Genomic DNA, 230,686 nt, shown 5'->3' on the forward strand with positions numbered 1-230,686 from the left:
AAGCCATTGCCCTCCCTCCGGTCGGGTCCCCAAATCCGGCGCGCGCCAGCCGGGTGAGGGGCAAAACTCGCCTTCGGCTCAAACATGCCCCTCACAATTCCCGGCTGGTGCGCGCCGGATTTGGCAACGTCTCCATGCGGAATTCAAAACCAACTTCAAAAACAACCCCAACGTCAAAAGCGACGGCAACGGCAACGTCAAAAGCAACGTCAAAAGCAACGTCAAAAACAACAACACCAGCCATGCTATTTTTTTGCGGCAGGCTGATCTTTGCCTGATTCGAGTTGCGCCCATAGGCGTGCCAGGTAGGGATCTTGGAAGCCTTCTTTGAGCAGGCCTTCCAGGGTGTTGCGCAGGTATTCCTTGGCGGGGCCGTAGAGGCCGCAGGCGTCGCGCAGGTGGGAGACTACGGTTGGGTCCGGCAGGCGGCCGCAGTAGCTGTTGTGGTTGCGGTTCATGACGAATGCCAGGGCTTTGATGCGGGGACCTTGCTTGTCTTTCAGCTGCATCGGCAGCCAGCGCGGCAGGTAGGCGCCGGTCAGCATTTCGCGGCGCCATAGCATTTTCAGTTCGGTTTCTATGCTGACGGCAGGAATGCGGAAGGCGATGCCCTGGCAGGATCCGCCGCGGTCCAGTCCCAGCACCAGGCCGGGATTGTCCCAGGTGCCGCGGTTGATGCGCGAATACAGGTAGAAACCGCGGTGATAGCCGTACAGCTTGGCGGGTACGCGCTCGCTGTGTTCCACCATCGGATTCCAGATCAGCGAACCGTAGCCGAACAGCCAGACGTCGCCGTCGGGATCCGGCAGCGACGCCAGGGCGGCACGCCATGAAGCCTCCAGCGCCGCTTCCGACAGCAGAGCGGAGGCAATCGGGGTGTTATCCAGGATAGTCCGCAGACGATCCTGTTCAAGGTCTTCACGGGTGATGCTCATGCCTACAGGATAAAGCAGATCGGCATTTCGCAACAAGTGCTTTGCTATATCGAAACCAACAGTTGCCGTTGTGGCTGGTTGTTGATAAATCAGCATAGTTCAGGTGCGGAAGTGCGTCGCCGCCAGCGTTGCCAGAGCGTCGCCAGGCGGGTTTCCGCCGGCGCAACCACCAGGCAGGCCGCGCGTTCGGCGCCGCTGGCCTGCAAGCGCACCCAGCCGCTCCGTTGCAGCGTGTGGCATTCGCCCTCGGCGATGACGGTGCAGCCGGCGAGCGTGATGCCGATCAGGCATTCATCTGCTGCCGCAATCAGGATATTGCCCTGCATGGAGACGATCGCCGTGCCGCGGCTGGCATGGAACAGGGTGCTGTTGTCGTGGTTCAGGCTGAGAGTGATATTGCTGGCAGGGCTGTCCATGGCGTTTTCCAGAGTCAAGAAGATGACTCCAGCGTAACTGCCCATGCGGCGCTGAAACAGGCACAGCAATCGGCAGAATGCAACGCAACAGCGAACGCTTTAGTCATCTGTTGCTGTCCATTTTGACTTATTCTGTATCTGTTCCGTTTCCCGCAAATGCACCACACTGGTCTCTCCCGTCATCGCCATGAGCAAGCTTTCCTTGTCACACTCTCCCGCCAGGTCCTCACCCCAGCAACTGCTCTATCGCCAGCTGGCCGAACATTATCTGGCCGCGATCCAGGCCGCTGCGCTGGCGCCGGGCGACCGCATGCCTTCGGTGCGCGAACTGATGCGGCAGCACCAGGTCAGCCTGTCGACCGCCTTGCAGGCGCTGCGCTACCTGGAACAAGGCGGCTGGCTGCAGGCGCGGCCGCGTTCCGGTTATTTCGTGCTGCCGGCACGGCGGCTGGCGCAAGCGGAGGAGGCTGACCTGGCGAGCGCGCCGGCGCTGATGTCGGCCCAGTATGCGGGCATCCACGAGCGGGTATCGGAAGTCATTGCCCGCGGCCGCGCCAGCACCGTCACGCTGGACCTGAGCAGCGCCAGCTGCGCTCCCGAGCTGTACGCGGTGGAAGCCTTGAAAAATGCGGCGATCCGTACTTTGCGCCAACGGCCGCAGGTATTGACCAGCATGATGTCGCACAGTGCCAATCCGGCGTTTCGGCAAATCCTCGCCAAGCGCAGCCTGGCCATCGGCATCCAGCTGGCGCCGGAGGATGTGATCGTCACCCACGGCTGCATCGAGGCGATCAACCTGGCGCTGCGCGCGGTGGCGCAGCCGGGCGACACCATTGCGGTCGAATCGCCCACTTACTACGGCCTGCTGCAGGTGCTGGAAAGCCTGGGCATGCGCGCGCTTGAAATCCCGACCAGCGCGCGTACCGGCATCTCGGTGGACGCGCTGCAGCTGGCGCTGCAGACTTACGGCAATATCAAGGCGGTGGTGGTGGTGCCGAACCTGCAGAATCCGCTCGGCAGCATCATGCCCGATGCACACAAGGAACGTCTGGCAGCGCTGTGCGAGCAGCACGGCATGGCCGTGATCGAGGACGATTCCTATAGCGAGCTGGTGCCGCAGAGCAGTTCGGCGAGCGCCTTGAAGGCCTGGGATCGCAGCGGCAATGTGATTTACTGCGCTTCGCTCAACAAAGTCCTGGCGCCCGGCATGCGGCTGGGATGGATGCTCGGCGGCCGCTGGCAGGCCCGCATCGAGATGCTGAAATTTGCGCATACGCGCGTGAACGAGGAATGGGCGCAGATGGCCGCCGCGGAGTTCATGGCTTCCACCGCTTATGAGCGCCATCTGCGGCGCCTGCGCGAGGCCCTGCGGGTGCAGCGCGCTCGCACCGCGGAGGCGGTCGCCACGCATTTCCCGGCCGGCACCCGCATCAACATGCCGGATGGCGGCGCCCTGCTGTGGGTCGAGCTGCCGCGGAAACTGTCGTCGAAGGCGGTGTTTGAAGCAGCGTTGCGGGAAGGGATACGGATCGCGCCCGGCCTGATGTTTTCCAATTCGCAGCGCTTCGATCATTATCTGCGGCTATGCTGCGGCCAGCCGTTTACGCCGCAGATCGAACGGGGCATCAGGCGGCTGGGGCAAATCGTCGAAGCGCTGCTCGCGGAGCAGCCTGGTTCAACATAAGATGCTTGGGCCTCATGCCGATCCAAGTATTTCCTCAACCTGCCGTGCCTGCGGAATCGGCGCCACCGCGCCGTAGCCGGTGGTCGACAAGGCCGCGCATACATTAGCGTAACGGGCGGCGCGGAAGGGGTCGTCGCCGGCCACGATGCGGGCGATGAAGGCGCCGCCGAAGCAGTCGCCGGCGCCGGTGGCGTCAATCGCTTCGACGCTGAAAGGCGGCACCAGGCGGCGCTCCTTGGCTGTCGCCACATAGCAGCCCTCGGCGCCAAGCTTGAAAGCGATCAGGCCGATGCCGTAAGACAGCAGCTCGTCGACAATCGCGTCGCGCTCGTCGAGGCCGGTGAGGGCGCTGATGTCGTCCCAGCTGGGCAGGCAGATATCGCACAGCGCAAAGGCTGCGCGCATTTTTTCCCGGGCCCGTTCCAGCGGCCACAGTTTCAGCCGCAGGTTGGTGTCCAGCGACGTTTTGACGCCGTGCTTGCGCGCATGCGCCATCGCTGCCAGGCCGGCGTCGCAGGCCGATGCGCTGATCGCCAGGCTGATCCCGGACAGGTGCAGCACCTTGACCGCGGCGATCGCGGCCAGCGGCAACTGCGCGCTGCTGTAGCGGCTGGCGGCAGAACCGGCGCGCAGGTAATCGAAGTGGTGGCCATCACGGTCGTGCGATACAAAATACACGCCGGTGGCCGCACTTGCGTCGCTGGCCACATGGCTGGCGTCGACCTTCTCGTCCTGCCACAGCGCGCGCAGCTTGTCGCCGAAGTGATCATTGCCGAGCGCGCTGATATAACCGCTGCGCGCGCCCTGACGGGCTGCGGCGATGCAGAAATTCGAGGTGTCGCCGCCAAAGCCTTGCAGGTACATGCGGGCATCGTGAACCCGCTGGTTGAATTCCACCATCGCTTCGCCGTAGGCCAGGATATCTAGGGTCATTGCTTTGCTCATTGCCGTGCCGGGGTCAAGATTAAAAGAAAGTCTGGATCACGTCCACGACCTGATGCTGCGGATTGAGCACGGCAATCTGGCGCCATTTGTCAAAGGTCAGGCAGGGATGCGAGATATCGAAACCGAGCATGTCGCCGACCTTGATATCGTCGCCCGCGCTGATCTGCAGATAGGCGTGCTGGTCCATCATGCCGGTCAGCTGCCAGTGCGCCGGCGTCGCTGTCGGCGCCGCATTGCCGGGGCGATATTGCAAGGCCGGCAAAGGCAGGCCGGCATCGAAAGCGGCGTCGCGCTTGCCGAGTGCGATGATGGCCTTGCCGGCTTCCGGAATCGATTGCACATAGGCCCACAACTGAAGAGCCGGCTGCAATTCGCTGCGCATCTTGCGGGCGATAGGATTGCGGGTCTGGATCTGCGCCTGCGCCGCGCGATAGATGCCGACGTCGTGCGTCAGGTAGCAGCCGGGGCGCAGCACAACGTCCAGCGGCAGACCGATATCGGTCTTGGCGAATTCCTCGGCGACCACGTCGTACCAGGCCGAACCGGCGCCGGTCAGGATCACCGGCCGCATGGCACTACCCTCGGCGCGGGCGGCAAAGGCGCCATCTGCGGCCAGCTGTTTGGCGCAGGCGACTGCGTGCTGCAGGAAGGCGCGGATGTCGGCTTCTTCTTTCAGCACGCCTTCATAGACTTCGACCCCGGCCAGCACCAGGCTGTCCGGCCAGCGCGCCAGCGCCGCCAGCACTGCTTCCTGCTGTTGCGGATTGCGGATGCCGGTGCGGCCGCCGTCAGGACCCAGTTCCAGCAGCACGTGCAATTTTTGCCGGCGCGCCTGGAAGAAGGCGCCCAGCTGGTCGACGCCGTCGGCCGAATCGACCAGGCAGCAGAAATCAAATGAAGCATCCTCCAGCAGATCGGCAATAATTGCCATGTTCTGCTTGCCGACCAGCTGGTTGGCCATGATCACGCGCCGCACGCCATGCTGATAGGCGACCCGGGTCTGGTGTGCGGTAGCCAGGGTGATGCCCCAGGCGCCGCCGGCCAGCTGGCGCGCAAACAACTTGGGCGCCATGGTGGTTTTGCCGTGCGGCGCCAGCTTGACGCCGTATTCGCTGACGAACTGCTGCATCCACTGCAGATTGTGGTTCATGCGCTCTTCATACAGCACGGCAGTCGGCAGGCTCAGGTCTTCCCGCAGCAGATTCCAGTTGAGCGCCTTGGCGTCGGCGGCAGTCAGCGCTTGCTGAAATGCGCCCAGTCCCTTGTTCAGGGGATCGATCAGGGCGGCCTCGGCATTGCGTGCGCCCAGATTGTGATTGTTTGTAACATCCATGTTCAAGCCCTTTCGTCATAATTCGTTTGACGTAATCATATCCTTGAATTTACTATATTAGAAGCATGTTACAAAGTAACATAGGATTTTTTTCCGGCAGCAAGCCGATGACCGCTGCGCTGACCGGCTGTTGCTTTAAATGCAAAAATAAGCCGGCTGTACTGGGTCGCCATCGAATCAGATTAGAACATATGAGTCATTCATTCGATATTGTTTCGCGCATCGCCGAGCGCAGCGGCCAGTTGCGGCTGGCTGAGCAAAAAGTGGCGCAGGCGATCCTGGGCGACCTGCCGTTCGCCGCCAGCGCCAGCATCCAGACATTGGCCAGCCAGGCCGGCGTCAGCGAAGCCAGCGTCACCCGTTTCGCCAAAGCTATCGGCTGCCGCGACGTGCGCGAGCTGAAGATGAACCTGGCGCAGGCGGCGGCCATCGGCCAGCGCTTTTTGCGGGTGGAGGACGCGGGCGAGGAAACGCAGCTGCCGCAGATTGTCGACATGGTGTATGCCGACATCCACAAGGTATTGGAAGTGAACCGCAGCCTGCTGAACCAGGAGGTGCTGCTGCAGGCGGCGCAGACGCTGCTGCAGGCGCGCATGATTTACGCCTTTGGCATGGGCGGCGGCTCGACTATGCTGTCAGATGAGGCACGCTACCGGCTGGTGCGGCTGGGGCGCCCGGTAGCCACCTACCACGACGCGCTATTGCAAAAAATGGTGGCGGCCACGCTCGACAAAAGCGATGTGGTGCTGGCCTTGTCCACCACCGGCAACGTCGCCGAGCTGAACGCCAGCTGCAAGGTCGCCAAGGAATACGGCGTGCGCGTGGTGGCGATCACTGCGCTCGGTTCGCCGCTGGCGGCGCTGGCCGACGTGCTGCTGCCGCTGAAGTCGCTGGAAACCGATTTTATTTTCAAGCCTTCGTCATCGCGCTACGCCATGATGATGGCGCTGGATGTGCTGATGACCGAACTGGCGCTGCTGCAGAAGGATCGCAGCCAGGAGTTGCTGCGGCGCCTGAAATTCACGCTGGACACGCATCGCGGCGGCAGCAGCCGCGAGCCGTTGGGAGATTGAGATGAGCAGTGAACTGAACACAGGCAAACAGGCGGCGATACGCGCATGCGATACGCTGATACTCAACGTGGCGGTGATCGACGGCAGCGGCAGCGCGCCGTACGCCGCCGATGTCGCGCTTGACGGCGGCCGCATCGTGCGGATCGACAGCGGCGGCGCCTTGCTCGGCTGGCATGCAGGGCAAGTGATCGACGGCAAGGGCAAAGTGCTGAGCCCCGGCTTCATCGATGTCCACACGCATGACGACACCAATGTGATCCGCACCCCGGCGATGCTGCCCAAGCTGTCGCAGGGCGTGACCACGGTGGTGGTCGGCAACTGCGGCATCAGCGCCGCGCCGGTCAGCCTCAAGGCGGAGCCGCCGGATCCGATGAACCTACTGGGCGAAGCGAGCGCCTTCAGCTATCCCACCTTCGCCTCTTACGTTGCGGCGGTCAACCAGGCGCAGCCGTCCATCAACGTAGCGGCGCTGATCGGCCACACCGCCTTGCGCAGCAACCAGATGGACCGCCTCGACCGCGCCGCCAGCGACAGCGAAATCGCCGCCATGTGCGCGCAGTTGCGCGAAGCGCTGGCACATGGCGCGCTCGGCCTCAGCACCGGCCTGGCCTATGGCAATGCGATCATGGCGCCGACCGCGGAAGTGCTGGCGCTGGCAGAGCCGCTGGCCGAAGCGGGCGCTCTCTACGCTACCCATCTGCGCAGCGAATTCGCCGATATCCTGGAAGCCATGGACGAAGCCTTCCGCATCGGCAAGCACGCACGGGTGCCGGTGGTGATCTCGCACATGAAATGCGCCGGCGTCGAGAACTGGGGCCGCAGCGGCGAAGTGCTGGCGGCGCTGGAACAGGCGCAGCGCTACCAGCCGGTCGGCTGCGACTGCTATCCCTACACCGCCAGTTCGTCCACCCTGGATTTGAAGCAGGTGACCGACACCATCGACATCATGGTGACCTGGTCCGAGCCGGAACCGGCGATGGGCGGCAAGATGCTGGCCGCCATCGCAGCCGAGTGGCAAGTCAGCCTGATGGACGCGGCGCGCCGCCTGCAGCCGGCCGGCGCGGTCTATCACTGCATGACGGACGACGACGTCAACCGCATCCTGAGCCATCCGGCGACGGTGGTCGGTTCCGACGGCTTGCCCAACGATCCCTTGCCGCATCCGCGCCTGTGGGGTGCGTTCCCGCGCGTGCTGGGCCACTACAGCCGTGAGCAGAAGCTGTTCCCCCTGACCGTGGCGATCCGCAAGATGACCGGCCTCTCGGCTGAGCGTTTCGGCTTGAGCGAGCGCGGCCTGGTGCGTGAAGGCTATTGGGCCGACCTGGTCCTGTTCGATCCGGAAACGGTGCGCGATGCCGCAACCTTTGCCGATCCGATGCAACCGGCTGAGGGCATCGAGGCGGTCTGGGTCAACGGCGCCTTGTCTTATCTGGGCGGCGCGGAAAAAGCGCCGACGGCATTGCGGGCGGGGCGCTTCCTGGCGCGGCAAGCTGGGGTCAAGGGAAGTATGTAGAGGTAGGGGCGGGGCGGACTGGCTGCAGAGGCCGGCCGCGGCAAGTTGGATTTTATTTTTTTACAGAGGAATAATCATGACGATCAAACGATACGGTGTTGAAGGTGGTTCTGGAACCGGCGGCCAGCATCTGCCATTCGCCCGCGCGGTGGAAGCCGACGGCTGGCTGTATGTGTCCGGCCAGGTGGCGATGGTGGATGGTGAAGTGATCGACGGCGGCATCGTCGCCCAGTCGCACCAGGCCATCCGGAACGTGCTGGCGATCCTGAAGGAAGCCGGCTACGGTCCGGAACACGTGGTACGCTGCGGCGTCTGGCTCGACGATACGCGCGATTTCCAGTCGTTCAACCGCGTCTTCAAGGAATATTTCGGCGCCAATCCGCCCGCCCGCGCCTGCGTGCAGTCGGCGATGGTGGTCGATTGCAAGGTGGAAGTCGATTGCATCGCCTATAAAAAGTAAGCCGGGTTCAGGCTGCAATGTCTATAGTGCCTGGGCGACCCCGGCTCGTCGGCCACGTCTGGGCGACCCCGTCATCCCCGCGTTTGTAGAGATGCGTATGGCGGTGTAAAAAATAAAGCAAACTTTAGGAGGATTTGATGGAGATGGTTCAGGGAAATCTGTTGCTGCTCTACGCGGTGATTGCAGTGATCGCACTGGTGGTGCTGATCGCCAAGTTCAAGATGAATCCGTTCATCGTACTGATCGTGGTATCGGTGATCTTGGGTCTGGTGGTCGGCATGCCGATGGCCAGCATCGTCAAGTCGTATGAAACCGGAGTCGGCGGGGCGCTGGGACACATCGCGCTGGTGGTCGGCCTGGGCACCATGTTCGGCAAGATGATGGCCGAATCGGGCGGCGCCGAGCGGGTCGCCAATACGCTGATCGGCGTCTTCGGGCCGAAGAGAGTGCACTGGGCCATGATGGTGGTGGCGCTGATCGTCGGTTTGCCGGTGTTCTTTGAAGTCGGTTTCGTGCTGCTGATCCCGATCGCCTTCAACATCGCCAAACGCACCGGGACTTCGATGATCATGGTCGGGATTCCAATGGTTGCCGGCCTGTCCGTGGTGCACGGGCTGATCCCGCCGCATCCGGCCGCGCTGTTCGCCGTAACCGCCTACAACGCCGATATCGGCCGCACCATCATGTATGCGCTGATCGTCGGCGTCCCTACTGCGATCATTGCCGGTCCGCTGTTTGCCAAGCTGATCAGCCGCTTCGTCGTGCCCAATCCTGACAATCCTCTGATTGCGCAATTTGTCGAGGAAGACAAAGGCCGTGAATTGCCAGGTTTCGGCATCACCATTGCCACCATCCTGTTGCCGGTGGCGCTGATGTTGATCGGCAGCTGGGCCGACTTGTTTTTCACGCCCAAGACTTTCGCCAACGATTTCCTGCGCCTGATCGGCAATTCGGTGATCGCACTGTTGATCGCCACGCTGGTGAGTTTTTACACCTTCGGCAAGGCACGCGGCTTTGATCGCGCAGCGATTCTGAAATTCACCACGGAGTGTCTGGCGCCTATCGCCGGGATCACGCTGATTGTCGGCGCCGGCGCGGGTTTCGGCCGGATCCTGATCGACGGCGGGGTGTCCAAGGCGATTGTCGAACTCGCCAATAATGCCCATTTGTCGCCGTTGCTGCTGGGCTGGTTCGTGGCTGCGCTGATCCGCGTGGCCACCGGTTCGGCCACTGTCGCCATGACCACGGCCTGCGGCATCGTCGCGCCTATCGTCACCGCCGGCGGCGTCGCCGTCAGGCCGGAACTGATGGTGCTGGCGACCGGCGCCGGGTCGCTGATCCTGTCGCACGTGAACGACGGCGGCTTCTGGCTGGTCAAGGAATACTTCAACATGACCGTGACGGAAACCTTCAAGACCTGGACCGTGGCCGAGACTATCATTTCGGTGGTGGCCTTGTTGCTGACCTTGGGCCTTGCTACCGTGATCTGATCGATCTCAAGCTAACGGCAACACCGTGAACAGCCTGCAGGATGTGATCCTGCAGGCTGTTTTTCCATGTGCCGAGAGCGCTAGTCACCGAATCGAAGCAGGTTTGCCGGAGTATTCCGCTGCTGTGCATGAATTGATAAATATAGTGAATTCATCCACTATTTAAGATGCGGCACGGCAATATATGTGGATTTTATGGTATTAAGGTAAGCAGCAATTTTGTTGAAAAACCAATGCGCCTGAGCATGCGCTGTTGCAGGGAGCAACAGTCGACTTTGGCGGCAATCGGCAAAAAAGCCCCCTAAAACCACAATATCGATCCAGCCATGAAAATCCTGAGAAAATTTCTGGTCGCGCTTGCCGCGGCCTTTATCGCGCTCACCTGCGCCGCCCAGACGGCCGAAACCCAGGTTGAAATCAAGGCGGCCGTTGCCGCGGCAAACAAGGCCATGGTGGAGGGGCCAAGCAAGATCGAACTGAGCGACCAGGCTACTTTTTCTCTACCCCAAGGTTATGGCTTCATACCGGCTGCCGCCGCGGCGCGCTATCTGCGCGCTGTCGGCAACGTCATTGATGACAAGTCGCTGACCGGCGTCATCGTCCCCACGACTAAAGGCGGCGACTGGTTTGCTACCGTCGAGTTCAAGAAAGAGGGCTATGTGCGCGACGACGATGCCCGCGACTGGAAGGCCGACGGCATGCTGAAGAGTTTGCGCGATGGCACAGAACAGTCGAATGCAAGCCGCAAGGAACGCGGCATCCCCGAGGTTGAAGTAGGCGGCTGGGCGGAAGCGCCAACCTACGATTCGACAACCCATCGTTTGCTCTGGTCCCTGATCGTGCGCGATAAAGGCGCCGTGGCCAATGACCCGCAAACCGGCGTGAACTACCGTACCCTGGCGCTTGGCCGCGACGGTTATCTGACCTTGACCATGGTGACCGGCCTGTCGTCCCTGGCTACGGACAAGCCGATCGCAAACAATCTTCTCGCGGCAATCGACTATCACCAGGGCAAGCGCTACGAAGATTTCTCGGCATCGACCGACCACGTCGCGGAATATGGCCTGGCGGCCCTGGTGGTCGGCGTCGCTGCCAAGAAAATCGGCCTGATTGCGGTGATTGCCGCGTTCGCCGCGAAATTCTTCAAGATCGGCTTGCTGGCTGTGCTTGCCTTCGGCGCCGCCATCAAGCGATTCTTCAAGCGGGAACCGAAACCTGCGCCGCCGCCAGTCAATCCGGTGGATGCCGAAGAGTCGCCGTTTGCGCGACCCCAGTTTCCTCAGGCTGCACCTGACAGCAAGTCTGACCGTCCGGCTGACGCCAGTGATCCGGTCAATCATGCCTGAAGGCGCAGGCCATGACTAAACTGCTATTCCTGCTGCTGGGAGGCCTGAAGCTCGGCAAGGTCCTGACCACCTCCGGCACCATGTTGTTATCAATCGCGGTCTATGCGATGTTCTACGGCTGGCGTTACGCAGCGGGCTTCGTGCTGTTGCTGTTCGTGCATGAAGCCGGCCACTATCTGGCGGCGCAGCGGCGCGGCCTGGCAGTGGGCGCGCCGACCTTCATCCCATTTGTCGGCGCCTGGATCCAGATGAAAGACATGCCGCACGATGCCGAAACAGAAGCCTATGTCGGCCTTGCCGGGCCCCTGGTCGGCACGGCGGGAGCGCTGGTTTGCTATTTTGCCGGACGCCAGTATGACAGCAACCTGCTGCTGGCCTTGTCGTATGCGGGTTTTTTCCTGAACCTGTTCAACATGATCCCGCTGTCGCCGTTTGACGGCGGCCGCATCACTGCCGTGCTGTCGCCGCGCATATGGTTTGCCGGCGTTCCTGTGCTGGTTGCCCTATTCGTCTACCGTCCGACGCCTCTGCTGATCGTGGTGGCGCTTCTCGCCTTGCCGCAACTGAAGCGCGCCTGGAACTATGACGCCAGCAGTCCGGAAAACCAGCAGTACTACGGCATAGAACCCTCAGTGAAGGCAACTTATGCGTTTTACTACCTGGCTTTGCTGACATTCCTGGTGCTGATGACGCATGGCGTGCACGATATGCTGGCGCCGGTTCACAGCAGCTGACTGTAGCCGTTTATTCCCACTTGGGCGGCCTGCCGGCCACGACTGCGCCGCCATCCGGCCACTACGGTGTTGCCTTGCCGATGGTTTGTCATTCTTGCGTCACATTGCGTCCTTACAATCAATAATGTCATATTGGAATCACCGACATTTTTTATTGCAACCTCGCTCACTCTTCCCACCGGACCATGACTTTCCCACTGCTCAACCGCGAACTCGGCGTCCTCGCCTTCAATGAACGCGTCCTGGCGCAAGCCGAGGACCCTGCGGTGCCGCTGCTGGAACGGCTGCGTTTTGTCTGCATCACCAGCAGCAACCTGGATGAATTTTCAGAAATCCGCATGTCCGGCTTGCAGGAGCAGATCCGGGTAGCGGTCGATGGCGTGACGCCGGATGGCATGTCGCTGCAGCACGCCTACAGCACCATCAGCGAGCGTGCGCAGAAGCTGGTGGCACGCCAGTACGCCTTGTTCAATGAGGTCTTGCTGCCGGCGCTGAATGCCGAGGGCATCGCGTTTTACCAGGAATCCGAATGGACCGATGAGCAGACCGCCTGGGCCCACGAATTTTTCAAGACCGAGCTTTTGCCGGTGTTGACGCCGATCGGCCTCGATCCTGCCCATCCCTTTCCGCGGGTGTTGAACAAGAGTTTGAATTTCGCCGTCAAGATGAGCGGCAAAGATGCCTTCGGGCGCGAGACCGAACTGGCCATCGTCCAGGCGCCGCGGGTCTTGCCGCGCCTGGTGCGGATGCCGGAACATCTGTCGCACCATGCCTATGGCTTCGTGCTGCTGAGCAGCTTCATGCAGCGCTTTGTCGGCGAACTGTTTCCGGGCTTGTCGATCGGCGGCTGTTATCAGTTCCGGGTGACCCGCAACAGCGACCTGTTTGTCGATGAGGATGAAGTGACCGATCTGCGCCTGGCGCTGCAGGGCGAACTGCCGACCCGCCAGCTCGGCAATGCGGTGCGCCTGGAAGTGGCCGACGGCACGCCGGCGTCGCTGGTGCAGCGCCTGCTGAACCAGAACGGCCTGGCGCCGGCCGACTGCTACCGGGTCAACGGCGCCGTCAACCTGGTGCGGCTGATGCCGTTGCCCGATCTGGTCGATCGCCCGGACCTGAAATTTGCGCCGCATTCGCCGGTGCTGCCGAAAGCCTTCGTCACCGGCGCTTCGGTGTTCGACATCATCGACCAGAACGATGTCTTGCTGCACCATCCCTATGAAAGCTTCCAGCCGGTGCTGGAGCTGCTGCAGCAGGCGGCGATCGATCCCGATGTGCTGGCCATCAAGCAGACCATTTACCGCACCGGCAACGACTCGCCGCTGATGGGCACGCTGATGCAGGCGGCCAAGAACGGCAAGGAAGTCACGGTGGTGCTGGAACTGATGGCGCGCTTCGACGAAGAAACCAATATCGGCTGGGCCGCCAAGCTGGAGGCAGTCGGCGCCCATGTGGTGTATGGCGTGTTCGGCTACAAGACGCATGCCAAGATGCTGTTGATCGTGCGCCGCAAGCGGCACGCCAAGCACACCAAGCTGAAGCGCTATGTGCATCTCGGCACCGGCAACTATCATCCGAAAACCGCTCGGCTGTACACCGATTTCGGCCTGATGACCAATGACGACAAGATCTGCGAAGACGTGCACAACGTGTTCCAGCAGTTGACCGGTTTCGGCAAGCAGGTGCCGCTCAAGCGCCTGTGGCAGTCGCCGTTCACCTTGCACGCCAATGTGCTGCATGCGATCCAGAAAGAAGTGGATGCGGCCAAGGCTGGCAAGCAGGGTTATATCATCGCCAAGATGAACGCCTTGCTGGAACCGACTGTGATTGAGGCCCTGTACCTGGCTTCCCAGGCCGGGGTCAAGATCCAGCTGTTGATTCGCGGCGTCTGCGCCTTGCAGCCGGGCGTGCCGGGATTATCGGAAAACATCAAGGTGCGTTCGGTCATCGGCCGTTTCCTGGAACATCACCGGGTGTTTTATTTCTACGCCGACGGCGAGGAGCACGTGATGCTGTCAAGCGCCGACTGGATGGACCGGAATCTGTTCCGCCGCATCGAAACCGCGTTCCCGATCCAGGACAGCAAGCTCAAGCGGCGCGTCATCGAAGAGAGCTTGCTGGTGCATCTGCAAGACAATGCCTCGGCCTGGGACATGGATAGCGAAGGCAGCTACCAGCGCGCCAGTCCGGGCGAAGACGCGCCGCTGGTCAGCCAGACCGACCTGCTGTCGCGTTTCTGATTCACGCTTCTCGCTTCTGTGTTCCGCTTCTGTGTTCCGCTTCTGAGTCCTGCTTCTGAGCCCAGATATCAGTTGGATTTGTGCGCCTGCCCGAGCTTGCGCTCAAGCCGGCTCTGCAGGCGTTCAAAGCAGATGCTCAGGCACCAGTAGATTGCGGCGGCTGCCAGGTACAGCGGCAGCGGCCGGAAGGTCACGGCAATCACTTCCTTGGTGGCCAGCATCAGTTCGGTCACGGTGATGACCGAGACCAGCGAAGTATCCTTGATCAGGCTGATCAGGGTATTGCTCATGGATGGCACCGCGATCCTGATCGCTTGCGGAATGATGATATGGCGCAGGGTTTGCCCGTAGTTCAGGCCGAGGCTGTAGCTGGCCGACCACTGGCCGCCGTGCACGCCAAGGATCGCGCCGCGCAAGCTTTCCGAGAGATAGGCGCCGGCGTTCAGGCTGAGCGCCAGGATGCCGGCCGTCAATGGCGAGAAGCTGATGCCTATGCTCGGCAGGCCGTAATAGATCACAAAGATTTGCACCAGCAGCGGCGTGCCGCGCATCAGGCTGACATACACGGTGGCTGGCCATTGCGCCCAGCGCGAGGGCAGGATGCGGGCAATCGCCAGCGGGAAGCCGAGCAGCAGGCCGCCCAGCATCGACGCAACTGCAAATATCAGGGTGTAGCCGACGCCGCGGAACAAAGTGGGCGCTGCCTGCTGCAGCAAATCTAGTAATTCCATAGGCTCTTTGTTCTAGATTTTCTTGCTTAAAAAAACATCCCCGCGGTGGGCGGGGATGTCTGGTTTGAGACAAGTGTAGCGCGAATCGGCTTATTGCGCAGATGGCGCTTTGCTAACATCGAAGCCGAACCATTTGAACGAGACTTGCTTGAAGCTGCCGTCTTTCAGGATCTCGTCGAGCGCCTTGTTCAAAGCCGCTTCAAATTTCGGATTGCCTTTTTGGAAAGGAATGCCGATCTTGTCGATGTCGCCGAAAGTGGCGCCAGCCTTCAAGGGCAGGTTCGAGCTTTTCAGCAGGTAGCCAACCAGCAGGCGGTCGTTCAAGGCGGCGTCGATGCGGCCGCTGGCCAGGTCGGCCAGGTATTCAGGCGAGCCGGGATAGGTTTTGACATCGATGCCCGGCACGGCCTTGGCTTTTTGCTCGAAATTGGTGCCCTGGCCGAGGCCGAGCTTGTAGCCCTTCAGCGATTCCAGGGTCGGGAAACTGCGCTTCTCGTCTTTGCGGACAATCAGCTGGGCGCTGGAAAGGGTGTAGGGCTGCGAAAAGTCGAAGGTTTTCTGGCGCGCTTCGGTAATGCCGACCTGGTTCAGGATGACATCGTATTTGCCGGCGCCCAGGCCTGCCAGGATGCCGCTCCATTCCGTTGTCGTGAATTCCGGCTTGACGCCCAGCTTGGCCGCCAGCAATTTGGCGACGTCGACTTCAAAGCCGCTCAGCTCGCCGCTCTTCTGATCCTTGAAATTGAAGGGCGGGTAGTTGCCTTCCATTGCGACCCTCAAGGTGCCGCGGGATTTGACGGTATCGAGCAGATCTGCTGCGAAGGCGTTCAGCGTGACGCCGGTGATCAGGATTGCCGCTGCAATCTTGCTGAGTCGGGACAGTGTTGTGGCCATTTTTTATCCTTAGGTTGAGGGCACAGACAAGCACAAGGAGGTGTTGCTGGTGACGACTATGTTAAGGGCTTTCCAGGTCAAACGTAAAATGAAGCTTTCTCCATTCTATATGCACTTATTGTCTTTGCATTTTAGATTTTTTTCCGAATTTTTTCAGATGGCAGAAAATCTACTTTCTTAGGGCTTGCCGCTGTTCTTGCGTGCGTTAAGCGCGACAAAAACCAGGTCAGGGCTCTCTGCGCGAGGCCAGTTCGCTGGTCACTGCCGCGAATTGCTCATACAGGCCGGCAAGCTGCGGCTTGCGCTGCTGCAAGGCTTGCAATTGCCGCGCCACGGTCGCCAGGTCGCCGCGCGCAATGGGGCCGGTGAGTGCGGCGGCCGGGCCGAGCCGGAAGGCGTTGGCGGCGCTTTCCGACAAGAGCGGTTCAATCAGCTTGAGCGCCAGTTCCGGCGCGATGCCGGCAGCGGCATACGCTTGCTGGGCGACATCGATCAGGGTCACCAGATAGTTGGACGCAAATACGGCTGCCGCATGGTAAAGGGTTTTTTGTTCGCGCTCGATGGCGACCAGCTGCGCACCGATGGCTTCGAAGGCCGGGCCGAGAATTGCCAGCGCTGCGCTATCGCCTTCGCTGCCGCACCAGGTGCCGGCAAAGCTGTCGGCCACTTGCTGCGGCGAGGCGAAACTGCGGATTGGGTGGATGCTGGCCACTGCTGCGCCAAGCGCGCTGGCGGAGGCAAGTTCGAGCGACGACAGGGCGCCGCTGCAATGAAACACGATGCTGCCAGGCAGCAGCTTGCCGGCGGCTGCAAGAGCGTTGCAGCAGGCGGCGATCTGGTCGTCGCCGGCGGCAATCAGGCAGGCGTCCGCGGGACGCAGATCGTCAAAGGACGAGGCCACCCTGCCTGCGCCGATAAAAGCGCTGGCCTGTTGTGCGCTGGCGGGAGAGCGGTTCAATATGTCGAGCAGGGTAAAAGCCCGCAGATCGCCGCTGCGACGCTGCCACAGCAAACCGAGGCTGCGCCCGAGCTTGCCGCAGCCAATGATGTTCAGCGTTCTGGGGCGTTGCGCAGCGCCGTCCTGGCCGGCGCCTAGTTGCCCAGTTGCTCCAGCGCTTCCTGCTGTTCCAGCCATTCCGCCTCCAGTTGCGTCAGTTCCTTGCTGTAGAACGCCTGATCGGTCAGCAGCGTCGCCAGTTCTTTTTTCTTCTCTTTGTCGTAGATTTCCGGATCGGCCAGGCGGGTGTCGACAGCCGCCTTCTGAGCGCTGCGCTTGGCGATCTGCTCGTCCAGGCGCTTGATGCGCGACTCGATAGGCTTCTTCTGCGCCGCCAGCTTTTGCCGTGCTTCCGCTTCCTGCCGCTTCTGCTCGCGACGGTCGGCGTTGTCGACCACAGGCGCTGCCGGTGCTACCGCGCTGGCGATCTTGGCCTTGCTGCTGGCTTTCGGCAGAGCCGCGTCGGCGGCGCTGTTCTTGGCCGCCAGCTTGGTCTTGAACAGCCAGTCCTTGTAATCGTCGAGGTCACCGTCGAACGGCGCTACCTTGCCGTCAGCGACGATGATGAACTGGTCGGTGGTGGCGCGCAACAGGTGGCGATCATGCGATACAAGCACCAACGTGCCTTCGAACTGCGCCAGCGCCATGGTCAGGGCTTCGCGGGTTTCCAGGTCCAGATGGTTGGTCGGCTCATCCAGCAGCAGCAGGTTAGGGCGCTGCCAGACGATCAGGGCCAGCGCAAGGCGCGCTTTTTCGCCGCCGGAAAACGGCTTGATCGAACTGGTCACCATCGGGCCGTTGAAATTGAAGCTGCCGAGGAAGTTGCGCAGTTCCTGCTCGCGCGTGGTCGGCGCGATCTTGCCCATGTGCCACAGCGGCGATTCGTCGTGGCGCAGCATTTCCACCTGGTGCTGGGCGAAGTAGCCGATCGACAAGCCTTTGCCGAACTGGGCCACGCCGTGCAATGGCTTCAACTCTTCCGCGATGGTCTTGATGAAGGTCGATTTGCCGGCGCCGTTGACGCCCAGCAGGCCGATGCGCTGGCCGATCTGCAGCGAGAAATTGATGCCGGCGACGATCACCTTTTCGGTGACGTCATGGCTGGTTTCGCTTTCAGTGCGATAGCCGGCGCTGACGTCTTCCATCACCAGCAACGGATTCGGCGCGCTCAGCGGCACCCGGAATTCGAACGAGAATTCGGCGGCGGCGCGCAGCGGCGCCAGCTCTTCCATTTTGGCCAGGGCCTTCATCCGGCTCTGGGCCTGGCGCGCCTTGCTGGCCTGGGCCTTGAAGCGGTTGATGAAAGATTCCAGGTGGGCGCGCTGGCGCATCTGCTTTTCCAGGGCGCCGGCGGCCAGTTCCAGCTGCGCCGAGCGCTGGCGCTCGAAGGAAGAATAGTTGCCGGAATAGCGTTTCAGCTTGCGTTCGTCGATATGCACGATCACGTTCACCACGCCGTCGAGAAAATCGCGGTCATGGGAAATGATGATCAAGGTGCCGGCATAGCGCTTGAGCCAGTCTTCCAGCCAGATGATGGCGTCCAGGTCCAAGTGGTTGGTCGGTTCATCAAGCAGCAGCAGGTCGGACGGACACATCAGCGCCTGCGCCAGGTTGAGGCGCATGCGCCAGCCGCCGGAAAAACTGGCCACCGGCTGGTCCATCTGCGACAGCGAGAAGCCGAGGCCGGTCAGCAGCTGCTCGGCGCGCGAGCGCACGGTGTAGGCATCAGCGTCAGCCAGCGCGCTATACAGCTCGCCGATCAGGATGCCGTTCGAGGTGCTTTCCGGTTCGCTTTCCAGGAACGCCAGTTCTTCTTCCAGGCGGCGCAGGGTGACGTCGCCGTCGATCGCGTATTCGATCGCCGGGCGGTCCAGCGCCGGGGTTTCCTGGGCAACGTAGGCCATGCGCCACTTCGACGGAAAATCGATTTCGCCGAGGTCGGCATGCAGCTCCCCGCGCAGCAGTCCAAACAGGCTGGACTTGCCGGCGCCGTTGGCGCCGATCAGGCCGATCTTGTCGCCCGGGTTGAGGGTGACGTCGACATTGTCGAGCAAAGGCTTGACGCCGCGCATCAGGGAAACTTGTTGAAAACGTATCATGTCTACTATCTACTTGCTAAATGAATGGCCATGCATGCGTCAGCGGCATGCCGGTCGTGATGATCGTGCTGATTGTGCTAGGTTCGGCAAGGGCGGTGGACCCTTGCCGGTGATGCTGGATTATGGCAGCTGGTCGGCGGTCAGCAGGAACACCATGTCGTCGCCGGCGCTGGTCGAGACCCAGGTCATTTCCAGGTCCGGGAAGGCCGCTTCGGCGAAGGCGCGCTCGTTGCCGATCTCGACCACCAGGATGCCGTTTGCGGTCAGGCGCTGCTTGGCGCCGGCGACGATCTGGCGCACCAGGTCCATGCCGTCGCTGCCGCCTGCCAGGGCGATCTGCGGTTCGCGCAGGTATTCCTGCGGCAGCTTGCCCATCGAACCGGAGTTCACGTACGGCGGGTTGGTGACGATCAGGTCGTACTTTTTCGGCGGCACGTTGCTGTACAAATCGGATTCGATCAGCGTGATGCGGTCCTGCAGCTCATAGTCGTCGACGTTGCGGCGCGCTACCGCCAGGGCGTCCGCCGAGATATCCGCAGTGTCGACATGGGCTTCGGGGAAGGCATCGGCCAGCATGATCGGCAGGCAGCCGGAGCCGGTGCACAGCTCCAGGATGTTGCTGACCGCCGACGGCTCTTGCAGCCACGGCGAGAAATGGTCGGGAATCAGTTCGGCGATGAAGGAACGCGGCACGATCACGCGCTGGTCGACATAAAACCGGTAGTCGCCCAGCCAGGCCTCGTGGGTGATGTAGGCGGCCGGCAGGCGGTCGACGCTGCGTTTTTCGATGACTTGCAACACCGCTTCGATTTCATGCGGCAGCAGGCGCGCATCGAAGAACGGTTCGATCTTGTCCAGCGGCAGCTTCAGCGTATGCAGGATCAGGTAGGCTGCCTCATCCAGCGCGTTGCTGCTGCCATGGCCGAAGAACAGGCCGGCGGTATTGAAGCGGGTCACTGCATAGCGCAGCAAGTCGCGGATGGAGGTAAAGGATTGTGGTGTCATGGTGCAGATTATAAAGGTAGGGCGGGTGTGCGGCGGCTTGGCCGCCGGGGTCGCGAAAGTGTCAGGCGGATTTTATCGGAAATGCCAGGCCGAATGGGTCTTAGCGAGACAAGAAGCCCGCTAAGGCATTGATTTTGTTGTTATTTGTTCAAATTAGAGCAAATAAGGCCGCAACAATGTGCGGCCATCTGCGGCTGCGAACTGTTTGTGCAACATTTGCGTGCCGCTAAGCGGCTGAAGACGGCAGCAAGTTTTCCAGGGTGCGCCGGTAAATGTTTTTCAGCGGATCGATGAACTGGACTTCAACGTGTTCGTCGATTTTGTGGATGCTGGCGTTAGGCGGGCCGAATTCGATCACCTGCGGACAGATCTGCGCGATGAAACGTCCGTCGGAGGTGCCGCCGGTAGTCGATAGTTCGGTGTTGATGCCGGTTTCCACCTTGATCGCGGAAGAAATCGCTTCACTCAATGTGCCGCGCGGCGTCAGGAACGGCCGGCCGCCTACGGTCCAGGCCAGCGTGTATTCCAGGCCGTGCTTGTCCAGGATCGCATGCACCCGCTGCTGCAAGCCTTCGACCGTGCTGGCGGTGGAAAAGCGGAAATTGAAATCGATCACCACTTCGCCGGGAATCACGTTGGAAGCGCCGGTGCCGCCGTGGATATTCGACATCTGCCAGGAAGTCGGCAGGTAGTATTCATTGGCCTCGTCCCACTTTTCGGCAGCCAGTTCAGCCAGCGCCGGGGCGGCCAGGTGGATAGGATTTTTCGCCAGCTGCGGATAGGCGATGTGGCCCTGCACGCCTTTCACGGTGAGCTTGCCGGACATGGTGCCGCGGCGGCCGTTCTTGATCATGTCGCCCAGCGTCGAGCTGGAGGTCGGCTCGCCGACGATGCAGTAATCCAGCTGTTCGCCGCGCGCCTTGAGCTTGTCGCATACCACCACGGTGCCGTCGGTGGCCGGACCTTCTTCATCGCTGGTGATGAGGAAGGCAATCGAGCCGCTGTGGCCGGGACAGGCCTGGGTGAATTCTTCCACCGCCACCACCATCGCCGCGATCGATGTCTTCATGTCGGCTGCGCCGCGGCCGTACAGCTTGCCGTCGCGATGGCTGGGAAGGAAGGGATCGGATTGCCACTGCTCGCGCGGTCCGGTAGGGACCACATCGGTATGGCCGGCAAACACCAGCAGCGGACGTTCAGTGCCCTTGCGCGCCCACAGGTTGGTGACGTCGCCGGACTGGATGGTTTCGCAGGCGAAGCCGAGCGGCGCCAGCAGTTCGATCAGGAGCGCCTGGCAGCCCTTGTCCTGCGGCGTGACGGAGGAGAGGGCGATCAGTTGTTCGGCCAGTGCCAGGGTTTTGCTGTGCTTGTTCATGTGCGGCATTTCAATGGTGTTGCGGTAAAGGGTTTGCTGGCTTATTGGCTGAAGATTTCCTGGTACAGCGCATCCGAAAACCCGACATAGGCTTGCTTGCCGGTGTACAGCACAGGGCGCTTGATGATGGACGGCAGCTCCATCATCAAGGGTGTGGCGCTGATGCCGTCGGTAATGCCGTTGCGGCGCTGTTCCGACAGGCCGCGCCAGGTCGTGCCCTTGCGGTTGACCAGCGTATCCCAGGGAATGTCCGCCAGCCAGGTGGCGATCAGCTCGGCGCTGACGCCGTCTTTCTTGAAATTGTGAAACGTGTAGGCGATCTCCTGGTCTTCCAGCCAGGTGCGGGCTTTCTTGACCGTGTCGCAGTTGGGAATGCCGTAAAGAGTAATTGCCATAGATGAATTCGTTTGCCGCAGAATTTGCTGCAGATAATGAGGATGCTTAAAGATCCAGGGTAAATTCGGTGAAGGTCGCGCCTTCGACGCGTTCCGGTTCCGGCGCAATCGGCGCCAGGTTTTTCTTCGAACTCGGCGTGTGGTTGTTGATCAGCCAGTACAGATTGCTTGGCGAATCGGCATGCTCCAGCGCTTCGTCCTGGGTGATGACGCCGTCCTCGATCAGTTGCATCAGCGCCTGCTCGAAAGTCTGCGAACCGGGCGCCAGGCTCTTTTCCATCGCTTCCTTGATCTGGCTGATGTTGTCTTCCTCGATCAGTTCGGAAACATGGCGTGTGTTGAGCATGATTTCCACCGCCGGCGTGCGTTCGCCGTCGACAGTGCGGACCAGGCGCTGCGAAACGATCGCCGCCAGGGTCGAAGCCAGGTCTTCCAGCAGCGCCGGACGGTTTTCCATCGGATAGAAACTGATCACGCGGTTCAGCGCGCGGTAGGTGTTGTTGGCGTGCAGCGTCGAGACCACCAGGTGGCCGGACTGGGCGTAGGCGAGGGCGGCCGACATGGTCGCCTTGTCGCGGATTTCGCCGATCAGGATGCAGTCCGGCGCCTGCCGCAGGGCGTTTTTCAGGGCGCCGCTGAGATCGGTGGTGTCACTGCCGATTTCGCGCTGGTTGACGATGGAGCGATGGTTCTGGAACAGGAATTCGATCGGATCTTCCAGGGTCAGGATATGGCCGGCCTGGGTCTTGTTGCGATAGTCCAGCATCGAGGCGATGGTGGTCGACTTGCCGGAACCGGTGGAGCCGACGATCAGCAGCAGGCCGCGCTTGCGGCCGATCAGGTCGAGCAGCGCCGGCGGCAGGCGCAGTGTCTCGAATGCAGGAATATCGATCGGGATATAGCGGATCACGGCCGAAATGCTGCCGCGCTGGCGGAATGCCGAGAAGCGGAAACTGCCGATGCCGGCGACCGGCACCCCGAGATTCAATTCATTGTTGCGCTCCAGCTCCTGCAGACGTTCGGCGGGCAGCACTTCTTTCAGCAGCAACAGGATGGTGTTGTCATCCATGTTCTGCTGATTGACCGGGACCATCTGGCCCTTGATCTTGAGATGAATGGGCGAGCCCGGCGCCAGGAACATGTCCGATGCTTCCTTCTCCCGCATCAGACGAAACAAGCGATCCATTGCCATCAAAAACTCCTTAGTTTATTTTTATTTGTTTTATTCGTTTTATCTGGTCGCTGGGGACGAAGCCGCACTATCCGTGCAGCTCCATCCCGCCAGTATCAAGCTTCGCGCAGCAGTTCGTTGATGCCGGTCTTGGCGCGGGTCTTGGCGTCGACGCGCTTGACGATGACCGCGCAGTACAGGCTGTATTTGCCGTCGGCCGAAGGCAGGCTGCCCGACACCACTACCGAGCCCGACGGGATGCGGCCATAGCTGACTTCGCCGGTGGCGCGGTCATAGATCTTGGTCGACTGGCCGATGTAGACGCCCATCGAGATCACCGAGTTTTCTTCCACGATCACGCCTTCGACGATTTCCGAACGGGCGCCGATGAAGCAGTTGTCTTCGATGATGGTCGGGTTGGCTTGCATCGGTTCCAGCACGCCGCCGATGCCGACGCCGCCGGACAGGTGGACGTTCTTGCCGATCTGCGCGCAGGAGCCGACGGTGGCCCAGGTATCGACCATGGTGCCTTCATCGACATAGGCGCCGATGTTGACGTAGGACGGCATCAGCACCACGTTCTTGCCGATGAAGCTGCCGTGGCGCGCCACTGCCGGCGGCACCACGCGGAAACCGCCCTTGGCGAAATCTTCGGCGGTGTAGTTGGCGAACTTGGTCGGCACCTTGTCGTAGAACTGCATGTTCTCGCCGGCCGGCATCGGCAGGTTGTCTTCCAGGCGGAACGACAGCAGCACAGCCTTCTTGATCCATTGGTTGACGACCCAGTTGCCGTCGATTTTCTCGGCCACGCGCAGGCTGCCCTGGTTCAGTTCGGCGATGACCTTGGCGACCGCTTCGCGGACATCGGCGGGGGCGGTCTTCGGGGAAAATTCGGTGCGCTGTTCCCAGGCTTGGTCGATAAATGCTTGCAGAGATTGAGTCATGATAGTTGCTGATAAAAAAAGTTTAAAAACATGAATTTGACCATGACGACGGTCAAGCTATATCGTCACGGTGCAATACGTAAGATCAGGCCGTCGCTGCAGGGCGCCCGCCGTCAAGGCCGATGCCGACGAGAAGCTAAAGGCTACGGCAAAATGCGGCAATGCGCTGCGCCGCTTCCAGGCATTCATCGACTTCCGCCACCAGCGCCATGCGTATCCGTTGCCGGCCCGGATTGCTGCCATGGGCGTCGCGCGCCAGATAACTGCCGGGCAATACCGTTACATTATATTCGGCATATAGCCGCTTGGCGAAGTCGGTGTCGGAGATTGCTGCCAATTTGTCTACCTTGGCCCAGAGGTAAAAGCCGGCATCCGGCAGCGCCACGTCCAGTACGGTTTGCAGTACAGGAGTGACCTGTTGAAATTTAGCCATGTATTTGGCGCGGTTTTCGACGACGTGGGTTTCGTCGTTCCAGGCGGCGACCGAAGCCGCTTGCACTGGCGGGCTCATGGCGCCGCCGTGATAGGTACGATACAGCAGGAATTTTTTCAGGATGGCGGCATCGCCGGCGACAAAGCCGGAACGCATGCCAGGCACATTCGAACGCTTGGACAGGCTGGAAAAAGCGATCAGGCGCGGATAACCGGTGCGGCCCAGGATATTGGCCGCTTGCAGGCCGCCCAGCGGCGCTTCCGGCTTGAAGTAAATCTCGGAATAGCATTCGTCGGCGGCAATCACGAAGCCGTGGCGGTCCGACAGCGCAAACAATTCCTTCCAGTCTTCCAGCGACAGCACGGCGCCGGTCGGATTGCCGGGCGAGCAGAGGTAAAGCAGCTTGACGCGCGGCCAGACATCGTCCGGCACGCTGCGGTAATCCGGGGTGAAATTGCGGTCGGGGTCGGAATTGACGAAATACGGCTGGGCGCCGGACAGATAGGCCGCGCCTTCGTAAATCTGATAAAACGGGTTCGGACACATCACCAGCGCATCCCGCTGCGACGGATCCACCACCGTCTGCGCCAGCGCAAACAGCGCTTCGCGCGAGCCGTTGACCGGCAGGATCTGAGTCGCCGGATCCAGCGCCGGCAAGCCGTAGCGGCGCTCCAGCCAGCCGGCGATCGCTGCCCGCAAGGGTTCGGCGCCGATGGTGCTCGGATAGCTGGCCAGGCCGCTCAGGTTGTCGGTCAGCGCTTGCTGGATGAATTTCGGGGTTGGGTGCTTCGGCTCGCCGATACCGAGGCTGATCGCCTTATACGCCGGATTGGGCGTGACGCCGGCGAACAGCGCGCGCAGTTTTTCAAACGGGTAGGGTTGCAGCCGGTCTAGTAATGGATTCACGTGGTTGATGACGGATGAATAACAAAGATGGAAGAGGGAAAACTGCCGTAAACATGCTGTTTGCATTATATACAGAAGTGACCTGTTTGATGGTCGCCATTGCGGATCCGAGAAGCTGGCAAAGGCGGATTCAGCGCTATTTTTTTGCTTTTCATTGTCTTCTTGGAATTTTTCGAGTGCTTGTCCAAGCTGAAGGCAGATACTCTTATGCTCGGCCTTGTCGCGCATGAAGGGTTTGCGACTGAAGTAACAATCATATTTCCCGCGGTTCACAGCCATTCAGATCGCATATATGGTGAGGCGGAATGTTATGATGGCGATCTCCTGCGGGTTTTTTTCCCGTTTTTAGTATGACGGCAGCTTTTTCGCCGACTTTGATAAGAACAGTCGATAACGTGCGTCTAACTTCCATTAAATTATCGGGATTCAAGTCTTTCGTCGATCCCACCAATTTCCAGGTCCCAGGCCAGCTGGTCGGCGTGGTGGGGCCTAATGGCTGCGGCAAGTCCAATATCATCGACGCGGTGCGCTGGGTCTTGGGGGAATCCAAGGCTTCCGAGCTGCGCGGCGAATCGATGCAGGACGTTATTTTCAACGGTTCTTCGCACCGCAAGCCGGCCGGCCGTTCATCGGTCGAGCTGGTGTTCGACAACGGCCTCGGCAAAGCCGCCGGCCAGTGGAGCCAGTACGCTGAAATCGCCGTCAAGCGCACTCTGACGCGCGACGGCACTTCGACTTATTACATCAATAACCAGGCGGTACGGCGCCGCGATATCCAGGATATCTTCCTCGGCACCGGCCTCGGTCCGCGCGCTTACGCGATTATCGGGCAGGGCATGATCTCGCGCATCATCGAGGCGCGTCCTGAAGAATTGCGGATTTTCCTGGAAGAAGCCGCCGGCGTATCGAAGTACAAGGAACGCCGCCGGGAAACCGAAAACCGCCTGAACGACACCCGTGAGAACCTGGTGCGGGTGGAAGACATCCTGCGCGAGCTGAACGCCAACCTGGAAAAGCTGCAGGCGCAGGCCGCGGTTGCGCAAAAATTCCATGAGCTGCAGGGCGACCAGGAAGAGAAGCAGAAGCTGCTGTGGCTGCTGCGCAAGAATGAAGCCAAGAGCGAACAGGAAAAATTCTTCCGCGATATCGAGAAGGCGCAGACCGATCTGGAAGAGCAGACCGCCAAGCTGCGCCATGTGGAAACCGAGCTTGAGCACATGCGCCAGGCGCATTATGCCGCCGGCGACCGCATGCACCAGGCGCAAGGCCATCTGTACCAGACCAATTCCGAGATCGGCAGCCTGGAAGCGCAGATCAAGTTCGTCATCGAATCGCGCAACCGCCTGCAGTCGCAACTCAATTCCCTGACCGCGCAGCGCGATCAATGGCAGCGCCAGGGTACGCAGTTCCAGGACGACCTGGTGGAAGCCGAGATGCATCTGGAAGAACTGATGGCGCGCGTCGAGCAATCGCAGGCAGCGTCGCAGCAGCATAACGACCAGTTGCCGGCGCTGGAGCAGAGCTGGCGCGAAGCGCAGCTGAAGAGCACCGAATCGCGCGGCAAGATCATGCAGATCCAGCAGCAGATCGAACTGGAATCGACCCATCAGCGCAACGCCTCGAACATCCTGAACGGACTGAGCAGCCGGCGTGAACGGCTGGCGCAGGAAAAGAATGGCTTGAACCTGCCGGACAATGCGCACCTGACCAATCTGCGCATGCAGCTGGAAGAGAAACAGGCTGGGCTGGAAGAAGTCGGCATGCAGCTGGAAGAGCTGCAGGAGCAGCAGCCGCGGCTGGAAGAAGAGCGGCGCGATGCGCAGCAGCAGGTCAATGCCGAAAGCGCCAACAATGCGCAGCTGGAAGCGCGCCTGACCGCGCTCAAGCAGCTGCAGGAAAGCGTGCAGACCGAAGGCAAGGTACAGCCCTGGCTGCAGAAACATGAGCTGGCGGAGTTGCCGCGCCTGTGGCAGAAACTGCATATCGACGGCGGCTGGGAAACGGCGCTGGAATCGGTGTTGCGCGAGCGCACCTCTGCATTGGAAATGTCCAACCTGGATTGGGCCAAGGCCTTCTTCAACGATGCGCCGCCGGCCAAGCTTGCCTTGTTTTCGCCGAACGGCGTGGCCTCTGCCGGGCCTGTCGCGTCTGTTGATGCACCGGCCGGCTTGAAGCCGTTCATCAACCTGCTGCAGCTGAACGATCCGGGCTTGCGCGTGCTGATGCAAGACTGGCTGCACAATTTCTACGCCGCCGACGACACCGTGACGGCCTTTGCCGAGCGCAGCAAGCTGCCGCTGGGCGCCAGCTTTGTGACGCGCCAGGGCCATGTGATCAGCAAGAGCGGCGTGCGCTTCTATGCTTCCGATTCGGAGCAGGACGGCATGCTGGCGCGCCAGCAGGAAATCGAAAACATCACCAAGCAGCTGCGCGCCCAGCAGATGCTGGCCGACGAAGCGCGTTCGCGCTCGGTGCGGGCGGAAGCGGCATTGTCGCAAGCCACCCAGCGCCTGCAGGAAATGCGCTTGCGCCACGCCAGCCTGACCCAGGCCGTGCACGGCTTGCAGATCGATGTCATGAAGCTCTCCGAATTGCAGGAGCGTTTCAACCAGCGCAGCTCGCAGATCGCTTCCGACCTGGCGGAAATCGCCGCCCAGGAAAGCGAGCAGCAGCAAGTTAAGATGGAATCGGAAGCCAAGTTCGAACAGCTCGACATGGAGCTGGCCGAGCTGCAGGAAAAACATGAAGACGGCCAGACCGACTACCTGGGCAAGGAGCAGCAGCTCAACGATGCCCGGCAGCGGCTGCGGGAAATGGAGCGGGCGGCGCAAGAAGCGGAGTTCGCGGAAAAATCCCATCGCAACAAGATCGAAGAACTCAAGCGCAGCATCGCCACCGCGCTGGAGCAGGCGGCGCAGCTGTTCGCCAACATGCAGCAAGGCCATCTGGAGCTGGAAAGCCTGGACGACCAGGCCGCGCAAGCCGGCCTGCAGGATTTGCTGGACAAGCGCAGCGAGCAGGAAAGGGCGCTGGCCGATACCCGCCACGAACTCGACCAGGTGTCGCAGAATCTGCGCCAGCACGAAGAAACTCGTTTGCAGGCAGAGCGCAGCCTGCAGCCGCAGCGCGAACGCATCATGGAACTGCAGCTGAAAGAGCAGGCAGCGCGCCTGAACCAGGAACAATACGTGCAGCAGCTGCTCGAAGCGCAGGCGGACGAAGCCGCCTTGAGCGAAAAACTGACCGCCGACATGCGGCCATCGTATCTGCAAGGCGAAGTGACGCGCCTGACCAATGCGATTGCCGGCCTGGGCGCGGTCAACCTGGCGGCGCTGGACGAGCTGGCGCAGGCCTCCGAGCGCAAGAATTTCCTGGATGCGCAAAACGCCGACCTGACCGAAGCCATCAACACGCTGCAAGATGCGATCCACAAGATCGACAAGGAAACCCGCGACTTGCTGCAGGACACCTTCGACAAGGTCAATCATCACTTCGCCGAACTGTTCCCTATCTTGTTCGGCGGCGGCCAGGCCAAGCTGATCATGACCGGCGACGAAATCCTCGATTCCGGCGTGCAGGTGATGGCGCAGCCGCCGGGCAAGAAAAATGCGACGATTCATCTGCTGTCGGGCGGCGAGAAGGCGCTGACGGCGACCGCGCTGGTGTTCTCGATGTTCCAGCTAAATCCGGCGCCGTTCTGTCTGCTCGATGAGGTCGATGCGCCGCTGGACGATGCCAATACCGAACGTTTCTGCAATATGGTCAAGCGTATGTCCGCCAACACGCAGTTCCTGTTCATTTCGCATAATAAGATTGCGATGGAAATGGCGCAGCAGCTGATCGGGGTGACCATGCAGGAGCAGGGCGTATCGCGGATTGTTGCGGTGGATATGGAAGCGGCCAGAAGTTTCGCCAGCGATGCGGTTCCCGCTTAAATGGCGGCCGCGAAGTCCGATGCGGTGCGGCTTGGCTTGCTTGACAACTTTTTGCAGCGACACTAAGCTGGTTTAAGTGTCGCGATGCAATATATTGTAAAAAAATGTCTCAATAATTTTATCTTGAGAGCATATGCAGTAATACTAGTAGCGTTTTTATAAGAACAGCTGGATTCTCAGCAAGACGTAATTATTCGCGTGGTCACTGACAACTATTTTTGAAGTGTTTTTTCCTCGGATCTAATCAATGACCAGACCACGATTTCAATCGCAGATTTATATTTCAAGCGCGTATGCCGGTGACATGGCAGTGTTCGCTATTAAGGCATCAGCAGAATGACAGATTTACAGACCAGCCTGTTCATCATTGGAGGCGCGTTTCTTGTTGGCGTCATTTCCTACAATAAATGGCAGGAATACAAGGCCAAGAAGAGTGTCGAGCGGGCCTTTTCCGGGTCGCATGACGATGTCTTGATGACGCCGCCGGGCAAGGACGAAGGCGAGGCGCCGGTGCGCCACGAGCCGAAACTGTTCGAGAGCGAACATGATGCCGACGCCATGATGGCCGCCGTGCCGCACGACGATATCGAACAAAGCGCGGAGCAGCAGGCGCTGGAGCCGCAAATCGGCAATCCTTCGGCCGGCGTTCCGGCGGCCGCGGCGCCTGCGCCGGCTGCGCGCCGGGATTTGCCTGTCGACGAACTGATCGATTGCGCCATTCCGCTGGCGCTGGAAGCGCCGGTCCGCGGCGACAAGATACTGCCCGCGCTGCAAAGCCTGCGCCATGTCGGCAACAAGCCTATCCATTTCATCGGCGAGGACGCCAACGGCGACTGGGAGCCGGTGGCGCACGGCGGCGTCTACAGCACCTTGCTGGCGGGCGTGCAACTGGCCAACCGCACCAATCCCCTGAATGAAATCGAATACTCCGAACTGGTCAGCCGTTTGCGCCAGATCGCCGACGACCTCGGCGCCGAGCCGGACCTGCCGGACATGATGGAAGTGATGCACACCGCGCGCTCCCTGCATCAGTTCGTGATCGAACACGATGCGCAGCTGGGCGTGAATATCCAGTCGAACGGTGCGCCCTGGGCCATCAGCACCTTGCAGGCGGCGCTGACGCGGCAAGGCTTCGACGCCCGGCCGGAAGGCCGCATGGTGATGTCGGACGGCGACGGCGGCCTGCTGTTCTCCTTGTCGACCAATGCCAGCGCCGTTGCCGAAACCACCAGCCGCCTGACCCTGTTGCTGGATGTGCCGCGCGTCGCTCCCGACCGCGACGGCTATGGCGCGATGGTGGCCTGCGGCCGTTCGCTGGCGGCGCGCCTTGGCGGCGTGCTGGTCGACGACAGCAACCAGCCCCTGGCCGACGTCCAGCTGGCCGAGATCGCCGGCCAGGTCGATGCCTTCTACCGTGAAATGGATGCCGCGGAAATTCCAGCCGGCTCAGTGCGGGCCTTGCGTTTATTCAGTTAATTATGTCATTACAATCATCACATGCCGGCGGCACGGGGAAGCTTACCGATGCCGCCGAATGGCGCTTGCGCGCCGCCTGGCTCGCTGCCGAGCTGAATCGCCACAATCACTCCTATTACGTACTCGACAATCCCTCGATTCCCGACGCCGAATACGACAAGCTGTTTCGCGAGCTGCAGGCGCTGGAACAGGAGCATCCCGAACTGAATACGCCCGATTCGCCAACCCAGCGCGTCGGCGCGGCGCCTTTGCCGCAGTTCGAACAGGTAACGCATTCGATTCCCATGCTATCGCTGGGCAACGGCTTTGAAGACAACGATATCGTCGAGTTCGACCGCCGCGTCAGGGATGGCCTCGACACCCAGGTCGACAGCGAGATCGAATATGCGGCTGAATTGAAATTCGACGGCCTCGCGATTAACCTGCGCTACGAAGACGGCGTGCTGGTGCAGGCAGCCACGCGCGGCGACGGTACTACCGGTGAAAACGTCACCAGCAACATCCGCACCGTGCGCGCGATTCCCCTGCGGCTGCATACCGATAACCCGCCGAAGGTGCTGGACGTGCGCGGCGAGGTGCTGATGTTCAAGGAAGATTTCGCCAAGCTCAACGCCCGCCAGCGCGAAGCGGAAATGAAAGAGTTCGCCAATCCGCGCAATGCCGCGGCCGGCAGCTTGCGCCAGCTCGATTCGCGCATCACCGCGCAACGCACCTTGCGCTTCTTTGCTTACGGCATCGGGACGCTGGAGGGCGCGGCCATGCCGGCGTCGCATTCGGCATTGCTGGACTGGTACAGCGAACTGGGCCTGCCGGTATGCAAGGAGCGCAGCGTGGTCAAGGGCGCCGCCGGCCTGCTGGATTTTTTCCGCGGCATCGGCAGCAAGCGCCCGCAGCTGCCTTACGAGATCGATGGCGTGGTGTACAAGGTCAACCGCCTGTTGCAGCAGCAGACCCTGGGTTTCGTCTCGCGCGCGCCGCGTTTCGCGCTGGCGCATAAATTCCCGGCGGAAGAGGCTACCACCCAGGTGCTCGGCATCGAAGTGCAGATCGGCCGCACCGGCGCCGTGACGCCGGTGGCGCGGCTGGCGCCGGTGTTTGTCGGCGGCGTCACGGTCACCAACGCTACCTTGCATAATGAAGACGAAGTGCGGCGCAAGGATATCCAGATCGGCGATACCGTGATCGTGCGCCGCGCCGGCGATGTGATTCCGGAAGTCGTGTCGTTCGTGGCGGACTTGCGGCCGGCCGATGCGCAAGCGTTCGTCATGCCGACCGCATGCCCGGTCTGCGGCTCGGCGATCGTCAAGCTGGAAGACGAAGCGATCGCTCGCTGTTCCGGCGGCTGGGTCAAGTGCGCCGCGCAGCGCAAGGGCGGCCTGCAGCATTTCGCCTCGCGCCGGGCGATGGATATCGAAGGCCTGGGCGACCAGCTGATCGAACAGATGGTCGACCGCAACATCATCACCACCGCGGCCGATCTGTACAAGCTGGGTTTGTCGAAGCTGGCGGAGCTGGACCGCATGGCCGACAAGTCGGCGCAAAACGTCATGTCCGCATTGGAGAAATCCAAATCGACCACCCTGGGCCGTTTCATCTATGCGCTAGGCATCCGTCATGTCGGCGAGGCCACGGCGAAAGAACTGGCGACGCATTTCGGCGGCATCGACGGCGTCATGCAGGCTTCTGAAGAGCAATTGCTGGAAGTGGCCGATATCGGTCCCGTGGTGGCCCGTTCGTTGCTGGCTTTCTTTTCCGATCCGCTGAACCGCGAGCTGGTGGAGCAGCTGCGCGCGGCTGGAATTCACTGGCCGGAGAACTTGCCGGCGGAAAGCGCGTCCAAGTTCTTGTCGGGCAAGACCTTTGTGCTGACCGGCAGCCTGCCCACGCTCACGCGCGATGCCGCGGCGGCAATGATTGAAGCAGCCGGCGGCAAGGTGACCGGCTCGGTGTCCAAGAAAACCAGTTATGTGGTTGCAGGAGCCGAAGCCGGCAGCAAGCTGACCAAGGCGGAAGAGTTGAACATCGCTATCCTGGATGAAGCCGCATTCCGCACTCTGTTAGAAAGCAAACAAGGAAACGAACAAGGAAACGAACATGACCCAGATTAGAAAAGCTGTATTTCCTGTCGCCGGCCTCGGCAGCCGATTCCTGCCGGCCACCAAGGCCCAGCCTAAAGAAATGCTGCCTATCGTCGACAAGCCGCTGATCCAGTACGCGGTGGAAGAGGCGGTCGCCGCCGGCATCACCGACATGGTGTTCATCACCGGCCGCAACAAGCGTGCGATCGAGGATCATTTCGATAAGGCCTACGAACTGGAAACCGAGCTGGAAGCGGCTGGCAAGGAACGTTTGCTGGAGCTGGTGCAAAACGTCATTCCAAAACATATCAACTGCATCTTCATCCGCCAGTCGGAAATGCTGGGCCTGGGGCATGCGGTGCTGTGCGCGCGTCCGGTGGTCGGCAATGAACCTTTTGCGGTTTTGCTGGCGGACGATTTCATGGATGTGGCGGCCGGCCAGAAGCCTGTGCTGGCGCAGATGACCGATATTTTCGCTACCGAAAATTCCAGCATGCTGGCAGTGCAGGAGGTGCCGCGCGCCGAGACCAAGCAATACGGCATCGTCAGCATCGATCCTTACCAGGCCAATCTGGAAAAGGTCAACAGCATCGTCGAGAAGCCGCAGCCTGACCAGGCGCCTTCGACCCTGGCGGTGGTGGGGCGCTATATCCTGAGCAACAAGATTTTCGATCACCTGGAAGGGCTGGGCAAAGGCGCCGGCGGCGAAATCCAGCTGACTGACGGCATCGCCGCGTTGATGAAAACCGAACGGGTGCTGGCTTATCGCTACGCCGGCCAGCGTTATGATTGCGGTTCCAAGCTGGGCTACCTGAAGGCGACCCTGGCGATGGGCCTGAAGCACCATGAAACCGGCGCCGAGTTTGCCGAGTATCTCAAGCAGTTCAAATAATCATCATATCGAAGAGCAGATCATGACCGTTCGCGAAATCTTGAAGATGGGCGATCCGCGCCTGCTGCGGCAGGCCGAGCCGGTGACGGCTTTCGGCACGCCGGAGCTGGAGAGCCTGGTCGCCGACATGTTCGAAACCATGCATGCGGTGAACGGCGCGGGCCTGGCGGCGCCGCAGATCGGCGTAAACCTGCAGCTGGTGATCTTCGGCTTCAGGAATAACGTCCGCTATCCGGATGCGCCGGAGGTGCCCGAGACGGTCCTGATCAATCCGTCCTTGCGTCCCTTGTCGGAGGAAGTCGAAGACGGCTGGGAAGGCTGCCTGTCGGTGCCTGGCATGCGCGGCGTGGTGCCGCGCTGGGCCCGGCTGCATTATGAAGGTTTCGATCAGTCCGGCGGGCGCATCAGCCGCGATGTCGACGGTTTCCACGCGCGCGTGGTGCAGCACGAGTGCGATCACCTGAACGGCATCCTGTATCCGATGCGCATCAAGGACTTCACGCAGTTCGGCTTTACCGAAGTGCTGTTTCCTGAACTGGATCCGAATCACGACGATTGAGCGGCGTAGGGTGGCATGCTTTTGCGCCCGCCATGTGCATATCGCCGCATAAAACCACCAAGCTATTGGAAATAAATATCCGATAGCAGGTAGAATTTCAATTAAGCCAAGACCAATGCAGTCGCCGGTCTTGCTGTTGCCGTACCCATCACTGCCTTGCATGGCGGCGCTGCTTGCTCCGCTTCTGTTCGTGCGCCTCCCCGATAGCCGCTGACTTCTATTCGAAAAGCCTATGCACCATGCAGTAGAAACCTTCATCCAGGATCTTGCCGTCATCATGCTGATCGCCGGCGTCGTCACGGTGCTGTTCAACCGTTTCAAGCAACCGGTGGTGCTCGGCTATATCGTCGCCGGCGTCATCATCGGCCCGCATACGCCGCCGTTTTCCCTGATCACCGATGAACGCACGATCCAGATCCTGGCGGAGCTGGGAGTGATTTTCCTGCTGTTTTCGCTGGGGCTGGAATTCAGCCTGAAGAAACTGGCCAAGGTCGGCGCCACCGCGTTTGTCGCGGCGCTGGCGGAGATCACGCTGATGCTGTGGATAGGCTATGAAATCGGCATCTATTTCGGCTGGAAGAAGATGGATGCGGTGTTCCTCGGCGCCATGCTGTCGGTGTCCTCCACCACCATCATCGTCAAGGCGCTCGACGAACTGGGCATGAAGCGCGAAAAGTTCGCGCAGCTGATTTTCGGCATCCTGATCGTCGAAGATGTGCTGGCGATCGGCATGATCGCCTTGCTCTCAGGCGTGGCCACCAGCGGCTCGGTGGATGCCGGCGACGCCGTGACGACGATCGGCAAGCTGCTGCTGTTCATGATCGTGGCGCTGGTGTCCGGCATCCTGATCGTGCCGCGCCTGCTCGATTACGTGGCCAGGTTCAAGAGCAAGGAAATGCTGCTGGTGACCGTGCTGGGATTGTGTTTCGGCTTCTGCCTGCTGGTCATGAAGATGGAGTACAGCGTGGCGCTGGGCGCTTTCATCATCGGCGCGGTGATGGGCGAATCGCGTCACCTGCACCAGATCGAACGGTTGATCGAGCCGGTGCGCGATATGTTCAGCGCGATCTTTTTCGTCGCCATCGGCTTGCTGTTCAATCCCTCCATCCTGGCGCAGTACTGGCTGCCGATCGGCGTCATCACGATCGCGGTGGTGCTGGGCAAGGTGGTCAGCTGCGGGCTCGCGACTTTCCTGTCCGGCCAGGATGGCCGCACCTCGATGCGCGTCGGCATGGGCTTGTCGCAGATCGGCGAGTTTTCCTTCATCATCGCCGCGCTCGGGGTCAGCCTGAAAGTCACCAGCGACTTCCTGTATCCGACCGTGGTGGCGGTGTCGGCGGTGACTACCTTGCTGACTCCTTACCTGATCAAGCTGGCCGATCCGCTTTCCGGCCGCCTGGCGAAAGCCATGCCGGATAAGCTGTCGGCAGTGTTCGGCATGTACTCGACCTGGCTCGCCAGCCTGCAGCCGCAGGGCGACCGCGCCGAACTGTCGCGCATCATCCGCCGCATCTTGCTGCAGGTGGTGGTGAACCTGGCGCTGGTGGCGGCGATCTTCATCATCGGCGGCTATTTTGCCGGCGTCCTGGGTGAGCACTTGGCGGCGTGGGTTGTGGATCCGCAGGTGCAGGACGCGATCGTGTGGGGCGGGGCGCTGTTGCTGTCATTGCCTTTCCTGATTGCGACCTACCGCAAGCTGCACGCGCTGAGCATGCTGCTGGCGGAAATCAGCGTCAAGCCGGAATGGGCCGGTTCTTATAATCATGCGGTGCGGCGCGTGATCGCGGAAGTCATCCCGGTGGTCTCCATCGTCGGCATCATGCTGATGATCACCGCGCTCAGCAGCCGTATCCTGCCGCCGACCAACCTGCTGATCCTGGTGCTGGTCGGCGCCGCGGTCCTGGTGCTGGTATTGTGGCAGCGCTTTGTCAAACTGCATTCCAAGCTGCAGATCGCCTTGCGCGAGACCCTGGAACAGCAGCCCGACGAGAAGCACTGAACGCCAGAGTGGGCGATTGATTTGGGGCGATTGGCCGACGATTGGTTAAAATAACGCTTTTATCTCTTTCAAGACAATGCCATGACTGCCATGACCCAGGATCAACTCAAGCAAGCTGTTGCCCGCGAAGCAATTAAATACGTGGTGGACGGCCAGATTGTCGGCGTCGGCACCGGCTCTACCGCCAATTTCTTCATCGACGAACTGGCCAAGATCAAGCACCGCATCAAGGGTGCCGTGGCTTCCTCGGAAGCGACCGCGGCGCGGCTGCGCGGCCATGACATCGAAGTGTACGACCTCAACCAGGTCGCCACCATGCCGGTGTATGTCGACGGCGCCGATGAAATCACTGCCGAGGGCGCCATGATCAAAGGCGGCGGCGCGGCGCTGACACGGGAAAAGATCGTTGCTTCGGTGGCGGAGAAATTCATCTGCATCGCCGACGGCTCCAAGCTGGTCAAGATGCTCGGCAAGTTTCCGCTGCCGGTCGAGGTGATCCCGATGGCGCAGGCGGTAGTGGCGCGCAAACTGGTCAAGCTGGGCGGCGAGCCGAACCTGCGTTTCAAGGATGGGATTCCGCTGATTACCGACAACGGCAACGTGATCATCGATGTGGTGGGCTTGAAGATTGCCGATCCGGTCGAACTCGAACGGCAAATCAACCAGATCACCGGCGTGGTGACAGTCGGCCTGTTTGCCCAGCAGGGCGCTGACGTCTGCCTGCTCGGCACGCCGGATGGCGTCAAGACCTTGACCTTCTAAATTCTTCTCTCCTGCCGCAGGAAGAAGCGAGGGAAACGCGGTTTCCCTCGCCGATGCTGCTAACTGCTTACCACTGCCTTACATCAGAACTTGTGACGCAGGCCGACGCGCAAGACGTTCTGGCTGCTGTCGTCCGCCGGCGAGTTGCTGTATGCGCCGTTGATCACGCCCGGATTGACGACGTCCTTGGCGCGCTGGTTGCTGTACATGGCGTACAGGTCGGTGCGCTTGGACAGGAAGTAGTCGACGCCCAGGTTCAGCTGGGTAGTCTTGCCCTTGGTCGAGCCGGCGGTCTTGCGGCTGATGTCGGCGCGGTCATGGATCACGCTGGCCAGCAGGTGCAGGTTGCCCGACAGCGTGTAATCCACTCCCAGGTCGAAAATGTTGGCTTTGGTCGCGGTAGTGATGTTGACCAGGCCGGCGCCAGCCACGGCTGCCGCCAATGGACGCTTGGTTTGCGACCATGCGCCGTAGATCTTGGCTGGCCCTGCCTGGTAGCTGGCGCCCAGGGTGAAGGTCTTGAGGTCGGTATCGCCTGCCTTGCTTGGCAAGGCGTCAGCCGCCAGCTTGGTCTGGAAATACGCCAGGCCGATGCCGAACGGACCGTTGGCATAGTTGCCGCCGAGGCCGAAAGCCTGGCCGGCGGATGTCTGGCCGGCTACTTCGCCGAAGCCGTAGAACAGGCTGCCGGTAAAGCCGCTCAGGTTGCTGCTGTCATAGCGGATCGAATTGTTGGTGCGGGCGCCGGAAATGCGGTCCAGGTTGTTGAAGTGGCCGCCCTTGACGCCGTTGCCGCCGAAAGTCTGCACCGAGGTGTACTTGTTGCCGATGTCTTCCAGGAAATCGGTCTGGCGGCCGATCGTGACCGTACCGAACGCGCCCGACAGGCCGACTACCGATTTGCGGTCGAACAGGGTGCTGGCGGTGCCGAATGAACCGTCATCCGCATTGAAGCCGTTCTCCAGGTGGAAAATCGCCTTCAGGCCGCCGCCCAAGTCTTCCATGCCCTTGAAGCCGATGCGGGAAGTTGACAGATCGCCGGAATCGATGCTGAAGCGGCTATCGTTCTTGGCGCCTACCTTGCTGGTGTAAGTCAGGCTGGTATCGACCACGCCGTAGATGGTGACATTGCTTTGAGCGTGTGCATTAGCGCCGATCAGGGCGAGGGCGGCTAGTGCGAATACGGTCTTTTTCATTTCTTCCCTTTGATATTTGTAAGTAATTTATCCTCGTGTCCGGCTTGAGAGGCTGCGCAACAATTTGTTACTAATGTTACTAATTGTTACTAACTGGACGGGCTAGATATTACCCGCGAAGAAGAAAAATGCACTTGTTTTTTGAAGAATTTTTTCAAATTGGATGACGTTGCATGTTTATGTTGTTTTTTGACAGTGATTTATGACATTTATGACTGAACATAGGATTTATTCGGGCAGGCGTATAGTGAGAGTTCGCTGTTGTCATTGATCGTGCCTGCCTGGCGCGCGGCCGTTGCCGGCAGAGCCTTGCTGGAGGTGCAGAAATGACGCGTGGCACGCCTGTGCCGCGATGTTCCGGCGTCGCCGGTTTGTCGTTCCATATATCAAAAAGGAAATGTCATGCTGAAAGCTTCAGGATATGCCGCGCATAATGCGCACACGCCTTTGACGCCATTCGCCTTTGAGCGGCGGGAACCGGGTCCTCAGGATGTGCAGATCGAGATCCTGTTTTGCGGCGTCTGCCACTCGGATCTGCATACCGCCCGCAACGAATGGCACAACACCGTCTATCCGGCGGTGCCGGGGCATGAAATTGTCGGCCGGGTGGTCGCCGTCGGCGCTCAGGTGAAACATTTCAAAGCCGGCGACCTGGCCGGCGTCGGCTGCATGGTCGATTCCTGCCAGCATTGTCCGAGCTGCGCTGAAGGGCTGGAACAATATTGCGAGAACGGCTTCACCGGCACCTACAACGCTGACGACAAGCATAGCGGCGGCGTCACTTACGGCGGCTATGCCAGCAATATCGTGGTCGACCAGAAATTCGTCCTGCATGTCTCGGACAAGCTCGATCTGGCGGCGGTGGCGCCGTTGCTGTGCGCCGGCATCACCACCTATTCGCCGCTGCGCCGCTGGAAAGTCGGCAAGGGCCACAAGGTCGGCATCGTCGGCCTGGGCGGGCTCGGCCATATGGGCGTCAAGATCGCCCATGCGATGGGAGCGCATGTGGTGCTGTTTACTACTTCGCCAGGCAAGACCGAAGACGCCTTGCGGCTCGGCGCCGACGAAGTGGTGGTCTCCAAGGACGCCGCGCAGATGGCGCAGCACGCCGGCAGCTTCGATTTCATCTTGAATACCGTGGCGGCGCCGCACAACCTGGACAGCTTCCTCAATCTGCTGAAACGCGACGGCGCCATGACGCTGGTGGGCGCGCCGGCTGAGCCGCATCCGTCGCCCAACGTGTTCAACCTGATCATGAAGCGCCGCACCCTGGCCGGCTCGCTGATCGGCGGCATCAAGGAAACCCAGGAAATGCTGGATTTCTGCGCCGAACACGGGATAGTCTCGGATATCGAAATCATCGCCATCGAGGACATTAACCAGGCTTACGAAAGAATGCTGAAGAGCGACGTCAAGTACCGCTTCGTGATCGACATGGCCTCCTTGCCCGCGGCTGCCTGATGGACTGAGCGGCCCGGCAAGGTATTTCCTTGCCGGGCCGCCCGGGTTCTATTGCTGGATGTGAAGCTGTAGATCAGGCAAACAAGCGCAGCACCAGATTGTTGATCATTGCGCCGCCGACGATCAGCCAGCCGAACAGGCAGGCGGCGAACAGCAAGGGTTTGATGCCGGCAGTGCGTATCGAAGAAAAGTGGGTGGAGATGCCCAGCGCCGCCATCGCCATCGCCAGCAGCACGTTGTCGGCGTCGTTGACATGCGCCACCAGCGCGCTCGGCAGCGCAGCCAGTGAATTGAGCGCCACCACTGCGACGAAACCGAAGGCGAACCACGGAATCGCCAGGCGGCCGGCGCCGCTCGGCTTGGCGCTGCCGCTGTTGACGGCGCCCGCCGATTTCTTCGCTGCATTCTTCGCCACATTCTTCGCCACATAGGCCGACAGCAGCATCAGGAACGGCGCCAGCATCATCACCCGCACCATCTTGGCGATCACCGCGGTATTGGCGGCATCGGGACTGACGGCGCGGGCAGCCGCCACCACCTGGGCAACTTCATGCACGGTCGAGCCGGTGAATATTCCATAAGCCAGCGGCGAAGCCGCCAGGAACTGCCAGTGCAGGTTCAGCTGGTACAGCAGCGGATAGAGGAAGATCGCCAGCGAACCGAACACGACCACCGTGGCCACCGCCACCGTGACTTGCGCCGGGTGGGCGCGCAGCACCGGTTCGGTCGCCATCACCGCCGCCGCGCCGCAGATTGAACTGCCGGCGCCGATCAGCATGGCGGTATTGCGGTCCAGCTTGAACACACGGGTGCCGAGCAGCAGCGCCATGCCGAAGGTCGAGCACAGCACCAGCGCATCGATCAGCACGCCGCTCAGGCCGACGTGGCCGATATCCTGGAAGGTCAGGCGGAAGCCGTACAGGATGATGCCCAGGCGCAGCAGGTTTTGCTTGGAAAAATTGACGCCCGGCGCGCAGGCCGGCGCTATGTGCCGATAGCCCAGGTTGCCGACCAGCATGCCGATCACGATCGCCAGCGTCAGTGCGCTGAAGCCGTGCGCCTGCAGCCAGCCTATCCTGGCGGCGGCGATGGCGGCCGCGGCGATCAGGCCGCTCAATGCAAGGCCGGCCAATAGAGGCGGCCGGGTCTTGGGTGTAGTGACAGCGCTTGCCAGCGTTGAGGTATTCATGATGGCTCCAATCTTGATGCGGCGCTCGGATGCGTCGGTATGGAAACCACTATAACCAGGCATGGCTTAAAAGAAAAACTGATTAATTTTGTATAATTAACCTGTTTTATGGGTAGGTTGCGATTTCCTTCCCGCGATTCCTCATTTTCTTGCCACCAACAAGGTCAGTGACCATGCGTCTCACCATCCGACAATTGCAGATATTCCTGGCCGTGGCCCAATCCGGCAGCACCACGGCGGCGGCCGATCAGGTGGCCTTGTCGCAATCTGCCACCAGCGCCGCCCTCAACGAACTGGAAAACCTGCTCGACTGCCGCCTGTTCGACCGCGTCGGCAAGCGCCTGATCCTGAACGACAACGGCCGCCTGCTGCTGCCGCAGGCGGCGCAGGTGGTGGATGGCGCCAAGACCATAGAGCAGCAGTTCCTGATGCCTGGCATGGCGCAGGGCGGCGGCTTGCAGATCGGCTCCAGCACCACCATCGGCAGCTACCTGCTGCCGTCGCTGATCGCCTCCTACCGCGAGCAGCACAGCCAGCTGCAAGTGCGGGTGACGATCGCCAATACCGCCGACATCGTCGCTGCCGTGCTCAATTTCGAGGTCGACGTCGGCCTCATCGAAGGCTCCAGCCGCGCCGCCGACCTGCAGGTGGAACCGTGGATGGTCGATGAATTGCTGATCGTGGCGTCGCCGCAGCACCCTTTGGCTGCCGGCGGCAAGAAGACCGGCGTGGCGCAGCTGCGCGCGGCCGAATGGCTATTGCGCGAACCGGGTTCCGGCACGCGCGAAGCGGTCGAACAAGCCTTGCTGCCGCATCTGCACTATTTGCAGCAAAGCTATGAATTCGGCAATTCCGAAGCGATCAAGCATGCCACGGCGGCCGGTCTTGGCATCAGCTGCCTGTCGCATGCGGTGGTGGCGGATTTCCTGCAGAGCGGACGGCTGGTGGAACTGAATACCACGCTGCCACGCCTGCACCGGCATTTCTACCTGATTCACAGCAGGCACAAGATCCTGTCGCTGAGGTTGATGCAGTTCCTGGCTTTTTGCCGCGGCTGGTCCTGAGCCGCCTGGGATTCACCTGTTTTTCAGACTTCCTGCCGACGCCGGCCGGCGATTGCCGTTAGCTGGAGGAGGCGTTTCGCCTTGAAACGCATGCTGGCCGCGATACTCAAAAAATCTTCGCGTTACTGATACCAAAACAGATATCGACTTCAATAAAAAAGTGATTAGTAAGACCAGCCAAGTGTTTTTACACTGGCTTCGGTATTTGTTCTCTCGGGAACGGCCTTGCAAGGGGAGCCAGAGACAGCTTATTTTCTATGTAGTAATATTGAAATGGATATCGAAATAATGAAAAAATTCATTTGTTTGATATCAGTGATGTTCGTAAGATAGCGAGGAAATCCACCAGGAAAGGTCTATATTGACAGTTTCGGCATTGCTGTTTGGAAAATACCATGCTGTACCTGCACAACTTCCATCGCTGACCGGACCAACCATGCAGTAGCAGTCGCTTCACCATGTTCTGATAGAAAATCAAAATAACTCAAGGAGACAAGCTGTGAAAATGATTAAGACAACGATTGTTGGCGTAATGATAGGCATGTTCGGCCTGGTGTCCCACGCCAGCGCGCAGGATAAGGGCCTGATCGGGATCTCGATGCCGACCAAATCTTCCGCCCGCTGGATCGCCGATGGCGACAATATGGTCAAGGTGTTCAAGGAAAAGGGCTACAAGACCGACCTGCAATACGCGGAAGACGACATCCCGAACCAGCTGGCGCAGATTGAAAACATGGTGACCAAGGGCGTGAAAGTCCTGGTGATCGCGGCGATCGACGGCACCACGCTGACCAATGCCCTGCAAAAAGCCGCCGACAAGGGCGTCAAGATCATCGCCTATGACCGCCTGATCCGCAACTCCAAGAACGTCGATTACTACGCGACCTTCGACAACTTCCAGGTCGGCGTGCTGCAAGCGAGCTATATTGAAAAAGCGCTGGACCTGAAGGGCGGCAAGGGCCCGTTCAATATCGAACTGTTCGGCGGCTCGGCCGACGACAACAACGCCTTCTTCTTCTACAACGGCGCGATGTCGGTGCTGCAGCCATACATCGACAAAGGCAAGCTGGTAGTGCGCAGCAAGCAGGCAGGCATGGACAAGGTATCCACCTTGCGCTGGGATGGCGCGGTCGCCCAGGCGCGCATGGATAACCTGCTCAGCGCCTACTACGGCAATGCCCACGTGGATGCGGTGCTGTCGCCGTATGACGGCATCAGCATCGGTATCCTGTCCTCTCTCAAAGGCGTCGGCTACGGCACGCCCAAGCAGCCGATGCCTGTCGTGACCGGCCAGGACGCCGAGATTCCTTCGGTGAAATCGATCCTGCGCGGCGAGCAGCGCCAGACCGTGTTCAAGGACACGCGTGAGCTGGCCAAGGTCACGGCTGGCATGGTGGATGCGGAGCTGAGCGGAAAAACACCGGCCATCAACGATACCAAGACCTATAACAACGGCGTCAAGGTCGTGCCTTCCTACCTGCTGAAACCGGTCAGCGTTGACGCTTCCAACTGGAAGCCGGTGCTGATCGGCAGCGGCTATTACACTGAGAGCCAGATCAAATAAGCATCGGGCGCATCGCCACGGCGCGATGGCTTGAAGATCTTGTTTGACCGGACCTTGCAGCGCGCCCGCCGCTGTTGCAAGGTCCGTTTGTCAGGCGCCGGCGACATTGTGCGCGGTATCGGGTAAGGGGGCTCCAGGAACCGCGCAGCGGATTCTTGGAGATTCCCGCAAGTGAGGTAACACAGATGGAAACTATCCTGGAGATGCGCGGGATCGGGAAGACATTCCCGGGAGTCAAAGCATTAGACAACGTCAATCTGGTAGTGCGCAGCGGCGAGATCCACGCCGTGGTCGGCGAAAACGGCGCCGGCAAGTCGACCTTGATGAAAGTGCTGAGCGGAGTCTATCCGCATGGCAGCTACACCGGCGATATCCACTATCAAGGGCAGACGCGAAAATTCGAAGGCATCGCCGACAGCGAAGAATGCGGCATCATCATCATCCATCAGGAACTGGCCTTGGTGCCCCTGCTGTCGATCACCGAAAATATCTTCCTCGGCAATGAACAGGCGAAACATGGCGTGATCGACTGGGCCGGCTCCTACGCCAAGACCAAGGAGCTGCTGGTGAAAGTCGGCCTCAAGGAATCGCCCAACGCGCTGATCACCAATCTCGGCGTCGGCAAGCAGCAACTGATTGAAATCGCCAAGGCGCTCTCCAAGCAGGTCAAGCTGCTGATCCTGGACGAGCCTACCGCCAGCCTGAACGAGAGCGACAGCGACGCCTTGCTGGAATTGCTGCTGGAACTCAAGGCGCAGGGCATTTCCTCGATCCTGATTTCGCACAAGCTCAACGAGATTTCCAAGGTCGCCGATTCGATCACCATCCTGCGCGACGGCAGCACGGTCGATACGCTTGACTGCCACAAGGAAGTGATCAGCGAAGACCGCATCATCCAGAACATGGTTGGCCGCGAGATGGCCGACCGCTATCCCAAGCGCAGCCCGCAGATAGGCGAGACCATCTTCGAGGTCAGGCAGTGGCGCGTGCATCACCCCATCCATCCGGAGCGGCAGGTGATCAAGGGCGTCGATTTCAACGTCAGGAAAGGCGAGATCGTCGGCATCGCCGGCCTGATGGGCGCCGGCCGCACCGAGCTGGCGATGAGCATTTTCGGCCGCGCCTACGGCCAGCGCATCAGCGGCAAGGTTTTCTTGCGGGGCAAGGAAATCGATGTCAGCACCGTGCAGAAAGCCATCGACAACGGCATCGCCTATGTCACCGAAGACCGCAAGGGCTACGGCCTGATCCTCGACCAGGACATCAAGAAGAATATCTCGCTCGCCAACCTGGATGGCGTGGCGGACAAGACCGTGATCGACGAAGGGCGCGAATACTCGGTGGCCGCGGACTATCGCCGCCAGCTGAAAATCCGCTGTTCCAACGTGTTCCAGAAAGTGCTCAACCTGTCGGGCGGCAACCAGCAGAAAGTAGTCCTCAGCAAGTGGCTGTTTTCCAACCCGGACGTGCTGATACTGGATGAGCCGACGCGCGGCATCGACGTCGGCGCCAAGTACGAGATCTATACCATCATCAGCCAGCTGGCCAGCGAAGGAAAATGCATCATCATGATTTCATCGGAAATGCCGGAACTGCTCGGCATGTGCGACCGCGTCTATGTCATGAACGAAGGCAATTTCGTCGGTGAACTGGCGGCGGCGGAAGCGTCGCAAGAAAAAATCATGCGTGCGATAGTAAGGAATGTGAAGAATGATGGAGACAACTGAAATGAACAACGATATCGTAGCGCCCGCAGCCAGTGACAACCGGGCCCAGCCTTTGCCAGACAAGAAAGAGTATGCCGGCTTCCTGAAAAACAATATGCGCGAATACGGCATGCTGATGTCGCTGATCGCGATCATGGCGTTTTTCCAGTACATGACCAACGGCACCCTGATGGAGCCGCTCAACCTGACCAACCTGGTGCTGCAGAACAGCTACATCGTCATCATGGCGCTCGGCATGCTGATGGTGATCGTGGCCGGCCATATCGACCTGTCGGTGGGTTCGGTGGTCGGCTTCATCGGCGCGCTGGCGGCGGTGCTGATCGTCAACCTGCATGTCAACTTCGTCCTCGCCGGTATCCTGTGCATCCTGGCCGGCGGCGTGATCGGCGCGGCGCAAGGCTATTGGGTGGCGTTTTTCAAGATTCCGTCCTTCATCGTCACGCTGGCCGGGATGCTGGTGTTCAAGGGTTTGACGCTGGCGCTGCTGCAAGGGCAGTCGATCGGCCCGTTCCCGGATGATTTCCAGATGCTGAGCTCGGGCTTCATTCCCGATCTGTTCAACGGCGCCGACCTGCGCATCACGTCCTTGCTGGTCGGCGTACTGGTGGCGGCGATCATGATTTTCGTCAAGGTGCGCGCTCGCGCCAAGCAAAGCAAGCACGGCATGGAAGACGAACCTTATCTGTTCTTCATCCTGAAGAACGCCATCTTCGCCGGCGTCATCATTTTCTTCAGCTATCTGCTGGCCTCCTACAAGGGCATGCCGAATGTGCTGATCATCATGTTCCTGCTGATGGTGGTGTACACCTTCGTGGCCAACCGCACCACCATCGGCCGCCGCATCTACGCGGTGGGCGGCAACGAGAAGGCGGCCAAGCTGTCCGGCATCAAGACTTCCAGGGTGTCGTTCTATACCTTCATCAACATGGGCATGCTGGCGGCGCTGGCCGGCCTGATTTTCGCGGCGCGCCTGAATACCGCCACGCCCAAGGCCGGCACCGGCTTCGAGCTGGACGTGATCGCTGCCTGCTTCATCGGCGGCGCTTCGGCCTCGGGCGGCGTCGGCAAGGTCATGGGCGCGGTCATCGGCGCCTTCGTCATGGGCGTGATGAACAACGGCATGTCGATCATGGGCATCGGCATCGACTACCAGCAGGTGATCAAGGGCCTGGTGCTGCTGGCGGCGGTGTTTGTCGACGTCTATAACAAGAACAAGTAAGAGCACAAATGAGCGCGCAAATAAGCGCACACAATTTACGAGGAAGCCACAGATGACAGTCGATAAGAAACGCCCGCTGCGCTCGGCCGAATGGTTCGGCAGCAACGACAAGAACGGCATGATGTACCGCAGCTGGATGAAGAACCAGGGCATTCCGGATCATGAATTCCAGGGCAAGCCGATCATCGGCATCTGCAACACCTGGTCCGAACTGACGCCCTGCAATGCGCACTTCCGCAAGATCGCCGAGCACGTCAAGCGCGGCATTTCCGAAGCCGGCGGCTTCCCGGTCGAGTTTCCGGTATTTTCCAACGGCGAGTCGAACCTGCGGCCGACCGCCATGCTGACGCGCAACCTGGCCAGCATGGATGTAGAAGAATCGATACGCGGCAATCCTATGGATGCGGTGGTGCTGCTGGTCGGCTGTGACAAGACCACGCCGGCCTTGCTGATGGGCGCAGCCAGCTGCGACGTGCCGGCGATTGTGGTCACCGGCGGGCCGATGTTGAACGGCAAGCACGAAGGCAAGGACCTGGGCTCAGGCACCGCCGTCTGGCAGCTGAGCGAAGCGGTCAAGGCCGGCCAGATCAGCATGCACCAGTTCCTGGCGGCGGAATCCGGCATGTCGCGTTCGGCCGGCACCTGCAACACCATGGGCACGGCTTCGACCATGGCGTGCATGGCCGAGGCGCTGGGCACATCGTTGCCGCATAACGCCGCGATTCCGGCGGTCGACGCGCGCCGCTACGTGCTGGCGCACATGTCCGGCATGCGCATCGTCGACATGGTGTGGGAAGACTTGCGCCTGTCGAAAATCCTCACGCGCGAAGCCTTCGAAAACGCCATCCGCGTCAATGCCGCGATCGGCGGCTCGACCAACGCCGTGATCCATCTGAAAGCCATCGCCGCCCGCATCGGCGTGCCTCTGGAGCTGGAAGACTGGACCCGCATCGGGCGCGGCACGCCGACCCTGGTCGACTTGCAGCCGTCGGGCCGCTTCCTGATGGAAGAGTTCTATTATGCCGGCGGCTTGCCTGGCGTCTTGCGCCGTCTTGGCGAAGCCGGGCTGCTGCCGCACAAGGACGCCCTGACGGTGAACGGCAAATCGCTGTGGGAAAACAACCAGGACGCGCCCATCTACAACGATGAAGTGATCCGCGTCATCGACAAGCCGCTGATCGCCGACGGCGGCATCTGCATCCTGCGCGGCAACCTGGCGCCGCGCGGCGCCGTGCTCAAGCCATCGGCGGCGACGCCGGAGCTGATGAAGCATCGCGGCAAGGCCGTGGTGTTCGAGGATTTCGACCACTACAAGAAACGCATCAACGATCCCGAACTGGAAGTAGATGCGAGTTCGGTGCTGGTCATGAAGAACTGCGGCCCGAAAGGCTATCCCGGCATGGCGGAAGTCGGCAACATGGGTTTGCCGCCGAAACTGCTGGCGCAGGGAATCAAGGACATGGTGCGCATTTCCGACGCTCGCATGAGCGGCACCGCCTACGGCACGGTGGTCTTGCACGTAGCGCCGGAAGCGGCTGCCGGCGGCCCGCTGGGGATCGTCGAAGACGGCGACTGGATCGAACTGGATTGCGAAGCTGGGCGCTTGCACCTGGATATCAGCGAAGCCGAGATGGCGCAGCGCCAGACTGCACGGGCGGCCGTCAATGCCGAGACAGTGACCGCCCACAGCGGCTATCAGCGCCTCTACATCGACCGGGTGCTGCAAGCCGATGAAGGCTGCGATTTCGATTTCCTGGTCGGCTGCCGCGGCTCGGCGGTTCCCAAGCATTCCCACTGACAAGCAGGCAGATAGACAGACTGGAGCAGTACATGTTGTTGGTTCAATTCAAGCAAGCCGATGGCCAGCGCCGCATCGGCGTACTGGAAGACGAAGGCCGGAAGATTCGCGCGGTTGACGGCTATGCCTCGACCTACGATCTGGCGCAGGCGGCGATTGCCGCGCGCAGCACGCTGAAAAAACTGGTCGACGCAGCATTGGGCGCTACCGAACTGGACTACGCCACGGTAGCGCGCGCCGGACGCCTGCTGCCGCCGCTCGACCATGGCGACAGCGCGCATTGCTACGTCACCGGCACCGGCCTCACCCACCTGGGCAGCGCCGACGGCCGCGACGCCATGCACAAGAAAATCAGCGATGTCGATACGCTCACCGACAGCATGAAAATGTTCCGCATGGGACTGGAAGGCGGCAAGCCGGCGGCCGGCCAGGCCGGCGTCCAGCCGGAATGGTTCTACAAGGGCGACGGCAGCATCGTCCGTGCCGCCGAACAGCCCTTGGACATGCCGCAGTTTGCGCTGGATGGCGGCGAAGAGCCGGAAATCGCCGCCCTGTACGTGATCGGACCGGACGGCGCGCCTTACCGGCTCGGATTCGCCATCGGCAACGAATTTTCCGATCATGTCACCGAGCGCCAGAACTATCTGTACCTGGCCCATTCCAAGCTGCGCGTGTGCGCGGTCGGACCGGCCTTGCTGGTGGGCGACTTGCCGCGGTACGTGGCGGGCATGTCGCGCATCCTCGACAGCCGTGGCGAGGTGCGCTGGGAAAAGCCCTTCGTCAGCGGCGAGGACAATATGTCGCATACGGTCGCCAACCTGGAATACCACCATTTCAAGTACCCGCTGTTCCGCCGCCCGGGCGATGTGCATATCCACTTTTTCGGCACCGCCACCCTGAGCTGCGCCGACGGCATCCAGGTGGCGCCCGGCGAAACCTTCGAGATCGACGTCGCCGCTTTCGGTCCGCCCTTGCGTAACCGGCTGGCGCTGGAGACGGTGCCGGCGCCGCAGATCCATCAGCTGTAAGCCAGCCATCCACATTTCGGGAAAACCATGAATATCACAGGCGAGTCGCTGATCGGCGCCTCTTGCATCAAGGGCGGCGGCGCGGATTTTTTTGCGTTCGATCCGGCTGCCGGCAAGGATCTTGAACCGGCGTTCCATACCGCCGGCAAAGCTGAAATAGACTGTGCCTGCGAGCTGGCGCGCATCGCTTTCGATCCTTACCGCGCCACCGCCCCGGAAACCCGCGCGCGCTTCCTTGAAAGCATTGCCCACAACATTATCGGGCTGGGCGACCAGCTGATCGAACGCGCCATGCAGGAAAGCGGCCTGCCTAGGGCAAGGCTGGAGGGCGAGCGCGGCCGCACCGTCGGCCAGCTTAAATTGTTTGCGGAAGTGCTGCGCGAAGGTTCCTGGCAGGATGCCCGCATCGATCCCGCGATGCCGGAGCGCCAGCCCTTGCCGCGCGTCGACCTGCGCCTGCGCATGATCGCGCTGGGGCCGGTGGCGGTATTCGGCGCCAGCAATTTTCCGCTGGCGTTTTCGGTCGCGGGCGGCGATACCGCGGCGGCGCTGGCGGCTGGCTGCCCGGTGGTGGTCAAGGCGCATCCGGCTCATCCCGGCACGTCGGAACTGGTGGGCAGGGCGGTCCAGCAGGCGGTGGCCGCTGCCGGCTTGCCGGAAGGCGTGTTTTCTTTGCTGACGGGAACCGGCAACCAGCTTGGTGCGGAACTGGTGCGCCATGCGGCGATCCAGGCCGTCGGCTTTACCGGTTCACGCCAGGGCGGGCTGGCGCTGATGGCGGTGGCTGCCGCACGTCCGCAGCCGATTCCGGTGTACGCGGAAATGAGCAGCATCAATCCGGTCTTCCTGCTGCCGCAGGCGCTGGCGGAAAAAGCCGAGGCGCTTGCGGCCGGCTTTGTCGATTCGCTGCTGCTGGGGGTCGGCCAGTTCTGCACCAATCCCGGCCTGGCGCTGGCGCTCGCAGGGCCCGACCTGGAGCGCTTCACCGCGACCGCAGCCGAGCAGCTGGCGCAACGGCATGCCGGCACCATGCTGTCGGCAGGCATCCAGCGCGCTTATGAGCAGGGCGTCGGCCGCCTGGCAAGCAATCCGCATGCGCGCCAGCTGAGCCATGGCATCGCCGGCGATGCCGGCAAGGCCGGTGGGGGCGTGCCGGCCTTGTTCGCCGCCAGCGCCGAGGATTTCCTGGCCGATCCGCAATTGTCGGAAGAAGTGTTCGGTCCGGCTTCCTTGCTGATCGCCTGCAAGGATGTGGCGCAGATGCGCGAGGTCGCCGAACATCTGGAAGGGCAGCTGACCGCGACCCTGCAGATGAACGATGGGGATCATGCGACGGCGCGCGAACTGCTGCCGGTGCTGGAGCGCAAGGTTGGGCGCATCCTGGCGAACGGTTTTCCGACCGGCGTTGAAGTTTCGTATTCGATGGTGCACGGCGGCCCTTTCCCGGCGACGTCGGACAGCCGCAGCACCTCGGTCGGCACGGCCGCCATCCAGCGTTTCCTGCGGCCGGTGTCCTACCAGAACCTGCCGCAGGCGCTGTTGCCGGCGGCAGTACAGGACGGTAATCCGCTGGCGATCTGGCAGCGCATCAACGGACAGCTGAAGAAATAAGCGGGATCTGTCCGCAATACATTACACAGGAGCAGACATGTCGGCGGTAAAGAATGTTGGAGGCGATAAGCTGGCGCATTTCCCCAGCTTGAAAGGCAAGAGCGTATTCGTCACAGGCGGCGGCAGCGGCATCGGCGAAGCGATTGTCAGCGCCTTTGCGGAGCAAGGCGCGCGGGTGGCGTTTGTCGATATCGAGACGGCCGCCAGCGAAGCGCTGTGCCAGCGGCTGGCCGATGCCGGCTTCAGCAGGCCGTTGTTCCGTCATTGCGACATCCGCGACATCCCGGCTTTGCAAGCTGCCATGCAAGCCATGGCGCAAGAGCTGGGCGATTTCGATGTGCTGGTCAACAATGCCGCCAACGACCAGCGCCATCAGTGGCAGGATGTCACCGTCGACTATTGGAACGACCGCATCGCCATCAACCAGCGCCCCATGTTTTTCACCTGCCAGGCGGTCGCTCCGGGCATGCAGAAAAAAGGCGGCGGGGCTATCATCAATCTGAGCTCCATCAGCTGGCACCTGTCCAATGGCGGCTATCCGGTCTACACCACGGCGAAGGCGGCGGTGGTCGGCCTCACCCGCGGCCTGGCGCGCGATCTCGGCCCGCACAATATCCGCGTCAATACCGTCTCGCCCGGCTGGGTGATGACGGAACGGCAGGTCGCCTTGTGGCTGGATGCCGCCGGCGAGGAAGACATCAAGCGCAACCAGTGCCTGCCCGGCAAGCTGCAACCCTGGCACCTGGCGCGCATGGTGCTGTTCCTGGCGGCGGACGACAGCGCCATGTGCACCGCCCAGGAATTCATCGTTGACGCCGGCTGGGCCTGACCACCGGCGCCTGCTATCGGATCGTGCCCAGCCAGGCGCGCAGTTCCGGCGTATCGTAAGCGACGTTAAAGCGCAGCCAGGCGCTGGGCCGGTGATCGGGATCGAAGGCGCTGCCCGGCGCGAACCAGAAGCCGGCGGCGGCCGCTTCCTGCGCCAGCAGCAGGGAATCCTTGCCGGCCGGATGACGGCACCAGATGAACATGCCTTGCGCCGTCGTTGAATACATTTGCCAGCCGTTATCCGACAGCAGCTGCTGCAAGCCGCTCCGGCCCTGTTGCAGGCGCGCGCGCAGCTGAGCCAGATGGCGCTCGTAGTGGCCATGCGTCAGCACCTGGTAGACCGTCTGTTCGACGAATTCCGAAGTGGTGATGCTGATCATCAGCTTGATCCTGGCCAGCGTTTGCAGCAGCGGCGCCGCTGCCGCGATATAGCCGACCCGCAAGTCGGAAGAGATGGTCTTGCTGAAACCCGAGAGGTAGACCACCCGCTGCAAGCCGTCCAGGCTGGCCAGCCTGGGCGCCTGGTCGACGGCGAAGTCGCTGTAGATGTCGTCGTCGACTATCGTGAAATCGTAATCCTCCGCCAGCCGCAGCAGGCGATGCGCCTTGGCCCAGCTGATGGAACTGCCGGTCGGATTATGCAGCAGCGATTGCATGAAAAACAGGCGCGGCCGCAAGCCGCCGCGCAGCAGGCTTTCCAGCGCATCCAGATCAGGCCCGTCGGCCTGGCGCGGCACTGCCTGCATCGCCATCCCCGACAAGTGCAGCAGGCTGAACAGATTGTAGTAGCCGGGCGCTTCCACCAGCACTGTATCGCCCGCCGCGCAGCAGCAGCGGATCAGCAGCTCCAGGCCGTGCGTGCTGCCGGCTGTCAGCAGGATCTGTTCGGCGCTGCAGTCTATCCCGCGCCGCGCCAGCCTTTGCCGCAGCACCTCGCGCAGCGGCGCATAGCCCAGAGCGGAGCCGTAGCAATACACGTTGGCGGCGGGGCGCGCCGCAACGCTGCGCAAGTGCCGGTGCAAATCCAGTCCTTGCAGCCATTCCTTGGGCAATGCGCCGCTGCCGCATTTCAGCAAGGTGCTCGGTTCCACCAGGCCGCGGATCAGCAGCGCCACATCCAATACCTGCTCCAGGTGCGGCGGCCTGGCCTGGCGCGGCGCTGTGGCGTTGAGCCGCACGTAGTAGCCGGAACCATGGCGCGGATTGAGCAAGCCCATCCCCGCCAGTTCTTCATACGCCGCCAGCACCGCATAGCGGCTGATGCCGAGCTGCGCCGCTTGTGCGCGTATCGACGGCATCTTGCCGCCGGCCGCGAGCCGGCCTTGTTCTATGGCCTGTTTCAGCAACTGGCACAGTTGCTGTTGCGGCGGCAGGAGAGAGTGGCGGTCTAGCGCGATCGGCAGCATGCGGCGGTCCATGGCGAGGCAAGGGATGGCTTGATTATCGAACACTTGCGCTTACTGTGCGAACTGTTCGATAACAATCTGCACAAGTGTTTGACGCCAGGTCCGGCGCCGGCGATATATTTCCATGCAGGCAGCCGCATCGCGGCGGTTACATCCACTTGAAGCACATCGAGGAGATCAGCATGCACGCCGGACAGCAAGGCCGTTTTTCAGAAGCAGAACCGAAACACCAGGTCCACGACGCCGCCACCTTGAGAAGCGCGGCGCAAGTTCTCGACGCTTGTAAGAATGTCAGGGAAATGGCGCAGGAAGTCTCGGCGGCGGTAAAGCGCAACGAGATCTGGCGCGGCCAGCAGTGCCTCAACCTGCTGGCGCCGGAAGCGCCCACCAGTCCTACCGTGCGCAGCCTGCTCTCTTCCGAGATAGGCACACGCGCCGCGGAAGGCCATATCGGGCCGGTCAACCGCTGGTTTGCCGGCACCCGCTATATCGACGAAGTCGAATCCTTATGCATGGAGCTGCTCAAGCGTGCGCTGCGCGCCGAGTATGCCGACCACCGCCTGTGCGCCAGCATGATCGGCAACCTGGCGGTATATACCGCGCTGACCGAGCCCGGCGACACCGTGATGACGGCGCCGCAGCCGTTCGGCGGCCATTCCAGCAACCGCGCCGACGGCCCGGCCGGGGTGCGCGGCCTGAATATCGTCGATATCCCTTTTACGCCGGAGCTGGAAGTCGATCTCGACGCTTTCCGCCGCGTGGCGCAGCAGCACCGGCCGAAGCTGGTCACGCTGGGCATGTCGATGACGCTGTTTGCGCTACCGGCCAAAGAGATCGGCGAGATCATCGCGCCTTGGGGCGGCAAGCTGTTTTTCGACGGCGCCCATCAGCTCGGGCTGATCGCCGGCGGCCAGTTCCAGGATCCGCTGCGCGAGGGGGCGGCGGTGCTTACCGGTTCCGCCGGCAAGACCTGGAGCGGCCCGCAAAGCGGCATCATGGCCTGGAACGATCCCGCCATTACCGAGCGCCTGGCGTGGGCTGTGTTTCCGGTGCTGGCTGCAACCCACCAGGTGAACCGGGTGGCGGCGCTGGCGGTGTCGGCGGCGGAGATGATCGAATTCGGCCAGGTCTACATGGCGCAGATCGTCAGGAATTCACAGGCGCTGGGAGCTGCGCTGGAGCAGCGCGGCATCCCGGTGGTCGGCGCCCGCCGCGGCTATAGCCAGACCCATCAGGTGATTGCCGACGTCAGGCAGTTCGGGGGCGGCCTGGAAGTGGCGCACCAGCTGGCGCGCGCCAACCTGATCACCAACAAGAACCTGATTCCCGGCGATGCCGCCTGCGACTGGGACCGCCCGAGCGGCTTGCGCATCGGCAGCATCGAAGTGACGCGGCTCGGCATGCGGGAAGCGCAGATGGACGACATCGCGGAATTCTTTGCGCGCGTGCTGCTGCGCAACGAGCCGGTAGAACGGGTGCAGCAGGACGTGATCGATTATCGCAGCCAGTACCAGACCCTGTACTACTGCTTTGAGAACGGCTTGCCGCCTGCGGCGCAATCTCAGTAAATCTGCGCGGCGACGTCGCGTATCGTTTGCTGAAGGATGGTCGCGCCCGGCGACAGGATCTGCAGGCGCCGGGTGATGATGCCGAAGCCGTCCATCTTGCAGGGCAGTTCGATCGGCAGGATCGCCAGCACATTGACCTGCACATAGAAGCGCGCCACTTCGGCCGGCATCACATGCAGGAAATCGGTCTGCTGCAGCAGGCTGCCGATCACCAGGATGGCGGTGGTGTCGACCACATTGGCGGGCGGCGCCAGGCCTTCCTTGTGGAACATCATGTCGACCCGGTGGCGCAGGATGCTGCCTTTCGGCGGCAGGATCCAGCCGCTGTCGGCGATATCCTTCAGCTGCAGGCTGGAGACATGGCGCAGCGGATGATCGACCCGCGCCACCACGCATACCGGCTCGTCCGACAGTTCTTCGTATTCGAGATTGCGGTTGTCGTCCTGGTCCATGATGCGCGCCACCAGGAAATCCAGCGAACCGCGCTGCAAGCGCTCCAGCAGGATGTTGCTGCTCTCCACCTCGACGCCGATGCGCAGCATGGGCGCCTGCTGCTTGAGGCGCGCAATGGCCGGCGGCAGCAGCACCATGCCGGGCGACAGGATGGCGCCGACATTGACCTGTCCGGACAGGCCGGATTTCAGCGCCGTGATGTCGTCATGCGCGTGCGACAGGCTGGTCAGCGCCATGCGCGAGTGGCGGATCATCGCTTCGCCGTAGATGGTCGGCCGCATGCCGCGCGGCAGCCGTTCGAACAGCTGCACGTCCAGCATGTCTTCCAGGTCCTTGAGCTGCTTGGAAGCCGCCGGCTGGGTCATGTTGAGTGCTTCGGCGGCGCGGTGGATATTGCGCTCCTCGTCCAGCGCTATCAGCAAGAGCAGCTGGCGGGTTTTCAGGCGGGCGCGCAGGAACCAGTTGGTGTCGTTGGTGGACATGGTTGTCTCTTTCGTTGATGTTTTTGTATGCCGCCGTATCTCTCTCGCCGCGAGGCAGCGCTTAAAATGATACCAAACATAGTATCGATGTGGAGCAAAAATTCATTGGATGGATATCAATCGAATCCTTACTATGGGGCCAGCCTGATCATCAGGCGCATATAAAACAAAATAAATTCAAGGAGACGTATGATGCTTTTCACTACCACCTCGGGAAAACCTCTCAAGGCGCTGGCGGCGACCGCTGCATTCGGCCTGCTAGGCCTGGCTGTCATGCCGGCGCAGGCGCAAACCAATGTCACCATCTACGGCCGGGTCGACGCCGGCGTCGATTACCAAAGCAGCGTCGCCCTGAAGGACGCCAACGGCAACCTGACCGGCCAGACCGGCAGCAAGCTGGCGGCTTCCGGCAACCAGTGGGGCACCAGCATGATCGGCTTCAAGGGGACCGAAGACCTGGGCGGCGGGCTGGGCGCCTTCTTCCTGCTGGAATCGGGCTTCGACGCCACCAAGGGCACCACCAACGGCAGCGCGCTGTTCAATCGGCGTTCGTACGTCGGCCTGAACGGCGGCGCCGGCTCGATCAAGTTCGGCAAGAACCTGTTCATCGTCAACGACATCTGGTACCTCGATCCGACCGGCCAGCAATTCATGGGCACGGCCAGCCTGGTCAAGGGCCGCAACTGGCCGGGCGCCAACAACGTCATCGAATACCAGACGCCGACCTGGAGCGGCTTCAACGCCACTGCCCAGACCAGCCTGGGCGAAAAAGCCGGTTCCACCAAGAACGGCCGCAGCGACGGCATCTCCCTGGTGTACACCAATGGCGGCCTGGAGCTGCGCGGCATCTATGACGTGATCCGCGACACCAATGGCCGCTACACCGATGTCTACACGGCGTCCAAGGACCTGATCGTGGGCGGCACTTACACGATAGACGCGCTGAAGCTGTTTGCCGGCTACGAAAACATCTCGGCGCCGGACACCGCCGCGCCTACTGCGCCCGACAAGCTGAACCACTACTGGATAGGCGCCAACTACGCGGTGACGCCGGCCCTGACCCTGATCGGCGGCGCCTTCCACGCCAAGCTCAATCATGACGCAGGCAGCGCCAGCCTGTTCATGGTCGGCGCCAACTACAACCTGTCGAAACGTACGCTGTTGTACGCGGCCGTCGGCACGGTGCGCAACAAGGGCAATGCCGACTTTGGCACCGAGTTCGACAATCCTTTGCCGGGACATGCACAGAATGGCGGCTATGCCGGCATCAGCCATTCGTTCTGATTTTTTGCTTTAAACTGATGGGTAATGCAATAACGGGGCCGCGAGGCCTCGTTATTATTTTTTCGAGGATCTGTAATGACCACTGCTGCAGCCACCGCAAGCCTGGTATTCGACGGTAAACATCAGCTGGGAGAGGGCGTGCTGTGGTGCCGGCGCACGCAGCGCTTGCTGTGGACCGATATTCTCGGCGCCGCCTTGTGGTGCCTGACGCCGGCCACAGGCGTGACGCAGAGCTGGCCCATGCCGGAGCGGCTGGCGACTTTTGCCCTGAGCGAGGACGATGACCGGCTGCTGCTGGGGCTGGCCTCGCAACTGGCCTGGTTCCGCTTTTCCGACCGGCAGATAATGCCGATTTGCGCGGTCGAGGCCGAACTGCCGCATACCCGGGTCAACGACGGCCGCTGCGACCGTTTCGGCCGTTTCGTCTTCGGCACCAAGAACGACGCCGCAGACATGGCGGCCTGCGCCTCGTTCTACCGGCTCAATGCCGACCTGACGCTGGAGCGCCTGGCGCTGCCGCCGGTGGCCATCAGCAACAGCATCTGCTTCAGCCCGGACGGCCACACCATGTATTACTGCGATTCGCTCGCCAGGAAGATTCATTGCTGCGACTACGACACCGCAGCCGGCGCCATCAGCAACCAGCGCCTGTTTGCCGATTTGTCAGGGCAGCCGGGCGAGCCGGACGGTTCCGCCATCGACAGCCAGGGTTATCTGTGGAATGCCCAATGGGGCGGTCATCGCGTGCTGCGCCTGGCGCCGGACGGCAGCATCGAGCGCGTGCTCAAGGTGCCGGTGGCGCAACCGAGCTGCGTGGCGTTCGGCGGTGCGGAGCTGGACGACTTATATATCACCAGCGCGCGTGAATCGCTGTCGCCGGCAGCCTTGCTGGCCGAGCCTGCGGCCGGCGGCTTGTTCCGCCATCATGTGGCGGATGTGCGCGGTTTGCCGGAAGCCCGTTTCGGCGGGACCTGAGGGCGGCCGGCAATTGCCTGCTGCTTACAGATAGCTGATGGTCATGATGACGGGGCGCGTATCGGCATCGGCAGCCGCGTTTTCGACTGATAGTCCCAGCTGGGTATTGCCTTGCAAGGCCATGCGGTAGGCGCTGGCTTCCTTGTTGCCCAGCGGCTTGCCGTCGCGCGTCAAGGTGACCGTTGTCTTGGCAAAGCCGGCGCTGGAGCCGATGCGCTGGAACGAGACGTCGAAGGCGCTGCGCTGTTCGCAATGGATGTTGATCTGGCCGGCCTCGAAGCTGCCGGCGCTGCAGGGCGGCTCGACGATGCTGCCGACGAAATGGATGATGCCGCCATTGGCGCTGGCCATGGCGCCGGAGGCGAGGGACAGCAAGGCCGAGGCGGCAGCGAGTTTTAAGATGGCGATGTTCATTGTTACCCTTTCTAAGATCGTAAAACCCGCAAATGCGTTTCCACATAGAAATAGTACTATATGGAAACTGCGCATGCCAGTGTTTCGCTGTGCTTAGTCGGGGAAACGGTTTGCTTTTGTTTTGAGAAAAAACCTTTTATTTTGAAGATATTCCCTCTGTGATGGGCTTCTTATGCCGCCAGGATGCGCCCAATCGCGGCACTGTTGACGGCAATCTTTTCACTGTCCTGATACAGCAGTTCCGTGCGCTGTTGCAGCGCATGCCAGGCCGGCCAGTTCTCTGCTTCGGCCAGCGGCTCCGCCGCCTGCCGCGTTGCCGCCGGCGGTGCGGCGCCGGGCGCATCGGCTGGCGCCAACGGCGCGTCGGGATTGAGCACATGCTCGGCCAGCCCCAGCGTCTTGCAGACCCGTGCGGTAGCCGCATCGAGTTCTTCATTGACCGCGGCATGCGGCATGCCTTCGGCATTTCGCCGCAGCAGCATGCGCAGCGCGGCGACATGCGCCATCACCAGGTAATTCTGGACGATGAACTGGTTCAGGTTCTCCACCGCGCGATGCTTGCTGACCGGCTCGTCGAGCATGCGCACCAGGGTCGACGCCAGCTCCGACATGCTGTCGAGGAAACGCTTGCGGCAGACGCGGTAGATGAAATCGTCCAGCGCCTTGCCTTGCATTAGCTTGTTGCTGGCGTCGAGAAAGCGCTGGTTGTTCTTGAGGACATTCTTGATCAGCTGCGGCAGCGTGCGGTATTCCCAGCTCGGCAGCACGAAACTGAAAGCGGTGGCGATCACTGCGCCGATCAGGGTGTCGATCAGGCGCTCGCCGATGACGTGGCTGCTGCTGGGAATCACCAAATTGATCTGCAGCAGGATCTGCATGCTGGCGGCAATCGCCGTGTAGCGGTACTTGACGTAGATGAAGGCGGGCGCCGCCACGGTCGCCATGAACAGAATCCCGAGCAAGGCCACCGGCTCGTGGACGAAGCGCAGGATCAGGGCGGTGGCGACGCAGCCGATCAGGGTGCCGATCAGGCGGTCGCCGCGGCGCTGCTTGGTCTGGCTGAAGCTGGGCTTGAGAATGATGGCGATGGTCAGCACGATCCAGTAGCCGTGGCCGGCATAGGGCAGGGAATCCGCCGCCAGCAGGCCGCAGGAAATCGCCAGCGCCGCGCGCACGGAAAAGCGGAAAGTCGGCGATTGCCAGCGCAGGTTGGACAGCAGCACCCCTAATTGGTATTTTTGCTGGGTCAGGAAAGGCGTCATGTCCTTGCCCAGCAATACCGGCAGCGGCCCTTGCACGCTCTGGGTGGCGTGGTGCAGCTGGCCGATCATGTCGATGGCGTCGACGATCTTGCCGTAGGCGGCGCGCAGGATGTCGAGCGCTTCTTCCGAGACCTTGCCGGCCAGGCTGTCCTGCTGCAGCTGCTGCAATTCCGCTTCGATCGAACGCATTTCGGCCTTGTAGCTGACGCTGGCGAAAGAGGCGCGCTTGCGCGTGACGGCATAGGCGATCGCTTCGATATCCTTGGCAGCCTTGTTGACCAGGTCGCGCAGGTAGGTCAGCACTTCGGCGTCGGCCAGGTGCTGGCGCAGGATGGCGTAGTCGGTGTGGGTCGAGAGGATGTGCTCGTAGAGGTCGAACATGCCGAAGTGGACCTGCACCAGGATCGCATCCTGCTGGTTGCGCGGATCGCGCAGGATCAGGTCGCGCGAGGCCTGCTGCTTTTCGGCCAGCACGATCTGCTGCCGCACCAGGAGATTGAACTGGCTGCCGAGGTCGACGTGCATATCGTAGAAGTCGGCCTTGATATTGATATAGCGCGCCAGCTCGAACAGCGCTTCCGCCAGCACCTGCTGCTTGATGCGGCTGCGCAGGAACCACGACACCGCCATCGAATAGGCCAGGTAAGCCAGGCCGCCGCCGAGGAACAGGCCGGTGTGGAAAAACGCCTGTTCCACGTTCATGGCGTTTTCCATCGACAAGGTCATCACGAACAGGGCGGAAAACTGCAGGGGCATGGCTTTTTTGCCATACACCACCATCATGCTGGCGAGGAAAGTGACCACCACCAGCATGATGCTCAGCAGCCAGTGGAACGGCGCGCACAGGCTGATGACCAGCGTCACCGCAGTACACAGCAGCACGCTGGAGAGCATCTCGTTGAACTTGTGCCGCAGCGTGCTCGGCAGATCCATCAGGCTGGTGGAGAGGGCGCCGATGCAGACCGTCATCGCGGTCGGCAGGTCGCTGAACTGCAGCACCAGCATGGTCAGCCCCACCACGCCGGTGGCGATGCGCAAGCCAGTATAGAAATAGTGACTGAATATAAAGGTGCGCAGGTCCAGGGCGTAATGCATGTAGATGTTTTTCGGCGGTAGCTGGCGAGGCTCAAAGTGTACCGCGTTTGCCTGGATAAATTAAGGCGGATGGTGCAAAAAAGACATGAAAGGAATTCCCCTTCAACATGCATGGCGTTTTCGCGGATTTTTACGGCTTTTTTACACTTTGTTTACACCCCCGTACTTTCTCTTTACGACATTTTTAGGAACTTTTCTATAGCCTGTCATTACCGAAACTAATCTGTAATGAGGGTAATGATGGACCTGGCAATAGATGGAATGTATGTCGGCGCGATCGTGGCGATGTTTGTCGTCACCTGGGCGCTGGCAGTGGGCTGCAAGAAGCTGGAGGATGGTCAATGAATCCGTTTTATGTACTCGGCGCGGTAGTCACCGTCGCGCTGCTGGTGTACCTGGTCGTGGCGCTGATCAAGGCGGAGGAATTCTGAGATGACCTCCCAATCCACCATGTTGCTGATCGCTTTCCTGGGAGTGCTGCTGGTCTTGAGCTACCCGCTGGGAAAATTCATCGTGCAGGTCGCCGCAGGCTCCTCCGATCACGCTCCGGTCGCCGGCTTCGGCTGGTTTAACCGTATCGAACAATGGCTGTACCGCTGCGCCGGCATCCAGGCCAAGTCCGAGATGAACTGGAAGACCTATGCGCTGGCCCTGCTGATTTTCAATACCATCGGCGCGCTGGCGACCTATGGCTTGCAGCGCTTTCAGCTTTGGCTGCCGCTGAATCCGCAGCACTTTGCCAATCTTAGCCCTGATTCTGCCTTCAACACAGCTGTCAGTTTTATCAGCAACACCAACTGGCAAGGTTATTCGGGCGAAAGCACGATGAGCTACCTGACCCAGATGCTGGTGCTGGCTGTGCAGAACTTCTTTTCAGCAGCTACCGGCATCGCGGTTGCCTTTGCCTTGATCCGCGGTTTCTCGCGCCATTCGGCGCAGTCCATCGGCAATTTCTGGACCGACATCACCCGTTCCACGGCGTACATCCTGTTGCCGCTGGCGGTGATTTTCTCGGTGTTCCTGATCAGCCAGGGCGTGATCCAGAATTTTGATTCGTACAAGGATGCGGCCATCGTGCAGCCGCTGACGTATCAGCAGCCTAAGGTCGGCGCCGATGGCCAGCCAGTCAACGACGCCGCCGGCAAGCCGGTCCTGGAATCCATGAACACCAAGGTGCAGACCCTGGCCATGGGCCCGGTCGCGTCGCAGGAAGCGATCAAGATGCTGGGCACCAACGGCGGCGGCTTCTTCAACGCCAACTCGGCCCATCCTTATGAGAATCCGACGCCGCTGTCGAATTTCATGGAAATGCTGGCGATCTTCCTGATTCCGGCGGCGCTGTGCTTCACCTTCGGCTTCATGGTGGGCGATATCCGCCAGGGCTGGGCGGTGCTGGCGGCGATGAGCCTGATTTTCGTCGTCATGACTGCGGTCGTGATGTATGCGGAACAGCAGTCGCATCCCGGCCTGAGCGCGATGGGCATCGACCAGGCGCATGGCCTGCTGCAGTCCGGCGGCAATATGGAAGGCAAGGAAACCCGCTTCGGCATCAGCGCTTCGGCCCTGTTTGCGGCAGTCACCACCGCGGCTTCCTGCGGCGCAGTAAACGCCATGCACGATTCGTTCACCGCACTGGGCGGGCTGGTGCCTATGGCCCTGATACAGATGGGCGAAGTGGTGTTCGGCGGCGTCGGTTCCGGCCTGTACGGCATGCTGGTGTTCGCCATCATGGCGGTGTTCATCGCCGGCCTGATGATCGGCCGCACGCCGGAATACCTGGGCAAGAAGATCCAATCGTTTGAAATGAAAATGACTTCGATCGCGATCCTGGCGACACCGATCCTGGTGCTGGGCGGCACCGCCATCGCCGTCATGGCGACCGCCGGCGTGGCCGGTATCGCCAATCCGGGTGCGCATGGCTTCAGCGAGATCCTGTACGCCTTCTCGTCGGCCGCCAACAACAACGGCAGCGCCTTCGGCGGCCTGTCAGCCAACACGCCGTTCTATAACGTGATGCTGGCGATCGCCATGTGGTTCGGACGTTTCATCATCATCGTCACGATCCTGGCGATGGCTGGCTCGTTTGCCGCCAAGAAGCGGCTGGAACCGAACTCCGGCACGATGCCGACCCATGGACCGCTGTTCATCGTGCTGCTGATCGGCGTGGTGGTGCTGGTCGGCGTATTGAACTATGTACCTGCCCTGGCGCTTGGTCCGGTGGTTGAACATCTGCAGATGTTTGCACATTAAGCCGGATGGGGTGGATCCCATGGTCCACCCCGGGTTTACAGAATAATTTCAAACGAAAGTAGAAAAACATCATGTCTCGCACCAATCTGACGCTCTTCGATTCCGCGCTGATGGGCCCGGCCATCGTCGCATCGTTCAAAAAGCTGGCGCCGCAAACGCAATTGCGCAACCCGGTCATGTTCGTGGTCTATGTCGGCAGTATCCTGACCACCTTATTGTATTTCCAGGCCCTGGTCGGCAAGGGCGAGGCCAGTGCCGGCTTCATCCTGGCGATCTCGGTGTGGCTCTGGTTCACTGTCCTGTTCGCCAATTTTGCCGAAGCATTGGCAGAAGGCCGCAGCAAGGCGCAGGCGGAATCGCTGCGCGCCCTGAAGCAAACCGTTTCCGCTAAAAAGCTGGAAGCCAACAGCAAGTCCAGGGGCGCGCTGAGCAACTGGTCGGCAACCCCGGCCAGCAACCTGCGCAAGGGCGATGTGGTGCTGGTGGAAGCCGGCGACGTCATCCCGGTCGACGGCGAAGTCATCGAAGGCGTGGCCTCGGTGGACGAAAGCGCGATCACCGGCGAATCCGCGCCTGTGATCCGCGAATCCGGCGGCGATTTTTCCGCCGTTACCGGCGGCACCCGCATCCTGTCCGACTGGCTGGTGGTGCGGGTCAGCGTCAATCCAGGCGAAGCCTTCCTGGACCGCATGATCTCGATGGTGGAAAGCGCCAAGCGCCAAAAGACGCCGAACGAAATCGCCCTGACCATCCTGCTGGTGGCGCTGACCATCGTGTTCCTGCTGGTGACAGTGACCTTGCTGCCGTTCTCGCTGTTCAGCGTGGCTGCCGCCAAGTTCGGCACGCCGATCACCATCACGGTATTGGTGGCTCTGCTGGTCTGCCTGATCCCGACCACCATCGGCGCCTTGCTGTCCGCCATCGGCGTGGCCGGCATGAGCCGCATGATGCAAGCCAATGTGATCGCCACCTCCGGCCGCGCAGTGGAAGCAGCCGGCGACGTCGACGTGCTGTTGCTGGACAAGACCGGCACCATCACCCTCGGCAACCGCCAGGCGTCGGCCTTCATTCCGGCGCCAGGCATCACCGAGCAGCAGCTGGCCGATGTGGCGCAACTGGCCTCGCTGGCCGATGAAACGCCGGAAGGCCGCAGCATCGTAGTGCTGGCCAAACAACGCTTCAACATCCGCGAACGCGAGATGAATTCCCTGCATGCCACCTTCGTTCCATTCACCGCGCAAACGCGCATGAGCGGCATCGATATCGGCGACGCCGGCAAATTCCGTGCAATCCGCAAGGGGTCGTCGGAAGCGCTGAAGAACTACATGACCGAGCTGGGCCAGCCGTTTCCGGCCGAAGTGGCGCACAGCGTCGACGACGTCGCCCGCCGCGGCAGCACGCCGCTGGTGGTGGTGGACGAAGGCGTGGTGATGGGCGTGGTTGAGCTGAAAGACATCGTCAAGGGCGGCATCAAGGAGCGTTTCGCCGAGCTGCGCCGGATGGGCATCAAGACGGTCATGATCACCGGCGACAACCGCCTGACGGCAGCCTCGATTGCAGCGGAAGCAGGGGTCGATGACTTCCTGGCGGAAGCGACGCCGGAAGACAAGCTGAAGCTGATCCGCAGCTATCAGTCGGAAGGCCGGCTGGTGGCGATGACCGGCGACGGCACCAACGATGCGCCGGCGCTGGCGCAAGCCGACGTGGCGGTGGCGATGAACAGCGGCACCCAGGCGGCAAAGGAAGCCGGCAACATGGTCGACCTGGATTCCAATCCGACCAAGCTGCTGGAGATCGTCGAGATCGGCAAGCAGATGCTGATGACGCGCGGCGCCTTGTCGACCTTCTCGATCGCCAACGATATCGCCAAGTATTTTGCGATCATCCCGGCCGCTTTCATCACCACCTATCCGCAGCTGGCGGCGCTGAACGTGATGCGCCTGGCCAGCCCGTCCTCGGCGATCATGTCCGCGGTGATCTTCAACGCCCTGATCATCGTCGTGCTGATCCCGCTGGCATTGAAAGGCGTGCGTTACCGCGCTGTCGGCGCCGCCTCGCTGCTGCGCCGCAACCTGCTGATCTACGGCCTGGGCGGCATCGTATTGCCCTTTATCGGTATCAAGCTGATTGACATGATCCTGTCAGTCATGCACCTGGTGTAATTAGGAGTATGGAAATGAAATCAGCATCCTCAGCAACACTGCCGCCGGCAAAACTGGCGGTCCATTCGAAAGTATCGTCGCAAGGCATACTGCGCCCGGCGCTGGTGCTTTTCGTCGGCCTGACCGTCCTCTGCGGCGTGATCTACCCGCTGGCCGTGACCGGCATCGGCAAGGCGGTGTTCCCGGACCAGGCTGCCGGCAGCCTGATCATGCACAACGGCAAGCTGATCGGTTCACGCCTGATCGGCCAGGAATTTTCCGCCCCTAACTACTTCTGGGGACGCTTGTCGGCAACCAGCCCGATGCCGTATAACGCCCAGTCGTCCGGCGGCTCCAACTTCGGTCCGAGCAATCCTGCGCTGATCGATGCCGTCAAAGGCCGGGTCGATGCCCTCAAGGCGGCTGATCCGAGCAACACGCTGCCGATTCCGGTGGACCTGGTGACTGCCTCCGGCAGCGGCCTCGATCCCGAGATCAGCCTGGCCGCCGCCTATTACCAGGCCGGCCGCGTGGCGCGCGAACGCAAGCTCGACGTCGACACCGTGCGCAGCCTGATCGCCGGCCTGCAATTGCAGCGCAGCCTCGGCTTCCTCGGCGAGCCGCGCGTCAATGTCATGGCCTTGAACCTGGCGCTGGACCGGCAGCATCCCGCTGCCGACTAAGTTTCAACCCGGCTTCATCCCGTTTCAAGCCACAGCGATATTTTTTTACAGGACTGACCGTACCTAGTGCGGTCAGCTTCTGCACGTCCATATCGTTTGCAACTTGAAATACAACATCGTCACACTACCTTTTGTTTCACTTGGAACTCATGAAGAAAATACTCTATTTCGCTGGCTTGATGACTGTCATCGGCGTGACCGCCTTTACCGCAAACTGCTCGCAAGCAGAAGAGGCGGCCGCGGTTCCCGACAACGCGCTGACATTCAACGCCAGCCTGGTATCCGACTATCGCTTCCGCGGCATTTCGCAAACGCGCCTGAAGCCGGCGCTGCAAGGCGGCGCCGACTATAGCAACAACCCGACCGGCATCTATGTCGGCACCTGGCTGTCGACGCTGAAGTGGATCAAGGACAGCGGCGGCAACGGCAACATCGAATGGGATATCTATGCCGGCAAGAAGGGTAACTTCACGCAAGACCTGAGCTACGATTTCGGCGTGCTCACTTATGTTTATCCATCCAACGATCTGCATCCGAACGCTGATACGACCGAGCTCTACGGCCAGCTTGGCTACGGCCCGGCCTACATCAAGTACTCGCAGTCCGTGACCAATCTGTTCGGCTTTGCCGACAGCAAGAACAGCGGCTACCTGGATATCGGCGCCAATATCGATGTGACTAACGGCTATACGGTCAACCTGCACGCCGGCCACCAAACCGTGAAGAACAATTCGGCGTCCAGCTATACCGACTGGAAAGTCGGCCTGACCAAGGATTTCGGCTTCCTGTCCGGCAGCGTTGCCGTGATCGGCACCGACACCAAGAATTATGCCGGACCGTCGCCTGAGCGTAAAAACCTGGGCAAGACTGCATTGGTGATTGCTGCGACAAAGACATTCTAAATATTGTGGCGGGCTGTTCCTGCAGCAGCGGCCGGCAAGGGTAAAACCTTCCGGCCCGTTGCCATTCATGGCCGCTGCGGGTCAGGCGTTTGAAATAGCATGCGATAGTGACAATGGCGGATGAATTCAATCTACAATTGGCGTACAACTTCAATCCCTCTTGCAACGGCAGCTTCTACCGGATCTTAAGTTAACTATATGCCCTCACCCAATTCAAGCGGCGACCTGCGTCCCGATCCGGATGCTCTGCTGGCGCAACTGCAGGTGCAGGAGAGCCTGGCCGGACGCGGCAAGTTGCGCATCTATTTCGGCGCCTCCGCCGGCGTCGGCAAAACCTACGCCATGCTCAGCGCAGCGCATAAATTGCATAGCGAGGGGCGCGAGGTATTAGCCGGCGTTATCGAGAGCCACGGCAGGACGGAAACCGCAGCCTTGCTGAACGGCCTGGAGCTGCTGCCGCTCAAGCTGGTCGAGTATCGCGACAAGCAGCTGCCGGAATTCGACCTGGACGCGGCGCTGCAGCGCAAGCCGTCGCTGATCCTGGTCGACGAGCTGGCGCATTCGAACGCCTCCGGCTCGCGCCATCCCAAACGCTGGCAGGATGTCGAAGAGCTGCTGAGCGCCGGCATCGACGTTTTCACCACCCTGAACGTCCAGCATCTGGAAAGCCTGAACGACGTGGTCGGCGGCATCACCGGCATCCGCGTGGCGGAAACCTTGCCGGATACGGTATTCGACGCGGCCGATGAAGTGGTGCTGGTGGACTTGCCGGCCGATGAGCTGCTCAACCGCCTCAAGCTCGGCAAGGTATACAAGCTGCCGCAGGCCGAACGCGCCTCGCGCAATTTTTTCCGCAAGGGCAATCTGATCGCCTTGCGCGAACTGGCCTTGCGCCGTACCGCCGACCGCCTGCAGGGCGATGTCCAGGCTTATCGCATAGAAAAATCGATAGGGGCGGTATGGCAAACCGATGCCGCGCTGTTGGCTTGCGTCGGTCCGTCAGCTAACGCGGAACATGTGATACGCAGCACGGCCCGGCTGGCGACCCAGCTCAATGCCGAATGGCATGCGATCTATGTCGAGACGCCGAAATTGCAGCGGCTGCCCTCGGCCAGGCGCGAGCGCATCCTGAAGACGCTCAAGCTGGCGCAGGACCTAGGGGCGACCACGGCAGTATTGGCGGGCAACGATGTCGCCGGCGTCATGGCAGGCTATGCGCGCAGCCACAATTTTTCCAAAATCATCATCGGCCGCAGCCAGCGCCAGTTTCCCTGGCAGCCGAATCATGCCGCGCGCATCGCGGCGCAGGCCAGCGATATCGACCTGATCGAAATCGGCGTGCCGCCGGCCAGCGCGGCGGCCAAGGCTGAGGACGCCGCCGGCCGCAGTTTTCCGCGCCACCTGCCCAAGCAGGGCCGGATCGAATGGTGGGGCTACGGCTGGGCGCTCGGCGTATGCGCATTGGTCACCTTGCTGGCGACGCCGATACTGCCGTTTTTCGACCTCGCCAACATCGTCATGCTGTACTTGCTGGCTGAGGTGCTGATCGCCATCCGCTATGGCCGCGGGCCGGCGATTTTCGTGGCGCTGCTGAGCATTGCTTCCTTCGATTTCTTTTTCGTGCCGCCGCGCTTTTCCTTCGCTGTCAGCGATTTCCAGTATTTGCTGACTTTCGGCGTGATGCTGGCGGTGGGCTTGACGATCACCCATCTGACTACCGGCCTGCGCTACCAGGCTCGCATCGCCTCCGATCGCGAGGCCCGTTCGCGCGCCTTGTTCGAGTTCGCCCGCGCCTTGTCCGGCGTCCTGCAAACCGAGCAGATATTTGAAACCAGCCGCCAGTTCCTGCAACGCAGTTTCCAGGCCAAGACCTTGCTGCTGGTGCCGGACGATGCCGGCCGCTTGCAGCTGCCGGCGGTGATTCCCGAGGAGGTCGCCAATGTCGCCGCCGCGCTGGACATGGGCATCGCCCAATGGGCCTTCGACAATGCCAGCAGCGCCGGCATCGGCACCGATACGCTGCCGGCCAGTAATTACCTGTATCTGCCGCTGGTGGCGCCGATGCGCACCCGCGGCGTGCTGGCGATCTTGCCGCACAGCCGGCGCTGGATCCTGATCCCGGAACAGCAGCAACAGCTCTATACCTTCGCCACGTTGACCGCGATTGCGCTGGAGCGGGTGCACTATGTCGAAGTGGCGCAGGATGCGCTGGTGCGGATGGAATCGGAGCGCTTGCGCAATTCCCTGCTGTCGGCGCTGTCGCACGATTTGCGCACGCCTTTGACGGCGCTGATCGGTTTGTCCGAATCGCTGGTGCTGTCGAAGCCGCCGCTGCAGGAAAACCAGCAATTGCTGGCCGGCGCGCTGCACAGCGAGATGCTGCGCATGAGCGCGCTGGTCACCAATCTGCTGGACATGGCCAGGATCCAGAGCGGCGAAGTCAAGCTGAACCTGCAGTGGCAGCCGTTTGAAGAAGTGGTCGGCAGCGCGCTGCGCGCCAGCGGCTCGGCATTGCTGGGGCACCAGATCGAGATCCGGGTGGCGCATGAGCTGCCGCTGATCCGTTTCGACGCGGTCCTGATCGAACGGGTGCTGTGCAATCTGCTGGAGAACGCCGTCAAGTACACGCCGCCCGGTTCGCATATCGTGCTGGCGGCAGTGGTCAACGGCCGCTACCTGGCGGTCACCGTGTCGGATGACGGCCCCGGCCTGCCGAGCGGCATGGAAGACGCCATCTTCGAAAAATTCACGCGCGGCGAACGCGAATCGGCCAAACCCGGCGTCGGTCTCGGACTGGCGATCTGCCGCGCCATCGTGGAAGCGCACGGCGGCACCATCCGCGCCCGCAGCGCCGGCGCCGGCGCCGAATTCGTATTTACCATCCCGCTCGGCAGCCCGCCCAGCATGCCCGACCTGGAAGAGCACGAATTGAGAATGGATGCCGCCGGCGGCAGCGCCGGCAATACCGGCAATACGGAGAAAACATGACGACGCAACCAACCCCGATCGCACTACTGGTCGAAGACGAACCGCAGATACGGCGCTTTGTGCGTGCTGCGCTGGAAGATGAAGGCTGGCAGATCTTTGAAGCGCAGACCATGCAGCGCGGCCTGATCGATTGCGGCACCCGCAAGCCTAACCTGGTGATTCTCGACCTCGGCCTGCCGGACGGCGACGGCGTCGATTTCATCCTGGATGTCCGGAAATGGTCGCGCGTGCCCATCATCGTGCTGTCGGCGCGCGTCAATGAAGCTGACAAGATCAAGGCGCTCGATGCCGGCGCCGACGATTACCTGAGCAAGCCGTTTGGCGTCGGCGAGCTGCTGGCGCGGGTACGCGCCACGCTGCGCCGGCAGCACCAGCCGCTGGCCGGCGACGACGGCCTGATCCGCTTTGGCGACGTCACGCTGGATTTGCAGGCGCGGCTGGTCACCAAGGCGCAGCAGCCGGTGCACCTGACGCCGACCGAGTACCGTTTGCTGACGGTGCTGGTAGCCAATGCAGGGCGGGTGGTGACCAATCCGCAATTGCTCAAGGAAGTGTGGGGGCCGTCGCATTCCGAGAGCGGCCACTATCTGCGGATTTATATGGGACACTTGCGGCAGAAACTGGAAGACGATCCGGCCCAGCCCAAGCATCTGCTGACCGAGACCGCGGTGGGCTACCGCATCCTGCTTTCCCAGTAAGAACGTTGCAGACAAGCGGAGAAGAACATGGCAAGACCTGAATGCATCAAACATTGGCAAGAGATCCAAGGCGCCGACGATTCGCGCTATCCCGGCAGCGCCGAACTGATGTCCATCGGTTCGCCGTTCGGCCGCAGCTTCGGGCTGAAAAGGATAGGGATCCACCACGAGGTGCTGCCGCCCGGCCGCCGCACTTCCTGGCCGCATGCCGAGAAGACCGAGGAAGAGTTCGCCTATGTGATCGAAGGCACGCCGGATGTCTGGCTGGACGGCCATCTGCACCGGCTGGCGCCGGGCGACGGCGTCGGTTTCGCCACCGGCACCGGCCTCGCGCATACCTTCATCAACAACACCGAAACCGATGTGCGGCTGCTGGTGGTCGGGGAATGCTTCCGCGCCGACAATCAGGTGATCTATCCTCTGCATCCGGCGCGCAATGCTGCGATCGGCAGCCAGTACTGGAGCGACGCGCCGCAGGATCCGCTCGGTCCGCATGACGGCTTGCCGGATAAATTGCGGCAGTCAAACGGTCCTTTCTGAATTGTGTATAGTGCTAGGGCAACAGGCCCTAGAACCACACACCATCACAGGATCAATTCATGCCAAATCGAGAACGTGTTGAAAGTTTTATAAAACTGGTTGTGCAAGGCAAATACGTGGAAGCGATCGAAGAGTTCTATACCGAAGACGCCTCCATGCAGGAAAACCAGGAACCGCCGCGCAAGGGGATGCAGTTGCTGGTGGCGGGCGAGCAAAAGGCGATGTCGGCGGTCAAGGAAATCCGCACGCTGGCGGCCAAGTCCTTCCTGATCGACGGCGACCGCGTCGCCATCAACTGGCTGTTCGAGATCGAACTGCCGGACGGTCGCAGCTTCCGGCAAGATGAAATCGCCTACCAGGTCTGGCGCGGCGACAAGATCGCGGAAGAACAGTTTTACTACGATCCGGGCCAGCGCAAGCCGGCCTGACCCTGCGGTCCTGCCGGTTTTCCGAAATAGGTGTAAACTAGCCGCCAGACAGATGCATCACTGCGTGCATCTGTCTTTTTGTTTACCCTACGGTTATCGGCAGTGCAACGTACTCTCCTCATCCCGCTGATTGTTGCTTGTGCGCTGTTCATGGAAAACATGGACGCGACGGTGATTGCCACCTCCTTGCCGGTGCTGGCGCACGATCTTGGACAAGATCCGCTTACCCTGAAACTTGCCTTGACCTCGTATGTGGTCGGCCTCGGCGTCTTCATTCCGATCAGCGGCTGGGTGGCAGATCGCTTCGGCGCGCGCACCGTGTTCCGTTCGGCGATCCTGGTATTCCTGTGCGGTTCGCTGATGTGCGCCGCCTCCAGCTCGCTGGCGGCATTTGTCGCCGCCCGTTTCCTGCAGGGCATAGGCGGCGCCATGATGGTGCCGGTCGGCCGCATCGTGATCTTCCGCGCGGTGCCGCGCACCGAGCTGGTCAAAGCCATCAGCTACCTGACCATTCCATCGCAGCTGGGACCGGTCATCGGGCCGCCGCTGGGCGGCTTCATCACTACCTATTTCCACTGGCGCTGGATCTTCCTGATCAACGTGCCGATCAGCATCCTGGGCATGTACCTGGCCAGCAAATACATCGAGAACTACCGCTCCGACGATTTGCAGCCGCTCGACATGAAGGGCTTCGTGCTGTCGGCGGTCGGCAGTACGCTGCTGATGCTGGGCCTGTCGATGATCGATGGCGAACTGCTGGCCTCGGAATGGGCGTTCGCCATGTGCGCAGCGGGCGGCCTGACCTTGTATGTGTATCTGCTGCATGCACGGCGCGAACCGTTTCCGCTGCTGGATCTGCGCCTGCTGCGGATCCCGACTTTCCGCGCCAGCGTGCTGGGCGGCTCGCTGTTCCGCATCGGCCTTGGCGCGGTGCCGTTCCTGTTGCCGCTGGCCTTGCAGGTCGGCTTCGGCATGAACGCCTTCCACGCCGGCACCATCACTTGCGCTTCCGCTTTCGGCGCGATCTTCATGAAAGCCATCGGCACCTCGGTGCTGCGCCGTTACGGTTTCCGTTCGGTACTGATCTGGAATGCGGTGCTGGCCGGACTGGCGCTGGCGTCCTACGGCTTGTTTACGCCGACGACGCCTTATCTGGTGATGATGGCGGTGGTCCTGCTGGGCGGTTTTTTCCCTTCCATGCAATTCACCTGTCTCAACACCATGGCTTACGCCGACCTGGACAGCGCCGACGTCAGCCGGGCTACCAGCCTGGCCAGCGTGGTGCAGCAGATTTCCTTGGGATTGGGAGTCACCATAGGCGGCCTGGCGGTGCATTTCTCCAGCCGTCTGCAAGGTCATGAAACCATTGTCGCCGGCGATTTCTGGCCGGCCTTCATCGTCATCGGCCTGTTCTCGATGGCCTCGATTCCCGTGACGCGGCGCCTGCCCTTAAATGCCGGCGCGGCATTGACCGGGCATAAGCCGGCGTAGACACTCGCATACGCGGTGCTCCGCCGGCTGAGTCAATTGGGGTCAGAGTTTTTTTTCGCGGGTTTTTGCGAAAATTACTCTGACCCCAATTGACGAGTTCGGAGAAAAACAGAGCGCACTACATGGTTTTTTTTAACGTAGAGGCATGCACTCCGTAGCCCGCTAAGTGGGGTCAGAGTGAAGTTTCTGCAAAAAACATGCAGAAATTTCACTCTGACCCCAGTTAGCTACTCTGACCCCAGTTAGCTAAAGTGTGCCGGGCGCGACGAAAGACCGTTAATCAGACTTCCGCAATACGCTTGGCGATGTGCGCCAGCGCTTCTTCCACCTGGTCGACCAGGATCAGGCACAGATCGCCCGGCGACAGATGCGAGAGGGCGGTGTCGATGGCGATGAATTCGCCGTTGATTTCCTCGGTGGCGGTGGTGCGGCGGGCATTCTTCAAGCCTTCGCGCAGCAGGCCCAGCACTTCGCCGTCGGCGCGGCCGCGCTGGCACTGGTCCTGGTAAAGAATCACTTCATCGAAGGCGTCGCCGAGGATTTCGGTCTGATGGCGGATATCGATATCGCGACGGTCGCCGGCGCCGCTGATGACTACCGAGCGGCGTTTGGCGGGCATGCCGTCGATCGCCTTTACCAGCGCCTGGATGGCGTCCGGATTGTGGCCATAGTCGGCGATCAGGGTAGCGCCGCGATACTCGAATACATTGAAGCGGCCGGGCGCGGTGGCGGCATCGTTGACGAAGCTGGCCAAGCCGGCGCGTATCACATCCCAGTCCAGGTTCAGGGCCCAGGCGGCGGCGACGGCGGCCATGGCGTTCTCGATCTGGAAGCCGATGCTGCCATTGCGGGTCAGCGGGATTTCCTGCAGCAGCAGCCGGTGTTCCTGCTTGCCCTTGGCGGCGACGATGGCGTTGCCGTCCTGGTACACCACACGATGGCCCTGGGCGCGATGGGTGGTCATCAGCGGGTGATGGAAATCGTGGGCGAAGAAGGTGATCGAACCGGGGCAGGCTTTGGCCATGCCGGCCACCATCGGATCGGCGGCGTTCAGGACCGCATGACCGCCGGGCGCGACGTTCTCGACGATGACGCGCTTGACCACGCTCAAGTCTTCCACCGTGCTGATAAAGCTCAGGCCGAGATGGTCGCCCATGCCGATATTGGTGACCACGGCGACGTCGCAGCGGTCAAAGCCGAGGCCTTCGCGCAGGATGCCGCCGCGCGCGGTTTCAAATACCGCGGCGTCGACGTCCGGATGCATCAGGACGTTGCGGGCGCTGCGCGGACCGCTGCAGTCGCCGGTGTCGATGCGTTGCTTTTCGATGTAGACGCCGTCCGAATTGGTCATGCCGACGCGCAGTCCCTTGCGGCCCAGCAGGTGGGCGATCAGGCGCACGGTGGTGGTCTTGCCGTTGGTGCCGGCTACCGCCACCAGCGGGATGCGGCCATTGTCGCCGTCTTCAAACATGGTCGACATGATGGCGGCGCCGACCGCGCGGCCCTTGCCGTAGGAGGGGCTGATATGCATGCGCAAACCGGGCGCGGCGTTGACTTCGACCACGCCGCCTTCCTGTTCTTCCAACGGCTGATGGACATTGTTGCAGACCACGTCGACGCCGCAGATATCGAGGCCGACCATCTGCGCGGCCGCAACCGCGCGCGCCGCCAGTTCCGGGTGCACATCTTCAGTGACGTCGGTGGCGGTGCCGCCGGTGCTCAGGTTGGCATTGTTGCGCAACACCACGCGCGTGCCTTGCGGCGGTACCGAGTCGGCAGAGTAATTCTGTTTCGCCAGCGTCGCCAGGGCGATCGCATCGAAGCGAATTTTGGTCAGCGAGGTGGCATGGCCTTCGCCGCGCAGCGGATCGCTGTTGACATGGTCTACCAGCTGGCGGATGGTGCGCACACCGTCGCCGATCACTTGCGGCGGATCGCGGCGGGCTGCTGCCACCAGATGGTTGCCGACCACCAGCAGGCGGAAGTCATGGCCGGGCAGGTAGCGCTCGACGATCACTTCCGAGCAGATTTCTGAAGCCACGGCGAACGCGGCCATGACCTGTTCGCGCGCGGTGATGTTGACTGCCACGCCCTTGCCCTGATTGCCGTCGCGCGGCTTGAGCACCACCGGACTGGCGATTTCCTGGGCCGCGGCCCAGGCTTCTTCGGCAGTGGAAACCACGCGGCCCATAGGCACCGGCACGCCGGCGGCGTTCAGCAGCTTCTTGGTCAGGTCCTTGTCTTGCGCGATCGATTCGGCGATGGCGCTGGTGTGATTGGTTTCCGCGGCCTGGATGCGGCGCTGGCGGCTGCCCCAGCCGAACTGCACCATGCTGCCGCCGGTCAGGCGGCGGAAGGGAATGCCGCGTGATACCGCGGCTTGCACGATGGAGCCGGTGCTGGGGCCGAGGCGGATATCTTCATCCAGTTCCTGCAGGCGCGCCAATGCGCTTGCCAGGTCGAAAGGCTGGTCCGCCAGCGCCGCCAGGCACAGCTCCTGCGCCAGCTGGAAAGCCAGCCGGCCGACTTCTTCTTCGCTGTATTCGACGATCACCTGATAGACGCCGGCTTCCAGCGTCGGCACGGTACGGCTGAAGGTGACCGGGCAGCCGGCTTCGGACTGCAGCCCGAGCGCAGCGATTTCCAGGGCATGCGCCATGGAGACCACTTCGTTTTTACCGGTCGCCTCCAGGAAGCCGATTTGTGGAAAGCGTTCACGCAGCTTGGCCTCGAAACCGGCGATGCCGGCAATGGCGCGCTCGGCTTCGGTGCAGGACACAATGGCTTCAATAGCGGTGTGTCGACTCCACAGATTGGGGCCGCGAAGTACTCGGATACGTGATACGTCCATCGACAGGTTTTCCTAATTTTCTGATGATTCTGATGATTCTGATTTCTGGTTTTCTGCTGAGTTGCTGCGCAACTGGCTAAGCCATCTCGAAAGTTTCAATCCCGGCGCGCATCAAGTCGTGCGAGATGTCCAGCGCCCATGCCGCGGCAACTGCCGCCAGCACGTTTTCAATCTGGAAGCGGTCCTTGCTGCGGGCAATCAGCGGCACGGTGGTGATGTCCGCCAGCAGCAGTTCGCTCTTGCCGGTGGCCAGCATGATCTGGTCGTTATGGATGAACACCGCGCGCTTGTTCTTTTCGAGATGTTCGGCAATGACCGGCAGGGCAGGATCGATGCCGAAGAAAATCACTTCGCCGTCGCACAGGGAAGCCATGTCGGCCACCAGCGCATCGGCCGCGTTCAGCACCGCGACGCCGGTCGGCAGCACGACGTCGACCTGGGTGCGGGTGACTTTCACCATTTCCTCGGCGTCGCCGATGTAGTACTGCGGCAGGCTGTCGTCAGCGGCGATGTTGGTGACCACGCCAACCTGGCAGCGGTCGTACACCAGGCCTTCCGACAAGATGGTGTCGTGGCTGTTTTCGAAGACTGCCGCTTGCACCGCGCGGTTGATCAGCACCCGCTGCGCCGATTCCCAGTTGGCGCAGTCGCCTTTTTCGACCTGGCGCTGGGCGAAATAGAGGCCGTCGCCGCAAGCCAGGCCGACATGGTTGCCGCTAAGGTGCAGCTGCCATGCGATCAGGCGCGAGACTGTGGTTTTGCCATGGGTGCCGGAGACGCCGACGATAGGGATGCGGCCGTTGTCGCCAGCGGCGAACAGATGTTCGATGATGGCCCTGCCGACCGGGCGCGGCCGGCCTTCCGCCGGCTTCAGGTGCATCAGCAGGCCCGGGCCCGCGTTGACTTCGACGATGGCGCCGCGCTGTTCTTCCAGCGGACGGGAAATATCTTCCGCCACCAGGTCGACGCCGGCGATATCCAGGCCGACCACGCGCGCCGCCAGCGAAGCGGCAGCGGCTACGCTCGGATGCACCAGGTCGGTGACGTCGATAGAGACATTGCCGTTGCGTTGTATCAGTACTTGTTTGCCGGCCGGCGGAATCGAATCGCCGCTGTAGCCCTGGCGTTCCAGTTCAACCCGAACCACCGGTTCCTGGTCCAGCAGCACCAGGCTGAGCGGGCATTCTTCCAGCTCGCCGCGGCGCGGATCGGAATTGATCTGGCTTTCTATCAGTTGCAGGATGGTCGAGCTGCCGTCGGCCGTTACCGACAGGGGTTCGCCGCGGGCAGCGGCTGCCAGGCGGCCGCCGACGATCAGCAGGCGGTGCTCGTTGCCGCGGATGAAGCGCTCGACGATCACGCTGCTGCCTTCTTCCAGCGCCAGCGTGTAGGCGGTTTCGATTTCCTCGCGGGTGTTGAGGTCGATGAAGACGCCGCGGCCATGATTGGCGTCGGAGGGCTTGACCACCACCGGCAAGCCGATGTCTTCGGCGGCTTCCCAGGCTTCCGCCGGGCTTTCCACTACCTGGCCTTCGGGCACCGGCACGCCGCAGGCTTGCAACAGGGTCTTGGTCAGGTCCTTGTCGCTGGAGATGCTTTCGGCGATGGCGCTGGTCTGGTCGGTTTCCGCGGTCCAGATGCGGCGTTGGCGGATGCCGTGGCCGAGCTGCACCAGGTTGCCGTCAGTCAGGCGGAAAGAAGGGATGCGGCGTTCGTCAGCGGCTTCGACGATGCAGGCGGTGCTGGGGCCCAGGCAACGCGAGTCGACCATGGTGCGCAGCGTAGCGATAGTGGCGGGAACGTCGAACGGCTTGTCTTCTATCGCGGCCATTACCAGGTCGCGCGCAGCGTGCAGGGCGGCGCGGGTGACTTCTTCGTGGCGCGCCCGCACCGCTACTTTATAGACGCCGCGCACCGAAGTGCTGCGGGCCTTGCCGAAGCCGCCCGGCATGCCGGCCAGGTTTTGCAGTTCCAGCGTGACGTGTTCGAGGATGTGGCCGGGCCATGTGCCGTCTTGCAGGCGCTGTACAAAACCGCCGCGTTCGCCGTAGCTGCAACGGTGTTCAATCAGGGACGGCAGCCAGCCGGTCAGGCGCTGGTTGAAGCCGGGCAGGGTATTGGAGGGGAAGTCTTCCAGTTCGCCTATGTCGATCCACGCCTCAAGGGTTGATCTATACGTCCATATATTCGGTCCGCGCAGGGACATGATACGGAGAATTTCAATGTTTTTCATGAGTCAGCAATGAGGCTATAGGCGTGTGCCAAAAAGGGCTGGCCAAATGGCCATTCGTGGATCCGGAACGATTGCGCGTGCCGGCTTCAACACCCTGCAATAACTTGTAACGCGCTAAAGCGCGGTTTGGTTTACATCGGCTTACTAAATAATAATGTCCAAAAAGATAGTGTTATTTAGTAACGAAGAGTAACGTTTCCAGAAAACCCGATAGGATATAATACTTGCGGCAGACGATGTGCGCCATTTTTGGTCTGTTCTCACAATGTGTTGGCAGTGCGAGCGTGCGCTCAGCGACGCCTGCGGTCGCTCCCGCAGGAGCCTGTCGATAGTTGTCATCATGTTCCAAGGCGGTTTCACACAAAATTCCATCCGGTCCGTTAGCCATTATGCGCGCGGACACACCATGCCGTTTAGATGAAAAGCAATCCAATATCCCCAATATCCCAAGCCGGTAATTATTTATCACATAATTTGCCCGCTGCCATACCTGCTGCTTTGCGTGCCGAAGTGACAACTCAGCTTGCCCCGGCCGAGGAAATCCTTGCGTCCCTGGCGATCGATCTCAACGCCTCGCTGCATTTTGCGCAAGGGCTGGTGCTGGTCACCAATCAGCGCGTGCTGGCCAGGATGGCCGACGACAGCAGCTGGCGCGACTGGAGTTACCGTTCCGGCCTCAAGCTTGGCCATCACGATCATGCCGGCGTCGGCAGCCTGGAGTTGCATGATGAGCAACAGCAGCTGGCAAGCTGGCGCTATACGCTCGGACTGAATCTGGATGCGCTGCGCCTGATCAAGGTCTTCGAGCAGCAGCGCGACGACCGGCTGGCGGGGCGTTCCGCCTTGCGCGAAGAGCAGGCCACTTGTCCGCAATGCGACGCGCCGCTGCCTGCGGACAGCGAGGAGTGCCTGATCTGTCCCGAAAAAGGCGCGGCGCCTTCGTCGACCTGGGCCTTGTTCCGCCTGGCGCGCTTTGCCAAGCCCTACAAGGGCATGCTGCTGCTGGGTTTCGTGCTGATGCTCATTTCCACCGCCGCCACCCTGGTGCCGCCTTATCTGATGGGCCCCCTGATGGACAATGTGCTGATTCCTTATCAGAACGGCAAACCCATCAATACCGACCTGGTCAAGCTGTATCTGTCCGGACTGCTGGCTTCTGCGCTGGTGGCCTGGAGCCTGGGCTGGGCCCGCACCTATATTTTGGCGCTGGTCAGCGAGCGCATCGGCGCCAACCTGCGCACCACCACCTATGAACACCTGCTGCGCCTGTCGCAGGAATATTTCGGCGGCAAGCGCACCGGCGACCTGATGGCGCGCATCGGCTCGGAAAGCGACCGCATTTGCGTGTTCCTGTCCCTGCATCTGCTGGACTTCGCCATCGACGTCCTGATGATCATCATGACTGCGGTGATCCTGTTCTCGATCAATCCGTGGCTGGCGCTGGTGACCCTGGTGCCGCTGCCGTTCATCGCCTGGATGATCCATCTGGTGCGCGACCGCCTCAAGCACGGTTTTGAAAAGATCGACCGCATCTGGGCCGAAGTCACCAATGTGCTGGCCGATACGATCCCCGGCATCCGGGTGGTCAAGGCTTTCGCCCAGGAAAAGCGCGAAGCCACGCGTTTCCGCGACGCCAACCAGCACAACCTGCTGGTCAACGACCGTGTCAACAAGATCTGGTCGCTGTTTTCACCGACCGTGACCCTGCTGACCGAAGTCGGTCTGCTGGTGGTCTGGGTATTCGGTATCTGGCAGGTTTCCAGGAACCAGATCACGGTCGGGGTGCTGGCCTCGTTCCTGGCTTACATCAGCCGCTTCTATACCCGCCTCGATTCGATGAGCCGGATTGTCTCGGTGACGCAAAAGGCAGCGGTCGGCGCCAAGCGGATTTTCGAGATTCTCGATCATGTCTCCAGCGTTCCTGAGCCGGCCAACCCGGTCCATCTGGAAAACGTCAAGGGCGCCATCGAATTGCGCGACATCGGTTTCCGCTACGGCAATCGGGCGGTGATGCGCGGCGTCAGTCTGGATATCAAGCCGGGCGAGATGATCGGCCTGGTCGGCCACAGCGGTTCCGGCAAGAGCACGCTGGTGAACCTGATCTGCCGTTTCTACGACGTCTCGGAAGGATCGATACGCATCGATGGCGTCGATATCCGTTCGATGCCGATCTCGGAATATCGACGCAATATCGGCCTGGTGCTGCAGGAACCGTTCCTGTTCTTCGGCACCATTGCCGAGAACATTTGCTACGGCAAGCCCGAGGCTACGCGCGAGGAAATCGTTGCCGCTGCCCGTGCCGCCCACGCCCATGAATTCATCCTGCGCCTGCCGCAAGGCTATGACTCGCTGGTCGGCGAGCGCGGCCAGGCGCTGTCGGGCGGCGAACGCCAGCGCATCTCGATCGCGCGCGCGCTGCTGATCGATCCGCGCATCCTGATCATGGACGAAGCCACCTCATCGGTGGATACAACAACTGAAAAAGAAATCCAGAAAGCGCTCGACAACCTGGTGCAGGGGCGCACCACGATTGCCATCGCGCACCGTCTGTCGACCTTGCGCAAGGCCGACCGCCTGGTAGTGCTGGACCGCGGCCAGATCGTTGAAGTCGGCAGCCATGACGAACTGATGCTGCGCGAAGGCGCCTACTACCGCCTGTACCAGGCGCAGTTGCGCAATCCTGAAGGCGAAGGCGAGCCGCAATTGGTCGACGAAGATAGCGAAGAGAACGTATGACGACACATGATTTCAAATTGAGCCGCAACGCTTTCGGCCGCCTGGTGTATACAGCCGCCGATGGCGCGGTGCATGAAGGGGTGGTGCCGGTGCGGGCCTTTCCGATTGGCGCGCCGGACGACGGCCTGTCGCTGGTCAGCGCCGACGGCCACGAACTGTCCTGGATCAGCCGCTTGTCGGATCTGCCGGATGAGACCCGGGCGATGGTCGAGAAAGAACTTGCCAGCCGCGAGTTCATGCCGGAAATCAAGCGCATCCAGAGAGTATCCAGCTACACCGCGCCCAGCATCTGGCATGTGGAAACCAATCGCGGCGATGCTTCTTTCACCCTCAAGGGCGAGGAAGATATCCGCCGTATCGTGGCGACCAGCCTGCTGATCGCCGACAGCCATGGCGTGCAGTTCCTGATCCGGGATACGCAGGCGCTGGACAAGGCCAGCCGCAAGATCCTGGATCGTTTCCTGTAATTGATTTTGCGCGTGGGCAGGTTGTTCTGCCCGCGCAGTGCTTCCAAATTCCTAGAACTGCTCGTCCGCCCCCAGATAGCGCCATTGCCCCTCGGGCAGATTCCCCAGCTTGACGCCGCCGATCCGTACCCGTTTCAAGCCCAGCACTTTCAGGCCGACCATGTCGCACATGCGGCGGATCTGGCGTTTCTTGCCTTCGCGCAGGGTAAAACTCAGCTGATCCTCGTTCTGCCATTTGACGATGGCCGGCTTGAGGCGCTTGCCGTCCAGCGTCAGGCCGTGGTTGAGGCGGCGCAGTTCGGCGTCGGGCAGCTTGTCGCCTTTGGTATAGCGCACCCGCACCAGGTATTCCTTGTCGACGCTGGTCTCTTCGCCGATCAGGTGCTTGGCGATGCGGCCATCCTGGGTCAGCACCAGCAGGCCGACCGAGTCGATGTCGAGACGGCCGGCGGGCACCAGGCTGCGCAGCTGGGTCGGATGGAACAGGGTAGGCGAGGGGTCTTCGCTCCAGCGGTTGGCTTCCTTGATCAGCGCCACCGCCGGCTGGTAGCCGTCTTCGGCCTGGCCGCTGACATAGCCGACCGGCTTGTTGATCAGGATGGTGACGCGCTTCGATTGTTCGGCGGCGGCCTGGCGTTCGACGCTGATGCGCTGGCTCGGCAGCACCTTGCTGCCGAGTTCCGAGACGACGATGCCGTCGACCCGCACCCAGCCGCGCGCGATCCACTCGTCGGCCTCGCGGCGCGAGCATAGCCCGAGTTCTGACATGCGTTTGGAAAGGCGTAGTGGTTCAGTCATGATGTGTGAATAAAAAATATAAAATCTACAGCCGTCATTCCCGCGTTCGCGGGAATGACGAAGGGTGCTTCGATGAAGTTCATCTCAAATGTGCAAAGCATCCAGCAAATCGGTCTCAAGCTGGATCTGCATGCGCGCATGGTTGAGCGCGTTGCCGTCCACCAGGAAGACGTCTTCGACGCGCTCGCCGAGGGTCATGATCTTGGCGGTGTGCAGGTTGATCTTGTGCTTGGCCAGCACACTGGCGACCGAGTACAGCAGGCCGGTACGGTCGTTGGCGGTGATCGACAGCAGGTAGTACTGGCCGCGGTCGTCCGGCCGCAGGTCGACCGTCGGCGTCAGCGGGAAGGTGCGCGAGAGCCGCGACAGGCGGCCGCGCGACGCTGCCGGCAGGGCGCTGTCGGTTTGCAGCAGGGCGGTCAGTTCGTGCTCGATCAGGTTGATGATGTCGCGGTAGTGCTTGGCGAACAGCGGCGCGCTGATCAGGAAGGAGTCAAGCGCGTAGCCGTGGCGCGTGGTCTGGATCTTGGCGTCGAGGATGCTGAAATTCTTGCTGTCGAAATAGCTGCAGATGCGGATGAACAGGTCGCTGCGGTCCTTGGTGTAGACCGCCACCTGCAAGCCTTCGCCGATCGGCGCCAGGCGGCATTTGACGATAGGCGCCGGGTTGTCGATCTGGTTATAGAAGGAGCGGGTTTGCCAGGCGATATCGGAGGCGTCATGGCGCAGGAAGTAAGCGACGTCGAGCTGCTGCCACAGCGCTTCATGGGCGTCCGGCGGCAAGCCGTACAGGCGCAGGGTCTTCAGCGCTTCTTCCTGGCGGTTCTTCAGCTCGCGGTCGGCCGACGGCGTCTCGCCTCCCAGCACCCGCAAGGTCATGCGGTACAGGTCTTCCAGCAGCTTGCCTTTCCAGGCGTTCCACACCTTGGGACTGGTGCCGCGGATATCGGCCACCGTCAGCAGGTAAAGCGCGGTCAGGTGGCGTTCATCCTTGACCGTGCCGGCAAAGTGCAGGATCACTTCCGGATCCGACAGATCCTGCTTTTGCGCCACTTGCGACATGGTCAGGTGGTGCTCGACCAGGAACACCACCAGCGCGGTGTCCTGCGGCGCCAGGCCATGGTGCTGGCAGAAATGCAGGGCGTCGGTCATGCCCAGCTTGGAGTGGTCGCCGCCGCGGCCCTTGGCGATATCGTGGAACAGGGCGGCTACATACAGCAGCCAGGGGCGCGGAAAATTGGCGATCAGCTGGCTGCAGAACGGGTATTCGTGGGCGTGTTCGCTCATGGTGAAGCGGCGTACGTTGCGCACCACCATCAGGATGTGCTGGTCGACGGTGTAGACGTGAAACAGGTCGTGCTGCATCTGGCCGACGATGCGCCGGAAGTTCGGCAGGTAGCGGCCCAGGATGCTGGTCTGGTTCATGCCGCGCAGCGCGTGGGTAATCCCTTGCGGCGCCTGGATGATCTGGATGAACAGCGAACGGTTGACCGGATCGCGGCGGAAGGCGTTGTCGATCTTGACGCGTGCATGCCATAGCGCACGCCGGGTGCGCGCCGTCATGTCGCGCAGCTCGCTGTGCTGCGCCAGCAGCAGGAACAGTTCCAGCATGGCCGACGGCGTGGTCTTGAACAGGTCGTCGTGGGCGATGTCGATCAGGCGGTTGAGATGGTTGAAGCGCTCGTTGATGCGCTGCGGCACCATCGGCTGCGGGAACAGCTGCACTTCAATGTTCTGCAGCAGGATGGTGTTGAGCTGGGTCACCGCCTTGGCGGCCCAGTAGTAGCGCTGCATCAGGTATTCGCTGGCGCGCCGCGTTTCCGTGGTCTGGAAGCCGAGCGCTTCGGCGATCGGCGTCTGCACGTCGAACACCAGGCGGTCTTCGCGCCGGTTGGTGTAGATGTGCAGGCGGATGCGGATATCCTTGAAGGCGCGCTCCTGGCGCGACAGCTGGCGCGCTTCCGCCGCCGTGATCAGGCCGTGCTTGGCCAGCTTGGGCCAGGACTCGCCGAGCCCGGCGGCCTTGGCCACCCACAGGATCACCTGCAGGTCGCGCAGGCCGCCCGGGCTTTCCTTGCAGTTCGGCTCCAGGCTGTAGGGCGTGTCTTCATACTTGACGTGGCGCTGGCGCATTTCCAGGATCTTTTCCTGGAAAAAGGCGCAGGGATCCATCGCCGCGCTGCAACGCTCCTGCAGCTGATGGAACAAGGCTTGGTTGCCGCTCACCAGGCGCGCTTCCAGCAGGCTGGTCTGCACCGTGATGTCTGCCGCCGATTCGCTCAGGCACTCGTCGACGGTGCGGATGCTGTGGCCGATTTCCAGTCCGATGTCCCAGAACAGCTGGACCAGCTGCTCCAGCCGCGGTTTCAGTTCGGCATCAGGTGCGGCGCCCAGCAGGATCAGCACATCGACGTCGGAGTGGGGGAACAGTTCGCCGCGGCCATAGCCGCCGACCGCCACCAGCGCCGCCGATGCCGGCATGCCGAGCATTTTCCAGGCCTGGGTCAGGGCAAGGTCGACGCTGCGGCGCAGCGCTGTCAGCAGTTCGCCGGGTTTGCCCTCTGCCAGGAATGCGGAGATGATGACTTGCCGCTCGGTTCTAAGCTGTTGTTTCAGGGTCGCGGCAAGTGTCGTCATGTACGGCGTTCAATGCTTGAGAAATAGGTGCAGATGTGATCAGGCGGCAGCCGCTGCCTGCTGGACGAATGCCGGCGGCGGCGGCGTGCCGGCCGACACGGTCAGCACTTCATAGCCGGTTTCGGTCACCAGCACAGTATGCTCCCATTGGGCGGAGAGGCTGCGATCCTTGGTCTTGATGGTCCAGCCGTCGCCCATTTCACGGATGTCGCGGCGGCCGGCGTTGATCATCGGCTCGACCGTGAAGATCATGCCGGCTTCCAGCCGCTCCAGCGTGCCGGGACGGCCGTAGTGCAAGACCTGCGGCTCTTCGTGGAATACCTTGCCGATGCCGTGGCCGCAGAATTCGCGCACCACGCTGTAGCCGGCTTTCTCGGCGTGCTGCTGGATGACGTGGCCGATATCGCCCAAGTGCGCGCCGGGCTTGATCTTGGCGATTCCCAGCCACATGCATTCATAGGTGATGTCGCCCAGGCGCTTGGCCATGATCGACGGTTCGCCGACATAGAACATGCGGCTGGTGTCGCCGTGGTAGCCGTTCTTGATGATAGTGATGTCGAGATTCACCACGTCGCCGTTCTTCAGTACCTTGTCGCCCGGAATGCCATGGCAGATGACATCGTTGACCGAAGTGCAGATGGCTTTCGGGTACGGGGTATAGCCGGGCGGGCAATAGTTGAGTGGCGCCGGGATGGAATCTTGCACGTTTGTCATGAATTCGTGGCACAGACGGTCCAGCTCGCCGGTGGTCACGCCGGCTTTGACGAAGGGCGTGATGTAATCGAGCACCTCGGAGGCAAGCTTGCCGGCGATGCGCATGCCGGCGATATCCTCGGCGGTTTTGATGGAAATAGTGGTCATAGGTAAGAAGAGAAGCTGAGATATAAGGGCAAATCCGCTGGCAAGGGCGCGCAACCACCGTAAAAACGGGCAAAAATGGATAAAGGCGGCCGGGATTCATTCAGGTAACGATTATAAACGAGCATCACAAGATGCGCTTAAAGTTATGGCTCCCGGGACTTGAAGAAGTCATGGGTTTTGGGTTACAATCTTGGGTTAGCTCGAATTGCTATTGGGCTATACCGACGCTGTTGTCGTTAATTGTATGTTTTAAAAACGCGAATCCGCTCGAAAAGGGTGCTGTCCCGCCGGTAGGCAAGGCAGTGACTGAGCAGATTCCAGACCCAACCCTGGAGAAAATTATGTCCGTAACAATGCGTGAAATGCTGGAAGCCGGTGTCCACTTCGGTCACCAAACCCGTTTCTGGAACCCAAAGATGGCGCCGTTCATCTTCGGTCACCGCAACAAGATTCATATCGTCAACCTGGAAAAAACCCTGGGCATGTACCAAGAGGCGATGAAGTACATCCGCCAATTGTCGTCCAACCGCGGCAACATCCTGTTTGTCGGCACCAAGCGCCAGGCGCGCGAAATCGTTGCCGCTGAAGCAGCGCGTTCGGGTTCGCCTTTCGTCGACCAGCGCTGGCTGGGCGGCATGCTGACCAACTTCAAGACCATCAAGACATCGATCAAGCGCCTGAAAGAAATGGAAGCTTCGATTGAAGACGGTTCGGTTGAGAAGCTGAGCAAAAAAGAAGGCCTGATGTTCCAGCGCGAGCTGATCAAGCTGCAAAAAGCTATCGGCGGCATCAAGGACATGGGCGGCATTCCTGACGCAATTTTCGTGATCGACGTCGGCTACCACAAGGGCGCCATCACTGAAGCCGCTAAGCTGGGCATCCCGGTTATCGGCGTGGTTGATACCAACCACTCCCCGGACGGCGTGACTTACGTCATCCCTGGCAACGACGACTCGTCCAAGGCAATCGCTTTGTACGCTCGCGGTGTTGCCGATGCCATCCTGGAAGGCCGCGCCAATGCAGTGAACGACGTAGTTGAAGCCATCAAGGGCGCAGCTGGCGACGAATTCGTTGAAGTTAACGATCAGGCTTAAGCCCTGCATCTGAGGTTTCATACTCAGAAGAAAAAGGGGGCGTGGTTGCCCCTTTTTTTGTATCACTTGCTGGTGTTACATTTGCGTTACACCAGAATTGAACCGACGAAGTTACACCGAATTTACCTGAATATTTTGAATGACGGCGCGCCGGTTGTTGGCCGCACTGCATGGCAGTAGCGGATCGCCGGCACAGCGTCAACTGAGCTAGGAGAATAGTATGGCGGCAATTACAGCAGCACTGGTAGGCGAACTGCGCGCAAAGACTGATGCGCCAATGATGGAATGCAAAAAGGCGCTGACCGAAGCTGGCGGCGACATGGACAAGGCAGAAGAAATCCTGCGCGTCAAACTGGGCGGCAAGGCTTCCAAGGCTGCCTCCCGCGTGACAGCTGAAGGCGTTGTGGCAGCATACATCGCCGGCGGCGTCGGCGCCCTGGTCGAAGTCAACTGCGAAACCGACTTCGTCACCAAGAACGACGACTTCCTGGCCCTGGCGAATGCCTGCGCCAAGCTGGTTGCCGAAAACAACCCGGCCGACGTGGCTGCCTTGTCGGCCCTGCCGCTCAACGACAGCACTGTCGAAGCAACCCGCGCTGCCCTGATCGGCCGTATCGGCGAAAACATGTCGATCCGCCGTTTCACTCGTTTCGACACTGCCGCCAAGCTGGTTTCCTACCTGCACGGCACGCGCATCGGCGTGATGGTTGAATTCGACGGCGCTGACGAACAAGTCGGCAAAGACGTGGCCATGCACATCGCTGCGATGAAGCCGGTTTCGCTGTCGTCCGAGCAAGTACCGGCCGACCTGATCGAAAAAGAGCGTTCGGTGGCAACCCTGAAGGCAGCCGAATCCGGCAAGCCTGCAGATATCGCCGCCAAGATGATCGAAGGCTCGGTGCAGAAATTCCTGAAGGAAGTTTCCCTGCTGAACCAGACTTTCGTGAAGAACGACAAGCAAACTGTTGAACAAATGCTGAAGGCTACCAACACCAGCGTGAAAGCGTTCACCATGTTTGTGGTCGGCGAAGGCATCGAGAAGAAACAAGATGACTTCGCTGCGGAAGTTGCAGCGACAGTTGCTGCGGCCAAGCAGGCGTAAGCAAGAATACGGGCCGAAAGGCCCGTTTTTTTGGCTCTGCGGAATTTTCTTCCCAGGCCACGGACTAAGGAATGCCTTGCCGTTCCCTTGCTCTCCCAAGAGAGCAGGGAGGCGGCAGGAACCGGCTCCGATTATCCAAAAAGAGCCTGATAGTAGATTTTGCTGCAGTTTGGCCTGACAATGGCGCTGCAGTGCTTCAGCTAGGCGTGAATAAAACACAATATCAATCGGAAAGCCACAAGGGGCCCAGACCATGACAAAACCAGCTTACAAGCGTGTTCTCCTGAAACTCTCCGGTGAAGCCCTGATGGGCGATGACGCCTACGGCATCAACCGTGCGACGATTGAGCGCATGGTGGCCGACGTCGCCGAAGTCGCCAAGCTCGGCGTCGAACTGGCGATCGTGATCGGCGGCGGCAATATTTTCCGCGGCGTCGCACCCGGCGCCCAAGGCATGGACCGCGCTACCGCAGACTACATGGGCATGCTGGCGACGGTGATGAATTCTCTGGCGCTGGCGGACGCAATGCGTCAGATCGGCCTCACCGCGCGCGTCATGTCGGCCATCAGCATCGAACAGGTAGTAGAGCCATACGTGCGGCCCAAGGCGCTGCAATATCTGGAAGAAGACAAGGTTGTCATTTTTGCAGCAGGCACCGGCAATCCTTTTTTCACCACCGACACTGCAGCGGCCTTGCGCGGTTCGGAAATCGGCGCTGAAATCGTGCTGAAGGCGACCAAGGTCGACGGCGTCTACAGCGCAGATCCAAACAAGGATCCGACCGCGACCCGCTATTCGCACATCACGTTTGACGAAGCGATCACCAAGCATCTGCAAGTCATGGACGCCACGGCGTTTGCCCTATGCCGCGACCAGAAGCTGCCGATCAAGGTGTTTTCCATCATCAAACCGGGTGCGCTGAAGCGCGTCATCCTGGGTGAGGATGAAGGCACTCTGGTGCACGTATAAAATATTTGTCCGATTTGTAATAATTGTGCACATTCGTTGCGCAATTCTGTTACGCGAATAAGATACAGCCAATTTAATATAATTTGTTTTCGTAGAGGAGAGCAGCATGAGCATTGCTGACGTCAAGAAGAATACCGATCAAAGAATGCAAAAGTCGCTGGAGACTTTGCGGGCCGACCTGGCCAAGGTACGTACCGGCCGCGCCCACACCGGCATCCTTGACCATATCACGGTGGACTACTACGGCAGCCCGGCCAACCTGAGCCAGGTCGCCAACGTGACGCTGATCGATGCGCGCACCATCGGCGTGCAGCCGTTTGAAAAGAAGATGCTTGCAGTGGTTGAGAAGGCTATCCGCGAATCCGACCTCGGCCTGAATCCATCGACCCAGGGCGAACTGGTGCGGGTGCCGACACCGGCGCTGACGGAAGAGCGCCGCAAGGAAATGGTCAAGCTGGTCAAGGGCGAAGCGGAAGATGCCAAGATTGCAATCCGCAATATCCGCCGCGACGCCAACGAAGGCTTGAAAAAGCTGGTCAAGGACAAGGAATGCTCGGAAGACGACGAGCGCCGCGCGCAGGATGAAATCCAGAAGCTGACTGACAAGTTCGTTGCCGAAATTGACAAGCAAGTGGTCGATAAAGAAAAAGAGATCCTGACGGTTTAACGCTAGCGATAGGTCCGACAGCACTATCTGCGCAGGGTGGGCATCTCATGTCCACCCTGCGCATTCTTTCTTACTGATTATTTATGGCCCATTCAAGTTCCACGCAAACCCTGCCTGCCAGCCCGACAGTGCCAAAGCACGTAGCCATCATCATGGATGGCAACGGCCGCTGGGCCACCAGCCGCTTTCTGCCGCGTGTCGCCGGCCACGGCAAAGGCGTCGAAGCGGTGCGCGCCGCGGTAGAAGCCTGTGCCGCGCGCGGGGTTGAATACCTGACGCTGTTTGCTTTCAGTTCCGAGAACTGGCGCCGGCCGGCCGATGAGGTATCGCTGCTGATGCGTCTGTTCATGGTGGCGCTGGAACGTGAAGTCGGCAAGATGCATGCTAATGGCATCCGCCTGAAAGTGGTGGGCGACCTCAGCCGTTTCGACGACAAGCTGCAGCAGATGATCGATAACGCCGAGCGCAAGACCGCCGGCAATACCGCCATGACGGTCACCATCTGCGCCAACTACGGCGGCCGCTGGGATGTCATGCAGGCGGTGCAAAAGATGCTGGCTGCCCGCGCCGCCAGCGGCGCGCCGGCACTCGCCGGGGCGGATGCGTTTTCCGAGGACGAGCTGGCGCAGCACCTGGCGATGGCCTATGCGCCTGAGCCGGACCTGTTCATCCGTACCGGCGGCGAGCAGCGCATTTCCAATTTCCTGCTGTGGCAACTGGCCTACAGCGAGCTCTACTTTACCGATACCTACTGGCCGGATTTCGGCGCCGACGAGCTGGACAAGGCGATTGCCTCTTACCAGCAGCGCGAACGGCGCTTCGGGCGCACCAGCGCGCAACTGGTTGAACAGGCTTCCTGATGCTAAGAACACGTGTCATCACGGCGTTGCTGTTATTGGCGGTACTGCTGCCAATCTTGTATTTCAATTACTACCCTGCATTTGCCGTTGTCTCGACGCTGTTTTTCGGCGCCGCGGTCTGGGAGAGCGCCCGCATATTCGGCGCCTCGGCTAAAGCCGCGCTGGCATGGGGGCTGGCTGCCCTGATCCTGTTCGGCGCTGTGCTGTATGCGGGCAGCGGCCCCAATATACGTCTGCTGTTCGCGCTGTGCGTGGCAATCTGGTGCTTCCGTTTCGTGCCGTCCCTGGCGTTCGGCCTGCCGGCCTTGCCCAGCCTGGCCAACCGGCTGATTGCGGCAACTTACGCCATCGCCATATTTGGCTGTTTCCTCGCAATTGTCGTATTGTTCCATCATTCGCCCATGTATTTGCTGTCGGTGCTGGTGATCGTCTGGGCTGCCGATATCGGCGCTTATTTTTCCGGCAAGGCTTTCGGCCGCCATAAGCTGGCGCCGTCGATTTCCCCCGGCAAGTCCTGGGAAGGCGCCGTCGGCGGCTGGATCCTGGTGCTGCTGATGGCGGTGGGCTTCAGTTTCACGCCGGCGCTGGCCGATACTTTCCCGATGCGCCTGCTGGCGACCTGGGGCTGGGCAGGATTGCTGGCAGCCATGACGGTACTGGTGGCCGCCAGCGTCGCCGGCGATTTGTTCGAGTCCATGCTCAAGCGCCGCGCCGGCATCAAGGACAGCAGCAACCTGCTGCCGGGCCATGGCGGCGTGCTGGACCGGGTCGATGCCCTGATCCCGGTGCTGCCGCTGGCGGCTTTGTTGAGTTTCTGGTTCTAGGTCGGGTATGCAAAATATTACTATTCTCGGCTCCACCGGTTCGATCGGCATGTCGACGCTGGATGTGCTGGCGCGTCATCCGGAGCGCTATTCGGTGTATGCACTGACGGCCCACAGCCGGGTGGAACAGCTGGCGCAGCAATGCCTGCAGTTCAAGCCCCAGGTGGCGGTGGTCGGCAGCCCCGCTGCGGCACAGCTGCTGAGCCGTCTGCTGCAGGCGCAAGCCCCCCAGATCGAAGTGCTGCACGGCGCCGCGGCTTTATGCCAGGTCGCCAGCGCCTCCGCTTGCGATGCCGTGATGGCTGCAATTGTCGGCGCCGCCGGCCTGGAGCCGACCCTGGCTGCTGCCAAGGCCGGCAAGAAGGTCCTGCTGGCGAACAAGGAGGCTCTGGTCATGTCGGGCCAGCTGTTCATCGACGCCGTCAAGCAGAGCGGGGCAGTGCTGTTGCCTATCGACAGCGAGCACAATGCGATTTTCCAGTGCCTTCCGCATAACTATCAGCGTTCGCCGGCGGCGCTCGGGGTCGAAAAGGTCCTGCTGACGGCATCCGGCGGTCCGTTCCTGACGCGGCCGCTGGAGACCATGGATACGGTCACGCCGGCGCAAGCGATCGCCCATCCGAAGTGGGTCATGGGCCGCAAGATTTCGGTCGACTCCGCCACCATGATGAACAAGGGGCTGGAAGTGATCGAGGCGTACTGGCTGTTCGGCGCTGCGGCCAGCCAGATCGAAGTGGTGATCCATCCTCAAAGCGTGATCCATTCCATGGTGTCGTATATCGACGGCTCGGTGCTGGCGCAGCTCGGCAATCCCGACATGCGCACGCCGATCGCCCATGCGCTAGCCTATCCTGAGCGCATCGCCTCCGGCGTCAGCCCGCTTGACCTGACGGTGATCGGGCAATTGCAGTTCAGCCGGCCAGACCTGCAGCGCTTTCCCTGCCTGAAACTCGCGTATGATGCATTGCTGGCCGGCGGTTCGGCCGCAACTATATTGAACGCCGCGAATGAAGTCGCGGTCCAAGCTTTTCTGGATGAAAAAATCGGATTCGGCATGATCGCTCAATTAATCGCCCGCACCATGGACAGCCTGCCGCTGTGCGCGGTGACCGATATCGATATGCTGCTTGAGCAAGACCGCCTGGCGCGCCAGGCCGTCAATGCCCTGATATCCTGACCATACCTTCGCACACTTATATACGGCAATGGCCTTTCTGCAAACTATCCTCGCATTTGTCGTCGCCCTTGGTTCGCTGGTGATCATCCACGAGCTCGGCCACTATTGGGTCGCGCGTTTGTGCGGCGTCAAGGTGCTGCGCTTTTCGGTTGGCATGGGCAAGATTGTCTGGTCGCGCCGTTTCGGCCCCGACCAGACCGAGTGGGCGCTTTCGATCCTGCCGTTGGGCGGCTACGTCAAGATGCTGGATGCCCGTGAGCAAGATGTATCGGGCATTTCACCGCAAGACATGAAGCGGGAATTCACCAGCCAGTCGGTATGGCGGCGCATCGCGATTGTCGCCGCAGGCCCCCTGGCGAATTTCATTCTTGCCATTTTGCTATTCGCCGGCTTGTACAGCTATGGCGAAATGGAGCCGACCCCGAGAGTGCGGGCGGTGCCGGAGCAAAGCGCGGCCTACAAGGCCGGCTTGCGTGCCGATGACCTCATTACCGGCGTCAACGGCGAAGCGGTCCAGACCTGGAACGAATTGCGCTGGAAAGTGATGCAGGCGGTAGTCGACAAGGCGCCAGTGAAGCTGGATGTGCGCCATGCAAATCCTGCTGCCGCGGGCGGCGGCCACCTGCTGGATACGGTCAGCTTGTCGACCGACGGCGTGTCCACCAAGGACCTGGAAGGCGATTATCTCGGCAAACTGGGCATCAAGCTGGCGCTGGGCAAGGCGATCGTCGGTAAAGTACAGCCTGACGGACCGGCCATGAAAGCGGGTTTGCAGAATGGCGACCTGATCACCGCGATCGATGGCGAGACAATTTCTGATAGCGCGGCTTTCATCGCCAAGGTGAGCGCCTCTCCCGGCAAGCCGCTGACGTTGACCGGATTGCGGAACGGCAATGTGTTTAACATGGCTGTCACGCCGGAGGCGCAGCAATCCAAAGACGGGACGATCGGCCGCATCAAGGTTGAATTGTTGCCAACGATGCCGGAGATGGTGCTGTCCAGCAGTCCGCCCCTGCAGGCACTTGCCAAAGGAGCAAAACGGACCTGGGACAGCAGCATCCTGACCTTGAAAATGCTGGGCAAGATGATTGTCGGCGAGGTTTCCTGGAAAAATATCACCGGACCGATCACGATTGCCGACTACGCCGGTCAGACCGCACGCATCGGCGCATTCAGCTATTTGAGCTTTATCGCCTTTATCAGCATTAGTCTGGGCGTCATGAATTTGCTTCCCATTCCGGTTCTAGATGGTGGTCTTTTGCTGTATTATTCGCTGGAAGTTTTGACCGGACGCCCCATTCCTGAACGGGTTGGTGCAATTGCACAGCGCGCAGGCATCGGCATTTTGATGACGTTGATGATGGTCGCCATGTTTAACGACATCGTTCGGCTCCTATTTTAAACTCCTTTAAGTTCGGCTCTCTTGTCTGACAATCGTGGCGGACAAGGACATTGATAAAAAACGATCGCTAATGAAATTACATTCCGAGCACTTCCCTTTGTCGATTCTTCCCCGTCGTTTGATTGCTGCCGCCGCCTTCGCCCTCTGTTCGGGCCAGGTCATGGCGGTGCAGCCGTTTGTGGTCAAGGATATTCGCATTGAAGGTATTCAGCGCACTGAGGCCGGTACTGTGTTCAGCTACCTGCCGGTGCGCGTCGGCGAGCAGTTCACCGACGAAAAAGGTACCGCAGCGATCAAGGCCTTGTATGCCACCGGCTTCTTCAAGGATGTGCGGATCGAATCCGAAGGCGACGTGCTGGTGGTGATGGTGGAAGAGCGGCCGTCGATCGCCGCTGTCGACTTCTCCGGGATCAAGGAATTCGATAAAGACCAGCTGACCAAGGCGCTGAAGGAAATCGGTGTCGGCGAATCGCGCATTTTCGACAAGGCCCAGGTCGACCGCGCTGAACAGGAGCTGAAGAAACAGTACCTGTCGCGTGGCCTGTACGGCATGAAAGTGACGACCACCGTCACGCCTATCGAACGCAACCGCGTCAATGTCACGTTTGCCGTGGACGAAGGCGAAGTATCGCGCATCAAGGAAATCCGCTTCGTCGGCAACAAGGCATTCTCCGATGGCGACCTGCGCGACCAGATCAAGCTGCGCTCGCCGGGCTGGTTCACCTGGTATACCAAGGCCGACCAGTACGCCAAGGAAAAGCTGTCGGGCGATATCGAAACCCTGCGTTCCTACTACCTGAACCGCGGCTATATCGAGATGCAGGTGGAATCGACCCAGGTGTCGATCACGCCGGACAAGAAAGATATCTACATCACCATCAATATCAACGAAGGTGAAAAGTACAAGGTTTCCGACATCAAGATGGAAGGCGAGATGTTCGGCCGCGAAGACGAGCTCAAGTCTTTGCTGGAACTGAAAAAAGGCGACGTGTTCAACGGCGAAAAGCTCAACAACAGCACCAAGAAGATGTCCGAGCGCCTGGGCAACTTCGGCTATGCGTTCGCCAACGTCAACGCCAATCCGGACCTGAACCGCGAAACCAAGGAAGTGGCGTTTACCATCCTGGTCGATCCGGGTAAGCGCGTCTACGTGCGCCACGTCAACGTTACCGGCAATACCAAGACGCGCGACGAAGTGGTGCGCCGCGAATTCCGCCAGTTCGAAGATTCTTGGTACGACGGTTCCAAGATCAAGCTGTCGCGCGACCGCGTCGACCGTCTCGGTTACTTCAAGGACGTCGCTATCGAAACGCCGGAAGTGCCGAACACTTCCGACCAGGTAGATATCAACATGGCGGTCACCGAGAAGCCTACCGGCAACATCCAGGTCGGCGCCGGTTTCTCGCAGACCGACAAGCTGAGCCTGTCCGGTTCGATCCAGCAGCAAAATGCTTTCGGCAGCGGCAACACCATCGGCCTCGACGTGAACACCAGCAGCTACTCGCGGGTGATCGCGCTGTCCCAGACCAATCCTTACTTTACCGATGACGGCATCAGCCGCACCTACAACGTGTATCTGCGCACCGTGCGGCCGTCGCCATACACGACCGGTGACTACCGCGTCCGCACCATCGGCAGCGATATCAAGTTCGGCGTGCCGTTTTCGGAACTGGATACGGTGTTCTTCGGCGTCGGCATTGAAAACACCAACGTCAAGGCCGATAGCTCCAGCCCGTTGCTGTACCAGCAGTATGTCCATGATTTCGGCAACGGCGTCCTGGTGCCTAGCGGCCAGACCTTGCCTAATGGCCAGAGCTATGACATCTTGCAGAATCCTGCAGCCGCTACCACCAACAGCTTCCCGCTGACGGCTGCCTGGCAGCGCGACAGCCGCGACAGCGCGCTGGTGCCGACCAAGGGACGCTACCAGCGCGCCACGCTTGAAGTGTCAGCGGTAGGTACCCTGCGCTATTACCGCGCCAGCTATCAGCACCAGTACTTCCAGCCATTCTGGGGCAATGCGGTAACGCTGGCCTTGAACGGTGAGGTCGATTATGGCCGCGGCATCGGCGGCAAGCCGTATCCGGTCTTCAAGAATTACTATGCCGGCGGTATCGGCACCGTGCGCGGTTTTGAAGGTTCGACACTGGGCGTCGGCACCAACGTCGACCAGTACGGCGATTCGATGGGCGGCGCCTCGCGCGTGTTCGGCAACATGGAATTGCAGTTCCCGTTCCCGGGTTCCGGCAGCGACCGCACCCTGCGCTGGTTTACCTTCCTTGACAGCGGCCAGGTCTATGCGGACAAGAAACCGATGCAGTTGAGCGAGTTGCGGTATTCTACCGGTCTCGGTTTGAGCTGGGTTTCGCCTATCGGTCCTTTGAAAATCAGCTACGGCAAGCCGCTCAATGCGAAACCAACCGACAAGACGCAGTCCTTCCAGTTCCAGTTGGGTACGGGCTTCTAAACCCGCCGGAGTCTGCGCCGTGCAGATTCTGGCAAGAATGGCATAATGCACAAGTTGCATCATTTGAATTGCGGAGAATAGTGTTGAAATCTCTAATTAAATCATTTACATCCTTACCGTCAGCTGCTGTGCTGGCTGTGTGCGCATTGTCGGCGGCCGCGCCGGTGCATGCGGATGAAGGCTCGAAAATCGCCTTCGTCAGCAGCGAGCGCATTTTGCGCGAGGCCAACCCGGCCAAGGCGGCGCAAACCAAGATCGAGACAGAGTTTTCCAAGCGCGACAAGGAATTGCAGGACCAGGCCGCTACCTTGAAAGCCAAGGCGGACAAGCTGGACAAGGATTCAGCCGTGATCTCGGATTCCGAGCGCAACAAGCGCCAGCGCGAACTGACCGATCTGGACAAGGATTTCCAGCGCAAGCAGCGTGAATTCCGCGAAGACTTGAACCAGCGCCGCAACGAAGAGCTGGCAATCGTCCTGGAGCGTTCCACCAAGGCGATCAAGCAGATCGCCGAAGCGGAAAAGTACGATATGGTGTTTCAGGAAGGCGGCGTGTATGTGAGCCCGCGCATTGATATCACCGATAAAGTGCTGAAGATCCTCAATAAATAAGTACATTCTGTTAAGGCCAATCAGTATGAGCATTCGGCTAAAAGAATTGGTCGAAAGCTTAGGTGGCCAATTGACCGGTGATGCGGATACCCAGGTATCCGGCATTGCTCCGCTGAGCGATGCCACCGCATCACAGATCACCTTCCTCTCGAATCCAAAATTCCGCCCCCAGGTGTCGCAAACGCAAGCGGCTGCCGTCATCCTGTCTGCCGCGGATGATGCGGCGGTCGGCGCCGACTATCATGGCGCGCGCATTGTCGCCGCCAATCCCTATGCGTACTTTGCCCGCGCGGCGCAGTTTTTTGCAGCCAGGAATGCAATTCCCGTGATTCCCGGCATTGATCCGGCCGCCAGCGTCGATCCTGCCGCCGAGGTCGCGGCCAGTGCCTGCATCGGCCCTAATGTGGTCATCGGCGGCGGCGCGGTCATCGGCGAGAATGTCCGCATCGATGCGGGCTGCGTGATTGGCGCCGGCGCCAGGATAGGCGCGGGCAGTTATCTTTATCCCAATGTCACCGTCTATCACGCCTGTGAGATCGGCCAGCGCGCCATCATTCATTCCGGCGTGGTGATCGGCGCCGATGGTTTCGGTTTTGCCAACGATGGCGGAGCCTGGGTCAAGATCCCGCAAACCGGGCGCGTGCTGATCGGCGACGACGTCGAAATCGGCGCCAATACCACGATTGACCGCGGCGCCCTGGCCGATACCGTGATTGAAGAGGGCGTCAAGCTGGACAACCAGATCCAGATCGCCCATAACTGCCATATCGGCGCCCATACCGCGATTGCAGCGTGCGCGGGGATTGCCGGCAGCGCCCGGATCGGCAAATACTGCTCGATAGGCGGCGCCGCCATGATCCATGGCCACATCACCATTGTCGATCACGTGCATGTGTCGGCCGGAACGCTGGCACTGCGCTCGATTTCCGAACCGGGGCAATATACCGGGTTTTATCCGATTGCCAAGCATGGCGACTGGGAAAAATCTGCCGCCCTGGTACGCAATCTGAACACAATGCGTGAGAAAATCCGGTCTCTGGAGAAATCCATTAAACAGTTATCACAACAGCTTACCCAAGAAGATAATGAATAGTTCAAACCAAACGCTAGATATCAATCAGATCAAAACCTACCTGCCGCACCGTTATCCGCTGTTGCTGGTTGATCGCGTATTGAATTGGGAAAGCGGCAAGTCGATCACTGCGATCAAGAATGTCACGATCAATGAAGAATTCTTCAACGGACATTTTCCGAACAAACCGGTGATGCCGGGCGTATTGACGATTGAAGCGCTGGCGCAGACCGCCGCGCTGTTGTCATTTTTGACCGAAGGCCGCAAGCCGGATGAAAATACCGTGGTGTATTTCCTCGGCATCGATAAGGCGCGTTTCCGCCGCCCGGTCGAGCCAGGCGACCAGATCAAGCTGCAAGTCGAGATCGTGCGCGTAGTGCGCGGCATCTGGAAATACAAGGCCGTCGCCAGCGTTGACGGCGAACTGGCGGTAGAAGCCGAATTCATGTGCACCATGCGCACCGCGGTCAGCCCCGGCGCAGCGTCCACTCCTGCGGCGACCATCGCCGACGCCACTCCATCAGCGTGATCCGATGACGCGCATTCATCCTACCGCCGTCATCGATCCCAAGGCCAGTCTCGATAGTTCAGTAGAAGTCGGCGCTTACACAGTCATTGGACCGGATGTCGTGATCGGCGCCGGCAGCAAGGTCGGCCCGCACGCCGTGATCGAAGGCCACACCACCATCGGCCGCGACAATTCGATTTTCCAGTTCGGCTCGATCGGCGCCGTGCCGCAAGACAAGAAATACGCCGGCGAACCGACCCGCCTGGAGATTGGCGACCGCAACACTATCCGCGAGTTCGTGACCCTCAACCTGGGCACCGTGCAGGACGGCGGCGTCACTCGTATCGGCGACGACAACTGGGTCATGGCCTATGTGCACGTGGCGCATGATTGCCAGATCGGCAGCAACACCACGATCGCCAACAACGCCACCTTGGCCGGCCATGTGCACATCGGCGACTGGGTGCTGCTCGGCGGTTTCACCACCGTGCATCAGTTCTGCCGCATCGGCGCCCATGCAATGACTGCATTCACCGCGGCCGTCAGCCAGGACATTCCGCCCTTCGTGACGGCGGCCGGCAACCGCGCCGAACCTGCCGGCATCAACAGCGAAGGCCTGCGCCGCCGCGGTTTCAGCAGCGAGCAGATCATGGCCATCAAGCGCGCCTACCGCACCATCTATCGTGCCGGCCTGCCGCTTGAGGAAGCCATGGCTGCGCTGGCTCTGGAAGAGGCCAAGACGCCGGACTCCGCTGCCTACCTGAAGCAGATGCGTGAATTCATCGCATCCTCGACGCGTGGCATCATCCGCTGACATGGCGGACAGCAACGCCAATGTCACCATCGCCATGGTTGCCGGCGAAACGTCCGGCGACTTGCTGGCCGCGCGCCTGCTGTCAGGATTGCGGCCGCATTTGCCCGATGTGCGCATGCACGGCATCGGCGGCGCCAGGATGGCCGAGTACGGTTTTGTCAGCGACTGGCCGATGGAAAAGCTGTCGGTCAACGGCCTGTTCGAAGTACTTGCCCACTATCGCGAACTGAAGGGCATCCAGAACGCACTGCGCGACCGCTTGCTGGCGGAGAAGCCGAGCGTCTTCATCGGCGTCGATGCGCCGGATTTCAATTTCGGCCTGGAAGCGCAATTGCGCCAGGGCGGCATTCCCACCGTCCACTTCATCGGGCCGTCGATCTGGGCATGGCGCGGCGGCCGCATCAAGAAGATCGCGAAGGCGGCTTCGCACATGCTGGTCATCTTTCCGTTTGAAGCAGAGATTTATCGCAAGGCAGGCATCCCCGTCACCTATGTCGGCCATCCGCTGGCGCAGGTGATTCCGATGGCGCCGGATGTGGCCGCGGCGCGCAGCGCGCTCGGCCTGCCGGCTGCAGGCCGCGTCGTGGCGATCATGCCAGGCAGCCGCATGGGCGAGCTGAAGCACAACACCATCGCCTTCGTGCAGGCCGCCAGGATACTGGCGCAGCGCGATCCCGGCATGCGCTTCATTGCGCCCATGGCAGGCGAGAAGCAGCGCAAGTTCTTTAGCGAGCTGCTCAGCCAGGCCGGTTTGCAGGACCTGCCGCTGCAGATCCTGGATGGCCAGTCGCATACCGCCATGGCCGCCGCCGACGGCGTGCTGGTGGCTTCGGGCACGGCTTCGCTGGAAGTCGCCCTGTACAAGAAACCCATGGTGATCGCCTACAAGATGATGCGCGCCAGCTGGGAAATCATGCGCCACATGAGCTACCAGCCTTGGATAGGCTTGCCGAACATCCTGGCGCGCGAATTCCTGGTGCCGGAGCTGCTGCAGCATAATGCCACGCCGCAGGCGCTGGCCGACGCGCTCTGGCAGCAGCTGGAAGATCCGGCGCGCCAGGCGATGCTGCGCCAGCGCTTTACCGACATGCATCACAGCTTGTTGCGCGACACCGCCAATGAAAGCGCACAAGCTGTGCTGCAGGTGATTGCGCAGAATAAGCGCTGATCCTGATTTGCGCCGGCCTGGTCCGGCGTCCCCTATTTTGTGGAATGCCGTGACCGATCCTAATCTTTCTCTTTTTTCCTACGACGGCGAAACCATTTGCGGCGTCGACGAAGCTGGCCGCGGCCCTTTGGCCGGTCCGGTGTTTGCTGCCGCCGTGATACTCGACCCCGCGCGGCCGATCAGCGGCTTGCGCGACTCCAAGAAACTGACGGCGGAACGGCGCGAGCTGCTGGCCGAGCAGATCAAGGCCAATGCACTGGCATGGGCGATTGCCGAATGTTCTGAAGCCGAGATCGACAGCCTCAATATATTGCAAGCCACCATGCTGGCGATGCGCCGTGCGGTGGAAGGCCTGGCGGTATTGCCGACGCTGGCGCTGATCGACGGCAATCGCTGCCCGGTGCTGAGCATTCGTTCCGAGGCCATCATCAAGGGCGACGATAAGGTGCAAGCCATTTCGGCTGCGTCCATCCTCGCCAAGACCGCGCGCGACGCTGCGCTGGAAGTCTTGCACCAACAATATCCTCACTATGCTTTCGATCAGCATAAGGGCTATCCGACAGCGCTGCATATGGAACGGCTGCGGCTGCATGGTGTTTCGCCGGTGCACCGCAAATCGTATGCGCCGGTGCGCGCCTTGCTGGCGACCAGCACTGCAACGGGAAAGGCATGAATCAGATGAAAAGCATCACATCCGCCGCCAATCCTTTATACAAGGAGCTGAAACTGCTGGCGACCAGCGCGCAGGCACGCCGTAAGGCCGGCCGTACTTTGCTGGACGGAATTCACCTGGCGCAAGCATATCTGCAACATGCCGGCCAGCCGGCGTTGTGCGTCGCCAGCGAGAGCGCGCTGGCGCATGACGAGGCCGCCGCCCTGATCAGGCAATGCCAGGCTGACAAGGTGCAGTGCATCGTGCTGCCGGACGCGCAATACCAGGCGCTGAGCCAGGTCGAGCATGGCGTCGGCCTGCTGTTCGTGATCGACACTCCCAAGTCCGGGCTGCCGCGGGCGTTGACGCAGTCCGCCGTGCTGCTCGACAATTTGCAGGATCCAGGCAATCTCGGCTCCATCCTGCGCAGCGCCGCCGCTGCCGGCATCAGGCAAATCTACTGCTCCGAAGGCAGTGCATCCGCATGGTCGCCGAAAGTCCTGCGGGCAGGGATGGGCGCCCATTTCATTCTGGATATTTTTGAAGGCGTCGATCTGGCTGCGTTGATGACGGCGGCGCGGGTGCCGGTGCTCGCCACCAGTTCCTATGCAACACAAAGCATTTATCAAGCCGATTTGAGCGGATCGCTGGCCTGGCTGTTCGGTCACGAAGGCCAGGGCGTGGCAGAAGATTTGCTGCAGCTGGCCAGCCGGCAAGTCGTGATTCCGCATCGCGGCCAGATGGAGTCGCTGAACGTTGCGGCAGCCGCGGCGGTTTGTTTTTTTGAGCAGCTGCGCCAGACCGGCCCATAAAATCTGCTGCTGCTCTGGTGTCTAGAACGTCCGTATATCCGGCTTGATATCCTGCAAAATCGTCGCCGCGATTTCTTCAATCGATTTGGTGGTCGACGACATCCAGCGTATCCCTTCGCGCCGCATGATCTTTTCTGCTTCATTCACTTCATAACGGCAATTCGCCAGCGCCGCATACTTGCTGCCAGGACGGCGCTCGTTGCGGATTTCCGACAAACGGTCGGCGGCGATGGTCAGGCCGAATATCTTTTGCTTGAACGGCAACAGGCCGCTCGGCAGTCTGTCGCGCTCGAAATCTTCCGGAATCAAAGGATAGTTGGCGGCCTTGACGCCGAACTGCATGGCCAGGTAAAGGCTGGTCGGCGTCTTGCCGGAACGCGAGACGCCAACCAGGATGACATCGGCATCGGCCAGGTTCTTGTGCGACTGGCCGTCGTCATGCGCCAGCGAAAAGTTGATGGCTTCGATGCGGTTTTTGTATTCGTCGGTATTGGCGGTGTTGTGGCTGCGGCCTATGGTGTGGGTGGACTTGACCTCCAGCTCTTTTTCCAGCGGCTCGACAAAAGTCTGGATCAGGTCCATGTGCATGGCCTTGGCCTGCTGGATCACTTTTGACAGGTCGGCCTTCACCAGCGTTGAAAAAACGATAGGCAGCTTGCCATCCAGGGCAAATGCTTCGTTGATCCTGCGGGTCGCCTCGTAAGCCTTGTCCAGGGTATCGATGAAAGGCAGGCGCACCTGCTTGAAACGCAGCTCGAACTGGGTCAGCACCGAATGGCCGAAAGTCTCGGCGGTGATGCCGGTGCCGTCGGAGACAAAGAACACGGTGCGGTTGGCGGGGACCAGCGGGGCGGGAGCGGCATGAAGCATGATATTGTCAAAAATAGAATAAATAAAATCGATGGGAAAACCAAGGCTAGCCCAGCAGCCAGGCCGGCGCAGAAACTTTTAACCGAGCCGGCGCTCTAGCTTACTGCGAAGCGCCTGCCGCCTTGTACGCCTTTCGGCGTTAAATTGGCATAAAATGGCAGCCAACTGATTATTTGAAGCTGTCCGACGAAGAATAACAAAAAGCCAAGGATGGCGAAGGCAATTGTGAAGATTTCTTATCATCAAACTAGAGGTTGTTATGTCCAATGCAATACAGATGGGTGCTACCCAGGGGGCGGCTTACGTCATCTCCTTTGAAAATCTGCGGATGACGGATGTCGAGTCCGTCGGCGGCAAAAATGCATCACTGGGTGAAATGATCAGCCAGCTGGCTGGCGCCGGAGTACGGGTGCCGGGCGGCTTCGCAACCACGGCGCAGGCGTTCCGCGACTTCCTGTCGCATAGCGTCGACGGTGGGCCGGCCCTGGCCGACCGTATCGCCGAACGCCTGGCGACGCTGAACATTGAAGATGTACGAGCACTGGCGCAAGCCGGCGCCGAGATCCGTCAATGGATCGTGGAAACCCCGTTCCAGCCGCGCCTGGAACAGGAAATCAACGATTTCTACAAGCGCCTGGTGGCGGATTCCTCCAGCGAGATGTCGTTTGCCGTGCGCTCTTCCGCGACGGCCGAAGATTTGCCGGACGCTTCATTTGCCGGCCAGCAAGAAACTTTCCTCAACGTGGTCGGCATCGAGAACGTGCTGGAAGCCATGAAGCACGTGTTCGCGTCCCTGTATAACGACCGCGCGATTTCCTATCGCGTGCACAAAGGCTTTACCCATGCCGAAGTCGCCTTGTCGGCCGGCGTGCAGCGCATGGTGCGTTCCGATGTCGGCGCCGCCGGCGTCATGTTCACCCTGGATACCGAATCCGGCTTCAAGGACGTGGTCTTCATCACGTCCAGCTACGGCCTGGGCGAAACCGTGGTGCAGGGCGCCGTCAATCCGGACGAATTCTATGTCCACAAGCCGATGCTGGAACAAGGCAAGCTGCCTATCATCCGCCGCAATATCGGCTCCAAGCTGATCAAGATGGAGTTCACCGGCGAAGCCAAGGCCGGCCGTTCGGTCAAGACCGTCGACGTGCCTATCGAGCTGCGCAACCGCTACTCGCTCAACGATAACGAAATCGTCGAGCTGGCCAAGTACGCCGCCATCATCGAGAAGCACTATGAGCGTCCGATGGATATCGAATGGGGCAAGGATGGCCGCGACGGCAAGCTGTACATCTTGCAGGCGCGTCCGGAAACAGTGAAGTCGCAGGAAAAATCCACCGATGCGCAGCAGCGTTTCAAGCTCAAGGGCGTCGGCACCGTGCTGACCCATGGCCGCGCCATCGGCCAGAAGATCGGCGCCGGTCCGGTGCGCGTGATTCACGATGCTTCCGAAATGGAGCGGGTGCAGCCAGGCGACGTGCTGGTGGCCGACATGACCGATCCTAACTGGGAACCGGTGATGAAGCGCGCTTCCGCCATCGTCACCAACCGCGGCGGTCGTACCTGCCACGCGGCGATCATCGCGCGCGAGCTGGGTGTGCCTGCCGTGGTCGGCTGCGGCGACGCTACCGACGTGCTGAAGGATGGCACGCTGGTCACCGTCTCCTGCGCCGAAGGCGATGAAGGCAAGATCTACGACGGCCTGCTGGAAACCGAGGTCTCCGAAGTGGCGCGCGGTGAATTGCCGGCGCTGCCTTTGAAGATCATGATGAATGTCGGCAATCCGCAACTGGCTTTCGACTTCCAGTCGATCCCCAACGGCGGCGTCGGCCTGGCGCGCCTGGAATTCATCATCAACAACAATATCGGCGTGCACCCGCGCGCGATCCTGGAATATCCGAACATCGACGCCGACCTCAAGAAGGCGGTCGAGTCGGTCGCCCGCGGCCACGCTTCGCCGAAGGCATTCTATGTCGACAAGCTGGCGGAAGGCATCGCCACCATCGCCGCTGCTTTCTGGCCGAAGAAGGTCATCGTGCGCCTGTCCGACTTCAAGTCGAACGAGTACAAGAAGCTGATCGGCGGTTCGCGCTACGAGCCGGATGAAGAAAACCCGATGCTCGGTTTCCGCGGCGCGGCGCGTTACCTGGCCAGCGATTTTGCCGAAGCATTCGAAATGGAATGCCAGGCCATGAAGCGGGTACGCAACGACATGGGCCTGACCAATGTCGAGATCATGGTGCCTTTCGTCCGCACCCTGGGACAAGCCGAGAAAGTCATCGGCCTGCTGGGCAAGAACGGCCTGGTGCGCGGCGAGAACGGCTTGCGCGTGATCATGATGTGCGAAGTGCCGTCGAACGCCATCCTGGCGGATCAGTTCCTCGAGCATTTCGATGGCTTCTCGATCGGCTCCAATGACCTGACCCAGCTGACCCTGGGCCTGGACCGCGATTCCGGCATGGAATTGCTGGCGGCTGATTTCGACGAGCGCGATCCGGCCATCCTGGCCTTGCTGGAAAAGGTGATTGCGACCTGTATCGCCAAGGGCAAGTACGTCGGCATTTGCGGCCAGGGCCCATCGGACCATCCTGACTTTGCCGAGTGGCTGATGAAGCAAGGCATCGAATCGATTTCCCTGAATCCTGATTCGGTGATCGATACCTGGCAGAAGCTGGCGGCCGCGCAATAAAGGTGCTACACGGGACGATGATTCGTCCCGGCTACAAGAAACGCGAGCCCTGTGCTCGCGTTTTTATTTTCAGAGCCCGACACCAGCCTGCTTGCCTAGCAAGACATGCAAGGATTCGGCTACGCGCAGTATCAGGTTTTGCCAGTCGCCGGCTTGTTTTTGCCTGAACAGCCTTGCACTCGGATACCACGGACTGTCTTCGCGATCCAGCAGCCAGCGCCAGTCGGGCACCCACGGCAAGAGTATCCAGACCGGCAGGCCCAGCGCGCCGCTCAGGTGAGCGATGGAGGTGTCGACGCTGATCACCAGGTCGAGATTGGCGATGATCGCCGCAGTGTCGTCAAAGCCGTCGATATCGGCCGCGGGCAGCCGCAGCTTGGGGTTCTGCTGCAGGAAGGCGAGGTCGCTCTCCCGCACTTCCTTCTGAATCAGGAAAAAATCGGCATGCAGTTCCAGCAGCGGCATAAAATCCTGCAGCGGCATGGAGCGCCGGTGATCGTTGGTATTGCCCGGATTGCCGGAGCAGACCAGGCCGATCTTCATCTTGCCGTTGGCAAAATCCTGCCGGCTTCTCCATTGCTCTTGCTTGGTCTTGTCGGCGTGCAGATAGGGCGGGCCGGCCGGGATGCTGGCCAGGTCAGTCTTGAACACCAGCGGCAAACTCATCAACGGCGTCTGGCAGTCGACCGCCGGCACGTTCTCGCCTATGGCGATGACCTGGAAACCGCCCATGGTCCGGGCGATGGTTTTCAGGGCAGGATCGACTTCCAGGATGACCTCCGCCCCTAGCGCGGCAACCAGGGCCGCGTAGCGGCAAAACTGGATGGTGTCGCCCAGCCCTTGTTCGGACCACAGCAGGATCCGTTTGCCGGCAATGGGCTGCTGGCCCAGCCAGAGTGGGATGGCGGTATGGCGCGGGGTATCGGCATTGCCTTTTTTCCAGCGGTATTCATAGCTTTGCCAGCCGGCGTCGAATTGCCCCAGCACCAGCTGCGACAGCGACTGGTTGGACAGCACGTCGGCATAGTCGCTTTGCAGATCCAATGCACGGCGGTAGCTGGCGAGCGCCTGCTCATGGCGTTTCATGCGGCTCAGGGTAAGGCCGTGATCGCCCCAGGCTTCGGCGTTGCCGGGCGCCAGCGCCAGCCCCTGTTCATGGTCGCTCAGGGCTTCCTCATAACGCTCCAGCTTGTGCAGGATGACGGCGCGGTCCAGCCGGTAGGCGGCGCTGTCCGGCGCCAGGGATACCGCGCGGTCGGCGCAGGCCAGCGCTTCCGTGTAGCGTTCCAGCTTGTCCAGCGCCAGGCTTTTCTTGTACCAGGCATCCGCCATGGCCGGTTGCAGCGCCAGCGCCTTGTCCAGGCACAGCAGCGCCTCGTCGAAATGCCGCAGCTGGTAGTAGATGGCGCCCTTGTGGGCCCAGCCGTCGGCATAGTCGGGCCAGTGCGCCAGCGCCTGCTCCAGGCAGGCCAGCGCCTCCAGATGACGCTGGAGGTTGATCAGGGCGACCGTCTTGGCCAGCAGGATTTCCGGTTTCACGTAGCCCAGGGCGATGATGCGTTCATAGCCTTGCAGCGCAGCGGCGAATGCGCCGGACTCGAACTGCACGCGGGCGAGTTTGTAATGCAGCGAGACGTTGCCGGCATCCAGCGCCAGCGCTTTCTGGAACAGGCCGATCGCGGCGGGGCGCTGGCCGGTTGCGGCATAGATCACGCCGAGGATATGCAGGGCGTCAAAATCGGCCGGCTTGCTTTGCAAGATGTTCTTGAGGACTTGTTCGGCCTGCCTGGTATTTCCATTTTGGAAATCCCGATAAGCTTGTTGAATGATATTGATTGTGTTCATGTACTTGAATAAGTGCAGCCCGGATCAGGGGCAGTGCCTATGGGCGAGACCAGAGCATAGCATTTCACCAGGCCCAAGGCGGCCTGACCGGATCTGTTTGTTGATTGTCCGCATCAAGAAATCACGTGTTTATTTATCAATTGGATTACACTATGTGCTCTACATAACGGAAAGCAATATATGGCTGGATGGGTGATGTGGATGTTGGCGGCCGGGGTGCTGATCGTGGCGGAATTGGCGACTACCACCCTGTATCTGTTGATGGTGGCGATTGGCCTGGCAACGGGCGGCGTCGCCGCGCTGATCGGCCTGGATGTCGAGTGGCAGCTGCTGGTCGCGGCCGTGGTTGCGTTGGCGGCCACTTACCTGTTGCGCCGCAGCCGTTTCGGCAAGCGTTCGCGCATCAAGGCCGAGCGCGATCCTAACGTCAATCTGGACATCGGCCAGTCTGTCACAGTCGACCAGTGGCAGCACGATGCCGCCAGCGACGGCGCCGGCGGCGAGTTCACCGCGCGCATCCGCTATCGCGGCGCCATGTGGGATGTCGAGCTGGCGCCGACGGCGACTGCCCGCGCCGGCTTGTTCTATATCCAGGAAATACGCGGTAGCCGGCTGATCGTCGGCAACAGCCCGGATCGGCACTAGAACTTCTTTCGCCCGTGGCGAACGCACCTGTTCTCAATTCAAAATTCAAAAGGAAAAAATCATGTTTGGAAGCGTCTCGTTAGTCCTGCTGGTGATCGTCATCATCTTTATCGCCAAGACCATCAAAGTGGTGCCGCAGCAGCATGCGTGGGTGGTCGAACGCCTGGGCAAATACCATGCGACCCTTGGGCCGGGCTTGAACATCGTGGTGCCCTTCGTCGACCGCGTCGCCTACAAGCACGTCCTGAAAGAAATCCCGCTGGATGTGCCGCCGCAGGTTTGCATCACGCGCGACAATACGCAGTTGCAGGTCGATGGCATCCTGTACTTCCAGATTACCGATGCGATGCGCGCTTCCTACGGTTCTTCCAACTACATCGCCGCCATCACGCAGCTGGCGCAAACCACCTTGCGTTCGGTGATCGGCAAGATGGAGCTGGACAAGACCTTTGAAGAACGCGATCACATCAACACCACCATCGTCAGCGCCATCGACGAATCCGCCGCCAACTGGGGCGTCAAGGTGCTGCGCTATGAAATCAAGGACTTGACGCCGCCGAAGGAAATCCTGCATGCGATGCAGGCGCAGATCACTGCCGAGCGCGAGAAGCGGGCGCTGATTGCCGCATCGGAAGGGCGCAAGCAGGAGCAGATCAATATCGCCACCGGCGAGCGCGAAGCGTCGATCGCCAAGTCGGAAGGTGAAAAGCAGGCTTCCATCAACCGCGCCCAGGGCCAGGCTGCAGCGATCCTGTCGATTGCCGAAGCCAGCGCCGAAGCGATCCGCAAGACCGCCGCAGCGATCCAGTCGCCGGGTGGTTCGGATGCGGTGAACCTGAAAGTGGCCGAGCAGTATGTGGCGGCATTCGGCCAGCTCGCGAAGACCAATAATTCGATCATCGTGCCGGCCAATATGGGCGATATCAGCGGCCTGATCGCCACCGCCTTGCAAGTGGTCAAATCCCAGACCAAATCTTAATTAACTCAAGTACGGCAAAAAAATGCGGCCCCGGCGAAACCTGAATTTCGCCGGGGCCGTTTCTTATTGGGGCTGGCTTAGCGCCTGTGCTGCTTCATCGCAGCCTGCACTTCACGTTCGCCGTCGCGCTGGCGTTCGGTGTCGCGCTTGTCGTGCTGCTTCTTGCCCTTGGCCAGGCCGATTTCGCATTTGATGCGGCCGCGCAGGTAATGCAGGTTGATCGGCACCAGCGTATAGCCGGAACGCTCGACCTTGATGATCAGCTTCCTGATTTCTTCCGCGTGCAGCAGCAGCTTGCGGGTGCGTACCGCTTCCGGGTGCACATGGCTGGAAGCGCTGAGGAGGGCGCTGATGTGGGCGCCGAACAGGAAAATTTCACCGTTGCGGACGATGACGTAGGACTCTTTCAGGTTGGCGCGGCCGGCGCGGATGGCTTTCACTTCCCAGCCGTGCAGTTCCATGCCTGCCTCGAAACGCTCTTCGATGAAGTAATCGTGGAAGACTTTTTTGTTGTCAATAATGCTCATGTAGTAGGAAAATCGCGCAGGTCGGTTAAAATTTCAAGTTGTGATTCTATCAAACGGTTGATATTCAATGGCAGTAGTGCATAAAACGGTACTTTTGGGGTACAGCGCAGAGCAGATGTTTGCGCTGGTCGATCGGGTGGAAGACTACCCGCAGTTCCTGCCGTGGTGCGGCGGCGTCGATGTGCGTGAACGCGCTGCCGGCAAATTGGTGGCGACACTGAACATACATTACCACGGTATCAAGCAATCGTTTACTACTGAAAACAGCAACACGCCGCCCAGCGCAATGCAGATGCGCCTGGTGGAAGGGCCGTTCAAGCACCTCGATGGCAACTGGATTTTCAAGGCCCTGCGCGCCGATGCCTGCAAGATCGAATTCGATCTGCATTACGAGTTTTCCAGCAAGATCCTGGAAAAGCTGATCGGCCCGGTATTCGGCATGATCGCCAACAGCTTCGTCGATTCTTTCTGCAAGCGCGCAGACGCTGTCTATGGCCACCATGAGTGAATCCGCAACGGGCGCAGCTAGCGACGCCGGGCAGATACGGATACAGGTCTGCTACGCCACACCCTCAATCCAGGCACTGAAGGAGTTGTCGGTGCCGGCGGGCACCTTGCTGCACGATGGCATCAAGCGCAGCGGCCTGCTGGAAGAGATACGCGAAATCGACCTCAGCTGCTGGCGCGTAGGCATCTACGGCAAACTGAAGGCGCTGGATACGGTGCTGCGCGACCGGGACCGGATCGAAATCTATCGGCCGCTGATTGCCGATCCGATGGAATCGAGGCGCAAGCGCGCCGACAAAAAAGCCCGCTAGGCAGCGGGCTTTTTTACGCCATTCGATGCGTTATTGGCATTCGTTCAGGACGGCCCTGTTGTCAGCGGTCTGCTTCGCGCGCTGGTCATCGTTCATATAGGAACGCTGGCCGTTGGCGTCGGTCTGGGCGATGCGCGTGCCGGAATCCAGGGTGCGCTGGTTGGCGCGCGCGCGCGCGCAGTTTTCGGCCTTGTCCGAGGCTTGTTTGGCTTCCTGTGCGGTTTTCTTGTTCTTCTCGGCCTGCTCAGCCTTGCGTTTCTGATAGGCGGCGTCCTGCTCGGCTACGGTCGGAGGGGCAGCTTGGGCCGTTTTTGCATCTGCCGCGCTGTCAGCCGCGCCATCGCTTGCTTCGGTGCTGCCGATGCCGCGCGGCAGGCTTTGTCCCGGCGTCTTGAGAATCCGCTTGTTCGGCACCGAGGTCGGCGGCGGCATGTCTGAATACTGTTTCACGCCCTTTTCGTCCAGCCAGATGAATTGCGCCAGGGCAGAGGTCGCTACGCCCAGCAAGACTAGCGCAGCAGCGGTGGAGAAAACGTGTTTCAGGCGAATGGCATTCATTGCTAATCCTTGGAGCGGGAGGGTTTGTTGAATAGAAGCGCAGATTTCGCCATGATTCATCCGGCGTGTCAATCAAACGATAGTGCTTTGTGGAAATATTTTCTCCTGACCGCGTAAAATCACGCAAGGTTAGGCGACTTGCGCGGATTTCTGTATAATTCGCTTTTGCGCCTATAGGAAAAACTATGCGTCTACTTCAGAAAGCACTCACGTTCGATGACGTGCTCTTAGTTCCGGCTTATTCGGACGTCCTCCCCAAAGACACTACCCTCAAAACACGTCTGTCCCGCAATATCGATATCAACATTCCGTTGCTGTCGGCTGCGATGGATACCGTGACTGAAGCGCGGCTGGCTATCGCCATGGCGCAAGAGGGCGGCATCGGCATCATCCACAAGAACCTGACCGCGCAGGAGCAGGCGCGCGAAGTGTCCAAGGTCAAGCGTTTCGAATCCGGCGTGGTGCGCGATCCGATCACGATCCCGCCCAACATGCGCATCCGTGAAGTGATGGCCTTGTCAGAACTGCATGGCATCAGCGGTTTCCCGGTGGTCGAAGGCAATCGCCTGGTCGGCATCATCACCAACCGCGACCTGCGTTTTGAAGAAGAGCTGGACGCCGAAGTCAGCGCCAAGATGACGCCGCGCGACAAGCTGGTCTACGTCAAGGACGGCGCCGATCTGTCGGAAGCCAAGCGCCTGATGAACAAGCACCGCCTGGAACGCGTGATGGTGGTCAACGACGCTTTCGAGCTGCGCGGCCTGATCACGGTCAAGGATATCCAGAAATCGACCTCGCACCCGCTGGCCTCCAAGGACAGCCAGGGCAAGCTGCGCGTAGGCGCTGCGGTGGGCGTTGGCGCCGATAACGAAGAACGCATCGAACTGCTGGTGAAAGCCGGCGTCGACGTCATCGTGGTCGATACCGCGCACGGCCACTCCAAGGGCGTGCTGGACCGCGTCAAGTGGGTCAAGCAGAATTTCCCGCAGGTTGAAGTCATCGGCGGCAACATCGCTACCGCCGCTGCCGCCAAGGCGCTGGCAGACCATGGCGCCGACGGCGTCAAGGTCGGCATCGGTCCGGGCTCGATCTGCACCACGCGTATCGTCGCCGGTGTCGGTGTGCCGCAGATTTCCGCCATCTCCAACGTTGCGCAAGCGCTCAAGGGTACTGGCATTCCATGTATCGCCGACGGCGGTATCCGTTTCTCGGGCGACATCGCCAAGGCGCTGGCCGCCGGCGCCTCGACCGTGATGATGGGCAGCATGTTCGCCGGCACTGAAGAAGCGCCGGGCGAAGTGATCCTGTTCCAGGGCCGCAGCTACAAGTCGTATCGCGGCATGGGCAGCCTGGGTGCGATGTCGGACGGTTCCGCCGACCGCTACTTCCAGGACTCCGCCAACAAGGCTGACAAATTCGTTCCTGAAGGTATCGAAGGCCGGGTGCCTTACAAGGGCAGCGTCCTGACGATCCTGTACCAGCTGATCGGCGGCGTGCGTTCTTCCATGGGTTACTGCGGTTGCGCCACCATCGACGAGCTGCGCGAGAAAGCTGAATTCGTGGAAATCACCTCGGCCGGCATGCGCGAATCGCATGTCCATGACGTCCAGATTACCAAGGAAGCGCCTAACTATCGGACCGACTGATAGCGGGGTTGTTCAGTGATCTAGTCCAGGAACGCGCCACCTGCGGGGAAACCGCCGGTGGCGCGTGCACTTTAAATAGGACTTGCGTAAAACGGCCCCAGCGGCGTTGCTCCTCCTCGCCGTACTGTCTTCGTCGTCAGGGTTTGGCAAGCTCGTTGCAGGAACCGTTTTGCGCAAGTCCTATTACAGATTCTTATTTTTTGCTAAATCAGCCACCAGGCATCCATCATGCACTCAAAAATCCTCATCCTCGATTTCGGCTCCCAGGTAACCCAACTGATCGCACGCCGCGTGCGCGATGCTGGTGTGTTTTCCGAAGTGTTTCCCTACGATGTGTCCGATGAATTCGTCCGCAACTACGGCGCTTCCGGCATCATCCTGTCGGGCGGTCCGAACAGCGTCACCGACGGCGACACCCCGCGCGCGCCGCAAGCGGTGTTCGAGCTGGGCGTGCCGGTCCTCGGCATCTGCTACGGCATGCAGACCATGGCCGAGCAGTTGGGCGGCAAGGTCGAGATGGGCAAGGTCCGCGAGTTCGGCTACGCCGAAGTGCGCGCCCGCGGCCACAGCGCGCTGCTGGAAGGCATCAGCGACTTCGTGACACCGGAATCGCACTCCATGCTGAAAGTCTGGATGAGCCACGGCGACAAGGTCAACCACATGCCGCCCGGCTTCAAGCTGATGGCATCGACCCCGAACTGCCCGATCGCCGGCATGGCCGACGACGAGCGCCGCTTCTATGCAGTGCAGTTCCACCCGGAAGTCACCCACACGGTCAAGGGCGAAGCGATCCTGGGCCGCTTCGTGATCGATATCTGCGGCTGCAAGCCGGACTGGAACATGCCGGACTATATCGCCGAAGCGGTTGAATCCATCCGCAAGCAGGTCGGCAGCGACGAAGTGATCCTCGGCCTCTCCGGCGGCGTCGACAGCAGCGTTGCCGCGGCCCTGATCCATCGCGCCATCGGCGACCAGCTGACCTGCGTCTTTGTCGACCACGGCCTGCTGCGCCTGGACGAAGGCAAGATGGTGATGGAAATGTTTGCCGAAAACCTCGGCGTGAAAGTGATCCATGTCGATGCGTCGGCACAGTTCATGGGCCACCTGGCCGGCGTCACCGATCCCGAAGCCAAGCGCAAGATCATCGGCCGCGAATTCGTCGAAGTGTTCCAGGTCGAATCGGCCAAGCTGAAGAATGCCAAATGGCTGGCGCAAGGCACCATCTACCCTGACGTCATCGAAAGCGCCGGCAAGGGCAAGAACGCCGCCCATACCATCAAGAGCCACCACAACGTCGGCGGCCTGCCGGAAACCCTCAACCTGCAATTGCTGGAGCCGCTGCGCGAACTGTTCAAGGACGAAGTGCGCAAGCTCGGCGTCGCCCTCGGCCTGCCGCACGCGATGGTGTACCGCCACCCGTTCCCGGGCCCGGGCCTGGGCGTGCGCATCCTCGGCGAAGTCAAAAAGGAATTCGCCGACCTGCTGCGCCGCGCCGACGCCATCTTTATCGAAGAGCTGCGCAACACCAAGGACGACGCCGACGAATCCTGGTACGACAAGACCAGCCAGGCGTTCGCGGTTTTCCTGCCGGTCAAGTCAGTCGGTGTGATGGGCGACGGCCGCACTTACGAATACGTGGTGGCCCTGCGCGCAGTGCAGACGCAAGACTTCATGACCGCGCACTGGGCGCATCTGCCGCATGAGTTGCTGGGGCGGGTGTCGAACCGCATCATCAATGAAGTGCGTGGGATCAATCGCGTGGTTTACGATATCTCGGGCAAGCCGCCTGCGACTATCGAGTGGGAGTGATTTGATGCCTAGCGCTCGCTAGTACTCAACAGTAGTAAATGCCTGAAAGCCCGCGTAAATGCGGGCTTTTTTTCGCTTCATGGTTTTGCATTGACTGGCATGCCGAAGAGTCTATCGCTGGTTCGACAAAATAACCCCAGCCAGACCTAGGCCATTTAAGACAAAGCATGGCTGTTTCAGCCAACCAGCATGGCGGTATTTGACAAGGTCGAATAACTTGCCGATGGGCGCCGGCAAATCTGGCCCGCCGTCAACGCCAAGCAGATTTCATGGGTTCTGAAACTGCGCCGCCGGGCCGCCGGCTGTGCCGGTTTCAGCAACTGAGATAACTCTCTTTTCTGCACGTCCTCGGCAATCATCGTCGTTTCAATTTTTCTTCAACGGATATCTTCCTGGGCCGGCGACGCGTACAGGATGGGTTTCTAGTTGATTTTTCCCGATCTCTCCTAGGTGTTTTGTCCTGCCCATTCCGGACTAAAAGAGCCAGTCGGTCCTGCTTAAATAGGGACTGATCGTCCATGTACTTGTTTTTTCGGCTACCTATACTCGTTTCAAGGATGCAGGGATTGCAGTCCGATTGAAAATCGAGTCGAACCATGAACAACCCAAATGGAGAAGAGCATGCGATTAATCGACGAACTATCGCATGCCCTCAAGCGTTTCTTCAAGAGAGAGGACGGTGCGTCCCTTATCGAGTGCGCACTGATCGGAGCACTTGTCATTGTGGTCTGCACGCTGGTGCTGCTCGCCTTGGCGAAGAATGTGTAAAAGGACGTCTTGGACGCAGGCCGTAACCGGTTACCGGTCACGTTTCATTTGCATCGCTACTGAGAGAGATCATGCAAGCATTCCAGTCACTACTCGAACTTCTCGGCATGCTCGTCATGGATCCTCGCACGGGTGTCTTGATTGCTTTGCTGGTCGTTGCTTCAATCTGCGATTTCCGGTTCTACAGGATTCCGAATTGGCTAACGGCAAGCGGCACGGCATTCGGCTTGATTTACAACACGATGGTTCCCATTTCGCTGCACATCGGTGTTTTATGGGCATTCGAGGGTCTGTTGCTTGGTTTGCTCATGACATTGCCGCTGTATGTGCTCAAGGTCATGGGAGCGGGGGATGTAAAGCTGATGGCCATGGTCGGCGCATTCCTGGGTGTCCCCGCAATATTTTATGCGGCCATATCCACCTTTATTGTCGGCGGGATCTTTGCCTTGGGATTCGCGCTGTTTCACAGAGCCTTGGGACGGATGCTGGGCAACGTAAAGAATATCGCGCAGACCATGATGCTGTCGGCAATCGGGGGCATCAAGCCGGAAATCCGCCTGGAAGCAAGCCAGTCGGTAGGGAAGCTGCCCTATGGCATCAGCATCGGCATAGGCGCCACAGGCTATATGGTGGCACGGCAACTAGGTTATTTGTAGCTTGCAAAACAAACCTGACTGGGATTGAAAATGAAAAACGTCAAAGCAATCGGATTGCTCATGCTGGCAGCGCTGATCGGTCTGGGAGCCGCTGTATACGCGGCAGGGTGGGTGTCGAGGCAAGGCAATATCGCATCCAATAAAGTCGTGATCGCGGCGTCCGACATCGAACTGGGAAGCCGGATCAATGCACAGATGCTGTCGACCGTCGACTGGCCGAGCGGATCGGTGCCCGCCGGCGCTTTCAAGGAAATCAAGGATTTGCAGGATCGGGTGGTGAAAGTCGGTGTGCTGCGCGGTGAGGCAATCCTCGACGGCAAGCTGGCGCCGGTTGGCACGCAAGGAGGGCTCTCCGCGGTGATTGCCGAAGGCAAGCGGGCAATGACGGTCAGGGTCAATGACGTGGTTGGCGTGGCTGGATTCGCGCTTCCAGGCAACTATGTAGACGTCGTGGTGAACGCGCAGCAGGACAAGAGCAAGGGGGAAGAAGGCAAGCAGATCAGCAAGACCGTGCTGGAACACGTACTGGTGCTGGCTGTGGCGCAGGAAGCCGGCCGCGACGATACCAAGCCTAAGGTGGTCAGCGCGGTGACGCTTGAGCTGACGCTGGAGGATTCGGAAAAGCTGGACCTGGCGCGCAGCGTCGGCACGCTGTCGCTGGTGCTGCGCAACCAGGTGGACAAGAACACGGTAACCACCACAGGCATCACCAAGAACCAGCTGTTCGGAGAACCTGCGGAACAGATCGCATTGCCGATTAAAGTCGCGACCGCCAGGCCCAGGGTGGCGCGCAGCAAACCGGCAATGGCGCCAGCCTCGGAATGCGTCGAGGTAATCCAGAACGGCAGCCGGGCGCTCAACTGTTTTTAAATAAAATAATCTAGGGAGCAGTTCAAGTGAACAATAACTACAGAAATGTGATTTTCTTCGCTGCGCTGGCCTTGTCCAATGGTGCGTTCGCGGCCAGCGCGCCTTTCATTAACCAGGCTTCAGGCTCTTCCGTCCTGAAACCATGCGGATCTGTGACGGTCGACCCCGTCACTTACGTCACTCTTGGCAAATCGAAGGTCATCGGCCTGGACATCCGCGCAGCGCGGATGCTGGTCGGCGGCCAGTCTTCCAGCCGTGCGGGCCGGCCGGTGGCTTCGAATGACAAGAACGCGCCGCCGGCGCCGGCGAATGCGCCACCGGCTCCGCCGCAGGCGGCTTCGGACGGCGTGGCGGACGTGGATATCACGCTGCTCAGTCCTACCGAACTGTTCTTTCTCGGGAAGAAGGCCGGATCGATGAATGTGGTCTTGCAAAGCGCCGACGGACGCTGCGTCATCAAGGACATCGTCGTTACGATCGATCCTGAAACCTTGCAATCGAAGCTGACCGAATTGATGCCTGAAGAAACCGGGATCAAGGTGCGAGGCGCGGAAAATGCATTGGTGCTGACCGGCAAGGTGAGCGATGCCGCCAAGCTCGATGAAGCCATCAGCCTGGCCACTGCCTACGGCGACGGCAAGAAGGTGGTCAACATGCTGCGCATCATGACGCCGCAGCAGGTCATGCTGGAAGTGAAGATCGCCGAAGTCAGCAAGACGCTGCTCGACAAGCTCGGGTCCAGCGTCAGCCTGACCCGTCCCAGCAGCGGCGGAGGGAGCGTCTATTCCTTGCTGTCCAATTTCCTCAGCAATGGCGGCGGCCTGCTGCAGGCCTTGAAGATAGGCAGGACAGCGGTAAATCTCGACGGTCAAAAGGATGACGGCCTGGTGCGGGTGCTGGCTGAGCCCAACATCATGGCCATCAGCGGCCAGCAGGCCAGTTTCCTGTCGGGCGGCAAGATTTTCATTCCCGTATCCCAGACCAACAACGCTGGCGTGCCCACCATCACGCTGGAAGAAAAGGAATTCGGCATCGGCGTGAAGTTCACCCCCACGGTGCTGGACGGCACCCGCATCAACCTGAAGATGATCTCGGAAGTATCGGATCTGTCGCAGCTCGGTTCGCCGTTCACGACTGTCGGCGGCGTCACTGCGGTGCTGCCATCGCTCACGGTGCGGCGGGCGGACACCACCGTGCAGCTCAACGACGGACAAAGCTTCGCCATTGCCGGCCTGATCAAGAACAATGTCACGGAAACTATGAAGCGCTTCCCCGGCCTGGGCGAGGTGCCGGTCCTGGGGGCGCTGTTCAGGAGTTCCGAGTTCCAGACCGACCAGACGGAACTGCTGTTCGTGATTACGCCGCATCTGGTGAAGCCGCTGGCGGAAGTACCTGCGCTGCCAACGGATAATCATGTTGTGCCTAGCCGTGCGGCAGTCTATTTCAACGGCAGCGTGGAAGGTTCGGCTCCAGCACAAGCTCCTGCCCAAGCCCAAGCCCAAGCCCAAGCCCAAGCCCAAGCCCAAGCCCAAGCCCAAGCCCAAGCCCAAGCCCAAGTTCCGGCTCCGGTTCCTGCGCCAGCCCCGGCAGCCGGTTCTGAAGACGCCGCCGCAACTACTGCAGCCAAATAAGAGGAAAGTCCATGAACAAGCTCGCAATCGCACTGTTGCTGGTCCTGACAGCAGGCTGCTCGACGGTTACCCCCAACTACGACGCCAAGTTCGGCGAAGCCGTACGCACTGCCAAACTCAAGATGATCATCAATCCCGACGCCGGCAAGAATCCGGACCAGGTGGCGGGCATGGATGGCAAAGCGGCCAGGGAGGCCATCAATCTCTATCAGGGAAGCTTCAAGGCGCCGCCGCCGACGGTCAACGTCATCAATATCGGCGGCAGCCTTGGCGCCTCCCAGTAACGCCGGAATGATGCATCGCCGATTTGAATGATGGAGGCAGCAGGATAAGCTGCCAGTGGCAAAGGGAGTCCTTTTTTGCGGGTTTTTGCAGGGGAAGCAGGTTGTAGCCAAGCAGTACCAGAGCAGTAAATTTCGATTCACACTTAATCTGAAGGGGTAAAGAAATGAACGCTAATCTTAAATTAATCAAGCATTCCGTCCGTTCCTTCGCACAAGACGAAGAAGGCGCCCAAGTCGTCGAATACGCGTTGATCATCGCTGTCGTGTCGATTGCGCTGGTCGTGGCATTGAAGGCGCTTACGGCCAACGGCGGCGGTTTCGCGACTTTTATTACTCGCGTCACAAACTGCCTGACGACAGCGACATGCGCTTGATCTCAGTTGGTGTCGGCGAGGCGGCCGTACGGCCGGCTCGTCTACCAGTTCAAAAGGAGATTGTCATGTTTTATCAATTCTTGCAGGACGAAGACGGCGCCCAGGTCGTCGAGTACGCATTGATCATTGCTGTCGTATCCATAGCACTGGTCATAGCGCTCCAAGCTCTGACCACAGGCAACAGCTTTTCGAGTTTCATTACTCGCGTAGCAACCTGCCTGACGGGCGGGACCTGTACTTGATTTTTGCCAAAATCGAAATCCCGAAAAACCTATTAAAAGGCATTATCGTGGACCGTATTGTTATCCAGCGCCAGTATCGTCGCCAGAGCGGGGCCGTGATAGTTACCGTATCGCTCGTCCTGCTGTTTTTGCTGGGCTTCATGGCCATTGCCTTGGACTTTGGCCATCTTTTTGTCGTGAAAACAGAGCTGCAGACGGCGATGGACAGTTGTGCGCTGGCGGCTGCGCAAGAGCTTGACGGCGAGGGCACCGCGCTGACGCGGGCCACCAATGCCGGCATTACCGCCGGCAACCTGAATAATGTCAATTTCCAGTCCGTCACATGGAGTGGCAAAGGCATGGTGACAGCTACGGATATCAGTTTCAAGGATGCCGCCTATGGCGCCACTACCGTTGCGGCGAACGCCAGATATGCGCAATGCCAGCATACGCAATCGGGCGTGAACATGTGGCTGCTGCAGTCCATGGGGGCTTTTTCCGGCAACACGGCTGCTTACAAGAATACCCAAAATGTGCTGGCGTCCGCGGTAGCGGTTCGTGCCAGCGCCCAGACCACTTGCCCGGTTCCGGTCGGGCTCAAGCCCAAGACGGGCGGGACTGCGCCGAATTACGGATTCCAGGTCGGCGAGTGGGTCACCATGATCGGCAACGGGACGGCGGTTAATGGTGAAATGGGTTGGTACAACTTGAACGGCAGCACGAATGCCAGCGAGACAAAGACGGAACTTGGCGAACCAGGATATTGCGGCACCAAGCTAGGCGACACATTGGGAACGCCGGGCATCCAGTCTTCTGTGGACACTGTATGGAATTACCGCTTCGGCATTTACAAGAACAATGATCCCGGCCCCAGCGTCGATCATCCGGATTTTTCAGGCTACGCGTATACCTCGGCCAATTGGACCAACGCAGTCCCGCAAAACGCCTGGTCGGGAACGCCGGCAGCGGGCTCGGATCCGAGTGCAGCCAGTTTCACGACGAAACGTGCGGCCTTTGCCTCTTATGACGATACAGGAACCAGCGTGAGCAAAGGGGACACCATTACAGGCTTGAGTATGAAAGGCGGTTTCAAGACACTGGCCACGCCAGGCGCCGGCGGACAGCACAATTTGTATGGCTTTAGCAGAAGGCTGGTGACCGCGCCGGTTGTCGACGCCTCGAATAAGGTGATTGATTACGCATGCATGTTCATGCTGCAACCGTTGAGCGGACCGACAGTATCCGTGCAATTGGAATACCGGGGCAATGCCGGCGCCGTGGGCAGCCCATGTACGACGAATGGCTTGGCCGGCGGTTCGGCCGGCCCGCTGGTGCCGGTTCTAGTGCGATAGGAGAGCAGTCATGAAAACCAGGCAGAAAGGCACGGCGATCGTTGAATTTGCCCTGATCCTGCCATTGCTGTTGCTGCTCGCTTGCATCACGACGGAATTTGGCCGGGCGATGTTCCAGTACAACACGATCACCAAGTCGGTGCGCGATGCGGTCCGCTATCTATCGGTGCAGACGCCGGGAACACATATCACCGAAGCGCAGAATCTGGTGGTGTACGGCAATATTGCCGGGACGGGAACACCTTTAGTGCTTGGTCTCACCACTGCCAACGTGCTGACGCCGACCTGGCAGACGGCCGGCTCCAATCCGCTGATCAACACGGTGAAGATTACGGTCAGCGGCTATAAATTCGTTCCTCTGTATGGCAGCGTGTTTGGTATCGCGTTTGCGGACGCGACAGGAAAAATCTCATATGGCAATATCAGCGCCACCATGCGGAGCTCGATATGAATAAGCATTTGAATCGGCAATCGCAGTCCGGAGCCACCGTCGTCGAATTCGCCCTGGTGATGATTGTTTTCCTGACTTTTCTGCTGGGGATCACCGATTTCAGCCGCATGCTGTTTACCTGGAGCGCGGCGACCGAGGCCACCCGGGCCGGAGCGCGCTATGCGGTGGTCTGCGACGACACCACCCAGAAGGCGAAAGTCCTGGCGAAGATGCAGGCGCTGCTGCCGCAGATCGCCGACATCAACCTGGCGTGGAGCCCTGCGGCATGTACTGCGGCGACTTGCGTAGGGGTGACGGTAACGATTACCAGCCTCAATTATCAGTGGATCTCGCCCATCGCCGGCAGTGCTGCGCGTGCTGCAATCACGATGCCAGTCTTTTCCACCTATTTGCCGCGGGAAATAATGCGAATGGATCCGAACAGCGCTGCAATCTGTTCTTAAACCTAGGGAAATGAAAATGAAGATCGCGGTGATTTCTCCGAACATCAACAGCCTGCAGGAAATGGGCAGGATCCTGGGAACATGCTCGCACTCGGCTACTTTGGTTGAGGGCGGCAAAAGCCGGATGCGCATCGTCGCTGAACAGGAGCAGCCGGACCTGATGCTGGTCGAGGGCATGTGCTGCGATCCGGCGGAACTGGCCCAGGTCGAATATGTCACTACCCATCACCCCAGCATTGCCGTGATCCTGCTTTGCGCTACCCATACGCCGGAATTCCTGATCAACTCGATGCGCGCCGGCGTGCGGGAAGTGCTGCCCTCGCCGGTGACGCCTGCCGCGCTGGAAGCCGCTGTCGGCCGTATCGCGGCCAAGCGCATCGGCGGCCGCGTCAAGGCTCCCGGCAGGATATTGGCGTTCATGCCTTGCAAGGGCGGCAGCGGCGCCACTTTCCTGGCAACCAATCTCGGTTGGCAGCTGGCGGAAACCAAATCCGTCCTGCTGATCGATCTCAACCTGCAATTCGGCGAAGCGCTGTCGTTCGTGCATGACGGCGACCCCGCCTCGACCGTGGCCGACGTCGCTCGCGACATCAGCCGGCTGGATGCGACCTTCCTGGCGGCCAGCACTGTCAGGGTAGCGCCGAACTACAGCATACTGGCGGCGCCCGAGGATCCTGCGCAAGCCATGGAGCTGAAGCCGGAACATATCGATGCCATCCTCAACCTGGCGGTTACGCAATACGACTTTATCTTGCTTGATGCAGGCCGCAACCTGGACACCCTGACGATCAAGGCGCTGGATCGCGCCGACCGCATTTTCCCGGTGCTGCAGGCAGGCTTGCCCTATCTGAGGAATGCCAAGAAGCTGCTGGCGATATTCAGGTCTTTGGGTTATCCGGCGAACAAGGTCGAGCTGATTGTCAACCGCTTCGAGAAGAGCGGTGAAATCGGCGTCGATCGCATACGAAATTCCTTGGGCGCGGTCACCCTGCACACTGTTCCCAATTCGTATAAAGAGGTCAATGACTCTATCAATCACGGCGACCCGATGATTGAAACGGCGCGTTCCAACGCCGTGACCAAGAACCTGGCTGCGTTCGCGCTGTCGCTGAGCCCCAGGGAAGAAGAAAGCCGCAGCCTGCTGGGCCGATTGTTCAGGCGGGCCTAAGCAGAGCCATGCATTTCCAGCCGCCACCGGCGTGAGCCAGCGAGCATAACCGGAGCATATAAAATGTCTTTTCGAGAAAAACTGAACGCCGTCAGGATAGAACCGGCTGAGCAGCCCCAAGGGCAGGTGGCAAGCGATGCGTACAAGATGCTGAAGGGCAGGATGCATCTCAAGCTGCTGGACAAATTCGATTTGACGGCGCTGGAAACATTGGCCCCGGAGATGCTGCGGCAAGAGATCACCACGATGATCGAGCGCCTGCTGCAGGAAGAGCAAGCGTTGATCAACGACGTCGAGCGACGCACGCTGATCCGCGACATCCAGCATGAAATGCTTGGATTCGGTCCGCTTGAATTGCTGATGGCCGATCCGACCGTATCCGATATCCTGGTCAACTCCTACGAACAGATCTATGTGGAGCGCAGGGGCAAGCTGGAACTTACCAACGTCACCTTTACCGATGAGAAGCATCTGCTGCGCATCATCGACAAGATCGTGTCCCTGGTGGGCCGTCGGATTGACGAGTCCAGCCCTATGGTGGACGCCAGGCTGCCTGACGGTTCCCGGGTCAATGCGGTGATTCCGCCGGTGGCACTGGATGGGCCCATGATGTCGATCCGCCGGTTTGCGCATATTCCCCTCAAAATGAGCAACCTGGTCGACGAATACAAGAGCTTGACTGCGGAAATGGCGTTCATGCTGGAAGGCTTGAGCAAGGCGAAGATCAACATGATCATCTCCGGCGGCACCGGCTCCGGCAAGACGACCTTGCTGAACATCCTGTCCGGATACATTCCGGTATCGGAGCGCATCGTCACGATCGAAGACGCGGCCGAGCTGCAGATGCAGCAGCCGCACGTGGTGCGCATGGAAACGCGGCCGATGAATATCGAGGGCAAGGGCGAAATTACCCAGCGCGCGCTGGTGCGCAACGCGCTGCGCATGCGGCCCGACCGGATCGTGATTGGCGAAGTGCGCGGCGCCGAAGCTGCCGACATGCTGCAAGCCATGAACACCGGCCATGAGGGATCGCTCACTACCATCCACGCCAATACGCCGCGGGATGCGCTTTCCAGGCTGGAAAACATGGTTGGCATGGCGAACCTGAATCTGCCGCATAAGGCCGCGCGCCAGCAGATTGCTTCCGCCATCACGGTCATGATTCAATCCATCAGGCTGATCGACGGCAAGCGGAAGATCACCAGCATCCAGGAACTGACGGGCATGGAGGGCGACATCATTACCATGCAAGAGATTTTCGCCTTCAAGCAAACCGGGATTGGCGTCGATGGCGAGGTCCAGGGCTATTTTCATGCGACGGGAGTGAGGCCGAAGTTTGCCGAACGGTTGCGCTCGTTTGGCGTGATATTGCCGGACGCCATGTTCGATCCCACCAAACGCTACCAATGAAAGGAGCGGCAATCATGCTGCAATCAATTGGCGGCAACGCCTTCCTGATATTGTCGGTGCTCGTCTTCGTCGCCGTGGTCCTGCTGCTGGAGGGCCTGTTCATGATGTGGAGATCATACCGAGGGCCGCAAGCGAGGAAAATTGCGAAGCGGTTGCAGGCGCTCTCTGCTTCTCTTGATAAAAGCAAGCAATCGCAACTGTTGAAACAACGGATGCTGAGCGAGATACCGGTATTCGAACGGATATTGCTGAACCTGCCCAGGGCGCGCAGGCTGGACAGGTTCATTCTCCAGGCGGGGCTCGACTGGACCGTATCCAAGCTTTTGCTGTCATGCCTGGCATTGGCCGTGGCGGGCTGCCTGGCGATGACTTTCCTGGCCCGTCAATCCATCCTGCCGGCGGCCGCGGTCGGCATTGCGCTGGCGGCGCTGCCTCCGCTATATGTGCGTCATAAGCGCCGCCGCCGCCTGGTCAAGATTGAGCAGCAGCTGCCTGATGTGCTTGACCTGATCACCAGGGCTTTGCGTTCCGGCCATGCTTTTTCGTCCGGCCTGCAAATGGCCGGGGAAGAAATGGCGGAGCCGATTGCCGGCGAATTCCGCATTGTCCACGATGAAGTCAATTTCGGCGTATCGCTGCAGCAGGCCCTGACCAACCTGAGCGAACGGGTGCCGATTACCGATCTGCGTTACTTCGTGGTCGCCGTGCTGATTCAGCGCGATTCAGGCGGCAACCTGACCGATGTGCTGGGGAACCTGAGCCGCTTGATCCGTGAGCGCCTGAAGCTGCTGGCCAGGGTGAAGGTGCTGTCGTCCGAGGGCCGCCTGTCGGCCTGGATACTGGGGCTCATGCCATTCGCATTGGGCGCTGCCATGAGTCTCCTGAATCCGGATTTCATGGCGCCGCTGTGGCACGATCCTATCGGCATCGCCATCATCAAATACATGCTCGTCTTGATGGTGATCGGTATTTTTGTCTTGAGAAAAATAATCAAGATACGGGTGTAAGGGAGAACGACATGCTGATACTTTCCGTACTTGTTTTCTTTACGGTGACGCTGGGACTGGCAGGATTGTTTCTCTGGCTGGCGCCAACCAAGACCGAGCAACGGTTGCAGGCCATGTCCGATCCGGCCGAGAAACCGCGCTGGACGGAGACCATGGTGAATCTGGTCGGTCCGTTTGCGAACCTGTCTTCGCCGACCGGTAATTGGGAGGCATCGCCGCTGCGGATCAAGTTTTTCAATGCTGGAATCCGGCATGGCGATGCCCGGCTGGTTTATTTTGGAATCAAGACCTTGCTGCCGCTGGTGTTTGCGGTGTTTGCCTTCCTGGCCCTGAGCACCATGACGCAATACGACGGCATGGCGCTTTTGCTGTACCTGATGCTGGCCGCCATGATCGGCTGTTACCTGCCTAACGTTTTACTTCATTGGAAAATAAAAATGCGCAGGCGCGAAATTTTCGAGAGTTTTCCCGATGCCGCCGACCTGATGCTGGTGTGCATCGAAGCAGGCCTGGGACTGGACGCCGGTCTCACCAAGGTAGCCGATGAAATCAGGATCAAGAGTGTCGCCTTGGCGGAGGAGCTGCATTTGACTAACCTGGAGATGAGGGCGGGCGGCACCCGCGAGAAGTCATTGCGCAATCTCGCGCTGCGCACAGGGGTTGAGGAAATTGGCATATTCGCTTCCATGCTGACGCAGGCAGACAAATTCGGCACAAGCATCGGCGAATCGTTGCGGGTATTTTCCGACGACCTGCGGCACAAAAGGCAAATACGCGCCGAGGAAACGGCCGCCAAGGTTCCGACAAAAATGCTGTTTCCCCTGGTGGTGTTCATATTCCCGTCGATTATCATGGTCATCATGGGGCCGGCCGTGATCCAGATTATCCGCACCATCATGCCGATGCTGAGCGGAATCCATTGAGCCGCGATTTGCTAGGGAAGGGGATTTCCCAGCTGATGCTTGATTGCATACACGTATAGTTCAAGTCGATTGCTCACGCCCAGCTTGTGGTATATCGATGTCAAATGATTGCACAAGGTGTGTTCGGATATATATAGCCGTTGCGAAAGCGCTTTGTTCGAAGCGCCGCTTCCCTCGACGATCGTGCGGATGATTTTTTGCTCCTTGGCTGTCAGGGTATCCTTCTTTTCCGTTTCGGGATCAGGCTTGCGGACAGCGACTGGATTCATGAGTTCGCCGAATACCCTGCCCAGCGTCTCGCGGTCAAGCCACAGCTCGCCCTGATGGGTTTTTTCGATCGCCTTCAGCACCTGTTCCGCCGGCACGTCTTTGCGCAGCACCCCGCGGGCGCCGCGAAGAACTGCGACGTCCAGCGTCGATTGTTTGCGTTCGGCGGTCAAGATCAGCACGCGCGACACCAGATTCGACAGCAGGGCTGGAATAATATCGAGGGCGTCTTTCCCGTCCAGGTCAAGGTCCAGCAAAATGACGTCGGGAACCAACTGATCGATTTTCGCAAGCGCTTCTTCGCAGGTTCTTGCGGTTCCGACCACTTCCATTTTCGGTTTTTCGCCATCGATCAGTTTGCTCAATCCCCACAACATCGTCTGGTGATCGTCTATGAGCATTACGCGAATGGTTGCGTCCGCCGGTTTCATGGCCTCACCTTTTCAGACGGGTATTTCGATCAATACGGCGGCGCCGCCGCCTGCCCTTTGCTTGACCCGGGTATTGCCGCCCAGCGCGGTGGCCCGTTCGGTAATCGATCGCGGCGTGAAATCGACAGGCTGGGAGCTGATACCTTCATTTTCAATTTGAATCCGGAGCCATCCGCCTGCGCACTGGAGTTTGACGCATCCGCTCTGCGCATCCGTGTGCTTGCAGATGTTGCTCAATCCTTCGCGCACGACCTGCAGCACTTCTGCGGTCAGGCGGTCGCTCACATTGAGCTCGCCTTCCATGCTGACGTCGATGTCGATCCCGTAGAACTCCCGGACTTGCGCCGCCTGCTGGCGCAGGATGACGAGAAATATCGGTTCAGTCTGCCCCAGCTCGTTTTTGAACGTTCCTGCATAGCGGCGCAGATCGCCTATGACTTGTGCTGCCATATTCATCAATTTGTCGAGGTCGTCGATGAGGGGATTGTCGGGAGCGGCTTTGTTCCGCACGGCGCTCAGGCCCATTTTCAAACCGATATACGGCTGGATGGCTGTATCGTGGATATCCAAGGCAATCTTTTTCCGCTCTTGCGAAACCGCCTCCGAGGCCATCCGGTCGAGGAGTTCAATATTCTCGATAACGGGAAATGCCTGTTCGGCGATATGGCTCAGGAACAGGGCATCCGCTTTGCTGAATCTGTTTCTCTGCGAGATCAGATAGATACGGCCTTCCCCTTTCCTCAATGACAAAGGAACACTGATAAAGGAATCTGTTTCCAGAAGCTCGGCCATGTCCTGGCTGGTCTGCTCCGCGCGTTTGAGCCATTTCCCGCTGGTAGTTTCATATACCTGGGACCCGCCGAGTATGGACATGGCTGAGCCAAGCGGGCGGGTGTATGCCACGACCTGGTCCTGGGAAAAAGCCATCAGCCGCGATGCCGCTTCTGCACGGATTTGCACGGCATTGATCGATTGCTCCGCATCGCCTTCCTTTATTGTCCGTAATGAATCGGTCGCGGAATCTTTATCCCGGATCACCAGAATACAGCTGCTGCCTTTGAAAAACGCCAAGGTTTTTTTCAGGATGGAGGTGATGGTGTGATCTACCCCAAAACGCGGATTTGACAGCCGGCTGACATCGCGAAGCAGGGCAATCCGGCGCTTCAGCTCTATTTTCGATTCGCCCCAGCGCGCGCTCATGTAGCCGAACGCCAGCAGGAATGTGGTGCGCAGCAATAGGCGGGGAAGGTCTTGCTCTGTCTCCAGCGCCAAGCCGCTTGCAGCGAGCAATACTGCTGAAGCGACGGTGATGCGCGCGCCTTCTTCGAATCCCCAGCGGAAAGAGGAAGTGAGAATGGCGAAAAAGAAGAACAGGGAAAAAAAGCTGCTGACGCCGCCTGTGAACAAAACAATCAGCGCATACCAGCAGATGTCCATCCAGTGAATCAGCTTGCTCTGGGAGAAAGGCTTGTTAAGCAGCGCAAAAATGTAAAGGACAGTGCAATGCAAGACATACCCGGAAAAGACGAACCAGGTAACACTGTTGACGCCGCTCAAGCCAGAAGGGTCGATAAAAATCGCCAGCAGGCCAGACACGGCCAGCACCAGCCGCATCCTGCCGACCATTTGTGCATCAGCGGCGTCCGCGGCAAGACTCGAAGCAACTTCGCTTTTTTGGTCTAGCCTATGGGCGGCCATAGTGTTCTCGCGCCAAGACATTGAGCGTGATCCTCCCTTTGTTTCCTTGCGCGCTATTTTTTGCTACCCCTTATAGGACGCGCTGGTGTCCGGAAACTGCCAAACTGGTTTGTTGCTTTTCAATAATTCCCCTGATTTTCTTGGGGAAATATTTTTAATTGTTAACTGTTGATTTATTTTATATTTTGATTGTTAATTTGCATATTGCCTCTCAGGTATAGCGATGTCAATGCCGGAGTGCACGCATCTGTGGTAAAGAAATCAATTGCCAACTGATAAATGGCAGCAGTCTCTGTATCCCTGTCCCAGAAGGCAGGAGGCTGCACCGATTTGCGCTTTTCGATTCCCTGCAGGATCGCGCTGGACACTATTTTTCCACTGGCGCGGCAGATAGCTGTTCGAACCTTTCGACGCCCTCATGATCGCCCGCATTGCGCAATCGGCAGTTGCCTTGTTTCGCCTGCCTTGGGGTCAAAAAAAATGCCGATGAAGACTTCGTCCATGCAGGAAGGTTAAAGATTGTGACGTCTTGGAAAAGCAGTCAACTGCATCTATAAGCTCCCCGTTCTAGAACCCACAACAAGTGATCGCGGTGCAAAGCGTGCCGTGTTTGTTTGTCGGAAGTCATTTTGAAAATAATTTTCTGGAGCAAGATTATGAAATGTTCTCTCATCGCCTCGGCAATCATCGGCCTCGGGATAGGTATTTCCGGCGCGGCGCATGCCATTGATGTCGGCATCAATATCGGGACGCCCGTTCCAGTGATCGTTGCACCTGCGCCAGCTGTCGTGGTTGGCTGGCATGGCGATCGATACTACGACGGCCACCGCTACTGGGAGCGGCGCGAGTGGGAACAGCGCCACCATCGTGACGAAGATCACGACCGGGATCATCGCCGCGATCGCGACGAGGACCGCGGCCATTGCCCGCCGGGACATGCGAAAAAGGGCGAGTGCTGACAGATGCGCGCAGCGGCATAACACGAAGGCGGTTTTTACATCGGTGAAGACCGGCATATCGAAGGCAATGCCGACGCATTGCGCTATTGCGTATGCTGATCTGCGCCAAAGATTTTTCAGTAATTAAGAACACATTAAGAACACATTCAATCCATCAAAGAGGAAAGATCATGAACCAATTCAAGATAGGCGCCTTGGTGCTGGCGGTTACTGTGATAACAGCGGGTTGCGCCGATATGTCGGAAACGCAAAAAGGCACGGCGATGGGTGCCGGAGCAGGTGCCGTGCTGGGCGGTCTGGTCGGCGGTATCGCGGGGCCGGGCGGTGCGAAGCGAACGGCAATCGGCGCAGGCATCGGCGCCGCGATTGGCGCGGTGGGAGGCAATATCTGGTCTAACCGGATGGAAGCGCAGAAAAAGGCCATGGAACAGGCAACCCAAGGTACTGGCGTGCAGGTTAGCCAGACCGCGGACAACCGCCTGAAAGTCAATATCCCTGCCGATACCGGTTTCGCCACGGGCAAAGCCGACCTTAATCCTTCATTGCGTCCGGTACTCGACCAGCTGGCTTCAAGCCTGGCGCAAAATCCGGCTGCCCTGGTGGAAGTTTACGGCCATACCGATAATACCGGCAGCGACGCCATCAACGGCCCGTTGTCGCGCCAGCGCGCACAGAACGTCAGCAGCTACCTGAGCAGCCGCGGCGTTGCGGCAAACCGCATTACGTCCGACGGGCTCGGCGCGAGCCAGCCGCTGGTTGCCAACGACACGCCTGCTAATCGCGCGATCAATCGTCGCGCTGAAATTTATGTTCGGGAACAGACGCCTCCTCAGCAAGGGCAGCAACCTGCGCGGTGATTTCCGGCGGCGGGGAAGCCGGGCCGTATCTGCGGTGCGCGCACTTGCGGATACGATGTCCGGCGCGCCGCCTTGCAAGGTTGCAGATGCTCGAAAGCCCGCCAGGCCGGCAACTGCCTAGGAGCTGGCCCATTCCGCAAGCTTGGCGACGGTATTCATGTTGCGCGCAGTCCCATTTGTTGCGGCGGCAATCTTCAGTTTCGAGTCCGCCATGCCGGCGCCATAGTGCACGTAGATCTCACGCACGCCCAGCGCGGCTTCTTCGTCCTGCTGGCCGCGCATATCGTCCAGGGCGTCCGGCGGCGGCGGAGCGTCAAGGAATATCGCTACCGTCCGGTTCGGCGCCGCCGATTTGAACGGATTGCCGTCGAGGACGGCGGCCATTTCCTCAGCGGTGCGCACCAGCACGCCGATAGGCTTTCCGGCATAGGCCTTGAGACAGGCTTCCAGTTTCGCTTTCACCGATGTTGCTGAAAGCTTGCTGGTAAAAACGACATTGCCGCTGGCAATGTAGGTTCGCACTTTGGCAAAGCCCAAGGATTCACACATCGCCTTCAGTTCGGACATTGGCAGCTTGCCGGTGCCGCCGACATTTACGGCTCGCAACAGGGCAACGTAGCTGTACATGCAGGTTCCTCCTCGTTCAAGATCAGAAGTGCATTATCCTACCTATCGGCATGGAATTGTCTCGTGTTAATTTGATTGATCGGCACGCATGATTCTTCTGCGCATCGTGCGGCCAGATGTCATTTCGGCGGCGAGCAGCGTCTGGCTTGAATATGGCGCAAACATATCCTATTCTGGCTTGGCGATACAACGATAAAACATCGCAAATCTGCGCGAGAAACTGAGCAAGATGATGATGGACGCCAACAAATCCATTGACGCTCCGCTGCTTTGCCCCTTACCCCGGTACCTGAAAATTCGGAGATCGCCGGTGTGTATGTCGAACAGATCAGCAGTCCTCCAAATCCTCGAAAAAAATTTCTTTAACCGTTACGCATTGAATCGGGGAACCGATATGAACCGGTTCCTGGAAAATTATTCCCTATGTGCCTGAGTTGCGGCTCTTCTTGTCCGCAAGAGTGCTTATAGCCAGCTGCTTTTATTGCCTGGCAGGAGCGTCAGGCATGACAGCCCGGAACGGACTTGACCGATTCCATGATGGACAGCCCCATCATTTTTGAGAAGCAATATTTTTAAAAGAGAAGATATTTCATTGTCGCCCGGTGCCGAAGCAGGACGATCAATCTCACGACGCACCCGACCATATTCTGTTGAAAAGAAAGGACGCCCATCATGAAAAACCTTGTTTTTATTTCCATAATAAGCGTGTTTGCATTGGCGGCTTCAGCACAGACGACGCCGGACAATCAGACTGTGAATGTCACCGGTCCCGCTTTGCGCATTGAACTCCCGAGCCACTACCATCGGATGCAAGCTGTCGAAGCCTATGACTATCTGCGTTCATACAGTCTTTCAAATGGCATGACGCTTGACCTGTTCTACAGAGGGCCGCAACTTTATGCTGAAGTAGGAGACCAGGGACGGCATGCCATTGTTTCCACTGCGCCGAACGAATTCGTGGCCCTGGATCGGCAATTGAAAATGACCATCAATCTGCATGGCAGCGATGATGCAAGCGGAGAGCTGATCATGGTCCTGCCGCGGCACCAGCTGGCAAATGGCGGTGTGGCCGGCGAGCGGCTATTGACGTTTGCGTTTCGCTAGGGACGCCAGATTTCCGTCCAGGGAGGGACGGATAATGCGGATTTGGAAATAGGAAGTATAGGCCGGCGATGCTATCAAAAGCCCTGCCGGAATTTACAATGGCGCGCTTTCCTCCTTTCCCGGCCGCGGGAAGGGCGGTCCATCCAAGTCTTGCCAGCTGCGCTTAGTCGCTATAACTTCCATGACCCTGTCGCGCCGTTTGGCTGCCGAGGCAATCGGCACTGCTTTCCTGCTGGCTGCCATCGTCGGCTCCGGCATCATGGCTGCGCGCCTGTCCGGGGCGAATGAAGGCGTCGCCTTGCTGGCCAATACGCTGGTCACCGGCCTGGCGCTGATGACCTTGATACTCACTTTCGCCCCGGTTTCGGGCGCCCATTTCAATCCCGTCGTGACATTGCTGGAAGCGTGGCAAGGAAAAATGCCATGGCGTGATGCGCCGTCCTATGTCGCTGCACAAGTGATTGGCGCATGCGCAGGCGTGGCGGCGGTCGATGTGATGTTTGGCTTGCCGGCTTTCTCTGCGGCGACCCAAGTCAAATCCGGCTGGGCGCAATTGTGGAGTGAATTTATCGCCGCCTTTGGCCTGATCGGCGTGATTGTCGGCTGCTCGCGCAGGCGTCCTGCGGCAACGCCTTTTGCGGTTGCCGCCTATATCGTGGCGGCGTGCTGGTTTACTTCTTCATCTTCCTTCGCCAATCCGGCGGCGACGCTGGCGCGGGCGCTGAGCAATACGTTTACCGGCATTCGGCCGGCCGACGTGGCCGGTTTTGTCGTCGCGCAAATCACGGGGGCGGGCTGTGCCGCCGTGGTGTTTGACTGGCTGTTCCAGCCTGCCGGCAAGTTCGATCTGAGCGCAAAGCACGAGTCTGCTGCCGACGCTGGAAGCGAGATGCTTCCATAAGCGCTGCTTTTTCCGAAGCGTCTTTCGGGATTCCCATATCTTTCCCGGTTCAACGCTGCCCGCATCATAGTTGCTTTAAAATGCCCCGCGTGATCGTGTCTTGCATCCAGCGCATGCGCCCTATGCGATGGACTGCCGGACACATGATGATGCCGATGCGAGACGCATCTCGGATGAACTGCGAAAAACCTTTATGGATAGGAAGCTGATGCATACTTTAGGGCGATGCTATGGAGCGGCTTTGATGTTACTTGCCTGTACCGCTGCCGCTGCGCAGGCAGAGCAAAGCGATCTGTTTGGCCTGATAGAGAGCCGGCCGATGGGCGAAGTATGGCTCAATGGCGGTTTCTATTCCCAGCACTTCGATCGCGACAAGGGCTTGAACAACAACAATTACGGCCTTGGCGCCGAATACCGGTTTTCTAGCGTGGCGTCGGCCACTGCAGGCAGGTTCTACAACAGCGACAGGGAATATTCAAATTATGTCGGCGTGTACTACCAGCCGGTATATATCGGGCCGGTGCGCCTGGGCGTGGTCGCCGGCGGCTTCAACGGCTATCCGAAAATGCAGCATGGCGACTGGTTCCTGGCGGCGATTCCGGTTGCCAGCATCGAGTACAAACAGGTCGGCTTGAATCTGGCGATCATCCCCAGCTATAAGGACAGGCTGTACGGCGCGCTGTCTTTCCAGTTGAAAATCAAGGTTTTCTGATCGCGCCGCGATGCCCGACGACGACGGCTTCAGTGCGAGCCTGGATTTCCAGGCTTTTTACGTTGCCGCCGGTGAGCGTGCCGAGAAATGCGACCAGATCGCGCTTTTCATCCGCGCTTAAGTGCAGCGGCTTAAGCAAGCTGTCTTTGCCGGGATTGTCTATGCCTCCGCGCTCATAAAACTCGACAACCTGCTCCAGGCTGGTCAGCGAGCCATCGTGCATATAGGGAGCCGTGAGCGCAATGTTGCGCAAGGTCGGCGTGCGGTAGGCGCCGCGGTCGGCGGCATTGTGCGTGACTTCGTAGCGGCCGGCATCGCCTGGCGCCGGCTCGGACACGCTCTGCAAGGTGCGCTCGTCCATGTCGACACGCAGGCCGGGTACAAGCTGGATGCTGCGTTTTTCCGCGATTTTTTCCGTGCCGGGCAACCGGCCGATCCCGGTGTTGTGAAAGCGGCCGTCGGTAAACAACGCGCTTTTCTCGCCGATGCCGTGGCAGGCGATGCAGTTGGCCTTGCCGGAAAAAATCCGGAAACCGGCTTGCTCGCTGCTATCCATGGCGGCGCTTTCCTGGCCGAAGTACCAGCGGTCGAAACGGGAATTGCCCGATAGCAGAGTGCGCTCATAACCCGCCAGGGCGGCGCCAATTGTTTCCTGGCTGGCTTCCAGGCCGTTGAATGCGGTTTCGAACATGCCCCGGTAGTCCGCCATGGCTTTGATTTTACGGATCACATGATCGGCGGAAGGATTCGCCATCTCATCGGCGGCCAGCAAGGGACCCCACGCCTGGCTTTCCAGGTTGGCTGCACGGCCGTCGTGAAACAGCTGCCTTACATAGGCGACGTTAAGCAGGGTAGGGGCGTTGCGGCGCAGGCTTTGTCCTTCGAAGCCGATGGGGGTCGCCAGTTCATTGGATGTGAATCCCTGCTCAGGGACGTGGCACATGGCGCAGGACATGGTGTCGTTATACGACAGACGCCTGTCCATGAACAGCTTGCGGCCCAGCGCGATCTTCGCCGGCGGTGGAAAATCGGCGGGCGACTGCGTGAGCGGAGGCAGGCCGAACATGCTATCGGGGGCCGCCGGAATTTTTTCATCGGCGCGCCGGCATGCGCTCAAGAGGCAGGCCAGCAGGAAGAGCGCGACCAGCGGGAATTTCATCGTTTGATGTTCTGCTCCATCAGCAAGGTCTGGATGTCGTTGAACATCATTTCTTGCCGCAGGAAGGCGGGGCTGTATATTTCGCGGACCTGGCCGTGCGCATCGATCAGGAACACCTTGAGCATATGGCTCAGCAATGGAATCCGCTGGCCGGCCGGCTGCGCAACCGCCACCGAGACATCTTGCCCGAAGCCTTCCAGCAGCGGCAGCAAGTCGCTGCGCGTGCGGCTGGTCAGGAAATGCCATGGCACGCCACTGGTATCGCGCGCGTCTTTGCCGCCATAGTTGCGCATGGCCTCCGGCGTATCGTATTGCGGATCGAAACTCATGCTGACAAAGCGCACCTTGTCGCGCATGCCGGGGTTGCCTTCGATGGATTTCTTCAGGTTATGGAAAGTCGCGTAAGCCAGGGGACAGCCTCGGGCATCGGTGCAGTAGGTATAGATGAAAGAGAAGAGCGTGATTCTGCCGGTGGTGTAACGCGACAATTTTTGCCGGCTGCCGTCGCTGTCGAGCACCTGCCCCTCGGGCGCGCTCAGGATCCGCTGCAGCTGGTAAGTGCCGGCGGGAGGTGCTGCAAAGCCGCTGCGTTCCAGCCCCAGCGCACTGCTTGTGCAAGCCAGCAGAGCGAGCGAGAGCGCCGGCATGGCTGCAGCCGGCAGCCGGCGGCCATGCGGGACGGAGCGGAGGCTGCTGCTTCGATGGCGCAGATGCTGCGAGAAAATGCCGAAGCTCAAGAAAGGTCCTGGGACGACTTTGCGCCGAACTTGATATGGTGCGCCCGGCCCAGTTTCAGTTTGTAGAAGTCCAGCGACCATTGTTCCTGCAGCTGCTTGCCGTTCCAGCTGAACAGTTTCAGGAATTGTTCGTCATCCGCGCCCTTCTTGTCCCAGTTGGCCAGCAGGGAACTGCTGACGTAGACGCGCTTGCCGTCCCAGCTCTGCGACACCATGTTCGCTTGCGCTCCGGTATGCTTGGCGTAGATTTCTTTCGGCGCTTCCGGATTGCGGAGGTCGAAGTAGCGCGTCATGCCGTCCATGAAAGTGTTGACCCACAGGCCTTTGCCATCGGCGCTGATCGAGATGTCGACCGGCAGCGGCACCTTGGCCGGGTCGCCGATGTTCCCCACGTCTTTGGCCTGCCATTCGCCGCGCGCATCTTTTTTCACCAGCCACAGCTTCGAGGTCAGCGCTGTGGCGGTGATCGCCCAGTCGTCGCCATCTTTCAGCGACCAGCGCACCTCCAGCGGGGCGCCCGGCACCTGCATGATTTTTTCCGGCTGCATGGTTTTCAGGTTCCACATCACCATGGTGTTGCCGAAGTGTTTCATGGCTGTCGGATCCTTGAGCAGCTTGCCGAAATCCATCATGTAGTTATTCCAGCCGGTAAAGCTGGATGTCAGCAGCGCGTTCATGGCGGGATTGATGCCGATATCGTAGCCGTAGCCATCGCCGCCCTGCGTGGTCGGCATGTTGTACTTGCTCAGGAATTCGCCTTTGTTGTTGTACAGCGCCATGCCGGTAGCGCCGCCGTGGTCCTTGCTGTTGGAGAGCGCGCCGACCAGCATGCGGCCCGGCAGCGCATAGAAGGTATGCGGTCCTACCAGCCCCGATTTGCCGGCAAAGTCGCTGATGGTCTTGATCAGTTTCGGCCTGGCCGGATCGCTGTGGATATCGAACACGTAGATCTTGTTGTCATCCAGGCCGCCGGCCCAGAGAAAGCGCCGGTCGTCGGTAAAGCCGGTGTGATGGGCCTCGCCGCGCGCGCCCACGGAGATGGTGGCGATCACTTTGCCGTAGTTTTTAGAGGATGGATTGACATCCACCGTCACCAGTTTGTCGAAGCCGTCTCCCACGCCGCGTACGCCGAGGGTCCAGACGTAGGCAAAATCTTCCTGGCCCTTGATCAGATTGGACATGTAGGGGGAGTTGCAGGTTTCATCCGCCGCGACCGGCCGGCTGGCGAATGTGCCGCAAACAAGGATCGCCGCGCAACTCAAGGTCGCTGCGAGAGAGTATTTCCCGAAGTAGCTGTTAGCCATTGCCTGCCTTTGAAATCAATGAATAGGATGAATCCCTTGGATTTCTTGGATCGAAACCGAGGAAATACTAACTCGTATCATATTGTCATCATAGCTGCCAGAATTGACAGGGTGCCGGATCTGTTCGCAAGCGCTGTTACAGAAGCTTCCCTGGTTTCGGGTGGTGATCGCGCCTGATCGCGTATTTGATTACGCATTTGATCGCGCATTTGATGCGACAAATAGCTTGATTTTTTACTTTTTCACGATTAAGATAATTAACAAATAAGCTAATAGATTGGTTGGTGAAAAATGGCAGCATCTCTCGACAAGATCTTTGAAGCGCTGGCTTCGTCGCCAAGACGCCAGATCCTGGCATACCTTACCGAGGCTGAACTCAGCACGTCTGAACTTGCCGAGCGCTTTTCGATGAGCGCGCCGGCGATTTCGCGGCACCTGTCGGTGCTGGAGGCGGCCGAACTGGTGACCAGCGAACGCAAAGGACAGTTCGTTCTCTACAAGCTCAACGCTGACAGCCTGGTCAACAGCCTCACCGGTTATGCGCTGGAACTCTGTCCGGTAGGCCGTCCGCTCAAGCAGGAATCCCGCGTCATTGCCAAACGCCGCAAGGCTGAATAATCGAGAATATCCAATGCCAAGCCTGACTCAGGTTGTCGATACCTTCCCGTCCGTCAGGATTCCCTCTGAATCCGGCGGTTTGGCCGTAGAAGTGTGCTTGATCGCTCAAATGGGCCACGGTGCAGGCAGCCACCTGTTTGCAAGCGTAGCCTCCAGGCAGCGGCAGCATGGCGCTTTTGTGGATGAACTCGATGAGCCCTCCGTCAAACTGGGCGGGACCAATTTTCCCAAAGGCGACGCCACTTCTCTGTATTCGTTTGCTGTCGGTCCCGCTGGACATCCGTTTCACCGCCATGCCGGCCATCGCATCTTTACCGCGGTGTCCGGCAGCGGCGGTGCGCAATTGCGCTTTTCCAGCGTGTCGACGCAGCAGATTGCAGAGGATCCGCGCAATTTTGTCAGGGCGCTGCGTTTTATCAATATTCCGCCGGACTGTATGTTCACAGTACGTTTCGGGGGTGAGACCTGGCATCAGTTTTCTCCTTTATCTCGCAAATCCATGCATCCGGCATTCTTTGCGCTTTCTTGCCATACCAATGAGCTGGGCGGGAATTTGCCGCATGACTTGAAGCAAAAGGTCTTGGCTAACGAGGCTAGTATTCCGGCATTGACCGAGCTGCTGCCGCCCGAGGTTGCGGCGCTTCTTGACGCACAAGAATTTGATGCGGCATCGATCCCGGCGACAACTCTGTCGCTGGAGGCGCCGCCAGGAACTTTGCGTCGCGTGCTCTGCAATGCCGCAAGGAGCAGCGTGGGCTGGCTGCGCGGAGCATGGAGTTCGTGGCAGGGAGCATCCGGTTTCTTGTCTTACGGCGGCTCTGGCCGCGCCGTCAGGGAACTCAAGGCTGCGCCTGCGGGCTCCTTGCTGAACCAGCAGCTTGCCGGCATGCCGGTGCATCATGACGATACATTTGCCGTGCGGATCACTGGCGCCGGTTTCAAAGACGCCAGCGCCGCGCAATTGCTGGCCTCTGTCCTGGAAGGCTTTTTACTTAACCGGCCGGGTGGCGTATCCAGCCTGATGGCGTTGCGCAACGCCTTGGTCAAGCCATTGGGCTTGCGTACTTCCCCGCTGGGATGTCCGGTTTCATCGCTCCTGTCCGCCGATATCGATACATTCTTTGCTAAGCGCTATCCGGTTTTCGACCAGTCGGTCAATCTTGCCGACACGCGGGCGCAAGTCATTCTTGGCGCTAACGACAAGCATCTGTTGTTCCGGTCATGCGTCGCCGTTGAAATCGTTGACGAACATCATGTCGACATAACGCTTGGCACCCGTGTCCACTGCAAGAATCTGTTCGGCAGGTTTTACATGGGTGCTATTGCCTACACTCATCGCCGCTACGTCGCGCCAGCCATGCTAAGGCTGGCGGTGGAATTTGCGCTGGGGGAAGTGGAAGACTTTCAGATGGCCAGCCGGCTGGCGCCGGCCTGAGGTCTGCGGGATCAGGGCGTGCGCGCAAATCCTTTCGCGGTAAGCCATGCCGCCATCAGGCTGAAATATTCGGGCGCATCAGGCGCCTGGGCGCTGAATGCCTTGGGGTCGATTTGAAATTCGAGCGGCGCGGACAGCATCATGTCGTGATCCGCGCCGGCGATCACTGCGGTGTCGATATTGGGATGCCGCGACGCGTTTTTCCGCAGGATCTCCGCGGACAGTCTAGCCGGCACCCATGGGTCGTTTGCGCCATAAATGACCAGGGCAGGCGCGTGCACTGACGCGAGCGTCCTTAACGGGTCGTGCCTGATTTCTTTCGCCCAGCGCGATTTGTCGGGATCCTGGAAGGTCTTGCCAAGATAGGTAAGGTCAAACCACGGCTTGCCGACGACCGCATCGAGCCTGGCCTGTGCGCTCGCGCGATCGAGCCTGCCTCGCTCGAAATCGTCGACCGCTGTCCGCGCTGCGACGGCCATGGCTACATCGGCTTCCGAATAGCCTTTTATCCGCAATATGTTCGCTACCGCGAAATTCATCTGCACGTCCGGCGTGGTCATCGGCGCTGAAATGGAGATGGCAAAGGCGGTTTCCGGATTGCGGGCCGCGGCAAGCAGCGATAGCCATCCTCCCTGGCTAAGCCCCCAAAAGCCGATGCGCTTGGGGTCGATCCGGGCATCGCGCGCGAGCATCCGCTGCGCCGCGATGCCATCATCCGCCAAGACGTCATAGTCGCTGTCGGCGAGGATGCCGCCCGATTTTCCGCTGCCGCGCCGGTCGTAAACAAATACGGCGACGCCGAGCGCAGGCAGGGCCTGTATCACATGGCGATAGAGTGCCTGATCCCGGGTCGGCACCGAGGCGGCATGCAAGACCACCACGGCCGGTACTTTGTCCGGGCGCTGCGGAACGTAAAGCGTCCCGCTGAGTTCGACCTAGCCGTTATTGAAGTGTTCTTCCGTCACCGTGGGCGATGTCGATGCCGGCGCGCTCCATAAGGCTGCCGGACTGGGCGGTTTGTCCTGTGCCTGTGCTTTGACCGCGGGCGCCAGCGCGGCTGCCAGGATGAGCGTGATTGCGCCCAAGGCGCTGGAAAATTTTTTTGACCTTGAAATATCACGTGACGCCACTCTGTCATCTCCTTGGCATGAGGCCGCTGCATGCTTCCATACGATGTCGTTTGACTGGCGCGGGCCTGATGGGGCGGGGAATGATGTTCGCTGCATCCCCATCGAATAGTTTCATTATGGCAAATGTTTGTCGTCTCCGGCAGCGGATTGTTCAGGCTAAATGCTTTTTTTGCCCGTTTTATTGCAATTTCGGCTGCTGCGATGCCGGCAACGGCAGCTGTCTGTATAATCTCGCACTTCGTTTTGTACGCATATCACGCTGGCATCCGCGCTTCAGGTTTGCATTTATACTGGGCCTGCGGGGTAGTTCATCGGCATATCCGGCTGGCGTTATCCACCTTGATCATATGACCTTTATCAGCGTTTGCGGCAGCTAGACCCTGTCGGCCAATGTCTTTGCCGGCGGCGTTTGCTGTCCGTCGCCTGCTTCAGCCGTTTCGTCAGCGGCGGATTTCGACATGTTTCCTGTCGCCGGCGGTGAATGCCAGGCATTGCGCCGCGGGTCGGCCTATGATGAATGATGAATTGCATGTCCGTGGGCGACCGCCCCCGGCAAACAGAGAGCAAGAGTTTACACAGTGACTTACAGCATCAAGGAAATTTTCTACACACTACAGGGCGAAGGCACGCATGCCGGCCGTCCTGCAGTGTTTTGCCGTTTCAGCGGTTGCAATCTGTGGAGCGGGCGGGAAGAAGACCGCAGCACGGCGGTCTGCCAGTTCTGCGACACCGATTTCGTCGGCACCGACGGCGAGGGCGGCGGCAAGTTCAAGACCAGCGCTGCGCTGGCCGACACCATCAATGCGCTTTGGCCGACGACTTACACCGGCAGCAAATTCGTGGTGTTTACCGGCGGCGAACCTTTGCTGCAGCTGGACGCGGCGCTGGTCGACAGCATGCACGCGGCCGGCTTTGAAATCGCCATCGAGACCAACGGCACGCTGGAGCCGCCGCCCGGCATCGACTGGATTTGCGTCAGCCCGAAGATGGGTTCTGTGCTCAAGCTGCGCAAGGGCAATGAGCTGAAGGTTGTGATCCCGCAGCTCGGCCAGTCGCTGGCGGCATATGAATCGCTTGATTTCGATCATTTCTATGTGCAGGCCATGGATGGCCCGCAACAGGCGCAGAATATCCAGTTGGCCATCGAGACCTGCAAACGCAATCCGAAATGGAAACTGAGTCTGCAGACCCACAAGCTGCTGCAGATTCCCTGAACCGATTTTATAAAGAAACGATTACCTATGCTGACCATCACCCGCAAGCTGGAATTCGACGCCGGACACCGGATTCCCGACCACAAGAGCCAATGCCGCAACCTGCACGGCCACCGCTACACCCTGGAAATCACCCTGGTGGGGGCGGTCATTGAAGTCGAAGGCAGTTCCGACAACGGCATGATCATGGACTTCTCTGACATCAAGACCCTGGCCAAGCAGCATCTGGTGGATGTCTGGGACCATGCTTTCCTGGTCTACGAAAAGGACGCTGCGGTACGCGATTTCCTGGCCACGCTGCCGAATCACAAGACGGTCGTGATCGACCGCATCCCGACTGTCGAGAACCTGGCGCGTACGGCTTTCGATATCCTGAAAGCCGCATACAAGGATCACTTCGGCACCGGCCTGCATCTGCAAAAACTGGTGCTGCATGAAACGCCGAATTGCTGGGCCGAGATTTCCGAAGACCGCTGACCGCTGTCTTTTCGGGCTGTTTTTCGGTGCTGTTTTTTCGCGCTGTTTTTTCGATTAAGTTATCCCCTGACTGCCTATGCGTGACGCGATTTACATGCAACAAGCCATTTCCCAGGCGCGCAATGCCTGGGCCCTGGGCGAAGTACCGGTGGGCGCGCTGGTAGTGAAAGACGGCCAGGTCATCGCCACCGGCTTCAACCAGCCGATCGGCAATCACGATCCGACCGCGCACGCCGAAATCATGGCGCTGCGCGCCGCCGCCGCCATCCTCGGCAACTACCGTTTACCCGGCTGTGAAATGTACGTGACGCTGGAGCCGTGCGCAATGTGCGCCGGCGCCATGCTGCATGCCCGGCTGGCGCGCGTGGTGTATGGCGCCAGCGATCCCAAGACCGGCGCCTGCGGCTCGGTGCTGAACCTGTTCGAGCAGGAAAAGCTGAACCATCACACCGAACTGACCGCTGGCGTGCTGGCAGACGAGTGTGGCACACTACTCAAAGAATTTTTCGCCGAACGGCGCCTTGCCCAGCAAAAAACATGACCGAAGATACTGCAATGCGTACTCCAATGCGGCTGCCTGAACAGATCGGCGTGGCAGTGATCGCTCCCGGCGGCTACGCCAACGATGAAGAGGCTTTTGCGCGCGGCATCCTGGCCTTGCAGCAGCAGGGCTGCGTGGTCTATGACTATTACGACCCGGCCAAGAAATTCCAGCGCTTCGGCGGCACCGATGCAGCGCGGGTCGAGCAGATTTACCAGGCCATCGACAATCCGCATGTGCAGATCGTGCTGGTATTGCGCGGCAGCTACGGCATGTCGCGCTTGCTGCCGCTGCTGGATTTTCGCCGCCTGGCCGCCAGCAAGAAAATCTTCGTCGGCCATAGCGACGTCACGGCCTTGCACCTGGCCCTGTTTGCGCAGACCGGCGCCGCCAGCCTGGCAGGACCGATGCTGTGCGCCGATTTCGGCAGCGCAGAGCTGAGCGGATTTACGATGTCGCACTTCTGGCAGGCGCTGCGCCAGCCGGAACAGGCGATCCAGGTCGCCGCTGCCGGCAATCCGACGTTGCGCGTCAGCGGCACGCTGTGGGGCGGCAACCTGGCGATGCTGACGCATCTGGTCGGCACTTCCTATCTGCCGCAGATCGAAGACGGCATCCTGTTCCTGGAAGATATCGGCGAACATCCTTACCGCATAGAACGGATGATGCTGCAGCTGCACTACGCCGGCATCCTGGGGCGGCAGCAGGCGATCGTGCTGGGCGCTTTTTCCGACTACCGGCTGGCGCAGCATGACAACGGCTATGACTTCGACGCCATGCTGGCCTATCTGCGCGCCAACATCTCGGTGCCGATCCTGACCGGCCTGCCGTTCGGCCATATCGGCGACAAGGTAACCTTGCCGGTCGGCGTGCAGGCGCAGCTGGATGCCGATGCGAACGGTTTCCGGCTGGCTTTCCAGAATCCGCTCACGCTGGCTGCCTGAAGCCTTCAACGACGCGAGCGGCCAGCTGCCGAGGCAGAGCGGCCGGCGCCGTCACTGGGCTGCCGCGTGGTGCAGCCACTCCTGAAAGACCTGCATGGCTGGCGTCACCTGCTTCGACTTGAGGCGGGTCAGCCAATAGCTGCCGCTGCTTATCTCGACATCAAACGGCCGTATCAGCCGTCCCTGCTGTAATTCCCGATTGAACATGCGCGCCGGCAGCAGGGCCACGCCGGCGCCCTGGGCTGCGGCTTCCGCCATGGTCAGCGAGGAATCGAACACGCTGCCCCGCAAGACCGGGCAAGCCTCCTCCGCGGCGGCAAACCAGATCGCCCACTCGTCGCTGCGGTAAGAACGCAGCAGCATCTGGTTGCCGAGGTCGGCCGGCTCGCGCAGGTAGGGCGCCAGGGCAGGGGAGCACATCGGCGACAGCGGCGCCTCCAGCAATGCTTCGGCGTCGGTGCCGTGCCAGGCGCCGTCGCCAAAGCGGATCGCATAATCGAGGCCTTCGCCGGCAATATCGACCCGGTTATTGTTGGTGAACAGCCGGAAATCGACGAACGGGTGGGCTTGCTGGAAATCGCGCAGGCGCGGAATCAGCCAGCCGACCGCGAAGGTGCCGACCGCGCCCACCGTCAGCACCTCGCGCGAGCGGCCGCGGCTGTCCTGGAACTGCTCCAGCACCGAACCTATGCGGCCGAAGGATTCGGCCAGCACCGGCAGCAGCGCAATGCCCTCGGCTGTCAGCGCCAGGCCGCGCGGCAGCCGGCGGAACAGCTGGACTCCCATGCGTTCTTCCAGGTTTTTCACTTGCTGGCTGATCGCCGCCTGGGTGACGTTCAGTTCCGCGGCGGCGCGGGTAAAGCTGAGCAGGCGCGCCGAGACTTCAAAAGCGCGCAGGGCATTCAATGGAAGATGCATGATTTTTCCTTAAAGACCTAATTTTTCTTATGGCTTCACTAGGATATCGTAGCTTGAGTGATTGTGAGCGAATGCTTATCGTGAACCCCTTGTTCATCGACTTAGGAGCGGAAATATGAATCGACGTGAATTCGCAGGCAATATCGGCATGGCATTCGGCGCGCTGGCCATCGGCGCCTACACACAGAAATCCTGGGGCGCCACGAGCAATCCGGCAACGGACGCCGTGGTTGAACAGCTGCGCCGGATCGAAGCCAAGAGCGGCGGCCGGCTCGGCGTCGCCATCTTCGACAGCGGCTCCGGGCAAACTTATGCCTATCGCGGCGGCGAACGTTTTCCCATGTGCAGCACCTTCAAGCTGCTGGCGGCCGCGCTGGTCTTGACGCGCGTCGACCAGGGCAAGGAACAGCTGGCGCGGCGCATCCGCTACCAGAAGGCCGACCTGGTGCCCTATTCGCCGGTGACGGAGCAGCATACCGGCGCCGGCGGCATGACTGTGGCCGAACTATGCGAAGCCGCCATCACGCAAAGCGACAATACCGCCGCCAACCTGCTGCTGCACAGCTTCGGCGGGCCGGCGCAACTGACAGCCTATATGCGCGCAGCCGGCGACAAAATGACCCGCCTGGACCGCATCGAACCGCATCTGAACGAGGCCGCTCCCGGCGATCCGCGCGATACCACGACGCCAAGCGCCATGGTGTCCAGCTTGCGGGAGATCTTGCTTGGGAGGAATTTATCCGCCAATTCGCGCGAGCAGCTGACGGACTGGCTGCTGGCAAACAAGACCGGCGACAAACGCCTGCGCGCGCTGCTCCCGGCCGGCTGGCGGGTAGCCGACAAGACCGGCACCGGCGACCAGGGCACGGCGAACGATATCGGCATGCTGTTGCCGCCGGGCCGCGCGCCGCTGCTGGTGGCCAGTTACCTGACCGGAGCGCCGGCGCCGGCCGCCGCGCGCGATGCGGTGCATGCGCAGGTCGGGCGGCTGGCGGCATCGCTGGCCGCGGCGGCGCTTTAGCGTTTGCCTCGGATCAGGGCCAAATTGTGGGAATGTGGCGGTAAGTCGTTGTTTTATATGGACTCATGCGGTGCACAAATGCGGATACTGTATAATGCCGCCACATTACCTGACCCCATGATTCAATTAAGAAAAGAACCATATTAGATGCTGTCCACCGCAAATATCACGATGCAGTTCGGCCCCAAGCCGCTGTTTGAAAACATTTCCGTCAAATTCGGCGATGGCAACCGTTACGGGCTGATCGGCGCCAACGGCTGCGGCAAGTCCACCTTCATGAAGATCCTGGGCGGCGACCTGGAGTCGTCGGCCGGCAACGTGATGCTGGACCAGAACGAACGCCTGGGTAAATTGCGCCAGGACCAGTTTGCGTTTGAAGAGATGCGCGTGCTGGATGTGGTCATGATGGGCCACACTGAAATGTGGGCGGCGATGGCAGAGCGCGACGCGATCTACGCCAATCCGGAGGCCACCGACGACGATTACATGAAGGCGGCCGACCTGGAAGCCAAGTTTGCCGAATACGACGGCTATACCGCGGAAGCGCGCGCCGGCGAACTGCTGCTGGGCGTGGGCGTGGCGATCGAACAGCACCAGGGCCCGATGAGCAGCGTTGCTCCCGGCTGGAAGCTGCGCGTGCTGCTGGCGCAGGCGCTGTTTTCCAATCCGGACATCCTGTTGCTGGACGAGCCGACCAACAACCTCGACATCAACACCATCCGCTGGCTGGAGGACGTGCTGAACCAGCGCAATTCCACCATGATCATCATTTCCCATGATCGCCACTTCCTGAACCAGGTGTGCACCCACATGGCGGACATGGATTACGGCACCCTGAAGGTCTATCCGGGCAACTACGACGACTACATGCTGGCTTCCTCGCAAGCCCGCGCGCAGCAGTTGTCGGTCAATGCCAAGGCCAAGGACAAGGTCGCCGAGCTGCAGGATTTCGTGCGCCGCTTCTCGGCCAACAAATCGAAGGCGCGCCAGGCGACATCGCGCGCCAAGCAGATCGAGAAAATCAAGGTCGAGGATGTCAAGCCTTCCAGCCGCGCCAACCCGTTCGTGCGTTTCGACGGCGAGAAAAAGCTGCACCGGCTGGCGGTGGAAGTGCAAGGCATCAGCAAGGCCTATGACCGTCCGCTGTTCAAGAATTTCAGCATCATGGTGGAAGCCGGCGAAAAAATCGCCATCATCGGCGCCAACGGCGCGGGCAAGACCACGCTGTTGCGCAGCATCGGCGGCCATGATATCGCTGGCCTGGATGCCGACAGCGGCATGGTCAAATGGGCGGAAAACGCCAATGTCGGCTACATGCCGCAGGATCCGACCGAAGACTTTGCCACCGACAAGACGCTGACCGACTGGATGGGCCAATGGACCCAGGAAGGCGACGACGACCAGGCGGTGCGTTCCAGCCTGGGCCGTCTGCTGTTCAGTGGCGACGACGTCAAGAAATCGGTGAAGGTGCTGTCGGGCGGCGAGAAGGGCCGCATGATGTACGGCAAGCTGATGCTGGGCCGCCACAATGTGCTGCTGCTGGACGAGCCGACCAACCACATGGACATGGAATCGATCGAATCCCTGAACATCGCGCTGGAAAAATATGCCGGCACGCTGATTTTCGTCTCGCACGACCGCGAATTCGTTTCATCGCTGGCGACGCGGGTATTGGAAGTCAAGGAAAACGAAGTAGTGGACTTCCAGGGTTCCTACGAGGATTACCTGAGCAGCCAGGGTATTGAATAAATCTCCTGGATCAAGGGCGGCAAGCGTTGCGCCCTGATGCAAAAAAAAGCGTGGCGGATATTTTCCGCCGCGCTTTTTTTATTGCAGCGGATTTTTATATCTGCGTTATATCTGCGGCCGTTCGCCCAGGTACAGCAACTGATCCAGGCGGCCGCGCAGGCTGCGCGCGATTTCCTCGCCCTTGGCCTTGAGCACTGCCTCCAGGTACGCCTGGCGCAGTTCGCGGAAGTCTTGCACGCTGCTGGCGCGTTCCACCTTCAGTTGCAAGCCGTAGCCGCGCAGGCCGATCATGCTCTTGATGGTGTCGTTATAGAAATGATAGATCGCTTCAAACTGGGTTTGCCCGGGAGGGAGTATCTGCTCAAGCGGGATAGGGGCCGCGGGGGCGATGCTCTTGGCGGGAGCGGGAGCCGTGGGAACCGCGGCCGGGGCTGCCGCTGTTGGCGCAGCCGGGACCGCGGCGGCGCCATCGTCGCCGCCAGCCTGGATCAGGCCGGCCTGCAGCAACTCGTCGAGGTGTTCCTGGCCCAGTCCCAGGCCGGCCACCTTCCTCAGCAGTTCGTCGCTGCCGGTCTTGCCATCCACCAGCAACAGCAGCGTGCGCAAGCGCGGCGCAACAGTCTGGCCGCGGGTTGCTATTTCTGTACGGCCGCGCTCCGTCTTGTCGAAAATAATCATAATGTCCCTGTGTTTTTCTAATACGTCCGAAATATGTCCGAAGCCGCACAAGCCATATTTCTGTGACAATCTTCTCTGACAATTGTGAAATAATAGTACGGCAGTTCACTCAAAGTTGCAATAAGGTAATGTTGAGGCAATCTTCCAGAGACAGCGGTAGAATTCTCCTCCCAATTTCCACGCGAATAAATTACCGCAAAATATCTTGCTGCGGCTTCTGTCGTATCATGACGTTTTACTGCAGCACATGTCGATCTCTTCCATCTCATCCGCAGCCACCATCACTATGCAACCCCAAACCATCAAAACCGTAGAATTCGAGCGGCCGCACATGGCGCTAGGCAGCAGCTCAGTTACCTGCGGCACAGCGCACGCCTGGGCCCGCGTCCCCGAAACTCCTACGGCAGAACAGAAAACAGCGCTCAAGGAGCGCATCAAACGCTTGCTGAAAGAACAGCAGGCGGTGCTGGTCGCCCATTATTACGTCGATGCCGATTTACAGGACCTGGCAGAAGAAACAGGTGGCTGCGTGTCGGATTCGCTGGAAATGGCGCGTTTCGGCCGCGATCACCCGGCCAAGACGCTGGTGGTGGCCGGCGTCAAGTTCATGGGCGAAACCTCGAAAATCCTGAGCCCGCACAAGCGCGTGCTGATGCCCGACCTGGATGCCACCTGTTCGCTCGACCTCGGCTGCCCCGCAGACGAGTTTGCGGCGTTCTGCGATCAGCATCCAGACCGCACCGTGGTGGTCTACGCCAACACCAGCGCCGCCGTCAAGGCGCGCGCCGACTGGATGGTGACGTCTTCCATCGGTCTCGACATCGTCGCCCACCTGCATGCGCAAGGCAAGAAGATCTTGTGGGCGCCCGACAGGCACCTGGGCGGCTACATCCAGAAGCAGACCGGCGCCGACATGCTGCTGTGGCAGGGCTCCTGCCTGGTGCATGACGAGTTCAAGGGCGTGGAGCTGGAATTGCTGCGCCAGCAGCATCCGCGCGCCAAGATCCTGGTGCATCCGGAATCGCCGGCAGCGGTGGTGGCGCAAGCCGATGTGGTCGGCTCCACGACGCAGCTGATCGCAGCAGCCCAGACGCTGGATGCCGACGAGTTCATCGTCGCCACCGACAACGGCATCCTGCACAAGATGAAAATGGCGGCGCCGGGCAAGCGCTTCATCGATGCGCCTACCGCCGGCAACAGCGCCACCTGCAAGAGCTGCGCGCACTGCCCGTGGATGGCGATGAACGGCCTGCAGAACCTGGCCGACGTGCTCGAATCGGGCAGCAATGAGATCCATGTCGATGCCGAGACCGGCCGCAAGGCGGTGGTCTGCATCGACCGCATGCTTGACTTCGCCGCCCAGCGCAAGGCCAATGTGCGCCCGTCCAGCGATCTGGCGCAAGAACAAAAACTGTTTTCAGGAATCGGACCCGCATGAATACTTCTTCCCATCATTCAGTCAGCAATCTAGTAAATCGTTTCGCGCCGTTTGACGCCGGATTGCAAGCGGCTTTTGAAGGCAATATCAGCGCCGCGCTGGCGGAAGATGTCGGCAGCGGCGACCTGACCGGCAAGCTGGTGCCAGAGCAGCAGATGGTGCGGGCGCGCGTGATCGTGCGCGAAGCCGCCGTGCTGTGCGGCGCGCCGTGGTTCGAAGCGGTGATGCAGCGGCTCGATGCGCGCATCTGCATCGACTGGCGTTATGCCGAAGGCGACATGATGAGCGCCGACAGCGAAGTCTGCCTGATCGATGCGCCGGCCCGGGTCCTGCTGACGGCCGAGCGCTGCGCCTTGAATTTCCTGCAGCTGTTCTCCGGCGTGGCCAGCGCCACCCGGGTTTACGTCAACGCCGTGGCTCATACCCGCGCGCATATCCTGGATACCCGTAAAACCATGCCCGGCCTGCGCCTGGCGCAGAAATACGCTGTGCGCGTCGGCGGCGGCCACAACCAGCGGCTGGCGCTGTACGACGGCATCCTGATCAAGGAAAACCATATTGCGGCAGCCGGCGGCATTCCAGCTGCGATGAAGGCGGCGCTGAGCCTGGATGCGGATGTCACGATCCAGGTCGAAGTGGAAAACCTGGTGCAGCTGGACGAAGCCCTGAGTTCCGGCGCCACCTCGGTCCTGCTCGATAATTTCAGCCTCGACGCCATGCGCGACGCGGTCAGGCTGACCGACGGCAGGGCGCTGCTGGAAGCATCCGGCGGCATCAACATGGACAGCGTGAAGGCGATTGCGGAAACCGGCGTAGACCGGATTTCGATAGGCAGCCTGACCAAGGATATCCGGGCGACCGACTATTCGCTGCGCATTGTCGAATAAGCCGGATTGCGGGGCCATGCAGGCGCATGGCCCAATCCTGCAATCTCAGCGATCAATTCGGCTGCGCTGAATTGCCAAATGACTGACTTATTGGATTTTACCTTGCGCAAAATCCATGATCAGCCGCGTCGATAAATACAAACGCGGAACAATGCTGTTCAGCAAAACATACTCGGCATCGTTCGAGTGTGCGCCGTAGCCCGTCAACCCCATTCCTTCGATCACCGCGGCTTTCGATTTCAGCCCCGCGAATGCCGCATCGGTGCCGCCGCCGCTGGCGACATCCACTATGTTCATCGGCAGGTCGAGTTCCTGGTAGATCTTCTTGCCGTAGGCCGATACGGCGCGCGACGCGGCGTTGGCTTCCAGCGGCGGCCGCCGCATTTCAAACTTCATGTGGACCTTGGCGTCCGCGATCAGCTGCTTCTTGACGCCTTCCTGCAGCTGCGTCTGCAGCTGGTCGAAATCGCTCATCTTCAAGGCGCGGGCATCGGCTTGTGCGCTGGCGCTGGCCGGGATCACGTTGCGGTTGGTGCCGGCCTGGGCCACGGTCCAGTTCAGTTTCAAGCCGCGCTCGGGCTGCGACAGGGAGCGCAGCTGCAGCAGCTGGTGCGACAGTTCGTATAAGGCGTTGATGCCTTTTTCCGGCGCGGCGCCGGCGTGCGAAGATTTTCCTTCGACCGTCAGATAGGCGGCAGCGATGCCGCTGGTCGCCAGCCGCAGCTGGCCTTGCGGCCCGCCGCCTTCGTAGGAGAATACGGCATCCTGTTCGGCGCCGAGCTTGGTATGCAGGCTGCGGCCGCCGGGCGAGCTGATCTCTTCGTCACCATTGATCAGCACCGTCAGGGTGTCGTAATCCTTGAAGCCGATTTTCTGCAGGATCGCGATGGTATGCAGGATGGTGGCGACGCCTTGCTTGTCGTCGGCAATGCCGAGGCCGTAGGCTTTGTCGCCGTCGACGCGGTATTGCTGGTCCTTCAGCATGCCGCGCAGGTAGACCGTATCCATGTGGGCGATCAGCATGATCTTACGCTTGCCGGTGCCCTTGAATTCGGCGTGGACGATCTGTCCGATCTTGGCGGGGGTGTCGCCCATGCGGTAGATTTCAGGCGCATCCAGCAGTTCCGCCTTGCCACCCAGCTGTGTCAGGCGATCGCGGATCAGGCTGGCGATCTTGGCCAGGCCCTCGAGGTCGCCGCTGCCCGATTCGATGTTCACCAGGTCGCGCATGGTATCCATCATCGCCGGCTTTTCTTTTTGCGCCAGCTCGTATGCCGGCGCCACCGGAGCCGCCAGCGCCAGGTTGGCGCTCAATGCCAGCGCCGGCAAAAACAGGGCGGCCAGCAGGTTTTTTTTCAGGGAAAAGGATGGCTGTTTCAACTTCTGTCTCCGTTAGTTTGAATGAGATCCTGCACTTGTCTTCCTGGGATTATTGCAGGCTGTCGTGGCGTGTCTCGCGCATGCACAGCACCGCCGCCAGGCTGAGCGCCGCAGCCACCGACACATAAGCGCCGACATAGGCAAGGCCGCCGCGCTGCGCCAGCAGTTGCGCGATATAGGGCGCAACCGATGCGCCGAGGATGCCGCCGATGTTATACGACACCCCGGCGCCGGTATAACGTACGCTGGTGGGAAACAGTTCCGGCAGCAAGGCGCCCATGGGCGCGAAGGTGACGCCCATCAGGAACAGGAAAATGATCAGGAACAGCGCGATCGCCGCCGTATTGCCGCTGCCGAAGAGCGGCTGCATGGTAAAGCCCGCCGCGATGGCTGCGACGGTGCCGGCGATCAGCACCGGACGCCGGCCGAAGCGGTCGCTGGCCAGCGCCGACAAAGGCGTCGCCAAAGCCATGAACACGACTGCCAGGCACAGCAGCGCGAGGAATTCCTGGCGCGGGATGTGCAGGGTGCCGACGCCGTAGGACAGCGAGAATACGGTCGCGATATAGAACAAGGTGTAGCAGACAATCATGGCCACCGAGCCCAGCATCACCGGACGCCAGTGGTGCTGAAACAGAGTGACGGCCGGCACTTTCACGCGCTCGCGTTTCTCCAGCGCGGCGGCAAACACCGGCGTTTCAGCGATCTTCAGCCGCACATACAGGCCCAGAACGACCAGCACCGCGCTGACAATGAAAGGGATGCGCCAGCCCCAGCTTTTGAACTGTTCATCCGACAAGCTCAAGGCCAGGGCGAGGAACAGGCCGTTCGCCATCAGGAAGCCGACCGAAGGGCCGAGCTGCGGGAACATGCCGTACCTGCCGCGCTTGCCGGCAGGGGCATACTCGGTCGCCAGCAGCGCCGCGCCGCCCCATTCGCCGCCCAGGCCTATGCCTTGCGCAAAGCGCAGCACGCACAGCAGGGCAGGCGCCAGCGCGCCGATCGACGCGTAGCCTGGCAGGAAACCGATCAGCGTGGTGGCGGCCCCCATCACCAGCAGTGAGAGCACCAGCGTCGATTTACGGCCGATGCGATCGCCGAAGTGGCCAAACAAAAAGGCGCCGACCGGGCGCGCGATGAAGGCGATGCCGAAGGTGACGAAGGCCGACAGTGCTTGCGCCGTCGGCGAGTCGTGCGGGAAAAATACCGGGCCGATGACTAGCGCGGCGGCGGTTGCATACACATAGAAATCGTAGAATTCGATGGCGGTGCCGATGAAGCTGGCAAAGATCACACGTCTTGCGCTATTGGCTGCCGGGGCGGCGGATGCGATTTTCTGCGACACAGTATTCATCGTTTTTCCTTATGACGGTCTCGCCCTAAGCATAGCTGAGATGAGCGGAAAACGACACAGCTGCGGCCGCCGCCTGTCTGATTCATCCCGCCGGCGCCGGCAGCCGTTGCAGTACCCGCACTTCAGAATCGTAGATGATCCAGGCCTGCACCATGAACCCGGCCAGCGCCAGCACCAGGCAGGCCGCTTCGCCCCAGCGGGCGCCAACCAGGCCGCCGAGTGCGGCGCCGATCGGCCGGGCGCCGGTATTGACGGTCAGGAAAATGGCTGACACCCGCCCCAGCATGGCGCCAGGCGTGACAGTCTGGCGCAGCGTGGTCGAGGTGATCACCCAGATGATCGGGCCGACGCCGAACAGGAAGAAAGACAGCGCCGCCAGCACGCCGCTGGGCACGGCCAGCGTCGCCACCATGGTGAGCGCCGCCAGTACCGAGACAGCCGGGCCGAGCTGGATCGCACGGCCGAACGGCAGCCTTGCTACGATCCGCTGCGTCAGCAGGGCGCCCAGCATCATGCCGACGCCATAGGCGCCTAGCGTCAAGCCCACTTCGCCGGCGCTCAGGCCGAGCTTGCGCACCGCGTAGGGGACATAAGCGGCCTGCAGCACGAACCAGGAAATGTTCCAGGCCACGGCAGTGAGCAGGATCGGCCGCAGCAGATTGTCGCGCCAGACCATGTGCGCGCCGTCGCGCAGCTCGAGCAATGGATGACGCGGCGCCGCGGCTGCGCGCTGCGGTTCGCGCAGCTGCAGCAACAGCACCACGGCAGAGCCGGACAGCATGGCCGCCAGCACGAACGCGGTCGAGGCCCCGGCCCATGAGGTCAGCGCGCCGCCCAGGGCGGGGCCGGCGGCGAAGGCGGCGCTGCGGGCCAGCTCCAGGCGGCCGTTGGCTTTCGCCAAATGCTCGCGCTCCACCAGCGCCGGTACGATGGCCGGCGCGGCGACGCTGAAGCCGACGGTGCCGACCGCGCCGATGAAACCGAGCACCGCCAGCAACGGTATCGACAGATGGTCGAACAGCAGCGCCGCCAGCACGCCAAGCAAGGCCAGCATGCGCAGCGCCTCGGCGATTACCATCAAGCGCTTGCGCGAGGTGCGGTCGGCCAGCAGGCCGAAGGGTATCGACAGCAGAAGGAATGGCAAGGATTGCACGGCGGCCAGGGTGCCGATCTCGCCCGGGCCAGCGCCCAGCAGCAGCACCGCCATGATGGGCGTGGCCGCCAGGCTCAGCTGCTCGGCTGATTGCGCCGCCAGGTTGGACCGGGTAAGGGCGACCAGCGAATTGGGAAGGGCCTGGGGAAGTTTTGAAGTCATGAATTTCTTACGGTTTTCTGAGGTAACGGAAGTGTAGTGCCGATGCCGGCAGCCGACACTCCGTTTCCTGGCGCGCAATTCGCATGCGAGCCGATTGATGCCTGATCTAGCGGCGTTGCGGCGTCAGCACGGTGGGCAAGGCCTTGGCCAGCGTTTCCGGATAGTCCTGGCTGTAATGCAAGCCGCGGCTCTCATGGCGCGACAAGGCGCTTTCAACGATCAGCGACGCCACCTGCACCAGGTTGCGCAGCTCCAGCAAATCGCGGCTGATGCGGAAGTGGGCGTAATACTCATCGATCTCTTCCTTGAGCAGGCGGATGCGGTGCTGGGCCCGTTCCAGGCGCTTGTTGGTGCGCACGATGCCGACGTAATTCCACATGAAGCGGCGCAGCTCGTCCCAGTTGTGGGAGATCACGACCTCCTCGTCGGCGTCGGTGACGCGGCTTTCATCCCAGGCCGGCAGCGAAACGGCTGCCGGTTTTTCCTGCTGCGCGATGAATTTGGCGGTGGCGCGGCCGATCACCACGCATTCCAGCAGCGAATTGCTGGCCAGGCGGTTGGCGCCGTGCAGGCCGGTATAGGCGGTCTCGCCGACCGCATACAAGCCGGGCAGGTCGGTGCGGCCGCTCAAATCGGTGACGATGCCGCCGCAGGTGAAGTGCACTGCGGGCACCACCGGGATCGCCTGTTTGGTGATGTCGATGCCCAGCTCCAGGCAGCGCGCGTAGATGGTGGGAAAATGCTCTTTCAGGAATTCAGGCGACTTGTGGGTGATGTCGAGGTCGACATGGTCGAGGCCGCGTTTTTTCATTTCAAAGTCGATCGCCCGCGCCACCACGTCGCGCGGCGCCAGTTCGGCCCGTTCGTCGTGGGCCGGCATGAAACGCAGGCCGGCGTCGTCGCCTTCGGTATCCGGCAGCTTCAGCACGCCGCCTTCGCCGCGTATCGCTTCCGTGATCAGGAAGGACTTGGCGTAAGGGTGGTACAGGCAGGTCGGATGGAACTGGATGAATTCCATGTTGGCGACCCGGCAGCCGGCGCGCCAGGCCATGGCGATGCCGTCGCCGGTGGCGCTGTCGGGATTGGTGGTGTACAGGTAGACCTTGCCGGCGCCGCCGGTGGCCAGCACCGTGTGGCTGGCGGCCAGGGTCAGCACCTTGCCGGTCTTGACATTCTTGGCGTACAGGCCGAGGCAGCGCGGCGCATTCTTGCCGTCTGCGCCGGTGGCCACTTTCTTGGAAGTGATCAGGTCGATCGCGTAATGATCTTCCAGCAGCGTGATGTTGGGATGCGCGCGTACTTTCTGTTCCAGCGTCACCTGCACCGCATGGCCGGTGGCGTCGGCGGCGTGGATGATGCGGCGCTGGCTGTGGCCGCCTTCGCGCGTCAGGTGGAAACCCATTTCGGCGCTGGCGTCGGGCGTGAACGGCACGCCTTGTTCGATCAGCCATTCGATCGCGGCCTTGCCGTTTTCGACAATGAAGCGGGTCGCGCTTTCATCGCACAGGCCGGCGCCTGCCACCAGCGTGTCGTTGATGTGTTCCTCGTGGCTGTCGCCGGAGTCGAGCACGGCGGCGATGCCGCCCTGGGCCCAGTTGCTGGCGCCGTCCAGCAGCGCGCGTTTGGAAATGACCGCGACCTTGCTGGTTTCGGCAAGGTGCAGGGCGACTGACAGGCCGGCTAGGCCGCTGCCGATAATGGCGACATCGAATTTCATGGCGAATTGTTGGTTATTGTTTTCATCGGGTATCGCCCCGCGCGGAAGCTTGGGGCGATGTCTCTATCTGTTGCCTATCCTTTACTGCGGTGCTGCCTGCTGCGTTTTTATCCGGCGCTCACCGGCTTGACCTTGGCCGCCGCCTGCTTGGCGCGGATGCGCGCGGTCTCGACGTCGTCCGCGCTGGCCAGGGCGACGCCCATGCGCCGACGCGCAAAAGACTCCGGCTTGCCGAACAGGCGGATATCCGCGCCCGGCACGCGCAGCGCATCGGCCACGCCTTCGAAGGCAATGCCCTTGGCGTCGTGCTGGCCGTAAATGACTGCCGATGCCGCCGGGCTGCGCAGGGCGACGTTGACCGGCAGGCCGAGGATTGCCTTGGCGTGCAGCTCGAACTCGCTCTGCTGCTGGCTGGCCATGGTGACCATGCCGGTGTCGTGCGGACGCGGGCTGACTTCGGAGAACCAGACCATGTCGTTCTTGACGAACAGTTCAACCCCGAACAGGCCGAGGCCGCCAAGGTTGTCGGTGACCTTCCTGGCGATGTCGCGCGCCTTGAGCAGCGCTTCCGGATGCATCGGGTGCGGCTGCCAGGATTCGACATAGTCGCCCTGCACCTGGACGTGGCCGATCGGCTCGCAGAAATGGGTGGCGACGCTGCCGTCCTGCTGCAGTGCGCGGACTGTCAGCAAGGTGATTTCATAATCGAAATCGATGAATCCTTCGACGATCACGCGGCCGGCATCGACCCGGCCGCCGGCGGCGGCATAGGCCCAGGCGGCTTCCACTTCATCGGCGCTGTCGATCTTCGACTGCCCTTTGCCGGACGACGACATCACTGGCTTGATCACGCACGGAAAACCGATGGCCGCGCAGGCTGTCTTCAGCTCATCCAGGTTGTTGGCGAAACGGTAGGGCGAAGTCGCCAGCGCCAGCGTCTCGCCGGCCAGGCGGCGGATGCCTTCGCGGTTCATGGTGAGCCAGGCGGCGCGCGCGGTAGGAATCACCGTGACCTTGCCGGCGACTTCCAGAGCGACCAGGGTCTCGGTGGCGATGGCTTCGATTTCCGGCACGACCAGGTCCGGCTGTTCCTGCGCGATCAGCGCTTCCAGCGCGGCGCCGTCGGCCATGTTGATGACGTGCGAGCGATGGGCAACCTGGTGGCCAGGCGCGTTCGGGTAACGGTCGACGGCAATCACTTCAACGCCCAGGCGCTGCAGCGAGATGATGACTTCCTTGCCGAGCTCGCCGGAGCCCAGCAGCATGACTTTGGTGGCGGAAGGGGAAAGCGGGGTGCCGATTCTGGTTGGTGTCTTCATATTGGAAAAGAGGAGCGCGGCGTGAAGCAGCGCGATAGTCATGGATAAGGTGATTGGTGGCAGCGATGAGGCGTATGAGGGAGGTTTCTAGTCTAGGCGATCCCGTCTAAAAGCGGCGGGCTACAGGTTCAGTTCAAGGTTATCGGCTGCCAACGCCTGACAATACCAAATATTGAGGCGCGTGGACAGTTGGCAAAATGAAAAAAGCCGCCAGAATCATCCGGCGGCTTTATTTACGCTGCTCAGGCATAACCGTAAGGATATGCCATATCTTTCATCAGCGCTCGGCTTGGTAAATATCGTAGTCCTTGGTTTCCTTGATAAACAGCATGCCGATGACGAAAGTGACGGCTGCAATCACGATCGGATACCACAGGCCGTAGTAGATATCGCCCTTGAAGGCCACCAGCGCAAACGCCGTGGTTGGCAGCAAGCCGCCGAACCAGCCGTTGCCGATGTGGTAAGGCATCGACATCGAGGTGTAGCGGATGCGGGTAGGGAACATTTCAACCAGCATCGCGGCGATCGGGCCATACACCATGGTGACGTAGATGACCAGGATGAACAGCAGCAACAGCACCATCGGCTTGTTCATCTGTTCCGGATCGGCCTTGGTCGGATAGCCGGCTGCCTTGATGTCGCCCGACAGTTCGGCCGAGAAAGCCTTGTCCTTGGCGGCAGCGTCTTCTTTCGACAGGCCATTGGCATCGTACGAAGTCAGGATCTTGTCGCCGATCTTGATGGTAGCTACCGAACCTGCTTCGCCGACGACGTTTTCATAGTTGACCGAAGCCGCCGACAATTTGGCTTTGGCGATGTCGCAGGACGATGTGAACTTCTTGGTGCCGGTCGGGTTGAACTGGAACTGGCAGGCGGCCGGATCGGCGGTGACGATCACCGGTGCGCTTTTCAACGCTGCTTCCAGCGCAGGATTCGCATAGTGGGTCAGGCCGGAGAAGATCGGGAAATAGGTCAGCGCGGCAATCAGGCAGCCCGCCATGATGATCGGCTTGCGGCCGATCTTGTCGGACAGCGTACCGAAGATCACGAAGAACGGCGTACCCAGCAACAGCGCCAATGCGATCAGGATGTTCGCGGTCGACATGTCGACCTTGAGCGACTGGGTCAGGAAGAACAGGGCGTAGAACTGGCCTGTGTACCAGACCACCGCCTGGCCGGCGGTCAGGCCGATCAGCGCCAGGATCACCAGCTTGAGGTTTTTCCATTGGCCGAAGGCTTCTGTCAGCGGCGCCTTGGAAGTCTTGCCTTCCGCTTTCATGCGGGCAAACGCCGGCGATTCATTCATCGACAGGCGGATCCAGACCGAAACCGCCAGCAGGATGACGGAGACCAGGAAGGGAATGCGCCAGCCCCAGGCTGAAAACGCTTCTTCGCCAACGGCGCTGCGTACGCCCAGGATCACCAGCAGCGACAGGAACAGGCCCAGGGTCGCGGTGGTTTGAATCCAGGAGGTGAACGCGCCGCGCTTGTCGTTCGGCGCATGCTCGGCGACATAGGTGGCGGCCCCGCCGTATTCGCCGCCCAGCGCCAGGCCCTGCAAGATCCGCAGGGTGATCAGGATGATAGGCGCGGCGATGCCGATCGAGGCGTAATTGGGCAGGAGGCCGACGATGAACGTCGAGGCGCCCATGATCAGGATCGTCACCAGGAAGGTGAACTTGCGGCCGATCATATCGCCCAGGCGGCCGAACACCAGCGCGCCGAACGGCCGCACGATGAAGCCTGCGGCAAATGCCAGCAGAGCAAAAATGAAGCCGGTATTAGGGTCGGTGCCGGAAAAGAATTGTTTGGCGATAATTGCCGCCAGCGAGCCGTACAGGTAGAAATCGTACCATTCGAACACGGTGCCCAGAGACGACGCAAAAATAACCTTGCGCTCCTCTGTGGTCAGGCCGCGGTTGGCGGGTTTAACCCCGCCTGCGGTCGGTTGTAGTGTAGCCATGCTGGTCTCCTAAAATATTTATATTTGGTACAGCTAATTCGGAGTGTGCGGCCCGAACCTTACGCGGGACTTGCTTGAAACTTACAGAAACTTACATGGGGGAAATATCGAAGTATTATTTATTGCTTCCTGTCAACTTTGACAGCTGTGCCGATTTTCCGGCGAAGTTAAAATAACTCCGTCTTCTACACTCTCCCCGAGTTTGGATTCGGCCCGTGACCGCAAGGTATCACGGGCCTTTTTTTGTCCCTGTTTCAGGGGCCGGGGCGATAGTGCTCATGCCGCCGTCATACTGCTGTCATCTTGGTTGCGTAAAATGCGAAGTGTTGACTTAGTGCTCACTCATAAAGCCGAATCCAGCTGAACCCAGCCGGATGTGTGTTTTTCGAAGGGTGTCTTGCCATCAGCAGGTTAGCCGGTAGCCTCGATCACCGGCACCAGATATTCCGTTGACAGATGAACCCGCTGCCGCAAGGTGTGCGGGTTTTTGCATTGTCGCGGTTGTGTCCGCAGGCGAATTCGCCCGGGCGCTATAATGTCTGACCGTCCGCGCGACGGCGATGCAACCCCAGACCTTGATCGAAAAACCATGCCATTTCCCGCAGACCTTGTGACCGATGCCGGCTTGCCGCTACTGCCAGACTCAGTCAGTCAGGCCGGACTGCGCTATGCCGTCGATGGCGGCCAGCTGGCTGACCTGAAAGCCGCCGGCATCGTGCTGCCGGCTTCGCTGGCCAATGCCGTGCTGAAGCGCCAGGTCGAGTTTGCCGCCGGCCGCTTGTGCGCCCTGCGGGCCTTGCAAAAACAAGGTTGCGCCGGAGCCGGGACGCTGGCAATCGGCGAGCATCGGGCGCCGCTCTGGCCGCAGGGTTATATCGGATCGATCAGCCATGGCGACGGCCTGGCCGTCGCGGTGGCGGCCGTGAGCGAGGAATGGCACGCCCTGGGCATCGATATCGAAACCGTGCTCAGCCGCGAGGCGGCGCAACCGCTGGTCGAGCATTTGATGACAGCAGCCGAAGTGGCCATCGGCAGCAGCGCCGGCCTGGCGCTGGAGCGCTGGCTGAGCCTGGTGTTCTCGGCCAAGGAAAGCCTGTTCAAGGCGCTGTATCCGTTTGTCGGCCGCTACTTCGATTTCCTCGACGTCGAGGTGTGCGAACTGGATGAGGCGCAAGGCAGCCTCATGCTGAGATTGCTGAGCAGCTTGTCGCCACAGTGCGTCAAAGGCAGCCAGTACTGCATCCGCTATCGTTATTCAGGCGACAACATCGCCACCCTTTGCCTATTCTGACAGCCTGATCGATAGCTGCGAGCCACTGGATATTTGCGGTGCGGCATCTATACTGGAATTCTTCTGGAGGTTTTTTATGAAGGCAGCCAAGATCATCGAAATGTGGGGTAGGGCGAGTCGCCAGGTGCCGCTGACCAGCGACGACGACATCGTACAGATGTTCGCCAATGAAATCGCCAAATTGTCCTATAAGCTGACAGAGGAAGAGCTGTACCGGCTGATAGCGGTTGGCGCGCTGGTCTACCAGCGGGGATTCCGCGAGTTTGACGGCAATGTCATGGCGGATCTTTTGATCAGGACCCTGCGCGAGGGCGGGCGGGCGTAGGGCGGTTCCAATCCAATCTTGCTGGGCCAATGAAAAAGCCTGCGTCCTCACGGTTCGCAGGCTTTCATGATGTCGGCCAAAGCGAGAGTCTAAGCAGCTTAGGCTTAGACCCTTACGATTTTTTCACCGGTCTGGTCAATCACAAATTTTCCTTCCGCATACGGAGTCAGCGCCCGTCCGTCATGCAGCTTGTAGATTTCACGTCCCGGCAAGGATGCGACGGTGCCGTTCGCAGTCGCTCTTTCAATCGAGTCTTTATAGCACTCGACATGATAGGCGTTCCCTGTTTCTTTGCCCTTGGCGTCGAATTTTTCTGTTAAATCCATAAATGTCTCCTTGTGCGCGAGGTTGGAATACCTGCGGTAACGATACCAGATTTTATTTCACGGTTGTAGTAATCAATGCGTTCATCCGGCCTCGCGCCTGCCCGCTTTGCTGCTATCCATTGCCGCTAGCCGTTGCGGCGCGTACCATGAGGGCCGCAGCGTGGCAAATTCTACAGAGGAAGCAGTAATGAACGACGGTTTGACAAGAGATGAATACGACGCCCTGGGACAGATAGGCAAGGGAGCGCACGGCAGGGTGAGCGCTTGCGTGGCAAGGAACACCAAGCGCCTGGCCGGCCTGAAATACATCGCCTATGAAAAAAACGGCGGCCTGTCATTGACCGAGAAAGGGCAGCAGACCCTGTTCATCAGGAATTGCATTGACGGCCTGCGCGCCGTGGCGAACGATCCCGGCGCCAAGCTGGCGGCCGACGTCGCCATGTTCCTCGGCAAAAAGGGCCACATCAGCGCCAGGCCGGCCGGCGACGGTTTCGACATTACCGACAAAGGGCGCGAATCGCTGGCGGATATTGACTCTGCAGCCGGCTAGGCGCCGTGCGTGGGGCGCCAGGCCGGCTTGTTTTGCGTAAAAAAACAAGCCCGGCAGGTTATGCCCGGAGTATCAAGCTTGTGCGTTCGGTAAAAATCTATATGAATCAAAGACTTGATTGAAATCATTGATGGTTATCCACAGGACTGTCCACAATTTCTGTGGGTAACTTTTACTGTGGATAATGTTTCCGCAATTCTGTTCGGAGTCTGACTTTGCATACCAATACCAAGCCCTTGCTGAAAATCGGCCTGCTAGGCTACGGCTTTGCCGGCGCCACCTTCCATGCACCGCTGATCGGCCATTCCGGCCGCACCGAGGTCAGCGCCATCGCCAGCAGCCAGGCGGACATCGCCAGGCAAGCATGGCCGCAAGCGCGCATCGTTGCCGGCCTGGACGCCTTGCTGGCGGATCCGGCCATCGATTGCATCGTCGTTGCGACGCCCAACGACACCCATTTCGATTTCGCCCGCCGTACGTTGGCAGCCGGCAAGCACGTGGTGGTCGACAAGCCGGTCACCCTGACGGCCGAGGAGGCGCGCGTCCTGGCGCGCACCGCGCGCGACAGCAAACTGCTGCTGGCGCCGTTCCACAATCGCCGCTGGGATGGTGATTTCCGCACGGTGCAGGCGCTGCTGGCCAGCGGCCGGCTCGGTCACATCACTCATTTTGAATCGCATTTCGACCGCTTCCGGCCTGCCGTGCGGCAGCGTTGGCGCGAGAATGCGCTCAGCGGCGGCGGCTTGCTGTACGACCTCGGCCCGCACCTGGTCGACCAGGCGCTGCTACTGTTCGGCGCGCCGCAAACCGTGAATGCGACGGTGGCCGCCTATCGCGAGCATGCCGAGGCGGACGATTATGTCCACCTGCAGCTGGGCTACGCCGACAAGCAGGTGGTGCTGCATGCCAGTGCCTTGAGCGCGCTGGAAGCGCCGCGCTTCGTATTGCACGGCCGCCGCGGCAGCTATCTGAAAAACGGCCTGGACAGCCAGGAAGACCAGCTCAAGGCGGGCTTGAGGCCGGGCCAGCCGGGCTGGGCCAGCAATCCGCCAGGCCTGATCCGGGAAGTGGACGGCGCGCTCGACTTACGCGGCGAACTGGCCACCCTGGATGGCGCTTATGTCGAGTTTTACCGCGCAGTGGCGGCATCGATCCAGGATGGCGCGCCGTTTCCAGTGGCGCCGGATGCCGCCGTCAGCGTGGCCGAAATCCTTGAGCTGGCGCGCCAGAGCGCTGAAGAAGGGCGCCGGCTGCCTTATGTTGCAAAGCAATGGTAACGCTATCATCCATGTGAATAACTGTTATGCGTTAAATAAATTGGCGGCTTGCAGATCGGCTCTATATAGTTGCACCTGTCTCCTCCAACACCTCCTAAGGTTTGGATTCAAGCCCGCACCGCAAGGTCCGCGGGCTTTTTTTTGTCTGGGGAATTTGCGGCGGATGCGCAGCATTCGGCAATTTTTCCTTGCCTTCCTGGCAAAGACTGTGTATTGTCCACCAATCGCCTGTCGCATTCAGCTGTAAAAATACGGATAAATGCGATTCGGGCCAATACAAGAGTAGATTCGTTACACGTCGGAGCCACTTTCCAGATAGGTCTGGGTTTCGGGAATCTTCTCCTGTATTGATGAATGCAAAAAACCTGCTTGCCTCGCGGCCGCAGGTTTTTTTACGTCCGACACCGTATTTTTACTATATTGCAGTGCGCAATATTTCGCCCTATAGTGGTTTCGTCTCCTCCAACTCCCCCTATGGATTGGATTTAGCCCGCGCCGCAAGGTACAGCGGGCTTTTTTTTTGCTTGCGACAAAAGGAGGAAGCGGGGGACGTCGCTGCCGCTTATTGACGGGGTTTGACGGTCCGGCCTCGCTGCAGGCGGGCATTGGAGCGGGCGTTGCGGTTATAGCTGGAGAGGAAGCCGCGCGTCTTGAGCTCTTTGCGCAGCAGGAAAATGGCGAGCAGGGCGGCGAAACTGGCTGAGGCAAGGATGATTAACATTTTTTGTCGGCTTTCTGGGTGATGCAGGAGCAGAGCAAAATTCGCGCCAGATAGGCTTGTCCTTCACCCCGGCCGTTCATCGCGCCATCAGCGTATCCAACAGCCAGCTGCCGGCCGGTCCCAGTCCGCGGCGGCGCGACCAGACCGCATCGACCTGTATGCTTTTCGGCCAGCCGCGCACCTGCAGTTCCAGCAGGCTGTGGGCGGCGAAGCGCTTGGCCAGCCAGTAGGGCAGTTCGGCCCAGCCAAAGCCCAGTTCCGTCATTTCCAGCAGCAGCAGGTAGCTGGAGGCGGTCCAGGAGCGGCCGCGGCGGCGCTGCACCGCGTCGGCGCTGTCTTCGCCATAGGTGCTGAGCCGCAGTTCGCGCGCGTTGTGCAGCATTTCGGTTGTAATGTGGCGCGCCTTGGCGAGTGGATGCTGCTTGCCGACATACAGGCCGATGGCCGAGCGGTCTGGCACCGATTCGAAGCCGATATCCGGCGGGTAATCCGCCTGCGCCGCCACCAGCCCGAGATGGGCGCGCCCCTCTTGCACCAGCGCTACCACGTCGTTGCGCTCCGCAATCAGGCATTCCAGCTCCAGTTCGGGGTAGCGCCGTTCAAAACTGGTGAGGATTTCTTCAAAGCGGTCCGACTGGTAAGTATCCGACAGCACCAGCGTCAGCTGCGGTTCGAGGCCGTCGGCCAGCCGGTGGGCAGAGCGTTCCAGGCGGTCGCTGGCTTCGATCACCTGCTGCGCATGCACCAGCATCGCCTGGCCTTGTGGCGTCAGGCTGGGACGGCGGGTAGTGCGGTCGAACAGGGGCAGGCCGAGGTCGATTTCCAGGTTGGCGATAGCTTCGCTGACGGTCGATTGCTGCTTGCCCAATTTGCGCGCCGCCGCGGAAAACGAGCCCAGCGTCGCCGCTTCGACAAACATGAACAGGGTTTCCAGCGAATGGCGCATGGCGTAATGGTTCCAATGTATCGGTTTATCCGATGGTTACTACTTTGATAGTATCAGCTTAATCGAAGAAAATCCTTGCGTCAGACATTTCTGAAGCAACGGAGGCAATATGAATACCAATAAAACCTGGGGTGAGCGCATTACTCACGCGCTGATTTTCGAAGCGCTGGCAGTCGGCCTGACCGCGCCGGTCTTGTCGTGGGTAATGAAAATGCCGATGGCGCATGCGGGCGCGCTGACCCTGATGATCTCGCTGGTGGCGATGAGCTGGAACATGATTTTCAACGCCATGTTCGACCGCGTTGAACGGCACTGGCGGATCGTCCGTACCATGGCGGTCCGGGCGGTGCATGCGGTCGCATTCGAAGCCGGCCTGGTGGCGATCGTGGTGCCGCTGGTGGCGTGGTGGCTGGACGTGAGCCTGCTTGACGCCCTGATTCTCGACATCGGCTTGCTGCTTTTCTTCCTGCCTTACACCTTCCTGTTCAACCTGGGCTACGACAAGCTGCGCGAAGCGATGTTGAAGCGGCGCGCCTTGCTTAATAATTGATCAGGGATGTGCACAGCCATCGCAGGCAGCGCCTGCCTGCGACGGATTGAAAATTCCAGGCGAAGGTCCAGATTATTGAAAATAGCCGCTGCCGACCACCAGCGGCTTTCCTTCCAGGCCGGCACCGATCAGGCGGCGGGCGACGCCTTCGATCTTGCTCTGGAAAGCCCGATAGGTATCGAGCAGGTCGAGCTTGGGATCTTTCGAATGCGACAGGTCGGAAAGAGTGGTTGCCGGCACCAGGCACTGATATTGTTTGAACTCGACTGTTACCGAAAACAGGATGCCGGCTTTAGTGAGAAGAGGTGCAGCAAGTACGTTGTCCATCATGGTCTCCACGATAATACGGTTGCGCAGAGTCAGACGGGATCGATAGGGCAGGCTATCTGGCTGCTCCCCAATGATGTACGCAAACTGTCCCGGTGGCAAGGACTATGCAAGCGCTGGTTTTGAGTTTTGTTATGCACTCCCCGAATATCAGGTATGCGAACTATAAAGCATACAAACAGGGGGCGTATTGTTATAGTCACACCTGTCTCCTCCAACACCTCCTAGGTTTGGATTCAGCCCGCAAGCCTCAGCGCTGCGGGCTTTTTTTTGTCCGCGCGCGCATGTGAAAAACCCGCCGCGCCAGGCTGGCGGGGCGGGTTGCGGTAAAGTCCGCCGGTGGTTCAGACGGCGCTGGCTGAACCGGCAGGATCAATGCGCCATGCAATAGCCATCCAGCTCCAGCAGCAGCTGTTGTTTGGCCGCCGCCGGCAGGAAAGTCGCTTCAAAGGCATTCCGCGCCAGCATCACCAGCTCGGTGCGGCTCAGGCGCAGCGACGCCGCCACCGCCAGGAAATTGGCATTCATGTAGCCGCCGAAATAGGCCGGATCGTCGGAGTTGACGGTGACCGCCAGGCCGGCGTGCAGCAGGCGCGCCAGATTGTGCTTGCGCATGTCGTCGACCACGCACAGCTTGAGGTTGGAGAGCGGGCATACCGTCAGCGGAACGCGCTGTTCCGCCAGGCGTTTCATCAGCGCAGGATCTTCTTCGCTGCGGACGCCGTGATCGATGCGCTCGACATGCAGCACATCGAGCGCATCCGTGACGTATTGCGGCGGACCTTCTTCGCCGGCGTGGGCAACCAGGTGGAAGCCGAGTTCGCGGCAGCGGGCGAACACGCGCGCAAATTTTTCCGGCGGATTGCCGCGCTCGGCCGAATCCAGGCCGATGCCTATCCACAGGTCGCGGTACTCGGCGCGCAGCGGCAGCGCCGCTTCCAGCGTGGCGAAGGCTTCTTCTTCCGACAGATGGCGCAGGAAGGACATGATGACGGCGCTGCTGAAGCCATGCCGGTCGCGCGCTTCGCGCAAGGCGCGGGCGATGCCGGCGAACACCACCTCGATGGCGATGCCGCGTTCGGTATGGGTTTGCGGGTCGAAGAAGATTTCAGCATGGCGGACGTTGTCGGCGCGCGAGCGGACGATGTAGGCCATGGTCATGTCATAGAAATCCTGCTCGGTCTGCAGCACGGCGGCACCGGCATAGTAGAGGTCGAGGAAGGATTGCAGGTCGGTGAAAGCGTAGGCGGCGCGCAGTTCCTCGACCGAGGCGTAGGGTAGGGTGACGTTGTTGCGTTGTGCCAGCGCAAACAGTAATTCTGGTTCCAGCGTGCCTTCGATATGCAGGTGCAATTCCGCTTTCGGCAAGCCTTCGATGAAGGAGACAAGGTCTGCGGCAAGCGGCGGGGTGGTGCTTATTGAATTCATGTGTGCTTCCATTATTAACGGTGCCTAATCCGCAATTTTACAGAATTGCGCAAGCGTCCCCCCGTTTTTGCCGGCAAGCTGCCATTTTCAGGCAGCCTGCCGTCAGTTGGTAGCTCCCAGAAACTGCTGCAGCTCGGCCGTTTTCGGATGCGCAAAAATCTCTTCCGGCGGCCCGATTTCATGCACTTTCCCTTGATGCATGAACACCACGCGGTCGCAGACTTCGCGGGCGAAGCGCATTTCATGGGTCACCATCAGCAAGGTCATGCCTTCTTCCGCCAGGCTGCGCACCACGGCCAGCACTTCGTTCACCAGTTCCGGGTCCAGCGCCGAGGTGATCTCGTCGCACAGCAGCGCCTGCGGCTGCATCGTCAACGCGCGCGCAATCGCCACCCGTTGCTGCTGGCCGCCGGACAGCTGGTCCGGGTAGGCGTCGAATTTTTCCGCCAGGCCGACCCGCGCCAGGTTGTCCTGCGCCGACTTGCGCGCCGCCGCTTCGCTGGCGCCCTTGACGATCATCGGCGACAGCATCACGTTGCGGCCGACCGTCAGGTGCGGAAACAGGTTGAACTGCTGGAAGATCATGCCGACCTTGAGGCGCAGCGCGCGCAGTTCCAGCTCGCTCTTGCCCAGGTGGGCGCCGCCGACGCTGATATTGCCCTCGTCGATGCTTTCAAGGCCGTTGATACAGCGCAGCAGGGTGCTCTTGCCGGAGCCGCTCTTGCCGATGATGGCGATCACCTCGCCGGCTTCGACGTCGAGCCGGATACCTTTCAGCACCTGGTTGTCGCCGAAGCTCTTCTTTACATTGTCAATCGCGATGAGTGCCATTGAATTTCCTTTCCAGAGACTGACTGTATTTGGACAGCGGCCAGCACAACGCGAAATACATCAGCGCGACCACGGCATACACCGTGAACGGTTGGAAGGTGGCGTTGGTGATCATGGTGCCGGCTTTCGACAGTTCGACGAAGCCGATGATCGAGGTGACCGCGGTGCCCTTGACGATTTGCACGCTGAAGCCGACGGTAGGCGGAATCGCGATGCGCAAGGCTTGCGGCAGGATCACATGGCGCATCTGCTGCAGATAGGTCATCGCCAGCGACGATGACGCTTCCCACTGGCCGCGCGGAATCGCTTCCACGCAGCCGCGCCAGATTTCCGCCAGGTAGGCGCTGCTCCAGCAGGTCAGCGCCAGGCCGGCCGCCAGCCAGGCGGGAACGTCGAGGCCGAACAGCGCCAGGCCGAAAAAGGCCAGGAACAGTTGCATCAGCAGCGGCGTGCCCTGGAACAGTTCGATGTACATTTTGGTGGCGCGCCGCAGCCAGCTCTGCCTGGAGGTGCGCAGGAACAGCACGATCAGGCCGAGCAGGCCGCCGAGGGCAAACGAGGCCAGCGACAGCAGCACGGTCCAGCGCAAGGCCAGCAGCAGGTTGCGCACGATATCCCACAGCGAGAACGAAATCATGCGGCCCCCTTTGGCGTTCGCCGTCCGAACAACAGGTTGCCGAGCAGGCGCAGCAACTGGCGCAGGCCGATGGCCAGCAGCAGGTAGACGGCGGTGGACAGCAGATAGGATTCAAACGAACGGAAATTGCGGCCCTGGATGAAGTTGGCCGCGTAAGCGAGTTCTTCCACCGCGATCTGCGAACAGACCGCCGAACCCAGCATCACGATCACCACCTGGCTGGACAGGGCCGGCCAGATCTTTTGCAGGGCCGGCGGCAGTATCACGTGGCGGAAGATCTGCATCCGTGTCATCGCCAGGCTCAGTCCGGCTTCGATCTGGCCGCGCGCCACGGCGGCGATGCCGGCGCGGATGATTTCGCAGCTATAAGCGCCCAGGTTGATCACCATGGCCAGCAAGGCCGCTTCCATCTCGGTGATTTGCAAACCGACCCCGGGCAGCCCGAAAAAGATGAAAAACAGCTGGATCAGGAACGGTGTGTTGCGGATCAGCTCGACATAGGCGCTGACCAGCGGCCGCAGCCAGCGCGGTCCCTGGGTCTTGGCCCAGGCGGCGCAGATGCCGACTGCGATGCCGAGCACGCCGCCGATGGCGATCAGCTCGATCGTGACCAACACACCCTTGATGAGCACGGCGGGATAGTCGAACGCGGCCAGGAAATCAAAGTGATAGCTCATGAGACTGAGTCCGAGGCTGGATGGCGATTACAGGTTGGCCGGCAGCGGCAGTCCCAGCCACTTGACGCTGATCGCGTTCAGTTCGCCGTCCTTCTTGGTTGCCGCCAGGATGGCGTTGACCTTGTCGAGCAGCTTCTTCTCATCCTTGTTGAGGCCGATCGAGCAGGGCGAATTCTTGATCAGGAATTTTGTTTCAGGCTTCTTCGGCGGGTTCTTGGCGATGATCGCCGCCGCCACCACGTTGCCGGTTGCCACCAGCTGCACCTGGCCCGAGAGGAAGGCGCTGATGGTGCCGTTATTGTCTTCATAACGCTTGATGGTGGCGCTGGCCGGCGCAATCTTGCTCAGCTCCAGGTCTTCCACCGCGCCGCGCGTCACGCCGACAGTCTTGCCGGCCAGGTCGGCCGCGCTGCCGACTTTCTGGTCGGCGCCGCCGAACACGCCATTATAGAAAGGCGCATAGGCTTCGCTGAAATCGATGACCTTTTCGCGCTCCGGGTTCTTGCCCAGGCTGGAAATGATCAGGTCGACCTTCTTGGTCTGCAGGTAAGGCACGCGGTTGGCGCTGGTGACCGGCACCAGTTCGACCTTGACGCCCAGTTTCTTGGCGATCAGGGTGGCGACATCGATGTCCAGGCCCTGCGGCTTGAGATCGCTGGTGACCGAGCCGAACGGCGGGAAGTCTTGCGGCACCGCGACCTTCAGCACACCGCTCTTGACGATTTGGTCAAGCGCATCGGCGCGGGCGGTGGTGCTGAACAGGGCGGTGACGGCGACCATGGCAAACAGAATCTTGGGAAATTTCATGTTAAAACTCCTTCAGCTGGGGTGGTATTGCAAATGACTGCTTGTCGAAATTTTCATTGAGCGGCGCCAGCGCCTGCTGCAGCGGCGACTGCGGGCCACGGCCGCTGTGCATCGATTCTTCCAGGCCTGCTTCCACATTGCACAGGTGGCTGTGCATCAGTTGTTCGGCCTGCTCCAGGTCGCCGTTTTCCAGCGCCGCAACGATGCCGACGTGTTCGGCGCAGGATTGCCTGGCGTGGTGCGATGACTGGTATTGCATGGCGGTCAGCGTGGTGCGCGTGGTCAGGTCGCGCAGCGTGTCGGCCAGCAAGGGATTGCCGAACGATTCGCACAGGCAGACGTGGAAGTCGCCCAGCAGGAAGCTGCGGCTGGCGACGTCGTCGCCTTCCAGCGCCGCCTGTTCGCGCTCGACATGCAGGCGCAGGGCGCGGATCGCTTCCGGGCTGATCGGCCGCGCATGGCGCAGCAGGCCCAGTTCCAGCACCCGCCGTGCTTCAAAGGCCGCGCGCGCATCTTCCGGCGTTGGTTCGATCACGTACCAGCCGCGGCGCGCGCTGACCGTGACGATCCCGCGCGTCACCAGCCGTGTCAGCGCTTCGCGGATCTGGGTGCGGCTGACGCCAAACAATTCCGCCAGCTGCTGTTCGCCCAGACGGGTGCCGGGCGCAAGTTTGCGCGCCAGCATCGCTTCGGTGATCCGTTCGGCGATCTGGGTGGAGGATTTTGGGGCGGCGGTCATCTTGATGGCACAGCAATTCGTGTGCCAGGCTGCCAACCCCAGCTGGTGCACCAGACTGATATACAAGATTGATGCATCAGTTCACCAAATTGGTGTTTTATGTCGAAATTTGTCACTAAAAAGGGGCGTGGCTGCGCTTTTTGGGCAGGTGTACCGGACACGTCCGGATAGCAAAAATGCACGATGTGCCTGTCTCGCACATGGCAAAATGACGGACATCTGCGAAGCTGTTTTTGAAGTACTCACCAGGATCGAGAAATGACCCAGATAGTCAACGCTGATTTATCCAATCGCCGCCACGCCGACGCCATTGTCGAGCTGTTGAATGGTTACGCCATGGACGCCATGGGCGGCGGCCAGCCGCTGACCGACTTCGCCAAAGCCAACCTGATCGCCGCGCTCGGCAAGCGGAGCGACGTGCACGTAGTGCTGGCGTTTGCCGATGACCTGCCCGCCGGCCTGGCCATCTGCATAGAGGGATTTTCCACTTTCGCCTGCCAGCCGCTGCTGAACATCCATGACCTGGCGGTGGCCAAGGCATTTCGCGGCCAGGGGATTTCCAGGCTGCTGATGCAACAGGTCGAACAGGTCGCCATCGGCCTCGGCTGCTGCAAGATCACGCTGGAGGTATTGGAACGCAACCTGCCGGCGCAGGCGCTCTACAAGGCCAGCGGGTTTGCAGGCTATGAACTGAATCCGGCCATGGGGAAGGCCATGCTGTTGCAGAAGAAGCTATGAATTGCGTGAGTAGCGGTTGATAAACAATGCCATGAACTGAAAGGGGAGCCCGTTTTTCTGGCTCCCCTTGTTTGCGGACGCTTAGCCGGTATTGCGCAGGCCGGCAGCAATCCCGTTGATGCTCAGATGGATGCCGCGCTTCACGCGTTCTTCTGTCGTGCGGCCAGCCGCGGTCACGCTGCGGTGGCGCTTGATCAGCTCGACCTGCAAGTGATTCAGCGGATCGAGGTAGGCGAAGCGGTTCTTGATCGAGCGCGCCAGCAATGGATTGCCGGACAGGCGGTCTTTGGCGCCGGTGATCGCCGACAGGATGCTGCTGGTGCGCTCATGTTCGTCGACGATGCGCTTGAAGATGCTGTTGCGCAGCTTGCGGTCGGTGACCAGCCCGGCGTAGCGCGAGGCCACCGCCAGGTCGGTTTTCGACAGCACCATGTCCATGTTCGACAGCAGGGTGGCGAAGAACGGCCATTCCTTGTACATCGCGCGCAGGGTCGCCAGCTTCTGGCTTTTCAGCTTGGCGTCTTTGTCCCCGTCGTTACTATCTTCCAGCCAGCTTTCGATGGCGCTGCCGAAGCCGTACCAGCCCGGCAGCAGCAAGCGGCACTGGCCCCAGGAAAAGCCCCATGGAATCGCCCGCAAGTCTTCGATGCGGCGCGTCGATTTGCGCGAAGCAGGACGCGAACCGATGTTCAGCTCGGCGATCTCGGCGATCGGCGTGGCGGCGAAGAAGTAGTCGGTGAAGCCCGGGGTTTCATAGACCAGGTTGCGGTACGACTGGTAGGCGCGTTCCGACAAGCCATCCATGAGCTCTTCAAACTCGCCCAGCTTTTTCATCTGCTTGCCGTCAGCGGTGTTCGGCATCAGGCTCGCTTCCAGCGTCGCCGCCACCAGCAGCTCCAGGTTGCGGCGGCCGATTTCCGGATTGGAGAATTTGGAAGCGATGATTTCGCCTTGCTCGGTCAGGCGGATCTGGCCGTTGACGGTGCCTGGCGGCTGCGCCAGGATCGCCTGGTAGCTCGGACCGCCGCCGCGGCCGACGGTGCCGCCGCGGCCATGGAACAGGCGCAGCTTGACGCCGGCCTGGTCGAACACGCGCACCAGCTGGATCTCTGCCTTGTACAGTTCCCAGTTGGAGGTGAGGAAGCCGCCGTCCTTGTTGGAATCGGAATAGCCCAGCATCACTTCCTGCAGCTTGCCTTGCCTGGCGATCAGGCGTGCTGCCGGCGGCAGCGCCATGAACTGTTCCATGATCGCAGCCGCGCGGCGCAGGTCGGGAATGGTTTCAAACAGCGGGATCACCATCACTTCCAGCCCGCTGCCATCCTTGCCATCCTTTGCGGCCTTGTCCTTGCTGTCGGGGCGCAGCAGGCCGGTTTCCTGCTGCAGCAGCAACACTTCCAGCAGGTCCGACACGGTTTCGGTGTGCGAGATGATGTAGTTGCGGATCGAGCGCGCGCCGTAGCGTTTGCGCATCTCGCCGGCCGCGCGCAGGATAGCCAGCTCGGACACGGTCTCGTCGGAGTAGTCGATATACGGCGAGTACAGCAGGCGCGGCTTGGCCAGTTCGGCCAGCAGCAGGTCGATCTTCTGTTCTTCGCTCAGCTTGTCGTAGGCGCCTTCCACCTGCGCCTGCGCGAACAGCTCGGTCAGCACCCGCTCATGCACGTCGGAACTCTGGCGCATGTCGAGCGAAGCCAGGTGGAAGCCGAAAATCTCGGAGGCGCGCTTGAGCGTCGCCAGCCGGGGCTTGACCAGGGCGCTGCCATGGTGCGCGCGCAGCGAGTCTTCGACGATCTGCAATTCGCGGGTGAATTCCTGCGGCGCCGTATAGTGGGCCGCGGCGCCGACTTCCTGGCGCAGGATGTTGGTGGCGCCCAGTTCGCGCGCGGTCGAGGCCAGCCGCGCGTAAATCCCGATCAGGGCGCGGCGGTAGGGTTCGTCGGCGCGATGGTCCGATGTGTCCGGCGAATTTTCCGCCAGCGCCAGCAATTCCTGGTTGACGCTGACCATCAGGGTCGACACCGACAGTTCGGCGCCGAGGGCGTGCACTTCTTCCAGGTAGAAATCGAAAATGGTGGTCGATTGCCGTGTCAGCGCGCGCTGCATGGTGCCGGCGTTGACGTTCGGATTGCCGTCGCGGTCGCCGCCGATCCAGCTGCCCATCTGCACGAACGGCGCCAGTTCGGCGCTGCTTTGGCGGCCGCGGGTCGGGAACTGGGTGGCGATCTCGCCTTCGATGTCGTCGTACAGGGCCGGCAGTTCGCGCAGGAAGGTGATGCGATAGTAGGACAGGGCGTTTTCGATTTCATCGGCCACGGTCAGCTTGGTATAGCGCAGCATGCGGGTCTGCCACAGGGTGGCGATGCGGCCGCGCAGCAGTTCGGTGTTCTCGCGCAGTTCCTTGGCGGTCAGCGGGCGGTCGCGCTCGGCCAGCAGGCGGGCGATATCGCGCTCGGCGTCGAGGATGCTCTTGCGCTGCACTTCGGTCGGATGGGCGGTCAGCACCGGGGAAATCAAGGCATCCTTGAGAAAGTTGCGCACGGTGGCGCCGGAAACGCCGGCGTCATCCAGTTTGCCCAAGGCATGGGCGACGCTGCCGGCTTGCGCGGCCGAGCCGGCCAGCAGGTGGGCGCGGCGGCGGCGGTTGTGATGCTGGTCTTCGGCAATATTGGCCAGGTGCGAAAAATAGGAAAACGCCCGCACCACCGAATTGGTCTGGTCGCGGGTAAGTTTTTTCAACAGCTTGTCGAGATCGGCGCCGGCTTGCGGGTCCGACTCGCGGCGGAAGCGCACCGCTGTCTGGCGGATGGTTTCCACCACTTCAAATACCGCGTCGCCCTCTTGTTCGCGCAGCACATCGCCCAGCAAGCGGCCCAGCAGGCGGATATCTTCCTTGAGCGGCGCATCTTTGTTGGGGGGGGATTTTTTTACCTGGACAGCAGAATTCAATTGTTTTGCCATAATAACGAGTGCAATCAGCTTTTCTGGGGTGAGGGACGAAGGGCGTGCAACAGATACTAACCAAGGGTCAAACGCTTGCGGTATAGCTATTCCGATATAGGATATACAACTGAGACTGCAGGGAGCGCATGTTAAAATCCGCGATGAAAATCATGCATTTCGTTGCGCGGTTTTGATCTGGCTTGTTGGCGGTCAGATAACTCTGGCCGGCGACATCTGTCGTATCAAGGTTGCCTAGCGTACTAGCTAAAATCTGAAAGAACCTGTGTCGAAAATATCCTCCCCCTCCAAGTTGATCATTGCATCGCGTGAAAGCCGGCTCGCCATGTGGCAAGCGGAACACGTGCGTGCGCGCTTATCTGCATTATATCCAGACTGTAATATAGAAATCCTCGGCATGACCACCCGCGGCGATCAAATTCTTGACCGCACCTTGTCCAAGGTGGGCGGCAAGGGCCTGTTCGTGAAGGAACTGGAAGTGGCGATGGCGGAAGGCCGCGCCGACCTGGCGGTGCATTCGCTGAAAGACATGCCGATGGATCTGCCGCCCGGCTTTGCGCTGGCGGCGGTGCTGGAGCGGGAAGATCCGCGCGATGCTTTCGTTTCCAATGACTACGCCGGACTGGAGCAGTTGCCGGCCGGCGCCGTGGTCGGCACCAGCAGCCTGCGCCGCCAGGCGCTGATCGCCGCCCGCTTCCCGCATCTGCAGATCAAGCCCTTGCGCGGCAACCTCGACACCCGGCTGGCCAAGCTCGACCGCGGCGAATACGCCGCCATCATCCTGGCCGCCGCCGGCCTGAAACGGCTGGGCCTGGCGGACCGGATCAAGGCGCTGATCGAGCCGGAACAGAGCCTGCCGGCGCCGGGGCAGGGCGCGATGGCGATTGAAATTTGCGAAGACCGCGCCGATCTGCAGCACATCCTGGCGCCCTTGAACCATTTGCCGACCGCGCAGGCGGTGACAGCGGAGCGTACCTTGTCGCGCGCTTTCGGCGGCAGCTGCCAGATTCCGCTGGCGGCCTTCGCCACCATCGACGGCCCGCAAATGCGTTTGCGCGCCATGATCGGCACTCCGGACGGCAAGCAGGTGGTGACCGCCGACGCGTGCGGCGCGGCCGATGCGCCGCAGGCGCTGGGCGGAAAAATTGCCGAGGAGCTGGCGGCGCAGGGTGCGGCGGCAATTCGTGCGCTTTGCCGGGAGGCCTAGTGCGCCGCACGCCATTTCCGCAAGCAGTGCGGCCAGCCATCTAATGCCTATGTCGCCCAGCCCATCTCCCGTCATCATCACCAGGCCGGCGGCGCAAGCCGCGGCGCTGGCGCAACAGATTGCGGCGCGCGGCCGCCAGCCTATTGTCTTCCCCTTGCTGGAAATCCTGCCTTTGCGCGATAGCGCGCCTTTGCAGGCGGTGCTGGCGCGGCTCGACGACTACGCCCTGGCGGTGTTTGTCAGTCCGAACGCGATCGACGCCGCCATGCGCCATGTTTCCAGCTGGCCGCGGCAGGTGGCGATCGGCATCGTCGGCGAGGGCAGCCGGACAGCGCTGGCGCAGTACGGCCTGACCGCGCAAAACGCTACCATCTTCAGTCCGCCCGATCCGGCCCGCACCGACTCGGAAGGCTTGTTGCAGGCGCTCGACCTGGACGCCTTGCGCGGCGCCAAAGTGCTGCTGGTGCGCGGCGAAAGCGGCCGCGAATTTTTTGCCGATGCCTTGCTGGCGGCCGGCATCCAGGTGCAGGCGATTGCCGCCTATCGGCGCCAGGCGCCGCGGCTGGACACGGAGCTCGCAAGCCGGCTGCAGCAACTGCTGGACAGCCGGAATGACTGGATAATCACCAGTTCGGAGGCGTTGCGGCATCTGCTGGAACTGGTGCGGCAGGTCGAAAGCGGCAGCGGTGTTGCAAAAATCCAACAGCAGCATCTCCTTGTGCCACATGCCCGTATTGCCGAAACTGCACATGCGCTTGGATTTAGCGACGTTACTCTCACCGGCTCAGGCGACGAACGGCTGCTAGCCGCGTTACAATTCCCGCTATGAACGAATCGATACCCACTCCAGAATTGAACCAGTCCGCTGGTCCCGCCGCGAGCGCGGCGACATCGCCGTCCTCGGGAGCGCAGCCGGTGCTGCAGCCTTATCCGATCAACAGCGGCAAAGGCGGCGGCAGGCCGCTGGGCCTGGTGTACCTGGCTTTGCTGCTGCTGGCCGCGCTGCTGGCTGGCCAGTGGTGGGTGATGCATAGCGAAAACAACAAGCTGCGCCAGGAAATCGCGCGCCGCCTGCAAGCTGGCGACAGCACCAATACCGAAACCAAGGTGCTGGTGAAGTCGGTGCAGGAAGGTACCAAGGAGTTGCAAGGCAAGGTCAGCGTCCTGGAGAGCAAGCAGCTGGAGTCGCAAAGCCAGCAACTGGCGCTGGAGCAGCTGTACAAGGATCTGTCGAAGAATGGCGACGAGCAAGCCTTGTCGGAAGTCGAAGAAGTGCTGTCGACCGCCAGCCAGCAGCTGCAACTGGCCGGCAATGTCCAGGGCGCCCTGATCGCCTTGCAGAATGCCGACAAGAACCTGTCGCGCTCCGACAAGCCGCAATTCATCATCGTGCGCCGCGCCATCGCCAGCGATATCGAAAAGCTCAAGGCCCTGCCGACGCTGGACGTGACCGGCATCGCCGTGCGCCTGGACAGCGTCATCGGCCAGATCGACAGCATGCCGCTGCTGTCGGATGAAAAGCCGGTGTCCGGCATCAGCCAGCCGAGCAACCAGGCGCCGCTCAGCAGCAAGGCCAAGCCGGCCAAGGTTGCGGCCAACCCCAATATCGCCAAGTCGCAGGCCGCCACCGACGCTGCCGTGACCGACTGGAAAAACCGCGTGCACGACCTGTGGCAAAGCTGGAGCTCTGAAATGTGGACCGAAATCAGCCAGCTGATACGGGTGCGCACGGTAGCGACGCCGGATGCCTTGCTGCTGTCGCCGACCCAGGCCTACTACGCCCGCGAGAACCTGAAGCTGCGCTTGCTCAATGCGCGCCTGGGCCTGTTGTCGCGCAATGAATCGGCTTTCCGCAGCGACCTGATTGCGGCGCAGGAAACCATCACCAAGTATTTCGATACCCGTGCCAAACAGACGCAGACCGTGCAGACCATGCTGAAGCAGGTCCAGAACAGCAATCTTTCGATCACCATGCCGGCGCTGGACAGCCCCGCGGCGATCCGTACTTACAAAGGCAAGCCATAGTCATATGCGATTCTTTCTCCGGCTTGTAGCTCTGTTTGCGGTCGCCATCGGCCTGGCTGTATTGGCGCGTTACAACCCCGGCAACGTGGTGCTGTTTTTCCCACCTTACCGGATCGACCTGTCATTGAATTTCTTCGTCGTCCTGCTGCTGCTCCTGTTCATCCTCCTGTATGTGGTGATCCGCACCATCCGCGTGACCCAGAAGCTGCCTGCGCGCGTGATCGGCTATCGCCGCCACAAGCGCGAGACAACGGCCAACAACGCCTTGCGCGATTCTCTCAAATCCCTGTTCGAGGGCCGCTTCGGCCAGGCTGAAAAGGCCGCCACGCGCGCTGCCGAACTGCAGGACAACCTGGGCGTGGCGGCGCTGATCGGCGCTCGCGCCGCGCATCGCATGGGGCAACCCGAGCGGCGCGATATCTGGCTGGCCAGCATCGAGGACGACGAGCCGCTGAAAACCGCGCGCCTGATCACCACCCTCGATCTGCTGGTGGACGAACACAAGTCGCAAGCGGCGCTGCAAGCCGTGAGCGAGCTGAATGCACGAGGCACGCGCCATATCCACGCTTTGCGGCTGGCGCTGAAAGCTAACCAGCAAGCCAAGAACTGGCCGGAAGTGCTGCGCCTGGTGCGTACGCTGAACAAGCACGATGCCTTGCATCCGGCCTTGTCGACGCGCCTGCGCGAACTGGCTTATGACGGTTTGCTGTCGGACGATGTGCACGATGCCGAATCGATCACGCGCCTGTGGGCCACCGTGCCCAACGAAGACCGCAGCAAGCCGTTCATCGCCATGCGCGGCGCTGGCGCCTTCAACAAGTGCGGCCTGCACGCCGAAGCGCGCGCCATCGTCGAAAAATCCATGGCCACGGAATGGGACCAGCGCCTGCTGGCGACCTACCGCGACGCCGTCGCTGCCGAAGGCACGCCGGAATTGCTGGCGCAGATCGAGCATTGCGAACGCTGGGCCGCGAGGGCGCCGAACGACGCCGAGCTGGCGCTGACCCTGGGCAGCTTCTGTTTCAAGCAGAAATTGTGGGGCAAGGCGCAGCGTCACCTGGAACAGGCTTTGTCCGATGCGGTAGCGCCGGCCACGGTGCGTGAGGCGCATCTGCGGCTGGGACAGTTGCACGAAGCGATCGATCAGTCGGAACTGGCGGCCGAGCACTACCGGCAGTGCGCGCTGGCGACTGCACTGTAGCTGGAAGAATGATCAGGCGCCGACTGTTTGCGGCGCCGAAGTGGGGCAGGGTTTTATGCGCTGATGTCGCGTAAATGACTCTGCCCCATTTTTATCGGCGGGCTTTGCTCTGTTGTCAAGCCGGTCCGCTGAGCGCAGACAACGCCGATTTTGTCGAAATGGCCATGCTCGCCTATACTAGTGGTCCGTCATTACCTGTGAAAGAGATTCATTGAACAACCTGCTACTGGTTATCGCAGCATTATTTTTGGTAGCCCTCAACGGTTTTTTCGTTGCTGCCGAATTCGGTTTAGTCAAATTACGCCAGACGCGCATCCGCGCCATCGCCAAGACCCAAGGCTTGCGCGGCCGCATCCTGGGCATCGTGCACCGCCAGCTGGACGCTTACCTGTCCGCCTGCCAACTCGGTATTACACTTGCATCGCTCGGCCTCGGCTGGATCGGCGAACCGGCCTTTGCCAGCCTGCTGCAGCCGCTGTTCGGCCTGCTCGGCGTCAGCTCGCCGGAACTGATACACGGCGTTTCGTTTTTCTTCGCCTTCTTCCTGATTTCCTTCCTCCACATCGTGATCGGCGAACTGGCGCCGAAGACCGTCGCCATCCGCAACCCGGAAGTCATCGGCCTGTGGTGCGCCTTGCCGCTGTACGGTTTTTACTGGGCCATGTATCCGGCAATCTGGGCGCTCAACGCCAGCGCCAACTGGATCCTGCACATGGCCGGCCTGGCCGCTGCCCATGGCCACGATGCGCAGTATTCGGCCGACGAACTGAAGCTGATCCTGCGCGGCAGCCACGCCGGCGAAAAATTCAACCGCGACGAATGGAACGTGCTGGCGCAGTCGCTCGATTTCAGCGAGCTGGAAGTGTCCGACCTGATGCGCCCGATCAATGAGATCACGGCGCTGCACCAGGCTGCCGGCCTGCAGGAAAACCTGCAGACCATTTATCGCCACCGCTTCAGCCGCTACCCGTTCTTCGACCAGGAGGGCGTCAACGTGCTGGGCGTGATCCATCTCAAGGACTTGTTCATCGCCCAGCAGGAAGGCAAGCCGATCGACAGCCTGAACGCTTTCCTGCGGCCGGTGGAGTACGTCTCGCCGCGCATGCCGGCGCTCGAACTGTTCCGCCGTTTCCGCACCGGCGCGCCGCATTTCGCCATCATCGGCAAAAAGGGCAGCAAGCCGGAAGGCTTCATCACGCTCGACAACATATTGGGCGCGATGGTGGGCGAGATCCGCGACGAATTCCGCCGCAACGACAATGAGTGGAGCCGCCTCGACGACGGCACCTTGCTGGGCAAGGGCAGCCTGCCGATCTTCAGCCTCGAGCGCATCCTCGGCATCGACGTTGTCATCGACGGCGATGAGGACGTCGACTCGGTCGGCGGCCTGATCATGGCCAAGCTGGGCGATCTGCCGCACGAAGGGCAGAAGATCGGGTTCGACGGCTTCGATATCGTGGTCAAGAAAATGAACGGCCCGCGCATCGTGCTGGTGAAGGTGTATCCGGCGCCGCGTGCGCTCGACCTCGGATAATGGTCAGATAGGCGCGGCAGCCGCGCTATCGATCAATTACGGCAAAAACGCCCCCAGCCGCACCGACCAGCTTGCCATCGGCGTGGCCGACCAGGCGGCGCGGTTGAACAGGTAGAGCCGCTGGCTGCGCAGCTTGTCAGGCCATGGCTGTTCATCCAGCGAGAGCCCCAGGCTCGGCTGGCATTCGGGGCGCGGGAAGCGGCCGTCATTGATCAATATTTCTTGCGTGCGTTTGGCTTCTCCACCCATGAGGAAGGCCATCGGCACGACCTCGTCGACCGGCAGGTCGGCCAGCCAGGCGTCGCCGACGCACCAGGATGCCTGGGCAGTGATCGACAGCGCGACATTGTCCGGCAGCGCAGCGCGGCTGCGCTGCACGACGTCGGCCAGGAACGGCTTCTGGCTATGTGCGACGTCAAAATCGAGCTGCACTACCTGGCTCGGGCTGCGCTTTGCGGCAGCTGCAATAGCCCTGACGATGGTCTGTTTTTGCCGCTCGTTGAGAGCCGGCTTGTGGGGTGCGCGCGCCATGTCGATGTGGACGATGGTGACTACCGGCGCTTTCGGCTGCAAGCTGCCGGCGGCATACCAGTCCGGCGGCAGGCGCAAGGGCTGCTGGCGGCGCCGCACGGTGGCGCTGCCGTCGCGCAGCAGCACTGTGGTGTCCAGCACGGCGACGCCTATGCGTTGCGCTTGCAGGTCGGCGCTGGCGGCGTCCCCCGCTTCGGACGATTTTGAGGACCTGGCGCTGTTGGCAAGCCAAGAACGGGTGTCGTCGGGACGCTCCCAGACCCACAGCATCAGCGGCGGCAATGCGGCAAGCGCTGCCTGCCTGCTGGCGAATGCCGGCGCTGAAACGGACGCAGCAGCGGACGCAGAAACGGGCGCTTTCGCCGGGAGGTTTTTTGCCGGCAGGATCGGGCTGCCGGTCACCAATAACAGGCAGCAGGTAAGCCGCAAGCGGCGGGCAGTGCGGGACAAGTAATAAGATGCGCTCAAAATGAATTCCAGGATCAGTGTTTTGCAGCATTGCGCATCGATAAAAAAAGGCAAGAACTGCTTCTTGCCTTTTTGTTCATGCCAATGACTGCAAGGTAGCAATGGTTACTGCATGAACCAGCCGTGGCTGACCACGATCGACTGGCCGGTCAGCGCATTCGATTCGAAGCCGCCGAGGAAAATCGCAGTCTGGGCGACGTCGTGGGTGGTGGTGAATTCACCGTCCACGGTGTCTTTCAGCATGACAGTCTTGACCACCTGGTCTTCGGTGATGCCGAGTTCCTTGGCTTGTTCCGGAATCTGCTTTTCCACCAGCGGTGTGCGGACGAAGCCTGGGCAGATGACATTGGCGCGGATCTTGTTTTTAGCGCCTTCCTTGGCAACCACTTTCGCCAGGCCGATCAAGCCGTGCTTGGCGGTGACGTACGGCGCCTTCAGCGGCGAAGCTTCGTGCGAGTGGACCGAGCCCATGTAGATGATCGAACCGCCGTTGCCCTTCTTGATCATCTCGCGCATCGCGGCGCGGGTCGTCAGGTAGGCGCCGTCGAGGTGGATCGCCAGCATTTTTTTCCAGTTGTCCAGGGTCGAGTCGACGATAGGGGCGATGATCTGGATCCCGGCATTGCTGATCAGGACGTCGATGCTGCCGTAGGCGGCGACGGTGTCGGCGATGCCTTTGTCGACCTGCGCTTCGTCGGTGACGTTCATGGCGACCGCCATGGCGATGCCGCCCGACTGCGTGATTTCATCGGCGGTGGCGGTGGCGGCATCGAGCTGCAGGTCGGCGATCACGACCTTGGCGCCGGCGCGTGCGTATTCAATGGCGATTTCCTTGCCGATGCCGCTGGCGGAACCGGTGATCAGTGCGACTTTATCTTTGAGTGACATGGTATTCCTCTATTGATGTGGTTACTTGGCGAGATAATCATAAGCGACGGTGCCCAGCGGCAGCGTCAGGTCGGACAGAATGTGCACCGCGGAGATGACTTCCAACACCGGCAGGTCGGCGATGGGCGCCAGCGCATGCGCATGCAGGTCCAGCGCCCCGGGGCCGCTCCAGGCGCCTTTGATGGTGATGTCGGTCAGGCTGTACTGTACCAGTTCGCAGATGCGCGGGGTGCCGTCGACATGCGGAATGATCTTCAGCAGGAAGGCAGGCGTTTCCAGCGACTTCTTGACGGCGTCGTTGTCGAGCGTCTTGTGCTTGTAACCCATGGTGCCGGTGGCGACCCGGAAATCGCTGTAGTCCAGCGTGCCCATCAGGGTATCGGTATGGACCTTCAGTTCCGGATTGCCGAGCTTTTTGGGAAAGCCCCACAGTTCACGGCCGCCGGCGATCGGCGGGTGGTCGTTCAGGTACATGCTGTGCACATAGCCGCCGGCGACGCCGTCCAATGTGACCGGAATGACTTGCCCCGATTCGCAGTAGTGGCCGAAACCGGTGGAGTCCGGCATCCTGATGAATTCGAACTTGACGATGGGCTCGACAAACTGCAGCGGCGCCGGGATGATTTTCTTGAGCGCTTCCGGATCGGTGCGGTAGGTGATGATCAGGAATTCACGGTCGACGAAGCGGTAAGGACCGGGTGGAAAGGCCGGGTTGTGGATCGGCATCGCAAAGGCATTTTTGCGGACATCGTTTTCAGTCATATATCTTCCTCGTTATGAAAAGACCTGCTGTACGGCTTGTCTGAGACAGCTTGAACAAGCGAAAGGTTGCCATTACTTTCCATCTCCTGCGCGGCGCCGTTTTACGGTTGCATCGCAAGATTGCAGCTTGCTTGATTTGAAATTGAAAATATGCGCCCCCACGGCCCAAGATACACACACATTGTGACAAGACTATCTCAAGTCCCGTTTGGCAAATATCTCATGCGGGAATTTACTTGAAGAGCAATACAGCACAGAATGCAATTATATTCACTGTCGCCGTTTCAAGTGGTGCACTGCACGATGATTGCACAAAATGCAACTTCATGCTGGTACGCTTAAATAAAAATAATAACTTGAGCGGTGGTAGCGTTATCAGATAAAGTTGCGCTCTTTTTTCCATCTTTCGGTTTCAGGTGTCGGGGAGGATGCGCTGGCGGATCGATGGCAAAAAATACAGCAGTGCATGCAACAAGATAAGCAGCAAGGCAGTAAGATCAATGCCGGCGCCGTCATCTCGGCAGCGGCGATATTCTAAAAAGAACGTAATCTAATCGGAGAGGACAAATGGCAAAACCAGCGCTCTACAAATCACTCTATGTACAGGTATTGACCGCCATCGTGATCGGCGTCGTGCTGGGACATCTCTATCCGGAAACCGGGGCCGCCATGAAGCCGCTCGGCGACGGTTTCATCAAGCTGATCAAGATGATCATCGCACCGGTGATTTTCTGCACCGTGGTCATCGGCATCGCCGGCATGGAAGATATGAAGAAGGTCGGCAAGACCGGCGGCCTGGCCCTGCTGTACTTTGAAATCATGAGCACGGTGGCGCTGATCCTGGGCATGGTGGTGGTTAACGTCTGGCATCCGGGCACAGGCATGCACATCGACCTCACCACACTGGACACCAAGAGCATCGCTGCCTATACCGGCCCCGGCAAGATGGAATCGACGGTCGATTTCTTCTTCCACATCATTCCAGGCAGCTTTGTCGACGCGTTTGCCAAGAACGAAATCCTGCAAGTGCTGCTGATTGCGATCCTGTTTGGCTTCTCGTTGCATAAATTCGGCGGCCGCGGCACGCTGGTGTTCGATTTCATCGAAAAATTCTCGCACGTGCTGTTCGGCATGGTCGGCTTGATCATGAAGGTTGCACCGATCGGCGCCTTTGGCGCGATGGCTTTCACCATCGGCAAGTACGGCGTCGGTTCGTTGCTGTCGCTGGGCCAGCTGATGGGTGCGTTCTATCTGACTTGCCTGCTGTTCATCTTCGGCGTTCTGGGCGTGGTCGCCAGGATGCACGGCTTCAGCGTCTGGAAGTTCGTCAAGTACATCAAGGAAGAGCTGCTGATCGTGCTCGGCACCTCGTCCTCGGAATCGGTTCTGCCGCGCCTGATGGGCAAGCTGGAAAACCTCGGCGCCAAGAAATCGGTGGTCGGCCTGGTGATACCGACCGGTTACTCCTTCAACCTGGACGGCACCTCGATCTACCTGACCATGGCGGCGATTTTCATCGCCCAGGCTACAGATACGCCGATGTCGCTGATGCAGCAGCTGACCTTGCTGGCGGTCTTGCTGCTGACCTCCAAGGGCGCCGCCGGCGTCACCGGCAGCGGCTTCATCGTGCTGGCAGCGACCCTGTCCGCAGTCGGCCATGTGCCGGTCGCCGGCCTGGCGCTGATCCTCGGCATCGACCGCTTCATGTCGGAAGCGCGCGCGCTGACCAACACCATCGGCAATGGCGTGGCCACGCTGGTGGTTGCGAAATGGACTGGCGAGCTGGATGAGCAGCAGCTGCACCGTCAGCTGGATAACAAGGGTGTCGATGCCGAGCAGGAGATGGCTGCGCATGATGCGGCATTGGCGCAGGCGGACCAGCGCGAGCATTCGTAAACCAGGCAGCGCGGGCAACGATGCCCGCGCCGGGCTGGATTCAAAAAATAAAAAAGGAGATGCAATCGCATCTCCTTTTTTTTTACATCTGCCGCTTGCAGGCTCAGCCCAGCTTGACCGCATGCTCCCGCGTTTCATGGAACACCACCTGCGGCCAGCGTTCCTGCGTCAGGCGCAGGTTGACGCCGGACGTGGCCAGGTAAGCCAGGTTGCCGGCGGCATCGTAAGCGAGATTGTTGCCGGCGGTGGATTTTTCAAAATCGGCCAGGATCTTCTTGTCGTCGCAGGTGATCCAGCGTGCGCTGCTGATGCTGGTGCCTTCGAACACGGCGTCGACGCCGTACTCGTTGAGCAGGCGGCTGGCGACCACTTCAAACTGCAGCACGCCGACCCCGCCCAGCACCAGGTCGCTGCTGGTGACCGGCTTGAATACCTGGATCGCGCCTTCTTCGCCGAGCTGCTGCAAGCCTTTGTGCAGCTGCTTGATCTTGAGCGGATTGCGGATCCGCACCGAGCGGAAAAAGTCCGGCGCGAAGTAGGGGATGCCGGTGAACTGCAGCAGCTCGCCTTCGGAGAAGCTGTCGCCGATCTGCATGTTGCCATGGTTCGGCAAGCCGATGATGTCGCCGGCGTAGGCTTCTTCCACCTGCTCGCGGCTGGACGCCATGAAAGTCACCACGCTGGAGACCTTGATTTCGCGGTTCAGGCGCAGGTGCTTGATCTTCATGCCGCGCTGGAAGTGACCGGAGCAGACGCGCAGGAAAGCAATGCGGTCGCGGTGGGCCGGGTCCATATTGGCCTGGATCTTGAAGACGAAACCGGAAAAATTGGCTTCCTTCGGTTCCACCGTGCGCACGGTGGCGTCGCGCGAGCCGGGCGGCTGCGCCCAGTCGATCAGCGCGTTGAGGATTTCGCGGATGCCGAAGTTGTTGATGGCGGAGCCGAAGAATACCGGGGTCTGCACGCCGGCCAGGAAAGCTTCCTGGTCGAACGGATGCGAGGCGCCGTGCACCAGCTCGACTTCCATGCGCAGCTGTTCGATTTCGCGCGGGAACATTTCATCCAGGCGCGGATTGTCGATGCCCTTGATTACCTCAAAGGTCTGGTCGGCCTTGTCGCTGCCGGCGGCGAACAGCAGGATCTCGTCGCGCAGCAGGTGATACACGCCGCGGAAAGTCTTGCCCATGCCGATCGGCCAGGTCACCGGCGCGCACTGGATCTTCAGCACCGATTCCAGCTCGTCCAGCAGTTCCAGCGGATCGCGGGTTTCGCGGTCCATCTTGTTCATCAGGGTGATGATCGGCGTGTTGCGCATGCGGCAGACGTTGAGCAGCTTGATGGTTTGCGTTTCCACACCCTTGGCAGCATCGATCACCATCAGCGCCGAGTCGACCGCGGTCAGCACGCGGTAGGTATCTTCCGAGAAGTCCTGGTGGCCCGGGGTGTCGAGCAGGTTGACCACGTGGTCGCGGTACTCGAACTGCATGACCGAGCTGGCGACCGAAATACCGCGCTGCTTTTCGATGTCCATCCAGTCCGAAGTCGCATGGCGGCCGCTCTTGCGGCCCTTGACGGTGCCGGCCAGCTGGATCGCGCCGGAAAACAGCAGCAGTTTTTCAGTTAATGTGGTTTTGCCGGCGTCCGGGTGGGAAATGATGCCGAAGGTGCGGCGGCGCGCCACTTCGCTGGCGATCTGTTCGGCGGAGACATTGTGGGCGACGAGGTCGGCGCTGTCGGCGGCGCCAGCGTCAACGCCAGCCAGGTCCGGCTGCTCGGAAACGGGTTCTTGCATGATGCGTGGTTCAGGCGATCTCGGCCGCCTGCCTTGATAAATAGAGATACGGGAAAACGGCAAGCGTGGCTGCTGCCGCTGTGCGGGCAGCATTTGCTTCCAATAACCCGCGATTATAACGTATGTAACGGCGCGGCTGACGCTTCCGGCACCCGCGTTGCGGATGGCGCCATGGCCGATTTACGCCATGCGGCGCCAGCCGCGCCCGCATTTGATGTCGAAATTACACCAAGACGACTGTCGTTTATGTCAGGTGCAGCGGCCTGGGGGCGCTGTTTGCTTGATCTTCGTCGGGGCCGTACTACACTTTTCCCAAAGGGGATGCTCATGGGAAAGATCTTGCCGCAGATCGAGCACATCGTCGTGGTCATGCTCGAAAACCGTTCACTCGACAATATGCTGGGCTGGCTGTATGCGAACGGCAGTTCGCCGGCAATGGTTTTGCCGAGCGCTAGCGCGAAACAGTTCGACGGCTTGCATGCCGACATGTGGAATCCGGCGAATTCGGGCTATTTTGGCGGCGATCCGCCGCAAAAGGTGCTGGTCGGGCGCGGTTCGACCAGCAGCACCATACCTGATCCCGATCCCGAGGAAACCTTCGATAACGTGACCTATCAGCTGTACGGCCCGCAGGGCGCGGTCGCCGCGCCTTCCTGCCCCATGCAGGGCTTCGTCGTCAATTACGCCACCACGACGACCGCAGACGCGACCCAGATCATGCAATGCCACGATTGCGCCCAGATACCGGTGCTGGCGGCGCTGGCGCGGCAATACGCGGTATCCGATGCCTGGTTCGCATCGGTGCCCAGCCAAACCTGGCCGAACCGCGCCTTCGCGCACGCCGGCACTTCCAACGGCCGCATCAACAACGGCAGCCCGCCGGATCCGTTTCAATGGGATGTGCCGACCATCTACAACGTGCTGCAAGCGATAGGCAGCAGCTGGTCGGTATACAGCAATACGCTGTTGACGCCGTCGCTGACGCGCACCATGTTTCCCAAGCTGTGGGATCCGCTGCTGAACACGCATTTCAGCCGGTTTACAGAATTTGTCGATGCCTGCGCCAGCGATACGCTGCCGGCCTACAGTTTCATCGAGCCTTGCTTCCTGCTGGAACCGAACGACCAGCATCCGCCGCACGATATCCAGGCCGGCGAGGCGTTTTTGCACGACATCTGGACGGCCGTCAGCACATCCCCAGGCTGGAACAGGACCTTGCTGATCATTACCTATGACGAGCATGGCGGCTGTTACGATCATGTGCTGCCGCCGGCCGGCGCACAGGCGCCGGATGCCGCCAGCGCACCCGGCGACGGCGGTTTCGGCTTCGACCGTTTCGGCGTGCGCGTGCCGGCGGTGCTGGTCTCGCCCTATATCGCCGCGGGCACGGTGTTCCGCTCCGCCACCGGCGTTCCTTACGACCACGCCTCGATACTGGCGACCTTGCGCGACTGGATCGGCATCGCGTCGGCAGACATGCTGCCGAGCAAGCGCATTGCCGCCGCCCCGACGCTGGAGCAGGTATTGACGCTGGCTGCGCCGCGCACCGACCTGCCGCAGATTGCCGCCCCGGCTGCAAACTGGCTGCCGCCGCCAGCGTCAACGCCGCTCAACGATTTGCAGAAAAGCCTGGTGAGCGGCTCGGCGCGGCGTTTCGGCCTCGACCCTGCGGCCACGCTGGACAAGATCCAGACGCGCCAGCATGCGGTGGATTTTTTCAAGCGCCGGCCGACCAGGGTCAATTCTTGAGCGGCGCCGTTCAGCGTCCGTTGCCGTAGCCAGTGTATGGCGTTACGGTGCTCCCGTAGTTGGCAGGCAACAACGCTTCGACGGCCTGGCCGCCGCTTGCCTTCCTGGCATGCGATGGAATGATCGAGCCGGTGACGTATTCCTTCGGCTCGGCATTGGCCGCTTCGTCGGCATCCGTGGGGCTGCTGCTTGCGCACGCAGACATAAGCGGCAGGACAAAGGCGAGCATCAGGGTAGTCTTCATGTAGTCATTCCGTCACGGTAAAAGTGGTTGGAAAACAGAATCCAGCGAGTGCGAACGCATTGATGTCGGGATAATTGCTGTTACTCCCGAGAAATTTAGGTTAGCATATTGCTGTTGTTTTGCCAGCAAGAATTTACCTGGCGCAATGCCTGAATCGACAGGCGCGGATGCATCAGCTGCCGGCGCCTTTATAAGATGCTCATCCGTGGATGACGCTCTGTATAATCCCATCCTCATGTCAACACCAGAATCCATCAAATCACCGCGTTCGCGCGAGATAACGCCACCGCAACGCAATGCCTTGCCGCCTATCGTCTTCCCCGAGGAGCTGCCGGTTTCAGGCAAGCGCGCGGAAATCTCCGCCGCCCTGAGCGCCAACCAGGTCATCATCGTCTGCGGCGAGACCGGCTCCGGCAAGACCACGCAGCTGCCGAAGATCTGCCTGGAGCTGGGCCGCGGCCTGCACGGCATGATCGGCCATACCCAGCCGCGCCGGATTGCCGCGTCCTCGACCGCCAAGCGCATCGCGCAGGAACTCAATTCGCCGCTGGGCGAGCACGTCGGCTACAAGGTGCGTTTCAACGACACCCTGACCAAGGGCGCCTGGATCAAGCTGATGACCGACGGCATCCTGCTGGCCGAGACCCAGACCGATCCCTTGCTGCGCCAGTACGACACCATCATCATCGATGAAGCGCATGAACGCAGCCTGAACATCGATTTCCTGCTGGGCTACCTGAAGCAGCTGCTGCCCAAGCGGCCCGACCTGAAAGTCATCATTACCTCGGCCACCATCGATGCCGACCGCTTTGCGCGCCATTTCGGCAGCGCCGACAAGCCGGCGCCGGTGATCGAGGTGTCCGGCCGCCTGTATGAAGTCGAGGTGCGTTACAGGCCGGTCGACAATGCCGACCGCAGCGGCGTCAGTCCGGGCCATGCGGCCAATGCGGCTGCCGCGGCCAAGCCGAATGCGCCGCAAAGCGCGGCCCAGCGCGACCGCGAACAGCGTGATCTGATGGACGCCGTGGTGGACGCTGTCGACGAGCTGGCGCGCATCGGTTCCGGCGACGTGCTGGTGTTCCTGCCGGGCGAACGCGAAATCCGCGATGCCGCCGAAGCGTTGCGCAAGCACCATCCTGCCCATGTCGAAATCCTGCCTTTGTTTGCGCGTCTGTCAGCGCAGGAGCAGGAGCGGGTGTTCAAGGCCTCCAATGCGCGCCGCATCGTGCTGGCAACCAACGTCGCCGAAACTTCGCTGACGGTGCCGGGCATCCGCTATGTGGTGGACGCCGGCCTGGCGCGCGTCAAGCGCTACAGCTACCGCAACAAGGTCGAGCAGCTGCAGATCGAGCCGATTGCACAATCGGCCGCCAACCAGCGCGCCGGCCGTTGCGGCCGGGTGGCGGCGGGGGTCTGCATCCGCCTGTATGAAGAACAGGATTACCTGCAGCGGCCGAAATTCACCGAACCGGAAATCCTGCGCTCGTCGCTGGCCTCCGTCATCCTGCGCATGAAGTCGCTGCACCTGACCGATGTCGAGACTTTCCCGTTCATCGAACCGCCGCCGGGCCGCGCCATCGCCGACGGCTACCAGCTGCTGCAAGAGCTGGGGGCGGTCGACGACAACAACCTGCTGACCAAGACCGGACGCCAGCTGGCCAAGTTGCCGCTGGATCCGCGCGTCGGCCGCATGATCCTGGCGGCGCTGGATAATGTCTGCCTGAGCGAAATGCTGATCATCGCGGCGGCGCTGTCGGTGCAGGATCCGCGCGATCGTCCGCTGGAGGCGCAGGGCGCGGCTGATCTGGCGCACAAGAAGTTCGCCGATGAAAAATCCGAATTCCTCAGCTACCTGAAGATCTGGAAATGGTTTGAGGACGCTATCGAGCACAAGAAAACCAATCGTCAGCTGATGGATAACTGCCGCGCCAACTTCCTCTCGCAGCTGCGGCTGCGGGAATGGCGCGACGTCCATTCGCAGCTGCTGACGATCGTGCGCGAACAGGGCTGGCGCCTCAACGAAGCGCCCGCCACCTATGAGCAGCTGCATTGCGCCTTGCTCACCGGCTTGCTGGGCAACGTCGGCTTCAAGGCCGACGACGATCCGCATTACCTCGGTGCGCGCGGCATCAAGTTCCACCTGTGGCCAGGCTCGCATCTGTTGAAGAAGGCGGGCAAGTGGGTGATGGCGGCCGAGCTGGTCGACACCAGCCGCCTGTATGCGCGCTGCATCGCCCAGATCCAGCCGGAGTGGCTGGAAAAGGTCGGCGCCCATCTGCTGAAGAAATCGTATGGCGAGCCGCGCTGGGAAAAACGCACGGCGCAAGTGTCGGCCTCCGAGCGCGCTACCTTGTACGGGCTGGTGGTGTACAGCCAGCGGCGCATCAATTTCGGCTTGATCAATGCCGCCGAAGCGCGCGAAATCTTCATTCGCGATGCGCTGGTCGGCGGCGAGTTCGATACCCGCGCGCCGTTCTTTGCCCACAACCAGAAACTGATCCGCGAGATCGAGAACCTGGAGCACAAGTCGCGCCGTCTTGACGTGCTGGTCGACGATGAACTGATCGCGGCGTTCTACAACAAACTGATTCCTGCCGATATCTGCAATGGCATCAGCTTTGAAAAATGGCACAAGGACGTCAGCGTGCAGACGCCCAAGCTGCTGTTCCTTAACCGCGACGACCTGATGCGGCATGAGGCAGCAGGAATTACCACCGAACTGTTCCCGAAAGTGATGCGGGTGGCCGGCATCGAGATGGCATTGTCGTATCACTTCGAGCCGGGCACGCCGCGCGACGGCGTTACCCTGACGGTGCCGCTGTATGCGCTCAATCAGGTCTATGCCGACCGCTGCGACTGGCTGGTGGCCGGCATGCTGAAGGAAAAAGTGCATCTGCTGCTGAAATCGCTGCCGCAGAAAATCCGCCGCAATTGCGTGCCCTTGCCGGACTATGCTGCCGGTTTCTGCGAACGCGTCCAGGCCCGCCACGCGTTCGGCCACGGCAATCTGCTGGATGCGCTGATGGCGGATATCCGCACCGAAACCACGGTGATTGCCCGCAGTACGGACTTCAAGCTGGAAACCTTGCCGGCCCATCATTCGATGAACTTCAAGATCGTCGACGAGCATGGCCGCCAGCTGGATATGGGGCGCAACCTATCGGCCTTGCAGGATGAATTCGGCGGCCAGGCGCGCGAGAGCTTCCAGAAGCTGGCGGAAAACACGGTGGTGACCAGCGATGTGCCGCAGGCGCTGCAGGTGTCGGCGCCGCAAGCGGGACAGAAAGACGCTGCCGCCAAGCCCGCGGACGCCGCGGCGGCCAAGCCGGCCGGCCAGTACAGCATGCTGACCAGCTGGACTTTCGGCGAACTGCCGGAGCTGCTGGAAATCCAGCAGGGCAAGCAGACCTTGATCGGCTTTCCGGCGCTGGTGGACAAGGCGAGCCATTGCGATCTCGAAGTATTCGACGATCCCAACGAAGCGGCGCGCATCCACCGCCTCGGCTTGCGCCGCCTGTTTGCCTTGCAACTGAAAGAGCAACTGAAATTCCTGGAAAAGAATATCCCCGGCTTGCAGCAGATGGGCATGCAGTTCATGGCACTGGGGTCGCAAGAAGAATTGCGCGACCAGATCATCGCCGCCGGGCTGGAACGCGCTTGCCTGCAGTTACCTTTGCCCAGGAATGCGGAGCAGTTCGCGCAGCGCAAGGACGAAGGCAAGTCGCGCCTGGGTTTGCTGTGCAACGAAATCGCCCGGCTGGCCGGCCTCATCCTGGCCGAATACTACGGCTTGCCGAAGAGGCTGCAGGGCGCCAAGGGGCATGCGCAGGCGGTGGCCGATATCCAGTCGCAATTGCAGGGGCTGGTCGGCAAGCGTTTCATCGCCGATAACGACTACGCCAACCTGACGCATTTCCCGCGCTACCTGAAGGCGGTCAACGTCCGGCTGGAGAAATTGCGCGCCGACCCGACCCGCGATGGACGTTTGTTGACGGAATGGCTACAAGTGGCCGTGCCTTGGCAACGGGCGCAAAAAGACCGCGGCAGCAAGAATTCCGATCCCAAGATGAACGAATTCCGCTGGCTGCTGGAGGAATTGCGGGTCTCGCTGTTCGCGCAGGAGTTGAAGACGCCGATGCCGGTATCGGCCAAGCGCTTGCAGAAAGTATGGGAAACCATGCAGCGCTAGGCCGGAAAAGACACGGATTGAAGCGAAGCCGGTGAGATAGCCGCTTTAAAGGCTATTTGGCGTAAAATTGCGCAAAATATATACCTAAACCAACTGATTGATAGAAAACAATGACGATTAAATCCGACAAATGGATACGCCGCATGGCAGAGCAAACCGGCATGATCGAGCCTTTCGAGCCCGGTCAGGTGCGCGAAGCCAACGGCCAGAAGATCGTGTCTTACGGCACCTCGTCTTACGGCTACGACATCCGCTGCGCCAACGAATTCAAGATTTTCACGAACATCAACTCGACCATCGTCGATCCCAAGAACTTCGACGAGAAATCGTTTGTCGATTTCAGCGGCGACGTCTGCATCATCCCGCCGAATTCCTTCGCGCTGGCGCGCACCATGGAATACTTCCGCATCCCGCGCAGCGTGCTGACCATCTGCCTCGGCAAGTCGACCTACGCGCGTTGCGGCATCATCGTCAACGTCACCCCGTTCGAGCCTGAGTGGGAAGGTTACGTGACGCTGGAGTTTTCCAACACCACGCCGCTGCCGGCCAAGATTTACGCTGGCGAAGGCTGCGCCCAGGTGCTGTTCTTCGAAAGCGATGAAATCTGCGAGACGTCCTACAAGGACCGCGGCGGCAAGTACCAAGGCCAGCACGGCGTCACTCTACCAAAAACCTGAAGGTCTGAGATGCCGAAGAACAAGCGACCGGTACCGCGGAAATCCAGCCTTTCCCCTGAAGATAAAGACGAAGCCGTCACCCAGCAATTGTGCAACCTGGCGATCGACCTGGCCGAGCAGGATGGCGACGAAGCCGAGGGCGTGGCTGCCGGCGCCGCCTTGCAGCAGGCCGGCATCGATTTCCACAAGATCATCAAGAAAAACCTGCAGCAGAAAAAAGATGACATCCTGTATGACGCGATTGAGCGCACCAAGTACGCCGATCTCGACGCCTGGCGCTTCCTGAAAGAACAGGTCGAAGAAGCCTCGGAGATCTTGCTGGTGCGCCGCGACGAGGGCAAGGTGCTGGAGCTGAACGCCTTTGTGGTGCCGTTCTTCGCCCACGCCCGCGGCGGCCTCAAGCGCGAGCAGTGCTTCCAGGACCAGGAAGCGTTCGATGCCTTGTCCGCCAGCTTCAAGCAGGCGCAGCTGGAAGGGCCGGATGCTACCGTGGTGCTGGTCAGCCACGCCTACCACCTCGACGAAATCGACAGCATCCGCTACAGCCATTTGTTTGAAATGAACCGCGACGCTTTCGGCGCCATGGCCGACAAGAAACTGGCTGCAACCACCGCCATCGAACGCAGCATCAGCGGCTGGCCGGACAACCAGTTCGGGGCGGACGACGATGCGGTCGAGCTGCGCTTCCTGCTGGGCTTTTCGCTCAAGGCCACCGACGACGCCTTTTATAACGTGCCGGACGATGAAGCCGGCGCCGACGCTTATTTCAGCGCACGGGAAGAGCGCTTCCACGGCTGGACCGAGCAGGTCGCACCCTTGCTCAAGCGCTGCCTGGTCACCGACGGCAGCGAGATCGACCTGCATTTCCTCTACCAGGACTTGTTCCACGGCGGCAAGGAGCGCGGCATCGCCGAGTACTTCACGCTGCAGATGATGTCCGAGCTCAATCACGGCCTCGACCAGCACGGCGTTGCGTCTTTCGACGCCAATGCCGTCGTCGGTCCTGCCGACGTGCGCGGCGACATGGTGCTGCGGGTGAATTTGTACGGCAAGGACGGCGCCTTGCTGGCCTCCTCGGAAAAGCCGCTGGCTGCAGGCGCCGACCTGCAAGTGGAAGTCGACGATACCTACGATGCGCTGCGCACCATCGGCGTCACGGCGCTGGCAGTTGCAGTGAGGTTTGAAGCGGACGGCCAGCCGTCCGAAGTACAGCCTTACGGGGTCGCCTAGACGCGGCGCCCTGATTATTTTGGAGAATTGAGTGACTGAAGAAGACGCACGGAAAATTGCCACCCACCGGCATTACAAAGGTGGCCTGTACCGCTACATCGGCGTGGCAAGGCATTCGGAAACCGAAGAAGCTATGGTGGTCTATGAGCATCTGTGGCCGCATGCGCCGGGCTTGTGGGTGCGGCCGGCGGAGCTGTTCAACGGCTTGCTTGAAAACGGCGCCAGGCGGTTCGCGCCGCTGTAAAAGAAAGACGTAAAAAAACCGGGACGCTCGACTGAGCCTCCCGGTTTTTTGTCGGCCACGCTTATGGCTGTTTTTACTGCCGCACGCAATCCACGAAGTAATCGCGCTTGCCATTGACTTCGCGTTTCACCAGACCATGCACGTCGGTCTCGAAGCCTGGGAACTTCTCGTTGAAATCGCGCGCGAACTTGAGATAGTCGACGATGGTCTTGTTGAAGCGCTCGCCCGGAATCAGCAATGGAATGCCCGGCGGGTAAGGCGTCAGCAGGATCGAGGTGACGCGGCCTTCGAGCTGGTCGATAGGGACGCGGTCGATTTCGCGATGGGCCATCTTGGCAAACGCATCGGACGGCTTCATCGCCGGCTGCATGTCGGACAGGTACATTTCGGTGGTCAGGCGCGCCACGTCGTAGGACTTGTAGGTTTCATGGATCTGCTGGCACAGGTCGCGCAGGCCGAGCCGCTCGTAGCGCGCGTTCTTGCCATGGTTGGCGGCGGCGAACTCAGGCAGGATGCGCCAGATCGGCTGGTTCTTGTCGTAATCGTCCTTGAACTGCTGCAAGGCGGTCAGCAGCGTGTTCCAGCGGCCCTTGGTGATGCCGATGGTGAACATGATGAAGAACGAGTACAGGCCGCACTTTTCGACGATAACGCCGTGCTCCGCCAGGTACTTGGTGACGATCGAAGCCGGGATGCCGCTTTCGCCGAACTTGCCTTCCAGCGACAGGCCGGGGGTGACGATGGTGGCCTTGATCGGATCGAGCATGTTGAAGTTGGGCGCCAGGTTGCCGAAGCCGTGCCAGTCGTCCTCGGCGCGGATAACCCAGTCTTCGCGGCTGCCGATGCCGTCTTCCGAGAAGCTGTTCGGGCCCCACACCTGAAACCACCAGTCCTTGCCCCATTCCTCGTCGATCTTCTTCATGGCGCGGCGGAAATCCAGCGCTTCCAGGATGCTTTCCTCGACCAGCGCGGTGCCGCCAGGCGCTTCCATCATGGCCGCGGCGACGTCGCAGGAAGCGATGATCGAATACTGCGGCGAAGTTGAGGTGTGCATCAGGTAGGCTTCGTTGAAGGCGTCCTGGTCCAGCTGCACGCTTTCCGATTCGCGCACCAGGATCTGCGAGGCCTGCGACAGGCCGGCCAGCAGCTTGTGGGTCGACTGGGTCGAGAAGATCATCGATTTCTTGGCGCGCGGGCGGTCCTTGCCGATCGCGTGCATGTCTTTGTAGAAGTCGTGGAAAGTCGCATGCGGCAGCCAGGCTTCATCGAAGTGCAGGGTCTCGATTTCGCCGTCCAGCATGTTCTTCAGGGTTTCGACGTTGTAGATCACGCCGTCGTAGGTCGACTGCGTGATGGTCAGGATGCGCGGCTTCTTGTTGACGGCTTCGCGCGCAAACGGATTGGCTTCGATCTTCTTGCGGATGCTTTCCAGCGTGAATTCTTCCAGCGGGATCGGGCCGATGATGCCGAGGTGGTTGCGGGTCGGCATCAGGAACACCGGGATCGCGCCGGTCATGATGATCGAGTGCAGGATCGATTTGTGGCAGTTGCGGTCGACCACCACGATGTCGCCCGGCGCCACGGTCGAGTGCCACACCATCTTGTTGCTGGTGCTGGTGCCGTTGGTGACGAAGTAGCAATGGTCGGCGTTGAAGATGCGCGCGGCGTTGCGCTCGGAATCGGCAACCGGACCGGTGTGGTCGAGCAGCTGGCCGAGTTCTTCGACGGCGTTGCAGACGTCGGCGCGCAGCATGTTTTCGCCGAAGAACTGGTGGAACATCTGGCCGATAGGCGACTTCAGGAAGGCGACGCCGCCCGAGTGTCCCGGGCAATGCCACGAGTAGGAGCCGTCCTGGGCGTAGTGCACCAGCGCGCGGAAGAAGGGCGGCGACAGGCCGTCCAGGTAGGACTTGGCTTCGCGGATGATGTGGCGCGCAACGAATTCCGGCGTGTCTTCGAACATGTGGATGAAGCCGTGCAGTTCGCGCAGGATATCATTGGGGATATGGCGCGAGGTGCGGGTTTCGCCGTACAGGTAGATCGGGATGTCGGCGTTCTTGTGGCGGATTTCTTCGACGAAGGCGCGCAGCGATTTCAGCGCGTGGTCGGTTTCTTCAAACGAGCCGGCGCCGAATTCCTCGTCGTCGATCGACAGGATGAAGGCGGAGGCCCGCGATTGCTGCTGGGCGAACTGCGACAGGTCGCCGTAACTGGTCACGCCCAATACCTCCATGCCCTCGGCCTCCATGGCGTCGGCGAGCGCGCGGATGCCAAGGCCGGAAGTATTTTCGGAACGGAAGTCTTCGTCAATGATGACGATGGGGAAGCGGAATTTCATCGAGGTCTCCAGGAGACGGTGGTTGATAACAAGGCTGTGAACGCGGCCGCGAGGCGGCGATTAAAAAACGTTGTACCGCTTGGCGCCGGGGCGTCCGCGGAGTTGCCGGGGTAAGGCAATGCAGCCTATTGCTTACGCGTCGCGGCAGATGGCGACGACACGTAAAACTATTCATTTCATTCAGCAGCAATACTCAGAATTTTCCAATTTTGGTGTCGCTGCCTTCAGCAGCAACGCTCAGCATTTTCAAATTTTAGCGTCGCTGCTTTCAGCAGCAACGCTGAAAAAAGAAAGTCGAATTTTCGCAGATATGTACGAAATTGGGGGTAAAGATGATGGAAATCCTGCATAAAACAACAGATGTCATTCCATCATCAGGCCGGGTCAGCTGCTGGCCTCGCCGGCGCTGGCGGGCCGGCGCTGGTAGACCACGAAAGCGTAGTCGAAACCGTTGGCCTCGGAATGGTGGTTTTCGCGCGAGATTTCCTGCCATTGCAGCGCATCGCGCATTGGGAAAAAGGCGTCGCAGTCGAAGCTGTGAGCGATCTCGGTGACGATCTGGCGCTGCACCAGCTCTTGCGCCGCGGCGTAAATCTCTGCGCCGCCGATGATGAAGGCCTCGGCGTCGCCGACCAGCGCCGCCGCGGCAGCCAGCGAGGGCGCGCTTTCAACGCCGTCGTGACGCCAATCGGCATTGCGGGTGATGACGATATTGCGTCTCAGCGGGAGCGGACGGCCTATCGATTCAAAGGTCTTGCGGCCCATGATGATGGCATGCCCGGAGGTGGTGCGTTTAAAGTGCGCCAGGTCCTCCGGCAGGCGCCAGGGCAAGGTGTTGCGGATGCCGATGCCATTGTTGGCGTCGGTGGCGACGATAATCGTGAGGCGTGAAGTCATTGGCGCGTTGCATGAGCCCGCTTGCGGCGGATTTGTATTAAAGGCGTGATCTTACTATAAGTCTTGGATGGAACTTTGTTGCTGATGCCCGCTCTTAAAAGTCGGGGCCTGTTAACCCGGGCCGGGATATTTTGCTGTAATGGCGCATATCGGGCCATTCTGCTGCCAACTTGGCAAGTTTTTGCCAATCAATGTTGCAAGTCTTGGTCGTTGCTGGCGCAGGCAGTAAAGCGCCACAGCGCACTCATTGCCTGATGGATATAAAAAATTATAGAACACTGATAGACTACCGCCTACTCTCGATGAAGCCTGCAGGGCTTGGTCGGGCAGGTCAATCAAAGCAGTGTCAGATGGGAATCCAATGTATTTGAATTTGTCTCAGCGGACGCAAGCGCGTATTTCCGCTCTAGCCCGGGCGCGCATCGCGATCCTGCCGTTTGCCGCGGCGCTGTTGCTGGCAAGCCCAGGCGGCGCATTTGCCTTCGATTTCAATAACGTTGCCAAGCAGGCAAAGGATCTGGCCGCCAGTTCCTATAGCAAGCCTGAGAGCAATCTGCCCAAGGAAATCAGCAATCTCGATTACGAGCAATACAAGGACATCCGCTTCCGTCCGGAAAAATCCACCTGGCGCAGCCAGAAACTGCCGTTCGAGCTGGCGTTTTTCCATGAGGGCTACTCCTTCGACCAGCCGGTAAAGATCAGCGAGATCAATGGCCAGAGCGTGCGTGAAATCCGTTTCGATCCCAGCGATTTCGATTTCGGCGCCAGCAAGGTTGATCCGCGCAAGATGCGCGCGCTCGGCTTCGCCGGCTTCCGCGTGCACTTTCCCCTGAATACGAACAAATACAAGGACGAAGTCCTGTCCTTTCTCGGCGCCAGCTATTTCCGCGCGCTGGGCAAGGACCAGACCTATGGCCTTTCGGCCCGGGGGCTGGCAATTGATACCGGGCTCAGTTCCGGCGAAGAGTTTCCGCGTTTCACGGAATTCTGGATCGAGCGCCCCAAGGCCAGCGACAAGGAACTGACCATTTACGCGTTGCTCAATTCGCGCCGCGTGACCGGCGCCTATCGCTTCGTGCTGAAGCCGGGCGTGGATACCACGGTCGACGTCAAGGCCCAGCTGTACCTGCGTGAAAACGTCAGCAAGCTGGGGCTGGCGCCGCTCACCAGCATGTTCTTGCACGGCGACAACCAGCGCTCCCAAGTCGAGGACTACCGGCCTGAAGTGCACGATTCGGACGGCTTGTCGGTGGCCTCCGGCACTGGCGAATGGATCTGGCGGCCGCTGGTCAATCCCAAGCGCTTGCTGGTGACATCCTACTCGCTGAGCAATCCGGCCGGCTTCGGCCTGATGCAGCGCGACCGCAATTTTGCCGATTATCAAGACCTGGACGCTCACTATGAGAAGCGGCCCAGCGCCTGGGTCCAGCCCAAGGGCAACTGGGGCAACGGCAGGGTAGAGCTGGTGCAGATCCCGACCCCGGACGAAACCAATGACAATATCGTCGCCTACTGGGTGCCGGAAACGACGCCGAAGGCAGGCCAGGCATTCAATCTGGAATACACTTTGTCATGGCAGAAGGATGCGGAAAAGCGGCCGCCTTTGTCGTGGGTGACGCAGACCCGGCGCGGCCTCGGCGTGCTGAAGAAGAGCGATGACAACAGCATCGGCCTGGCGGTCGATTTTGAAGGTCCGGTATTCAAGAAGCTGTCGGACAAGGTGCAGCCGGAAGGCGTGGTCAGCGCCGACGACAACGGCAAGGTGCTGGAGACCAAGGTGGAGCGCAACGACACCACCGGCGGCTGGCGCATGACGGTGCGGGTACGCCGCAATGAAGACAACAAGCCTGTCGAGCTGCGCGGCTTCCTGCGCGGCGGCAGCACCACCTTATCTGAAACCTGGAGCTACATATTACCGCCCAACTAGACCGCAAACCGATGTCACCGCCGAGTGCAGCCGAACTGCAGGATTCGCCTGATATGACGCCTGGGATCGGTGAGCGTTATCTCGATCGCCTGCCGCTTTCGGCAGCGCGGCGCGCAGCGTTGTCCGCGCAACTGGACGCCGCCGGCGACAGTTCGCTGGCAGCGGTGCACCAGGCCTTGGCCGCTGGCAGCGCTGCCGCCCCCGGCGAGCTGTCGACGCTGGCCCATGCCAACCCGGCCTACGGTTCGGTCGCTGCGCGCTTGCAGCTGGCCTTTGCCGAACCGTCGTCGGCGCAGCCGGCTGCGCAGATCAGCATCGATGCCGGCGGCCGCTCGCGCATCGCGATTGCACCGCCGCTGCAGCGTACGCCGATTGTCGCCCATCCCTGGGGCACCCTGAATCCGCTGGTGCGCTGGGTCGAAGGCGCCAACCGCGAGTTCGACCTGCGTCCGCGCGCCAAGCAGCGCCGCTACAAAAAGGCCGCGCGCTCGACAGCGCTGCCGCAGCCGGAACCAATGCCGGTCGCCGCGGCAGACAGCCAGGATCAGCACGAGAGCAAGTCGCGCGGCAATCTGCGCCGCATCGTGCTGCTGATGCTGATGCTGGCGCAGACCGCGATGGCGACCTATTTCATGAGCGCCGTGCTGCCCTACCATGGCGACAAGCCGCTGGAGCTGGTGACGCTGGGCTTGTTCGCCTTGCTGTTTTGCTGGGTGTCGGCCGGCTTCTGGACCGCCATGGCCGGCTTCCTGGTGCTGATGCGAGGCAGCGACCGCTATGTGATTTCACGCGAAGAGGCCGCGCCGGGGCCGATCCCGGCCAGCGCCAGGACCGCCATCGTGATGCCGATCTGTAATGAGGACGTGACCCGGGTCTTTGCCGGCCTGCGCGCGACCTACGAATCGGTTGCGGCCAGCGGCGAGCTGGACCGTTTCGATTTTTTCGTGCTGAGCGACAGCGGCGACAGCGATATTTGCAGCGCCGAGCTGGATGCCTGGGCCAGCCTGTGCCAGACGCTGGGCGGTTTCGGCCGCATCTTCTATCGGCACCGGCGTCGCCGGGTCAAGCGCAAGAGCGGCAATATCGACGATTTCTGCCGGCGCTGGGGCGCCAACTACAGCTACATGATCGTGCTCGATGCCGACAGCGTCATGAGCGGTGCTTGCCTGACCACGCTGGTGCGCCTGATGGAAGCCAATCCCACTGCCGGCATCGTGCAGACCGCGCCGCGCGCCGCCGGCCGCGACACCTTGTACGCCCGCATCCAGCAGTTCTCGACCCGCGTGTATGGTCCCTTGTTTACCGCCGGCCTGCATTACTGGCAGCTGGGCGAGTCGCATTACTGGGGACATAACGCGATCATCCGCCTGCAGCCCTTCATGGAACATTGCGCGCTGGCGCCGCTGCCGGGCGAGGGCGCATTGGCCGGCGAGATTCTTTCCCACGACTTTGTCGAAGCGGCGCTGATGCGACGCGCCGGCTGGGGCGTCTGGATTGCCTATGACCTGGCAGGCAGCTACGAGGAAATGCCGCCCAACCTGCTGGACGAACTGAAGCGCGACCGCCGCTGGTGCCAGGGCAACCTGATGAACTTCCGCTTGTTCCTGGCGCGCGGCATGCATGCCGTGCACCGCGCGGTGTTCGTGACCGGCGTCATGGCTTATCTGTCGGCGCCGCTGTGGTTCCTGTCGCTGCTGCTGTCGACGGTATTGCTGGCAGTGCATACGCTGGTGGCCCCGGAATACTTCGTGACGCCGGGACAGTTGTTTCCGGTGTGGCCGGAATGGCATCCGGAGCGGGCGCTGGCTTTGTTCACCGCGACGGCGACCTTGCTATTCCTGCCGAAAGTGCTGAGCGTGGTGCTGATCTGGGCCAAGGGCGCACGCGAGTTCGGCGGCGCCTTGCGGCTGACCTTGAGCATGATCATGGAGCTGCTGTTTTCGATGCTGCTGGCGCCGGTGCGCATGCTGTTCCATACGCGCTTCGTGGTCGGCGCCTTCCTTGGCTGGACCATCAGCTGGAAGTCGCCGCCGCGCGAAGATGCGGAAACCAGCTGGGGCGAAGCTTGCCGCCGGCACGGTGGCCATACCTTGCTGGGTTTGCTGTGGGGCGGCGGCGTGTACTGGCTGGAGCCGGGCTTCCTTTGGTGGCTGCTGCCTATCGTCGGTTCGCTGATGCTGTCGATTCCCTTGTCGGTCTTTTCCAGCCGGGTCACGCTTGGCCGCAGCTTCCGCCACGCGCGTCTGTTCGTCATCCCGGAGGAAGTCGATCTGCCGCCGGAGCTTGCAGCAACCACGGCATACAACGACAACGGCAAGACGCTGGCGGGTTTCAACGATGCGGTAGTCGATCCGGTAATCAATGCCTTGCTGTGCGCGGCGGTGACGGCGCGTCCGGCGGTGCCGGCGGCGACCCAGGCGGCGCGTGCCACGTTGCTCGACAGCGCCTTGAAAGGCGGCCCCGACAGCCTGACGCCGCGCCAGAAAAATGCGCTGCTGGACGACCCCCTGACGCTGTCCCGCCTGCATTTCGAGATCTGGAATTCGGCTGCGGCCAACCGGCGCTGGCAGGCTTTGCTCAAAGCCTGAATCAAGGCTTGAACCAAGGCCCGATGCAAGGCCAATCGTCATCATTAAACAAGGAGCACCATGTTACGACGTGATTTTCTGAAAGCGTCGGCGGCACTTGCTGCTGCCGGTTTCCCTGCAAGTCCGCTGCTGGCGGCGGCGAACGCGCCAGGGCAGCTGAAATTCCTGGGCGCGCCGCAGGCTTTCGATTATGCTTGGCTGAAAGGCCAGGCCCGGCAGCTCGCCGCCCAGCCATACAAGTTGCCGGAGAATCATATTCCGGACGAAGTCAAGGCGCTCGACTGGGATCAATACCAGGCCATCGGCTACCGCGACGATCATGCCTTGTGGAGCAAGGATCAGTTGCGTTTCCAGGTCAAGTTCTTTCATCTCGGCCTGTTTTTCAAGAGTCCGGTGCAGATTTATGAATTGAAGAACGGCCAGGCGCAAGAGCTGGCCTACGATCCAGCCATGTTCAATTACGGCAAGAGCGGCCTGAAGGCGGAACACATGCCGAAAGACCTCGGCTTTGCCGGCTTCCGCGTCAATTTCCACACCGACCTGCAGCGCGACATTACAGCGTTCCTGGGCGCCAGCTACTTCCGCGCAGTCGGCGCCGAGTGGCAATACGGTTTGTCGGCGCGCGGCCTGGCGATCGATTGCGGCATGGACCGGCCGGAAGAATTTCCCATGTTCACCCATTTCTGGCTGGAGCGTCCGGCCAAGGATTCGGGCAAGCTGGTGGTGTATGCCTTGCTTGATTCGCCCAGCGTTTCCGGCGCCTACCGCTTCGAGATCCAGCCATCGGCGACCATGGTGATGGATGTCGACGTCGCCCTGTATCCGCGCAAGACCATCGAGCGGATGGGGATTGCGCCGCTGACCAGCATGTTCCAGTATGGCGAAAATGACCGCCGCGCCGGCGCCAGCGACGACTGGCGTCCTGAAATCCACGACTCCGATGGCTTGTCCATGCAGCGCGGCAACGGCGAGTGGGTCTGGCGGCCGCTGGTCAATCCCGAGCATCTGCGTTTCAATGCCTACCAGGACGAGAATCCGCGCGGCTTCGGCCTGCTGCAGCGCGACCGTAACTTCGACCACTACCAGGACGACGGCGTGTTCTACGACCGCCGCCCGAGCTTATGGGTGGAGCCGAAGGCCGGCTGGGGCAAGGGCGCGGTACAACTGGTGGAAATCCCCACGGTCGATGAAACCTTCGACAATATCGTGGCGTTCTGGAATCCTGCCGACAAGCCGCAGGCGGGGCAGGAGCGCCTGTTTGCTTATCGCCTGCACTGGGGCGCCAAGATGCCGTTTGCTTCGCCGCTGGCGCAAGTGGTCGCAACCCGTACCGGCATGGGCGGCGTGATCGGCCAGAAGCGCGCATATTACTCGCGCCGTTTCGCCATCGATTTCGCCGGCGGCGACCTGGCTCTGCTGGGCAAGGACGCCAAGGTGCAGCCGGTGATCAGCGCCTCGCGCGGCAAGGTGGAAATCAGTTCGGCGCGTCCGCTGGACGCGATTCACGGTTACCGCGCGATGTTCGATTTGAAACCGGCCGACGACAGCGTAGAACCGATTGATGTGCGCGTTTATCTGGCCGCAGACGGCCAGCCGCTGAGCGAAACCTGGTTGTATCAGTGGACGCCGCCGGCGCCTGCCAAGCGCACGTACTAGAGCACGTACTAGAGCACGTACTAGAGCACGTCGGGCTTTAGGGCAGGGTGGGCACCGGCGCCCACCCTGCGAGCGCCTGACAGATTTGCAATATACTGTTGGGCTTGGGCCGTTTTTGCCCTGCCTATTTTTGGAGCGTTCCATGTTTGGTTGGTTTGAAAGACTGTTGCATCCTTATCCGGATACGGTCATGACGCCGCCGCCGCGCGGATTTTTTGCGTTTGTCTGGGCCTGCACCAAGGGCTTGCGCCCATACATCGTCGCCATGACCTTGCTGACCGCCGTCACCGGCGCTTTCGAGGCTTTACTGTTTGCCATGATGGGTCGTATCGTCGACTGGCTCGGCCACGCCGAACCGTCCACGCTGTGGACCCACGAAAGCACCAATCTGCTGTTGCTGGCGGCTATCCTGCTGGCCAGTCCCATCGTGGTCGCCTTGCAAAGCATGTTCAAGCAGCAGGCCCTGGCGGGCAACTTCCCGATGCTGCTGCGCTGGAAATTCCATCGCCTGATGCTCAATCAAAGCATGCATTTCTATCAAGACGAATTCGCCGGCCGGGTCGCCACCAAGGTGATGCAGACTTCGCTGGCGGTGCGCGACGTCTGCATGATCCTGTGCGACATCCTGGTGTTCGTGGTGATCTACTTCTTCACCATGGTGGCGGTGGTGGGCAGCTTCAGCGGCTGGATGCTGGTGCCGTTCCTGAGCTGGCTTGCCTTGTATACGCTGGCGTTGCGCTACTTCGTGCCGCGCCTGAGCAAGGTCGCTAAGACGCAGGCCGATGCGCGCTCGCTGATGACCGGCCGCATCACCGATGCTTACACCAATATCGCGACGGTCAAGCTGTTCTCGCACGCCGGCCGCGAAGCCGGCTATGCGCGCTCGGCGATGCAGGAATTCCTGCAGACCGTGCACGGCCAGATGCGCCTGGTGACCAGCTTTGAAATCGTCAACCACACCCTGAGCATGCTGCTGATCCTGAGCACGGCCGGCGCCGCGCTGTGGCTGTGGACCCAGGGCCAGGTCGGCATCGGCGCGGTTGCCGCGGCGACGGCGATGGCCTTGCGCCTGAACGGCATCTCGCATTGGGTGATGTGGGAATTCGCTTCCTTGTTCGAGCAGGTCGGCACGGTGCAGGACGGCATCAATACCTTGTCGCGGCCGCACGCCGTGCTGGACCAGGCCGACGCCAAGCCGTTGCAGGTCAGCCAGGGCAAGCTCGATTTCGAGCAGGTCGGCTTTGCCTACGGCGGCCAGCGGCCGGTGATCGACCAGTTGTCGCTGCACATCCGTCCCGGCGAAAAGATCGGCCTGGTGGGCCGTTCCGGCGCCGGCAAATCGACCATCGTCAACCTGCTGCTGCGTTTCTACGATGTCGAGCAGGGCCGCATCCTGATCGACGGCCAGGACATTGCGCATGTGACCCAGGACAGCCTGCGGGCGCAGGTCGGCATGGTGACGCAGGATACTTCCTTGCTGCACCGCTCGGTACGTGACAATCTGCTGTACGGCCGTCCGGACGCCACCGATGCCGATATGCTGGCGGCGGCAAAGCGGGCTGAGGCGCACGAGTTCATCCTGACCCTGACCGATCCCAAGGGCCGCACCGGCTACGATGCCCACGTCGGCGAACGCGGCGTCAAGCTTTCCGGCGGCCAGCGCCAGCGCATCGCGATCGCCCGCGTGATGCTGAAGGACGCGCCTATCCTGCTGCTGGACGAAGCCACCAGCGCGCTCGATTCGGAAGTTGAAGCGGCAATCCAGGCCAGCTTGTACCGCCTGATGGAAGGCAAGACCGTGGTGGCGATCGCCCATCGTCTCTCAACCATCGCCGCGATGGACCGTTTGATCGTGCTCGACAAGGGGCGCATTGTCGAACAGGGCGATCACCGCAGCCTGCTGGAGCAGGGCGGCTTGTACGCGCGCCTGTGGGCGCACCAGAGCGGCGGCTTCCTGGGCGAGGAAGTGGACGAAGAAACCATGCCGGCCGCAATCGTGGGCGGAGCGCAGACAGAGCCGGCTTAGGCCGCTGCTGTCTGTATTTCCTCTGGACTGAACCTGATCTGAACCTGATGAACCCTGAGTCTGCATCAATGACTGCTGAACCGACCGACAAGTCCGCTGCGCTAAATTCTTTCGGCCATTCCAGTCGCCGCTGGCTGATCGCGATCCTGGCTGGGCTGATTGCGGTCGGCGCCGGCTTCCTGTTGTGGAAAGGGCTCTTGCAGCGGCCGCCTCCGCCGCCCAAGCCGACGCCGGTGCGTCTGCAGACGGAAGCGGTGCGGCGCGGCGATATCGAACAGGCGGTGTTTGCCAACGGCAAGCTGCAGTTGCATAAATATAGCGATGTGATGGCGCAGGTGTCGGGCCAGATCAAGGATGTGCTGGTGATGGTGGGCGATGACGTCAAGGCCGGCAAGATGGTGGTCGAAATCACGCCGACCTTGCCGTCGGCGCGGGTCGAGAGCAATCGCGCCCAGCTGGCGAGGCTGCAGGCGGAGCTGGCGGACCAGCGCGCGCAGCAGGACTTCGCCGAATTGCAATACAAGCGGCAGACGCAGCTGAAAGCGGAAAACGCTACGCGCGAGGAATCCTATGAATCGAGCCGCATGAGCATGTATTCCGCCGCCGCCAAGGTGGAGGCCATCAATGCCCAGATCCGGCAGATCGAGGCGACCGTCAAGGATGATGAGGTAACGCGCAGCCATACCCAGGTGCTGGCGCCGATCAGCGGCACGGTGGTGTCGGTGGGGGCGCGCACCGGGCAGATGGTCAGCGCCGGCCAGCCGGCTGCGCCGCTGGTGCGGATCGCCGACCTCAGCCGCCTGACGGTGCAGGCGCGGGTGGCGGAAATCGATGTGCCGCTGCTGCGCAAAGGCATGACTGCCTATTTCACCACGCCCGGTTATCCCGGCAAGCGCTGGAGCGGCAAGCTGCGGCAAGTGGTTCCGGTGCCGGCCGACGGTTCGGGCGAGCAGGGCAAGCAGACTTTCTATAACGTCTTGTTCGAAGTCGATAATCCGCAAGAAGAACTGATGAGCGGCATGAGCACGCAAGTACGCTTTGTGCTGGCGCAGGCGCGCGATGCCCTGCTGCTGCCGGTGGCGCTGCTGGGCAAGCCGGAAGCCGATGGCAGCTATCGGGTGAAGGTGGTCGGCGCGAATCAGCAAGTTCCGCAAGTTCAGCAAGTCAGTTCGCGCGCGATCAGGATTGGCATCCGCAACCAGCAGATGGCGCAAGTCTTGTCGGGATTGCAGGCCGGCGAGCTGGTTGTAGTGGAATCCGCCCCGGCGCCTGCTGCTAAAAATGCCGCAGCATCCGCCAGCGCTTCCGCGGCTTCGTCTTCCTCCGTACCCGCCGTCAAGGCGCATTGATGGCCAACAGCATGCCCCATTTTTTTCAACGTTCCCCCACCATCGCCGCGGCTTGCTCAAGCACCGTGCTGTTGCTCTTGCTATCGGCCTGCGCCAGCCAGATCGAGATGCGGGAAGCCACGCCCAGCGTCGAGATTCCGCAGAGCTGGGATCTGTCGGCCAACAACGGCGAACAGGACTGGCCGGATACCGGCTGGTGGCAGCGTTTCGGCAGCGAAGAGCTGAGCCAGCTGGTGGCGCAGGGGCAGGCCAGCAACCTGGAAATCGCCGCCGCGGTATCGCGCGTGCGCCAGGCGGAAGCGCAAGCCCGGATCGCTGGCGCGCCGCTGCTGCCGAATGCGGATTTTTCCACCAGCATCAACCGTGCCTTGCCGCTCGCTTCCAGCGGCAGCGCCGTCACTTCGACCAGCGGCCTGGTCGAGATCGGCTACGAAGTCGATTTCTGGGGCAAGAACAGGGCCGGGCTGGTGGCGGCTGAAGCCGCTTTGCAAGCCAATCGCTATGACCGCGAAACGGTGGCGCTGACTGTCACCAGCGGCATCGTCTCGACCTATCTGCAAGTCTTGTCGCTGCGCGACCGCATCGAGATCGCCCAGCAGAACGTCGACAACGCCGAGCGCGTGCTGAAACTGGTGTCGGCGCAGAGCCGCGCCGGCTCGGCCTCGCCGCTGGACCTGGCGCGCCAGCGTTCGGCGGTGGCGGGGCAGCAGGCGGTGATTCCCGATCTGAAACAGCAAGAACGCGAGGCGCAGACCGCGCTGGCGATCTTGCTGGGACGGCCGCCGCAGACTTTTACCGTCAATGAGCCCGGGTTGGCGAAGATCCTGCTGCCGCAGGTGACGCCCGGATTGCCTTCGGAACTGCTGTCGCGCCGGCCTGATATCCGTCATGCGGAAGCCGAACTGGCCGCTGCCAACGCCAATGTCGCCGTGGCGCGCGCGGCGCTGTTCCCCAGCATCCGCCTGACCGGCTCGGCCGGCGGCCAGAGCAACGCCTTGCTGTCGCTGTTCAACGGTCCCAACATGCTGGCCAACCTGGGCGCGGGGCTGGTGGCGCCGATCTTCGACGCCGGCCGCCTCAACAGCCAGCGCGATCTCGCTGTCGCCCAGAAGCAGGAACTGGTGCAGATCTATCGCTCGACCGTGATCGCGGCGCTGTCGGAAGTCGATACCGCGCTCGGCCAGATCCGCAGCCTGGACGAGCAGCGCAAATTGAAAATCACGGAAATGGAACAGGCGCGCTTCGCCTTCGAACTGTCGGAAATCCGCTACCGGGTCGGCGCGGAGGATTTGATGACGGTGCTGGATACTCAGCGGTCATTGTCGGAAGTGCAGAACGAGCTGGGGCAGATCAAGCTGAAGCGGTTGAAAGCGACGGTGTCGCTGTACAAGGCGCTGGGCGGCGGCTGGCAGGATGTGCACGCCAGCCAGGCGCTGGAGCGGCAGGCGGCGACGTCTGGCAAGCCGCTGCCGGATAAATAAGAGCTGTCGCCCCTAGACGGCCACCGGCGCCTTGATATGCGCCTGCGGATGATAGCCGCTGATATCGAAATCTTCGAAACGATAATCGAAAATCGACGCTGGCTTGCGCGTGATGGTCAGCTTGGGCAGTGGTCCCGGCGTGCGCGACAACTGCAGCTCGACCTGCTCTGCATGGTTGGAGTACAGATGGCAATCGCCGCCGGTCCAGATGAAATCTCCCACCTCAAGCCCGCACTGCTGCGCCATCATGTGCGTCAGCAGGGCATAGGATGCGATGTTGAACGGCACGCCGAGGAAAATGTCGGCGCTGCGCTGATACAGCTGGCAGGACAGCTTGCCCTCGGCCACATAGAACTGGAAGAAGGCATGGCAGGGCGGCAGCTTCATCTGCGGAATGTCGGCGACGTTCCAGGCGGAGACGATCAGCCGGCGCGAATCCGGATTGTTCTTGATCTGCTCTACCAGCTGCGTGATCTGGTCGATATGGCCGCCGGACGGGGTCGGCCAGGAGCGCCATTGATAGCCATAGATCGGCCCCAGGTTGCCTTCGCTGTCGGCCCATTCGTCCCAGATCTTGACGTCGTTATCTTTTAGATACTGGATATTGGTCGAGCCGTTGAGAAACCAGATCAGCTCATGGATGATCGAGCGCAGGTGCAGCTTCTTGGTGGTCAGCAAGGGGAAGCCGTCTTGCAGGTTGAAGCGCATCTGGTAGCCGAACACCGAGCGGGTGCCGGTGCCGGTGCGGTCGGTTTTGACGGTGCCATGTTGTTGCACATGACACATGAGATCGAGGTATTGGCGCATTTTTATCTTGATTGCTGAATCTAATTCCAAGATTGTAACGCATCCGGCATGGCTGCCGTCTGAGGCTTATTCCGCCTGCGCCTTGAGGATCCGCGCAATCCGTTCCTGGCTGGGCGGGTGGGTCGACAGGTAGGGCGAGAAAGCGGCGGGCAGGCTGTCGAGCTTTTCAAAGGTGAGCGCCAGCCTGGTCAGGCTGATGCCATTTGTCTTGAACATGGCAATCGCATAATCGTCCGCTTCCAGTTCGATATCGCGCGAGTACTTGAGATCGAGCAGCAACGGCGGAATGCTTGCCACCAAGGCCGAGACGTCGCCGAACAGCAGCGTCGCGGTGGCGCCGACCGCGGACACCTGGATCAGGCGCCGCATCAGGTGGCGCTGGTGCAGGTGGCCGAGTTCATGCGCCAGCACGCCCATCAAGGCATCGTCATCGTCCAGCAGCCTGACCAGTTCGTCGGTGACCACGATGTCGCCGGACGGCAGGGCGAAGGCATTCGGGCCGATCTTGCTTTTGCGGAAAATGATCTGGAATCGCGGCGCCCCTTGGCGCGGCGGCTCAAGCGCGCGGAAGCGGCTGTCGATGGAGGCTTGCTGCGATGGCGGCAGGGTGGATGCGCTGAATACGCGTTCGTCCAGAAAATCCAGGGTGCTGCCGCCGATTTTTCTTTCGACCGACTCGGGCAAGGCATTGGCGATCCAGCCCGATGCTGCCGGCAACAGATATAAATAACCCAGCACCAGGATCAGGACCAGCGCGCCGGCCGCTTGCCCGACGCTGCGCCAGCTTTGCTGCATGCGCACTACCAGCGAGTCGGCGTGGCCGGTGCTCGCCAGCAGTTCGGCAAAGGCGTCGAGATCGATGATTTCAAGATAGGCGCCGTCGGCAAAGGTAACCTTGCGGGTGGCGCTGGAAACCCTTTCCGACACCCGCAGTTCCTCAAGCGGCGCTTGCCGCTGGGCTTCGCCGGAAATGCTGGCGATGCCTGCCGCGACTGTCAGTTCGACCGTATAGCGGTACGAGGTCTTGCCATCGAAATAGAAAGCCCGCACTGCCCGCGCTTGCGTATTCTGCATCTGAGCGCTGCTTTATAGCGACAAGTCGAAATCGAGCAGGTCGGACATGCCTTCGCCGGCGGCGGAGCCCTGCGGTTCTGCATCGGCCAGGAAATGATCGAGCGAGCCTGCCGCCAGCAAGCTTACCGATTCAAGCCTGTATTTGAGCGAGCGGATCTGCGCAAACGGCGTGAACAGGCCCAGCGTGCAGACGATGGCGATCAGGTTGGTGATCATGATGAAAGCTACCCTGGTCCATTTCAGCTTGCTCTGGAATTGATGGTCCGCCAGCCTGGTGTGGTTCCAGATCAGGTTCTGGAACATGGTCAGGGCCAGCGGAACGATCAGGAAGGTCCATGCATACATGGAAAATATCATGCTGAAAAAAGGGCCTGCGTAGGCTGCCGGCGCAGCATGCTTGCCGGCGCCGACACCAGCGCTGGCGACGGCCATGAGGCTGCCGCTGAAGAGTATGCCGATGCCGATATAGCCAAGCACGGCAATGGCGAAACAAATGAGAAAAATTTGATAAAAAGAGCCTACACTGGCGTCAAAGGAAAAATGCGTTGCGCCGAACTTGCTTTCCGTGTGCAGGTATTTTTTAGTGCGTTGATAGGCGAAAGGCGAGAGTAGGCCGAGCGAGAAGGCGGATATCAGCGGCAACACCAGGTAATTGAAGTAGGACTTGCCGGCGCTGCCTTGGAAGCCGAAGCGGATGCCGCGGTAGCTGGAGTTATAGAGCTTGAATTGATAGCTTCTCCAGATCAGCCATGGCATGACCGACAACATCAGCACCAGCGCCAGCAGCCCAAGTTTCGGACTCAGCCTGAAGGCGATCTGGTAGCCGCCGATCAGCACCAGCGCAATGATGCGCCCTTTCAGGATCGCCATCGGGTTGCCGTGGTATTCGAAGCTGCTGCCGGCGACCTGGGTGTTGTCATAGAAATAGCGGGTGCGGCGCACCTTGGCCCAGGCCGAGTAAATGCCGAGGGTGACGATGGATAGTAGAAGATTAACTATCCATATGCGGAAATATTCACTGCCGCGGCCGGAAAAGACGAATGCTTCGGGCGTAGGCTGGTGTGGCGTGGGAGAGTTTGCGGCAAAGCCGGAAGGCGGCGTGCCGGAAGTTACGGTGTTCATCCCTGATTCCCTTTGTTTTATTGGGTTGATTGATTATCCGGCAAGCTATAAAGAATGACAATCAAAGTCTGTGCGGCAATTATTGTTGTTGGTGCAGGGAGTTGCCCACGGTTACAAATTAATGGTTTTCTCCATGAACTTTTCCGGAAGGCGGTCCTCGAAAGCTGGAGACCTTTGTCTCACACGGTCATGCAGTATCCGGTCGTTTTTATCTGGCCAATTTTATCTGGTCATTTTCATATTCATTCGCACCAGCGTGCTGGCCGCACTAGTGCAAGCAATACCATTCAGGAGATCACATGCTTAAATCAGATACGTTTTTCGGCGGCAAGCGAGAAACCCCGACCCCCAATTCACCGTTCAGCGCCAGCAGCAATCTCACTTCCGGCAGTTCTTCCAATATTCCAAAGGCTAGCAACCCTGTGAGCACTCCAGTCAACCACTCGTCGTCCAGCACTAACGAAGTCGGCAGCAAACTGATTGTCGGCCCGAACATCAAGCTCAAAGGCGTTGAGATCACCGATTGCGACACGCTCGTGGTCGAAGGCCGGGTGGAAGCGACCATGAATTCGCGCGTGATCCACATCGCCGAAAAAGGCGCGTTCAAGGGCTCCGCTGAAATCGACCTGGCTGAAATCTATGGCGAGTTCGACGGCGATTTGACTGTCCGTGAAAAGCTGGTGATTTATTCAACCGGCAAGGTTTCCGGCAAAATCCGCTATGGCAAGGTTGTCATCGAAGAAGGCGGCCAGCTGACTGGCGAAGTCCAGGTCGGCACGTCCGCCAAGCCTGCTGCCGCCAGTCCTGCCAGCAGCGCAACTTCCAGCGCCGCAGCAACTGCTTTAGTCTAAAAGCTTGCCGCCGGCCAAGCCGGCGCGCAGCAGTTTCAGCTTTTCCGGCCGGGAACCCCGGCCGGAGTGCGTTATTTGTGCAAAACAACCAGAGTGGCGGCGATCCATTCTGGTTTTTGTCATGTGCATGCAGGCATGCGACAATAGCGCTTTTGGCATTTTGCCAAGCGCCATTTTCAATTGTCCGTACCCGCCAAACTCATGAGCCATCCAGAATATATCCTTACCTTGTCCTGCCTCGACCAGCGCGGAATCGTCCATCGCGTCTCAGGCTTTCTGGCCGATCACGGTTGCAATATCATCGATTCAGCCCAGTTCGGAGACGCTCAGTCCAAATTGTTTTTCATGCGCGTGCATTTTTCGTCGGAAGATGCGGCGATTGCCGACGACAGCCTGCGCGCGGAATTTTCCGCGCTGGCCGGCAGCATGCAGATGAACTGGCAATTGCACGATGCCCGCAAGAAGCCGCGCATGATGCTGATGGTGTCGAAGATCGGCCATTGCCTGAACGACCTGCTGTTCCGCTACAAGAGCGGCCTGCTGCCGGTGGAGATCAGCGCCATCGTCTCCAATCACACCGATTTCTACCAGCTGGCAGCCAGCTACAACATTCCTTTCCATCATCTGCCATTGGCGACAGGCGCCTCGGCTGAAGCCAAGCAGGCGCAGGAAGCGCGCGTGATGGAAATCGTTGAAGCCAACAATATCGACCTGGTGGTGCTGGCGCGCTACATGCAGATCCTGTCGCCGGCCATGTGCACCGCGTTGACCGGACGCGCCATCAATATCCATCATTCCTTCCTGCCTAGCTTCAAGGGCGCCAAGCCTTACTACCAGGCGCATGACCGCGGCGTGAAGCTGATCGGCGCCACCGCCCATTTCGTCACCGGCGACCTGGACGAAGGCCCCATCATCGAGCAGGACGTGGCGCGCGTCGATCATGCGATGGAGCCGGAGACGCTGACCGCGATCGGGCGCGACGTCGAATGCGTGGTGCTGGCGCGGGCGGTCAAGTGGTTTATCGAGCACCGTATCCTGCTCAACGGACACAAGACAGTCGTGTTCAAATAAAGAATTGCGTGGAACGAAAAAATGGCCTCGGTGCGAACCGAGGCCATTTTTTTATTGCACGACGCCTGCCTCCCAGGCCAGCGCGACGTCAGCGCAAGGCATCCACCATTTTTTCCAGCTTGACCGCATCGGCGCTGAACTGGCGTATGCCTTCCGCCAGTTTTTCGGTCGCCATCGCATCGTCGTTCAGCATGGTGCGGAAGATGGTTTCATCCAGGTCGATTTTCGCCAGGTCGCTGTGCTGTGCGACTTCTGGGCTGAGCTTGCGGCTGACCGCTGTGTCGCTTTCGGCCAGCGCCTGCAGCAGTTCGGGGCTGATGGTGAGCAGGTCGCAGCCGGCCAGTTCGATGATTTGCGACGTATTGCGGAAGCTGGCGCCCATGACTTCGGTGGCGTAGCCGAACTTGCGGAAATAGCTGTAGATCAGCTTGACCGACTGCACACCAGGATCGTCGGCGCCGCTGTAGTCATGACCGCTGGATTTCTTGTACCAGTCGTAGATGCGGCCGACGAAAGGCGAGATCAGCTGCACCTTGGCTTCGGCGCAGGCAATTGCCTGCGGCATCGAAAACAGCAGGGTCAGGTTGCAATGGACGCCGGCCTTTTGCAGCACTTCCGCCGCCCGGATGCCTTCCCAGGTGGAGGCGATCTTGATCAGCACGCGGTCGCGGTCTATGCCGGCCGCCTCATACAGCTTGATCAACGCATGGCCCTTGTCGATCGTGCCCTGGGTATTGAACGACAAGCGCGCATCGGTTTCGGTGGAAACACGGCCCGGAATCAATTTCAGGATTTCCTGGCCGAAGGTGACCAGCAGGTGATCAATGATCTCTTTCGTCGACAACTGGCCGTGATCTTTCACCGCCCGCGCCAGCAGGGGCTGGTATTCCGGCTTCTGCACAGCTTTCAGGATCAGCGACGGGTTGGTGGTGGCGTCGCGCGGCGCAAACGCCTTGATTGACTGGAAATCGCCGGTATCGGCGACGATGGTGGTGAATTGCTTGAGTTGTTCGAGTTGGTTCATGGCAGCGTAGAAAAGCAGAGACTGTTAATCGGAAATGCCTTTCTGCCATTCTACGCATTTTATGCGCTTCTGCCACAGTTGGCAGAAGCAGTGCTGTCCTACATTTTTATTGCAGCGAGCTGCGCTCGGTTCAGCTGATCCGTTCTTCCGTCTTGGCGTCGAACAGCACCGCCTTCGACAGGTCGAAGGCCAGTTGCATTTCATCCTTCGGCTTGGCTGCCGCGCGCGGGTGCGTACGGCAGGTGACGCGGGCGTCATTGAAAGTGGTGAACACCAGGGTATCCGGACCGGTTGGCTCGGTCAGCTCCACTGTGCAGGCGACTTCGGTCGGATGATAGTTGCTGTCGGTATCGCCGGTATCCGAGGTGCGGGCGCTTTGGGCGTCGGTGACATGTTCCGGACGGATGCCGAGGATCACTTCCTTGCCGAGCCAGGCGCCGATTTCCGGCCGTTGCGCCTGGGCCGGCGCCAGCGGCAGCAAGGTCTTCCTGCCGTCGTGGAGCAGTTCGAAAGCCGGGCCATGGCCGTTCGCCACCAGATTGCCGCGCATGAAGTTCATCGATGGCGAGCCGATGAAGCCGGCCACGAACAGGTTGCTAGGATTGTCGTAGATTTCCTGCGGACTGCCGAACTGCTGCACCACGCCGTCCTTCATCACCGCAATGCGGTCGCCCAGGGTCATCGCTTCGATCTGGTCATGCGTCACGTAGACGATGGTGCTGCCCAGGCGCTGGTGCATCAGCTTGATTTCAGCGCGCATTTCGACGCGCAGCTTGGCGTCCAGGTTGGACAGCGGTTCATCGAACAGGAACAGCGACGGATCGCGCGCAATCGCGCGGCCCATGGCGACGCGCTGGCGCTGGCCGCCCGACAGCAGGGCCGGCTTGCGGTCCAGCAGGTGGGTGATCTGCAGGGTGTTGGCGACCCGTTCGACGATCTGTTTCTGTTCGGCTTTGGGGACCTTGCGGATGCCCAGGCCGAAGGAAATGTTTTCGCGTACTGTCATGGTCGGATACAGCGCATACGACTGGAACACCATGGCGATGTCGCGCTCCTTGGGCGGCACGTCGTTGACGCAGCGGTCGCCGATCATGATCTGGCCTTCGGAGACTGTTTCCAGTCCGGCGATCATGTTCAGCAAGGTAGATTTGCCGCAGCCGGAGCCGCCCACCAGGATCAGGAACTGGCCGTCTTCGATTTCGAGATCGATGCCCTTCAGGACTTCATTGCCGTTCGGGTAGACCTTGCGCACATTGCGAATTGATAAGCTTGCCATCTTTGATTCATTCCTTAAATTTTATTCATCGCACGGCCGCGCCCAAGGCGGCAGCCGATCGCTTCGATTTAGCCCTTGACCGCACCCGCAGTCAGGCCGCGCACAAAATATTTCCCGGCCAGCAGATACACCACCAGGGTCGGCAGGGCGGCGATGATGGCAGCCGCCATGTTGACGTTGTATTCCGTCACGCCGGTGGAAGTATTGACCAGGTTGTTCAGGGCGACCGTCACCGGCTTGGCGTCTGAGCCGCCGAACACCACGCCGAACAGGAAGTCGTTCCAGATCTGCGTGAACTGCCAGATGAAGCAGACCATGAAAATCGGCAGCGACAGCGGGAAGATGATCTTGCGGTAGGTCATGAAGAAGCCGGCGCCGTCGATACGGGCTGCCTTGACCAGTTCTTCCGGCACCGTGACATAGTAGTTGCGGAAGAACAGGGTAGTGAAGGCAATGCCGTAGACGATATGCACAAACACCAGTCCCGGCGTGGTATTGGCCAGGTTGACGGTGCCCAGCAGGCGCGCCATCGGCAGGATCACGACCTGGAACGGGATGAAGCAGCCGACCATCAGCGCCGTGAACAGGATCTCGGAACCGCGGAAACGCCAGTGCGCCAGCACATAGCCGTTGAGCGAACCGACCAGGGTCGATATCAGCACCGCAGGCACCGCCATCTTGATCGAGTTCCAGAAGAAAGGCTGCAGGCCGTTGCAGTCGACGCCGGTGCAAGCGCTGCTCCAGGCTTTGCTCCAGGCGGCGCCTGTGGGCGACATCGGCAGCGACAGCAGGTTGCCGGAACGGATTTCATCCAGCGTTTTGACGGAAGTGCTCAGCATCACGTACAGCGGCGCCAGGTAATATAGCGCGCACAAGACCAGCAGCGTGTAGATCACCACGCGGCCGGCGGTCAGTTTGCTGCCTTCGTTATAGATGGTATTGCTGGTGCTGTCAGCGGCCATTGCGCGCTCCTTTTGTTTCCAGGTACATCATGGGCACCAGCACTGCCAGTACGGTAGCCAGCATCATCATTGCCGATGCCGCGCCAAGGCCAAGTTGACCGCGTGAGAAAGAAAATTGATACATGAAAATTGCCGGCAGGTCGGAGGAAGTGCCCGGACCGCCCGCAGTCAGCGCCATCACCAGGTCAAAGCTCTTGATCGCGATATGCGCCAGCACCAGCAGCACGCTGAAGAACACCGGACGCAGCGCCGGGATGACGATGCGGCGATAGATGGTCGGCAAGCTGGCGCCGTCCACCATGGCAGCCTTGATGATGCTGTCGTCGATGCCGCGCAGGCCAGCCAGGAACAGCGCCATGACGAAGCCGGATGATTGCCAGACGCCGGCGATCACCACGGTATAGATAGAGAAGTCGGAATTGACCAGCCAGTCGAAATGGAAATTGGCGAAGCCCCAGTCGTGCATCATTTTTTCCAGGCCCAGGCCGGGATTCAAGATCCATTTCCAGGCGGCGCCGGTGACGATGAACGATAGCGCCATCGGATACAGGTAGATCGCGCGCAGCGCGCCTTCGGAGCGGATTTTCTGGTCCAGCAGGATCGCCATGATCAGGCCGATCGCCAGGCAGAACAGAATGAACAGGCCGCCGAAGATGCCCAGGTTGGCGGCAGCTACCCACCAGCGGTCCAGGCCGAACAGCGCGACGTATTGATTGAAGCCGGAAATTTCGTAATTCGGCAGCATCCGCGAATTGGTCAGCGACAGCCAGGCGGTCACGGCGATGAAGCCGTATACGAAGACCAGCGAGAGGATGATAGTGGGTGACAATACCAGGCGTGGCAGCCAGGCATCGGCGATTGCCGCAATCCGCCCTTGCTGCTTGGGCGTGTGGCTTGGACTCCCGACAGCGGCGGCTGTATAGGGGAGGGTGTGATCGGACATGCAAGTCTCCTGAAGCAGGATCAAAACCGTGTCCGGCAATGCGGTGCCAGCCATTGCCGGACAGGGCGGGGGCCGGGATCGATCTTACTCGCTCCGGCCCCTGTTCTCATTTACGACGCTTATTTACGTTGCTTATTTACGTTAATCAAGTAACAAAACTAAGCAATCAAACAACGGCTTATTGTGTCTTTGCTGCTTTTGCCAGCGCCTGTACCGCAGCCTGCGAAGTCATGTTGGAGTTCATGAACTTCGAAACCACGTCCAGGATAGCGCCTTGTACGGCAGAGTTGACCGCCATGCCGTGCGCCATGCTTGGCTCCAGCGTGCCCGCTTTGCTCGAGGCAGCCATGTCATCCATCGACTTGGTGGCGCAGCTGTCGAACTTGGTGCGGGGGATATCAGGACGGACCGGGATCGAACCCTTGTTCAGGTTGAAGATTTCCTGGAATTCCGGGCTCATGATGGCCGTTGCCAGGGTCAGCTGCGCTTTTTGCGAGTCAGGATTCTTGACCTTGAACATGGCGATCGAGTCGATGTTGTAGGTATACGACTTGTCAGTGCCTGGTGCAGCCACGCAGAGGAAGTCCTTGCCTGGCTGCTTGCCGGCGGCAGTGAATTCGCCCTTGGCCCAGTCGCCCATGAACTGCATGCCGGCCTTGCCGTTGATGACCATGGCAGTGGCCAGGTTCCAGTCACGGCCGGCGGCGTTCTTGTCGATATAGCCCTTGATCTTGCCCAGCGTGTCGAAGGTCTTGATCATGGTCGGGCCGGTCAGGGTGGCCGGATCGAGCTTGACCAGCGCCTTGTTATAGAAGTCGGCGCCGCCTACGCCCAGCGCAACGGTTTCAAATACGGTCGCATCTTGCCAAGGCTGGCCGCCGTGGGCGACGGCGATGAAGCCGGCCTTCTGGATCTTGTCGGCGGCATCAAAGAATTCAGGCCAGGTGGTTGGGGTCTTGGCGCCGGCTTTTTTCAAGACTTCCGGATTGATCCACAGCCAGTTGACGCGATGGACGTTGACCGGCGCTGCCACGTAGTGACCCTGGTACTTCATGGTGTTGGAGACGACCTTAGGCAGCAGCGAATCCCATTTGCCGGCAGTGGCTGCGGCATCGATGTTGGCCAGCACGCCTTCCTGGCCCCATTCCTGGATCGAAGGTCCCTTGATCTGCGCCGCTGTCGGAGGGCTGCCGGCGATGACGCGGGCTTTCAGGGCAGTGGTCGCGTTTTCACCGGCGCCGCCGGCGACTGCGAAGTCCTTCCAGGTCACGCCCTTGGCTTCCATGATCTTTTTCAGCTCGGCGACCGATTTAGCTTCGCCGCCGGATGTCCAGTAGTGGAGTACTTCCACTTCAGCCGCATGGACTGCCGCGGCGCTGGACAGCAATGCAGTGGTGGCGAATACCGATTTTATTATTTGACTCAGTTTCATTCTTGTCTCCTGTGTTGAAAAAATGCATGCGATGCATATGATTAAGCGCTTGGTCATTGCTGCCTGATCCGAGCGCCTGATCTGATTGTCGCCCTGCCTGCCGCTCTCCGGGAGCGGTCATGCCTGGCTTGCCTTTGTTGCTCCTACCTGAAAATCCGTTCCAACGTGCAGCGGAACGCCAAACCGTCGCTGCACCAGCTGTTTGCGCAAAGCCAGGCTCTGCGAACATGCCAGTCCATGTGTATCATGTGAAAACTAGTAAAACTACATGCGATCTTGAGTTTACCTGCAAATATCCGGGTTTTACTCTCTGCGCCGCTTGTAATTGTAGTAATGCTACATTAATATTGCAATATAAGTTTTTTATTTATTACAAAAATTTTGATGCAACCCAATATTCCTTTTACATTCACCTTATTTGGCGCTACCGGCGATTTGTCGATGCGGAAGATTCTTCCTGCGTTGTTTGTTGCCCATAGGGAAGGAAAGTTGCATCAGGACGGGCGCATCATCTGCGTCGCCAAGCAGGATTTCAGCCAGGAAGACTATCTGGCCTGGGTCAGCAAGAGCGCCGCGCCCTATGTCAAGGGCGGCGGCGTGCAGGATGCGGCCGTATGGCAGGCTTTCCTGGCGCGCCTGACTTATCTGCCGCTGGATCTGCTGGACAGCGCCGGCTACCAGGCCCTGGCGCAGAAACTGGCCGCTGGCAACGCGGTTTCGGTGTTTTATCTGGCTACCGCGCCGGCGCTGTTTGAGCCGATTTGCGCCAACCTGGCTGCCAGCAAGATCGATCTGTCGCAAGCCCGGGTGGTGCTGGAAAAGCCGCTCGGCCACGATTTGCTGTCTTCGCGCGCAATCAACGATGCGGTAGCGCGCGTATTCGCCGAAGAACAGATTTACCGCATCGATCATTACCTGGGCAAGGAGGCGGTGCAAAACCTGCTGGCCCTGCGCTTTGCCAATTCGCTGTTTGAGCCTTTGTGGCGGCGCGAGTCGGTGGCCCATGTACAGCTGACGATTGCCGAGCAGCTGGGCGTCGAAGGACGCGGCGATTTTTACGAAGGCACCGGCGCCCTGCGCGATATGGTGCAAAACCATCTGCTGCAATTATTGTGCATGGTGGCGATGGAGCCGCCGACGTCGATGGATGCCGATGCGGTGCGCGACGAGAAGCTGCGGGTATTGCGCGCCCTCAAGCCGTTCTCGCCGGAAGACATGGAACTCAAGGCGGTGCGCGGCCAGTATGTTTCCGGCGCGGTGGAAGGGCAGTCGGTGGCCGGCTACCAGCAGGAGCCGGGTGTGGCGCTGCAGTCGCGGACCGAAACCTTCGTTGCCCTGCATGCCGAGATCAACAACTGGCGCTGGGCCGGCGTGCCGTTCTTTTTGCGCACCGGCAAGCGCCTGGCGCAGCGCACCGCGGAAATCGTCATTACCTTCCGGCCTATCCCGCACGCCATCCTGCCGATGCCGGGCGGCCAGGCCGGGGCCAGCAGCAATCGCCTGGTGATCCGGCTGCAGCCGGACGAATCGATCCAGCTGCATTGCCTGGCAAAACAGCCGGGCGACGGCATGACGGTGCAGCCGGTTGCGCTCGACCTGGCGTTCGACCAGGCTTTCAAGCAGCGCCGGGCAGAAGCCTATGAGCGCTTGCTGGTGGATGCGATCCGCGGCAATTTGTCGCTGTTCGTGCGGCGTGACGAGCAGGAAGCCGCCTGGCGCTGGGTCGAGCCTTTGCAGCGCCACTGGCAGACCAGCAGTGCGGCGCCCAAGCCTTATATGGCCGGCAGCTGGGGGCCGACCGCATCGTTTGCGATGATGGAGCGGGCCGGCGCCCAATGGCCGGAAGACCGTTGAAGAGCGCATCCTGACTGAAGATTTTGACTGCAGATTTTGACGAATCAAGAAACAAATTCAGAAGCGAGGCAGTAATCTTGCCGCCGCTTCGTCCTACCAACAGTATGAGTATTTAAGTGAAAGTTTTACACCATGTCTTCATCCACGATCATGAGTGCTAGCGAGATTTCGGCGACTAGCTATCTGGATGGTCCGCGTCTGCTGGCAGACGTCGGCGGCACCAATGCGCGTTTTGCACTGGAGCGTGCACCGGGCCAGATCGATACGATACAGACCTTGCGCTGCGCCGATTACGCGGAGTTCGCGCTGGCGGTAGAGGCGTACCTGGCTTATAGCGCAGGTAGCGGCGCCCATGCGCAAGTGCGCCACGCTGCGATTGCGATCGCCAATCCGGTGCAGGGCGACGACATCAAGATGACCAATCACCATTGGGAATTCTCGATCGAGAGCACGCGCCGCCGCCTGAACCTGGATACGCTGCTGGTGGTCAACGACTTCACCGCGCTGTCGATGTCTTTGCCGCACCTGGAGCAATCGCATTGCGTCCAGATCGGCGGCGGCAGGGCGCTCAGCGGCGGCGTGGTCGGGCTGGTCGGCGCCGGCACCGGACTCGGCGTCGGCGGCCTGATTCCTACCGAAGGGCGCTGGATTGCGCTTGGCAGCGAAGGCGGCCACGTCACCTTCGCCCCGGGCGATGCGCGCGAGGCTGCGGTGCTGGCTTACTGCTGGCGTACCTATTCCCACGTGTCGGCCGAGCGCCTGGTGTCCGGTCCCGGCATCGAAATGATCTATCAGGCGTTGGCGGAGCTGCAAGGCGTCGCCAAGCTCGAGCCGCTGCAGACGGCGCAAATCGTCGAACGCGCCTTGCAAGGGCAGGACGGCTTGTGCATGGAAGTGGTCGAATGTTTCTGCGCCATGCTGGGCACCGTGGCGGCTGACGTCGCCGTCACCCTGGGCACCTTGGGCGGCTTGTACATCGGCGGCGGCGTGGTGCCGCGCCTGGGCGATTACTTCGCGCGCTCGCCGTTCCGCGCCCGTTTTGAAAACAAAGGACGTTTCAGCAGCTACCTGGCGAAAATCCCGACCTTTGTCATTACCGCGCCGTATCCAGCGTTCGTGGGCGTGGCGGCGATTCTTTCCGAGCACCTGGGCGGCGGCAACGCCGTGCCTATCCTGGAAAAGATCCGCAAGGCGCGCGACCAGTTTTCGCCGGCAGAGCAGAAGGTTGCGAGCCTGATCCTGGCGCACCCGCGCGCGGTGATGAGCGAGCCGATTTCGGAAATCGCCCGCCGTGCCGACGTCAGCCAGCCGACGGTGATCCGTTTTTGCCGCACCATGGGCTGCCAGGGGCTGGCCGATTTCAAGCTGAAGCTGGCCTCGGGCGTCACCGGTACGGTGCCGGTTGCGCACAGCCAGGTGCATGTGGGCGATTCTTCGCTCGACGTTGGCGTGAAAGTGGTCGACAACACAATCTCCGCCATGATGGAGGTGCGCGATAACCTCAACGCCGATACCTTGTCGCGCGTGATCGAAGTACTGAGCCAGGCCAGCCGCATCGAATTCTACGGTTTCGGCAGCTGCGGCCTGGTGGCGGAAGATGCCCAGCAAAAATTCTTCCGCCTTGGCATTCCGTCGTCGGCCTACACCGACCCGCAGCTGCAGGAAGTGTCCGCCGCCATGCTGAAGAGCAGCGACGTGGTGGTGGTGATCTCGAATTCAGGACGCCTGCGTCATCTGGCGCCGGCGGTGGAGGTGGCGGTGCATTCCGGCGCCACCATCATCGCGCTGGCGCCAAGCAATTCGCAGCTGGCCAAGCGTGCCCATTACACGCTGGCGGTCGAGCATGATGAGAGCAGCATGATGCATATTCCGATGGTGTCGCGGATCTTGCTGCTGCTCTTGATCGACGTGCTGGCGGTCGGCGTCTCGCTCAACCGTTCCAGTCCTTTTGCCGAACTGCAGCGGCAGGCCAAGCGTGGCATCCTGACCCATATCGCCGCGCTGGACGAATCGGCCAGCGACAAGATCACCGCCGAAGGCGGCAAGGCGGTGCCGTCGGCGCGTGCCGATCAAGAGGTGACCTTGTCGCCGAACGTTATCTCACACATCAAATAAATGGCAATCCGGCTGCCGGTTCTCTTTCCTGAAAGAGGCCGGCAATGCCTGTCTGGATTATCCTGCGCAAGGTATCGCCGGCGGCGATGTATAGCAGCGCCAGGCGACGCGTACAAGCGACAGCATCAGCACGGCTACAGCCGGCCCAGGCATGGGCGCGGTCGAGGATGCGCGTGAGTCGCTGCCTTTAGGGCCGCGTATTTCAAGCGCCGGGTAGGCCACGGCAACCAGCAGGAAAATAGCCCATTGCAACAGGATTGCCGGCTGCAACAAAGCTGTCGCCCACAAAAAATGCCCATTCGCACGCGAATGGGCAAAGTCTGGGAGTTACCCAGGGACGTCTTTCACTAATGCCACTCTTCGCAGCAAGCACTACAAGGCAGTACTAACAAGAATGATCGGCGCGCCGAGCTCAAGCGGCGCGCCAACGACGCTTGCTATCTTTAGAACGAGTGGCTGATACCAGTGTAGAACGTGTTTTGGTTCTGTCCAGTCAGGCCAGTGCTGTCGCCGGTTTGCACTTGGAAGTCTGTGTTGGAACCATTGCGGATAGTACCGATGCTCGCGTACAGCAGAGTGCGTTTGGACAGGCTGTAATTGGTGCCCAGCATGAACAGGTTTGCGCTGCCGACGTCGTGGTTAAGCTTGACGTGATATGCCGCGCCGATCAGTGTCAGGGCAGGGGTCACCTGGTAGTTTGCGCCGAGCCAGAACTGATTGGCTTTGTTGGCTGCGCCTATGCCGCTGGTCGCCAGAGGCTGTGCCGGAGCCGACAGATTTTGCCAGCCAGCGTACAGTTTCGCTGGACCGAAGGTCACGTTGCCGCCGACAGTGATTTCCTTGGAGCGCGAGAACAGGCTGTCGAAAGTGCCGTTTTCGTCACGTGCGGTGTCATACATCGCCAGCAATTCATAGGTTGGCTGCACGAAACCGATTGCGAGGCCGGTGCTGTTGCCGATCCCTGAACCAGCTGGTCCGCGGGTAGTCGATCCTGCCGCTTCGCCGGCGCCGTACATGGCGTGGACGTAGAGGCCGCCCATGGTATCAGGCGTGACGTACTGGATCTGGTTGCTGGTTTGCGGCCAGTTGCGGCCTTTGAACAGAGTCGAAGTGCTCATGTTCTGTTGGCCGGTCGGGTCGATGCTCCATACGCGGTCGCTTGGCAGTGCCAGGTCGCGGCCGATTTTCACGGTACCGAAGCCACCGTTCAAGCCAACGGTCGAGCGACGGTTAAACAGGCCAGTGCCGTTGAAACGGCCAGTGTCGGCCTGGAATCCGCTTTCCAGTGTGAAAATCGCTTTCAAGCCGCCGCCCAGATCTTCGGTGCCCTTGAAGCCGATCATGCTGGTGCCCCATTCGTTGCCGCCGACACCCCATTGGCCGCCACGGATGGTGTTGCCGTTCGCGTCTTTGCCTACTTGATTGCTTTGGTAGTTGATGCCTGCGTCAACGCGGCCGTAGATGGTCACATTGGTTTGTGCTTGGGCCTGGCCGGCGAAGGCGCATGCCAGGACAGCGGCAACCGCGAGCGGCTTGGCTTTCAGAACAGATTTTCTCATTTCATCTCCTAAGTAAAAATGTGGCGTTGACCACTGCTTTCCGAGTCTTGTGCTGCTCGAAATTCTTGAATCGGACTTTGCTTATTGCGTGTACCTGCTTGCTGTACTTTGCGTTCAATTAATGCCGATTTCTTTATTGGTAAGAATGGTAAACCGATTTATGAAATTTTTGTTTTATTTGTGTAGTTTTACTATATTTCTGTTGCTAATTTACAGCACTGTCTGATTTCCTATGCGCGCGGTTACTAGTTGCGACAGCAGGATGGCCTATCAAGAATGCCCGGATTTGGCGAGTTTTTATTTTGTTTTCTTATGGGAATGTTTTTTGCTGTATTTTTACTACAAGTAATTTTGATACATTTACGCGCATCGGGGGCGTCCTTGCCGCCGCGGCTGCAGCAATCCTAGGTTTTCCCCAGCAAGGCATGTACCTGCGCCAGTTGCGGCGGCTTGGCGCCGGCATTCAGGCAGGCGGCTGAACCGCAGGCAACTGAAAACTGCAGATGCCGCAACCAGTCGGGGCCGGTGGCGTTGGCGGCAGGTGCTGCATTCGATTCTTGTATCAGCGAATAGATCAGGCCGGCGATGCCGGCGTCGCCGGCGCCCACCGTGTCGACCACCTTGATGGGCGGCGGCGCCACTTGCCAGTATTCGGCGCCGGCATGGATGGCGGCGCCCTTGGCGCCCAGTGTCAGCAGCACGGTGGCGGACGGGTTGTAGCTGCGCAGGGTAGCCAGAGCGGCTTCGGTATCATCGTTGCGGAACAGGCCGACCAGGTCTTCGTCCGACACCTTGATCACATCCGCCAGCTGCACCATTTTTTTCAGCACGCTGTCGTAGCGCTGGTCCATCACATTACGGAAATTCGGGTCGTAGCTGATCTTGACGCCGCGGGCGTGCAGGTCCTCGGCCAGTTCGATCAGGTGCCCGGCCAGCGGCGCGCGGGTCAGGCTGATGCCGCCGAAATGGACCCACTGCGCCGCCTGCTGCCAGCCTTCGGGCAGCAGCGCGGGATCGAAGGCAAGGTCGGCGCTGTTGTCGCCGATGAAATTGTATTGCGGCGGCGTGGTTTCATAGACCACGGCCAGCAAAGGTGAACGCGCGGCGCGCTGCAGGAAGCGCAGGTCGAGCTCGGCGGCCTGGCTGGCGGCGTACAGCTCGTCGCCGAACCAGTCCTGGCTGATGGCGCCGGCAAAGGCGGAAGGCGCGCCCAGGCTGGCGGCGGCGCGCGCTACGTTCCAGGTCGAGCCGCCGGTCTTGCTTAGCCATTGGTCGGCGCCGACCCGTATCAGGTCGGTAAGCGCTTCGCCGGCGCTGACGAATTGGGGCAGGGAGTGTGCGGGTTTGCTTGTTTCAGACATGACGGCATCCATGCAATGTGAAGTGTGATCTATATTATTTATTCAAGCGGGCTGCCGACAGCTGCCAGTGCTTCCAGGTAGGCGCCCATCGGATGATAGAAATCGGTCTTGCCGTGCGGCGGTTTTTCCGCGCCGTAGCGCCGGTTGTCGCGGTGGAGGATGCGATACCAGCCGCCGCGCTCCTGGTCGATCAGGTGCGTGCTGCTGTAGGCCCATAATTTTTCGTAGCTGTCCCAGTACGCGGCATCGCCGCTGCGCTGGGCCAGCAGGGCGGCAGTCGCCAGCGATTCGGCTTGCACCCAGAAGTACTTGTCGCTGTCGCAAACGCTGCCGTCCGGCGCCAGGCCGTATACCAGGCCGCCGGATTGCTGATCCCAGGCGGCCGGCATGGTGGCGTCGAACAGCGCGCGCGCACGCGGCAGCAGCCAGCCGGCATCGCCTTGCAAGTGCCGGCGATGGCGTTCCAGCAGCAACAGCAGTTTCGACCATTCCGTCATGTGGCCGGGCTGGAAGCCCCAAGGGCGGAACATATTGCTGCTGTCATGCCGGTTGTATTCCCAGTCTATGCTCCAGTCGGCATGGTAGTGTTCCCAGATCCAGCCATCCGCCATGGCGGCCTGCCGCACAGTGACGTTATGCGCCAGCAGTTCGGCGCGCTGCAGGTAGCGCCGCTCGCCGGTCGCTTCAAAGGCGGCGATCAGGGCTTCGCAACTGTGCATGTTGGCGTTCTGGCCGCGGTAGGGCGACAGCACGCCGTCCGGCGTCGCTTCGTCGGCATACAAGCCGTCGGCTTCCGACCAGAACAGCTTTTCCATCAGTTCAAAGGTGGCGCCTATGCCGTCGGCTGCCTCGCTGATGCCGATGCGCGCCGCGTGCGCATGCGCCAGCAGCACGAACGCCAAGCCGTAGCAATGCTGGGTGCGGTCAACGGCGGCGCCGTTTTCCAGCACCCAGGCATAGCCGCCGTACGACGGTTGCCAATGCTGTTGCTGCAGGAAGCGCAGACCATGCCGCGCGGCTTCACGATATTCTTCCTTCCCGTCCAGGCGCCAGGCCAGCGCATAGCAGAACACCATGCGGCTGCTGTTGACCAGGTGGCGGCTGGCGCTGTCGTAGACGCTGCCGTCGTCATTCAGGTAGTGGAAGAAGCCGCCCTGCGGGTCGATCGCGCGCGGATGGAAAAAAGCAATGTCGCGCCGCATGCGGTCGCGCAGGAATTCAGGATCGCGATAGTCGGGTGCGGAAGAAGCTGGTCTCATGTCTGTGTTTTGTAGGCGCTTGCAGATGAAGGCTGGCTGCGGGCCGTCAGCGGAAAAACGAATCGAACTGCATGTCGAACTGCTGCAGGGCTTTTTGGGCGTTCTGCATTTTCTTGCGGAATTCCGGGCCGCGCTTGAGCGCCAGGCCGACCGCCAGGATATCGATCACCACCAGATGCGCCAGCCGTGCCGAGATCGGCGTGTAGGGATCGATGTTGAAGCTGAGGTCGATCGGCACCAGCACTGTCGCCAGTTCCGCCAGCGGCGTGCCGCTCGGTCCCAACACGATGATGTCAGCGCCGCCCTTCTTGGCCAGCTGCACGCTGCGCAGCAGGGCGGCATTGCCGCCGCGCTGCGAGATGGCGACCACCGCATCGCCCGGCTGCAGCAGCGAGGCGGCGATACTGTGGATATGCGGATCGGAGTAGGCGACCGTAGGAACGCCGGAGCGGAAAAATTTGTGCTGAGCATCGGCTGCGACGATCCCGGAAGTGCCCTGGCCGTAAAACTCAATCTTGTTGGCTTTGAGCAGGACGTCCAGCGCTTTCTGGATCGCATCGGCGCTCAAATGATTGCGCAGGTCGAGCAGTGTGTTGATGGAGCGGCTGCAGATCTTATTGACCAGATCGGCGGCGATATCGTCCTGCGCCAGCATCTCGTTGGCGCCCGGCAGCGCCACCGCCAGGCTCTGCGCCAGCTTCAGCTTGAAATCGTGCCAGCCTTCGTAGCCGATGGCGCGGCAAAAACGTACCACCGTCGGCTCCGATACCTGTGCATTCTTCGCCAGCGCGGTGATGTTCTCCGCCAGCGCCAGCTGCGGGTTGTCGAGAATGGTCAGGGCGACCTTTTTCTCCGACTTCGAGAGCAGGTCGATCTGGGTCTTGATCGCATCCAGCAGCATTGTCATGCCATGTCCTTAAAGCTCAGGCAGCGCTTCTTCGCGCCATTGCAAGCCGTCGCGCGCAATCAGGGCGCTGGCCGCGGCCGGACCCCAGGTGCCGGCGGTGTAAGGTATCGGATCGTCTTCTTCCTGGTCCCAGAATTCCAGGATAGGTTCGACCCATTCCCATGCCGCTTCCAGTTCGTCGCTGCGCATGAACAGGGTCAGCTGGCCGCGCAAGACATCCAGCAGCAGGCGTTCGTAGGCTTCCATGCGGGGCGACTTGAAGCTTTCGCGGAAATTCAGTTCCAGCTCGACCGGCTTCAGGCGCATGCCGTCGCCCGGCGTCTTGGCCATCAGGTTCAAAGTCAGGCCCTCGTCCGGCTGCAGGCGGATCACCAGGCAGTTCGGCTCGAAGCTGCTGTTCGGCTGGGCAAAAATCGAATGCGGAATGGTCTTGAAGCGGATCACGATTTCCGCCAGCGAATCGGCCATGCGTTTGCCGGTGCGCAGATAGAACGGCACGCCGGCCCAGCGCCAGGTGTCGACTTCGGCTTTCAGCGCGACAAAGGTTTCCGTGCGCGAATGCGGATTGGCGTCGGTTTCCTTGCGGTAGCCCGGCACGGCGACGCCTTCGACGTGGCCGGAGCGGTATTGTCCGCGCACCACGTTTTGCGCCAGCGTGGTGGGCGTGAAGCGCTTCAGCGAGCGCAGCACCTTGAGCTTTTCATCGCGCACCGCGTCAGGCGTGATCGATACCGGCGGTTCCATGGCGACGATGCACAGCAGTTGCAGGAGATGGTTTTGCAGCATGTCGCGCAAGGCGCCGGAGGTTTCGTAGTAGCCCATGCGGTTGCCGACGCCGAGTTCTTCGGCGATGGTGATCTGGACGTCGGAAATCCATTCGCGGCGCCACAGCGGTTCGAACAGCACATTGCCGAAGCGCAGCGCCAGCAGGTTTTGCACGGTCTCTTTGCCGAGGTAGTGGTCGATGCGGAAAATCTGCGACTCGGCAAACACCTGGCCGACTTCGGCGTTGATCTGCTTGGCGCTGGCGAGGTCGCGGCCGAGCGGCTTTTCCAGCACTACCCGCGAATTCGATGTGGCCAGGCCGCTGGCAGCCAGGTTCTTGCAGATTTTCGAGAACAGGCTGGGCGGCGTCGCCAGATAAAACACATTGGTGATCGCATGGTCGGGCCGCATGGCTTCCACCAGCGCTTTGTAGGACGAGGCATCGGTGGCGTCCATGCCTACGTACCTGATGCGCTGGCAGAAGCGCGTCCAGACGGTGGCGTCGAAGCTGTCCTTGCTGATGTGCGGCTTGGCATCCTGTTCCACATGCTTGAGGAAGTCGGCGTCGCTGCTGTCGTGGCGGCCGATGCACAGGATGCGCGCATCCGGCGGCAGGTCGTTGGCGCGGTCGCGCGCATACATTGCCGGCAGCAATTTGCGCATTGCCAGGTCGCCGGTGCCGCCAAAGATTGCTAAATCAAATTCTGCAAGAGCCATGATAGATAAGACCTATAAATTACTGCCGCTGGTGAGGGAAGAGCGTTTTAAAAAACCGTCATTCCCGCGAACGCAGGAATGACGGCAGGCTGGGAATGATACGTTACTCCGCTATGAGAGGGCCGCACGCGCCATCGCGATCAAGCCGTTGGTGGAGCTGTCGTGGCTGTTGTTCTGATGTGGCGCCGGCGTGCCGGTCAGCTCGCTGAGGATGTTGCTGGCCAGGACCTTGCCCAGCTCGACACCCCACTGGTCGAAGCTGTTGACGCCCCAGATGACGCCTTGCACGAATACCTTGTGTTCATACAAGGCGATCAGCGCGCCGAGGCTGGCCGGCGTCAGCGCATCCATCAGGATGGTGTTGCTGGGGCGGTTGCCAGGGAAAGTGCGGTGCGGCAGCAGGGCGCTTATCTGTGCTGCCGGCATGCCCTTGGCCTGCATTTCCGCCTGCACTTCATCCGCGCTCTTGCCGCGCATGAAGGCTTCCGACTGTGCGAAGCAGTTCGCCAGCAGCGCGGCTTGGTGGCCGGGCAACTGATTGCTGGCGTGCAGGGTGGCGATGAAATCGACCGGCGTGATGTCGCTGCCCTGGTGCAGCAGCTGGAAATAGGCGTGCTGGCCGTTGGTGCCGACGTTGCCCCAGATGATAGGGCAGGAGGCTACTTCCAGCAGGCTGCCGTCCAGCGCGACGCGCTTGCCGTTGCTTTCCATTTCCAGCTGTTGCAGGTAGGACGGAAAATTTCCCAGGTCCTGGTGGTAGGGGGCAATCGAGATCGAGCGATAGTCGAAGAAGTCGCGGTACCAGATGCCCAGCAAGGCCATGATGACTGGCATGTTCTGTTCCAGCGGCGCGCTCTGGAAGTGGCTGTCCATGGCGTGGGCGCCGGCCAGGAATTCGCTGAAGCGCTCGAAGCCGACCGCCAGCGCCACCGGCAGGCCGATGGAAGACCATACCGAGTAACGGCCGCCGACCCAGTCCCAGAACGGAAACATATTGGCGGCATCGATACCGAATGCAGTGACGCCTTCGACATTGGTGGAGACAGCGGCAAAATGCTTGCGCAGGTCGGACTCGCCGGCCCCGGCGCCGGTTTGCAGGAACCAGTTGCGCGCGGAGTGCGCATTCATCATGGTTTCCGCGGTGGTGAAGGTTTTCGATGCGATCACGAACAGCGTTGTTTGCGGATTGACTTGCTGCAGCACGGCGTCGAGATCGTCGCCGTCCACGTTAGAGACGAAATGCAGATGCAGGCCGGCCTGCTGGTAGGGGCGCAGCGCCTGGCACACCATCTTGGGGCCGAGGTCGGAGCCGCCGATGCCGATGTTGACGATGTCGGTGATCGGCTTGCCGCTATACCCCAGCCAGGCGCCGGAACGCACTGCGGTTGTGAAAGCCTGGATCCTTTGCAGCACC

General features: G+C 60.6%; 198 protein-coding genes and 1 pseudogene (1 of these 199 cut by a window edge). 119 read left to right on the forward strand and 80 right to left on the reverse strand.

All coding sequences use genetic code 11. The features are described 5' to 3' along the window. Positions 1 to 91: 91 nt before the first annotated feature. The 3 genes from KHU30_RS15860 to KHU30_RS15870 all read right to left on the reverse strand — a co-directional run bounded on the left by KHU30_RS15860 (position 92) and on the right by KHU30_RS15870 (position 1,369). Positions 92 to 244, reverse strand: a complete 153-nt coding sequence (locus tag KHU30_RS15860) for a hypothetical protein (protein WP_211443609.1) — start codon at positions 242 to 244, stop codon at positions 92 to 94. A 1-nt stretch (position 245) separates the two neighbouring features. After that, positions 246 to 935 (reverse strand): gamma-glutamylcyclotransferase, encoded by a 690-nt coding sequence (locus KHU30_RS15865; protein WP_230427420.1) that lies wholly within the window; start codon positions 933 to 935, stop codon positions 246 to 248. Between the two features lie 89 nt (positions 936 to 1,024). Beyond that, on the reverse strand, positions 1,025 to 1,369 hold the full coding sequence (locus KHU30_RS15870; RefSeq protein ID WP_211443611.1) for a hypothetical protein: 345 nt from the start codon (positions 1,367 to 1,369) through the stop codon (positions 1,025 to 1,027). Positions 1,370 to 1,538: 169 nt separating this feature from the next. Between KHU30_RS15870 and KHU30_RS15875 the strand changes: the two genes are divergently transcribed. Continuing rightward, a complete protein-coding gene (locus tag KHU30_RS15875) occupies positions 1,539 to 3,035 on the forward strand; it encodes an aminotransferase-like domain-containing protein (RefSeq protein WP_211443612.1) in 1,497 nt (498 codons plus the stop codon). 12 nt (positions 3,036 to 3,047) lie between these two features. On the opposite strand, the gene KHU30_RS15880 is transcribed toward KHU30_RS15875, so the two are convergent. Continuing rightward, positions 3,048 to 3,968, reverse strand: a complete 921-nt coding sequence (locus tag KHU30_RS15880; RefSeq protein WP_211443613.1) for a sugar kinase — start codon at positions 3,966 to 3,968, stop codon at positions 3,048 to 3,050. Between the two features lie 31 nt (positions 3,969 to 3,999). After that, positions 4,000 to 5,313 carry an amino acid deaminase gene (locus KHU30_RS15885; RefSeq protein ID WP_211443614.1) on the reverse strand — a complete coding sequence of 438 codons (1,314 nt, stop codon included), beginning with the start codon at positions 5,311 to 5,313 and terminating at the stop codon, positions 4,000 to 4,002. A gap of 191 nt (positions 5,314 to 5,504) precedes the next feature. Here KHU30_RS15885 and KHU30_RS15890 point away from each other — a divergent pair, with 191 nt between their 5' ends. The 7 genes from KHU30_RS15890 (at position 5,505) to ppk1 (ending at position 14,169) form a co-directional block, all read left to right on the forward strand. After that, the gene (locus tag KHU30_RS15890; RefSeq protein ID WP_211443615.1) at positions 5,505 to 6,386 is read left to right on the forward strand and encodes a MurR/RpiR family transcriptional regulator; all 882 of its coding nucleotides are present in this window, start codon (positions 5,505 to 5,507) and stop codon (positions 6,384 to 6,386) included. Between the two features lies 1 nt (position 6,387). Further along, positions 6,388 to 7,899: an N-acyl-D-amino-acid deacylase family protein gene (locus KHU30_RS15895; protein WP_211443616.1), complete on the forward strand. Its 1,512-nt coding sequence runs from the start codon at positions 6,388 to 6,390 to the stop codon at positions 7,897 to 7,899. Positions 7,900 to 7,975: 76 nt separating this feature from the next. Beyond that, positions 7,976 to 8,359: a RidA family protein gene (locus tag KHU30_RS15900; RefSeq protein WP_211443617.1), complete on the forward strand. Its 384-nt coding sequence runs from the start codon at positions 7,976 to 7,978 to the stop codon at positions 8,357 to 8,359. Between the two features lie 137 nt (positions 8,360 to 8,496). Further along, on the forward strand, positions 8,497 to 9,849 hold the full coding sequence (locus KHU30_RS15905) for a GntP family permease (RefSeq protein WP_211443618.1): 1,353 nt from the start codon (positions 8,497 to 8,499) through the stop codon (positions 9,847 to 9,849). 335 nt (positions 9,850 to 10,184) lie between these two features. Continuing rightward, complete coding sequence (locus tag KHU30_RS15910) at positions 10,185 to 11,195, forward strand: DUF2167 domain-containing protein (protein WP_407928098.1); 1,011 nt, start codon at positions 10,185 to 10,187, stop codon at positions 11,193 to 11,195. 11 nt (positions 11,196 to 11,206) lie between these two features. Continuing rightward, positions 11,207 to 11,929, forward strand: a complete 723-nt coding sequence (locus KHU30_RS15915; protein WP_211443620.1) for a site-2 protease family protein — start codon at positions 11,207 to 11,209, stop codon at positions 11,927 to 11,929. Positions 11,930 to 12,114: 185 nt separating this feature from the next. Next, entirely contained in the window at positions 12,115 to 14,169 is a 2,055-nt protein-coding gene (gene ppk1 / locus KHU30_RS15920; RefSeq protein ID WP_211443621.1) for a polyphosphate kinase 1, read from the forward strand. A gap of 68 nt (positions 14,170 to 14,237) precedes the next feature. On the opposite strand, the gene KHU30_RS15925 is transcribed toward ppk1, so the two are convergent. The 10 genes from KHU30_RS15925 to dapC form a co-directional block, all read right to left on the reverse strand. Beyond that, on the reverse strand, positions 14,238 to 14,900 hold the full coding sequence (locus tag KHU30_RS15925; RefSeq protein ID WP_211443622.1) for an amino acid ABC transporter permease: 663 nt from the start codon (positions 14,898 to 14,900) through the stop codon (positions 14,238 to 14,240). Between the two features lie 90 nt (positions 14,901 to 14,990). Continuing rightward, positions 14,991 to 15,794, reverse strand: coding sequence for a cystine ABC transporter substrate-binding protein (locus tag KHU30_RS15930; protein ID WP_211443623.1), 804 nt, complete (start codon positions 15,792 to 15,794; stop codon positions 14,991 to 14,993). A 226-nt stretch (positions 15,795 to 16,020) separates the two neighbouring features. Next, positions 16,021 to 16,929 (reverse strand): Rossmann-like and DUF2520 domain-containing protein, encoded by a 909-nt coding sequence (locus tag KHU30_RS15935; protein ID WP_211443624.1) that lies wholly within the window; start codon positions 16,927 to 16,929, stop codon positions 16,021 to 16,023. After that, positions 16,887 to 18,890, reverse strand: a complete 2,004-nt coding sequence (locus KHU30_RS15940) for an ATP-binding cassette domain-containing protein (protein WP_211443625.1) — start codon at positions 18,888 to 18,890, stop codon at positions 16,887 to 16,889. Before KHU30_RS15940 ends, KHU30_RS15935 begins: the two co-directional genes overlap by 43 nt. Positions 18,891 to 19,010: 120 nt before the next feature. Next, a complete protein-coding gene (prmB, locus tag KHU30_RS15945; protein ID WP_211443626.1) occupies positions 19,011 to 19,895 on the reverse strand; it encodes a 50S ribosomal protein L3 N(5)-glutamine methyltransferase in 885 nt (294 codons plus the stop codon). Positions 19,896 to 20,121: 226 nt separating this feature from the next. After that, positions 20,122 to 21,270: a succinyl-diaminopimelate desuccinylase gene (gene dapE / locus KHU30_RS15950; RefSeq protein ID WP_211443627.1), complete on the reverse strand. Its 1,149-nt coding sequence runs from the start codon at positions 21,268 to 21,270 to the stop codon at positions 20,122 to 20,124. A 41-nt stretch (positions 21,271 to 21,311) separates the two neighbouring features. Then, entirely contained in the window at positions 21,312 to 21,665 is a 354-nt protein-coding gene (locus tag KHU30_RS15955; protein WP_211443628.1) for an ArsC family reductase, read from the reverse strand. A gap of 46 nt (positions 21,666 to 21,711) precedes the next feature. Continuing rightward, a complete protein-coding gene (locus tag KHU30_RS15960; RefSeq protein ID WP_211443629.1) occupies positions 21,712 to 22,857 on the reverse strand; it encodes a PilT/PilU family type 4a pilus ATPase in 1,146 nt (381 codons plus the stop codon). Between the two features lie 95 nt (positions 22,858 to 22,952). Further along, entirely contained in the window at positions 22,953 to 23,780 is an 828-nt protein-coding gene (gene dapD, locus KHU30_RS15965; RefSeq protein ID WP_211443630.1) for a 2,3,4,5-tetrahydropyridine-2,6-dicarboxylate N-succinyltransferase, read from the reverse strand. A 136-nt stretch (positions 23,781 to 23,916) separates the two neighbouring features. Continuing rightward, on the reverse strand, positions 23,917 to 25,119 hold the full coding sequence (gene dapC / locus KHU30_RS15970) for a succinyldiaminopimelate transaminase (RefSeq protein ID WP_211443631.1): 1,203 nt from the start codon (positions 25,117 to 25,119) through the stop codon (positions 23,917 to 23,919). Between the two features lie 395 nt (positions 25,120 to 25,514). Between dapC and smc the strand changes: the two genes are divergently transcribed. The 7 genes from smc (at position 25,515) to rpiA (ending at position 36,820) form a co-directional block, all read left to right on the forward strand. Continuing rightward, positions 25,515 to 29,054: a chromosome segregation protein SMC gene (gene smc / locus KHU30_RS15975; protein ID WP_211443632.1), complete on the forward strand. Its 3,540-nt coding sequence runs from the start codon at positions 25,515 to 25,517 to the stop codon at positions 29,052 to 29,054. A gap of 336 nt (positions 29,055 to 29,390) precedes the next feature. Next, on the forward strand, positions 29,391 to 30,530 hold the full coding sequence (locus KHU30_RS15980; RefSeq protein ID WP_211443633.1) for a cell division protein ZipA C-terminal FtsZ-binding domain-containing protein: 1,140 nt from the start codon (positions 29,391 to 29,393) through the stop codon (positions 30,528 to 30,530). Positions 30,531 to 30,532: 2 nt separating this feature from the next. Beyond that, positions 30,533 to 32,638, forward strand: coding sequence for an NAD-dependent DNA ligase LigA (gene ligA, locus KHU30_RS15985; RefSeq protein WP_211443634.1), 2,106 nt, complete (start codon positions 30,533 to 30,535; stop codon positions 32,636 to 32,638). Continuing rightward, positions 32,625 to 33,500, forward strand: coding sequence for a UTP--glucose-1-phosphate uridylyltransferase GalU (gene galU / locus KHU30_RS15990; RefSeq protein WP_211443635.1), 876 nt, complete (start codon positions 32,625 to 32,627; stop codon positions 33,498 to 33,500). Before ligA ends, galU begins: the two co-directional genes overlap by 14 nt. 22 nt (positions 33,501 to 33,522) lie before the next feature. Further along, complete coding sequence (def, locus tag KHU30_RS15995) at positions 33,523 to 34,059, forward strand: peptide deformylase (RefSeq protein WP_211443636.1); 537 nt, start codon at positions 33,523 to 33,525, stop codon at positions 34,057 to 34,059. Between the two features lie 232 nt (positions 34,060 to 34,291). Continuing rightward, positions 34,292 to 36,058 (forward strand): cation:proton antiporter, encoded by a 1,767-nt coding sequence (locus KHU30_RS16000; protein ID WP_211443637.1) that lies wholly within the window; start codon positions 34,292 to 34,294, stop codon positions 36,056 to 36,058. A gap of 90 nt (positions 36,059 to 36,148) precedes the next feature. After that, positions 36,149 to 36,820: a ribose-5-phosphate isomerase RpiA gene (gene rpiA, locus KHU30_RS16005; protein ID WP_211443889.1), complete on the forward strand. Its 672-nt coding sequence runs from the start codon at positions 36,149 to 36,151 to the stop codon at positions 36,818 to 36,820. A gap of 83 nt (positions 36,821 to 36,903) precedes the next feature. Here the strand turns inward: rpiA and KHU30_RS16010 are convergent, their stop codons facing one another. Beyond that, positions 36,904 to 38,016 carry a porin gene (locus KHU30_RS16010; RefSeq protein ID WP_211443638.1) on the reverse strand — a complete coding sequence of 371 codons (1,113 nt, stop codon included), beginning with the start codon at positions 38,014 to 38,016 and terminating at the stop codon, positions 36,904 to 36,906. 402 nt (positions 38,017 to 38,418) lie between these two features. Here KHU30_RS16010 and KHU30_RS16015 point away from each other — a divergent pair, with 402 nt between their 5' ends. Beyond that, positions 38,419 to 39,477 carry an NAD(P)-dependent alcohol dehydrogenase gene (locus KHU30_RS16015; RefSeq protein WP_211443639.1) on the forward strand — a complete coding sequence of 353 codons (1,059 nt, stop codon included), beginning with the start codon at positions 38,419 to 38,421 and terminating at the stop codon, positions 39,475 to 39,477. Between the two features lie 73 nt (positions 39,478 to 39,550). Here the strand turns inward: KHU30_RS16015 and KHU30_RS16020 are convergent, their stop codons facing one another. Next, entirely contained in the window at positions 39,551 to 40,666 is a 1,116-nt protein-coding gene (locus KHU30_RS16020; protein ID WP_211443640.1) for a YeiH family protein, read from the reverse strand. A 173-nt stretch (positions 40,667 to 40,839) separates the two neighbouring features. Here KHU30_RS16020 and KHU30_RS16025 point away from each other — a divergent pair, with 173 nt between their 5' ends. From KHU30_RS16025 to KHU30_RS16060, 8 genes are all read left to right on the forward strand, one after another. Continuing rightward, entirely contained in the window at positions 40,840 to 41,730 is an 891-nt protein-coding gene (locus tag KHU30_RS16025; RefSeq protein WP_211443641.1) for a LysR family transcriptional regulator, read from the forward strand. A 505-nt stretch (positions 41,731 to 42,235) separates the two neighbouring features. Further along, positions 42,236 to 43,294 carry a multiple monosaccharide ABC transporter substrate-binding protein gene (gene chvE / locus KHU30_RS16030; RefSeq protein WP_211443890.1) on the forward strand — a complete coding sequence of 353 codons (1,059 nt, stop codon included), beginning with the start codon at positions 42,236 to 42,238 and terminating at the stop codon, positions 43,292 to 43,294. A 185-nt stretch (positions 43,295 to 43,479) separates the two neighbouring features. Then, complete coding sequence (mmsA, locus tag KHU30_RS16035) at positions 43,480 to 45,021, forward strand: multiple monosaccharide ABC transporter ATP-binding protein (protein WP_211443642.1); 1,542 nt, start codon at positions 43,480 to 43,482, stop codon at positions 45,019 to 45,021. A 1-nt stretch (position 45,022) separates the two neighbouring features. Beyond that, positions 45,023 to 46,240 carry a multiple monosaccharide ABC transporter permease gene (gene mmsB / locus KHU30_RS16040; RefSeq protein ID WP_230411095.1) on the forward strand — a complete coding sequence of 406 codons (1,218 nt, stop codon included), beginning with the start codon at positions 45,023 to 45,025 and terminating at the stop codon, positions 46,238 to 46,240. Positions 46,241 to 46,292: 52 nt separating this feature from the next. Next, positions 46,293 to 48,038 carry an IlvD/Edd family dehydratase gene (locus KHU30_RS16045; protein ID WP_211443643.1) on the forward strand — a complete coding sequence of 582 codons (1,746 nt, stop codon included), beginning with the start codon at positions 46,293 to 46,295 and terminating at the stop codon, positions 48,036 to 48,038. 32 nt (positions 48,039 to 48,070) lie between these two features. After that, on the forward strand, positions 48,071 to 49,066 hold the full coding sequence (araD1, locus tag KHU30_RS16050; RefSeq protein WP_211443644.1) for an AraD1 family protein: 996 nt from the start codon (positions 48,071 to 48,073) through the stop codon (positions 49,064 to 49,066). 27 nt (positions 49,067 to 49,093) lie between these two features. Further along, entirely contained in the window at positions 49,094 to 50,677 is a 1,584-nt protein-coding gene (locus KHU30_RS16055) for an aldehyde dehydrogenase (NADP(+)) (RefSeq protein WP_211443645.1), read from the forward strand. Positions 50,678 to 50,714: 37 nt separating this feature from the next. Then, the gene (locus KHU30_RS16060; RefSeq protein ID WP_211443646.1) at positions 50,715 to 51,506 is read left to right on the forward strand and encodes an SDR family NAD(P)-dependent oxidoreductase; all 792 of its coding nucleotides are present in this window, start codon (positions 50,715 to 50,717) and stop codon (positions 51,504 to 51,506) included. Between the two features lie 13 nt (positions 51,507 to 51,519). On the opposite strand, the gene KHU30_RS16065 is transcribed toward KHU30_RS16060, so the two are convergent. Next, positions 51,520 to 52,956: an aminotransferase-like domain-containing protein gene (locus KHU30_RS16065; RefSeq protein ID WP_211443647.1), complete on the reverse strand. Its 1,437-nt coding sequence runs from the start codon at positions 52,954 to 52,956 to the stop codon at positions 51,520 to 51,522. Between the two features lie 137 nt (positions 52,957 to 53,093). Here KHU30_RS16065 and KHU30_RS16070 point away from each other — a divergent pair, with 137 nt between their 5' ends. After that, positions 53,094 to 54,479 (forward strand): serine hydroxymethyltransferase, encoded by a 1,386-nt coding sequence (locus KHU30_RS16070; protein WP_230427422.1) that lies wholly within the window; start codon positions 53,094 to 53,096, stop codon positions 54,477 to 54,479. Here the strand turns inward: KHU30_RS16070 and KHU30_RS16075 are convergent. After that, positions 54,473 to 55,414 carry a LysR family transcriptional regulator gene (locus tag KHU30_RS16075; RefSeq protein WP_211443648.1) on the reverse strand — a complete coding sequence of 314 codons (942 nt, stop codon included), beginning with the start codon at positions 55,412 to 55,414 and terminating at the stop codon, positions 54,473 to 54,475. The genes KHU30_RS16070 and KHU30_RS16075 overlap by 7 nt on opposite strands. 192 nt (positions 55,415 to 55,606) lie before the next feature. Between KHU30_RS16075 and KHU30_RS16080 the strand changes: the two genes are divergently transcribed. Further along, the gene (locus KHU30_RS16080; protein WP_211443893.1) at positions 55,607 to 56,698 is read left to right on the forward strand and encodes a porin; all 1,092 of its coding nucleotides are present in this window, start codon (positions 55,607 to 55,609) and stop codon (positions 56,696 to 56,698) included. A gap of 75 nt (positions 56,699 to 56,773) precedes the next feature. Further along, on the forward strand, positions 56,774 to 57,673 hold the full coding sequence (locus tag KHU30_RS16085) for an SMP-30/gluconolactonase/LRE family protein (RefSeq protein WP_211443649.1): 900 nt from the start codon (positions 56,774 to 56,776) through the stop codon (positions 57,671 to 57,673). Positions 57,674 to 57,697: 24 nt separating this feature from the next. On the opposite strand, the gene KHU30_RS16090 is transcribed toward KHU30_RS16085, so the two are convergent. Both KHU30_RS16090 and KHU30_RS16095 read right to left on the reverse strand, forming a co-directional pair. Next, positions 57,698 to 58,087, reverse strand: coding sequence for a hypothetical protein (locus tag KHU30_RS16090; protein WP_211443650.1), 390 nt, complete (start codon positions 58,085 to 58,087; stop codon positions 57,698 to 57,700). A 170-nt stretch (positions 58,088 to 58,257) separates the two neighbouring features. After that, entirely contained in the window at positions 58,258 to 60,444 is a 2,187-nt protein-coding gene (locus tag KHU30_RS16095) for an FUSC family membrane protein (RefSeq protein ID WP_211443651.1), read from the reverse strand. Between the two features lie 341 nt (positions 60,445 to 60,785). Here KHU30_RS16095 and kdpF point away from each other — a divergent pair, with 341 nt between their 5' ends. The 10 genes from kdpF to KHU30_RS16145 all read left to right on the forward strand — a co-directional run bounded on the left by kdpF (position 60,786) and on the right by KHU30_RS16145 (position 72,565). Next, positions 60,786 to 60,875, forward strand: a complete 90-nt coding sequence (kdpF, locus tag KHU30_RS16100; RefSeq protein WP_038491105.1) for a K(+)-transporting ATPase subunit F — start codon at positions 60,786 to 60,788, stop codon at positions 60,873 to 60,875. Position 60,876: 1 nt separating this feature from the next. Beyond that, entirely contained in the window at positions 60,877 to 62,694 is a 1,818-nt protein-coding gene (kdpA, locus tag KHU30_RS16105) for a potassium-transporting ATPase subunit KdpA (RefSeq protein ID WP_211443652.1), read from the forward strand. Positions 62,695 to 62,765: 71 nt separating this feature from the next. Then, the gene (kdpB, locus tag KHU30_RS16110; protein ID WP_211443653.1) at positions 62,766 to 64,856 is read left to right on the forward strand and encodes a potassium-transporting ATPase subunit KdpB; all 2,091 of its coding nucleotides are present in this window, start codon (positions 62,766 to 62,768) and stop codon (positions 64,854 to 64,856) included. Between the two features lie 14 nt (positions 64,857 to 64,870). After that, a complete protein-coding gene (gene kdpC, locus KHU30_RS16115; protein WP_211443654.1) occupies positions 64,871 to 65,518 on the forward strand; it encodes a potassium-transporting ATPase subunit KdpC in 648 nt (215 codons plus the stop codon). Between the two features lie 149 nt (positions 65,519 to 65,667). After that, positions 65,668 to 66,420, forward strand: a complete 753-nt coding sequence (locus tag KHU30_RS16120) for a TorF family putative porin (RefSeq protein ID WP_211443655.1) — start codon at positions 65,668 to 65,670, stop codon at positions 66,418 to 66,420. A 198-nt stretch (positions 66,421 to 66,618) separates the two neighbouring features. Next, positions 66,619 to 69,408, forward strand: a complete 2,790-nt coding sequence (gene kdpD / locus KHU30_RS16125) for a two-component system sensor histidine kinase KdpD (protein ID WP_211443656.1) — start codon at positions 66,619 to 66,621, stop codon at positions 69,406 to 69,408. Then, the gene (gene kdpE / locus KHU30_RS16130) at positions 69,405 to 70,106 is read left to right on the forward strand and encodes a two-component system response regulator KdpE (RefSeq protein WP_211443657.1); all 702 of its coding nucleotides are present in this window, start codon (positions 69,405 to 69,407) and stop codon (positions 70,104 to 70,106) included. The genes kdpD and kdpE overlap by 4 nt, the downstream gene beginning before the upstream one ends. A 27-nt stretch (positions 70,107 to 70,133) precedes the next feature. Next, a complete protein-coding gene (locus tag KHU30_RS16135) occupies positions 70,134 to 70,646 on the forward strand; it encodes a cupin domain-containing protein (RefSeq protein WP_211443658.1) in 513 nt (170 codons plus the stop codon). 59 nt (positions 70,647 to 70,705) lie between these two features. Next, positions 70,706 to 71,074, forward strand: a complete 369-nt coding sequence (locus KHU30_RS16140; protein ID WP_211443659.1) for a nuclear transport factor 2 family protein — start codon at positions 70,706 to 70,708, stop codon at positions 71,072 to 71,074. 102 nt (positions 71,075 to 71,176) lie between these two features. Then, complete coding sequence (locus tag KHU30_RS16145; RefSeq protein WP_211443660.1) at positions 71,177 to 72,565, forward strand: MFS transporter; 1,389 nt, start codon at positions 71,177 to 71,179, stop codon at positions 72,563 to 72,565. 280 nt (positions 72,566 to 72,845) lie between these two features. On the opposite strand, the gene cphA is transcribed toward KHU30_RS16145, so the two are convergent. Then, positions 72,846 to 75,416 (reverse strand): cyanophycin synthetase, encoded by a 2,571-nt coding sequence (cphA, locus tag KHU30_RS16150; protein ID WP_211443661.1) that lies wholly within the window; start codon positions 75,414 to 75,416, stop codon positions 72,846 to 72,848. A 76-nt stretch (positions 75,417 to 75,492) separates the two neighbouring features. Continuing rightward, positions 75,493 to 77,649 (reverse strand): cyanophycin synthetase, encoded by a 2,157-nt coding sequence (locus KHU30_RS16155; protein ID WP_211443662.1) that lies wholly within the window; start codon positions 77,647 to 77,649, stop codon positions 75,493 to 75,495. Between the two features lie 417 nt (positions 77,650 to 78,066). Here KHU30_RS16155 and KHU30_RS16160 point away from each other — a divergent pair, with 417 nt between their 5' ends. Beyond that, positions 78,067 to 80,385, forward strand: coding sequence for a cyanophycin metabolism-associated ABC transporter (locus KHU30_RS16160; RefSeq protein ID WP_230427423.1), 2,319 nt, complete (start codon positions 78,067 to 78,069; stop codon positions 80,383 to 80,385). After that, positions 80,382 to 80,852, forward strand: coding sequence for a cyanophycin metabolism-associated DUF1854 family protein (locus KHU30_RS16165; protein WP_211443664.1), 471 nt, complete (start codon positions 80,382 to 80,384; stop codon positions 80,850 to 80,852). Before KHU30_RS16160 ends, KHU30_RS16165 begins: the two co-directional genes overlap by 4 nt. A gap of 51 nt (positions 80,853 to 80,903) precedes the next feature. On the opposite strand, the gene KHU30_RS16170 is transcribed toward KHU30_RS16165, so the two are convergent. The 3 genes from KHU30_RS16170 to map form a co-directional block, all read right to left on the reverse strand. Beyond that, positions 80,904 to 81,650, reverse strand: a complete 747-nt coding sequence (locus tag KHU30_RS16170) for a pseudouridine synthase (protein ID WP_211443665.1) — start codon at positions 81,648 to 81,650, stop codon at positions 80,904 to 80,906. A gap of 84 nt (positions 81,651 to 81,734) precedes the next feature. Then, complete coding sequence (locus KHU30_RS16175; RefSeq protein WP_211443666.1) at positions 81,735 to 84,287, reverse strand: [protein-PII] uridylyltransferase; 2,553 nt, start codon at positions 84,285 to 84,287, stop codon at positions 81,735 to 81,737. Positions 84,288 to 84,326: 39 nt separating this feature from the next. Further along, positions 84,327 to 85,148: a type I methionyl aminopeptidase gene (gene map / locus KHU30_RS16180; protein ID WP_211443667.1), complete on the reverse strand. Its 822-nt coding sequence runs from the start codon at positions 85,146 to 85,148 to the stop codon at positions 84,327 to 84,329. Positions 85,149 to 85,489: 341 nt separating this feature from the next. Between map and rpsB the strand changes: the two genes are divergently transcribed. From rpsB to KHU30_RS16260, 16 genes are all read left to right on the forward strand, one after another. Beyond that, complete coding sequence (gene rpsB / locus KHU30_RS16185) at positions 85,490 to 86,242, forward strand: 30S ribosomal protein S2 (RefSeq protein WP_014005317.1); 753 nt, start codon at positions 85,490 to 85,492, stop codon at positions 86,240 to 86,242. A 220-nt stretch (positions 86,243 to 86,462) separates the two neighbouring features. Beyond that, positions 86,463 to 87,344: a translation elongation factor Ts gene (gene tsf, locus KHU30_RS16190; protein WP_211443668.1), complete on the forward strand. Its 882-nt coding sequence runs from the start codon at positions 86,463 to 86,465 to the stop codon at positions 87,342 to 87,344. Positions 87,345 to 87,597: 253 nt separating this feature from the next. Then, positions 87,598 to 88,314, forward strand: a complete 717-nt coding sequence (gene pyrH / locus KHU30_RS16195; protein WP_038491057.1) for a UMP kinase — start codon at positions 87,598 to 87,600, stop codon at positions 88,312 to 88,314. Between the two features lie 106 nt (positions 88,315 to 88,420). Continuing rightward, the gene (gene frr, locus KHU30_RS16200) at positions 88,421 to 88,981 is read left to right on the forward strand and encodes a ribosome recycling factor (RefSeq protein WP_211443669.1); all 561 of its coding nucleotides are present in this window, start codon (positions 88,421 to 88,423) and stop codon (positions 88,979 to 88,981) included. Positions 88,982 to 89,064: 83 nt separating this feature from the next. Beyond that, on the forward strand, positions 89,065 to 89,841 hold the full coding sequence (gene uppS, locus KHU30_RS16205) for a polyprenyl diphosphate synthase (RefSeq protein ID WP_211443670.1): 777 nt from the start codon (positions 89,065 to 89,067) through the stop codon (positions 89,839 to 89,841). Beyond that, positions 89,841 to 90,665, forward strand: coding sequence for a phosphatidate cytidylyltransferase (locus KHU30_RS16210; RefSeq protein WP_211443671.1), 825 nt, complete (start codon positions 89,841 to 89,843; stop codon positions 90,663 to 90,665). The genes uppS and KHU30_RS16210 overlap by 1 nt, the downstream gene beginning before the upstream one ends. Positions 90,666 to 90,672: 7 nt before the next feature. Beyond that, positions 90,673 to 91,842, forward strand: a complete 1,170-nt coding sequence (gene ispC / locus KHU30_RS16215) for a 1-deoxy-D-xylulose-5-phosphate reductoisomerase (protein WP_211443672.1) — start codon at positions 90,673 to 90,675, stop codon at positions 91,840 to 91,842. A gap of 28 nt (positions 91,843 to 91,870) precedes the next feature. Next, positions 91,871 to 93,244: an RIP metalloprotease RseP gene (gene rseP / locus KHU30_RS16220; protein WP_211443673.1), complete on the forward strand. Its 1,374-nt coding sequence runs from the start codon at positions 91,871 to 91,873 to the stop codon at positions 93,242 to 93,244. Positions 93,245 to 93,314: 70 nt separating this feature from the next. Next, positions 93,315 to 95,711 (forward strand): outer membrane protein assembly factor BamA, encoded by a 2,397-nt coding sequence (gene bamA, locus KHU30_RS16225; RefSeq protein WP_211443674.1) that lies wholly within the window; start codon positions 93,315 to 93,317, stop codon positions 95,709 to 95,711. A gap of 83 nt (positions 95,712 to 95,794) precedes the next feature. After that, positions 95,795 to 96,322, forward strand: coding sequence for an OmpH family outer membrane protein (locus KHU30_RS16230; protein ID WP_211443675.1), 528 nt, complete (start codon positions 95,795 to 95,797; stop codon positions 96,320 to 96,322). A 25-nt stretch (positions 96,323 to 96,347) separates the two neighbouring features. Then, positions 96,348 to 97,415: a UDP-3-O-(3-hydroxymyristoyl)glucosamine N-acyltransferase gene (lpxD, locus tag KHU30_RS16235; RefSeq protein WP_211443676.1), complete on the forward strand. Its 1,068-nt coding sequence runs from the start codon at positions 96,348 to 96,350 to the stop codon at positions 97,413 to 97,415. Beyond that, positions 97,408 to 97,923 (forward strand): 3-hydroxyacyl-ACP dehydratase FabZ, encoded by a 516-nt coding sequence (gene fabZ / locus KHU30_RS16240; RefSeq protein ID WP_230411066.1) that lies wholly within the window; start codon positions 97,408 to 97,410, stop codon positions 97,921 to 97,923. The genes lpxD and fabZ overlap by 8 nt, the downstream gene beginning before the upstream one ends. Before the next feature lie 4 nt (positions 97,924 to 97,927). Then, on the forward strand, positions 97,928 to 98,716 hold the full coding sequence (lpxA, locus tag KHU30_RS16245) for an acyl-ACP--UDP-N-acetylglucosamine O-acyltransferase (protein ID WP_211443678.1): 789 nt from the start codon (positions 97,928 to 97,930) through the stop codon (positions 98,714 to 98,716). Between the two features lies 1 nt (position 98,717). Beyond that, positions 98,718 to 99,884: a lipid-A-disaccharide synthase gene (lpxB, locus tag KHU30_RS16250; protein ID WP_211443894.1), complete on the forward strand. Its 1,167-nt coding sequence runs from the start codon at positions 98,718 to 98,720 to the stop codon at positions 99,882 to 99,884. Positions 99,885 to 99,933: 49 nt separating this feature from the next. Further along, the gene (rnhB, locus tag KHU30_RS16255) at positions 99,934 to 100,557 is read left to right on the forward strand and encodes a ribonuclease HII (protein ID WP_211443679.1); all 624 of its coding nucleotides are present in this window, start codon (positions 99,934 to 99,936) and stop codon (positions 100,555 to 100,557) included. Between the two features lie 5 nt (positions 100,558 to 100,562). Next, on the forward strand, positions 100,563 to 101,348 hold the full coding sequence (locus KHU30_RS16260; protein WP_211443680.1) for a TrmH family RNA methyltransferase: 786 nt from the start codon (positions 100,563 to 100,565) through the stop codon (positions 101,346 to 101,348). Positions 101,349 to 101,369: 21 nt separating this feature from the next. Here KHU30_RS16260 and ppsR read toward each other — a convergent pair whose 3' ends face one another. Beyond that, positions 101,370 to 102,218, reverse strand: a complete 849-nt coding sequence (gene ppsR, locus KHU30_RS16265) for a posphoenolpyruvate synthetase regulatory kinase/phosphorylase PpsR (RefSeq protein ID WP_211443681.1) — start codon at positions 102,216 to 102,218, stop codon at positions 101,370 to 101,372. Positions 102,219 to 102,495: 277 nt separating this feature from the next. On the opposite strand from ppsR, the gene ppsA reads away from it, so the two are divergent. Further along, positions 102,496 to 104,904 carry a phosphoenolpyruvate synthase gene (gene ppsA / locus KHU30_RS16270; protein ID WP_211443895.1) on the forward strand — a complete coding sequence of 803 codons (2,409 nt, stop codon included), beginning with the start codon at positions 102,496 to 102,498 and terminating at the stop codon, positions 104,902 to 104,904. A gap of 69 nt (positions 104,905 to 104,973) precedes the next feature. Here the strand turns inward: ppsA and KHU30_RS16275 are convergent, their stop codons facing one another. Further along, the gene (locus tag KHU30_RS16275) at positions 104,974 to 106,749 is read right to left on the reverse strand and encodes a tetratricopeptide repeat protein (RefSeq protein WP_211443682.1); all 1,776 of its coding nucleotides are present in this window, start codon (positions 106,747 to 106,749) and stop codon (positions 104,974 to 104,976) included. A 180-nt stretch (positions 106,750 to 106,929) separates the two neighbouring features. On the opposite strand from KHU30_RS16275, the gene KHU30_RS16280 reads away from it, so the two are divergent. Together KHU30_RS16280 and KHU30_RS16285 are read left to right on the forward strand one after the other, a co-directional pair. Beyond that, the gene (locus KHU30_RS16280) at positions 106,930 to 107,394 is read left to right on the forward strand and encodes an NfeD family protein (RefSeq protein WP_211443683.1); all 465 of its coding nucleotides are present in this window, start codon (positions 106,930 to 106,932) and stop codon (positions 107,392 to 107,394) included. A 61-nt stretch (positions 107,395 to 107,455) separates the two neighbouring features. Further along, positions 107,456 to 108,373: an SPFH domain-containing protein gene (locus tag KHU30_RS16285; RefSeq protein ID WP_211443684.1), complete on the forward strand. Its 918-nt coding sequence runs from the start codon at positions 107,456 to 107,458 to the stop codon at positions 108,371 to 108,373. Positions 108,374 to 108,450: 77 nt separating this feature from the next. Here the strand turns inward: KHU30_RS16285 and smpB are convergent, their stop codons facing one another. Continuing rightward, positions 108,451 to 108,900, reverse strand: coding sequence for an SsrA-binding protein SmpB (gene smpB, locus KHU30_RS16290; protein WP_038491015.1), 450 nt, complete (start codon positions 108,898 to 108,900; stop codon positions 108,451 to 108,453). A 67-nt stretch (positions 108,901 to 108,967) separates the two neighbouring features. On the opposite strand from smpB, the gene KHU30_RS16295 reads away from it, so the two are divergent. Further along, entirely contained in the window at positions 108,968 to 109,408 is a 441-nt protein-coding gene (locus tag KHU30_RS16295; protein ID WP_211443685.1) for a type II toxin-antitoxin system RatA family toxin, read from the forward strand. Next, positions 109,401 to 109,718 carry an RnfH family protein gene (locus KHU30_RS16300; protein WP_211443686.1) on the forward strand — a complete coding sequence of 106 codons (318 nt, stop codon included), beginning with the start codon at positions 109,401 to 109,403 and terminating at the stop codon, positions 109,716 to 109,718. The genes KHU30_RS16295 and KHU30_RS16300 overlap by 8 nt, the downstream gene beginning before the upstream one ends. A 30-nt stretch (positions 109,719 to 109,748) precedes the next feature. On the opposite strand, the gene KHU30_RS16305 is transcribed toward KHU30_RS16300, so the two are convergent. Beyond that, on the reverse strand, positions 109,749 to 110,276 hold the full coding sequence (locus KHU30_RS16305; RefSeq protein ID WP_230427424.1) for a DUF4124 domain-containing protein: 528 nt from the start codon (positions 110,274 to 110,276) through the stop codon (positions 109,749 to 109,751). Positions 110,277 to 110,461: 185 nt separating this feature from the next. Between KHU30_RS16305 and guaB the strand changes: the two genes are divergently transcribed. From guaB to KHU30_RS16385, 16 genes are all read left to right on the forward strand, one after another. Next, positions 110,462 to 111,922, forward strand: coding sequence for an IMP dehydrogenase (guaB, locus tag KHU30_RS16310; protein WP_061533967.1), 1,461 nt, complete (start codon positions 110,462 to 110,464; stop codon positions 111,920 to 111,922). Between the two features lie 228 nt (positions 111,923 to 112,150). After that, a complete protein-coding gene (guaA, locus tag KHU30_RS16315) occupies positions 112,151 to 113,731 on the forward strand; it encodes a glutamine-hydrolyzing GMP synthase (protein WP_211443688.1) in 1,581 nt (526 codons plus the stop codon). Between the two features lie 621 nt (positions 113,732 to 114,352). Then, positions 114,353 to 114,499 (forward strand): Flp family type IVb pilin, encoded by a 147-nt coding sequence (locus KHU30_RS16320; protein ID WP_211443689.1) that lies wholly within the window; start codon positions 114,353 to 114,355, stop codon positions 114,497 to 114,499. A 71-nt stretch (positions 114,500 to 114,570) separates the two neighbouring features. Beyond that, positions 114,571 to 115,155: an A24 family peptidase gene (locus KHU30_RS16325; RefSeq protein ID WP_211443690.1), complete on the forward strand. Its 585-nt coding sequence runs from the start codon at positions 114,571 to 114,573 to the stop codon at positions 115,153 to 115,155. A gap of 30 nt (positions 115,156 to 115,185) precedes the next feature. After that, a complete protein-coding gene (gene cpaB / locus KHU30_RS16330) occupies positions 115,186 to 116,025 on the forward strand; it encodes a Flp pilus assembly protein CpaB (RefSeq protein ID WP_211443691.1) in 840 nt (279 codons plus the stop codon). A gap of 26 nt (positions 116,026 to 116,051) precedes the next feature. Next, the gene (locus KHU30_RS16335) at positions 116,052 to 117,656 is read left to right on the forward strand and encodes a type II and III secretion system protein family protein (RefSeq protein WP_329956689.1); all 1,605 of its coding nucleotides are present in this window, start codon (positions 116,052 to 116,054) and stop codon (positions 117,654 to 117,656) included. An 11-nt stretch (positions 117,657 to 117,667) separates the two neighbouring features. Then, positions 117,668 to 117,940, forward strand: coding sequence for a hypothetical protein (locus tag KHU30_RS16340; protein ID WP_211443692.1), 273 nt, complete (start codon positions 117,668 to 117,670; stop codon positions 117,938 to 117,940). A 164-nt stretch (positions 117,941 to 118,104) separates the two neighbouring features. Continuing rightward, on the forward strand, positions 118,105 to 118,314 hold the full coding sequence (locus tag KHU30_RS16345; protein ID WP_211443693.1) for a Flp family type IVb pilin: 210 nt from the start codon (positions 118,105 to 118,107) through the stop codon (positions 118,312 to 118,314). Positions 118,315 to 118,379: 65 nt separating this feature from the next. Beyond that, on the forward strand, positions 118,380 to 118,556 hold the full coding sequence (locus tag KHU30_RS16350) for a Flp family type IVb pilin (protein WP_211443694.1): 177 nt from the start codon (positions 118,380 to 118,382) through the stop codon (positions 118,554 to 118,556). Continuing rightward, the gene (locus KHU30_RS16355; RefSeq protein ID WP_230427425.1) at positions 118,553 to 119,887 is read left to right on the forward strand and encodes a pilus assembly protein TadG-related protein; all 1,335 of its coding nucleotides are present in this window, start codon (positions 118,553 to 118,555) and stop codon (positions 119,885 to 119,887) included. Before KHU30_RS16350 ends, KHU30_RS16355 begins: the two co-directional genes overlap by 4 nt. A gap of 10 nt (positions 119,888 to 119,897) precedes the next feature. After that, positions 119,898 to 120,338, forward strand: a complete 441-nt coding sequence (locus KHU30_RS16360) for a TadE/TadG family type IV pilus assembly protein (RefSeq protein ID WP_211443695.1) — start codon at positions 119,898 to 119,900, stop codon at positions 120,336 to 120,338. Beyond that, positions 120,335 to 120,781, forward strand: coding sequence for a TadE/TadG family type IV pilus assembly protein (locus KHU30_RS16365; RefSeq protein ID WP_211443696.1), 447 nt, complete (start codon positions 120,335 to 120,337; stop codon positions 120,779 to 120,781). The genes KHU30_RS16360 and KHU30_RS16365 overlap by 4 nt, the downstream gene beginning before the upstream one ends. 10 nt (positions 120,782 to 120,791) lie before the next feature. Further along, positions 120,792 to 121,949, forward strand: a complete 1,158-nt coding sequence (locus tag KHU30_RS16370) for an AAA family ATPase (RefSeq protein WP_230427426.1) — start codon at positions 120,792 to 120,794, stop codon at positions 121,947 to 121,949. A 63-nt stretch (positions 121,950 to 122,012) separates the two neighbouring features. Continuing rightward, positions 122,013 to 123,359, forward strand: a complete 1,347-nt coding sequence (locus KHU30_RS16375; protein ID WP_211443697.1) for a CpaF family protein — start codon at positions 122,013 to 122,015, stop codon at positions 123,357 to 123,359. 14 nt (positions 123,360 to 123,373) lie between these two features. After that, positions 123,374 to 124,366, forward strand: coding sequence for a type II secretion system F family protein (locus KHU30_RS16380; RefSeq protein WP_211443698.1), 993 nt, complete (start codon positions 123,374 to 123,376; stop codon positions 124,364 to 124,366). A gap of 11 nt (positions 124,367 to 124,377) precedes the next feature. Beyond that, positions 124,378 to 125,289 (forward strand): type II secretion system F family protein, encoded by a 912-nt coding sequence (locus KHU30_RS16385; protein WP_211443699.1) that lies wholly within the window; start codon positions 124,378 to 124,380, stop codon positions 125,287 to 125,289. 11 nt (positions 125,290 to 125,300) lie between these two features. Here KHU30_RS16385 and KHU30_RS16390 read toward each other — a convergent pair whose 3' ends face one another. After that, entirely contained in the window at positions 125,301 to 125,987 is a 687-nt protein-coding gene (locus KHU30_RS16390; protein ID WP_211443700.1) for a response regulator, read from the reverse strand. Positions 125,988 to 125,999: 12 nt separating this feature from the next. Then, on the reverse strand, positions 126,000 to 127,706 hold the full coding sequence (locus KHU30_RS16395; RefSeq protein ID WP_230427427.1) for a sensor histidine kinase: 1,707 nt from the start codon (positions 127,704 to 127,706) through the stop codon (positions 126,000 to 126,002). Positions 127,707 to 128,341: 635 nt separating this feature from the next. Between KHU30_RS16395 and KHU30_RS16400 the strand changes: the two genes are divergently transcribed. Both KHU30_RS16400 and KHU30_RS16405 read left to right on the forward strand, forming a co-directional pair. After that, positions 128,342 to 128,644 (forward strand): hypothetical protein, encoded by a 303-nt coding sequence (locus KHU30_RS16400; protein ID WP_211443701.1) that lies wholly within the window; start codon positions 128,342 to 128,344, stop codon positions 128,642 to 128,644. Positions 128,645 to 128,814: 170 nt separating this feature from the next. Then, positions 128,815 to 129,501, forward strand: coding sequence for an OmpA family protein (locus KHU30_RS16405; RefSeq protein WP_211443900.1), 687 nt, complete (start codon positions 128,815 to 128,817; stop codon positions 129,499 to 129,501). Positions 129,502 to 129,618: 117 nt separating this feature from the next. On the opposite strand, the gene KHU30_RS16410 is transcribed toward KHU30_RS16405, so the two are convergent. Beyond that, positions 129,619 to 130,128 carry a DUF1697 domain-containing protein gene (locus tag KHU30_RS16410; protein WP_211443702.1) on the reverse strand — a complete coding sequence of 170 codons (510 nt, stop codon included), beginning with the start codon at positions 130,126 to 130,128 and terminating at the stop codon, positions 129,619 to 129,621. Between the two features lie 672 nt (positions 130,129 to 130,800). Here KHU30_RS16410 and KHU30_RS16415 point away from each other — a divergent pair. The 3 genes from KHU30_RS16415 (at position 130,801) to KHU30_RS16425 (ending at position 132,845) form a co-directional block, all read left to right on the forward strand. Then, entirely contained in the window at positions 130,801 to 131,232 is a 432-nt protein-coding gene (locus tag KHU30_RS16415; protein ID WP_211443703.1) for a hypothetical protein, read from the forward strand. 181 nt (positions 131,233 to 131,413) lie between these two features. Further along, complete coding sequence (locus KHU30_RS16420; RefSeq protein WP_211443704.1) at positions 131,414 to 132,133, forward strand: MIP/aquaporin family protein; 720 nt, start codon at positions 131,414 to 131,416, stop codon at positions 132,131 to 132,133. Between the two features lie 244 nt (positions 132,134 to 132,377). Continuing rightward, positions 132,378 to 132,845 (forward strand): hypothetical protein, encoded by a 468-nt coding sequence (locus KHU30_RS16425; protein WP_211443705.1) that lies wholly within the window; start codon positions 132,378 to 132,380, stop codon positions 132,843 to 132,845. Here the strand turns inward: KHU30_RS16425 and KHU30_RS16430 are convergent. The 3 genes from KHU30_RS16430 to mtoX are packed head-to-tail and all read right to left on the reverse strand — an operon-like array spanning position 132,832 to position 136,045. After that, positions 132,832 to 134,004, reverse strand: coding sequence for a cytochrome-c peroxidase (locus KHU30_RS16430; RefSeq protein WP_211443706.1), 1,173 nt, complete (start codon positions 134,002 to 134,004; stop codon positions 132,832 to 132,834). The two genes, KHU30_RS16425 and KHU30_RS16430, sit on opposite strands and share 14 nt — an antisense overlap. Continuing rightward, the gene (locus KHU30_RS16435; protein WP_211443707.1) at positions 134,001 to 134,741 is read right to left on the reverse strand and encodes an SCO family protein; all 741 of its coding nucleotides are present in this window, start codon (positions 134,739 to 134,741) and stop codon (positions 134,001 to 134,003) included. Before KHU30_RS16435 ends, KHU30_RS16430 begins: the two co-directional genes overlap by 4 nt. Continuing rightward, on the reverse strand, positions 134,738 to 136,045 hold the full coding sequence (mtoX, locus tag KHU30_RS16440) for a methanethiol oxidase (RefSeq protein ID WP_211443708.1): 1,308 nt from the start codon (positions 136,043 to 136,045) through the stop codon (positions 134,738 to 134,740). Before mtoX ends, KHU30_RS16435 begins: the two co-directional genes overlap by 4 nt. A gap of 291 nt (positions 136,046 to 136,336) precedes the next feature. Between mtoX and KHU30_RS16445 the strand changes: the two genes are divergently transcribed. Then, positions 136,337 to 136,663 carry a metalloregulator ArsR/SmtB family transcription factor gene (locus KHU30_RS16445; protein WP_098493203.1) on the forward strand — a complete coding sequence of 109 codons (327 nt, stop codon included), beginning with the start codon at positions 136,337 to 136,339 and terminating at the stop codon, positions 136,661 to 136,663. On the opposite strand, the gene KHU30_RS25225 is transcribed toward KHU30_RS16445, so the two are convergent. Next, positions 136,635 to 137,135 (reverse strand): hypothetical protein, encoded by a 501-nt coding sequence (locus KHU30_RS25225; RefSeq protein ID WP_230427428.1) that lies wholly within the window; start codon positions 137,133 to 137,135, stop codon positions 136,635 to 136,637. The two genes, KHU30_RS16445 and KHU30_RS25225, sit on opposite strands and share 29 nt — an antisense overlap. Before the next feature lie 108 nt (positions 137,136 to 137,243). Here KHU30_RS25225 and KHU30_RS25230 point away from each other — a divergent pair, with 108 nt between their 5' ends. Beyond that, entirely contained in the window at positions 137,244 to 138,098 is an 855-nt protein-coding gene (locus KHU30_RS25230; RefSeq protein ID WP_230427429.1) for a DUF2867 domain-containing protein, read from the forward strand. An 11-nt stretch (positions 138,099 to 138,109) separates the two neighbouring features. On the opposite strand, the pseudogene KHU30_RS16455 reads toward KHU30_RS25230, so the two are convergent. Continuing rightward, positions 138,110 to 139,018 (reverse strand): annotated as a pseudogene (locus KHU30_RS16455) (alpha/beta hydrolase family protein); the annotation flags it as partial. 15 nt (positions 139,019 to 139,033) lie between these two features. Beyond that, the gene (locus KHU30_RS16460; RefSeq protein ID WP_211443711.1) at positions 139,034 to 139,228 is read right to left on the reverse strand and encodes a hypothetical protein; all 195 of its coding nucleotides are present in this window, start codon (positions 139,226 to 139,228) and stop codon (positions 139,034 to 139,036) included. Positions 139,229 to 139,806: 578 nt separating this feature from the next. Here KHU30_RS16460 and queE point away from each other — a divergent pair. The 4 genes from queE to ldcA all read left to right on the forward strand — a co-directional run bounded on the left by queE (position 139,807) and on the right by ldcA (position 142,404). Then, positions 139,807 to 140,442 (forward strand): 7-carboxy-7-deazaguanine synthase, encoded by a 636-nt coding sequence (gene queE, locus KHU30_RS16465; RefSeq protein WP_211443712.1) that lies wholly within the window; start codon positions 139,807 to 139,809, stop codon positions 140,440 to 140,442. 27 nt (positions 140,443 to 140,469) lie between these two features. Further along, positions 140,470 to 140,919, forward strand: coding sequence for a 6-carboxytetrahydropterin synthase QueD (queD, locus tag KHU30_RS16470; RefSeq protein WP_061942139.1), 450 nt, complete (start codon positions 140,470 to 140,472; stop codon positions 140,917 to 140,919). A 76-nt stretch (positions 140,920 to 140,995) separates the two neighbouring features. Further along, positions 140,996 to 141,460 carry a tRNA adenosine(34) deaminase TadA gene (gene tadA, locus KHU30_RS16475; protein ID WP_211443713.1) on the forward strand — a complete coding sequence of 155 codons (465 nt, stop codon included), beginning with the start codon at positions 140,996 to 140,998 and terminating at the stop codon, positions 141,458 to 141,460. Beyond that, on the forward strand, positions 141,457 to 142,404 hold the full coding sequence (gene ldcA / locus KHU30_RS16480) for a muramoyltetrapeptide carboxypeptidase (protein WP_211443714.1): 948 nt from the start codon (positions 141,457 to 141,459) through the stop codon (positions 142,402 to 142,404). Before tadA ends, ldcA begins: the two co-directional genes overlap by 4 nt. Positions 142,405 to 142,455: 51 nt before the next feature. On the opposite strand, the gene KHU30_RS16485 is transcribed toward ldcA, so the two are convergent. Continuing rightward, on the reverse strand, positions 142,456 to 143,322 hold the full coding sequence (locus tag KHU30_RS16485) for a LysR family transcriptional regulator (protein ID WP_211443715.1): 867 nt from the start codon (positions 143,320 to 143,322) through the stop codon (positions 142,456 to 142,458). A gap of 115 nt (positions 143,323 to 143,437) precedes the next feature. Here KHU30_RS16485 and bla point away from each other — a divergent pair, with 115 nt between their 5' ends. After that, positions 143,438 to 144,343, forward strand: coding sequence for a class A beta-lactamase (gene bla, locus KHU30_RS16490; RefSeq protein ID WP_211443716.1), 906 nt, complete (start codon positions 143,438 to 143,440; stop codon positions 144,341 to 144,343). A 147-nt stretch (positions 144,344 to 144,490) separates the two neighbouring features. Next, positions 144,491 to 146,092, forward strand: a complete 1,602-nt coding sequence (locus KHU30_RS16495) for an ABC-F family ATPase (RefSeq protein WP_211443717.1) — start codon at positions 144,491 to 144,493, stop codon at positions 146,090 to 146,092. A 105-nt stretch (positions 146,093 to 146,197) separates the two neighbouring features. Here the strand turns inward: KHU30_RS16495 and KHU30_RS16500 are convergent, their stop codons facing one another. Further along, a complete protein-coding gene (locus KHU30_RS16500) occupies positions 146,198 to 146,770 on the reverse strand; it encodes a hypothetical protein (RefSeq protein ID WP_211443718.1) in 573 nt (190 codons plus the stop codon). Between the two features lie 286 nt (positions 146,771 to 147,056). On the opposite strand from KHU30_RS16500, the gene nadA reads away from it, so the two are divergent. After that, positions 147,057 to 148,208, forward strand: coding sequence for a quinolinate synthase NadA (gene nadA / locus KHU30_RS16505; protein ID WP_211443901.1), 1,152 nt, complete (start codon positions 147,057 to 147,059; stop codon positions 148,206 to 148,208). Then, a complete protein-coding gene (gene nadC, locus KHU30_RS16510; RefSeq protein WP_211443719.1) occupies positions 148,205 to 149,095 on the forward strand; it encodes a carboxylating nicotinate-nucleotide diphosphorylase in 891 nt (296 codons plus the stop codon). The genes nadA and nadC overlap by 4 nt, the downstream gene beginning before the upstream one ends. Positions 149,096 to 149,182: 87 nt before the next feature. Here nadC and KHU30_RS16515 read toward each other — a convergent pair whose 3' ends face one another. The 6 genes from KHU30_RS16515 to KHU30_RS16540 form a co-directional block, all read right to left on the reverse strand. Then, positions 149,183 to 150,442, reverse strand: a complete 1,260-nt coding sequence (locus KHU30_RS16515; RefSeq protein ID WP_230427443.1) for a M20/M25/M40 family metallo-hydrolase — start codon at positions 150,440 to 150,442, stop codon at positions 149,183 to 149,185. 82 nt (positions 150,443 to 150,524) lie between these two features. Further along, positions 150,525 to 151,829 carry an MFS transporter gene (locus tag KHU30_RS16520; protein WP_211443720.1) on the reverse strand — a complete coding sequence of 435 codons (1,305 nt, stop codon included), beginning with the start codon at positions 151,827 to 151,829 and terminating at the stop codon, positions 150,525 to 150,527. Positions 151,830 to 151,911: 82 nt separating this feature from the next. Then, entirely contained in the window at positions 151,912 to 153,144 is a 1,233-nt protein-coding gene (locus KHU30_RS16525; protein ID WP_211443721.1) for an MFS transporter, read from the reverse strand. Positions 153,145 to 153,250: 106 nt separating this feature from the next. After that, positions 153,251 to 154,861, reverse strand: coding sequence for an L-aspartate oxidase (gene nadB, locus KHU30_RS16530; protein ID WP_211443722.1), 1,611 nt, complete (start codon positions 154,859 to 154,861; stop codon positions 153,251 to 153,253). A gap of 107 nt (positions 154,862 to 154,968) precedes the next feature. Next, positions 154,969 to 156,180, reverse strand: coding sequence for a formate-dependent phosphoribosylglycinamide formyltransferase (gene purT, locus KHU30_RS16535; RefSeq protein WP_211443723.1), 1,212 nt, complete (start codon positions 156,178 to 156,180; stop codon positions 154,969 to 154,971). A gap of 277 nt (positions 156,181 to 156,457) precedes the next feature. After that, positions 156,458 to 158,143: an MFS transporter gene (locus tag KHU30_RS16540; protein ID WP_211443724.1), complete on the reverse strand. Its 1,686-nt coding sequence runs from the start codon at positions 158,141 to 158,143 to the stop codon at positions 156,458 to 156,460. A 589-nt stretch (positions 158,144 to 158,732) separates the two neighbouring features. Here KHU30_RS16540 and KHU30_RS16545 point away from each other — a divergent pair. Continuing rightward, positions 158,733 to 159,434: a 4'-phosphopantetheinyl transferase family protein gene (locus KHU30_RS16545; protein WP_211443725.1), complete on the forward strand. Its 702-nt coding sequence runs from the start codon at positions 158,733 to 158,735 to the stop codon at positions 159,432 to 159,434. Between the two features lie 76 nt (positions 159,435 to 159,510). Further along, positions 159,511 to 159,759 (forward strand): hypothetical protein, encoded by a 249-nt coding sequence (locus tag KHU30_RS16550; protein ID WP_211443726.1) that lies wholly within the window; start codon positions 159,511 to 159,513, stop codon positions 159,757 to 159,759. A 104-nt stretch (positions 159,760 to 159,863) separates the two neighbouring features. On the opposite strand, the gene KHU30_RS16555 is transcribed toward KHU30_RS16550, so the two are convergent. Continuing rightward, the gene (locus KHU30_RS16555) at positions 159,864 to 160,085 is read right to left on the reverse strand and encodes a hypothetical protein (protein ID WP_211443727.1); all 222 of its coding nucleotides are present in this window, start codon (positions 160,083 to 160,085) and stop codon (positions 159,864 to 159,866) included. Positions 160,086 to 160,272: 187 nt separating this feature from the next. Here KHU30_RS16555 and KHU30_RS16560 point away from each other — a divergent pair, with 187 nt between their 5' ends. Next, entirely contained in the window at positions 160,273 to 160,635 is a 363-nt protein-coding gene (locus KHU30_RS16560) for a hypothetical protein (RefSeq protein WP_211443728.1), read from the forward strand. 215 nt (positions 160,636 to 160,850) lie between these two features. Then, positions 160,851 to 161,912 carry an oxidoreductase gene (locus KHU30_RS16565; RefSeq protein ID WP_230427430.1) on the forward strand — a complete coding sequence of 354 codons (1,062 nt, stop codon included), beginning with the start codon at positions 160,851 to 160,853 and terminating at the stop codon, positions 161,910 to 161,912. Positions 161,913 to 162,474: 562 nt separating this feature from the next. Here the strand turns inward: KHU30_RS16565 and KHU30_RS16570 are convergent. After that, positions 162,475 to 162,633 (reverse strand): hypothetical protein, encoded by a 159-nt coding sequence (locus KHU30_RS16570; RefSeq protein ID WP_211443729.1) that lies wholly within the window; start codon positions 162,631 to 162,633, stop codon positions 162,475 to 162,477. Between the two features lie 76 nt (positions 162,634 to 162,709). After that, a complete protein-coding gene (locus tag KHU30_RS16575) occupies positions 162,710 to 163,579 on the reverse strand; it encodes a LysR family transcriptional regulator (RefSeq protein ID WP_211443730.1) in 870 nt (289 codons plus the stop codon). 109 nt (positions 163,580 to 163,688) lie between these two features. On the opposite strand from KHU30_RS16575, the gene KHU30_RS16580 reads away from it, so the two are divergent. Further along, the gene (locus tag KHU30_RS16580; protein ID WP_211443731.1) at positions 163,689 to 164,129 is read left to right on the forward strand and encodes a multidrug/biocide efflux PACE transporter; all 441 of its coding nucleotides are present in this window, start codon (positions 163,689 to 163,691) and stop codon (positions 164,127 to 164,129) included. A gap of 72 nt (positions 164,130 to 164,201) precedes the next feature. Here the strand turns inward: KHU30_RS16580 and KHU30_RS16585 are convergent, their stop codons facing one another. The 7 genes from KHU30_RS16585 to KHU30_RS16615 form a co-directional block, all read right to left on the reverse strand. After that, on the reverse strand, positions 164,202 to 164,459 hold the full coding sequence (locus KHU30_RS16585) for a DUF1488 family protein (RefSeq protein WP_211443732.1): 258 nt from the start codon (positions 164,457 to 164,459) through the stop codon (positions 164,202 to 164,204). Positions 164,460 to 164,828: 369 nt separating this feature from the next. Then, complete coding sequence (locus KHU30_RS16590) at positions 164,829 to 165,884, reverse strand: adenosine deaminase (RefSeq protein ID WP_211443733.1); 1,056 nt, start codon at positions 165,882 to 165,884, stop codon at positions 164,829 to 164,831. Between the two features lie 102 nt (positions 165,885 to 165,986). After that, positions 165,987 to 166,715, reverse strand: coding sequence for an amino acid ABC transporter ATP-binding protein (locus KHU30_RS16595; protein ID WP_211443734.1), 729 nt, complete (start codon positions 166,713 to 166,715; stop codon positions 165,987 to 165,989). Next, complete coding sequence (locus tag KHU30_RS16600) at positions 166,696 to 167,352, reverse strand: amino acid ABC transporter permease (protein WP_211443735.1); 657 nt, start codon at positions 167,350 to 167,352, stop codon at positions 166,696 to 166,698. Before KHU30_RS16600 ends, KHU30_RS16595 begins: the two co-directional genes overlap by 20 nt. After that, positions 167,349 to 168,029: an amino acid ABC transporter permease gene (locus KHU30_RS16605; RefSeq protein ID WP_211443736.1), complete on the reverse strand. Its 681-nt coding sequence runs from the start codon at positions 168,027 to 168,029 to the stop codon at positions 167,349 to 167,351. The genes KHU30_RS16600 and KHU30_RS16605 overlap by 4 nt, the downstream gene beginning before the upstream one ends. A gap of 27 nt (positions 168,030 to 168,056) precedes the next feature. Further along, positions 168,057 to 168,809: a transporter substrate-binding domain-containing protein gene (locus KHU30_RS16610; protein WP_407928099.1), complete on the reverse strand. Its 753-nt coding sequence runs from the start codon at positions 168,807 to 168,809 to the stop codon at positions 168,057 to 168,059. A 28-nt stretch (positions 168,810 to 168,837) separates the two neighbouring features. Then, positions 168,838 to 169,575 (reverse strand): GntR family transcriptional regulator, encoded by a 738-nt coding sequence (locus tag KHU30_RS16615; RefSeq protein WP_211443738.1) that lies wholly within the window; start codon positions 169,573 to 169,575, stop codon positions 168,838 to 168,840. Positions 169,576 to 169,833: 258 nt separating this feature from the next. On the opposite strand from KHU30_RS16615, the gene KHU30_RS16620 reads away from it, so the two are divergent. Next, entirely contained in the window at positions 169,834 to 170,313 is a 480-nt protein-coding gene (locus tag KHU30_RS16620) for a GNAT family N-acetyltransferase (protein WP_211443739.1), read from the forward strand. An 81-nt stretch (positions 170,314 to 170,394) separates the two neighbouring features. On the opposite strand, the gene ppc is transcribed toward KHU30_RS16620, so the two are convergent. Continuing rightward, positions 170,395 to 173,274, reverse strand: coding sequence for a phosphoenolpyruvate carboxylase (gene ppc / locus KHU30_RS16625; RefSeq protein WP_211443740.1), 2,880 nt, complete (start codon positions 173,272 to 173,274; stop codon positions 170,395 to 170,397). Positions 173,275 to 173,539: 265 nt separating this feature from the next. On the opposite strand from ppc, the gene hemC reads away from it, so the two are divergent. From hemC to KHU30_RS16650, 5 genes are all read left to right on the forward strand, one after another. Continuing rightward, the gene (hemC, locus tag KHU30_RS16630) at positions 173,540 to 174,481 is read left to right on the forward strand and encodes a hydroxymethylbilane synthase (protein WP_211443741.1); all 942 of its coding nucleotides are present in this window, start codon (positions 173,540 to 173,542) and stop codon (positions 174,479 to 174,481) included. Positions 174,482 to 174,530: 49 nt separating this feature from the next. Next, the gene (locus KHU30_RS16635; RefSeq protein ID WP_211443742.1) at positions 174,531 to 175,310 is read left to right on the forward strand and encodes a uroporphyrinogen-III synthase; all 780 of its coding nucleotides are present in this window, start codon (positions 174,531 to 174,533) and stop codon (positions 175,308 to 175,310) included. Next, positions 175,307 to 176,506, forward strand: coding sequence for a uroporphyrinogen-III C-methyltransferase (locus KHU30_RS16640; protein ID WP_211443743.1), 1,200 nt, complete (start codon positions 175,307 to 175,309; stop codon positions 176,504 to 176,506). The genes KHU30_RS16635 and KHU30_RS16640 overlap by 4 nt, the downstream gene beginning before the upstream one ends. A 4-nt stretch (positions 176,507 to 176,510) precedes the next feature. Then, positions 176,511 to 177,707, forward strand: coding sequence for a heme biosynthesis protein HemY (locus tag KHU30_RS16645; protein ID WP_211443744.1), 1,197 nt, complete (start codon positions 176,511 to 176,513; stop codon positions 177,705 to 177,707). 211 nt (positions 177,708 to 177,918) lie between these two features. After that, positions 177,919 to 179,241: a hemolysin family protein gene (locus KHU30_RS16650; RefSeq protein WP_211443745.1), complete on the forward strand. Its 1,323-nt coding sequence runs from the start codon at positions 177,919 to 177,921 to the stop codon at positions 179,239 to 179,241. 36 nt (positions 179,242 to 179,277) lie between these two features. Here the strand turns inward: KHU30_RS16650 and KHU30_RS16655 are convergent, their stop codons facing one another. The 3 genes from KHU30_RS16655 to KHU30_RS16665 form a co-directional block, all read right to left on the reverse strand. Beyond that, complete coding sequence (locus tag KHU30_RS16655) at positions 179,278 to 180,240, reverse strand: hypothetical protein (protein ID WP_211443746.1); 963 nt, start codon at positions 180,238 to 180,240, stop codon at positions 179,278 to 179,280. 105 nt (positions 180,241 to 180,345) lie between these two features. Beyond that, positions 180,346 to 181,128: a 3-hydroxybutyrate dehydrogenase gene (locus KHU30_RS16660; protein WP_211443747.1), complete on the reverse strand. Its 783-nt coding sequence runs from the start codon at positions 181,126 to 181,128 to the stop codon at positions 180,346 to 180,348. A 21-nt stretch (positions 181,129 to 181,149) separates the two neighbouring features. Further along, positions 181,150 to 181,890, reverse strand: a complete 741-nt coding sequence (locus KHU30_RS16665) for an acetoacetate decarboxylase (protein ID WP_211443748.1) — start codon at positions 181,888 to 181,890, stop codon at positions 181,150 to 181,152. A 567-nt stretch (positions 181,891 to 182,457) separates the two neighbouring features. Here KHU30_RS16665 and KHU30_RS16670 point away from each other — a divergent pair. Then, entirely contained in the window at positions 182,458 to 183,786 is a 1,329-nt protein-coding gene (locus KHU30_RS16670) for a dicarboxylate/amino acid:cation symporter (protein ID WP_211443749.1), read from the forward strand. 103 nt (positions 183,787 to 183,889) lie between these two features. Here the strand turns inward: KHU30_RS16670 and KHU30_RS16675 are convergent, their stop codons facing one another. Further along, positions 183,890 to 185,578 (reverse strand): peptide chain release factor 3, encoded by a 1,689-nt coding sequence (locus KHU30_RS16675; RefSeq protein WP_211443750.1) that lies wholly within the window; start codon positions 185,576 to 185,578, stop codon positions 183,890 to 183,892. A 327-nt stretch (positions 185,579 to 185,905) separates the two neighbouring features. Between KHU30_RS16675 and KHU30_RS16680 the strand changes: the two genes are divergently transcribed. Further along, positions 185,906 to 187,327, forward strand: coding sequence for an alkaline phosphatase family protein (locus KHU30_RS16680; protein WP_211443751.1), 1,422 nt, complete (start codon positions 185,906 to 185,908; stop codon positions 187,325 to 187,327). Between the two features lie 10 nt (positions 187,328 to 187,337). Here KHU30_RS16680 and KHU30_RS16685 read toward each other — a convergent pair whose 3' ends face one another. After that, entirely contained in the window at positions 187,338 to 187,571 is a 234-nt protein-coding gene (locus tag KHU30_RS16685) for a hypothetical protein (protein WP_211443752.1), read from the reverse strand. A 235-nt stretch (positions 187,572 to 187,806) separates the two neighbouring features. Between KHU30_RS16685 and hrpA the strand changes: the two genes are divergently transcribed. The 4 genes from hrpA to KHU30_RS16705 all read left to right on the forward strand — a co-directional run bounded on the left by hrpA (position 187,807) and on the right by KHU30_RS16705 (position 193,911). Continuing rightward, entirely contained in the window at positions 187,807 to 191,760 is a 3,954-nt protein-coding gene (gene hrpA / locus KHU30_RS16690; protein ID WP_211443753.1) for an ATP-dependent RNA helicase HrpA, read from the forward strand. Positions 191,761 to 191,870: 110 nt separating this feature from the next. Continuing rightward, positions 191,871 to 192,437, forward strand: coding sequence for a dCTP deaminase (gene dcd, locus KHU30_RS16695; RefSeq protein ID WP_211443754.1), 567 nt, complete (start codon positions 191,871 to 191,873; stop codon positions 192,435 to 192,437). Positions 192,438 to 192,446: 9 nt separating this feature from the next. Beyond that, positions 192,447 to 193,667 carry a DUF2863 family protein gene (locus KHU30_RS16700; protein ID WP_211443755.1) on the forward strand — a complete coding sequence of 407 codons (1,221 nt, stop codon included), beginning with the start codon at positions 192,447 to 192,449 and terminating at the stop codon, positions 193,665 to 193,667. Positions 193,668 to 193,698: 31 nt separating this feature from the next. Further along, a complete protein-coding gene (locus KHU30_RS16705) occupies positions 193,699 to 193,911 on the forward strand; it encodes a DUF1653 domain-containing protein (RefSeq protein WP_211443756.1) in 213 nt (70 codons plus the stop codon). A 73-nt stretch (positions 193,912 to 193,984) separates the two neighbouring features. Here the strand turns inward: KHU30_RS16705 and KHU30_RS16710 are convergent, their stop codons facing one another. Next, the gene (locus tag KHU30_RS16710; RefSeq protein WP_211443757.1) at positions 193,985 to 196,249 is read right to left on the reverse strand and encodes an arginine/lysine/ornithine decarboxylase; all 2,265 of its coding nucleotides are present in this window, start codon (positions 196,247 to 196,249) and stop codon (positions 193,985 to 193,987) included. A 118-nt stretch (positions 196,250 to 196,367) separates the two neighbouring features. Here KHU30_RS16710 and KHU30_RS16715 point away from each other — a divergent pair, with 118 nt between their 5' ends. Beyond that, entirely contained in the window at positions 196,368 to 196,601 is a 234-nt protein-coding gene (locus KHU30_RS16715) for a hypothetical protein (protein ID WP_211443758.1), read from the forward strand. Between the two features lie 32 nt (positions 196,602 to 196,633). Here the strand turns inward: KHU30_RS16715 and KHU30_RS16720 are convergent, their stop codons facing one another. Further along, entirely contained in the window at positions 196,634 to 197,146 is a 513-nt protein-coding gene (locus KHU30_RS16720; protein ID WP_211443759.1) for a dihydrofolate reductase, read from the reverse strand. A gap of 361 nt (positions 197,147 to 197,507) precedes the next feature. Between KHU30_RS16720 and KHU30_RS16725 the strand changes: the two genes are divergently transcribed. The 6 genes from KHU30_RS16725 to KHU30_RS16750 all read left to right on the forward strand — a co-directional run bounded on the left by KHU30_RS16725 (position 197,508) and on the right by KHU30_RS16750 (position 208,173). Next, positions 197,508 to 199,073 (forward strand): glucan biosynthesis protein G, encoded by a 1,566-nt coding sequence (locus KHU30_RS16725; protein WP_230427431.1) that lies wholly within the window; start codon positions 197,508 to 197,510, stop codon positions 199,071 to 199,073. A 53-nt stretch (positions 199,074 to 199,126) separates the two neighbouring features. Then, positions 199,127 to 201,661 (forward strand): glucans biosynthesis glucosyltransferase MdoH, encoded by a 2,535-nt coding sequence (gene mdoH, locus KHU30_RS16730; protein ID WP_211443760.1) that lies wholly within the window; start codon positions 199,127 to 199,129, stop codon positions 201,659 to 201,661. A gap of 60 nt (positions 201,662 to 201,721) precedes the next feature. Then, positions 201,722 to 203,317, forward strand: coding sequence for a glucan biosynthesis protein (locus KHU30_RS16735; RefSeq protein WP_211443761.1), 1,596 nt, complete (start codon positions 201,722 to 201,724; stop codon positions 203,315 to 203,317). 142 nt (positions 203,318 to 203,459) lie between these two features. Further along, positions 203,460 to 205,343 carry an ABC transporter ATP-binding protein gene (locus tag KHU30_RS16740; RefSeq protein WP_211443762.1) on the forward strand — a complete coding sequence of 628 codons (1,884 nt, stop codon included), beginning with the start codon at positions 203,460 to 203,462 and terminating at the stop codon, positions 205,341 to 205,343. A 68-nt stretch (positions 205,344 to 205,411) separates the two neighbouring features. Further along, on the forward strand, positions 205,412 to 206,692 hold the full coding sequence (locus KHU30_RS16745; RefSeq protein ID WP_230427432.1) for an efflux RND transporter periplasmic adaptor subunit: 1,281 nt from the start codon (positions 205,412 to 205,414) through the stop codon (positions 206,690 to 206,692). A gap of 11 nt (positions 206,693 to 206,703) precedes the next feature. Further along, a complete protein-coding gene (locus tag KHU30_RS16750) occupies positions 206,704 to 208,173 on the forward strand; it encodes an efflux transporter outer membrane subunit (protein ID WP_211443763.1) in 1,470 nt (489 codons plus the stop codon). A 12-nt stretch (positions 208,174 to 208,185) separates the two neighbouring features. Here the strand turns inward: KHU30_RS16750 and thyA are convergent, their stop codons facing one another. The 3 genes from thyA to KHU30_RS16765 all read right to left on the reverse strand — a co-directional run bounded on the left by thyA (position 208,186) and on the right by KHU30_RS16765 (position 211,176). Beyond that, a complete protein-coding gene (gene thyA, locus KHU30_RS16755) occupies positions 208,186 to 208,980 on the reverse strand; it encodes a thymidylate synthase (RefSeq protein ID WP_211443764.1) in 795 nt (264 codons plus the stop codon). Positions 208,981 to 209,046: 66 nt separating this feature from the next. Continuing rightward, positions 209,047 to 210,054 carry a M48 family metallopeptidase gene (locus KHU30_RS16760; protein ID WP_211443765.1) on the reverse strand — a complete coding sequence of 336 codons (1,008 nt, stop codon included), beginning with the start codon at positions 210,052 to 210,054 and terminating at the stop codon, positions 209,047 to 209,049. Positions 210,055 to 210,066: 12 nt separating this feature from the next. Then, the gene (locus tag KHU30_RS16765; protein ID WP_211443766.1) at positions 210,067 to 211,176 is read right to left on the reverse strand and encodes a YjgN family protein; all 1,110 of its coding nucleotides are present in this window, start codon (positions 211,174 to 211,176) and stop codon (positions 210,067 to 210,069) included. A gap of 299 nt (positions 211,177 to 211,475) precedes the next feature. Here KHU30_RS16765 and KHU30_RS16770 point away from each other — a divergent pair, with 299 nt between their 5' ends. Further along, a complete protein-coding gene (locus tag KHU30_RS16770; RefSeq protein ID WP_211443767.1) occupies positions 211,476 to 212,027 on the forward strand; it encodes a bactofilin family protein in 552 nt (183 codons plus the stop codon). On the opposite strand, the gene KHU30_RS16775 is transcribed toward KHU30_RS16770, so the two are convergent. Next, positions 212,019 to 212,288, reverse strand: a complete 270-nt coding sequence (locus KHU30_RS16775) for a hypothetical protein (protein ID WP_211443910.1) — start codon at positions 212,286 to 212,288, stop codon at positions 212,019 to 212,021. The genes KHU30_RS16770 and KHU30_RS16775 overlap by 9 nt on opposite strands. Here KHU30_RS16775 and purU point away from each other — a divergent pair. Further along, on the forward strand, positions 212,229 to 213,098 hold the full coding sequence (gene purU, locus KHU30_RS16780) for a formyltetrahydrofolate deformylase (RefSeq protein ID WP_211443768.1): 870 nt from the start codon (positions 212,229 to 212,231) through the stop codon (positions 213,096 to 213,098). The genes KHU30_RS16775 and purU overlap by 60 nt on opposite strands. Before the next feature lie 88 nt (positions 213,099 to 213,186). Here the strand turns inward: purU and tal are convergent, their stop codons facing one another. The 5 genes from tal to KHU30_RS16805 form a co-directional block, all read right to left on the reverse strand. Continuing rightward, entirely contained in the window at positions 213,187 to 214,122 is a 936-nt protein-coding gene (tal, locus tag KHU30_RS16785) for a transaldolase (RefSeq protein ID WP_211443769.1), read from the reverse strand. A gap of 130 nt (positions 214,123 to 214,252) precedes the next feature. Continuing rightward, on the reverse strand, positions 214,253 to 215,398 hold the full coding sequence (locus KHU30_RS16790) for an ABC transporter ATP-binding protein (RefSeq protein WP_211443770.1): 1,146 nt from the start codon (positions 215,396 to 215,398) through the stop codon (positions 214,253 to 214,255). Positions 215,399 to 215,466: 68 nt separating this feature from the next. Continuing rightward, a complete protein-coding gene (locus KHU30_RS16795) occupies positions 215,467 to 216,360 on the reverse strand; it encodes a carbohydrate ABC transporter permease (protein WP_211443771.1) in 894 nt (297 codons plus the stop codon). After that, entirely contained in the window at positions 216,350 to 217,303 is a 954-nt protein-coding gene (locus KHU30_RS16800; RefSeq protein WP_230411074.1) for a carbohydrate ABC transporter permease, read from the reverse strand. Before KHU30_RS16800 ends, KHU30_RS16795 begins: the two co-directional genes overlap by 11 nt. A 178-nt stretch (positions 217,304 to 217,481) precedes the next feature. Further along, complete coding sequence (locus tag KHU30_RS16805; protein WP_211443772.1) at positions 217,482 to 218,735, reverse strand: ABC transporter substrate-binding protein; 1,254 nt, start codon at positions 218,733 to 218,735, stop codon at positions 217,482 to 217,484. Positions 218,736 to 219,119: 384 nt separating this feature from the next. Between KHU30_RS16805 and zwf (KHU30_RS16810) the strand changes: the two genes are divergently transcribed. Both zwf (KHU30_RS16810) and KHU30_RS16815 read left to right on the forward strand, forming a co-directional pair. After that, complete coding sequence (gene zwf, locus KHU30_RS16810) at positions 219,120 to 220,589, forward strand: glucose-6-phosphate dehydrogenase (RefSeq protein ID WP_211443773.1); 1,470 nt, start codon at positions 219,120 to 219,122, stop codon at positions 220,587 to 220,589. Between the two features lie 132 nt (positions 220,590 to 220,721). Continuing rightward, a complete protein-coding gene (locus KHU30_RS16815; RefSeq protein WP_211443774.1) occupies positions 220,722 to 222,704 on the forward strand; it encodes a glucokinase in 1,983 nt (660 codons plus the stop codon). Positions 222,705 to 223,147: 443 nt separating this feature from the next. On the opposite strand, the gene KHU30_RS16820 is transcribed toward KHU30_RS16815, so the two are convergent. From KHU30_RS16820 to pgi, 6 genes are all read right to left on the reverse strand, one after another. Next, positions 223,148 to 224,263: a porin gene (locus tag KHU30_RS16820; RefSeq protein WP_211443775.1), complete on the reverse strand. Its 1,116-nt coding sequence runs from the start codon at positions 224,261 to 224,263 to the stop codon at positions 223,148 to 223,150. Positions 224,264 to 224,667: 404 nt separating this feature from the next. After that, complete coding sequence (locus tag KHU30_RS16825; protein WP_230427433.1) at positions 224,668 to 225,624, reverse strand: carbohydrate kinase family protein; 957 nt, start codon at positions 225,622 to 225,624, stop codon at positions 224,668 to 224,670. 38 nt (positions 225,625 to 225,662) lie between these two features. Then, positions 225,663 to 226,883 (reverse strand): AGE family epimerase/isomerase, encoded by a 1,221-nt coding sequence (locus tag KHU30_RS16830; RefSeq protein ID WP_211443777.1) that lies wholly within the window; start codon positions 226,881 to 226,883, stop codon positions 225,663 to 225,665. Positions 226,884 to 226,929: 46 nt separating this feature from the next. Then, the gene (locus KHU30_RS16835) at positions 226,930 to 227,784 is read right to left on the reverse strand and encodes an SIS domain-containing protein (RefSeq protein WP_061946325.1); all 855 of its coding nucleotides are present in this window, start codon (positions 227,782 to 227,784) and stop codon (positions 226,930 to 226,932) included. 15 nt (positions 227,785 to 227,799) lie between these two features. Then, the gene (gene zwf, locus KHU30_RS16840) at positions 227,800 to 229,272 is read right to left on the reverse strand and encodes a glucose-6-phosphate dehydrogenase (RefSeq protein WP_211443778.1); all 1,473 of its coding nucleotides are present in this window, start codon (positions 229,270 to 229,272) and stop codon (positions 227,800 to 227,802) included. A 111-nt stretch (positions 229,273 to 229,383) separates the two neighbouring features. After that, a protein-coding gene (pgi, locus tag KHU30_RS16845) for a glucose-6-phosphate isomerase (protein WP_211443779.1) crosses the window boundary here: on the reverse strand, positions 229,384 to 230,686 show its 3' portion. Its footprint extends 362 nt past the window's final position; the window shows 1,303 of its 1,665 coding nt (coding positions 363-1,665); the start codon falls outside the window, past its right edge — the gene reads right to left on this strand; the stop codon is at positions 229,384 to 229,386.

The sequence above is a fragment of the Collimonas humicola genome (genome assembly GCF_018304945.1).
Lineage (GTDB): Bacteria > Pseudomonadota > Gammaproteobacteria > Burkholderiales > Burkholderiaceae_D > Collimonas > Collimonas humicola.

What these genes read in the sequence shown, in the direction of transcription:
- KHU30_RS15860 (WP_211443609.1), bottom strand. Translation starts at nt 244, where the DNA reads ATGGCTGGTGTTGTTGTTTTTGACGTTGCTTTTGACGTTGCTTTTGAC.
- KHU30_RS15865 (WP_230427420.1), bottom strand. Translation starts at nt 935, where the DNA reads ATGAGCATCACCCGTGAAGACCTTGAACAGGATCGTCTGCGGACTATC.
- KHU30_RS15875 (WP_211443612.1), top strand. Translation starts at nt 1,539, where the DNA reads ATGAGCAAGCTTTCCTTGTCACACTCTCCCGCCAGGTCCTCACCCCAG.
- KHU30_RS15880 (WP_211443613.1), bottom strand. Translation starts at nt 3,968, where the DNA reads ATGACCCTAGATATCCTGGCCTACGGCGAAGCGATGGTGGAATTCAAC.
- KHU30_RS15885 (WP_211443614.1), bottom strand. Translation starts at nt 5,313, where the DNA reads ATGGATGTTACAAACAATCACAATCTGGGCGCACGCAATGCCGAGGCC.
- KHU30_RS15890 (WP_211443615.1), top strand. Translation starts at nt 5,505, where the DNA reads ATGAGTCATTCATTCGATATTGTTTCGCGCATCGCCGAGCGCAGCGGC.
- KHU30_RS15895 (WP_211443616.1), top strand. Translation starts at nt 6,388, where the DNA reads ATGAGCAGTGAACTGAACACAGGCAAACAGGCGGCGATACGCGCATGC.
- KHU30_RS15900 (WP_211443617.1), top strand. Translation starts at nt 7,976, where the DNA reads ATGACGATCAAACGATACGGTGTTGAAGGTGGTTCTGGAACCGGCGGC.
- KHU30_RS15905 (WP_211443618.1), top strand. Translation starts at nt 8,497, where the DNA reads ATGGAGATGGTTCAGGGAAATCTGTTGCTGCTCTACGCGGTGATTGCA.
- KHU30_RS15915 (WP_211443620.1), top strand. Translation starts at nt 11,207, where the DNA reads ATGACTAAACTGCTATTCCTGCTGCTGGGAGGCCTGAAGCTCGGCAAG.
- ppk1 (WP_211443621.1), top strand. Translation starts at nt 12,115, where the DNA reads ATGACTTTCCCACTGCTCAACCGCGAACTCGGCGTCCTCGCCTTCAAT.
- KHU30_RS15925 (WP_211443622.1), bottom strand. Translation starts at nt 14,900, where the DNA reads ATGGAATTACTAGATTTGCTGCAGCAGGCAGCGCCCACTTTGTTCCGC.
- KHU30_RS15930 (WP_211443623.1), bottom strand. Translation starts at nt 15,794, where the DNA reads ATGGCCACAACACTGTCCCGACTCAGCAAGATTGCAGCGGCAATCCTG.
- KHU30_RS15935 (WP_211443624.1), bottom strand. Translation starts at nt 16,929, where the DNA reads ATGGCTGGAACAGCAGGAAGCGCTGGAGCAACTGGGCAACTAGGCGCC.
- KHU30_RS15940 (WP_211443625.1), bottom strand. Translation starts at nt 18,890, where the DNA reads ATGATACGTTTTCAACAAGTTTCCCTGATGCGCGGCGTCAAGCCTTTG.
- prmB (WP_211443626.1), bottom strand. Translation starts at nt 19,895, where the DNA reads ATGACACCACAATCCTTTACCTCCATCCGCGACTTGCTGCGCTATGCA.
- dapE (WP_211443627.1), bottom strand. Translation starts at nt 21,270, where the DNA reads ATGAACAAGCACAGCAAAACCCTGGCACTGGCCGAACAACTGATCGCC.
- KHU30_RS15955 (WP_211443628.1), bottom strand. Translation starts at nt 21,665, where the DNA reads ATGGCAATTACTCTTTACGGCATTCCCAACTGCGACACGGTCAAGAAA.
- KHU30_RS15960 (WP_211443629.1), bottom strand. Translation starts at nt 22,857, where the DNA reads ATGGCAATGGATCGCTTGTTTCGTCTGATGCGGGAGAAGGAAGCATCG.
- dapD (WP_211443630.1), bottom strand. Translation starts at nt 23,780, where the DNA reads ATGACTCAATCTCTGCAAGCATTTATCGACCAAGCCTGGGAACAGCGC.
- KHU30_RS15980 (WP_211443633.1), top strand. Translation starts at nt 29,391, where the DNA reads ATGACAGATTTACAGACCAGCCTGTTCATCATTGGAGGCGCGTTTCTT.
- ligA (WP_211443634.1), top strand. Translation starts at nt 30,533, where the DNA reads ATGTCATTACAATCATCACATGCCGGCGGCACGGGGAAGCTTACCGAT.
- galU (WP_211443635.1), top strand. Translation starts at nt 32,625, where the DNA reads ATGACCCAGATTAGAAAAGCTGTATTTCCTGTCGCCGGCCTCGGCAGC.
- def (WP_211443636.1), top strand. Translation starts at nt 33,523, where the DNA reads ATGACCGTTCGCGAAATCTTGAAGATGGGCGATCCGCGCCTGCTGCGG.
- KHU30_RS16000 (WP_211443637.1), top strand. Translation starts at nt 34,292, where the DNA reads ATGCACCATGCAGTAGAAACCTTCATCCAGGATCTTGCCGTCATCATG.
- rpiA (WP_211443889.1), top strand. Translation starts at nt 36,149, where the DNA reads ATGACCCAGGATCAACTCAAGCAAGCTGTTGCCCGCGAAGCAATTAAA.
- KHU30_RS16010 (WP_211443638.1), bottom strand. Translation starts at nt 38,016, where the DNA reads ATGAAAAAGACCGTATTCGCACTAGCCGCCCTCGCCCTGATCGGCGCT.
- KHU30_RS16015 (WP_211443639.1), top strand. Translation starts at nt 38,419, where the DNA reads ATGCTGAAAGCTTCAGGATATGCCGCGCATAATGCGCACACGCCTTTG.
- KHU30_RS16020 (WP_211443640.1), bottom strand. Translation starts at nt 40,666, where the DNA reads ATGAATACCTCAACGCTGGCAAGCGCTGTCACTACACCCAAGACCCGG.
- KHU30_RS16025 (WP_211443641.1), top strand. Translation starts at nt 40,840, where the DNA reads ATGCGTCTCACCATCCGACAATTGCAGATATTCCTGGCCGTGGCCCAA.
- chvE (WP_211443890.1), top strand. Translation starts at nt 42,236, where the DNA reads ATGATTAAGACAACGATTGTTGGCGTAATGATAGGCATGTTCGGCCTG.
- mmsA (WP_211443642.1), top strand. Translation starts at nt 43,480, where the DNA reads ATGGAAACTATCCTGGAGATGCGCGGGATCGGGAAGACATTCCCGGGA.
- mmsB (WP_230411095.1), top strand. Translation starts at nt 45,023, where the DNA reads ATGAACAACGATATCGTAGCGCCCGCAGCCAGTGACAACCGGGCCCAG.
- KHU30_RS16045 (WP_211443643.1), top strand. Translation starts at nt 46,293, where the DNA reads ATGACAGTCGATAAGAAACGCCCGCTGCGCTCGGCCGAATGGTTCGGC.
- araD1 (WP_211443644.1), top strand. Translation starts at nt 48,071, where the DNA reads ATGTTGTTGGTTCAATTCAAGCAAGCCGATGGCCAGCGCCGCATCGGC.
- KHU30_RS16055 (WP_211443645.1), top strand. Translation starts at nt 49,094, where the DNA reads ATGAATATCACAGGCGAGTCGCTGATCGGCGCCTCTTGCATCAAGGGC.
- KHU30_RS16060 (WP_211443646.1), top strand. Translation starts at nt 50,715, where the DNA reads ATGTCGGCGGTAAAGAATGTTGGAGGCGATAAGCTGGCGCATTTCCCC.
- KHU30_RS16070 (WP_230427422.1), top strand. Translation starts at nt 53,094, where the DNA reads ATGCACGCCGGACAGCAAGGCCGTTTTTCAGAAGCAGAACCGAAACAC.
- KHU30_RS16075 (WP_211443648.1), bottom strand. Translation starts at nt 55,414, where the DNA reads ATGTCCACCAACGACACCAACTGGTTCCTGCGCGCCCGCCTGAAAACC.
- KHU30_RS16080 (WP_211443893.1), top strand. Translation starts at nt 55,607, where the DNA reads ATGCTTTTCACTACCACCTCGGGAAAACCTCTCAAGGCGCTGGCGGCG.
- KHU30_RS16085 (WP_211443649.1), top strand. Translation starts at nt 56,774, where the DNA reads ATGACCACTGCTGCAGCCACCGCAAGCCTGGTATTCGACGGTAAACAT.
- KHU30_RS16090 (WP_211443650.1), bottom strand. Translation starts at nt 58,087, where the DNA reads ATGAACATCGCCATCTTAAAACTCGCTGCCGCCTCGGCCTTGCTGTCC.
- KHU30_RS16095 (WP_211443651.1), bottom strand. Translation starts at nt 60,444, where the DNA reads ATGCATTACGCCCTGGACCTGCGCACCTTTATATTCAGTCACTATTTC.
- kdpF (WP_038491105.1), top strand. Translation starts at nt 60,786, where the DNA reads ATGAATCCGTTTTATGTACTCGGCGCGGTAGTCACCGTCGCGCTGCTG.
- kdpA (WP_211443652.1), top strand. Translation starts at nt 60,877, where the DNA reads ATGACCTCCCAATCCACCATGTTGCTGATCGCTTTCCTGGGAGTGCTG.
- kdpB (WP_211443653.1), top strand. Translation starts at nt 62,766, where the DNA reads ATGTCTCGCACCAATCTGACGCTCTTCGATTCCGCGCTGATGGGCCCG.
- kdpC (WP_211443654.1), top strand. Translation starts at nt 64,871, where the DNA reads ATGAAATCAGCATCCTCAGCAACACTGCCGCCGGCAAAACTGGCGGTC.
- KHU30_RS16120 (WP_211443655.1), top strand. Translation starts at nt 65,668, where the DNA reads ATGAAGAAAATACTCTATTTCGCTGGCTTGATGACTGTCATCGGCGTG.
- kdpD (WP_211443656.1), top strand. Translation starts at nt 66,619, where the DNA reads ATGCCCTCACCCAATTCAAGCGGCGACCTGCGTCCCGATCCGGATGCT.
- kdpE (WP_211443657.1), top strand. Translation starts at nt 69,405, where the DNA reads ATGACGACGCAACCAACCCCGATCGCACTACTGGTCGAAGACGAACCG.
- KHU30_RS16135 (WP_211443658.1), top strand. Translation starts at nt 70,134, where the DNA reads ATGGCAAGACCTGAATGCATCAAACATTGGCAAGAGATCCAAGGCGCC.
- KHU30_RS16140 (WP_211443659.1), top strand. Translation starts at nt 70,706, where the DNA reads ATGCCAAATCGAGAACGTGTTGAAAGTTTTATAAAACTGGTTGTGCAA.
- cphA (WP_211443661.1), bottom strand. Translation starts at nt 75,416, where the DNA reads ATGGACGTATCACGTATCCGAGTACTTCGCGGCCCCAATCTGTGGAGT.
- KHU30_RS16155 (WP_211443662.1), bottom strand. Translation starts at nt 77,649, where the DNA reads ATGAAAAACATTGAAATTCTCCGTATCATGTCCCTGCGCGGACCGAAT.
- KHU30_RS16160 (WP_230427423.1), top strand. Translation starts at nt 78,067, where the DNA reads ATGAAAAGCAATCCAATATCCCCAATATCCCAAGCCGGTAATTATTTA.
- KHU30_RS16165 (WP_211443664.1), top strand. Translation starts at nt 80,382, where the DNA reads ATGACGACACATGATTTCAAATTGAGCCGCAACGCTTTCGGCCGCCTG.
- KHU30_RS16170 (WP_211443665.1), bottom strand. Translation starts at nt 81,650, where the DNA reads ATGACTGAACCACTACGCCTTTCCAAACGCATGTCAGAACTCGGGCTA.
- KHU30_RS16175 (WP_211443666.1), bottom strand. Translation starts at nt 84,287, where the DNA reads ATGACGACACTTGCCGCGACCCTGAAACAACAGCTTAGAACCGAGCGG.
- map (WP_211443667.1), bottom strand. Translation starts at nt 85,148, where the DNA reads ATGACCACTATTTCCATCAAAACCGCCGAGGATATCGCCGGCATGCGC.
- rpsB (WP_014005317.1), top strand. Translation starts at nt 85,490, where the DNA reads ATGTCCGTAACAATGCGTGAAATGCTGGAAGCCGGTGTCCACTTCGGT.
- tsf (WP_211443668.1), top strand. Translation starts at nt 86,463, where the DNA reads ATGGCGGCAATTACAGCAGCACTGGTAGGCGAACTGCGCGCAAAGACT.
- pyrH (WP_038491057.1), top strand. Translation starts at nt 87,598, where the DNA reads ATGACAAAACCAGCTTACAAGCGTGTTCTCCTGAAACTCTCCGGTGAA.
- frr (WP_211443669.1), top strand. Translation starts at nt 88,421, where the DNA reads ATGAGCATTGCTGACGTCAAGAAGAATACCGATCAAAGAATGCAAAAG.
- uppS (WP_211443670.1), top strand. Translation starts at nt 89,065, where the DNA reads ATGGCCCATTCAAGTTCCACGCAAACCCTGCCTGCCAGCCCGACAGTG.
- KHU30_RS16210 (WP_211443671.1), top strand. Translation starts at nt 89,841, where the DNA reads ATGCTAAGAACACGTGTCATCACGGCGTTGCTGTTATTGGCGGTACTG.
- ispC (WP_211443672.1), top strand. Translation starts at nt 90,673, where the DNA reads ATGCAAAATATTACTATTCTCGGCTCCACCGGTTCGATCGGCATGTCG.
- rseP (WP_211443673.1), top strand. Translation starts at nt 91,871, where the DNA reads ATGGCCTTTCTGCAAACTATCCTCGCATTTGTCGTCGCCCTTGGTTCG.
- bamA (WP_211443674.1), top strand. Translation starts at nt 93,315, where the DNA reads ATGAAATTACATTCCGAGCACTTCCCTTTGTCGATTCTTCCCCGTCGT.
- lpxD (WP_211443676.1), top strand. Translation starts at nt 96,348, where the DNA reads ATGAGCATTCGGCTAAAAGAATTGGTCGAAAGCTTAGGTGGCCAATTG.
- fabZ (WP_230411066.1), top strand. Translation starts at nt 97,408, where the DNA reads ATGAATAGTTCAAACCAAACGCTAGATATCAATCAGATCAAAACCTAC.
- lpxA (WP_211443678.1), top strand. Translation starts at nt 97,928, where the DNA reads ATGACGCGCATTCATCCTACCGCCGTCATCGATCCCAAGGCCAGTCTC.
- lpxB (WP_211443894.1), top strand. Translation starts at nt 98,718, where the DNA reads ATGGCGGACAGCAACGCCAATGTCACCATCGCCATGGTTGCCGGCGAA.
- KHU30_RS16260 (WP_211443680.1), top strand. Translation starts at nt 100,563, where the DNA reads ATGAAAAGCATCACATCCGCCGCCAATCCTTTATACAAGGAGCTGAAA.
- ppsR (WP_211443681.1), bottom strand. Translation starts at nt 102,218, where the DNA reads ATGCTTCATGCCGCTCCCGCCCCGCTGGTCCCCGCCAACCGCACCGTG.
- ppsA (WP_211443895.1), top strand. Translation starts at nt 102,496, where the DNA reads ATGGGTGCTACCCAGGGGGCGGCTTACGTCATCTCCTTTGAAAATCTG.
- KHU30_RS16275 (WP_211443682.1), bottom strand. Translation starts at nt 106,749, where the DNA reads ATGAACACAATCAATATCATTCAACAAGCTTATCGGGATTTCCAAAAT.
- KHU30_RS16280 (WP_211443683.1), top strand. Translation starts at nt 106,930, where the DNA reads ATGGCTGGATGGGTGATGTGGATGTTGGCGGCCGGGGTGCTGATCGTG.
- KHU30_RS16285 (WP_211443684.1), top strand. Translation starts at nt 107,456, where the DNA reads ATGTTTGGAAGCGTCTCGTTAGTCCTGCTGGTGATCGTCATCATCTTT.
- smpB (WP_038491015.1), bottom strand. Translation starts at nt 108,900, where the DNA reads ATGAGCATTATTGACAACAAAAAAGTCTTCCACGATTACTTCATCGAA.
- KHU30_RS16295 (WP_211443685.1), top strand. Translation starts at nt 108,968, where the DNA reads ATGGCAGTAGTGCATAAAACGGTACTTTTGGGGTACAGCGCAGAGCAG.
- KHU30_RS16300 (WP_211443686.1), top strand. Translation starts at nt 109,401, where the DNA reads ATGAGTGAATCCGCAACGGGCGCAGCTAGCGACGCCGGGCAGATACGG.
- KHU30_RS16305 (WP_230427424.1), bottom strand. Translation starts at nt 110,276, where the DNA reads ATGAATGCCATTCGCCTGAAACACGTTTTCTCCACCGCTGCTGCGCTA.
- guaB (WP_061533967.1), top strand. Translation starts at nt 110,462, where the DNA reads ATGCGTCTACTTCAGAAAGCACTCACGTTCGATGACGTGCTCTTAGTT.
- guaA (WP_211443688.1), top strand. Translation starts at nt 112,151, where the DNA reads ATGCACTCAAAAATCCTCATCCTCGATTTCGGCTCCCAGGTAACCCAA.
- KHU30_RS16320 (WP_211443689.1), top strand. Translation starts at nt 114,353, where the DNA reads ATGCGATTAATCGACGAACTATCGCATGCCCTCAAGCGTTTCTTCAAG.
- KHU30_RS16325 (WP_211443690.1), top strand. Translation starts at nt 114,571, where the DNA reads ATGCAAGCATTCCAGTCACTACTCGAACTTCTCGGCATGCTCGTCATG.
- cpaB (WP_211443691.1), top strand. Translation starts at nt 115,186, where the DNA reads ATGAAAAACGTCAAAGCAATCGGATTGCTCATGCTGGCAGCGCTGATC.
- KHU30_RS16340 (WP_211443692.1), top strand. Translation starts at nt 117,668, where the DNA reads ATGAACAAGCTCGCAATCGCACTGTTGCTGGTCCTGACAGCAGGCTGC.
- KHU30_RS16345 (WP_211443693.1), top strand. Translation starts at nt 118,105, where the DNA reads ATGAACGCTAATCTTAAATTAATCAAGCATTCCGTCCGTTCCTTCGCA.
- KHU30_RS16350 (WP_211443694.1), top strand. Translation starts at nt 118,380, where the DNA reads ATGTTTTATCAATTCTTGCAGGACGAAGACGGCGCCCAGGTCGTCGAG.
- KHU30_RS16360 (WP_211443695.1), top strand. Translation starts at nt 119,898, where the DNA reads ATGAAAACCAGGCAGAAAGGCACGGCGATCGTTGAATTTGCCCTGATC.
- KHU30_RS16365 (WP_211443696.1), top strand. Translation starts at nt 120,335, where the DNA reads ATGAATAAGCATTTGAATCGGCAATCGCAGTCCGGAGCCACCGTCGTC.
- KHU30_RS16370 (WP_230427426.1), top strand. Translation starts at nt 120,792, where the DNA reads ATGAAAATGAAGATCGCGGTGATTTCTCCGAACATCAACAGCCTGCAG.
- KHU30_RS16375 (WP_211443697.1), top strand. Translation starts at nt 122,013, where the DNA reads ATGTCTTTTCGAGAAAAACTGAACGCCGTCAGGATAGAACCGGCTGAG.
- KHU30_RS16380 (WP_211443698.1), top strand. Translation starts at nt 123,374, where the DNA reads ATGCTGCAATCAATTGGCGGCAACGCCTTCCTGATATTGTCGGTGCTC.
- KHU30_RS16385 (WP_211443699.1), top strand. Translation starts at nt 124,378, where the DNA reads ATGCTGATACTTTCCGTACTTGTTTTCTTTACGGTGACGCTGGGACTG.
- KHU30_RS16390 (WP_211443700.1), bottom strand. Translation starts at nt 125,987, where the DNA reads ATGAAACCGGCGGACGCAACCATTCGCGTAATGCTCATAGACGATCAC.
- KHU30_RS16395 (WP_230427427.1), bottom strand. Translation starts at nt 127,706, where the DNA reads ATGTCTTGGCGCGAGAACACTATGGCCGCCCATAGGCTAGACCAAAAA.
- KHU30_RS16400 (WP_211443701.1), top strand. Translation starts at nt 128,342, where the DNA reads ATGAAATGTTCTCTCATCGCCTCGGCAATCATCGGCCTCGGGATAGGT.
- KHU30_RS16405 (WP_211443900.1), top strand. Translation starts at nt 128,815, where the DNA reads ATGAACCAATTCAAGATAGGCGCCTTGGTGCTGGCGGTTACTGTGATA.
- KHU30_RS16410 (WP_211443702.1), bottom strand. Translation starts at nt 130,128, where the DNA reads ATGTACAGCTACGTTGCCCTGTTGCGAGCCGTAAATGTCGGCGGCACC.
- KHU30_RS16415 (WP_211443703.1), top strand. Translation starts at nt 130,801, where the DNA reads ATGAAAAACCTTGTTTTTATTTCCATAATAAGCGTGTTTGCATTGGCG.
- KHU30_RS16420 (WP_211443704.1), top strand. Translation starts at nt 131,414, where the DNA reads ATGACCCTGTCGCGCCGTTTGGCTGCCGAGGCAATCGGCACTGCTTTC.
- KHU30_RS16425 (WP_211443705.1), top strand. Translation starts at nt 132,378, where the DNA reads ATGTTACTTGCCTGTACCGCTGCCGCTGCGCAGGCAGAGCAAAGCGAT.
- KHU30_RS16430 (WP_211443706.1), bottom strand. Translation starts at nt 134,004, where the DNA reads ATGAAATTCCCGCTGGTCGCGCTCTTCCTGCTGGCCTGCCTCTTGAGC.
- mtoX (WP_211443708.1), bottom strand. Translation starts at nt 136,045, where the DNA reads ATGGCTAACAGCTACTTCGGGAAATACTCTCTCGCAGCGACCTTGAGT.
- KHU30_RS16445 (WP_098493203.1), top strand. Translation starts at nt 136,337, where the DNA reads ATGGCAGCATCTCTCGACAAGATCTTTGAAGCGCTGGCTTCGTCGCCA.
- KHU30_RS25225 (WP_230427428.1), bottom strand. Translation starts at nt 137,135, where the DNA reads ATGCCAGGTCTCACCCCCGAAACGTACTGTGAACATACAGTCCGGCGG.
- queD (WP_061942139.1), top strand. Translation starts at nt 140,470, where the DNA reads ATGCTGACCATCACCCGCAAGCTGGAATTCGACGCCGGACACCGGATT.
- tadA (WP_211443713.1), top strand. Translation starts at nt 140,996, where the DNA reads ATGCGTGACGCGATTTACATGCAACAAGCCATTTCCCAGGCGCGCAAT.
- ldcA (WP_211443714.1), top strand. Translation starts at nt 141,457, where the DNA reads ATGACCGAAGATACTGCAATGCGTACTCCAATGCGGCTGCCTGAACAG.
- KHU30_RS16485 (WP_211443715.1), bottom strand. Translation starts at nt 143,322, where the DNA reads ATGCATCTTCCATTGAATGCCCTGCGCGCTTTTGAAGTCTCGGCGCGC.
- bla (WP_211443716.1), top strand. Translation starts at nt 143,438, where the DNA reads ATGAATCGACGTGAATTCGCAGGCAATATCGGCATGGCATTCGGCGCG.
- KHU30_RS16495 (WP_211443717.1), top strand. Translation starts at nt 144,491, where the DNA reads ATGCTGTCCACCGCAAATATCACGATGCAGTTCGGCCCCAAGCCGCTG.
- KHU30_RS16500 (WP_211443718.1), bottom strand. Translation starts at nt 146,770, where the DNA reads ATGATTATTTTCGACAAGACGGAGCGCGGCCGTACAGAAATAGCAACC.
- nadA (WP_211443901.1), top strand. Translation starts at nt 147,057, where the DNA reads ATGCAACCCCAAACCATCAAAACCGTAGAATTCGAGCGGCCGCACATG.
- nadC (WP_211443719.1), top strand. Translation starts at nt 148,205, where the DNA reads ATGAATACTTCTTCCCATCATTCAGTCAGCAATCTAGTAAATCGTTTC.
- KHU30_RS16520 (WP_211443720.1), bottom strand. Translation starts at nt 151,829, where the DNA reads ATGAATACTGTGTCGCAGAAAATCGCATCCGCCGCCCCGGCAGCCAAT.
- KHU30_RS16525 (WP_211443721.1), bottom strand. Translation starts at nt 153,144, where the DNA reads ATGACTTCAAAACTTCCCCAGGCCCTTCCCAATTCGCTGGTCGCCCTT.
- nadB (WP_211443722.1), bottom strand. Translation starts at nt 154,861, where the DNA reads ATGAAATTCGATGTCGCCATTATCGGCAGCGGCCTAGCCGGCCTGTCA.
- purT (WP_211443723.1), bottom strand. Translation starts at nt 156,180, where the DNA reads ATGAAGACACCAACCAGAATCGGCACCCCGCTTTCCCCTTCCGCCACC.
- KHU30_RS16540 (WP_211443724.1), bottom strand. Translation starts at nt 158,143, where the DNA reads ATGGCTACACTACAACCGACCGCAGGCGGGGTTAAACCCGCCAACCGC.
- KHU30_RS16545 (WP_211443725.1), top strand. Translation starts at nt 158,733, where the DNA reads ATGCCATTTCCCGCAGACCTTGTGACCGATGCCGGCTTGCCGCTACTG.
- KHU30_RS16550 (WP_211443726.1), top strand. Translation starts at nt 159,511, where the DNA reads ATGAAGGCAGCCAAGATCATCGAAATGTGGGGTAGGGCGAGTCGCCAG.
- KHU30_RS16555 (WP_211443727.1), bottom strand. Translation starts at nt 160,085, where the DNA reads ATGGATTTAACAGAAAAATTCGACGCCAAGGGCAAAGAAACAGGGAAC.
- KHU30_RS16560 (WP_211443728.1), top strand. Translation starts at nt 160,273, where the DNA reads ATGAACGACGGTTTGACAAGAGATGAATACGACGCCCTGGGACAGATA.
- KHU30_RS16570 (WP_211443729.1), bottom strand. Translation starts at nt 162,633, where the DNA reads ATGTTAATCATCCTTGCCTCAGCCAGTTTCGCCGCCCTGCTCGCCATT.
- KHU30_RS16575 (WP_211443730.1), bottom strand. Translation starts at nt 163,579, where the DNA reads ATGCGCCATTCGCTGGAAACCCTGTTCATGTTTGTCGAAGCGGCGACG.
- KHU30_RS16580 (WP_211443731.1), top strand. Translation starts at nt 163,689, where the DNA reads ATGAATACCAATAAAACCTGGGGTGAGCGCATTACTCACGCGCTGATT.
- KHU30_RS16585 (WP_211443732.1), bottom strand. Translation starts at nt 164,459, where the DNA reads ATGATGGACAACGTACTTGCTGCACCTCTTCTCACTAAAGCCGGCATC.
- KHU30_RS16590 (WP_211443733.1), bottom strand. Translation starts at nt 165,884, where the DNA reads ATGAATTCAATAAGCACCACCCCGCCGCTTGCCGCAGACCTTGTCTCC.
- KHU30_RS16595 (WP_211443734.1), bottom strand. Translation starts at nt 166,715, where the DNA reads ATGGCACTCATCGCGATTGACAATGTAAAGAAGAGCTTCGGCGACAAC.
- KHU30_RS16600 (WP_211443735.1), bottom strand. Translation starts at nt 167,352, where the DNA reads ATGATTTCGTTCTCGCTGTGGGATATCGTGCGCAACCTGCTGCTGGCC.
- KHU30_RS16605 (WP_211443736.1), bottom strand. Translation starts at nt 168,029, where the DNA reads ATGAGCTATCACTTTGATTTCCTGGCCGCGTTCGACTATCCCGCCGTG.
- KHU30_RS16610 (WP_407928099.1), bottom strand. Translation starts at nt 168,809, where the DNA reads ATGGTCGCCGTCACCGCCCTGTTCAGCACCACCGCCCGCGCCGATGCG.
- KHU30_RS16615 (WP_211443738.1), bottom strand. Translation starts at nt 169,575, where the DNA reads ATGACCGCCGCCCCAAAATCCTCCACCCAGATCGCCGAACGGATCACC.
- KHU30_RS16620 (WP_211443739.1), top strand. Translation starts at nt 169,834, where the DNA reads ATGACCCAGATAGTCAACGCTGATTTATCCAATCGCCGCCACGCCGAC.
- ppc (WP_211443740.1), bottom strand. Translation starts at nt 173,274, where the DNA reads ATGGCAAAACAATTGAATTCTGCTGTCCAGGTAAAAAAATCCCCCCCC.
- KHU30_RS16635 (WP_211443742.1), top strand. Translation starts at nt 174,531, where the DNA reads ATGTCGCCCAGCCCATCTCCCGTCATCATCACCAGGCCGGCGGCGCAA.
- KHU30_RS16640 (WP_211443743.1), top strand. Translation starts at nt 175,307, where the DNA reads ATGAACGAATCGATACCCACTCCAGAATTGAACCAGTCCGCTGGTCCC.
- KHU30_RS16645 (WP_211443744.1), top strand. Translation starts at nt 176,511, where the DNA reads ATGCGATTCTTTCTCCGGCTTGTAGCTCTGTTTGCGGTCGCCATCGGC.
- KHU30_RS16660 (WP_211443747.1), bottom strand. Translation starts at nt 181,128, where the DNA reads ATGTCACTCAAAGATAAAGTCGCACTGATCACCGGTTCCGCCAGCGGC.
- KHU30_RS16665 (WP_211443748.1), bottom strand. Translation starts at nt 181,890, where the DNA reads ATGACTGAAAACGATGTCCGCAAAAATGCCTTTGCGATGCCGATCCAC.
- KHU30_RS16670 (WP_211443749.1), top strand. Translation starts at nt 182,458, where the DNA reads ATGGCAAAACCAGCGCTCTACAAATCACTCTATGTACAGGTATTGACC.
- KHU30_RS16675 (WP_211443750.1), bottom strand. Translation starts at nt 185,578, where the DNA reads ATGCAAGAACCCGTTTCCGAGCAGCCGGACCTGGCTGGCGTTGACGCT.
- KHU30_RS16680 (WP_211443751.1), top strand. Translation starts at nt 185,906, where the DNA reads ATGGGAAAGATCTTGCCGCAGATCGAGCACATCGTCGTGGTCATGCTC.
- KHU30_RS16685 (WP_211443752.1), bottom strand. Translation starts at nt 187,571, where the DNA reads ATGAAGACTACCCTGATGCTCGCCTTTGTCCTGCCGCTTATGTCTGCG.
- hrpA (WP_211443753.1), top strand. Translation starts at nt 187,807, where the DNA reads ATGTCAACACCAGAATCCATCAAATCACCGCGTTCGCGCGAGATAACG.
- dcd (WP_211443754.1), top strand. Translation starts at nt 191,871, where the DNA reads ATGACGATTAAATCCGACAAATGGATACGCCGCATGGCAGAGCAAACC.
- KHU30_RS16700 (WP_211443755.1), top strand. Translation starts at nt 192,447, where the DNA reads ATGCCGAAGAACAAGCGACCGGTACCGCGGAAATCCAGCCTTTCCCCT.
- KHU30_RS16710 (WP_211443757.1), bottom strand. Translation starts at nt 196,249, where the DNA reads ATGAAATTCCGCTTCCCCATCGTCATCATTGACGAAGACTTCCGTTCC.
- KHU30_RS16715 (WP_211443758.1), top strand. Translation starts at nt 196,368, where the DNA reads ATGCAGCCTATTGCTTACGCGTCGCGGCAGATGGCGACGACACGTAAA.
- KHU30_RS16720 (WP_211443759.1), bottom strand. Translation starts at nt 197,146, where the DNA reads ATGACTTCACGCCTCACGATTATCGTCGCCACCGACGCCAACAATGGC.
- KHU30_RS16725 (WP_230427431.1), top strand. Translation starts at nt 197,508, where the DNA reads ATGTATTTGAATTTGTCTCAGCGGACGCAAGCGCGTATTTCCGCTCTA.
- mdoH (WP_211443760.1), top strand. Translation starts at nt 199,127, where the DNA reads ATGACGCCTGGGATCGGTGAGCGTTATCTCGATCGCCTGCCGCTTTCG.
- KHU30_RS16735 (WP_211443761.1), top strand. Translation starts at nt 201,722, where the DNA reads ATGTTACGACGTGATTTTCTGAAAGCGTCGGCGGCACTTGCTGCTGCC.
- KHU30_RS16740 (WP_211443762.1), top strand. Translation starts at nt 203,460, where the DNA reads ATGTTTGGTTGGTTTGAAAGACTGTTGCATCCTTATCCGGATACGGTC.
- KHU30_RS16745 (WP_230427432.1), top strand. Translation starts at nt 205,412, where the DNA reads ATGACTGCTGAACCGACCGACAAGTCCGCTGCGCTAAATTCTTTCGGC.
- KHU30_RS16750 (WP_211443763.1), top strand. Translation starts at nt 206,704, where the DNA reads ATGCCCCATTTTTTTCAACGTTCCCCCACCATCGCCGCGGCTTGCTCA.
- thyA (WP_211443764.1), bottom strand. Translation starts at nt 208,980, where the DNA reads ATGCGCCAATACCTCGATCTCATGTGTCATGTGCAACAACATGGCACC.
- KHU30_RS16760 (WP_211443765.1), bottom strand. Translation starts at nt 210,054, where the DNA reads ATGCAGAATACGCAAGCGCGGGCAGTGCGGGCTTTCTATTTCGATGGC.
- KHU30_RS16765 (WP_211443766.1), bottom strand. Translation starts at nt 211,176, where the DNA reads ATGAACACCGTAACTTCCGGCACGCCGCCTTCCGGCTTTGCCGCAAAC.
- KHU30_RS16770 (WP_211443767.1), top strand. Translation starts at nt 211,476, where the DNA reads ATGCTTAAATCAGATACGTTTTTCGGCGGCAAGCGAGAAACCCCGACC.
- purU (WP_211443768.1), top strand. Translation starts at nt 212,229, where the DNA reads ATGAGCCATCCAGAATATATCCTTACCTTGTCCTGCCTCGACCAGCGC.
- KHU30_RS16775 (WP_211443910.1), bottom strand. Translation starts at nt 212,288, where the DNA reads ATGGACGATTCCGCGCTGGTCGAGGCAGGACAAGGTAAGGATATATTC.
- tal (WP_211443769.1), bottom strand. Translation starts at nt 214,122, where the DNA reads ATGAACCAACTCGAACAACTCAAGCAATTCACCACCATCGTCGCCGAT.
- KHU30_RS16790 (WP_211443770.1), bottom strand. Translation starts at nt 215,398, where the DNA reads ATGGCAAGCTTATCAATTCGCAATGTGCGCAAGGTCTACCCGAACGGC.
- KHU30_RS16795 (WP_211443771.1), bottom strand. Translation starts at nt 216,360, where the DNA reads ATGGCCGCTGACAGCACCAGCAATACCATCTATAACGAAGGCAGCAAA.
- KHU30_RS16800 (WP_230411074.1), bottom strand. Translation starts at nt 217,303, where the DNA reads ATGTCCGATCACACCCTCCCCTATACAGCCGCCGCTGTCGGGAGTCCA.
- KHU30_RS16805 (WP_211443772.1), bottom strand. Translation starts at nt 218,735, where the DNA reads ATGAAACTGAGTCAAATAATAAAATCGGTATTCGCCACCACTGCATTG.
- zwf (WP_211443773.1), top strand. Translation starts at nt 219,120, where the DNA reads ATGCAACCCAATATTCCTTTTACATTCACCTTATTTGGCGCTACCGGC.
- KHU30_RS16815 (WP_211443774.1), top strand. Translation starts at nt 220,722, where the DNA reads ATGTCTTCATCCACGATCATGAGTGCTAGCGAGATTTCGGCGACTAGC.
- KHU30_RS16820 (WP_211443775.1), bottom strand. Translation starts at nt 224,263, where the DNA reads ATGAGAAAATCTGTTCTGAAAGCCAAGCCGCTCGCGGTTGCCGCTGTC.
- KHU30_RS16825 (WP_230427433.1), bottom strand. Translation starts at nt 225,624, where the DNA reads ATGTCTGAAACAAGCAAACCCGCACACTCCCTGCCCCAATTCGTCAGC.
- KHU30_RS16830 (WP_211443777.1), bottom strand. Translation starts at nt 226,883, where the DNA reads ATGAGACCAGCTTCTTCCGCACCCGACTATCGCGATCCTGAATTCCTG.
- KHU30_RS16835 (WP_061946325.1), bottom strand. Translation starts at nt 227,784, where the DNA reads ATGCTGCTGGATGCGATCAAGACCCAGATCGACCTGCTCTCGAAGTCG.
- zwf (WP_211443778.1), bottom strand. Translation starts at nt 229,272, where the DNA reads ATGGCTCTTGCAGAATTTGATTTAGCAATCTTTGGCGGCACCGGCGAC.